221 protein-coding genes, 4 tRNA genes, 1 pseudogene and 1 riboswitch (2 of these 227 only partly in view) are annotated in these 226,583 nt (G+C 72.7%); of the genes and pseudogenes, 167 read left to right on the forward strand and 59 right to left on the reverse strand.

All coding sequences use genetic code 11. From position 1 onward, the window contains the following. The 3 genes from V6U82_RS10570 to V6U82_RS10580 all read left to right on the forward strand — a co-directional run. Positions 1–149, forward strand: partial view of an ROK family protein gene (locus tag V6U82_RS10570; RefSeq protein ID WP_334460771.1) — the final stretch only. Its footprint begins 622 nt before the window's first position; the window shows 149 of its 771 coding nt (coding positions 623–771); its start codon lies beyond the left edge, outside the window; it ends in the stop codon at positions 147–149. An 87-nt stretch (positions 150–236) separates the two neighbouring features. Next, positions 237–599 (forward strand): tetratricopeptide repeat protein, encoded by a 363-nt coding sequence (locus V6U82_RS10575; protein ID WP_018787684.1) that lies wholly within the window; start codon positions 237–239, stop codon positions 597–599. 59 nt (positions 600–658) lie between these two features. Continuing rightward, the gene (locus tag V6U82_RS10580; protein WP_013288724.1) at positions 659–913 is read left to right on the forward strand and encodes a Smr/MutS family protein; all 255 of its coding nucleotides are present in this window, start codon (positions 659–661) and stop codon (positions 911–913) included. A 24-nt stretch (positions 914–937) separates the two neighbouring features. Here V6U82_RS10580 and V6U82_RS10585 read toward each other — a convergent pair whose 3' ends face one another. From V6U82_RS10585 to V6U82_RS10600, 4 genes are all read right to left on the reverse strand, one after another. Then, a complete protein-coding gene (locus tag V6U82_RS10585; RefSeq protein ID WP_334460775.1) occupies positions 938–1,567 on the reverse strand; it encodes a hypothetical protein in 630 nt (209 codons plus the stop codon). 226 nt (positions 1,568–1,793) lie between these two features. Beyond that, positions 1,794–2,342, reverse strand: a complete 549-nt coding sequence (locus V6U82_RS10590; RefSeq protein ID WP_334460776.1) for a YciI family protein — start codon at positions 2,340–2,342, stop codon at positions 1,794–1,796. Between the two features lie 4 nt (positions 2,343–2,346). Then, entirely contained in the window at positions 2,347–2,742 is a 396-nt protein-coding gene (locus V6U82_RS10595) for a hypothetical protein (RefSeq protein ID WP_334460777.1), read from the reverse strand. Positions 2,743–2,879: 137 nt separating this feature from the next. Then, on the reverse strand, positions 2,880–5,258 hold the full coding sequence (locus tag V6U82_RS10600; RefSeq protein WP_334460779.1) for a M28 family peptidase: 2,379 nt from the start codon (positions 5,256–5,258) through the stop codon (positions 2,880–2,882). A gap of 311 nt (positions 5,259–5,569) precedes the next feature. On the opposite strand from V6U82_RS10600, the gene V6U82_RS10605 reads away from it, so the two are divergent. From V6U82_RS10605 to V6U82_RS10635, 7 genes are all read left to right on the forward strand, one after another. Then, positions 5,570–6,763 carry a PP2C family protein-serine/threonine phosphatase gene (locus V6U82_RS10605; protein ID WP_181726721.1) on the forward strand — a complete coding sequence of 398 codons (1,194 nt, stop codon included), beginning with the start codon at positions 5,570–5,572 and terminating at the stop codon, positions 6,761–6,763. A gap of 62 nt (positions 6,764–6,825) precedes the next feature. Further along, the gene (locus tag V6U82_RS10610) at positions 6,826–8,577 is read left to right on the forward strand and encodes a sensor histidine kinase (RefSeq protein WP_334460912.1); all 1,752 of its coding nucleotides are present in this window, start codon (positions 6,826–6,828) and stop codon (positions 8,575–8,577) included. Next, a complete protein-coding gene (locus tag V6U82_RS10615) occupies positions 8,574–9,026 on the forward strand; it encodes a response regulator (protein WP_091426599.1) in 453 nt (150 codons plus the stop codon). The genes V6U82_RS10610 and V6U82_RS10615 overlap by 4 nt, the downstream gene beginning before the upstream one ends. After that, entirely contained in the window at positions 9,019–9,828 is an 810-nt protein-coding gene (locus V6U82_RS10620; protein ID WP_334460784.1) for an inositol monophosphatase family protein, read from the forward strand. Before V6U82_RS10615 ends, V6U82_RS10620 begins: the two co-directional genes overlap by 8 nt. Positions 9,829–10,012: 184 nt before the next feature. Next, complete coding sequence (locus V6U82_RS10625; protein WP_334460786.1) at positions 10,013–11,050, forward strand: hypothetical protein; 1,038 nt, start codon at positions 10,013–10,015, stop codon at positions 11,048–11,050. A 60-nt stretch (positions 11,051–11,110) separates the two neighbouring features. Beyond that, positions 11,111–12,643 carry a fused MFS/spermidine synthase gene (locus V6U82_RS10630; RefSeq protein ID WP_334460913.1) on the forward strand — a complete coding sequence of 511 codons (1,533 nt, stop codon included), beginning with the start codon at positions 11,111–11,113 and terminating at the stop codon, positions 12,641–12,643. A 71-nt stretch (positions 12,644–12,714) separates the two neighbouring features. After that, positions 12,715–14,337 (forward strand): serine/threonine-protein kinase, encoded by a 1,623-nt coding sequence (locus V6U82_RS10635; protein ID WP_128136761.1) that lies wholly within the window; start codon positions 12,715–12,717, stop codon positions 14,335–14,337. 98 nt (positions 14,338–14,435) lie between these two features. Here V6U82_RS10635 and V6U82_RS10640 read toward each other — a convergent pair whose 3' ends face one another. Next, positions 14,436–15,104: a potassium channel family protein gene (locus tag V6U82_RS10640; RefSeq protein WP_334460788.1), complete on the reverse strand. Its 669-nt coding sequence runs from the start codon at positions 15,102–15,104 to the stop codon at positions 14,436–14,438. After that, positions 15,094–16,428, reverse strand: a complete 1,335-nt coding sequence (locus tag V6U82_RS10645) for a TrkH family potassium uptake protein (protein WP_334460789.1) — start codon at positions 16,426–16,428, stop codon at positions 15,094–15,096. Before V6U82_RS10645 ends, V6U82_RS10640 begins: the two co-directional genes overlap by 11 nt. Before the next feature lie 106 nt (positions 16,429–16,534). Between V6U82_RS10645 and V6U82_RS10650 the strand changes: the two genes are divergently transcribed. After that, positions 16,535–17,674 (forward strand): glycerophosphodiester phosphodiesterase, encoded by a 1,140-nt coding sequence (locus V6U82_RS10650; RefSeq protein WP_334460790.1) that lies wholly within the window; start codon positions 16,535–16,537, stop codon positions 17,672–17,674. 459 nt (positions 17,675–18,133) lie between these two features. Here the strand turns inward: V6U82_RS10650 and V6U82_RS10655 are convergent, their stop codons facing one another. Beyond that, entirely contained in the window at positions 18,134–18,361 is a 228-nt protein-coding gene (locus tag V6U82_RS10655; RefSeq protein ID WP_334460791.1) for a GntR family transcriptional regulator, read from the reverse strand. 278 nt (positions 18,362–18,639) lie between these two features. Here V6U82_RS10655 and V6U82_RS10660 point away from each other — a divergent pair, with 278 nt between their 5' ends. From V6U82_RS10660 to V6U82_RS10695, 8 genes are all read left to right on the forward strand, one after another. Beyond that, positions 18,640–18,942: a DivIVA domain-containing protein gene (locus V6U82_RS10660; protein ID WP_334460793.1), complete on the forward strand. Its 303-nt coding sequence runs from the start codon at positions 18,640–18,642 to the stop codon at positions 18,940–18,942. Beyond that, positions 18,939–19,184, forward strand: coding sequence for a hypothetical protein (locus V6U82_RS10665; RefSeq protein WP_128136765.1), 246 nt, complete (start codon positions 18,939–18,941; stop codon positions 19,182–19,184). Before V6U82_RS10660 ends, V6U82_RS10665 begins: the two co-directional genes overlap by 4 nt. Positions 19,185–19,401: 217 nt before the next feature. Beyond that, positions 19,402–20,604, forward strand: a complete 1,203-nt coding sequence (locus V6U82_RS10670; protein WP_121683413.1) for a substrate-binding domain-containing protein — start codon at positions 19,402–19,404, stop codon at positions 20,602–20,604. A 3-nt stretch (positions 20,605–20,607) separates the two neighbouring features. Beyond that, positions 20,608–21,351: an ABC transporter ATP-binding protein gene (locus V6U82_RS10675; protein WP_013288706.1), complete on the forward strand. Its 744-nt coding sequence runs from the start codon at positions 20,608–20,610 to the stop codon at positions 21,349–21,351. After that, positions 21,348–22,091 carry an ABC transporter ATP-binding protein gene (locus V6U82_RS10680; RefSeq protein ID WP_334460797.1) on the forward strand — a complete coding sequence of 248 codons (744 nt, stop codon included), beginning with the start codon at positions 21,348–21,350 and terminating at the stop codon, positions 22,089–22,091. Before V6U82_RS10675 ends, V6U82_RS10680 begins: the two co-directional genes overlap by 4 nt. Further along, the gene (locus V6U82_RS10685) at positions 22,088–22,978 is read left to right on the forward strand and encodes a branched-chain amino acid ABC transporter permease (RefSeq protein ID WP_120573027.1); all 891 of its coding nucleotides are present in this window, start codon (positions 22,088–22,090) and stop codon (positions 22,976–22,978) included. Before V6U82_RS10680 ends, V6U82_RS10685 begins: the two co-directional genes overlap by 4 nt. Next, entirely contained in the window at positions 22,975–24,093 is a 1,119-nt protein-coding gene (locus V6U82_RS10690) for a branched-chain amino acid ABC transporter permease (protein WP_334460800.1), read from the forward strand. The genes V6U82_RS10685 and V6U82_RS10690 overlap by 4 nt, the downstream gene beginning before the upstream one ends. Positions 24,094–24,234: 141 nt before the next feature. Continuing rightward, entirely contained in the window at positions 24,235–24,984 is a 750-nt protein-coding gene (locus tag V6U82_RS10695) for an SDR family NAD(P)-dependent oxidoreductase (RefSeq protein WP_334460801.1), read from the forward strand. 58 nt (positions 24,985–25,042) lie between these two features. On the opposite strand, the gene V6U82_RS10700 is transcribed toward V6U82_RS10695, so the two are convergent. Then, a complete protein-coding gene (locus V6U82_RS10700; protein ID WP_128138395.1) occupies positions 25,043–25,867 on the reverse strand; it encodes a hypothetical protein in 825 nt (274 codons plus the stop codon). A 141-nt stretch (positions 25,868–26,008) separates the two neighbouring features. On the opposite strand from V6U82_RS10700, the gene V6U82_RS10705 reads away from it, so the two are divergent. From V6U82_RS10705 to V6U82_RS10720, 4 genes are all read left to right on the forward strand, one after another. Continuing rightward, on the forward strand, positions 26,009–27,766 hold the full coding sequence (locus V6U82_RS10705) for a BTAD domain-containing putative transcriptional regulator (protein WP_334460803.1): 1,758 nt from the start codon (positions 26,009–26,011) through the stop codon (positions 27,764–27,766). Then, the gene (locus V6U82_RS10710) at positions 27,763–29,883 is read left to right on the forward strand and encodes a RecQ family ATP-dependent DNA helicase (protein WP_334460804.1); all 2,121 of its coding nucleotides are present in this window, start codon (positions 27,763–27,765) and stop codon (positions 29,881–29,883) included. Before V6U82_RS10705 ends, V6U82_RS10710 begins: the two co-directional genes overlap by 4 nt. A 109-nt stretch (positions 29,884–29,992) precedes the next feature. Continuing rightward, the gene (locus tag V6U82_RS10715; protein ID WP_302905479.1) at positions 29,993–30,223 is read left to right on the forward strand and encodes a heavy-metal-associated domain-containing protein; all 231 of its coding nucleotides are present in this window, start codon (positions 29,993–29,995) and stop codon (positions 30,221–30,223) included. Further along, positions 30,216–31,358, forward strand: a complete 1,143-nt coding sequence (locus tag V6U82_RS10720; RefSeq protein ID WP_334460807.1) for a hypothetical protein — start codon at positions 30,216–30,218, stop codon at positions 31,356–31,358. The genes V6U82_RS10715 and V6U82_RS10720 overlap by 8 nt, the downstream gene beginning before the upstream one ends. Before the next feature lie 26 nt (positions 31,359–31,384). Here the strand turns inward: V6U82_RS10720 and V6U82_RS10725 are convergent, their stop codons facing one another. After that, positions 31,385–31,804: a helix-turn-helix domain-containing protein gene (locus V6U82_RS10725; RefSeq protein WP_026268433.1), complete on the reverse strand. Its 420-nt coding sequence runs from the start codon at positions 31,802–31,804 to the stop codon at positions 31,385–31,387. Positions 31,805–31,996: 192 nt separating this feature from the next. Here V6U82_RS10725 and V6U82_RS10730 point away from each other — a divergent pair, with 192 nt between their 5' ends. Further along, entirely contained in the window at positions 31,997–32,428 is a 432-nt protein-coding gene (locus V6U82_RS10730) for a hypothetical protein (RefSeq protein WP_334460812.1), read from the forward strand. Between the two features lie 11 nt (positions 32,429–32,439). Here the strand turns inward: V6U82_RS10730 and V6U82_RS10735 are convergent, their stop codons facing one another. Continuing rightward, entirely contained in the window at positions 32,440–33,588 is a 1,149-nt protein-coding gene (locus V6U82_RS10735; RefSeq protein WP_334460814.1) for a class I SAM-dependent methyltransferase, read from the reverse strand. A gap of 182 nt (positions 33,589–33,770) precedes the next feature. Continuing rightward, entirely contained in the window at positions 33,771–35,426 is a 1,656-nt protein-coding gene (locus V6U82_RS10740) for a DEAD/DEAH box helicase (protein WP_334460816.1), read from the reverse strand. Between the two features lie 282 nt (positions 35,427–35,708). Here V6U82_RS10740 and V6U82_RS10745 point away from each other — a divergent pair, with 282 nt between their 5' ends. After that, the gene (locus V6U82_RS10745) at positions 35,709–36,395 is read left to right on the forward strand and encodes a ferritin-like fold-containing protein (protein WP_334460818.1); all 687 of its coding nucleotides are present in this window, start codon (positions 35,709–35,711) and stop codon (positions 36,393–36,395) included. Between the two features lie 45 nt (positions 36,396–36,440). Here the strand turns inward: V6U82_RS10745 and V6U82_RS10750 are convergent, their stop codons facing one another. Both V6U82_RS10750 and V6U82_RS10755 read right to left on the reverse strand, forming a co-directional pair. Further along, positions 36,441–36,668, reverse strand: a complete 228-nt coding sequence (locus V6U82_RS10750) for a DUF3107 domain-containing protein (protein WP_013288692.1) — start codon at positions 36,666–36,668, stop codon at positions 36,441–36,443. 65 nt (positions 36,669–36,733) lie between these two features. After that, positions 36,734–37,372 carry a TetR/AcrR family transcriptional regulator gene (locus V6U82_RS10755; protein ID WP_013288691.1) on the reverse strand — a complete coding sequence of 213 codons (639 nt, stop codon included), beginning with the start codon at positions 37,370–37,372 and terminating at the stop codon, positions 36,734–36,736. A 149-nt stretch (positions 37,373–37,521) separates the two neighbouring features. Between V6U82_RS10755 and V6U82_RS10760 the strand changes: the two genes are divergently transcribed. The 6 genes and pseudogenes from V6U82_RS10760 to V6U82_RS10785 all read left to right on the forward strand — a co-directional run. Next, complete coding sequence (locus tag V6U82_RS10760; RefSeq protein ID WP_334460822.1) at positions 37,522–40,434, forward strand: hypothetical protein; 2,913 nt, start codon at positions 37,522–37,524, stop codon at positions 40,432–40,434. Between the two features lie 40 nt (positions 40,435–40,474). After that, on the forward strand, positions 40,475–41,473 hold the full coding sequence (locus V6U82_RS10765) for an alpha/beta fold hydrolase (RefSeq protein WP_128139204.1): 999 nt from the start codon (positions 40,475–40,477) through the stop codon (positions 41,471–41,473). Between the two features lie 5 nt (positions 41,474–41,478). Continuing rightward, positions 41,479–42,339, forward strand: a complete 861-nt coding sequence (locus V6U82_RS10770; protein WP_334460824.1) for a DUF3152 domain-containing protein — start codon at positions 41,479–41,481, stop codon at positions 42,337–42,339. A gap of 78 nt (positions 42,340–42,417) precedes the next feature. Continuing rightward, on the forward strand, positions 42,418–43,245 hold the full coding sequence (locus V6U82_RS10775) for a DUF3152 domain-containing protein (protein ID WP_334460826.1): 828 nt from the start codon (positions 42,418–42,420) through the stop codon (positions 43,243–43,245). A 41-nt stretch (positions 43,246–43,286) separates the two neighbouring features. Continuing rightward, entirely contained in the window at positions 43,287–44,534 is a 1,248-nt protein-coding gene (moeZ, locus tag V6U82_RS10780; protein WP_181726700.1) for an adenylyltransferase/sulfurtransferase MoeZ, read from the forward strand. A gap of 130 nt (positions 44,535–44,664) precedes the next feature. Beyond that, positions 44,665–45,534: pseudogene (locus tag V6U82_RS10785) on the forward strand (hypothetical protein); the annotation flags it as partial. A 637-nt stretch (positions 45,535–46,171) separates the two neighbouring features. Here V6U82_RS10785 and V6U82_RS10790 read toward each other — a convergent pair. Both V6U82_RS10790 and proB read right to left on the reverse strand, forming a co-directional pair. Next, positions 46,172–47,413, reverse strand: a complete 1,242-nt coding sequence (locus V6U82_RS10790) for a glutamate-5-semialdehyde dehydrogenase (RefSeq protein WP_128138433.1) — start codon at positions 47,411–47,413, stop codon at positions 46,172–46,174. Between the two features lie 26 nt (positions 47,414–47,439). Beyond that, complete coding sequence (gene proB / locus V6U82_RS10795; RefSeq protein WP_435120688.1) at positions 47,440–48,597, reverse strand: glutamate 5-kinase; 1,158 nt, start codon at positions 48,595–48,597, stop codon at positions 47,440–47,442. A 150-nt stretch (positions 48,598–48,747) separates the two neighbouring features. Here proB and V6U82_RS10800 point away from each other — a divergent pair, with 150 nt between their 5' ends. The 5 genes from V6U82_RS10800 to V6U82_RS10820 all read left to right on the forward strand — a co-directional run bounded on the left by V6U82_RS10800 (position 48,748) and on the right by V6U82_RS10820 (position 55,156). Continuing rightward, positions 48,748–50,187: a D-glucuronyl C5-epimerase family protein gene (locus V6U82_RS10800; protein ID WP_334460829.1), complete on the forward strand. Its 1,440-nt coding sequence runs from the start codon at positions 48,748–48,750 to the stop codon at positions 50,185–50,187. A 21-nt stretch (positions 50,188–50,208) separates the two neighbouring features. Next, positions 50,209–50,523 (forward strand): MGMT family protein, encoded by a 315-nt coding sequence (locus V6U82_RS10805; RefSeq protein ID WP_334460830.1) that lies wholly within the window; start codon positions 50,209–50,211, stop codon positions 50,521–50,523. 32 nt (positions 50,524–50,555) lie between these two features. After that, positions 50,556–51,953 (forward strand): MFS transporter, encoded by a 1,398-nt coding sequence (locus V6U82_RS10810; protein WP_334460831.1) that lies wholly within the window; start codon positions 50,556–50,558, stop codon positions 51,951–51,953. A gap of 40 nt (positions 51,954–51,993) precedes the next feature. Continuing rightward, positions 51,994–53,472, forward strand: coding sequence for a pyridoxal phosphate-dependent decarboxylase family protein (locus tag V6U82_RS10815; RefSeq protein ID WP_334460832.1), 1,479 nt, complete (start codon positions 51,994–51,996; stop codon positions 53,470–53,472). 106 nt (positions 53,473–53,578) lie between these two features. Next, complete coding sequence (locus V6U82_RS10820; protein ID WP_128139036.1) at positions 53,579–55,156, forward strand: D-glucuronyl C5-epimerase family protein; 1,578 nt, start codon at positions 53,579–53,581, stop codon at positions 55,154–55,156. Between the two features lie 56 nt (positions 55,157–55,212). Here the strand turns inward: V6U82_RS10820 and V6U82_RS10825 are convergent, their stop codons facing one another. Next, the gene (locus V6U82_RS10825) at positions 55,213–56,139 is read right to left on the reverse strand and encodes a hypothetical protein (protein WP_334460833.1); all 927 of its coding nucleotides are present in this window, start codon (positions 56,137–56,139) and stop codon (positions 55,213–55,215) included. Between the two features lie 177 nt (positions 56,140–56,316). On the opposite strand from V6U82_RS10825, the gene V6U82_RS10830 reads away from it, so the two are divergent. Together V6U82_RS10830 and V6U82_RS10835 are read left to right on the forward strand one after the other, a co-directional pair. Next, on the forward strand, positions 56,317–56,877 hold the full coding sequence (locus V6U82_RS10830; RefSeq protein WP_128138852.1) for an NADH-quinone oxidoreductase subunit B: 561 nt from the start codon (positions 56,317–56,319) through the stop codon (positions 56,875–56,877). A 36-nt stretch (positions 56,878–56,913) separates the two neighbouring features. Next, positions 56,914–58,230, forward strand: a complete 1,317-nt coding sequence (locus V6U82_RS10835; protein ID WP_128138851.1) for a DUF2252 domain-containing protein — start codon at positions 56,914–56,916, stop codon at positions 58,228–58,230. A gap of 32 nt (positions 58,231–58,262) precedes the next feature. Here the strand turns inward: V6U82_RS10835 and V6U82_RS10840 are convergent, their stop codons facing one another. After that, the gene (locus tag V6U82_RS10840) at positions 58,263–59,309 is read right to left on the reverse strand and encodes a glucose 1-dehydrogenase (protein ID WP_334460834.1); all 1,047 of its coding nucleotides are present in this window, start codon (positions 59,307–59,309) and stop codon (positions 58,263–58,265) included. A gap of 103 nt (positions 59,310–59,412) precedes the next feature. On the opposite strand from V6U82_RS10840, the gene V6U82_RS10845 reads away from it, so the two are divergent. Both V6U82_RS10845 and nuoH read left to right on the forward strand, forming a co-directional pair. Then, positions 59,413–60,213, forward strand: a complete 801-nt coding sequence (locus V6U82_RS10845) for an NADH-quinone oxidoreductase subunit C (RefSeq protein WP_334460835.1) — start codon at positions 59,413–59,415, stop codon at positions 60,211–60,213. Continuing rightward, positions 60,213–61,175, forward strand: a complete 963-nt coding sequence (gene nuoH / locus V6U82_RS10850; protein WP_013288672.1) for an NADH-quinone oxidoreductase subunit NuoH — start codon at positions 60,213–60,215, stop codon at positions 61,173–61,175. Before V6U82_RS10845 ends, nuoH begins: the two co-directional genes overlap by 1 nt. Before the next feature lie 128 nt (positions 61,176–61,303). Here the strand turns inward: nuoH and V6U82_RS10855 are convergent, their stop codons facing one another. Further along, entirely contained in the window at positions 61,304–62,347 is a 1,044-nt protein-coding gene (locus V6U82_RS10855) for a glutathione S-transferase family protein (protein ID WP_334460836.1), read from the reverse strand. A gap of 118 nt (positions 62,348–62,465) precedes the next feature. Between V6U82_RS10855 and V6U82_RS10860 the strand changes: the two genes are divergently transcribed. Beyond that, positions 62,466–62,888 carry an ester cyclase gene (locus V6U82_RS10860; protein WP_128138770.1) on the forward strand — a complete coding sequence of 141 codons (423 nt, stop codon included), beginning with the start codon at positions 62,466–62,468 and terminating at the stop codon, positions 62,886–62,888. On the opposite strand, the gene V6U82_RS10865 is transcribed toward V6U82_RS10860, so the two are convergent. After that, positions 62,869–63,444 (reverse strand): Uma2 family endonuclease, encoded by a 576-nt coding sequence (locus V6U82_RS10865; protein WP_128138769.1) that lies wholly within the window; start codon positions 63,442–63,444, stop codon positions 62,869–62,871. The genes V6U82_RS10860 and V6U82_RS10865 overlap by 20 nt on opposite strands. 104 nt (positions 63,445–63,548) lie before the next feature. Between V6U82_RS10865 and V6U82_RS10870 the strand changes: the two genes are divergently transcribed. The 8 genes from V6U82_RS10870 (at position 63,549) to V6U82_RS10905 (ending at position 72,348) form a co-directional block, all read left to right on the forward strand. Continuing rightward, a complete protein-coding gene (locus V6U82_RS10870) occupies positions 63,549–64,139 on the forward strand; it encodes a NuoI/complex I 23 kDa subunit family protein (protein WP_128138768.1) in 591 nt (196 codons plus the stop codon). Then, a complete protein-coding gene (locus tag V6U82_RS10875) occupies positions 64,136–64,660 on the forward strand; it encodes an NADH-quinone oxidoreductase subunit J family protein (RefSeq protein ID WP_128138767.1) in 525 nt (174 codons plus the stop codon). The genes V6U82_RS10870 and V6U82_RS10875 overlap by 4 nt, the downstream gene beginning before the upstream one ends. Then, on the forward strand, positions 64,657–65,037 hold the full coding sequence (gene nuoK / locus V6U82_RS10880; protein ID WP_334460837.1) for an NADH-quinone oxidoreductase subunit NuoK: 381 nt from the start codon (positions 64,657–64,659) through the stop codon (positions 65,035–65,037). The genes V6U82_RS10875 and nuoK overlap by 4 nt, the downstream gene beginning before the upstream one ends. Further along, the gene (locus V6U82_RS10885) at positions 65,034–66,959 is read left to right on the forward strand and encodes an NADH-quinone oxidoreductase subunit 5 family protein (RefSeq protein ID WP_334460838.1); all 1,926 of its coding nucleotides are present in this window, start codon (positions 65,034–65,036) and stop codon (positions 66,957–66,959) included. Before nuoK ends, V6U82_RS10885 begins: the two co-directional genes overlap by 4 nt. Continuing rightward, positions 66,956–68,461 carry a complex I subunit 4 family protein gene (locus tag V6U82_RS10890; protein ID WP_334460839.1) on the forward strand — a complete coding sequence of 502 codons (1,506 nt, stop codon included), beginning with the start codon at positions 66,956–66,958 and terminating at the stop codon, positions 68,459–68,461. The genes V6U82_RS10885 and V6U82_RS10890 overlap by 4 nt, the downstream gene beginning before the upstream one ends. Beyond that, the gene (locus V6U82_RS10895; RefSeq protein ID WP_334460840.1) at positions 68,458–69,924 is read left to right on the forward strand and encodes an NADH-quinone oxidoreductase subunit N; all 1,467 of its coding nucleotides are present in this window, start codon (positions 68,458–68,460) and stop codon (positions 69,922–69,924) included. The genes V6U82_RS10890 and V6U82_RS10895 overlap by 4 nt, the downstream gene beginning before the upstream one ends. A gap of 149 nt (positions 69,925–70,073) precedes the next feature. After that, the gene (htpX, locus tag V6U82_RS10900; protein WP_128138668.1) at positions 70,074–70,952 is read left to right on the forward strand and encodes a zinc metalloprotease HtpX; all 879 of its coding nucleotides are present in this window, start codon (positions 70,074–70,076) and stop codon (positions 70,950–70,952) included. A 136-nt stretch (positions 70,953–71,088) separates the two neighbouring features. Beyond that, positions 71,089–72,348: an MFS transporter gene (locus V6U82_RS10905; RefSeq protein WP_334460841.1), complete on the forward strand. Its 1,260-nt coding sequence runs from the start codon at positions 71,089–71,091 to the stop codon at positions 72,346–72,348. A gap of 4 nt (positions 72,349–72,352) precedes the next feature. Here V6U82_RS10905 and V6U82_RS10910 read toward each other — a convergent pair whose 3' ends face one another. The 3 genes from V6U82_RS10910 to V6U82_RS10920 form a co-directional block, all read right to left on the reverse strand. Beyond that, positions 72,353–72,868, reverse strand: a complete 516-nt coding sequence (locus tag V6U82_RS10910) for a hypothetical protein (RefSeq protein ID WP_334460842.1) — start codon at positions 72,866–72,868, stop codon at positions 72,353–72,355. Beyond that, on the reverse strand, positions 72,849–73,355 hold the full coding sequence (locus tag V6U82_RS10915; RefSeq protein ID WP_334460843.1) for a SigE family RNA polymerase sigma factor: 507 nt from the start codon (positions 73,353–73,355) through the stop codon (positions 72,849–72,851). The genes V6U82_RS10910 and V6U82_RS10915 overlap by 20 nt, the downstream gene beginning before the upstream one ends. A 65-nt stretch (positions 73,356–73,420) precedes the next feature. Beyond that, positions 73,421–74,800, reverse strand: coding sequence for an MFS transporter (locus tag V6U82_RS10920; protein WP_334460844.1), 1,380 nt, complete (start codon positions 74,798–74,800; stop codon positions 73,421–73,423). A 181-nt stretch (positions 74,801–74,981) separates the two neighbouring features. On the opposite strand from V6U82_RS10920, the gene V6U82_RS10925 reads away from it, so the two are divergent. After that, complete coding sequence (locus V6U82_RS10925) at positions 74,982–76,175, forward strand: epoxide hydrolase family protein (RefSeq protein ID WP_334460845.1); 1,194 nt, start codon at positions 74,982–74,984, stop codon at positions 76,173–76,175. Positions 76,176–76,215: 40 nt separating this feature from the next. Here the strand turns inward: V6U82_RS10925 and V6U82_RS10930 are convergent, their stop codons facing one another. Next, positions 76,216–76,710, reverse strand: a complete 495-nt coding sequence (locus tag V6U82_RS10930) for a YajQ family cyclic di-GMP-binding protein (RefSeq protein ID WP_128137601.1) — start codon at positions 76,708–76,710, stop codon at positions 76,216–76,218. A 147-nt stretch (positions 76,711–76,857) separates the two neighbouring features. Between V6U82_RS10930 and V6U82_RS10935 the strand changes: the two genes are divergently transcribed. The 58 genes from V6U82_RS10935 (at position 76,858) to truA (ending at position 120,645) form a co-directional block, all read left to right on the forward strand. Then, a tRNA-Tyr gene (locus V6U82_RS10935) sits at positions 76,858–76,941 on the forward strand. 712 nt (positions 76,942–77,653) lie between these two features. After that, positions 77,654–77,791, forward strand: a complete 138-nt coding sequence (locus V6U82_RS10940; protein ID WP_181726588.1) for a hypothetical protein — start codon at positions 77,654–77,656, stop codon at positions 77,789–77,791. 49 nt (positions 77,792–77,840) lie between these two features. Beyond that, positions 77,841–80,363 (forward strand): putative bifunctional diguanylate cyclase/phosphodiesterase, encoded by a 2,523-nt coding sequence (locus V6U82_RS10945; RefSeq protein WP_334460846.1) that lies wholly within the window; start codon positions 77,841–77,843, stop codon positions 80,361–80,363. Between the two features lie 95 nt (positions 80,364–80,458). Next, positions 80,459–80,531: transfer RNA gene (locus V6U82_RS10950), tRNA-Thr, on the forward strand. A 25-nt stretch (positions 80,532–80,556) separates the two neighbouring features. Further along, positions 80,557–80,629, forward strand: a tRNA-Met gene (locus V6U82_RS10955). A gap of 130 nt (positions 80,630–80,759) precedes the next feature. Further along, entirely contained in the window at positions 80,760–80,927 is a 168-nt protein-coding gene (rpmG, locus tag V6U82_RS10960) for a 50S ribosomal protein L33 (RefSeq protein ID WP_013288652.1), read from the forward strand. 121 nt (positions 80,928–81,048) lie between these two features. Then, on the forward strand, positions 81,049–81,495 hold the full coding sequence (locus tag V6U82_RS10965) for a MaoC family dehydratase N-terminal domain-containing protein (RefSeq protein ID WP_128137371.1): 447 nt from the start codon (positions 81,049–81,051) through the stop codon (positions 81,493–81,495). 4 nt (positions 81,496–81,499) lie between these two features. After that, positions 81,500–81,892, forward strand: a complete 393-nt coding sequence (locus V6U82_RS10970) for a MaoC family dehydratase (protein WP_030269317.1) — start codon at positions 81,500–81,502, stop codon at positions 81,890–81,892. A 127-nt stretch (positions 81,893–82,019) separates the two neighbouring features. Beyond that, positions 82,020–82,092 (forward strand) — tRNA-Trp (locus V6U82_RS10975). A 214-nt stretch (positions 82,093–82,306) separates the two neighbouring features. Beyond that, positions 82,307–82,699 carry a preprotein translocase subunit SecE gene (secE, locus tag V6U82_RS10980; protein ID WP_120573078.1) on the forward strand — a complete coding sequence of 131 codons (393 nt, stop codon included), beginning with the start codon at positions 82,307–82,309 and terminating at the stop codon, positions 82,697–82,699. 35 nt (positions 82,700–82,734) lie between these two features. Further along, positions 82,735–83,457 (forward strand): transcription termination/antitermination protein NusG, encoded by a 723-nt coding sequence (nusG, locus tag V6U82_RS10985; RefSeq protein ID WP_073828961.1) that lies wholly within the window; start codon positions 82,735–82,737, stop codon positions 83,455–83,457. Positions 83,458–83,645: 188 nt separating this feature from the next. Continuing rightward, positions 83,646–84,077 carry a 50S ribosomal protein L11 gene (rplK, locus tag V6U82_RS10990; protein ID WP_013288647.1) on the forward strand — a complete coding sequence of 144 codons (432 nt, stop codon included), beginning with the start codon at positions 83,646–83,648 and terminating at the stop codon, positions 84,075–84,077. 83 nt (positions 84,078–84,160) lie between these two features. Continuing rightward, on the forward strand, positions 84,161–84,877 hold the full coding sequence (gene rplA, locus V6U82_RS10995) for a 50S ribosomal protein L1 (protein WP_013288646.1): 717 nt from the start codon (positions 84,161–84,163) through the stop codon (positions 84,875–84,877). Positions 84,878–84,959: 82 nt separating this feature from the next. Beyond that, positions 84,960–85,844 carry an ABC transporter ATP-binding protein gene (locus V6U82_RS11000; protein ID WP_334460847.1) on the forward strand — a complete coding sequence of 295 codons (885 nt, stop codon included), beginning with the start codon at positions 84,960–84,962 and terminating at the stop codon, positions 85,842–85,844. Then, entirely contained in the window at positions 85,841–86,530 is a 690-nt protein-coding gene (locus tag V6U82_RS11005) for a hypothetical protein (RefSeq protein ID WP_334460848.1), read from the forward strand. The genes V6U82_RS11000 and V6U82_RS11005 overlap by 4 nt, the downstream gene beginning before the upstream one ends. A gap of 315 nt (positions 86,531–86,845) precedes the next feature. Continuing rightward, positions 86,846–87,394 (forward strand): 50S ribosomal protein L10, encoded by a 549-nt coding sequence (gene rplJ / locus V6U82_RS11010; RefSeq protein WP_120573081.1) that lies wholly within the window; start codon positions 86,846–86,848, stop codon positions 87,392–87,394. 54 nt (positions 87,395–87,448) lie between these two features. Further along, entirely contained in the window at positions 87,449–87,835 is a 387-nt protein-coding gene (rplL, locus tag V6U82_RS11015) for a 50S ribosomal protein L7/L12 (protein WP_120573082.1), read from the forward strand. Between the two features lie 574 nt (positions 87,836–88,409). Next, positions 88,410–91,841, forward strand: coding sequence for a DNA-directed RNA polymerase subunit beta (gene rpoB / locus V6U82_RS11020; RefSeq protein ID WP_073828954.1), 3,432 nt, complete (start codon positions 88,410–88,412; stop codon positions 91,839–91,841). A gap of 80 nt (positions 91,842–91,921) precedes the next feature. Then, positions 91,922–95,809, forward strand: coding sequence for a DNA-directed RNA polymerase subunit beta' (locus V6U82_RS11025; protein ID WP_120573084.1), 3,888 nt, complete (start codon positions 91,922–91,924; stop codon positions 95,807–95,809). Positions 95,810–95,905: 96 nt separating this feature from the next. Next, positions 95,906–96,274, forward strand: a complete 369-nt coding sequence (locus V6U82_RS11030; protein WP_181726609.1) for a hypothetical protein — start codon at positions 95,906–95,908, stop codon at positions 96,272–96,274. Positions 96,275–96,618: 344 nt separating this feature from the next. Continuing rightward, entirely contained in the window at positions 96,619–96,990 is a 372-nt protein-coding gene (locus V6U82_RS11035; protein ID WP_334460914.1) for a hypothetical protein, read from the forward strand. A gap of 500 nt (positions 96,991–97,490) precedes the next feature. Next, the gene (rpsL, locus tag V6U82_RS11040) at positions 97,491–97,865 is read left to right on the forward strand and encodes a 30S ribosomal protein S12 (RefSeq protein WP_007465318.1); all 375 of its coding nucleotides are present in this window, start codon (positions 97,491–97,493) and stop codon (positions 97,863–97,865) included. Between the two features lies 1 nt (position 97,866). After that, the gene (gene rpsG / locus V6U82_RS11045; protein WP_013288637.1) at positions 97,867–98,337 is read left to right on the forward strand and encodes a 30S ribosomal protein S7; all 471 of its coding nucleotides are present in this window, start codon (positions 97,867–97,869) and stop codon (positions 98,335–98,337) included. A gap of 75 nt (positions 98,338–98,412) precedes the next feature. Then, positions 98,413–100,509 carry an elongation factor G gene (gene fusA / locus V6U82_RS11050; protein WP_334460849.1) on the forward strand — a complete coding sequence of 699 codons (2,097 nt, stop codon included), beginning with the start codon at positions 98,413–98,415 and terminating at the stop codon, positions 100,507–100,509. A gap of 223 nt (positions 100,510–100,732) precedes the next feature. Beyond that, positions 100,733–101,926, forward strand: coding sequence for an elongation factor Tu (tuf, locus tag V6U82_RS11055; RefSeq protein WP_013288635.1), 1,194 nt, complete (start codon positions 100,733–100,735; stop codon positions 101,924–101,926). 355 nt (positions 101,927–102,281) lie between these two features. Next, positions 102,282–102,590, forward strand: a complete 309-nt coding sequence (gene rpsJ / locus V6U82_RS11060) for a 30S ribosomal protein S10 (protein ID WP_007073037.1) — start codon at positions 102,282–102,284, stop codon at positions 102,588–102,590. Between the two features lie 11 nt (positions 102,591–102,601). Beyond that, a complete protein-coding gene (gene rplC, locus V6U82_RS11065; protein WP_334460850.1) occupies positions 102,602–103,267 on the forward strand; it encodes a 50S ribosomal protein L3 in 666 nt (221 codons plus the stop codon). Further along, entirely contained in the window at positions 103,264–103,929 is a 666-nt protein-coding gene (gene rplD / locus V6U82_RS11070; protein ID WP_013288633.1) for a 50S ribosomal protein L4, read from the forward strand. Before rplC ends, rplD begins: the two co-directional genes overlap by 4 nt. Continuing rightward, entirely contained in the window at positions 103,926–104,228 is a 303-nt protein-coding gene (rplW, locus tag V6U82_RS11075; RefSeq protein WP_013288632.1) for a 50S ribosomal protein L23, read from the forward strand. The genes rplD and rplW overlap by 4 nt, the downstream gene beginning before the upstream one ends. Positions 104,229–104,240: 12 nt before the next feature. Continuing rightward, entirely contained in the window at positions 104,241–105,080 is an 840-nt protein-coding gene (gene rplB, locus V6U82_RS11080; protein ID WP_013288631.1) for a 50S ribosomal protein L2, read from the forward strand. 12 nt (positions 105,081–105,092) lie between these two features. Further along, entirely contained in the window at positions 105,093–105,374 is a 282-nt protein-coding gene (gene rpsS / locus V6U82_RS11085) for a 30S ribosomal protein S19 (RefSeq protein WP_007073032.1), read from the forward strand. A 40-nt stretch (positions 105,375–105,414) separates the two neighbouring features. Next, entirely contained in the window at positions 105,415–105,864 is a 450-nt protein-coding gene (gene rplV, locus V6U82_RS11090) for a 50S ribosomal protein L22 (protein WP_128137687.1), read from the forward strand. Next, on the forward strand, positions 105,864–106,736 hold the full coding sequence (gene rpsC, locus V6U82_RS11095) for a 30S ribosomal protein S3 (protein WP_318335719.1): 873 nt from the start codon (positions 105,864–105,866) through the stop codon (positions 106,734–106,736). The genes rplV and rpsC overlap by 1 nt, the downstream gene beginning before the upstream one ends. Before the next feature lie 3 nt (positions 106,737–106,739). Beyond that, positions 106,740–107,165 carry a 50S ribosomal protein L16 gene (gene rplP, locus V6U82_RS11100; RefSeq protein ID WP_007465292.1) on the forward strand — a complete coding sequence of 142 codons (426 nt, stop codon included), beginning with the start codon at positions 106,740–106,742 and terminating at the stop codon, positions 107,163–107,165. After that, on the forward strand, positions 107,165–107,401 hold the full coding sequence (gene rpmC, locus V6U82_RS11105) for a 50S ribosomal protein L29 (RefSeq protein WP_013288628.1): 237 nt from the start codon (positions 107,165–107,167) through the stop codon (positions 107,399–107,401). The genes rplP and rpmC overlap by 1 nt, the downstream gene beginning before the upstream one ends. Continuing rightward, positions 107,398–107,673 (forward strand): 30S ribosomal protein S17, encoded by a 276-nt coding sequence (gene rpsQ, locus V6U82_RS11110; RefSeq protein WP_128137051.1) that lies wholly within the window; start codon positions 107,398–107,400, stop codon positions 107,671–107,673. Before rpmC ends, rpsQ begins: the two co-directional genes overlap by 4 nt. A gap of 98 nt (positions 107,674–107,771) precedes the next feature. Continuing rightward, positions 107,772–108,140 (forward strand): 50S ribosomal protein L14, encoded by a 369-nt coding sequence (rplN, locus tag V6U82_RS11115; RefSeq protein WP_007073026.1) that lies wholly within the window; start codon positions 107,772–107,774, stop codon positions 108,138–108,140. Beyond that, the gene (rplX, locus tag V6U82_RS11120; protein WP_013288626.1) at positions 108,137–108,457 is read left to right on the forward strand and encodes a 50S ribosomal protein L24; all 321 of its coding nucleotides are present in this window, start codon (positions 108,137–108,139) and stop codon (positions 108,455–108,457) included. Before rplN ends, rplX begins: the two co-directional genes overlap by 4 nt. Further along, on the forward strand, positions 108,457–109,026 hold the full coding sequence (gene rplE / locus V6U82_RS11125; protein WP_018784556.1) for a 50S ribosomal protein L5: 570 nt from the start codon (positions 108,457–108,459) through the stop codon (positions 109,024–109,026). The genes rplX and rplE overlap by 1 nt, the downstream gene beginning before the upstream one ends. Before the next feature lies 1 nt (position 109,027). Then, the gene (locus tag V6U82_RS11130) at positions 109,028–109,213 is read left to right on the forward strand and encodes a type Z 30S ribosomal protein S14 (protein WP_007073023.1); all 186 of its coding nucleotides are present in this window, start codon (positions 109,028–109,030) and stop codon (positions 109,211–109,213) included. Between the two features lie 98 nt (positions 109,214–109,311). Beyond that, complete coding sequence (gene rpsH / locus V6U82_RS11135; RefSeq protein WP_013288624.1) at positions 109,312–109,719, forward strand: 30S ribosomal protein S8; 408 nt, start codon at positions 109,312–109,314, stop codon at positions 109,717–109,719. 16 nt (positions 109,720–109,735) lie between these two features. Continuing rightward, positions 109,736–110,278: a 50S ribosomal protein L6 gene (gene rplF / locus V6U82_RS11140; RefSeq protein WP_073828942.1), complete on the forward strand. Its 543-nt coding sequence runs from the start codon at positions 109,736–109,738 to the stop codon at positions 110,276–110,278. Next, on the forward strand, positions 110,275–110,664 hold the full coding sequence (gene rplR / locus V6U82_RS11145) for a 50S ribosomal protein L18 (RefSeq protein WP_013288622.1): 390 nt from the start codon (positions 110,275–110,277) through the stop codon (positions 110,662–110,664). Before rplF ends, rplR begins: the two co-directional genes overlap by 4 nt. 33 nt (positions 110,665–110,697) lie before the next feature. Next, positions 110,698–111,312 (forward strand): 30S ribosomal protein S5, encoded by a 615-nt coding sequence (gene rpsE / locus V6U82_RS11150; RefSeq protein WP_088987583.1) that lies wholly within the window; start codon positions 110,698–110,700, stop codon positions 111,310–111,312. Next, complete coding sequence (rpmD, locus tag V6U82_RS11155) at positions 111,312–111,494, forward strand: 50S ribosomal protein L30 (RefSeq protein ID WP_013473693.1); 183 nt, start codon at positions 111,312–111,314, stop codon at positions 111,492–111,494. The genes rpsE and rpmD overlap by 1 nt, the downstream gene beginning before the upstream one ends. Continuing rightward, positions 111,494–111,937: a 50S ribosomal protein L15 gene (gene rplO / locus V6U82_RS11160; RefSeq protein ID WP_018784561.1), complete on the forward strand. Its 444-nt coding sequence runs from the start codon at positions 111,494–111,496 to the stop codon at positions 111,935–111,937. Before rpmD ends, rplO begins: the two co-directional genes overlap by 1 nt. Before the next feature lie 236 nt (positions 111,938–112,173). Continuing rightward, the gene (gene secY, locus V6U82_RS11165; RefSeq protein WP_120573088.1) at positions 112,174–113,502 is read left to right on the forward strand and encodes a preprotein translocase subunit SecY; all 1,329 of its coding nucleotides are present in this window, start codon (positions 112,174–112,176) and stop codon (positions 113,500–113,502) included. Beyond that, the gene (locus tag V6U82_RS11170; RefSeq protein ID WP_128137052.1) at positions 113,503–114,156 is read left to right on the forward strand and encodes an adenylate kinase; all 654 of its coding nucleotides are present in this window, start codon (positions 113,503–113,505) and stop codon (positions 114,154–114,156) included. Positions 114,157–114,252: 96 nt separating this feature from the next. Then, a complete protein-coding gene (gene map, locus V6U82_RS11175; RefSeq protein ID WP_334460851.1) occupies positions 114,253–115,107 on the forward strand; it encodes a type I methionyl aminopeptidase in 855 nt (284 codons plus the stop codon). 82 nt (positions 115,108–115,189) lie between these two features. Beyond that, positions 115,190–115,714 carry a DUF1707 SHOCT-like domain-containing protein gene (locus V6U82_RS11180; RefSeq protein WP_128137055.1) on the forward strand — a complete coding sequence of 175 codons (525 nt, stop codon included), beginning with the start codon at positions 115,190–115,192 and terminating at the stop codon, positions 115,712–115,714. Positions 115,715–115,946: 232 nt separating this feature from the next. Next, on the forward strand, positions 115,947–116,168 hold the full coding sequence (gene infA, locus V6U82_RS11185; RefSeq protein ID WP_007073013.1) for a translation initiation factor IF-1: 222 nt from the start codon (positions 115,947–115,949) through the stop codon (positions 116,166–116,168). Between the two features lie 90 nt (positions 116,169–116,258). After that, positions 116,259–116,372, forward strand: coding sequence for a 50S ribosomal protein L36 (gene rpmJ / locus V6U82_RS11190; RefSeq protein WP_012184307.1), 114 nt, complete (start codon positions 116,259–116,261; stop codon positions 116,370–116,372). Positions 116,373–116,580: 208 nt separating this feature from the next. Beyond that, on the forward strand, positions 116,581–116,961 hold the full coding sequence (rpsM, locus tag V6U82_RS11195; RefSeq protein WP_013288614.1) for a 30S ribosomal protein S13: 381 nt from the start codon (positions 116,581–116,583) through the stop codon (positions 116,959–116,961). Positions 116,962–116,979: 18 nt separating this feature from the next. Beyond that, a complete protein-coding gene (gene rpsK / locus V6U82_RS11200; RefSeq protein WP_013288613.1) occupies positions 116,980–117,387 on the forward strand; it encodes a 30S ribosomal protein S11 in 408 nt (135 codons plus the stop codon). Positions 117,388–117,401: 14 nt separating this feature from the next. After that, entirely contained in the window at positions 117,402–118,028 is a 627-nt protein-coding gene (gene rpsD / locus V6U82_RS11205; protein WP_120573092.1) for a 30S ribosomal protein S4, read from the forward strand. Between the two features lie 95 nt (positions 118,029–118,123). Next, positions 118,124–119,146: a DNA-directed RNA polymerase subunit alpha gene (locus V6U82_RS11210; RefSeq protein ID WP_007073009.1), complete on the forward strand. Its 1,023-nt coding sequence runs from the start codon at positions 118,124–118,126 to the stop codon at positions 119,144–119,146. A gap of 34 nt (positions 119,147–119,180) precedes the next feature. Beyond that, positions 119,181–119,741: a 50S ribosomal protein L17 gene (gene rplQ, locus V6U82_RS11215; protein WP_013288611.1), complete on the forward strand. Its 561-nt coding sequence runs from the start codon at positions 119,181–119,183 to the stop codon at positions 119,739–119,741. Positions 119,742–119,811: 70 nt separating this feature from the next. Beyond that, entirely contained in the window at positions 119,812–120,645 is an 834-nt protein-coding gene (gene truA / locus V6U82_RS11220) for a tRNA pseudouridine(38-40) synthase TruA (RefSeq protein WP_334460852.1), read from the forward strand. Positions 120,646–120,652: 7 nt separating this feature from the next. Here truA and V6U82_RS11225 read toward each other — a convergent pair whose 3' ends face one another. Next, a complete protein-coding gene (locus tag V6U82_RS11225; RefSeq protein WP_334460853.1) occupies positions 120,653–121,876 on the reverse strand; it encodes a hypothetical protein in 1,224 nt (407 codons plus the stop codon). A 125-nt stretch (positions 121,877–122,001) separates the two neighbouring features. Between V6U82_RS11225 and V6U82_RS11230 the strand changes: the two genes are divergently transcribed. The 4 genes from V6U82_RS11230 to V6U82_RS11245 are packed head-to-tail and all read left to right on the forward strand — an operon-like array spanning position 122,002 to position 126,114. Further along, positions 122,002–122,607, forward strand: coding sequence for a class I SAM-dependent methyltransferase (locus V6U82_RS11230; RefSeq protein WP_334460854.1), 606 nt, complete (start codon positions 122,002–122,004; stop codon positions 122,605–122,607). Between the two features lie 41 nt (positions 122,608–122,648). After that, positions 122,649–124,328, forward strand: coding sequence for an ABC-F family ATP-binding cassette domain-containing protein (locus V6U82_RS11235; RefSeq protein WP_334460855.1), 1,680 nt, complete (start codon positions 122,649–122,651; stop codon positions 124,326–124,328). Beyond that, positions 124,325–125,131, forward strand: a complete 807-nt coding sequence (locus V6U82_RS11240; RefSeq protein WP_334460856.1) for a nucleotidyltransferase family protein — start codon at positions 124,325–124,327, stop codon at positions 125,129–125,131. The genes V6U82_RS11235 and V6U82_RS11240 overlap by 4 nt, the downstream gene beginning before the upstream one ends. A gap of 38 nt (positions 125,132–125,169) precedes the next feature. Continuing rightward, on the forward strand, positions 125,170–126,114 hold the full coding sequence (locus V6U82_RS11245) for an aldo/keto reductase (protein WP_334460915.1): 945 nt from the start codon (positions 125,170–125,172) through the stop codon (positions 126,112–126,114). A 626-nt stretch (positions 126,115–126,740) separates the two neighbouring features. Here the strand turns inward: V6U82_RS11245 and V6U82_RS11250 are convergent. Then, on the reverse strand, positions 126,741–127,652 hold the full coding sequence (locus V6U82_RS11250) for a DUF559 domain-containing protein (protein ID WP_334460857.1): 912 nt from the start codon (positions 127,650–127,652) through the stop codon (positions 126,741–126,743). Between the two features lie 118 nt (positions 127,653–127,770). After that, positions 127,771–127,882: riboswitch (TPP riboswitch) on the forward strand. Between V6U82_RS11250 and thiE the strand changes: the two genes are divergently transcribed. The 7 genes from thiE (at position 127,877) to thiC (ending at position 133,793) form a co-directional block, all read left to right on the forward strand. Continuing rightward, a complete protein-coding gene (thiE, locus tag V6U82_RS11255; protein WP_334460858.1) occupies positions 127,877–128,503 on the forward strand; it encodes a thiamine phosphate synthase in 627 nt (208 codons plus the stop codon). (Overlaps the previous riboswitch by 6 nt.) Further along, positions 128,500–129,585, forward strand: a complete 1,086-nt coding sequence (gene thiO / locus V6U82_RS11260; protein ID WP_334460859.1) for a glycine oxidase ThiO — start codon at positions 128,500–128,502, stop codon at positions 129,583–129,585. The genes thiE and thiO overlap by 4 nt, the downstream gene beginning before the upstream one ends. Further along, positions 129,576–129,776, forward strand: a complete 201-nt coding sequence (gene thiS, locus V6U82_RS11265) for a sulfur carrier protein ThiS (protein ID WP_013288601.1) — start codon at positions 129,576–129,578, stop codon at positions 129,774–129,776. The genes thiO and thiS overlap by 10 nt, the downstream gene beginning before the upstream one ends. Before the next feature lie 4 nt (positions 129,777–129,780). Then, positions 129,781–130,554 carry a thiazole synthase gene (locus tag V6U82_RS11270; protein WP_302905421.1) on the forward strand — a complete coding sequence of 258 codons (774 nt, stop codon included), beginning with the start codon at positions 129,781–129,783 and terminating at the stop codon, positions 130,552–130,554. A gap of 71 nt (positions 130,555–130,625) precedes the next feature. Next, complete coding sequence (locus tag V6U82_RS11275) at positions 130,626–131,291, forward strand: thiamine phosphate synthase (RefSeq protein ID WP_334460916.1); 666 nt, start codon at positions 130,626–130,628, stop codon at positions 131,289–131,291. Positions 131,292–131,394: 103 nt separating this feature from the next. Next, positions 131,395–132,183 (forward strand): bifunctional hydroxymethylpyrimidine kinase/phosphomethylpyrimidine kinase, encoded by a 789-nt coding sequence (thiD, locus tag V6U82_RS11280; RefSeq protein ID WP_334460860.1) that lies wholly within the window; start codon positions 131,395–131,397, stop codon positions 132,181–132,183. 17 nt (positions 132,184–132,200) lie between these two features. Further along, positions 132,201–133,793 (forward strand): phosphomethylpyrimidine synthase ThiC, encoded by a 1,593-nt coding sequence (gene thiC / locus V6U82_RS11285; protein ID WP_334460917.1) that lies wholly within the window; start codon positions 132,201–132,203, stop codon positions 133,791–133,793. Positions 133,794–133,839: 46 nt separating this feature from the next. Here the strand turns inward: thiC and V6U82_RS11290 are convergent, their stop codons facing one another. From V6U82_RS11290 to V6U82_RS11305, 4 genes are all read right to left on the reverse strand, one after another. Next, positions 133,840–136,497, reverse strand: coding sequence for a hypothetical protein (locus tag V6U82_RS11290; RefSeq protein WP_334460861.1), 2,658 nt, complete (start codon positions 136,495–136,497; stop codon positions 133,840–133,842). Positions 136,498–136,571: 74 nt separating this feature from the next. Continuing rightward, complete coding sequence (locus V6U82_RS11295; RefSeq protein ID WP_334460862.1) at positions 136,572–136,880, reverse strand: cupin; 309 nt, start codon at positions 136,878–136,880, stop codon at positions 136,572–136,574. Then, positions 136,877–137,827, reverse strand: a complete 951-nt coding sequence (locus tag V6U82_RS11300) for an LLM class F420-dependent oxidoreductase (RefSeq protein ID WP_334460918.1) — start codon at positions 137,825–137,827, stop codon at positions 136,877–136,879. The genes V6U82_RS11295 and V6U82_RS11300 overlap by 4 nt, the downstream gene beginning before the upstream one ends. A 2-nt stretch (positions 137,828–137,829) precedes the next feature. Then, positions 137,830–138,612 carry an ABC transporter ATP-binding protein gene (locus V6U82_RS11305; RefSeq protein ID WP_334460863.1) on the reverse strand — a complete coding sequence of 261 codons (783 nt, stop codon included), beginning with the start codon at positions 138,610–138,612 and terminating at the stop codon, positions 137,830–137,832. Between the two features lie 285 nt (positions 138,613–138,897). Here V6U82_RS11305 and V6U82_RS11310 point away from each other — a divergent pair, with 285 nt between their 5' ends. Together V6U82_RS11310 and V6U82_RS11315 are read left to right on the forward strand one after the other, a co-directional pair. Then, positions 138,898–139,926: an ABC transporter substrate-binding protein gene (locus V6U82_RS11310; RefSeq protein ID WP_128137576.1), complete on the forward strand. Its 1,029-nt coding sequence runs from the start codon at positions 138,898–138,900 to the stop codon at positions 139,924–139,926. 104 nt (positions 139,927–140,030) lie between these two features. Continuing rightward, entirely contained in the window at positions 140,031–140,861 is an 831-nt protein-coding gene (locus V6U82_RS11315; RefSeq protein WP_442933433.1) for an ABC transporter permease, read from the forward strand. A gap of 163 nt (positions 140,862–141,024) precedes the next feature. On the opposite strand, the gene V6U82_RS11320 is transcribed toward V6U82_RS11315, so the two are convergent. Further along, positions 141,025–142,206, reverse strand: coding sequence for an ABC transporter substrate-binding protein (locus tag V6U82_RS11320; RefSeq protein ID WP_128137574.1), 1,182 nt, complete (start codon positions 142,204–142,206; stop codon positions 141,025–141,027). Positions 142,207–142,653: 447 nt separating this feature from the next. Between V6U82_RS11320 and V6U82_RS11325 the strand changes: the two genes are divergently transcribed. The 4 genes from V6U82_RS11325 to V6U82_RS11340 all read left to right on the forward strand — a co-directional run bounded on the left by V6U82_RS11325 (position 142,654) and on the right by V6U82_RS11340 (position 147,137). Continuing rightward, positions 142,654–145,710, forward strand: a complete 3,057-nt coding sequence (locus tag V6U82_RS11325; protein WP_334460864.1) for a sensor histidine kinase — start codon at positions 142,654–142,656, stop codon at positions 145,708–145,710. Continuing rightward, a complete protein-coding gene (locus V6U82_RS11330; protein ID WP_013288588.1) occupies positions 145,707–146,114 on the forward strand; it encodes a roadblock/LC7 domain-containing protein in 408 nt (135 codons plus the stop codon). Before V6U82_RS11325 ends, V6U82_RS11330 begins: the two co-directional genes overlap by 4 nt. A gap of 62 nt (positions 146,115–146,176) precedes the next feature. Continuing rightward, complete coding sequence (locus V6U82_RS11335) at positions 146,177–146,539, forward strand: DUF742 domain-containing protein (protein ID WP_013288587.1); 363 nt, start codon at positions 146,177–146,179, stop codon at positions 146,537–146,539. Beyond that, positions 146,520–147,137 (forward strand): GTP-binding protein, encoded by a 618-nt coding sequence (locus tag V6U82_RS11340; protein ID WP_013288586.1) that lies wholly within the window; start codon positions 146,520–146,522, stop codon positions 147,135–147,137. The genes V6U82_RS11335 and V6U82_RS11340 overlap by 20 nt, the downstream gene beginning before the upstream one ends. 11 nt (positions 147,138–147,148) lie before the next feature. On the opposite strand, the gene V6U82_RS11345 is transcribed toward V6U82_RS11340, so the two are convergent. Genes V6U82_RS11345 through V6U82_RS11365 form a run of 5 tightly spaced genes read right to left on the reverse strand, consistent with a single transcriptional unit; the run spans position 147,149 to position 154,695 of the window. Continuing rightward, a complete protein-coding gene (locus tag V6U82_RS11345) occupies positions 147,149–148,237 on the reverse strand; it encodes a uroporphyrinogen-III synthase (protein WP_128138209.1) in 1,089 nt (362 codons plus the stop codon). Then, positions 148,237–148,584, reverse strand: a complete 348-nt coding sequence (nirD, locus tag V6U82_RS11350; RefSeq protein WP_013288584.1) for a nitrite reductase small subunit NirD — start codon at positions 148,582–148,584, stop codon at positions 148,237–148,239. Before nirD ends, V6U82_RS11345 begins: the two co-directional genes overlap by 1 nt. Continuing rightward, positions 148,581–151,103 (reverse strand): nitrite reductase large subunit NirB, encoded by a 2,523-nt coding sequence (nirB, locus tag V6U82_RS11355; protein WP_334460865.1) that lies wholly within the window; start codon positions 151,101–151,103, stop codon positions 148,581–148,583. The genes nirD and nirB overlap by 4 nt, the downstream gene beginning before the upstream one ends. Continuing rightward, the gene (locus V6U82_RS11360) at positions 151,100–152,584 is read right to left on the reverse strand and encodes an FAD-dependent oxidoreductase (protein WP_334460866.1); all 1,485 of its coding nucleotides are present in this window, start codon (positions 152,582–152,584) and stop codon (positions 151,100–151,102) included. The genes nirB and V6U82_RS11360 overlap by 4 nt, the downstream gene beginning before the upstream one ends. After that, the gene (locus V6U82_RS11365) at positions 152,581–154,695 is read right to left on the reverse strand and encodes a molybdopterin oxidoreductase family protein (protein ID WP_334460867.1); all 2,115 of its coding nucleotides are present in this window, start codon (positions 154,693–154,695) and stop codon (positions 152,581–152,583) included. Before V6U82_RS11365 ends, V6U82_RS11360 begins: the two co-directional genes overlap by 4 nt. Before the next feature lie 147 nt (positions 154,696–154,842). Between V6U82_RS11365 and V6U82_RS11370 the strand changes: the two genes are divergently transcribed. Next, positions 154,843–155,553 carry a class I SAM-dependent methyltransferase gene (locus V6U82_RS11370; RefSeq protein ID WP_334460868.1) on the forward strand — a complete coding sequence of 237 codons (711 nt, stop codon included), beginning with the start codon at positions 154,843–154,845 and terminating at the stop codon, positions 155,551–155,553. Here V6U82_RS11370 and V6U82_RS11375 read toward each other — a convergent pair. Next, the gene (locus V6U82_RS11375) at positions 155,526–156,125 is read right to left on the reverse strand and encodes a PIN domain-containing protein (protein WP_334460869.1); all 600 of its coding nucleotides are present in this window, start codon (positions 156,123–156,125) and stop codon (positions 155,526–155,528) included. The two genes, V6U82_RS11370 and V6U82_RS11375, sit on opposite strands and share 28 nt — an antisense overlap. Positions 156,126–156,165: 40 nt before the next feature. Then, the gene (locus tag V6U82_RS11380) at positions 156,166–156,633 is read right to left on the reverse strand and encodes a helix-turn-helix domain-containing protein (protein ID WP_128137388.1); all 468 of its coding nucleotides are present in this window, start codon (positions 156,631–156,633) and stop codon (positions 156,166–156,168) included. A gap of 175 nt (positions 156,634–156,808) precedes the next feature. Between V6U82_RS11380 and V6U82_RS11385 the strand changes: the two genes are divergently transcribed. The 6 genes from V6U82_RS11385 (at position 156,809) to glmM (ending at position 161,449) form a co-directional block, all read left to right on the forward strand. Further along, positions 156,809–157,066, forward strand: coding sequence for a DUF6364 family protein (locus tag V6U82_RS11385; RefSeq protein WP_181726592.1), 258 nt, complete (start codon positions 156,809–156,811; stop codon positions 157,064–157,066). Continuing rightward, complete coding sequence (locus V6U82_RS11390) at positions 157,056–157,349, forward strand: type II toxin-antitoxin system PemK/MazF family toxin (protein WP_128137390.1); 294 nt, start codon at positions 157,056–157,058, stop codon at positions 157,347–157,349. The genes V6U82_RS11385 and V6U82_RS11390 overlap by 11 nt, the downstream gene beginning before the upstream one ends. 123 nt (positions 157,350–157,472) lie before the next feature. Further along, positions 157,473–158,840: a nitrate/nitrite transporter gene (locus V6U82_RS11395; protein WP_334460870.1), complete on the forward strand. Its 1,368-nt coding sequence runs from the start codon at positions 157,473–157,475 to the stop codon at positions 158,838–158,840. Positions 158,841–159,049: 209 nt separating this feature from the next. After that, positions 159,050–159,493 carry a 50S ribosomal protein L13 gene (rplM, locus tag V6U82_RS11400; protein WP_334460871.1) on the forward strand — a complete coding sequence of 148 codons (444 nt, stop codon included), beginning with the start codon at positions 159,050–159,052 and terminating at the stop codon, positions 159,491–159,493. A 20-nt stretch (positions 159,494–159,513) separates the two neighbouring features. Beyond that, on the forward strand, positions 159,514–159,978 hold the full coding sequence (gene rpsI / locus V6U82_RS11405; protein ID WP_018784602.1) for a 30S ribosomal protein S9: 465 nt from the start codon (positions 159,514–159,516) through the stop codon (positions 159,976–159,978). 115 nt (positions 159,979–160,093) lie between these two features. After that, positions 160,094–161,449, forward strand: a complete 1,356-nt coding sequence (glmM, locus tag V6U82_RS11410) for a phosphoglucosamine mutase (RefSeq protein WP_334460872.1) — start codon at positions 160,094–160,096, stop codon at positions 161,447–161,449. Positions 161,450–161,497: 48 nt separating this feature from the next. Here the strand turns inward: glmM and V6U82_RS11415 are convergent, their stop codons facing one another. Further along, a complete protein-coding gene (locus V6U82_RS11415; RefSeq protein WP_334460873.1) occupies positions 161,498–162,682 on the reverse strand; it encodes a pyridoxal phosphate-dependent aminotransferase in 1,185 nt (394 codons plus the stop codon). 31 nt (positions 162,683–162,713) lie between these two features. Next, complete coding sequence (locus V6U82_RS11420) at positions 162,714–163,697, reverse strand: MmpS family transport accessory protein (RefSeq protein WP_334460874.1); 984 nt, start codon at positions 163,695–163,697, stop codon at positions 162,714–162,716. A 272-nt stretch (positions 163,698–163,969) separates the two neighbouring features. On the opposite strand from V6U82_RS11420, the gene glmS reads away from it, so the two are divergent. Continuing rightward, entirely contained in the window at positions 163,970–165,883 is a 1,914-nt protein-coding gene (glmS, locus tag V6U82_RS11425; protein ID WP_091426298.1) for a glutamine--fructose-6-phosphate transaminase (isomerizing), read from the forward strand. Between the two features lie 130 nt (positions 165,884–166,013). On the opposite strand, the gene V6U82_RS11430 is transcribed toward glmS, so the two are convergent. Next, a complete protein-coding gene (locus tag V6U82_RS11430; protein WP_334460875.1) occupies positions 166,014–167,636 on the reverse strand; it encodes an alpha/beta hydrolase in 1,623 nt (540 codons plus the stop codon). Beyond that, a complete protein-coding gene (locus V6U82_RS11435; RefSeq protein WP_334460876.1) occupies positions 167,633–167,935 on the reverse strand; it encodes a type VII secretion target in 303 nt (100 codons plus the stop codon). Before V6U82_RS11435 ends, V6U82_RS11430 begins: the two co-directional genes overlap by 4 nt. Positions 167,936–168,152: 217 nt before the next feature. On the opposite strand from V6U82_RS11435, the gene V6U82_RS11440 reads away from it, so the two are divergent. The 5 genes from V6U82_RS11440 (at position 168,153) to ung (ending at position 173,141) form a co-directional block, all read left to right on the forward strand. Next, positions 168,153–169,622, forward strand: coding sequence for an NAD(P)H-hydrate dehydratase (locus V6U82_RS11440; RefSeq protein WP_334460877.1), 1,470 nt, complete (start codon positions 168,153–168,155; stop codon positions 169,620–169,622). An 84-nt stretch (positions 169,623–169,706) separates the two neighbouring features. Next, positions 169,707–170,825: an alanine racemase gene (gene alr / locus V6U82_RS11445; RefSeq protein ID WP_128138521.1), complete on the forward strand. Its 1,119-nt coding sequence runs from the start codon at positions 169,707–169,709 to the stop codon at positions 170,823–170,825. Further along, entirely contained in the window at positions 170,822–171,907 is a 1,086-nt protein-coding gene (locus tag V6U82_RS11450) for an alpha/beta fold hydrolase (protein ID WP_334460878.1), read from the forward strand. The genes alr and V6U82_RS11450 overlap by 4 nt, the downstream gene beginning before the upstream one ends. Next, positions 171,904–172,386 carry a tRNA (adenosine(37)-N6)-threonylcarbamoyltransferase complex ATPase subunit type 1 TsaE gene (tsaE, locus tag V6U82_RS11455; protein ID WP_334460879.1) on the forward strand — a complete coding sequence of 161 codons (483 nt, stop codon included), beginning with the start codon at positions 171,904–171,906 and terminating at the stop codon, positions 172,384–172,386. Before V6U82_RS11450 ends, tsaE begins: the two co-directional genes overlap by 4 nt. 53 nt (positions 172,387–172,439) lie before the next feature. Beyond that, positions 172,440–173,141, forward strand: a complete 702-nt coding sequence (ung, locus tag V6U82_RS11460; protein ID WP_334460880.1) for a uracil-DNA glycosylase — start codon at positions 172,440–172,442, stop codon at positions 173,139–173,141. Here ung and V6U82_RS11465 read toward each other — a convergent pair. Next, positions 173,130–173,855: a helix-turn-helix domain-containing protein gene (locus tag V6U82_RS11465; RefSeq protein WP_128138517.1), complete on the reverse strand. Its 726-nt coding sequence runs from the start codon at positions 173,853–173,855 to the stop codon at positions 173,130–173,132. The two genes, ung and V6U82_RS11465, sit on opposite strands and share 12 nt — an antisense overlap. A gap of 169 nt (positions 173,856–174,024) precedes the next feature. Here V6U82_RS11465 and tsaB point away from each other — a divergent pair, with 169 nt between their 5' ends. From tsaB to V6U82_RS11495, 6 genes are all read left to right on the forward strand, one after another. Further along, positions 174,025–174,702 (forward strand): tRNA (adenosine(37)-N6)-threonylcarbamoyltransferase complex dimerization subunit type 1 TsaB, encoded by a 678-nt coding sequence (gene tsaB / locus V6U82_RS11470; protein WP_334460881.1) that lies wholly within the window; start codon positions 174,025–174,027, stop codon positions 174,700–174,702. Further along, positions 174,699–175,142: a ribosomal protein S18-alanine N-acetyltransferase gene (rimI, locus tag V6U82_RS11475; protein WP_128138934.1), complete on the forward strand. Its 444-nt coding sequence runs from the start codon at positions 174,699–174,701 to the stop codon at positions 175,140–175,142. The genes tsaB and rimI overlap by 4 nt, the downstream gene beginning before the upstream one ends. 5 nt (positions 175,143–175,147) lie before the next feature. Next, a complete protein-coding gene (tsaD, locus tag V6U82_RS11480) occupies positions 175,148–176,194 on the forward strand; it encodes a tRNA (adenosine(37)-N6)-threonylcarbamoyltransferase complex transferase subunit TsaD (RefSeq protein WP_128138933.1) in 1,047 nt (348 codons plus the stop codon). 17 nt (positions 176,195–176,211) lie between these two features. Next, the gene (locus V6U82_RS11485) at positions 176,212–176,466 is read left to right on the forward strand and encodes a hypothetical protein (protein WP_128138932.1); all 255 of its coding nucleotides are present in this window, start codon (positions 176,212–176,214) and stop codon (positions 176,464–176,466) included. 70 nt (positions 176,467–176,536) lie between these two features. Beyond that, entirely contained in the window at positions 176,537–178,243 is a 1,707-nt protein-coding gene (locus V6U82_RS11490; RefSeq protein ID WP_334460882.1) for an ABC transporter ATP-binding protein, read from the forward strand. Continuing rightward, positions 178,240–180,009, forward strand: a complete 1,770-nt coding sequence (locus tag V6U82_RS11495; protein WP_334460883.1) for an ABC transporter ATP-binding protein — start codon at positions 178,240–178,242, stop codon at positions 180,007–180,009. Before V6U82_RS11490 ends, V6U82_RS11495 begins: the two co-directional genes overlap by 4 nt. Before the next feature lie 51 nt (positions 180,010–180,060). Here the strand turns inward: V6U82_RS11495 and V6U82_RS11500 are convergent, their stop codons facing one another. From V6U82_RS11500 to V6U82_RS11530, 7 genes are all read right to left on the reverse strand, one after another. After that, a complete protein-coding gene (locus V6U82_RS11500; protein WP_128138034.1) occupies positions 180,061–180,798 on the reverse strand; it encodes a DUF4142 domain-containing protein in 738 nt (245 codons plus the stop codon). A 100-nt stretch (positions 180,799–180,898) separates the two neighbouring features. Beyond that, positions 180,899–182,074, reverse strand: coding sequence for an ROK family protein (locus tag V6U82_RS11505; protein ID WP_121685460.1), 1,176 nt, complete (start codon positions 182,072–182,074; stop codon positions 180,899–180,901). A gap of 31 nt (positions 182,075–182,105) precedes the next feature. Further along, on the reverse strand, positions 182,106–183,365 hold the full coding sequence (locus tag V6U82_RS11510) for a sugar ABC transporter permease (RefSeq protein WP_128138033.1): 1,260 nt from the start codon (positions 183,363–183,365) through the stop codon (positions 182,106–182,108). Then, positions 183,362–184,174, reverse strand: coding sequence for an ATP-binding cassette domain-containing protein (locus V6U82_RS11515; RefSeq protein WP_128138032.1), 813 nt, complete (start codon positions 184,172–184,174; stop codon positions 183,362–183,364). The genes V6U82_RS11510 and V6U82_RS11515 overlap by 4 nt, the downstream gene beginning before the upstream one ends. 63 nt (positions 184,175–184,237) lie before the next feature. Next, a complete protein-coding gene (locus V6U82_RS11520; protein ID WP_128138031.1) occupies positions 184,238–185,341 on the reverse strand; it encodes a sugar ABC transporter substrate-binding protein in 1,104 nt (367 codons plus the stop codon). 204 nt (positions 185,342–185,545) lie between these two features. After that, positions 185,546–186,025, reverse strand: coding sequence for a Cys-tRNA(Pro) deacylase (ybaK, locus tag V6U82_RS11525; RefSeq protein WP_128138030.1), 480 nt, complete (start codon positions 186,023–186,025; stop codon positions 185,546–185,548). A gap of 54 nt (positions 186,026–186,079) precedes the next feature. Then, positions 186,080–187,279, reverse strand: a complete 1,200-nt coding sequence (locus V6U82_RS11530) for a THUMP-like domain-containing protein (protein ID WP_334460884.1) — start codon at positions 187,277–187,279, stop codon at positions 186,080–186,082. Between the two features lie 254 nt (positions 187,280–187,533). On the opposite strand from V6U82_RS11530, the gene groES reads away from it, so the two are divergent. The 3 genes from groES to V6U82_RS11545 all read left to right on the forward strand — a co-directional run bounded on the left by groES (position 187,534) and on the right by V6U82_RS11545 (position 191,410). Then, entirely contained in the window at positions 187,534–187,848 is a 315-nt protein-coding gene (groES, locus tag V6U82_RS11535; protein ID WP_018222648.1) for a co-chaperone GroES, read from the forward strand. Positions 187,849–187,918: 70 nt separating this feature from the next. Then, positions 187,919–189,565 carry a chaperonin GroEL gene (gene groL, locus V6U82_RS11540; RefSeq protein WP_334460885.1) on the forward strand — a complete coding sequence of 549 codons (1,647 nt, stop codon included), beginning with the start codon at positions 187,919–187,921 and terminating at the stop codon, positions 189,563–189,565. Positions 189,566–189,688: 123 nt separating this feature from the next. After that, a complete protein-coding gene (locus tag V6U82_RS11545) occupies positions 189,689–191,410 on the forward strand; it encodes a sulfite oxidase (RefSeq protein ID WP_334460886.1) in 1,722 nt (573 codons plus the stop codon). Positions 191,411–191,756: 346 nt separating this feature from the next. Here V6U82_RS11545 and V6U82_RS11550 read toward each other — a convergent pair whose 3' ends face one another. Beyond that, positions 191,757–192,140 (reverse strand): WhiB family transcriptional regulator, encoded by a 384-nt coding sequence (locus tag V6U82_RS11550; RefSeq protein ID WP_030501539.1) that lies wholly within the window; start codon positions 192,138–192,140, stop codon positions 191,757–191,759. 252 nt (positions 192,141–192,392) lie between these two features. On the opposite strand from V6U82_RS11550, the gene V6U82_RS11555 reads away from it, so the two are divergent. Further along, positions 192,393–193,211, forward strand: coding sequence for a response regulator transcription factor (locus V6U82_RS11555; protein ID WP_334460887.1), 819 nt, complete (start codon positions 192,393–192,395; stop codon positions 193,209–193,211). Between the two features lie 12 nt (positions 193,212–193,223). Here V6U82_RS11555 and V6U82_RS11560 read toward each other — a convergent pair whose 3' ends face one another. After that, entirely contained in the window at positions 193,224–193,628 is a 405-nt protein-coding gene (locus tag V6U82_RS11560; protein WP_091426236.1) for a DUF5319 domain-containing protein, read from the reverse strand. 197 nt (positions 193,629–193,825) lie between these two features. Between V6U82_RS11560 and guaB the strand changes: the two genes are divergently transcribed. The 4 genes from guaB (at position 193,826) to V6U82_RS11580 (ending at position 199,554) form a co-directional block, all read left to right on the forward strand. Continuing rightward, complete coding sequence (guaB, locus tag V6U82_RS11565) at positions 193,826–195,388, forward strand: IMP dehydrogenase (RefSeq protein WP_128138444.1); 1,563 nt, start codon at positions 193,826–193,828, stop codon at positions 195,386–195,388. A gap of 30 nt (positions 195,389–195,418) precedes the next feature. Continuing rightward, positions 195,419–196,537, forward strand: coding sequence for a GuaB3 family IMP dehydrogenase-related protein (locus V6U82_RS11570; protein WP_013288539.1), 1,119 nt, complete (start codon positions 195,419–195,421; stop codon positions 196,535–196,537). A 77-nt stretch (positions 196,538–196,614) separates the two neighbouring features. Further along, the gene (locus V6U82_RS11575) at positions 196,615–198,009 is read left to right on the forward strand and encodes a M1 family metallopeptidase (RefSeq protein ID WP_334460888.1); all 1,395 of its coding nucleotides are present in this window, start codon (positions 196,615–196,617) and stop codon (positions 198,007–198,009) included. Between the two features lie 87 nt (positions 198,010–198,096). After that, positions 198,097–199,554, forward strand: coding sequence for a M1 family metallopeptidase (locus tag V6U82_RS11580; protein WP_334460889.1), 1,458 nt, complete (start codon positions 198,097–198,099; stop codon positions 199,552–199,554). A gap of 4 nt (positions 199,555–199,558) precedes the next feature. Here the strand turns inward: V6U82_RS11580 and V6U82_RS11585 are convergent, their stop codons facing one another. Further along, the gene (locus V6U82_RS11585) at positions 199,559–200,659 is read right to left on the reverse strand and encodes an LCP family protein (RefSeq protein ID WP_334460890.1); all 1,101 of its coding nucleotides are present in this window, start codon (positions 200,657–200,659) and stop codon (positions 199,559–199,561) included. A 139-nt stretch (positions 200,660–200,798) separates the two neighbouring features. Between V6U82_RS11585 and V6U82_RS11590 the strand changes: the two genes are divergently transcribed. Further along, the gene (locus V6U82_RS11590; protein WP_334460891.1) at positions 200,799–202,481 is read left to right on the forward strand and encodes a GMC family oxidoreductase; all 1,683 of its coding nucleotides are present in this window, start codon (positions 200,799–200,801) and stop codon (positions 202,479–202,481) included. Positions 202,482–202,561: 80 nt separating this feature from the next. Then, on the forward strand, positions 202,562–204,118 hold the full coding sequence (gene guaA / locus V6U82_RS11595; RefSeq protein WP_334460892.1) for a glutamine-hydrolyzing GMP synthase: 1,557 nt from the start codon (positions 202,562–202,564) through the stop codon (positions 204,116–204,118). Positions 204,119–204,124: 6 nt separating this feature from the next. Here the strand turns inward: guaA and V6U82_RS11600 are convergent, their stop codons facing one another. After that, entirely contained in the window at positions 204,125–204,499 is a 375-nt protein-coding gene (locus V6U82_RS11600; RefSeq protein WP_334460893.1) for a PspC domain-containing protein, read from the reverse strand. A gap of 144 nt (positions 204,500–204,643) precedes the next feature. On the opposite strand from V6U82_RS11600, the gene V6U82_RS11605 reads away from it, so the two are divergent. The 3 genes from V6U82_RS11605 (at position 204,644) to V6U82_RS11615 (ending at position 207,912) form a co-directional block, all read left to right on the forward strand. Then, on the forward strand, positions 204,644–205,591 hold the full coding sequence (locus V6U82_RS11605) for an NUDIX domain-containing protein (protein ID WP_091426217.1): 948 nt from the start codon (positions 204,644–204,646) through the stop codon (positions 205,589–205,591). A gap of 149 nt (positions 205,592–205,740) precedes the next feature. Then, positions 205,741–206,652: an NUDIX hydrolase gene (locus V6U82_RS11610; RefSeq protein WP_334460894.1), complete on the forward strand. Its 912-nt coding sequence runs from the start codon at positions 205,741–205,743 to the stop codon at positions 206,650–206,652. Positions 206,653–206,997: 345 nt separating this feature from the next. After that, positions 206,998–207,912, forward strand: a complete 915-nt coding sequence (locus tag V6U82_RS11615) for a CDP-alcohol phosphatidyltransferase family protein (protein WP_128138447.1) — start codon at positions 206,998–207,000, stop codon at positions 207,910–207,912. A gap of 57 nt (positions 207,913–207,969) precedes the next feature. On the opposite strand, the gene V6U82_RS11620 is transcribed toward V6U82_RS11615, so the two are convergent. The 3 genes from V6U82_RS11620 to V6U82_RS11630 all read right to left on the reverse strand — a co-directional run bounded on the left by V6U82_RS11620 (position 207,970) and on the right by V6U82_RS11630 (position 211,621). After that, positions 207,970–209,217, reverse strand: coding sequence for a phosphatidylserine decarboxylase (locus tag V6U82_RS11620; RefSeq protein WP_128138448.1), 1,248 nt, complete (start codon positions 209,215–209,217; stop codon positions 207,970–207,972). A 155-nt stretch (positions 209,218–209,372) separates the two neighbouring features. Then, positions 209,373–209,810: a hypothetical protein gene (locus V6U82_RS11625; protein ID WP_334460921.1), complete on the reverse strand. Its 438-nt coding sequence runs from the start codon at positions 209,808–209,810 to the stop codon at positions 209,373–209,375. Further along, positions 209,807–211,621, reverse strand: a complete 1,815-nt coding sequence (locus V6U82_RS11630; RefSeq protein ID WP_334460895.1) for a PspC domain-containing protein — start codon at positions 211,619–211,621, stop codon at positions 209,807–209,809. Before V6U82_RS11630 ends, V6U82_RS11625 begins: the two co-directional genes overlap by 4 nt. A gap of 176 nt (positions 211,622–211,797) precedes the next feature. Here V6U82_RS11630 and V6U82_RS11635 point away from each other — a divergent pair, with 176 nt between their 5' ends. The 7 genes from V6U82_RS11635 to V6U82_RS11665 all read left to right on the forward strand — a co-directional run bounded on the left by V6U82_RS11635 (position 211,798) and on the right by V6U82_RS11665 (position 220,149). Beyond that, positions 211,798–213,048, forward strand: coding sequence for an ATP-binding protein (locus tag V6U82_RS11635; RefSeq protein WP_252449663.1), 1,251 nt, complete (start codon positions 211,798–211,800; stop codon positions 213,046–213,048). Between the two features lies 1 nt (position 213,049). Further along, positions 213,050–213,727 (forward strand): response regulator, encoded by a 678-nt coding sequence (locus tag V6U82_RS11640; RefSeq protein WP_030501521.1) that lies wholly within the window; start codon positions 213,050–213,052, stop codon positions 213,725–213,727. A gap of 585 nt (positions 213,728–214,312) precedes the next feature. Further along, positions 214,313–215,956: a peptide ABC transporter substrate-binding protein gene (locus tag V6U82_RS11645; protein ID WP_334460896.1), complete on the forward strand. Its 1,644-nt coding sequence runs from the start codon at positions 214,313–214,315 to the stop codon at positions 215,954–215,956. 144 nt (positions 215,957–216,100) lie between these two features. After that, positions 216,101–217,027, forward strand: a complete 927-nt coding sequence (locus tag V6U82_RS11650) for an ABC transporter permease (protein WP_187691566.1) — start codon at positions 216,101–216,103, stop codon at positions 217,025–217,027. A gap of 75 nt (positions 217,028–217,102) precedes the next feature. Continuing rightward, positions 217,103–218,086, forward strand: a complete 984-nt coding sequence (locus V6U82_RS11655) for an ABC transporter permease (RefSeq protein WP_187691567.1) — start codon at positions 217,103–217,105, stop codon at positions 218,084–218,086. A 25-nt stretch (positions 218,087–218,111) separates the two neighbouring features. Then, positions 218,112–219,140, forward strand: a complete 1,029-nt coding sequence (locus V6U82_RS11660) for an ABC transporter ATP-binding protein (protein ID WP_187691568.1) — start codon at positions 218,112–218,114, stop codon at positions 219,138–219,140. After that, positions 219,133–220,149 carry an ABC transporter ATP-binding protein gene (locus tag V6U82_RS11665; RefSeq protein ID WP_128136738.1) on the forward strand — a complete coding sequence of 339 codons (1,017 nt, stop codon included), beginning with the start codon at positions 219,133–219,135 and terminating at the stop codon, positions 220,147–220,149. The genes V6U82_RS11660 and V6U82_RS11665 overlap by 8 nt, the downstream gene beginning before the upstream one ends. A gap of 85 nt (positions 220,150–220,234) precedes the next feature. On the opposite strand, the gene V6U82_RS11670 is transcribed toward V6U82_RS11665, so the two are convergent. Further along, positions 220,235–220,588: a chorismate mutase gene (locus V6U82_RS11670; RefSeq protein WP_013288519.1), complete on the reverse strand. Its 354-nt coding sequence runs from the start codon at positions 220,586–220,588 to the stop codon at positions 220,235–220,237. 289 nt (positions 220,589–220,877) lie between these two features. On the opposite strand from V6U82_RS11670, the gene pcrA reads away from it, so the two are divergent. Continuing rightward, positions 220,878–223,271 (forward strand): DNA helicase PcrA, encoded by a 2,394-nt coding sequence (gene pcrA, locus V6U82_RS11675; protein WP_334460897.1) that lies wholly within the window; start codon positions 220,878–220,880, stop codon positions 223,269–223,271. A gap of 60 nt (positions 223,272–223,331) precedes the next feature. Here pcrA and V6U82_RS11680 read toward each other — a convergent pair whose 3' ends face one another. Then, a complete protein-coding gene (locus V6U82_RS11680; RefSeq protein WP_128136736.1) occupies positions 223,332–224,105 on the reverse strand; it encodes a M23 family metallopeptidase in 774 nt (257 codons plus the stop codon). A gap of 251 nt (positions 224,106–224,356) precedes the next feature. Continuing rightward, positions 224,357–225,067: a M23 family metallopeptidase gene (locus V6U82_RS11685; RefSeq protein ID WP_334460898.1), complete on the reverse strand. Its 711-nt coding sequence runs from the start codon at positions 225,065–225,067 to the stop codon at positions 224,357–224,359. A gap of 402 nt (positions 225,068–225,469) precedes the next feature. Here V6U82_RS11685 and V6U82_RS11690 point away from each other — a divergent pair, with 402 nt between their 5' ends. Beyond that, entirely contained in the window at positions 225,470–225,874 is a 405-nt protein-coding gene (locus V6U82_RS11690; RefSeq protein WP_013288515.1) for a cobalamin B12-binding domain-containing protein, read from the forward strand. A 438-nt stretch (positions 225,875–226,312) separates the two neighbouring features. After that, a protein-coding gene (gene sucC / locus V6U82_RS11695; protein ID WP_091426175.1) for an ADP-forming succinate--CoA ligase subunit beta crosses the window boundary here: on the forward strand, positions 226,313–226,583 show its beginning. Its footprint extends 908 nt past the window's final position; the window shows 271 of its 1,179 coding nt (coding positions 1–271); the start codon lies at positions 226,313–226,315; the stop codon falls past the right edge of the window.

The raw sequence follows: 226,583 nt of genomic DNA on the forward strand, positions 1-226,583 counted from the left end.
ACCTCGGCGGCGGCAACTCCCGGCTGATCCGGCCCGAGCAGGTGGCCCGGATGGGCGACGACGTGGTGATCGTCCCGAACACGGCCGGAATCGTCGGTGGTGTCCGGGCCTGGGACCTGATCGGCGGCCGGTACGACCCGACCACCTGATCTTCGTCCGCAGGAACACTCGCGCTCGCGCCGGTGTTGTGCCAGCGTCGGACCTAGGGGCTGGCGCGACACGAGGAGGTGGGTCGAGTGGATCTTCTGGCGGAGTACCGGCGGGCGACCATGTTCTTCGAAGCGGGTGACCCGACCGGAGCGGCCCGGCTGCTCGAACCGATCATCGAGGCGGAGCCGGACAACTCCTCGGTCCGGCAGCTGCTGGCCCGCGCCTACTTCCAGTCGGCCCAGCTCAACCGGGCCGAGGAGCAGTTGCGCGAGCTGGTCGACCGCGACCCGAGCGACCACTACGCGCACCACGTGCTCGGCCGCACGCTGGAGCGGATGAACCGGCCGGTGGACGCGCTGCGGCACCTGCGCATCGCGGCCGCGATGTACTCGACGAACACCGACTACGCCACCGCGCTGCGCCGGGTGGAGGGCAAGGTCGGTCGTTGACGGATCACGCGGAAGGGCAGCCCGGGCGGGCTGCCCTTCCGCGTACCTAGGATGGGACCGTGAAGCTCAAGCTCGACCTCCACGACATCTACAACAAGGGCCACGACATCGACCGCGCGCTGCGCGGGATCATGGACGAGGCGGTGGCGAAGAAGGCCACGCTCGTGGAGATCATCCCGGGCAAGGGCTCCGGCGCGCTGAAGAAGAAGGTGCTGCGCTTCCTCGACCAGAAGGACGTCAAGCAGCTCTACCACCGGGTCGAGAAGGACTCGAAGAACTTCGGCCGCCTGTTCGTCCACTTCCGCTGGAAGTAGCGCGCCCACGTCCGACCGCCTCGGTCAGGCCGCGGTGAGCACCGTTATGGGGAGGCCGAAGGTGGTTGTTCCGGGACCGTGCCCGACGCCGATCAGGACCCGGTTGCCGAGCGGAGCGGCCAGGCGCACCACCACCTCGCGCTCCTCGGCGTAGGCCAGCCGATAGCCGTTCCCGTCGCGGGCGACCTCCACAGGTTCGACGAGCACCGCCGTGTCCGTCTCGAACACCTCGGCGTCGGGGTAGTCGGCGTATTGCGCGGGCGTTCCGATGAACCGGAACGTCAGGGTCCGCCCATCGTGCGCGAGCACGGCCTCCTCGTGATGAGCGGCTCCTACGCCGGGTGGCCGCCACGTCATCCGACGTTCGAAGTCCGGGTCCAAGGCGATGAACGGCCATCGCCGGTCGTCGGGGTACATCATCCACGCCGGTAGTTCGCGAGTGCCCCGGTCGGTGGCGAACGGTCCGTTCTCCCGGATGATGTCCGCCAGCGGTCTCTGCGCGCCGCTCTGCACGTCACGGCAGTAGTCAACGGCGGCCGGCGCGATCTCCGGCGGCAACTCGGACTCCGGGACGCCGGGGGCGTCGAACAACGACCGCCACTGCGTGTCCGCCATGAGCCGGTCGAGAGCCGTGACGCCCATCGCTGTCAGCACGATCGGGCGCGGCTCGCGGCGAACGGGGAAACCGTCCCACATCGCCAACGCCTGCCGCACACACTCCGGATCGCCTGGCACGTCGCCAGCCTAGCCACCTGTGGACACTTGGCGGCGTGCCCCAGTCGGCGAACCGCCCTCGCCGCACCGAGAGAGCCTGTTGCAGTTCGCCGAGCCGTACGTCGCCTACGACATGGGGGAATACCGGGAGATCACGAGTAGCCGGTTACGCCGGGCGGCCGCCGAACACCCAGTTGCGCACCTCGACCTCGGCGTACCGGTCAGCGGCCAGCGCGGCGCGCGCCTCGTCCGGCCCGGTCGCCCGCACCAGCGCCGCCGTCCCCACCCACGTCAGGCCGTCGTCGGACAGCAGCGGCCCGTACGCGATCAACTCGTCGTGCCGCTGCGGAAGCACCGGGCCGTCGCCCTGCTCCGGGCCGAGTCCCAGCACCAGGTAGCGGTTGCCGCCGGTCCGGCCGCCGGGGAAGTCCCACATGGTGCGGTCCAGCATGTTCCGCCACCGGCGCAGCATCACGTCCCGGTACGCGCCGGCCTGGTAGTTGGGCTCGTCGAAGGCGAACGCCCGGGCGGTGGCCGGGTCGGGCAGGCCCAGGATGTGCACGCTTCCCGTCGGAGTGCCGTCGGCGTCGAGGGTCGGGCCGCGCGCGATCATCTGCTCCGCGTACCGGTCCATGTAGGCCCAGTGCTCCTCGACGAGTTCACTCCGCAACGCCTTCGAGCCGTGCCGGTCCTGGTGGTAGCAGAAGAAGTCCATGCCCTCAGCCGGCCAGCTCGGTGGAGCCGTCCCAGCCGTTGTATCCCTGCTGCGTGATCCGGCCGTCGGCGTAGGTGTAGGACCAGCGTTCGCCCGTCTCGCCCTCGAACCGGACGGTTCCCTCGCGTACGAACGGGGCCAGCGCGACGTAGAAGGCGATGGCCTGGCCCGACCACTTGAAGTCGTCCCGGCTCTGGCCGACCTCGATCCAGTCGCCGTCGCGGACGAACGTGGCCGCACCCACCCACGCCACGTCGGTCAACGTCTCGGGCGTGGGTGGCAGGTCCGGGTCGAACCAGCCATCCCGCTGGGAGCAGGCGACCCGGACAGCGGCGAGAGCGGCCGCCTCGTCGCCCTCGGGAAGGTGCAGGCGGCCGGACGGCTCCACGTTGTATCCCACGGCACCGATGCTAGGGAGATCCACCGACGCTGTCAGACCCGCTCGCGTGGACCATGCCGACTCCAGTACGCCAAAGTGACGGTATCGCGGCGTCCGGATACCGCCACTTCGGCGAGGTGCTGTCGATCAAGCGGCGGTCAGAGCGGGTACGTGCGCGCCACCGCCAGCATCTCCGAACTGTGCGACCCGACCACCCCGACGCCCGTCGGCCGCGCCCGGAACCCGGGCACCCCGGACAGCCCGTCACTGGCGTCCATCGCGCGCACCGACACGGCACCGCCGCGCGGCACGAGCGTCAGCGTCACCTCGACACCCTCCGGCGGCGGGGCGTGGAACACGACCCCGAACCCCCACTTGCCCTCGCCCGGCTCGACCGGCACGTTCCGTCCGGCCACCGAGGCGGACCGCACCGTCGCGGTGCCGGTGTCGACGTGCAGCGTGAGCAGGCGTACCTGCCGCTGCGGCACCACCCGTACCCGCAGCACACGCTGGTCACCGTCGCGGGTGTCGGAGAGCAGGTCCACCTTCGGCGCGGGCAGGGGCGCGGCGGTCGCCGGTCCGGCACGCATCTCGCCGTCGCCCAGCCCGGGGAAGTCGTCGGCCAGCGAGATGCTCCGGTCGACGTAGCCGTCGGTCCACGGCTGCGGCTTCTCCTCGCGGGTCAGCCACGCCGCCTTCCCGGAGCCCGCGTCCAGCGCGTACATCAGGTGGGTCGGCACGGGATGCGCGGCGTCGAAGCGGTCCACGGCGAGGCCGACCCCGGCGAGCACCACCGCCGCCAGCGCGGCGGCTGCGGCGGGCAGCGCGCCGAGCCGGCGTGCGCGCAGCGCGAGCAGGCCGCGCTGGCCGCCGGCCCGTGGGTGCAGCAGGTCCACCACCGGGAGTACGGCGAGGCCGAGCAGCACCGCGACGAGCGCGGCTACCGCGCCCATGCCCATGCCCAACGCGGGGAACAGCAGCACCACCGGAGGCAGCAGGATCACCACCGCCACCGCGGCGGCGAGCGTCACCGCGACCACCGGCCAGGGGCCGTCGCGGCGGGTGGCGAGCGCCGCGAACCCGGCGAGCGCGCCGGCCAGCGCCGGCACTGTCGTCAGGTACGCCCCGCCGGGCACCGCCACGGCGAGCAGCACACCGAAGACGGCCAGCCAGGCCAGCCCGCCGAACGCCAGCGCGGCCGGGCCGACCCGGCGGCGCAGCAGCGCGTACCAGCAGAACAGCACCGCGGCGGCGAGTGCCACCACGGCGAGCCGGTACGCCACCGGGCGGTACGGGTCGAGCAGCTCGGCGTACCCGGGGCGGATCGTGGCGATCGCGGTCCAGAGCAGCCACGCGCCGAGCGGGGCCACGACGACGGGCACCAGGGTCAGGCCGAAGCCGGCGGCGAGCGTGCTGGCGGTGGCCCGGCCGCGACGGCGCAGGAGCCAGCCGAGCGCGCCGACGGCGAGCAGCGCGGCGACGGCGAGCGGCAGTGTCAGCCAGCCGGGGTAGCGGATCAGCCCGCCGAGCACCGGGAAGTAGGTGTCGTCGTGGCCGGCGCGCAGGTCGCCCAGGTCGGTACGGCCGAACTCACGGGCCAGGCCGAGCGCGTTGTCGCCGTGCATCTGGAGGCTGCCCCGGTCCATCCGGGCCGGCACGTCCAGCGGGGTGTGGTAGATCGCCCCGCCGTCGATGTAGGCCGAGTTCAGACCCACGAACTTCCGGTCGAGGAAGGCGGTGAAGTCGGTGTCGTTGGGCAGCGCGCGATAGATCTCCACCGCGAACGACGTGCCCACCGGGTGCGGGGCGGCCCTGCCGAAGATCTCGACCAGCTTCGCGTTGTTCCGGGACGTCTCGAACATGATCACCGGACCGGTGGAGCCGCGCGCCTCCAGGTTGAGCACCACCCCGCCGTCGCGGGCGAGCGGATGGTCCGCGGCGAATCCGGCGGCCCCGCACAGGCACGCCTCCTCCGCGTCGGTGAGCACGAAGACGATGTCGTTGCGGGGGCGCGGGCCGGTGCTGAGCGCCCGGGCCACCTCCAGGATCGCGGCGGTGCCGGCGGCGTCGTCGTTGCCGCCCGGCCCGGTCTGCACGGAGTCGTAGTGCGAGACCAGGAACACCTTCCCGGTCGGGTCGGTGCCGGGGAGCCGGGCCACCACGTTGCGGATCCGGGCCAGCGTCGCCCCGCCCGCCGCGCCGGACAGCTGCCCGGCCTCGGGCGCCACCGCGTCCTGCACCTCGGTCTCCAGGCCCAGCCCGCGCAGCGTGCCCACCAGGTGCTCGCGTACCCGGTCGTTGGCGGCGCTGCCTGCCACGTGCGGCTCGGCGGCGATCACCTCGACGTTCCGGAACGCCCGGCCCGCGCTGAACTCGCCCGCGGGCGCGTCCGCCGGACGCGGCGCCGGGGTGGAGAGGCCGACCAGGACGCCCGCCCCGACGGCGAGCAGCGCGACGAGCGCGGCGACGGCGGCGACCAGCCTCCGGCGGGGCCTGGTGAACGCGCGGTCGGCGGGGCGGGTGGGGGGTGCGCCCACTGGGACTCCTCGGGGTGGATCTACGGGGTGGGGATCATCCTGCACCCCCGAGGGCTGCGGCGGCAGTCCTCGGACGGTGCGCTGCGGGCGTGACAGCGCTCCCGGCGTAACATCGTGGGTCGACCGTGCCGCTGTGGAAGTGGACCGGTCACACGCTCCGCCGCGCCGGTGTCGGTCGCGCGGTGTGCAACTGTTGTCTGCGTCAGGATCAGCAGGGCATTCGGAAGGAGCCCGACATCACCAGCGAACTCCCGCGACTCGCGGCGGTTACCCGACCGCAGCGGGGTTCCGGCGCGTCGGGTGCCGTCCACGTGCCGTCTGCCGGGGCCGGACTGCTCGGCGGCGTACCGCCGGGCGAGCGGCTGCGGGTGCTTCTGGTCGAGGACGACGAGGGCGACGCCTTCCTGGTCGGCGAGCTTCTCGCCGAGACCAACTCGATGATCGACCTGCTGGTGGCCACGAGCCTCAGCGAGGCCCGGCAGCGGGTGATGGGCGTGGACTGCGTCCTGCTCGACCTGGGCCTGCCCGACGCGCAGGGCCTGGACGGGCTGCGCCGGGTGCTGGAGATGGCCAGCGGCGCGGCGGTCTGCGTGCTGACCGGGCGCTCGGACGAGCACCTGGGCATCGTCGCGGTCGCCGAGGGCGCACAGGACTACCTGGTCAAGGGCCAGGTCGACGGTGTCCTGCTGACCCGGGCGCTGCGGTACGCGGTGGAGCGCAAGCGGGCCGACGAGAACGCCCGCCGACTGCGTGAGGTGGAGCTGCGCCAGGCCGAGTCCGCGCGCCTGGAGCGCGGCCTGCTGCCGCAGCCGCTGATGACCACCGACGAGGTGTCGGTGCACACGTTCTACCGGCCCGGCCGCCACGCCGCGCTGATCGGCGGCGACTTCTACGACGTGGTGCAGACCCAGCCGGACCGGATCGACCTGATCGTCGGCGACGTCTGCGGGCACGGTGTGGACGAGGCCGCGCTCGGCGTCGAACTGCGCGTGGCCTGGCGGGCACTGGTGCTGGCCGGGGTGCCGGACGACGAGGTGCTGCCCGCGCTGGAGCAGGTGCTGATGAGTGAGCGCCGCCTCCAGGAGATCTTCGCCACGGTGGCCACCACCCGGCTCGACCTGGCGTCGGCGCGGGCCACCGTACGCCTCGCCGGTCACCCGCCGCCGCTGCTGCTCAGCGGCGGGAAGGTGGCGCCGGTGCCGGCCAAGGGCGGGTTGCTGCTGGGCGTACGCCCGCGTCGCCCGGTCGCCTTCGACCTGGAGTTCGACACCGACGACTGGTCCCTGCTGATGTACACCGACGGCCTGATCGAGGGCCGGGTGGACGGCGGGGACGAACGCCTCGACGTGCCGGGCCTGACCGGGCTGCTCGCCGAACCGGCGAACCGTGCGGTGCCGCTGGCCGAGCTGCCCGCCTGGCTGGTCGGGCGGGCCGAGCAGATCAACGGCGGCCCGCTGGCCGACGACGTGGCGATGTTGCTGGTGACGCGGGGCAGCGGCCGGTGAGCGCTGAGGGCCCCGCAGTCGCGAACGACGATGATGCGGTGAAGGGCAACGGGGAGGAACCGGTGAAGGCGTACCAGCAGGGGTGGACCCTGCGTCGGCGGGTGGCCGCGCTGCTCGGCGTGGTGGTGGTGCTGCTGCTCGGCCTGGCCGCCGCGGAGGCTGCGGTCGCCGCGAAGAACCGGCAGAACATCGACGCGGTGCTGCTCAAGACCGGTCCGCTGCGCGTCCAGGCGCAGGAGCTGATGAGCGTCCTGCTCGACCAGGAGACCTCGGTTCGCGGGTACGCGGTGAACGGCGACCGCGGTGACCTGGAGCCCTACCGCGAGGGTGTGAAGCGGGAGCAGGACCTGGTCGCCTCGATCCGGGATCTCTCCGCCGACTACCCGGAAGTGCGCCGGTCGCTGACCGTGGTGGAGCAGGAGACGGCGCAGTGGCGGAGCCAGGTGGCCGAGCCGGTGATCACCACCGTCGAGCGGGACGGCGCGGCGGCCGGCCAGGCGCTGATCACCGACGCGACGCGCCAGCAGTTCGACGGCATCCGCACGTCGGTGAACACGCTCCAGGAGGAGATCCTCACCGTCCGGCAGGAGACCGCCGACCGCGTCAACTCGACGAGCAACACGCTCGTCGTGCTGCTGATCATCGCCGCGCTGGTGGTGACGACGGCCGGCGTGGTCATGCTGCTCTCGCTGGACCGGATCCTGATCCGCCCGCTGGCCGACCTGGTCGGCCAGGTGCGTGAGGTGGCCGACGGCGACTACCGGCACCGCATCGAGGGCTCCGGGCCGCCGGAGTTCCGCCGGCTCGCCGACGACATCGACCAGATGCGGATGAAGATCGCCCGGGAGCTGGACGAGGTACGCGAGGCGCGGGAGCGCATCGAGTGGGTCAACAGCCAGTTGCAGAAGCAGGCCGAGGAGCTGACCCGCTCCAACCGTGACCTGGAGCAGTTCGCGTACGTCGCCTCGCACGACCTCCAGGAGCCGCTGCGCAAGGTGGCGAGCTTCTGCCAGCTCCTCCAGCGGCGCTACGCCGGCCAGCTCGACGAGCGGGCCGACCAGTACATCGCGTTCGCGGTGGACGGCGCGCAGCGCATGCAGCGGCTGATCAACGACCTGCTGGCGTTCTCCCGCATCGGCCGGTTGACCACCGGTTTCACCGAGGTCGACCTGAACAAGGTGATGGGCGACGTGGCGGGGCAGACCGAGGCGGCGTTGCAGTACGCCGACGCGGAGCTGACCTGGGGCGAGATGCCGACCATCCGCGGCGAGGAGCCGTTGCTGACCAACCTGCTGGTCAACCTGGTCAGCAACTCGGTGAAGTTCCGCCGCCCGGACGTGCCGCCCAAGGTGCACGTGTCGTCGCGGCTGGTGGACGGCGAGTGGGAGATCAGCTGCCGGGACAACGGCATCGGGATCGAACCGGAGTTCGCCGACAAGATCTTCGTGATCTTCCAGCGGCTGCACTCGAAGGACGCGTACCCGGGCACCGGCATCGGACTGGCCATCGTCAAGAAGATCGTGGAGTATCACGGCGGCCGGGTCTGGGTGGACACCGACGCCGACGAGGGCACCACGATCCGGTTCACGCTGCCCGCGCTGGAGGCCGACATCGAGGCCGCCAAGGCGGCGGAGGCCGCGGCGGACGAGAACGCGGACGACGCCGCGGAGCCGGCCGAGACGCCGGCCGCCGAGGGCGCCGACGGTGACCCGGCGGACGTCGGGCGGCAGCCGGACGGCGAGGCACGCGAAGAGCCGCCCGCGGAGGCGGACCGACACGGTACAAACGGTGGCATGAAGGAGACGGTGGGATGACCGCGCCCGCGGACGGCAAGAGCCCGATCGAGGTCCTGCTCGTCGAGGACGACCCCGGCGACGTGCTGATGACCCAGGAGGCGTTCGAGGAGCACAAGCTCCGCAACCGCCTCACCGTCGTCTCCGACGGCGCGGAGGCGCTCGCCTACCTGCGCCGCGAGGGCCAGTACGCGGACGCGGTGACGCCCGACCTGGTCCTGCTCGACCTGAACCTGCCCCGCCGGGACGGCCGGGAGGTGCTGGAGGAGATCAAGAAGGACGAGGAACTGCGCCGTATCCCGGTCGTGGTGCTCACCACCTCGCAGGCCGACGAGGACATCCTGCGCAGCTACCAGCTGCACGCCAACGCCTACGTGACCAAGCCGGTGGACTTCGAGCGCTTCATCTCGGTGGTCCGCCAGATCGACGAGTTCTTCGTCAGCGTGGTCAAGCTGCCGCCGCGTGGCTGACCCGCTGCTGGACGACGTCGGCGCGCTGCTGAGGGAGGCGGCGGCCAAGGTCGTGGTGCCGTTGTTCCGCCGGCTCGACGCGTCCGACATCTCCGAGAAGGCACCCGGCGAGGTGGTCACCGTCGCCGACCGCGAGGCCGAGGCGCTGATCTCCGAAGGGCTGCGACGGCTGCGTCCCGGCTCGGTGGTGGTCGGCGAGGAGGCCGTCGCCGAGGACCCGGACCTGCTGCGGCACCTGCGCGGCAGTGGCGACGTGTGGCTCGTCGACCCGGTCGACGGCACCTCCAACTTCGCCGCCGGCCGCCGGCCGTTCGCGCTGATGGCGGCGCTGCTCACCGACGGCGTACCGGTGGCGTCCTGGGTGTACGACCCGCTGGACGGCACGATGGCGGCGGGCCGGCTCGGCGCCGGCACCGAGCTGGACGGGGCGTCGCTGAGCGCGCCGCGGACCGAGCCGCGGGTCGGTGCGCTGCGCGGCACCGCGGCGACGAAGTTCCTGCCGCCGGACTTCCGCCGCCGGGTGGAGGAGGGCGGGCGCCGCATCGGTGAGCTGCTGCCCGGCCAGCACTGCGCCGGCCGGGAGTACCTGGACATGCTCACCGGCGAACAGCAGTTCGTGCTGTTCTGGCGCACCCTGCCGTGGGACCACACGCCCGGCACGTTGCTGGTGCGCGAGGCCGGTGGCGTGGCCCGCCGGTTCGACGGCGCCGACTACCACCCGGCCGACGAGGGCCGGGGACTGCTCGTCGCGGCCAGCCCGGAGATCTGGGACGAGGTGAGCGCCGCCCTGCTGGGCGGCTGAGCGGCGCTGCGCGACGAACACGGCACGCTGCGTCGACGTCGGGCGCCGTACGCCGTCGCCGGCCTGGCGTGTCGCGCGTGGTCCGGTATCGTGACCGGCGGTCTCCGCCAGCAGGCCGCCGTCCGGCGCCGGCGGAGACGCCGCTCGGTGTGCGGGGGCCGGCGGTCGACGGAAGGACCATCACGTGCCCAGGACCAGCCCTACCGGCCGGCGCGTCCGGCGGTCGCTGCTCGCCGCGCTCGCCGCGGTGGCCGTGCTGCTCGGCTCCGGCGTGGCCGCCGGGCCGGCCGCCGCCGTACCCAGCCCGAACGCCCCGAACGAGGGCGGCAGCAAGCAGCTGCGGGCCGCGTTGGAGGCGGCGGCGAAGGGCCACATCGAGGCCCAGAACAAGCTGGAGAACTCCAAGCGCCGGCAGAAGGCACTCGCCGCCCAGCTCAGTGACATCGAGGTACGCCTCGTCGGGCTCAGCGCGCAGGCCGGTGAGGTCGCCGCGCAGTCGTACCGGATGGGCCGGCTGACCGCCACGTCGATGCTGCTCGCCAGCGCCGACCCCAACGACTTCCTCAAGCGCGCGGCCGAGCTGGACGTGATGGCCCAGCGGGACAGCAAGCGGCTGCGGGAGCTGGCCGACGCGAAGGCGCAGGCGGCGGAGGCGAAGCTCGCCATCGACGCCGAGGTGCGCGAGCAGGCCAAGCAGGTCGCGGTGCAGGCCCGCAAGAAGAAGGACGCCGAGGTGGCGCTGGCGAAGGTCAGCTCCGGCGCCGGGTCCGGGTTCAACGGCACCTCCTCGTCGGCGAAGCCCGCGCCGCGCAACTCGGACGGCTCGTGGCCGTCGGAGTCCTGCTCGGTGGACGACCCGACGCCCGCGTCCGGCTGCATCACCCCGCGCACGCTGCACATGCTCCAGCAGGCCAAGGCGGCCGGTTACAAGCGCTACGCCTCGTGTCACCGCAGCGGTGGCGGCGGCGAGCACCCCAAGGGCCGGGCCTGCGACTTCTCCGCCGCCAGCGGCGGGTTCGAGGACAAGACCGCCACCGGCGGCGACAAGGCGTACGGCGACAGCCTCGCCGCCTGGGCGAAGAACAACGCGAACCGGCTCGGCATCATGTACGTCATCTGGTATCGGCAGATCTGGATGCCGAACACCGGCTGGCGCGCGTACAGCGGCGGGGGCAGCCCGGCGGCGGACCACACAAACCATGTTCACATCTCGATGTATTGACCCGGCCCGCCGCGAGCGCTGCGTAGCATCGCCACGGTGAGCAGCACATCGTCCGACGTCATGGCGGAACCGGCGGCCGGCGCCCCGGTTCCGCCCCGGGCCCTGCCCAACGGGCTCGCCGCGTTCCTCGTCTTCCTCTCCAGCGGGGCCGTGCTGGTGCTGGAGACCGTGTCCTTGCGCCTGGTCGGCCCGTACGTCGGGGTGACCCTCCAGGTGACCAGCTCGGTGATCGGCATGGCGCTGGCCGCCATCGCGTACGGGGCGTGGTTCGGCGGGTGGCTCGCCGACCGGCGTGACCCGCGCACCCTGCTCGCCCCGGCGCTGGTGCTGGCCGGCATCGCCACCGCCGTCACGCTGCCGATCGTCAGGTACGCCGGCGAGGTGCTGCGCGGCGGCGCGGCGAGCGCGGTGCTCCTGCTGACCGCGCTCACCGTCCTGCTGCCGGCCGCGCTGCTGGCCGGGATCACGCCGCTCGTGGTCAAGCTCCAGCTCGCCGACCTGCGCCGGACCGGGCAGGTGGTGGGCAAGCTGTCCGGCATCGGCACGCTCGGCGGCATCACCGCCACGCTCGGCACCGGCTTCGTGCTGGTGGCCGCGCTGTCCAGCACCGTCATCGTGCTGGGGCTGGCCGCCGTGCTCGGCGTGACCGGGCTGGCGCTCGGCTTCTGGCTGCGCCGGCAGGCCGGACCCAGCGGGCTGTCCGCGCCGGGCCGGGTCAAGGCCGCGCTGGCGCTGCTCGGTCTCGCCGCCGCCGGGCTCACCGCCGCGGCGCCGAACCCGTGCGACGTGGAGACCGCGTACCACTGCGCCCGGGTCGAGGTGGACCCGTCGTGGCCACAGGGACGCACGCTCTACCTCAACTCGGCCGAGCACTCGTACGTCGACCTGGACGAGCCGAACCACCTCAAGTACGCGTACACGCAGTGGATCGGCCTGGTCGCGGACGTGGCACGGCCCGCGAAGCAGCCGATGGACGCGCTGCACCTGGGCGGCGGCGGCTTCACCGTGCCGCACTACCTGGCCGCGACCCGGCCCGGCACCGACAACCTGGTGTTCGAACTCGACGGCGGCCTGGTCGAGCTGGACCGGCGGGAGCTGGGCCTGCGTACCGGCCCGCAGATGCGTGCCGAGGTGGGCGACGCGCGGGTGCTGCTGCGCGGCGAGCCGACCGACAGCCGCGACTTCGTCGTGGGCGACGCGTTCGGCCACCTGGTGGTGCCGTGGCACCTGGCCACCCGGGAGATGGCCGCCGACATCCGCCGGGTGCTGCGCCCGGACGGGATCTACGTGCAGAACGTCATCGACTACCCGCCGGGCCGGTTCATCCGGGCCGAGCTGGCCACCGTGAAGGCCGAGTTCGCGCACGTCGCGCTCATCGCACCGCCCGGCGCGATCGACGGGCAGCAGGGCGCCAACTTCGTGATCGTCGCCTCGGACGCGCCGCTGCCGCTCGCCGCGATCCCACCCGGGCTGAAGCTGCTGCCCGAGCGGGCCGAGCTGATGGACGAGGCGGCGGTGACCGGGTGGGTGGGCGACGCGATGGTGCTCACCGACGACTACGCGCCGGTGGACCAACTTCTGGCGACCGCCTGAACGGGTGACTTTCCTGACCGATTCCGACCGCTGAGGTGTACCGGGGTCGACTTCGGGCAACAGGACCGACCATGGGTGGACCGGTCAGGAACGGCGTGCAACTGCTCGGCGAGCGATACCGGTTGGTCGAGCAGCTTGGTGCGGGCGGCATGTCGGTCGTCTGGCGCGGCTACGACGAGGTGCTGGGCCGGCAGGTGGCGGTCAAGGTGCTGGCGTCGCGGCTGGCCAGCGACAAGGCGTTCCGGCACCGGATCCGGGTGGAGGCGCAGGCCGCCGCGCGGCTGTGCCACCCCAACATCACCAACGTGTACGACTACGGCGAGTCCGTGCAGGTCGGCCTGACCGTGCCGTACGTGGTGATGGAGCTGGTCGACGGCGGTCCGCTGAGCGGGCGGCTCGGCCGCGACGGGCAGCTTCCCTGGCGGGAGGCCATGACGATCGGCGCGGAGGTCGCCTCGGCGCTGGCCGCCGCGCACGCCCGCGGCGTGGTGCACCGGGACGTGACCCCGGGCAACGTGATGCTGACCCCGACCGGGGTGAAGGTCGTCGACTTCGGCATCTCGGCGCTGGTGGGGGAGAGCGACAAGGGGCCCGACGGCGCGCTGCTCGGCACGCCCGCGTACCTGGCGCCGGAACGGCTGGACAACGGCCACGTCTCGCCGGCCACCGACGTGTACGCGGTGGGGCTGCTGCTCTACCGGATGCTGACCGGCCGTCTGCCGTGGCAGGCCAGCACCACCACCGAGATGCTGCGCGCGCACATGTACCGCGACCCGGACCCGATGCCGCCGGTGCCGGGCCTGCCCGAGCCGGTGGCCGCGCTGGTGCAGCGGTGCCTGGCGAAGCGCCCCGAGGACCGTCCGGCCACCGCCGAGGTGGCCCGTACGCTCGCCGAGGCGGCCGGTATCGCGGCGATCGTGCCGGTGTCACCGGCGTTCGGCCGGATGGACCCGGCGCTCGCCGAGAACGCGGGCACCACGATCCTGCCGTGGTCGGCGGAGACGGACGCGCTGCCGTTCTCGGCGGTGCGTACCCGCACGCGGCGGGCGGTGGCACGGCGGCGCAAGGTGGAGGCCGGCGTGGCCGCCGTCGGACTGGTCGCGGTGACCGCCACCATGTGGGGCCTGACGTCGCGCAGCCCGGCCAGCGGCGGGGTGGAGCCGACCGAGGCGCGGATGAGCCTGCCCGAGCCCATCCCCTGCGCTGTCGACTACTCGCTGCGCCGCGACACCGGCAAGGACTTCTCCGCCGAGCTGACGCTCACCAACACCAGCGACCGTGAGCTGCGCGGCTGGACGATGAACTTTACGTTCCCCGGCAAGCAGACGGTCACCACGGCCCAGCCCACGGCACGTCAGGTGGGGCGTACCGTCTCGATCGCCGCACCGGCGACGGACCCGGCGCTGGCCCCCGGCGCGTCGACGAAGCTGACGCTGGCCGGGCGCTACACCGGGAGCAACACGCTGCCGGTCGAGTTCACGCTCGGCGACAGCACCTGCGGCGTGCAGGTCTCCGGCATCGCCGGCTCGGCGCCGACCACCGCGCCGCCGGTGACGACGCCGGTCAAGCCGGCCACCAAGACCACCGCGAAGGCCACCACCAAGAGCGGGCCGGCGAAGGCCAAGCCGGCGAAGCCCAAGGCCGCGCCGAAGCCGCCCAAGGGCAAGGAGGGCCCGAAGGGAAAAGCAAAGTAGACCGGCCGAAGGGGGGTGAGCACGGCAAGGGCAAGGGGCCTGGTCCGAAGAAGGACTGACAGTCAGGTGAGCGGCTCCGGTCAGGCCAGCGGCTCCGGTCAGGCCAGCGCGGAGAAGCGCTGCACCTGGGAGATGCCGCCCTCCACGATGAGCACGCTGTCCGGCGTCAGCACCGTCTCCGGCCCGGCGTAGCGGAACGGCTGGCCCGGCTGCTTCTCGCCCACCACCATCACGCCGTACCGGTCCTGCGGGGCGATGTCGCGCAGCGACCGCCCGACCAACGGCGCCGGCACCCTGATCTTGGCGATGGCGAAGTCGTCGTCGAACTCGATGAAGTCGAGCATCCGGCTGACGATCAGGTGCGCCACCCGTTCGCCGGTCTCCGCCTCGGGGAAGACCACGTGGTGCGCGCCGACCGAGTGCAGGATCTTGGCGTGCTTCTCCGAGGTGGCCCGCGCCCAGATCTGCTCGATCCCCAGCTCGGCCAGCGCCAGTACGGTGAGCACGCTCGCCTCCAGTGACGCCCCGATCGCGACCACGACCCGGCGGAAGTCCGCCAGCCCGAGCTGGCGCAGCACCACCTCCTCGGTGCTGTCCGCCTGCACCACCCGTTCGAGGTCGGCCGACCAGTGCTGGACCCGGTTCGGGTCGCGGTCGATCGCCAGCACCTCGTGACCGAGACGGGACAGGGAGTCCGCCAGGCGCGCGCCGAACCGGCCCAGGCCGATCACCGCGATGCCGGTCTCCTCCGGATGTCTAGCCGACAATGGGTTGCTCCTCCGGGTAGCGGTACAGCCGTCGACGGGTGTTCAACGCGATGGCCGAGCCCAGCGTGAGCGGCCCGATCCGGCCGATGTACATGAGCGCGGTCAGCACGTACTGGCCCGCCGGGGAGAGCTGGCCGGACACCCCGACGGTCAGGCCGGTGGTGCTGAACGCGGATGTGACCTCGAACAACGCGGCCGAGAACGATATGTGCGAGGTCAGCGCGATCAGGCCGACCGTCCCGCCGGCCACCAGCGCCACGCTCAGCAGCGCCACGGTCAGCGCTTGCCGCTGGCTGGCCGCGGCCACCCGGCGGCGCCCGACAGTGGTGTCCGGCTCGCCCCGCAGCTCGGCCCAGATGGCGAAGCCGAGCAGGAAGAACGTGGAGACCTTGATGCCGCCGGCGGTGCTGGCGCTGCCGCCGCCGATGAACATCAGGCCGATCAGCATGGGGTAGCTCTCGTCGGTGAGCTGCCCGACGTTCACCACGTCGAAGCCGCCGGTACGGCTCAACGCGATCTGGGTGAACGACGCCAGCAGCTTGCCCGGCACGTCGTAGGTGCCGATCGTGAACGGGTTGCCCCACTCGGCGAGCAGCAGGTAGGCGACGCCGAAGACGGTCAGCACCACGCTGCCCCAGACGGTCAGCTTCGTGGCGATCGCCCAGCGCTCCGGCTGCCGCCACTCGCGTACCGCCTCGAACAGCGCCGGGAAACCCAGCCCGCCGATGATCGCGCCGAAACTGAGCGGCAGCGCCACCCAGCCGTCGCGGGAGAACGCGATCAGGCCGTCGGAGTAGAGCGCGAACCCGCCGTTGTTGAACGCCTGGACCGAGTGGAACACCGCGGACCAGAGCGCCCGGCCCGGCCGGTAGTCGTAGGCCAGGAACAGGCGTGTGGCGATCACCGCCGTCATCAGGGCCTCGGTGACGAAGACCGTGGCCGCGATGCGCAACAGCAACCGGCGTACGTCGCCGAGGCCGAACTCGGCGGTCTCCGCCTGCACGAGCAGCCGGTTGCGCAGGCCGAGCTGACGGGACACCGCCAGGATCACCAGCGACGCCCCGGTCAGGATGCCCAGACCGCCGAGCTGCGTCAGGACGGTGATCATCGCGAGCCCGAAGCCGTTCCAGTAGCTCGGGGTGTCGGCCACCGACATCCCGGTCACCGACACCGCCGACGTGGACGTGAACAGCGCGGTGACGAACGGGGTGTACCGCTGCTGGCTCGTCGCCCAGGGCAGCATGAGCAGGCCGGTGCCGACCAGGATCACCGCCAGGAACCCCAACGGCACCAGCCGTACGGGCTTCCGGAGCAGGCGGCGCACCCCGTCATCTTCCGTCCGGAGATTCACCGGCAGGTCAGGAACCGACCAACTGGCGGTCAACCACGCCCGGTCTGCTGTGCGTACCCATCGACGACAGGAGACGGCGTTGCGACGTACCCTTTCCGCCCTCGGCGTGGCCGGCGCGCTGCTCGCGGCGGCTTCAGTGGTGGTGCCGGCCGTGGCCGCCCAGGCTGGCCCCGACCACCGCGCCGCCGGCCCGGACCACCGCGCCGAGCAGGCCCGCGCGGCCCAGCGGCCGATCGTGATCGGCCACCGGGGCGCCAGCGGCTACCGCCCGGAGCACACCCTGGAGGCCTACCGGCTCGCCATCCGCCAGGGCGCCGACTTCATCGAGCCGGATCTGGTCTCGACCATGGACGGCGTCCTGGTCGCGCGCCACGAGAACGAGATCTCCGGTACGACGGACGTGGCCGCCCGCCCCGAGTACGCGGCCCGCAAGGCGACGAAGACCATCGACGGGGTGACCGTCACCGGCTGGTTCACCGAGGACTTCACGCTGGCCGAGCTGAAGACGCTGCGGGCCAAGGAGCGGCTGCCCCAGGTGCGGGTCGCCAACACCGCGTTCGACGGCAGGTTCGAGATCCCGACGTTCCAGGAGGTCATCGACCTGGCGCGGGCCGAGTCGAAGGCCCGCGGCCGGACCATCGGTGTCTACCCGGAGACGAAGCACCCCACCTACTTCGCGTCGATCGGGCGCGCGCTGGAGGAGCCGCTGGTGGCGGTGCTGCGCCGCAACCGGCTCACCCACCGGAACGACCCGGTGTTCGTCCAGAGCTTCGAGACCGCCAACCTGCGCAAACTCGACAAGATGATCGACATACGGCTGGTGCAGCTCATGGACGCGAGCGGCGCGCCCTACGACTTCGTCGCGGGCGGCGACAAGCGGACCTACGCGGACCTGGCCACCCCCGCCGGCCTGGCCTGGGTCTCCCGGTACGCCGACGGTGTCGGCCTGAACAAGAACCTGATCGTGCCCCGGGACGCCACTGGCCGGCTGCTCGCGCCGACTTCGGTGATCCGCGACGCGCACCGGCAGAAGCTGGTGGTGCACGCGTGGACGTTCCGGGCCGAGAACCAGTTCCTGCCGGTGGACTTCCGCATCGGCACCGACCCGAACGCGCGTGGTGACATCACGTCGGAGTACGAACTGTTCCTCGACCTGGGCCTGGACGGCGTGTTCAGCGACCACCCCGACACGGCCGTGGCCGCCCGAGCCGGCCGCTGACCGCTGGTCCTTCTTCCGGGGTGCCCGCCGGGACGGCGGGCACCCCGTCCGCTTGCCCAGGTCCGTCACGGCCCCCTAGCCGATCTGTGAGTTCTCCCGGCTCCCCGGCTCCGAGAGATCTTGGTACCAAACGGCCCTCATAGGGGCCCTTTCCTACCAAGATCTCCACCGATCCCACCTCGCGGAACGCCAGTCTCGCCCGATGGACGGCGCTCGACGCAGCAACAAGCCGAACGGGGAGCTCCCGCCCGCGCCGCCCCGAAACCTCTGCGATCTTGGAGTTGTGGTGCCTGATAAGTCGGGCTAACCGGGCATCCGAGGCGCCATAACTCCAAGGTCGACGGTGGTGGGCGGTGGTGGGCGGTGGTGGGCAGGCTTGTCGGGCGGGGCGGGGGCCACTTCGGGGAGGTGGCTGTTTCCGGGCGGGATGATGCCGCTACCTCGGCGTAGTGGAGTTGATCAGGCTGGGGGTTCGGCTACGTAGGTGCCTCGGCCGGGCTGGCCGGTGATCAACTCGCGATCGTGCAGCAGTGAGAGAGCGCGGGACGCCGTGTTCATGTGGACGCCATAGGCTTCGGCGAGTTCACGGGTCGAGGGCAGCTTGTCGCCGGGCTTCAACTCGCCACTTCTGATCTTTGCGGCGAGTTCGTTGGCGATCTGACGATACGGCGCTTCGGCTGTAGGCATGGTGAGGACTCCGGTCGGTTCGGCACCTCCGATCATGCCGGGCCTACACCAGTAACTGCAACAAGCAGAAAGCCCGATGTGGACGCTCGACCTACACAGGTATTTTGGGTAGGCTGACCCGCGTCCGGCTCCGGTTGGTTCGGCAAACCTCGGGAGTCGGACCCGGATTGGGCTCCGGGGTCGTACCGCCGAAAGGGCTGCGGCCTCGGGGTCGGCGGCCCGCCCGCGTCCCCTGTCTGCGGGCGGGCCGCCTCCACGGCTCGGTGAGGAGGATCGGCGTGCGAAACGTGCTCAACCTGTTCCAGTCGGCGCGGCGTAACCAGACCCGGAGGCCGCCGAACCAGGGCTGGTACCGATCGGACTCGTGCCGCCCGCTGAGCGTCGGGCAGATCCGCGAGCGGAGGTTCCGCACCGTGCGGCACGGGCTCGACCCGGCGGAGGTGCACGCCTTCCTCTACCGGGTGGCGGGTGACCTGGCGCTGGCCCGGCGAGACGCGTCCCGGTACGCCGAGGAGAACACCCGCATCAAGCAGGCGCTCAAGAGCTGGCAGTCCCGGTTCACGCCGGGCGCGCAGCGGTGAGCAGGGAGCGGTTCGTCGTACACCTGCCGGTGCTCGCGGCCGACCTCGACGGCGCGCGGGCGTTCGCGCGGGCCATCTGCCGGGCACTCGGGTTCCTGGCCGACGTGGAGCGCGCCGGGACGACCGTGTCGCGGGAGGACGAGCAGTCCGTACGCCACTGGGTCTGGTGCGACCGGCTGCGCGACGGTGGCCGGCGATGCGCACGGGCGGCCGACCACGACGGGGACTGCGGCGGGCGCTGACCCGGCCCGCGATGGCGTGGGGCGACATTCCCGGCGGGGCGTGCGTGGCGGATGCGGCCATCCCGGGTCGGTGCGGTTACGTGGCGATGTCCGGCGTTGTAACGCGCGGCCACCCCGTCGCGGGCACTTGTGTGCGCCGACCACATAGCCCGTGGGTGACGTCACTTCTAGCGTGAGCCGACAACTGACATTCCCCCTGTCCTCACCTGGAGTCGCAATGACGATCCGGCACACGCGACGGGTGTTCCTTACCGCCGCCACCTCGGTGGCGGTCGCTCTGGCCGCCACGGCCTGTGGCAGCCCGCAGGACACCGCATCCGGCGGCGGCGACGCCGCCCCGGTCAAGGTCGGTCTGGTCTACTCCCAGTCCGGGCCGCTCGCCAGCTACGGCAAGCAGTACATCGAGGGTTTCAAGGCGGGCCTCGACTTCGCCACCAAGGGCACCGGCAAGGTCGGTGACCGCACGATCGAGGTGACCGAGGCCGACGACGCGGGCGACCCGGCCAAGGCCGTGTCCGCCGCGAAGGACCTGATCGGCAAGGGCACGAAGATCATCGCCGGGTCCACCTCCTCCGGGGTGGCGCTCCAGGTGGCGCCGATCGCCGCGCAGAACAAGGTGCTGTTCATCTCCGGCCCGGCCGCCACCGACGCGGTGACCGGCGCGAACAAGTACACGTTCCGTTCCGGCCGGCAGTCGTGGCAGGACGTGGTGACCGCCCGGTCCTTCATCGGCGACGCGGCTGGCAAGAAGGTCGTGGTGTTCGCGCAGGACGGCGCGTTCGGCGACGCCAACGAGGCCGCCGTGAAGGCCGTGATCGGCGGCGCCGGGGCGAACGTGAGCAGCGTCCGGGCCCCGGCCAGCGCCACCGAGTTCACGCCGTTCGCCAGCCAGATCAAGGCCGCCAAGCCGGACCTGCTCTTCGTCGCCTGGGCCGGCACCACCGCCGGCGCCATGTGGCAGACGCTCGACCAGCAGGGCGTCCTCGCCTCCACCACTGTCGTCACCGGCCTGGACATCCGCGCCTCGTGGCCGACGTTCGGCGCGGCCGGCAGCAAGATCTCGTTCCTGTCGCACTACTTCGACGGGGCGAGCGACACCGAGGCCGCCAAGGCCGCGAAGGCGAAGGTGCCGGGCGGCACGCTCGACCTGTTCCACCCGGACGGGTTCGCCGCCGCGCAGATGGTCGTCCGCGCCGTGCAGGAGGGCGGCGACGACGTGGAGAAGATGGTCAAGGCGCTGGAGGGCTGGGAGTTCGAGGGCGTCAAGGGCACCATGAAGATCCGCGCCGAGGACCACGCCCTGCTCCAGCCGATGTACCAGGCCAAGCTCTCCGGCAGCGGCACCGCCTTCACGGCGACCGCGCAGAAGTCGCTCACCGGTGACGAGAGCGCGCCGCCGGTCGCGCAGATGAAGGGCTGACCCGTGCTCGCCACCCGCGGTCTGACCTGGCGGATCGGTGAGGTCGCCATCGTCGACTCCGTCTACCTCGATCTGGCGCCGGGGGAGTTCCTCGGCGTGATCGGGCCCAACGGCGCCGGCAAGACCTCCCTGTTCAACCTGATCACCGGCCTGCGCCGGCCCACCGAGGGCACGGTCCTGCTGGACGGCGCGGACATCACCGCGCTTCCGCCGCACCGGCGTGCCCGGCTCGGACTCGGGCGTACCTTCCAGGCGTCCTCGGTCTTCGGCTCGCTGAGCGTGCGGGAGAACGTCCGGCTCGCCGTACAGGCACACCGGGGTGGCTCGATGAAGTTGTGGCGGCGGGCGGCGGCCGACCGGGAGGTGGCCGCCGCCGCCGACGCGGCGCTCGACCGGGTCGGTCTGCACCACAGGGGTACGGCGCTCGCCGGCACCCTGGCCCACGGCGAGAAGCGCAAGCTGGAGATCGCGCTGCTGCTCGCCGGTGAGCCCCGGGTGATGCTGCTCGACGAGCCGATGGCCGGGGTGAGCGCCGAGGACGTGCCCGAACTGGTCAGCGTGATCAAGTCGTTGACCGGGGACAGTGGCCGGGCGGTGCTCATGGTGGAGCACCACATGGACGTGATCCTGGAGCTGGCCGACCGGATCGCCGTGATGCACCACGGCGCGCTGCTGGCGTGCGACACCCCGGACACGGTGATGGCGAACGCCACCGTGCAGGAGGCGTACCTGGGGGAGGCGCTGTGAGCGCGAGGAGTGAGCCTGTCCTGTCCGTGGCGGACCTGTCCGTGCGGATCGCCGGACTGCACATCCTCCAAGGGGTGTCGTTCGAGGTCGCGCCCACCGGCGTCACTGTGCTGCTCGGGCGCAACGGCGTCGGCAAGACCACCACGCTGCGCGCGATCGTCGGGCTGACGCCGCGCGGCGGCGAGGTGCGCGGCAGCGTACGCATGGGGGCGCGCAGCCTGCTCGCCCGCCCCACGCACCGGCTGGTCCGCGACGGCCTCGGCTACGTGCCGGAGGACCGCTGCGTCTTCGCCGCGCTCACCGTCGCGGAGAACCTGCGGCTGGCCGAACGGCGGGGCGTCACGCCCGCGTACGACAAGGTCTTCTCGCTTTTCCCGGAGCTGGAGCGGCGCGGACGGCAACGGGCCGGCTCGCTGTCCGGCGGGCAGCAGCAGATGCTCGCGATCGGCCGGGTGCTGCTGAACGACAACCGGCTGCTGCTGGTCGACGAGCCGACGAAGGGGTTGGCGCCGAAGGTGGTGACCGAGGTGGCCGAGGTGCTGGAACGGGTGGCGGAATCCGTGCCGGTGCTGCTGGTCGAGCAGAACCTGGCGGTGGTACGGCGGCTGGCGACCGACGCGGTGGTGCTCTCCGCCGGGAAGGTCGCCTGGACCGGCGACGCCCAGGAGCTGCTGCTGGAGACGGCGCTGACCAAGTCGTTGCTCGGTGTGGGTTCGGGTTCCGGGGAGGTGCACGCGTGAACACGGTGGTCCTGCTGACGCTGACCGGGCTCGGCCTGGCGGCGCTGTACTTCCTCGTCGCCTCCGGCCTCTCCCTGGTCTTCGGCCTCGCCGACGTGCTCAACTTCGCGCACGGGCTGTTCCTCGGCGTCGGCGCGTACGCGACGTGGTGGGCGGCGGGCAACCTGCCCGGCGCCGGGCCGGACGGGTTCGGCTTCGTGCTGGCAGTCGTCTTCGGCGTGCTGGCCGGGTCGCTCGTCGCGGTGCTGGTGGAGCTGGTGCTGATCCGGCCGCTGTACTCCCGCACCATCGAACAGGTGCTGGTCACCGTCGGCCTGTCGCTGGCCGGGGTGGCGCTGCTCCAGGCCACCTGGGGCGCGGACCCGCGTCCGTTCCCGCGGCCGGACTGGAGCCGGGGCGTGACAGGGGTGTTCGGCGCCCAGGTGCCGAACGCCGGGCTGCTGCTGATCGTCGCCGCCGCCGTGGTGCTCGGTGCGTTGCTGGCGTTCCTGCGCTGGACCCGGTACGGCCTGATCATCCGGGCCGGCGTGGAGAACCGGGAGATGGTCACGGCGCTCGGCATCGACGTGCGCAAGGCGTTCACGCTGGTCTTCGCCATCGGCGGGGCCGCCGCCGCGCTGGCCGGCGCGCTCGGCGGCGTCTACTTCGGCACCGTCTCACCGGGACAGGGCGGCTCGCTGCTGATCTTCGCGTTCATCGTGGTGGTGATCGGCGGGATGGGCTCGGTGGTCGGGTCCGCGTACGCGGCGGTCGCGGTGGGGCTGCTGCAACAGTTCGTCAACTACTACGGCACGTCCGGGCTGGGCGACCTGTGCGTGGTCGGTCTGCTCGCCGTGGTGCTGCTGCTGCGTCCGCAGGGCCTGGCCGGAAAGGTGGCTCACGCATGACCGAGGTCAAGAGCGCCGAGGCGCCCGCACCCCCGGCGGCGGTGCCGGACGAGCTGACCCCCGGCCGGGCCCGCTGGCACGGACTGCGCCCGTACCTGCCGCTGGTCGCGCTCGTGGTGGCGGCGATCCTGCCGTACTCCACACTGCACCTGCCGGGGATCTTCGAGGGGCCGCTGAACTCGCCGGGCACGCTGCAACTGCTCGCCATCTGCCTGGTCTTCGGCGGGCTCGCGGCCGGCTACGACCTGCTGTTCGGGCGTACCGGGATGCTCTCCTTCGGCCACGCCCTCTACTTCGCCGCCGGGGTGTACGGCACCGACATCCTGGTCACCAAGGCCGGGCTGCCCCTGTGGCAGGCCGCCGTGCTCACGGTGATCGGTGGTACCACGCTCGCCGCGCTGCTCGGCGCGGTGGCCCTGCGCACCGTGGGTATCGCGTTCGCCATGGTGACGCTGGCGTTCGCGCAGGTCGGGGCGATCCTGGTGGCCCGCGACTTCGGTGGCCTCACCGGCGGCGAGGAGGGTTTGCCGCTGGACGTCTCCGGGCTGCCGGCGGCGCTGGTGGGTGTCACCAACACGGTGAACCTCTACTGGCTGGCGCTGGCGTACCTGGCGATCGTCGTCCTGGTCGTGCACCGGGTCAGCGCCTCGCCGACCGGGCGGGTGCTGGCCGGGCTGCGCGACGACGAGCGGCGGATCGGGGTGCTCGGACTCGACCCGTACCGGTTCAAGCTCGTCGCGTTCACGCTGGCCGGCGGCCTCGCGTCGGCCGGTGGGGTGGTGTACGTGCTGATCGTCGGCGGCGCGAGCCCGCACATCACCTCGTCGGAGCTGACGCTGTCGCTGCTGGTCATGGTGGTGCTCGGCGGTCCCGGTACGCGGTGGGGGCCGGTGCTGGGCGGCGTCCTCTACATGTACCTGGACCACCGGCTCACCGCGTTCGGCAGCAGCGAGGCGGTGAACAGCCTGCCCGCGTTCCTCAGCCACCCGCTGAGCCAGCCCCTGTTCGTCCTGGGCACGGTCTTCATCCTGGCCGTCTACTTCTTCCCCGGCGGCCTGGCCAGCCTGAGATCCCGCCTGACTCCCCTCCTGACCGCCCTCCGCCGCCCCCGCTGACCCGCCCCCGCCCTCTCCCCTTTCCCTCTCCTCACCCCGTTGATCAAGGAGTTTGTGTCCTGATTCCGCGGCTAGGATGACGCAAACTCCTTGATCAACGGGGAGAGCGGGGCGGGCGGGGAGAGCGGGAAGGGAGACCTCATGGGGGATCGGCGGCTTGCGGTTGTCAGTGGGGGTGGGACCGGGATCGGGGCCGCGGTGGCGCGCGGGCTCGTGACCGACGGGTTCGACGTTCTCGTCGTGGGGCGGCGGGTCGACGTGCTCGAATCGGCGGCGCGGCGGATCCGTGACGAGAGCGGGCGGGACGGGGCGGTCACCGCGGTCGCGGCCGACCTGACCGACCCGGGGCAGGTCGGCGCGGTGGTGGACGCCGTCGGGGAGCGGGCCGTGGACGCCGTGGTCAACAACGCCGGCGGCTACCTCGGCGGGTCGACCGACTCGCTCGGCGGGGTGGCGGACTGGTGGCGGGCCAACCTGGACGCCAACGTGCTGACCGCCGTCCTGCTCACCGAGGCGCTCCTGCCCGCCCTGCGCCGCCCCGGCGGCCGGGTGGTCCTGCTCAGCTCGATCGCCGCGCAGCGCGGTGGCGGCGGGCCGTACTCGGCCGCGAAGGCCGCGCTGCACGGCTGGGCGTACGACCTGGCCGCCCAGCTCGGTCCGGAACAGATCACTGTCAACGTGGTCAGCCCCGGCTACGTCGCCGAGACCGAGTTCTTCGGCGACCGGATGACGCCGGAGGGGCACGCCAAGCGGGTCGCCGCCACGCTCGTCGGCCGGGCCGGTGTGCCGGACGACATCGCGGCGGCCGTGCGCTACCTGGTCGGCCCGTCCGCCGGGTACGTCACCGGGCAGGTGCTCGGCGTCAACGGCGGTTCCGTGCTCGGCCGCTGACACGCGGAAGGGGCGGCGGCCCCCCGTGTGGCCACCGCCCCTCGCGCGTCCGTCGTGGTCAGCCGTTGAGCATCTCGTACGCCGACGCCGGCGCCTTCTGCACCTCCGCGCCCGCAGGCGCGCTGATCTTCGGCGCCTTGCCGAAGTCGTAGTACTTGGCGACCAGCTTCATCGCCTTCTTCTTGCCCGCGGCCGGCACGTCCAGGGTCAGCGACGTGAGGTTCCCGTCCGGCCCGACCACAGCCGTGAACGGCACCTTCTTCGCCGCGTCACCGAGGGCGTCCACGTCCACGGTGCTGAAGCTGGCGCGGATGTCGGCGTTCGCGGTCAGGTCGGCGAACCCGCCGTACGTGCCGTTACCGCGGTCCTCGACCGTCTCCGCGGTCCGGATGACAGCGGCCGTGTTGGCCGGGTCGGCGTTCTGGTAGACCGGCACCTCCGAGGCGTCGTCGAGCTTCGTGCGGTCCAGGAGCATCCAGCGCTTCGGCAGCTTCATCATGTCCTGCAGACCGGGCATACCGGTGATCTTGACCCGTACCCAGATGTCCTCGTCGATGACGCGGAAAGTCATCCCCATGGTGAACTCCGGGTCCTGGCTCTTCTCCGACATGGACATCTCGAGGCCGCGCGTCGCCGGGTCGACCACCCCGTCGAACTTCTCCGCACCCTCGACGGTGGAGAACCGGAAGGCCGGGTCCTTGTCGTCCGGCACGGCGGCCAGCAGCGCCGCCTTCGGGTCGGCCGACGGGCTCGGCGCCGGTCCGGCGCCCTCGGTGGCGTCCCCGGTCCCGCACCCCGCGGACAGAACGGTGGTGGCCAGCACGGCCGTCGCGAGAGCCGCGACCCGCCGGAGGCCGGCGGCGGAACCGATTCGCTGCGTCATGGTGTTCGACTCGCTTTCCCAGGTGATTGTTGCCGGGGAAGTATCGCCAGCCGTCACGGCGGTCCCGCTGCCGTTATGCTGCCGTCCGACTGCCGTCGGCCACGGTGGGCGGGGGCAGTCGGTACGGGGGCGGAAACTCGCATGTCAGAGGCGCTGCGCTTCGAACTCCTCGGCCCGCAGCGGGCCTGGTACGCCGGCCGAACACTCGACCTCGGCCCGGCCAAGCAGCGGGCCGTGCTGGCCGTGCTGCTGCTCGCCGTGGGCCGTCCCGTGCCGACCGCGCAGATCGTCGAGGCGGTCTGGCCGGACGAGGCGCCGGTGAACGGCCTCAACGTGGTGCAGAAGCACGTGGCCGGTCTGCGCCGGATGCTGGAACCCGACCGGTCGCCGCGTACGCCGGCCCGGGTGCTCACCCTCACCGACGCCGGATACCTGCTGCGCGTGCCGCCCGAGGCGGTGGACGTGGCGCGCTTCGAGCGCGGCGTGCGGCGGGCGCGCTCGGCACAGGCGGCCGGGCGTACGGCGGAGGCGCTGGCCGAGGTGAACGCCGCGCTGGAGCTGTGGCAGGGGGAGCCGTTCACCGGGTTCGCCGGCGCGTACTTCGACACGGCCCGGCACCGGCTGGTCGAGCTGCGCGCGGTCGCGCTGGAGACACGTACCGAGCTGGAGCTGGCCGACGGCCGGCACGGCGAGCTGGTCGGCCGGCTGGTCGAGCTGGTCGCCGAGTTCCCGGTCCGGGAGCGGCTGCGCCACCAGCTCATGCTGGCGTTGCACCGAAGCGGACGGCAGGCCGAGGCGCTGGCCGCCTACCGTGACTACGCCGGGCTGCTCCGCGACGAGTACGGCATCGAGCCGGGCGGGGCGCTCCAGGATCTGCACCGGCGCATCCTGCGCGCCGACCCGGACCTCCTGCCGCAGGCGCGTCCGGAAGGGGCTGGGACGGGCGGGAGGCGGGCGGGCGACCCGGAGCCGATTCCGGCCGCTGTCGAATCCCCTGCCGAAGCATCGGCCCAGCTCACCGTGCCGGTCCAGTTCACCGTCCCGGCGCAGCCGGGCAGTCCGTTCCCGCCGCCGCCGGCCGGCCCGGGTGATCCGCCGACGGGCCTGCCGCCCTGGGTCTCGCCCCCGGTCGCGCCGCTGATCGGCGCCGTGCCGCCGTCCAGGCGTCCTTCCGGTGTGCCCGGCTGGTTGAGCGTCGTCGCGACGGTGGGCGGCGCGCTCGTCGCCCTGTTCTCGTTCGGCATGCTCACCTGGCTGGTGGTGCTCCTCTACGGGGTCTGGCGCCGGGGCTGGGGCAGCGTCCTCGCCGCGGTCTGCTACCTGACCGTGGCCGTGACGTTCGTGGTGGTCATCGGCAGCAGCGAGACCGAGGAGGTCAGCGCGCCCGAGGCCACCCTGATGGTGATCTGGCTGACCACCTGGGCGGCGGGCGTACCGCACGTGGTGCTGCTCAACGGCCGGCTGCTCGCCTGGCTGCGCGGACTCTGGCGTGGGCGGCCGTACGCCGACCGCAACCGGCTGCGCCGGGAGTACGCCCGTTACCTGCTCTACCAGTACCCGTCGGCGCGGGACGACCTGCGCATCGGGCGACCCGATCTGCCCCGGGCGTACGACGACGGCGGACTGGTGGACGTCAACTCGGTGCCGGACCACGTGATCGCCGGGCTGCCGGGACTGACCCGGTCGCAGGCGCAGCACGTGGTGGTCGACCGGCGGATGCGCGGCCCGTACACGTCGATGGAGGAACTGGCCTCGCGGTGCCTGCTGCCGGCGGCGGCGACGGACTCGTTGCGCGAGCTGTTGATCTTCCTGCCGCCCGCACCGGCGCCCGGACCGCCGCCCACCTTGTCGCCCGGCCCGCCGGCAGCGCCGGCCACCCCTGGTAGAAATGCCGGATGAGCCAGGATCGGATGGCCGTCCGGGAGCGTGCCGAGGCGGTGCTGCGGCGGCTGGCGGGTGACCACGCCCGGCTGCGCGAGGACCAGTGGCGGGCCATCGAGGCGCTCGTGGTCGACCGGCGGCGGGTGCTCTGCGTGCAGCGCACCGGCTGGGGCAAGTCGGCCGTCTACTTCGTGGCCACCGCGCTGCTGCGCGAGGGGAACCAGCACGGGCCGACCGTGATCGTCTCGCCGTTGCTGGCGCTGATGCGCAACCAGGTCGAGTCCGCCGCCCGGGCCGGCATCCGGGCGCGCACGATCAACTCGGCGAACCTGGACGAGTGGGACGAGATCACCGCGGAGATCCACGCCGGTGCCGTCGACGTGCTGCTGATCAGCCCGGAGCGCCTGAACAACCCGGACTTCCGCGACGGCGTCCTGCCGAAGCTCGCCGCCACCACCGGGCTGCTCGTGGTGGACGAGGCGCACTGCGTCTCCGACTGGGGGCACGACTTCCGCCCCGACTACCGGCGGCTGCGCACGTTCCTGGCCAACCTGCCCGAGCGCACGCCGGTGCTGGCGACCACCGCCACCGCCAACGCCCGGGTCACGCAGGACGTGGCCGAGCAGTTGGGTGACGCGCTGGTGCTGCGCGGCACGCTGGACCGCGAGTCGCTGCGCCTCGGCGTACTCGATCTGCCGAGCCCCGCCCACCGCCTGGCCTGGCTGGCCGACCACCTGGACCGGCTCCCCGGCTCGGGGATCGTCTACACGCTCACCGTGGCGGCGGCCACCGAGACGGCCGAGTTCCTGCGCGGGCAGGGCTGGTCGGTCGCCTCCTACACCGGCCAGGCCGAGGACGCCGACCGGCGGGCCGCCGAGCAGGACCTGCTGGACAACAAGATCAAGGCACTGGTCGCCACGAGCGCGCTCGGCATGGGCTTCGACAAGCCCGACCTCGGCTTCGTGGTGCACCTGGGCGCGCCGCCCTCGCCGATCGCCTACTACCAGCAGGTCGGCCGCGCGGGCCGGGCCGTCGAGCACGCCGAGGTGCTGCTGCTGCCCGGCGCGGAGGACGCGGCCATCTGGCGGTACTTCGCCTCGCTCGCCTTCCCGCCCGAGGAACAGGTCCGCGCCGTGCTCGCCGCGCTGGACACCGAACGGCCGATCTCCACCCAGGCCCTGGAGCCGGTGGTCGACCTGCGCCGGGCCCGGCTGGAGCTGATGCTCAAGGTGCTCGACGTGGACGGCGCGGTCCGCCGGGTGCGCGGCGGCTGGCTCGCCACCGGCGAGCCCTGGGTCTACGACGAGGCCCGGTTGCGGCGCGTCGCCGACGCGCGCGCCGCCGAGCAGCGGGCCATGCGGGAGTACGCCTCGACGTCCGCCTGCCGGATGCGCTACCTGCGGGAGGGCCTGGACGACAGCGGGGCGGCCGACTGCGGGCGGTGCGACAACTGTGCCGGCCCGCTGTTCGACGCAGAGGTCTCCGGGCAGGCGCTGACCGCCGCGCAGACGTTCCTCGGGCGCCCCGGTGTGCCGATTCCGCCGAAGAAGCTGTGGCCGACCGGGTTGGAGGCGGTCGGCGTACCCCTGAAGGGCCGCATCCCCCCGGCGGAGCAGGCGCTGCCCGGCCGGGCCGTGGGGCGCCTGTCCGACCTGGGGTGGGGCGGGCGGCTGCGCGGGCTGGTCGGGCCGGAGGCGCCGGACGGCCCGGTGCCCGACGACGTGGTGGCCGCCGTGGTCGAGGTGCTGAAGGCGTGGGCGCACGGCGACGACCCGTGGCCCCGGCGGCCGGCAGGCGTGGTCGCGGTCGGCTCCCGGACGCGGCCGCTGCTGGTCGGCTCGCTGGCCGAGCGGATCGCCGCCGTGGGCCGGCTGCCGCTGCTGGGCCACGTCGACCCCACCGGCCCGGCCGGGGCCGGCGGGCCGCGGGGCAACAGCGCCCAGCGGGTACGCGCGCTGCACGACGCCTTCCGCCTGCCCGACGAGCTGGCCGGCGCGCTGCCCGGGCTGGACGGGCCGGTGCTGCTCGTGGACGACCTGGTCGACTCCGGCTGGACGATGGGCATGGTGGCGCGGCTGCTGCGCCGGGCCGGCGCGCCGGACGTGCTGCCGCTGGCGCTCGCGGTGGCCGGCTGACCCGTCTCCCGGCCTGCGCGGAAAGTTCCCGGGCCGGGCGGAATGCGAGCGTCACCACCGTCGGCGGACCGTCGTCGGGCCGGCACCCGGGCGGCGGTACCGTGGGGTCATGACCGAGCAGCGACCCGTCGTCCAGACGTACACCGTGACCGGGATGACCTGCGAACACTGCGTCAAGGCGGTGACCGAGGAGCTGTCCGCGCTGCCCGGTGTCGACGAGGTCCGCATCGATCTGACCAGCGGCACCGCCACTGTGACCAGCGCGGCGCCGCTGTCCGTCGAGTCCGTGCGTGCCGCCGTGGACGAGGCGGGCTACGAGCTGGTCGGCGGCGGTGCCTGAGTCGTCGTCCGTCACGTCCGGCACCGGCGTCGTCCCCGACGACTCCGAGGCCGGCTCCGGCGCTCCCGCGGCACAGCCCGGCCACGCCGCGCGGTCCGGTGACGCCGCTCCGTCCGGTGACGCCGCTCCGTCCGACGACGCCGCGCGGTGGGGTGGCGCGGCGCGGTCCGGTGACGGCGCGGGCGGCTCGGCCGGTCCCGCCGTGGTGGACCGGGAGACGTTGCGGCTGGCCCTGGTGGTGGGCGGCCTGGTGCTCGCCGTCCTGCTCGGCTTCGGTCTCGGGCGGATGAACGCGCCGGCCGATCCGGCCCGGCCCGCCGGTGCCACGGCCGGGGTCGCCACGGGCGGCGCCGACGGCGGCGCGCACGCCCACTCACCGGGGACCGGCGCGCACACGCACGACGGCGCCACAGTCGCCCAGGGCGGCGGCGACGGCGCGACCGGGCTGTCGATCACCTCGGCCGGCTACACGCTTGTGCCGTCGACCGAGCTGGTCGCGGGCCGTGCCGGTGAGCTGCGCTTCCAGATCCGCGACGACCAGCGCCGGGCGGCCACCCGCTTCGCCGTCGTGCACGACAAGCCGATGCACGTGATCATGGTCCGGCGTGACCTCAGCGGCTACCGGCATCTGCACCCGACGATGGCAGCCGACGGCACATGGTCGGTGCCGATCACGGCGCCGGAGGCCGGCCCCTGGCGGATGTACGCGGACTTCACCGCCGTGGCCGACGACGGTCGCCAGGTCGCCGTGGTGCTGGGCGCCGACCTGACCGCGTCCGGCGCGTACCGGCCCCGCCCGCTGCCCGCCGCCGCCACGTCGGCCGCCGTCGACGGGTTCACCGTCGAGTACGCCGGCACGCCGGAGGTGGGGAAGTCGGTGCCGCTGCGGTTCCGGGTCACCGGCGCGGACGGCGCGGCGGCGGCGCTGGAGCCGTACCTCGGGGCGTACGGGCACCTGGTGGCGTTGCGTGAGGGCGATCTCGGCTACCTGCACGTGCACCCGGAGCCGGTGCGCGACGGCGACGACGTGACGTTCTGGCTGACCGCGCCGGGGCCCGGCAGCTACCGGATGTTCCTGGACTTCCAGGTCGGCGGCGTGGTGCGGACCGCCGAGTTCACGCTGACCGTGGCCTGAGTCGCGGGCCGTCGCCGACTGAGCGGTCAGCCGGCCCGGCGGACCGGGCGGCGGGCCAGGTAGCGGAGCAGATCGCGGATGTGGTGCTTCTCCTCGGCGGGCACGTTCGGGTCGGCGAGCCGATCGAGGATGACCCGCACGTCGGCCTCGACCGGGCCGTCCTCGGCGCCCCGGCGGCGGGGCACCGGCCCGGCGTCGGGCAGGCCCAGCGCGCGGAACGCGGCCGCCACGGGCAGGTCGAGGGCGGCGCAGAAGCCGCGGACCTTCGCGAGTTCGGGGTAGTCCTGCCAGTCTCCGGCCAACCAGCGGAACACCGTGGAACGGCCGACACCGGTGTGGGTGGCGAGGTCGGTCACCGTCCAGCCGCGCTCCTCGCGCGCGGCGTCGATGGCCCGGCGTACGAAGCGCGCGAAGGCCATCTGTGGCGAAACGTCTGCGGAACCCATCCCTGGTGGATCTGTCCCCTTCCTCCGGTGGCCCGGCTCGCGCACCGAGCCTAGTACGCCGGGCCGGAGAAGTAACTGACTGATCGGTCCGGAGGTCCCGTCGGCGAGACCCGATGACTGCGGAAGTCTGCTTCGGGCAATGCACTTCGGGTAATAGTCTGGGCGAACCCTGGGAGCCGATGGAGGAACAGCATGGCCGAGCCGGACCGTCCCGTACCGCATCGCCCCGGCGCGGTGAGCCTCTTCTTCGTAGCCAAGGCCGCGTTGTTCGCGCTCGGCTTCTGGATCTGGCTGCTGGTGCTGGCGGTACGCGGCGACGACGCGACCGGCGTACACCTGATCGCCGCGACCGGTGCGATCTGCACGACGCTGGCCTCGGTGGTGCTGGGAGCGCGAATGGCGTTGCAGCGCAACGCCGCGGTCCGGCACGCCGAGCTGAAGCGGATGCTCGTGGACATCTCGTGGAACGCCTTCGCCGCCGCCGGGAACGCCGACCAGCCGGGGAAGGTGGTGCCGTTCCCGAGCACGTCGCACGACGGCGAGCGGGCACCGCGCCGGGGCGCCGGTGAGCGGGTGTCGGTGCTGGACCGGGGCGACCGCAACCGGAGCGACCCGGGGCGGTAGACCGCCGTGGCTCAGCGCGCCTCGGCCAGCAACGTCTCCAGCCGGGGCGTGACACCCCACTGGCCGACCAGCTCGCGATACTCCGCGCGCTGCGCGTCGGTCGGCGCACCCGCCGTCCGCCGCGCCCGGATGAGCAGGTTGCGCGGCGTGTGCTGGGAGTCGACGAACTCCACCACCTCGGTGCGGTAGCCGTGCAGGCGCAGCAGCCCGGCCCGCAGCGAGTCGGTGAGCACGTCGGCGAACCGCTCCCGCAGGATGCCCTGCCGGGTCAGCAGCTCGTACGGCGCGGGTGCCTGACCGGCCCGGAGCTGGGCGGCGAGGTCGTGGTGGCAGCAGGGTGCGGCGAGCACCCAGCGGGCGCCCCAGCGCACCGCCCGGGCCAGCGCCTCGTCGGTCGCGGTGTCGCAGGCGTGCAGCGCCAGCACCAGGTCGGGCGCCGGTTCGACGGGCGCCTCGGCGATGGTGCCGGCCACGAACCCGACCCGGTCCGCCCAGCCCAGCCGCTCGGCCAGCTCGGTGTTGCGGCGGCGCTGGTCCTCGCGGACGTCCACCCCGACGAGCGTCACGTCCAGGCCGCGCTGCACCAGGTAGCGGTAGGCGGCGAAGGTCAGGTACGCGTTGCCGCAACCCAGGTCCACCACCCGCAGCGGGCCGGTGAGGTCGTCGGGCAGCGTGGCCGCGAGCGCGCGCAGGAAAGCGTCGACCTGGCGGCGTTTGGCCGCCGAGCCGCCGATCTCCTGGAACAGGGGGTCACCGGGGTCGAGCAGCCACTCCTTGGCCCGGTCGTGCCCGCCCGGCTCGGCGGCCGGACGGCTTGCCGTCGCGCGGTGCACCTGCGCCTCGCCGGACTTGGTGACGCGGAGCTGGAGCGTGGCGTCGGCGGTCTCGACGTGCCAGTTGCCGAACGGTTCGGCGAGCAGTTCGTCGACTGCGGCGCCGGCCTCCGTACCCGGTGCCACGTTCCGGGTGTGCGGCCGTGATCCGTCGGAGACGGCGATCTGCAACCGGGGACCGGCCTTCAGTGTGACCGGGCGCAGCTCCGCGCGTACCACCGAGGGGCGCTGCCCACGACGGCGCCCGGCGGCGACCGCGCGGGTCAGCCCCGGCGCGAGCAGCAACGCCCGCACCTCGGCCAGCGCCGAGTCCAACGCTTCAGGCATCGGTACCTACCTCTCCTGTTCTCCCCGCACTCCCGCCCGCCCGGTCCCGGTCCGTTGATCATGAAGTTGGCGGCCGTGGACACGGCGTGTCGCGCCGTCAACTTCATGATCGTCGCGGTGAGGGGTGGGGATGGGGACGGCCTCCGGGACCGGGGTCCGGGAGGCCGTATCGGTGGTGCGGGTCAGTCGGTGGTGCTGGCCTCGGCGGGTGCGCCGGAGCTGCGGCGGCGGCGACGGCGACGCGGCTTGGTGCTCGCGGCCTCGCCCTCCGCGGGCTGCGGCGCCGCGGCGGTCTCGGCCGCGCCCTCGCTGCCGATCACCGCGGTCGGCTCGCCGGCCACCGTCTCGCCGGCCCGGCGACGACGCCGGCGACGTGGCGTACGCGGGGTCTCGTCGTCCCCGGCGTCGGCCTGTGCGGCGGGCGAACCGGCGGACGAACCGCCCTCGCCGCCCCGGCCACGACCACGGTCGCGGTCGCCACGCTCGCGGCCCCGGCTGTCGCCGCGCCGCGCGCCCCGGCGCGATCGGCCGACGCCGCCCAGGTCCTCCTCGACCTCGGCGGACAGGCCGGCGCGGGTGCGCTCGGCGGTCGGCAGCGTGCCGCTGATGTCGGTCGGGATGTCCAGGTCCGTGTAGAGGTGCGCGGAGGTGTGGTACGTCTCCGGCGGCTCGGGCATGTCCAGCCCGAGCGTCTTGTCGATGATCCGCCAGCGGGGCATGTCGTCCCAGTCGACGAACGTCACCGCGACACCCGTGGCCCCGGCCCGGCCGGTACGGCCGATGCGGTGGGTGTAGGTGTCCTGGTCCTCGGGGCAGTCGTAGTTGATCACGTGCGTGACGCCCGTGACGTCGATGCCCCGCGCTGCCACGTCGGTGGCGACCAGCGTGTCGATCTTGCCGGCCCGGAACGCCCGCAGCGCCCGCTCGCGCGCGCCCTGGCCGAGGTCGCCGTGCACGGCGGCGACGGCGAAGCCGCGGAAGTCGAGATCCTCGGCGACCCGGTCGGCGGCCCGCTTGGTACGGGTGAAGATCATGGTCAGTCCTCGGCCCTCGGCCTGGAGGATGCGCGCCACGATCTCGACCTTGTTCAGCGAGTGCGTGCGGTACGCGAGCTGCTGGGTCTGCGGCGACGGGCCGGTCTCGGCGGTGTGCCCGGCGTGGATCGTCACCGGGCGGCGCAGGAAGCGCCGGGACAGCGCGACGATCGGGTCCGGCATGGTGGCCGAGAACAGCATGGTCTGCCGGTCCTCCGGCAGCATCGCCAGGATCTTCTCGACGTCGTCCAGGAAGCCCAGGTCGAGCATGCGGTCCGCCTCGTCGAGGACGAGCGCGCGGACGCGGTCGAGCCGCAGGTGCTTCTGCTTCTGGAGGTCCAGCAGGCGGCCCGGGGTGCCGACCAGGATCTCGACGCCCTTGCGCAGCGCCTCGATCTGCGGCTCGTACGCCACGCCACCGTAGATCGGCAGCACCCGGACACCCCGGGTACGGCCGGCGGCGTCGAGGTCCTTGGCGACCTGGATGCCCAGCTCGCGGGTGGGTACGACGGCGAGCGCCTGCGGGACGCCGTCGCTGCCCTCGGACGGCGCGAACACCCGCTCCAGCAGCGGGATGCCGAAGCCGAGTGTCTTGCCGGTGCCGGTCGGCGCCTGCCCGATCAGGTCGACGCCGCGCAGCGCGATCGGCAGCGCGTACTCCTGGATGGCGAAGGCGCGGGTGATGCCGGCGGCGGCCAGCGCCTCGACGGTCTCCTGCCGCGCGCCGAGCGCGGCGAACGTAGGTGCCTCCGGGGGGACCGGAGCGGTGGGGGCCAGTGGCTGGCCGGAAATCTGCTCGCTCATATGGATTTGGGGGTGCCCTCTCGTGGTGCGCCCCTCATGTCCTCAGGGCGCGATCGGTGTGGCGCGGGCCACGCGGTCAGGGGCGATTTCGCCGAGCCGGACCGGGCCGCACGCGCGTCGGGGGCCGGCATTGATCAGCAAGTGACCGAATCGGTGCCCACGGCAACTGTCTCATCGTACCTGAACGGCCCATGAGTCGTCCCGATTCCCAGGTGGTGGCCGTGCACGCGGGGTGGCCTGCTGTGACTTGAGTCACAGGGGCGGCGCCGGTAGCCTGCGCTCGTGTCCGCCCCCGACGCCGCCGTCCCCGATCCCACCGTCCCCGGGCCCGCCACCCCCGACCCCGCCGCGACCGACCTGTTCGGGCTCGTCGCCTACGGCGAACTGCTCGCGTTCGACCGCCTCGCCGCCGACGCGCGTCTCGCGCCCGACCTGCGCCGCCGCGCCGCGCTCAGCGAGATGGCCGCCGCCGAGATCGCGCACTACCGGTGGCTCACCGACCGGCTAGCCGCCCGGGGCGTCACTCCGGAGGACGCGATGGCCCCCTACGTCGAGCCGCTGCGGGCGTACCACGACTCGACCGAGCCGCGGGACTGGGCGGAGGCGGTGACGAAGGCGTACGTGGGGGACGCGATCACCGACGACTTCCTGCGCGGGATCGCCGACGGCCTGGCCGGGCCGGACCGGGCGCTGCTGCTCGACGTGCTGCACGACTCCCGGTACGCCGAGTTCGCCGACGCCGAGATCCGGGCCGCGATCGAGGCCGATCCCCGGGCGGCCGGGCGACTGTCGATGTGGGCGCGCCGGCTGCTCGGCGAGGCGCTGTCCCAGGCGGGCCGGGTGGCCGCCGCCGACCGGGGCGCGCTCGTCGCGTTGATCGGGCGGACCGGTGGGGACGTGCCAGGGCTGCTGCGCCGGCTGACCGAGGCGCACGCCGCGCGGATGACAGCGGTCGGCTTGAACAACTGAGCCGCCGTGGCGGGAGGCCCGCCACGGCGGCCGGTGCCGCGGGAATCAGCGAACGGTGAACCCGACCGCGCGAGGCGACGCCTCGGCGATCTCGACGTAGGCGACCTTGCCGACCGGCACGATCACGCGCCGGCCCTTCTCGTCGGTCAGGGAGAGGGTGCCCTCACTCTTGGCGAAGGCGTCGGTCACGATCTGCTCGATCTCGGCCGGCGACTGCGCGCTCTCCAGGACCAGCTCCCGCGGCGCGTACTGCACGCCGATCTTGACCTCCACTGTGCCTCCTCAACTGGGGCGAAAAAGCCACCGTGGGAAGGCTATCCGATCCGGCGGCCCGATGTTCAGGCTGACTCACCTTGCAGCGGGAAGCTGGCGATGCCGCGCCAGGACAGGGCCGCGACCAGCGCCTCGGCCTCCGCCTTGGGCACCTGGCGGCCGCCGGCGAGCCAGAACTGGGCGGCGGTCTCGGCGGCGCCGACCAGGCCCGAGGCGAGCAGTTCGGCGTGCGAGCGGCTGACCCCGGTGTCCGAGATGATCGTGTCGGTGATGGCCGCGATGCAGCCCTGCTCGACCCGCTCCACCCGCTGCCGCACCGCCGGGTCGTTGCGCAGGTCCGACTCGAAGACCAGCCGGAACGCCTCGCTCTCGTGGTCGACGAAGTCGAAGTACGCGCGCACCGCGGCGCCGACGCGCTCCTTGTTGTCGTTGGTGCCGCTCATCGCGTCCTGCACGTTGGCCACTATCGCGTCACAGTGCGTGTCCAGCAGCGCCAGGTAGAGCTCCATCTTCCCGGGGAAGTGCTGGTAGAGCACCGGCTTGGAGACACCGGCCCGCTCGGCGATGTCGTCCATCGCGGCGGCGTGGTAGCCCTGCGCGACGAACACCTCCTGAGCGGCGGCGAGCAGCTGCTTACGGCGCGCCGAGCGGGGCAGGCGGGTGGGCCGACCGGCGGTCTGTGCACCGTTCCCCACTGCGGTCATCGGATCCTCCGAGTATCTGCGTACGAGCCGGCACGTATCACCCGAACCGGTCCGGGTTCGTGAACCCGTCGCGGAATTGGCCCGCCGCTGTAACTTATCGCCACTGTCACCACACGGTAGCCTCAGCGGGGGCGACCAAGGAGCGCGCGGTGAGTGAAACAGGGCAACCCGGAGCCGCCACCCCGGGAGAGCACGGCGACGGGACGGGCCAGCAGGACGAACCGGCCCGTACCGGCGGCGGTTGGGCGCCCCCGCCGAACGGCTGGTCCCGCGGCGCTCCGGCGCCCGGCGGCTGGCCCTACGGCGACCTCGGCGGCTGGGCCGCCTCCTCGCCCCGGCACGGCGACCTGCCGGCCCCACTGCCCGGGCACGCGCCGGAACCGGGCCGCGCCAATGGCCGCCACGTCAACGGCGTGCACCACGCCGGGGAGGAGTCCTCAGTGACCCGCCAGGCGCCGGTCAGTGCCCCGCCCGCGGACGAGCCGCCCCGGACCGCCGACGGCGAACGACTGGCCGTACCGGCCCCGCGCCCGGCGCCGACGATCGAGCAGCCGACCGACCCGGGGGAGGCCGCCGGTTCCCGGCACGCCGCCGACGACCCGGCCGCCCGGGCCCCGCGCTGGGCCGAGAGCGGGCCGACCTCCGCGCCCCCGGCGCTCCAGGTCCCGCCGGTCGGCGCCGCCGCCTCCGGTTTCGAGGTGCCGCCGGGCTTCCACGCGCCGAACACCGAATCCACCCCGTCGCTGTCCCGGGGCTGGGCCGACCGGCCCGTCACCCAGCCACCGGCCGCCGGCCGACCGGAGCACGCAGCGGGCGAGGTCCACCCGCCCGAGGGCCGGGCGGCCACCGCCGAGCCGCGGGCCGCGGCCGGGACTCCTGCGGCCGACGACCCGAGGGCCGCCGAACCGGACTGGTCGGGGCCGTCCTGGAACCGCCCGAGCTGGGGTGACGGCTGGGCCCCGCCGTGGGCCCGCACCGACGAGCCACCGGCCCGCCGGGCCGATGAGCCGCCGGTCCGAGGCACGGAGGAGCCGCCGGCCCGCCGCGCCGAGGAGCCCGCCGCCGAGCGGCGGGAGTGGGAGGACGACAGCGCCGCCCACCGCACCGCCCGCGAGGACCGCGCGGCCGAGTGGGCGCCCGAGCCGGTGCGGCCGTACGAGCCGGCCCGCGTCGAGCCGCCCGCCGCCTACGAGCCACCCCGGCCCGAGCCGGTACGGCCGTACGAGCCCCTGCGCGCCGAACCGGCGCCGGGACCGGAGGCGACGCGGCAGTACCCGCCGTCCGCCGAGTCCGAGGCGTCCCGGCAGTACGAGCCGGGTGCCGGGCCCGAGCCGGCGCGCCGGTACGAGCCGCCGGCCGCGCCGGAGCCGGCGCCCGAGCCGACCCGGCCGTTCCGCCTGGCCCGGGGCGACGCCGAACCGCCGCACGGCTACGACCGGCCCTCCTGGGCCGGGCCGCCGGTGCCGGTCGCCCCGCTGGGCGCGCCCGCCGGTCCCGCGCCGACGAGCGCCCCGCCCGCGCCCGGTGCGCCGCCGGTGTCCAGCGCCCCGCCCGCGCCGGCCGGTGGATACGCCCCGCCCGCGCCGGCCGGTGGATACGCCCCGGCGCCGCCCGCCGAAGCGGCCGCCACCACCCCGCCGACCTCGGGCGTGCCCGCCACGAGCGGCACGCCGCGTTTCGACCGCCCACCCGCGCCCCACCCGACGAGCGCCCCTCCCTACGCGGCCCGCCGGTCCGCACCGGAACCGGTGCCGGCCGCCGACGCGGTCGCCGAGCCCCGACCGGAGGAACCGTCCCCCGTGCTGCCGCAGCGCGTCCCCTCGGAACCGGACGTGCCAGTCGTGCCGGAGCCACCGGCAGTGGAACCGTCCGCCGAGACCCCCGAACTCGCCCGCATCGCCACCCACCTGCGCCGCGACGACGAACCCGCGCCGCTGCGGGAGCGGCCGGAGGGCTTCGACGTCAACGCGATCCTGGACGCGGTCCGGGAGGTGGCGGGCGTACGCGACGCCGCGCTGCGCCGTACCCCGGCCGGCGCGCACAGCCTCCGGCTCGACCTGGCCGACGGCGCGGACCCGGCCGAGGTGAGCCGCCTGGTGGCCCGGCTGCTCCAGGAGCGGATGGGCCTGGCCGCCGCCCCGCAGAACCTGCCCGGCGCGCCCGCCGTGCCGCCGCCGGCCCCGCTGCGCCGCCGGTCGACCCGGCTGGACCGCTCCGGTGAGACGCGTACGGGTGAGACCCGGGCGCCCGGGGCGCAGTCCGCGCCGGGCCAGGCCCGCACGGGCGAGACCGGTGCCGCCGCGCAGTCCGAGCCGGGTGAGACCCGCACCGGTGACGAGGCGGGCGGGGACGAGATCCCGGCCCGTACCGGTGTGACGCGTCCGGCCGCCAACCGTTCCGGCGACGCGCGGTTCGGCGCGGACCGCGCCACGCGCGCGGCCGAGGCGCCCGGCGACGGCGACGGCGACGAGCCGCCGCGCCGCCGCCGGCAGGCCACCCACCGGGGGCGGGCCGCCGTGGACGAGACGTCGCTGGCCGCCGCGCCGACCGGCATGTCCACCGGCAGCCCGGTCACGCTCGGTACGTCGTACTCCGGTGGGCAGATGACCACGACGGAGACCGCGCCGTCGCGACCGCTGGACACCGGCGGCGTGCCGGGGCCCCGGGTGGTCATCGAGCACGTCCTGGTGAGCACGTTCGGCCTGGACGCCACCACCGAGGTCCGCCTGGTCGCGGGCGACCGGACGGCCGAGGGGCACGCGACCGGCCCGGCGGTCGACGGGTACGTGCTGCGGCTCTGCGCGGTGGCCGCGGCCGCCGCGGTGGACGAGCTGCTCGGCCGGGGCGTCCCGGCCGGCGAACGGGGCCGGTGCTTCGTGGAGCACGCCGCAGTGGTGCCGTTCGGCAACTGCGAGGTCGCGACAGTGGTGGTGCTGCTGGTCTGTGACGGCTGGGTGGAGCAACTGGCCGGTTCGGCACTCGTGGCCGGGGATCCCCGGCAGGCGGTCGTGCGGGCCACGCTGGCGGCGGTGAACCGGCGGCTGGAGGCGCTGCTCTCCTGAGCCGGTGTGCGGTAGGGACCGTGCGGGGGAGACTGGAGACATGAAACGCGCCGCACTGTGGCCGGAGCACAGCCTTCCCGCACACCACGTCCCGCCGCCCTGGCCGGGCCGGCACGTACGCGTCGACGGCACGCTCGTGCACGTCCGCGACACACCGGCCACCGGTTCCGGCGCGGAGCCCGCGCTGTACGTGCACGGCCTCGGCGGGTCGGCGCAGAACTGGACCGACCTGGCCGGCCTGCTCGCCGACCGGCTGGACGGCCAGGCGATCGACCTGCCCGGGTTCGGGCGCAGCGAGCCGGGGCCGCGCTACACCATCCCGGCCTTCGCCGAGCGGGTGATCCGCTGGATCGAGTACAGCGACCGGGGCCCGGTGCACCTGTTCGGCAATTCGCTCGGCGGCGCGATCTCGGTCCGGGTGGCGGCGCTGCGCCCCGACCTGGTCCGCACGCTCACCCTGGTCTCGCCCGCCCTGCCGTTCCTCGACTTCCGGCGCTCGTTGCAGGGGCGGATGCTCCCGCTGCTGGCGATCCCCCGGGGCGAACGGCTGGCCGCCTGGCGGCTGGCCCAGTTCAGCCCGGAGGTGACGGCGCAGCAGGTGATGGAGGCGTGCGTGGCGGACCTGACCCGGATCAGTGAGCAGCGCCGGCAGGAGGCGATCGACGAGATCCGGGTCCGGTACGAGGCGGCCCACTACGCCGCCGCGTACGTGCGGACGTTCCGGGGCCTGGTCGGCAGCTTCCTGCGCTCGTACCTGCCGGGGGAGGGCGCGCTCTGGCGGCAGGCGGCGGCGGTCCGGGCGCCCACGCTCGTGGTGGGCGGGCGGCAGGACCGGCTGGTCGACGTCCGGGTGGCGCCGCAGGCGGCCCGGGTCATCCCGGACAGCCGGCTGCTGATGCTCGACGGCGTCGGGCACGTGGCCCAGCTGGAGGTGCCCCGGACCGTGGCGCGGGCCGTGCTGGGGCTGCTCGCCGAGGCGAAACCGCCGCTCACCACCGGCATGGGGGAGAGCGGAACGGAGCGTGACATGGCAGGCTGAGCCGGATGCCCAGCTCCCGCCGCCCTCGTGCCACACGCTCCCGTTCCTCGTTCCGTCACTGGCGTACCGCGATCGTGGTCTGCGCCTTCGTCGCCGCCGCCGCGGTGGGTGTCGGCGTGGCGGTGCAACTGCCGTCGGCGGGCGCGGGCACCCGGGTCACCGACGGGTTCGTCGCCCAGCCTCCGGCCCCCACGCGGGCGCCGTCCACGCCGAGCGTCGCGCCGCCGCCGGTGACGCCCGGCTCGCCGGCCGCGCCGGTGCTGAGGCTGTCCGGCCCGGGGCCGGCGAAGGGCCGGGGCACCTTCGCGTACGACGCGCGGACCAGCGGCGTGCTCGGCGGATCGGGGACGCTGCGCCGCTACCGGGTGGCGGTGGAGAACGGCTCCGGCGAGGAGGTCCGTGCCTTCGGTGAGGCGGTGCAGCGGGCACTGGCCGGCCCGGGCAGCTGGGTCGACGGCGGCACGCTGCGGTTGCAGCGGGTCGGTCCGGGCGACCGGTACGACTTCACGATCTACCTGGCCACCCGCGACACGGCCGGCCGGCTGTGCGGGGCGGGCGGGATCGACATCCGCGTGGGCGGGGTGCCGTACACGTCGTGCCGGGTGCCGGGCAAGGTGGTGATCAACCTGGACCGGTGGCGGACCTCGGCGCCGCACCTGGTCGCGGCCGGGATGCCGCTGGACACCTACCGGCTCTACGTGGTGAACCACGAGGTGGGCCACCAGCTCGGGCACCGGCACGAGGGGTGCCCGGGCGCGGGCCGGGCGGCGCCGGTGATGCAGCAGCAGACGCTCTTCCTCAAGGGCTGCCGACCGAACCCGTGGCCCTACGTGGGCGGTAAGCGGTACACCGGGCCGGCCCTCTGAGCGCCGCTTCGTGAAGAACATTCGCGGCATAGGCGGCAAAAGCAGCTAAATGCCCGAATTGCATGGCACCCTGAGGTCATGACGTCGTCGTCCCCTTACGACAACCGCGCCGCGCCGCCACCCGAGCGTCCCACGCTGCGCCGGATGCGCCGGCGCCGCCGCCGCTCGGTGCTGCTGCTGGCGATGCTGCTCGCGGCCGTCAGCGGCGCGGTCGGCGTCACCCGGCTGAACGCGCCGCCGTCCGGGCACGGCGGGACGTCGCTCGCCGCCGAACCGTCGCTGGCGCGCGGCGCCGCCGAGGCCGACGTCCCGGCGGCGGCGCCGACCGGCTACCCCACCGCCGGCCCCGGCACGTTCGCGGTGGCGCAGGGCCGGTCTCCGGTACGCGGACAGGAGGGCCCGCTGCGCCGCTACCGGGTCGAGGTCGAGCAGGACACGGGGCAGGACGCCGACGAGTTCGCCGCCACCGTGGACGCGGTGCTGGGCGACCCGCGCAGCTGGATCGCCTCGGGGGACCTGCGGGTGCAGCGGGTGCCCGAGGCGGCGGCGGCCGACTTCACCGTCTACCTCGCCACCCCGGTCACCTCCGAGCGGATGTGCGCCGAGGGCGGCCTGCGCACCGACCGGTACACCTCCTGCCGACTGCCCGGCCGGGTCGTGCTCAACCTGGCCCGGTGGATGACGGCGGTGCCCGACTACGGCGCCCCGCTGGAGGTCTACCGCACGTACGTGATCAACCACGAGGTCGGGCACGAGTTCGGCGAGCTGCACGAGGCGTGCCCCGAGCCCGGCGCGCCCGCCCCGGTGATGCAGCAGCAGACGTACGGGCTGGACGGCTGCCTGCCCAACGCCTGGCCGTACGTCGGCGGGATGCGGTACTCCGGCGAGCCCACCGACGGCGTCTGAGTTATTCCCGGTCCCGCAGTTCGGGCCGAGTGTCCCTCATCATGGCCGAACCCCGTCCGACCGAGCGACAATGGCGCGGTCACACCGCCGATCCCGGGGAGTCCACCGTGTCGTTGCCCCCGCTCGTCGAACCCGCCGCCGAGCTGACCGTAGACGAGATCCGCCGCTACTCGCGCCACCTGATCATCCCGGACGTCGGGGTGGAGGGGCAGAAGCGGCTGAAGAACGCCCGGGTGCTCTGTGTCGGCGCCGGTGGCCTCGGCTCGCCGGCCCTGCTCTACCTCGCCGCGGCCGGTGTCGGCACGCTCGGCATCATCGACTTCGACACCGTCGACGAGTCGAACCTCCAGCGTCAGGTCATCCACGGCGTCTCCGACGTGGGCCGGTCCAAGGCCGAGTCCGCCGCGGCGTCGATCCGCGAGATCAACCCGCTGGTCAACGTGGAGATCCACAACACCGCGCTGGACCGGGAGAACGTCCGGGACATCTTCTCCCGGTACGACCTGATCGTCGACGGCACCGACAACTTCGCCACCCGGTACATGGTCAACGACGCGGCCGTGCTGCTCGGCAAGCCGTACGTCTGGGGTTCGATCTACCGGTTCGACGGCCAGGCGTCGGTGTTCTGGGCCGAGCACGGCCCCTGCTACCGCTGCCTCTACCCGGAGCCCCCGCCGCCCGGCATGGTCCCGTCCTGCGCCGAGGGTGGCGTGCTCGGCGTGCTCTGCGCGTCGATCGGGTCGATCCAGGTCAACGAGGCGATCAAGCTGCTCGCCGGCATCGGTGAGCCGCTCGTCGGCCGGCTGATGGTCTACGACGCCCTGGAGATGAGCTACCGCAAGATCAAGGTCCGCAAGGACCCGAACTGCGTGCTCTGCGGCGAGAACCCGACCCTCACCGACCTGATGGAGGACTACGAGGACTTCTGCGGCGCGGTCTCCGACGAGGCGCAGGAGGCGGTGGTCGACTCGACCATCACCGCGCTGGAGCTGAAGGACTGGCAGGACTCCGGCAAGGACGTCTTCCTGGTCGACGTGCGCGAGCCCGCCGAGTACGAGATCGTCCGGATCCCCGGCTCGACGCTCATCCCCAAGGGCGAGATCCTGTCCGGCGAGGCGCTGGCGAAGTTCCCGCAGGACCGGCAGATCGTGCTGCACTGCAAGTCCGGCGTCCGCTCCGCCGAGGCGCTCGCCGCGCTGAAGGCGGCCGGGTTCTCCGACGCGGTGCACGTCCAGGGCGGCGTGCTCTCCTGGGTCAAGCAGATCGACCCGTCGCTGCCCTCGTACTGAGTCGTGTCGATGGGCCCGCCCGGCTTTCCGGGCGGGCCCGTCACGCTTTCCGTGCCCCCTGGCATGGGCAAACACCCGGTCCCGCACCCCAACGGCGGATGATCTCAAGGGCCGGTGGGCGGTACCGGCCCTGACCGAGCTACCGAGGCGTAACCTCGGCCGCGCCAGTACCGTCAGTGCCGTGGTGGACTTGGACGCGGCGATCGGATTCGTCGTCGCTCACGGTGACGCGGTGGACCGCGCCCGCCTCTCCCGGCTGCGCTCCGGCGCTCCGGTGCCGTCCGACGTGCTCGACGCCGCCGAGGCCGGGCAGGCGCCGGGCGGTGGCTGGCCCGCCGTCCTCGACGGCGAGGTCGCCTCGGTCGACGCGACCTGCTTCCGCCTGGCCGAGCTGGACGACCTCGGCGCGCTGGGCCGCCCGGCCGCCCGGCACGCGCTGGACTGGCTGGCCGCTCGGCAACTGTCCGACGGCGGCTGGGACGAGGATCCGTCACTGGCCGGGCTCGCCCCCGAGTGGGCCACCCCGGGCGACCCCGAGGCGCGGCTCTACCAGACCGCCAACGCCGGGTTCTGGCTCACCGTGGCCGGACTCGACGCCCGCGCCGCCGGGCCGCTCGACCACCGGGTCGGCGGCGCGTACGCCGGTGTGGTGCAGGCGGCGGCGCAGGTGCTCGCCGCGCAGCTCGCGCCGGACGGAAGCTGGCCGTCCTTCCTGCCCGCCGGCTGGCTCGCCGCCGCGGTGCTGCACCGCCAGCAGATGTACTACGAGTCGGCGCGCATCCAGGCGGTGCTGGCCGACCGGATCCCCCGGATGTCCCCGGCCGACGTGGCCTGGCTCGCCGCCACGCTGCGCCGCGTCGACGTGGGCGAGGAGCAGTGGCTGCTGGTCGCTGCGCGTGGGCGGCTCGCCGGAACCCAGCGCAGCGACGGCGGCTGGGACAGCGACGACGGCCACCAGTTCGACGTGCACACCACGCTGCGGGCGATTCGTGCGTGCCGTCCGAACACGCCCGAGGCCCCGGTGTCCGGAGCGCCGTTCGTGGTGCCGCAGACCGCCGAGCTGCCCGCGCCACCAGCCGTACCGGCCCCGCGCCCGCGCCGGCTCCCCGCATCGGCGTCTCCGCCGCCCGTCCCCGAGTCCGCGTCTCCGCCGTCCGCGTCTACGCCTCCGCCGTCCGCGTCCGCGCCATCGGCCGGATCGGGGATCGCGCCCGGGCCGTCAGTCGGTCCGGACGGCGCGCCGGACCTGTTTCCGGCCCGGGCTCTCGGGCCCCAGACCTGGTTCCGTCCGGACGTCGAGCCGGATGCCACGCCCGGATCGGGGGCGGCGCCCGATCCGTCGGCTGGTGTTGAGGTGCCGGCCGGGCCGGACAGCGGGCAGGGGCCGTGGTCCGCCTGGATCGTCACGCCCGATCTGCTCCCCGGCGAGAGCACCGGGCCTGCTGTGCAGCCGGTGCCGGACCCGCTGCCCGGCCCGGTGCCGCCGATCGACCCCGCCACGCCGGCCGACGGAGATGCGCTCCCGATCGCGTAGCCGGCCACTGATGATCAACACCAGTTCGGCGAGGTGGTGGCATCAAAGGTGCCGGGATACCACCACTTCCCCGATCTGGCGCGCCACAGGAGGCAAAGTTCGATCAGCGCAGGTGGCCGTCCCCGGTCACCACGTACTTGGTGCTGGTCAGCTCCGGCAGGCCCATCGGGCCGCGCGCGTGCAGCTTCTGCGTCGAGATGCCGATCTCGGCGCCGAAGCCGAACTCGCCGCCGTCGGTGAACCGGGTGGAGGCGTTGACCATGACCGCGGCGGCGTCCACCCGGGCCACGAACTCCCGGGCCGTGCGCTGCGAATCGGTGACGATCGCCTCGGTGTGGCCGGTGCCGTACCGGCGGATGTGCGCGACCGCCGCGTCGAGCGAGTCGACCACGGCGACCGAGATGTCGGCGGAGAGGTACTCGGTGCCGAAGTCCTCGTCGGTGGCCGGCACCACGGCGTCGGAGTGGGCGGCGACAGCGGGCGTGCCGTGCACGGTCACCCCGGCGTCGGCGAACGCGGCCAGCACGGCCGGCAGGAACGCATCCGCGACGTCGCGGTGCACCAGCAGCGACTCGGCCGTGTTGCAAGTGGACAGGCGCTGGGTCTTGGCGTTCAGCGTGATCGCCAGGGCCTTGCCGAGGTCGGCGGCGGCGTCCACGTACACGTGGCAGTTGCCCACGCCGGTCTCGATGACCGGCACCGTCGACTCCTCGACGACGGCCCGGATCAGCGACGCACCGCCGCGCGGGATCAGCACGTCGACCAGGCCGCGGGCGCGCATCAGCTCCTTGACCGAGTCGCGCGTGCTGGAGTCGAGCAGTTGCACCGCGTCCGCCGGCAGCCCGGCGCCGGAGACCGCGTCGCGCAGCACCGCGACCAGCGCGGCGTTGGAGTGCGCAGCCGACGAGGAGCCGCGCAGCAGCGCCGCGTTCCCGGACTTCAGGCAGATCCCGGCGGCGTCGACTGTCACGTTGGGCCGGCCCTCGTAGACGATGCCGACCACACCGAACGGCACCCGCACCTGGCGCAGCTCCAGCCCGTTGGGCAGGGTCGAGCCGCGTACCACCTCGCCCACCGGGTCGGGCAGCGCGGCCATCTGGCGCAGCGCGTCCGCGATGGCCGCCACCCGGCCCTCGTCGAGCGCGAGCCGGTCCAGCACGGCCGCGGACAGCCCGGCCTCGCGCCCGGCCGCCAGGTCCGCCGCGTTCGCCGTCAGGACCTCGGGGGTACGCGCGACGAGCGCGTCGGCCATCGCGTGCAGTGCGGCGTCCTTGACGGTACGGGTGGCCGTGGCCAGGGCTTCCGCCGCGTCCCGGGCTCGCCGGGCCTGCTCGACGACGCTCATCGTGCGTACTCCTTCACCGGTGGGGCTCACAGCAGGACGAGGTCGTCGCGGTGGACAACCTCACGTTCGTACGCCGGGCCGAGCGCCGCGGCGAGTTCGGAGGTGGACCGGCCGAGCAGGCCGGGCAGCTCCACCGCGTCGTAGTTGACCAGCCCTCGGGCCACCGGCGCGCCGGCGGTGTCGACCAGGTCGACCGGGTCTCCGGCGGTGAACGCGCCGTCGACGGCGGTGATGCCGGCGGGCAGCAGCGACTTGCGACGGCCGACCACCGCCTGCACCGCGCCCGGGTCGAGGTGCAGCCGACCGCGGGGGGCGGTGGCGTGCGCGAGCCAGAAGAGGCGGGCGGCGGGCCGGCGGCTGCTCGGGTGGAAGTACGTGCCGACCGGCTCACCGGCCAGCGCCGGCGCGGCCAGCGGGGCGGCGGTCAGCACCACCGGGATGCCGAAGCCGGTGGCGATCCGGGCGGCCTCGACCTTCGTCACCATGCCGCCGGTGCCCACCCCGGCCCGGCCGGCGCCGCCGACGTCCACGCCCGCCAGGTCGCCCTCGCCGTGCACCTCGGTGATCCGGGTGCTGCCCGGGCGGGCCGGGTCGCCGGTCCAGAGCGCGTCGACGTCGGAGAGCAGCACCAGCAGGTCGGCGTCGACGAGCGCGGCGACGAGCGCGGCCAGGCGGTCGTTGTCGCCGAACCGGATCTCCTCGGTGGCCACCGTGTCGTTCTCGTTGACGATCGGCACGGCGTGCAGGTCGAGCAGCTTGCGCAGCGTCCGGTACGCGTTGCGGTAGTGCGCCCGCCGGGTCACGTCGTCCACGGTGAGCAGCACCTGCCCGACGGTGCGGCCGTGCCGGGCGAACGCGGCGGCGTACCGGCCGATCAGCAGGCCCTGGCCGACGCTGGCGGCGGCCTGCTGGGTGGCCAGGTCGCGCGGGCGCCGGGGCAGCCGCAGCGGGGCGAGCCCGGCGGCGATCGCGCCGGAGGAGACCAGCACCACCTCGCGTCCGGAGGCGGCGAGCCCGCCGAGCGTGTCGACGAGCGCGTCGACCCGGGCGTCGTCGAGGCCGCCCGACGCGGTGGTCAGCGAGGACGAACCGATCTTGACGACGATCCGTCGGGCCGAGGTGACTGCTTCGCGCACCCGACCATTCTGCGCGCCGCGGTCTGCGGGGCCGCGGCGCGTTCCCATATCGTGGCAGCTCGCGGCCGGTGGCCCGACGGAGCGACAGACGAAATCGGTTGCTAGTCGAACGAACAGTTTTGATTGTCCGGTTAGCGGCACACACCCGCGAATTTCGCTGCATAGCGTCTCGTTCATCACGAACGGGGGTTCGCAGTGATGATTCCGAGGGTTCATCGTGCCTGGTGGCTGGCGCTGCTCGTCACCGTCGGCCTCGTCGCCGGGCTGACACCGGTGCTGGCCGGTCTCCGCGACGAGACGGCGCCGGCCGTCCGGCGGGACGGCTACCGGCCGCATCCGGTGCCGCCCGAGGCGATTCCCTCGCACGAGGGAATCGCGCCGCTGGTGGACGCCGGGCTGCACGACGCCGAGAACGTCCGGATGTTCCGCATGCACGATCAGACCTGGGACCATCCGGTGGCGCAGGCCCAGTGGGGTCTGCAGAACCTGGCCGGCTGGCGGGCCACCCACAAGCGGATCTACCTGGACCGGGCGATCGCGAACGCGCAGCGCAACGTCGACCGCCGCGTCGAGTCGCGCGGCGCCTGGTGGTATCCGTACGACTTCGAGCTCACCCGGTGCAAGAAGCGTCCACTGCTGAAGCCCCGGTGGTACAGCGGCATGTCGCAGGGCCAACTGCTGAGCCTCTTCGTCGGGCTGTACGAGGAGACGCGCGACGAGACGTGGAAGACCGCCGCGGACCGGACGTTCCAGAGCCTCACCCTGCCCGTCCAGGACGGCGAGCCGTGGGCCACCTGGACCGATCGCGGGGGCTACCTGTGGCTGGAGGAGTATCCGGAGAACGACGACCCGCGCGGCGAGCAGGTGCTCAACGGGCACATCTTCTCGCTGTACGGCGTCTACGACTACTGGCGGCTCACCGGCGACGAGCGGGCGGCGGAGATCTTCGACGCGGCGGCCACCACCGTGCGCCGCTACGTGCCGACGAGGTTCCGCGTGGAGAACTGGGCCAGCCGGTACTCCATGAACTGCCGGCACTTCCACCCGAAGTACCACCAGATCCACACCCGGCAGACCCTCAAGCTGTACGAGGTCACCCACGCGACCGTCTTCGCCGAGTACGCCGACACGCTGCGGGCGGACTACCCGGCGCCGGACCTGACCGGCACTGTGCGGTTCGAGCCCGGGACACACGTGGGATACACGTACGACGCCAAGGGCACCGTCACCGGGCAGCGCGCCGTCACCCTGGACCGGCCGAGCCGGTTCGCGACGGACGAGCGCATCCGGGTGCGCGGCCGCGGCATCCACTACCGGATCACCGAGGGCCCGCTGGCGGGCTACCTGGTGCCCGAGGAGCCCGGCCGGCGGGTCCTGCTCGGGGTGGCGGTCGAGCACCGCTACCAGCCCGCACGCGTGCTGACCGCCCAGCCCGGCACGTACACCGGCTACACGTACGACCGCGACGGCGCGGTGCTCGACGCCCGGAAGGTCACCTTCGCCGCCGTGACGGAGCTGACGCTCGGCGGCACCGCCTGGGTCAACGGTGAACTCAGTTACCACGCGACCGGTGGTGAGCTGGACGGCTACTGGCTGGCCGCCCGGGGAGACCTGGCCGTCGCCTCGCTCGCCGGCTGAGGTCCCCTATGGTGGCTTTCCGTGACACCTGACGAGTACGTCGAGGCGGTGTTGGCGCTGGTCGAGCGGATCCCGCCGGGGCGGGTGATGTCGTACGGGGCGGTGGCCGACGCGCTGGCCGAGCGCTCGGGGCGGGCGTCGCCGCGGCTGGTCGGCTCGATCATGGCCCGGCACGGCGGCGGGGTGCCGTGGCACCGGGTGGTGAACGCGGCCGGCCGGCTGCCGCCGGGTCACGAGCGCAGGGCCCGGGAACGGCTGCTCGCGGAGGGGTGCCCGCTGCGCGGCGACCGGGTGGACCTGGCGGCGGCCTCCTGGTCGCCGGAGGAGGGGATGTGACCCGGGCCATAACGTGAGTAGCATTCGGCTCCATGACAGCTTCGGGCCTGCCCCGCCGGGTGCACCTCGGGTACGCGCTGGGCTCCCTGGTCACCGGCGCGTTCGGCACCGTGCCCGGGCTGCTCCTGCTGCCGTACCTCACCGACACGCTCGGCGTCGCCGCCGGGTTGGCCGCGCTGCTGGTGCTGCTGCCGAAGGCGTGGGACGTGCTGGTCAACCCGGTCGCCGGGCGGATCTCCGACCGGACCCGCTCCCGCTGGGGCGCGCGCCGGCCGTATCTCCTCGGCGGCGGGCTGGCGCTCGCCGTCCTGTTCGCCTCGATCTTCGCCGCGCCGTTCGCGAACGGTCCGGCCGCCGCCGCGTACGTGGCCCTGGCGTTTCTGGCCACCGCCACCGCGTTCGCGTTCTTCCAGGTGCCGTACGTGGCCATGCCGGCCGAGCTGACCGCCGACCCGGCGGAGCGTACCCGGTTGATGACCTGGCGGATCGCGGTGCTGGCGCTGGCCATCCTGGTCTCCGGCGCGGTGGCCCCGGCGGTGGTGACCGCGGGCGGCGACGGCGTTCCCGGTCACCGGTGGATGGGCCTGTTCGTCGCCGCGCTGATCGTCGCCGGCACCGTCGGCGTCTTCCTCGGCACCCGGTCCGCGCCGACCGGGACGGTCGGGGAGAGCGAGCCGAGCCTGCGCGCGCAGCTCGCGGTCGCCACGAGCAACCGGCCGTTCCGGGTGCTGCTGATCTGCTTCGTGATCCAGTCCGCCGGGGTGGCCACCGTGCTGGCCGGGGTGAAGTACTTCGCCGACCAGGTGCTGCGCGAGCCGGACACCGGCCCGACGCTGCTGTTCGCCTGCTTCGTCGCGCCCGCGCTGCTGGTCATGCCGCTCTGGTCCCGGGCCGGCGCCCGGCTGGGCAAGCGGGCGTCGCTGGTCGCCGCGTCGCTGATCTTCGCGGCGGGGGCGCTGACCCTGGTCGCCGCGCCCGCGCTGCCCGCCGCCGCGGCCTACGCGGTGGTCGCCGTGATCGGCGTCGGGTACGCCGGTCAGCAGGTGTTCGCGCTGGCCATGCTGCCGGACTGCATCGCGTACGACACCGCGCGCACCGGGCGGCGGCAGGCCGGGGTGTTCACCGGGCTGTGGACCGCCGGGGAGACGTTCGGGCTGGCGCTGGGGCCGGGCATCTACGGGCTGGTGCTCCAGCTCTCCGGCTACGTCTCCTCGTCCACCGGGACCGCCGCCGCCCAGTCGGACACGGCCCGGCTCGGCGTGCTGCTCGGCTTCACGGTGCTGCCCGCCCTGCTGGTGGCGATCCCGCTGGTGCTGCTGCGCGGCTACACCCTGACCCCGGCACAACTGGCCACCGCGTCCGAGGCCACCGCGCCCGGACCCACCGCGCCCGGGGCCACCGGGGCCGGCACCCCGGCCGCGCGGGCGTGAGCACCGCACCGCCCGGCCCGTCCACGAGAGGAACCACCCGATGACCGACACGGCAGAGCTGGGCGCGCTGCCCGCGCGGGGAATGCCCGCGGCAGAGGTGCTCGACGAGATCCGCGCGCTGCGGGACGCCGACCGGCCGACGCACGGCGGGCGGCTGTTCGCGTACGTCTACGACCCCGGCGTGGCCGGGCTGGACGCGCTGGCGCAGGCCGCGTACGCGGAGAGCGCGCACGTCAACGGCCTCGACCCGACCGCGTTCCCGTCGCTGCTGGCGATGGAGAACACGCTCGTCGGCGCTGCCGCCCGACTGCTCGGCGGCGGCCCCGGCACCGGCGCGCCGGACGTGGTCGGCAGCGTCACCAGCGGCGGCACCGAGTCGCTGCTGCTCGCCGTCAAGGCGGCCCGGGACGCCCGGCCCGACCTGACCGGGCCGCGGATCGTGGCGCCGGCGAGCGCGCACGCCGCGTTCGCCAAGGCGGCGCACTACCTGCGGGTCGCGCTCGACACCGTGCCTGTCGACCCGGTGACGTTGCGCCCGGACGTGGCCGCCGTGGCCGCCGCGATCCGCCCGGAGACCGTGCTGGTGGTGGCGTCCGCCCCGTCGTACGCGCACGGGGTGGTCGACCCGGTGACGGAGATCGCCGCCGTCGCGCAGGCCGCCGGGGTGCGCTGCCACGTGGACGCCTGCTTCGGTGGCTGGGCGCTGCCCTGGCTGCGCCGGCTCGGCGCGCCGGTGCCGCCGTTCGACTTCGCCGTACCGGGGGTCACCTCGATCTCGGTGGACCTGCACAAGTACGCGTACGCGCCGAAGGGCGTCTCGGTGCTGCTGCACCGCGATCCGGCGCTGCGCGCCCCGCAGTTCTTCGCGTACGCCGACTGGCCCGGGTACACGATGGTCAACCCGGTGATCGCCTCGACCCGGTCCGGCGGGCCGATCGCCGCCGCGTACGCCACACTCCGCCACCTCGGCGAGGACGGCTACCTGCGGCTGGCCGCCGCGACCCGGGACGCGGTCGCCGGGCTGGCCGACGCGGTACGGGCCACCGGCGGCCTGCGGCTGATGGCCGAACCGGAGACCACAGTCGTCTGCTTCACCAGTGACGATCCCGGGCTCGACCTGTTCGTGCTGGTCGACGAGCTGACCGCGCGCGGCTGGCACACCCAGCCCCAGCTCACGTACGCCGATCTGCCGGCCAGTGTCCACCTCACGGTGACCGCGGCGGTGGCGCCCCGGGTGGCCGAGTTCGGCCCGGCGCTGGCCGAGGCGGTCGCGGCGGCCCGCGCCGCCGGGCCGGTCGTGCTGCCGCCGGAACTGCTGGCGCTGGCCGGCAGCCTCACGCCGGAGGCGCTGACCCCCGAGCTGGTGGCCGGGCTGGCCGACGGGCTCGGCCTGGCCGGCGGCGCCGGGGTGCCGGACCGGATGGCCGTGGTGAACACGCTGCTCGACGCCGCCCCGGCGCGGTTGCGGGAACGGCTGCTCGCGGAGTTCGTCGGGCTGCTCCAGCGCCCCACCTGGTGACGGGAGGCTCGTCCGTTCGGCGGCGAAGTCGGGCGTTTCGGCGCCCGGAGCCCGTGCCCGTCCCTGCCTAGCATCAGGGCACATCGATGACACGGGGAGTGTTGCCATGATCACCGCGAAGTCACCACCTGTCCGCCGGTTCGTCGCAGTGATCGCGGCCGGCGCGATGGTCGGTCTGGCGCCGGCCGGTACCGCCCCGGCCGCGCCACCCGGCCCGGACCGCAGCGCCGACGTCTCAGTCGTGGACCCCGGATGGGCGCCGGACCCGCTGGCCGACGGTGTGCCGCAGCTGCCTTCGCGGGACGTGGCGAAGACCAAGGAGCAGCAGCGGCGGGAACGGGCGAGCGGGGCCACCGCCGCAGCCGCGTACGCCCGTGACGGGCACCTGCCGAAGCCGCTGCCGCTCGCCGCCCAGCCCACGAACAGCAATCCCGCGCCGCTGGTCGACCGGGGACTGCACGACGCGCAGGGCGTCCGCATGTTCAGCTTCGCCGGGAAGACCTGGAACCACCCGGTCGGCCAGGCGCAGTGGGGCCTGAGCAACCTGGCCGCCTACCGGATCAGCGGCGACAAGCGGTTCCTCGACCGGGCCGTCGCCAACGCCCAGCGCAACATCGACCGCCGGGTCGAGTCCCGGGGCGCCTGGTGGTATCCGTACGACTTCGACCTGAGCCGCTGCGCGGGCCGCCCGCTGCTGCGCGCCCCCTGGTACAGCGGGATGGCGCAGGGCGAGATGCTCAGCCTCTTCGTCGGCCTGGCCGAGATCACCGGCGCGGCGAAGTGGCGGACGGCGGCGGACAACACGTTCCTGAGCCTGACGCTGCCGGTCGCCGCCAACGCGCCCTGGGCGAGCTGGGTCGACCCCAACGGCTACCTCTGGCTGGAGGAGTACCCGGTGACCTTCGGCACCACCGGGGAACGGGTCCTCAACGGGCACACCTTCGCCCTCTACGGCGTGTACGACTACTGGCGGCTCACCGGCGACGAGCGCGCGGTGGCCGTCTTCGACGGCGCGGCCAGCACCGTCCGGCGGTACCTGCCGACCCACTTCCGCGTCACCCGGTGGGCCAGCAAGTACTCGATGGGCTGCGCGCAACCGCACGTGAAGTACCACCAGGTCCACACCGCGCAGAACCTCAAGCTCTACGAGATGACCACGTCGGCCACCTTCGCCACGTACGCGTACCTGCTGCGCTCGGACTACCCGGCGCCCGCCGTCAACGGGGCCGTGTCGTTCGCGGCCGGCACCCACGTCGGCTACACCTTCTCCAGCACCGGGGCCGTCCGGAGCCAGAAGACGCTCAAGCTCGCCCGGGCCTCCGGCGCCCAGGCCAGCCAGCGGGTCCGCGTGTACGGGCGGGGCATCTACTACCAGATCGCCAACGGCGCGCTCGCCGGTTACCTCGTCCCCGAGGCGTACGGGCAGCGCGTCCTGCTCGGCAAGGCGGTCGAGCACCGCTACGAGCCGGCCCGCACACTCTCCTTCCAGCCGGGCACCTACACCGGGTACGCCTACGACGCGGCGGGCAACGTGACCGGCTCCAAGCGGCTCACGTTCCCGGCCGCCTCGGTCGCGCCGCTGGGCGCCACCGCCTGGGTGAACGGCCGGCTCAGCTACCAGGTCACCGCCGGGGCGTACGTCGGTTACTGGCTGCCCCACACCACCGGGCTGGCCTTCACCTGAGCCCGAGCAACGAGCGGCCCGCCCGGAGTCCGGGCGGGCCGCACGTGTCGGGTGGCTCAGTCGGTCGCGCGGACGCTGAACGTCGTGGTGTCGTCCGCCGGGTCGACGTCCGCGACCGGCTCACGCTCGTAGACGGCCTGCACGGTGAACGAGCCGCTGCCCAGTTCGCCGGCCGAGGTGCCGGCCGGCGCCCGGAGGACGACGTCGAACGTGCGCTCCTCGCCCGGCATGAACCGGCCGCCGGGGACGTCGAACCAGTCCGGGAAGCTGGGCAGGTCCTGCGGGTCGGTGGCCCACACCTCGACCCCGGCGGGCAGGCTCGCCCGCACGTCGAGCCGGAACGACGGGGCGTCGTTGCCGTAACGCACGGTCACCGGCATCCGGCCCAGCAGGGCTCCGTCGGCCTGACGGGTCAGCGTCACGTCGCCGCCGCGGATGGTCAGGTCCGTCTCGGTGGCCTGCCGGTAGACGCGCGGGTTGCGGACGCTGCCCGAGGTGGACCGGAACACGGTCCGGAAGGAGTCCCGGTCCGACACCCGGGTGCCGCCGTCCGGCACCACCGCGACCGAGCCGCCCCGCGCGGTCATCGGGTAGGTGCGCGCTGTCGTCCAGACCTGGAAGTCGAGGCGGAGGGTCACGCTGCCGCCGGCCGTGACCCGGCCGCCGTAGCTCTCGACGACCCGGCGGTTCTGCTCCATCCCCACCGTGAACCAGGGCGAGCCGTTGTCGAGGCCGACGAAGGAGCCACCGGCCGGCTCGGTGATGCGCAGGCCGGCGGTGGCGTCGGCCCGGCCCCGGTTGCTGATCGTCGTGGTCAGCGTCCCGACGTACCCCTTGTCGGTCGGCGTCAGCACCAGCGTCTCGGCGTCGACGGTCAGGCGCGCCGTGGTGCCGCCGGCCGCGGCGGCGGGTGCGGCCGGCGCGAACAGCGCCGCCGCCCCGGCGAGCAGCGCGGCGGCCACTCGAGTGGTTCGTGTGGTCATGGCAGGTCCTCCGTGATCCCCGTGGTGGGCGGCGGTGGTTCCGTCCGCCCGACAGTGGTGACACACGCCGGCACCGCGGACCGTTGCCCGGGTGCCCTGTCGGGGGTACGACACCGGAACGCGGCCGCGGGCGCTGTGGTTGACTGGCACCTCGGGGTTCTGCGAGGGAGGCCAGAGATGCAGGTGCCGGCCGTGCTCGGCGAGCCGATCCGGTTCGTGCTGAACTGGGGCCGCCGCTACTCGCTCTGGGTCTTCAACTTCGGCCTGGCCTGCTGCGCCATCGAGTTCATCGCGACCAGCATGGGCCGGCACGACTTCATGCGGCTCGGCGTGATCCCGTTCGCCCACGGGCCCCGGCAGGCCGACCTGATGGTGGTCAGCGGCACCGTCACCGACAAGATGGCCCCGGCGGTCAAGCGGCTCTACGACCAGATGCCCGAGCCGAAGTACGTGATCTCGTTCGGCGCCTGCTCCAACTGTGGCGGCCCGTACTGGGACTCCTACTCGGTGACCAAGGGCGTCGACCAGCTCATCCCGGTCGACGTGTACGTGCCCGGCTGCCCGCCCCGCCCGGAGGCGCTGCTGCACGGCATCCTCCGCCTCCAGGAGAAGATCGCCGCCGAGCAGTCCGGCGTCGGCGGCGTGCCGCGCCCGGATGCGCTCACCTCCCCGGCGGACGCCGTCGCGCGGCCGGTCGAGTCGCTCACCGCGCCCCCGGTGCGTCCGCCGGCCGGCTGACCCGTCGGGTGGCGACGCGGGTCTAGCCTGCGGCTCATGACCGACCTCGCGGAGGAGCGCTCCGCATTCATCATCGACGTGCTGACCGAGGAGTTCGGCGCGTCCATGGCGATCGACCCGGCGGCGTTCCGCCGCAAGTTCCGCAAGATGGCGGCGTCACCGTTCGCCTTCTACCGGGGCAGCGCCGCGCTGTTCTACGCCGACCAGCGCGGCGACTTCGGCAGCGACCGGTTCCTCGACGACCGGACCAGCCGGGTGTGGATCCACGGCGACCTGCACGCCGAGAACTTCGGCACCTACATGAACGCCTCCGGGCAGCTCGTGTTCAACGTCAACGACTTCGACGAGGCGTACGTCGGGCCGTTCACCTGGGACCTGAAGCGCTTCGCCGCGAGCGTGGCGCTGCTCGGCTACGCCAAGGCGCTCTCCGACCGGGTGATCGGCGAGCTGGTGACCGGCTTCGCCCGGTCGTACCTGGCCGAGCTGCGGGCCATCGCCGCGGGCGGGGACGACGCGATCGGCTCGATCACGCTGGACAACGCCGACGGCGTGCTGCGCCGGGTGCTCCAGCAGGCGCGGCTGAACACCCGGGTGGACCTGCTCGCCGCGCAGACCACGATCGACAACTACGAGCGCCGGTTCTCCCTCGGCGACGGCGTGCACGAGATCGACGACGCCACCCGGGAGAAGGTGTGCGCCGCGTTCGCCGGCTACCTGCACTCGCTGCCGGACTCGACCACCCGGATGCGCCCGGTCGCCGCGGGCATCAAGGACGTGGTGCTGCGCAAGGGCGTCGGCATCGGGTCGGCCGGGCTGCCGTCGTACAACCTGCTGCTGGAGGGGCACACCCAGGCGCTGGAGAACGACGTCGTCATCTACATGAAGCAGGCGCAGGTGCCGGCCGTGGCGCGGTACGTCGACGACGAGCGGGTCCGGTCGTACTTCCGGCACCAGGGGCACCGCACCGCCGAGTCGCAGCGCGCGTTGCAGGCGCACGCCGACCCGTGGCTGGGCTTCACCGAGCTGGACGGCGTCGGGCAGCTCGTCGCCGAGGTGTCCCCGTACGCGGCGGACCTGGACTGGGCCGACGTGAACGAGCCGGAGGAACTCGCCGGGGTGCTCGCCGACCTGGGCCGCGCGGTAGCCCGGATGCACTCGGTCGCCGACGACGAGTCCAGCCACGACCTGGTCGACTACTCCACCGAGGAGGCGATCGTCGCGGTCGTCGACGCCGGCCCGGAGGCGTTCGTCGACTACCTGGTCGACTTCGGGCACCGGTACGGGATCCGGGCGCGCGAGGACCACCAGCTCTTCGTGGACCTGTTCCGCAACGGCCGGCTGCCCGGTATCTGAGAGGGCCGGGGCGCCCGATCCGGCGCCCCGCCTCACTGCGTGAAGTCCAGCACCGCCTTGATGTCCTCGCCGGTCGACGCGTACGCCTCGCGGTAGTTCGACAGCGGCACCCGGCGGGTGATCAGCGACGTCAGCCACGACTGTTCGGCCCGGGCGAGCGCCTCGGCGGCCATCTCCCAGTGCCGCCGTCCGGCGTTCACCGAGCCGAACACCACGTTGTTCTCCAGCACCAGTTCCCGGTTGAGCGCCCCGGCGTCGAAGTCGATGGTCCGGCCGCCGCTGGACACACCGGTCAGGCAGACGATGCCGGTCGGCGCGGCCTTGCACATGGCGTCCAGCACCACGGTGGGCGCGCCGGTGCACTCGATCACCACGTCCGGCTTCACGTCCAGCTCGGGCACAGTCGCCGTGTGGTACGTCGCGCCGAGCGCCCGCACCAGCTCCGGCTTCGGCCCGGTGGTGTTGCGGTCCAGCACGTGCACCGACAGCCCGCGCTGGCTGCCCAGCAGCGCGGCCAGCAGCCCGATCGGCCCGGCGCCGGTGACCAGCACGGTCATCGGTTTCCACTCGGAACGGCGGCCGATCCGCTCGATGTGGTCCCACGCCTTCGCCACCACGCTCGTCGGCTCCAGCAGCACGCCCACCGATGCGAGGGCCGGGTCCAGGCCGACGGCGAACTTGGGCTGCAACCGCCAGCGTTCCCGGGCGAAACCGGGCAGTCCCTTAATGCCGTGCTCGGTGTACCGCCCGTTGCGGCACATGTCCCACTCGTCCACCGCGCAGTTCGCGCAGGGCACCGGATCGGGATGGCGGACCACGCCGGCGACCAGGTCGCCGACGTGCAACGTGCCGGTCGGATCATCCAGCACGCGGCCCAGCGACTCGTGCCCGAGCACCAGCCGCTCCTGGTCCGGCGGCGCCTCGCCGTACTCGCCGGCCACGATCTCGTGGTCGGTGCCGCAGACACCGACGGCCAGCGCCTCGACCAGGATCGCGCCCTCCTCGGGCGGTGGCTCGGGCCAGTCCTCGACGAGCCGCAGCGAATCCGGTACACCGGGGGTCACAGTCACAGCGCGCACGGACCTCATCTTTCCGCGCGCTGCCGCCGCCCGTCCGGCAAAGCGGTGATCCCGGCACGGGCGGCCCGACCCGGCCCGCAGCCGTCGGCAATAGGATCAGCGCATGACTCCGGAAGAGGTCGGCCGGCGAGTGGTCGCGCTGCTCGCGCCCGTCGAGGCCACCGCGTCCGTCTCCGGCGGTCAGGGGTACGCCCGCGCGACCGTCGACGTACCCCCGGCGAGCTGGGCGGACGCGGTGCGCGCGGCGCGCGACGACGCCGAGCTGGGCCTGGATTTCCTGGACTGGCTGTCGGCGGTGGACGAGCTGGCCGGCGGCTTCGACGTGGTGCTGCACCTCTGGTCGGTCCGGCACCGGCACGGGCTGCTGCTGCGTACCCGGGTGCCCCGGGACACGCCGGTGGTCGCGTCGGTGGTCGACCTGTTCCCCGGCGCCGCGTGGCACGAGCGCGAGACGCACGAGATGTTCGGCATCGACTTCGCCGGCCACGACGAGCTGCGGCCGCTGCTGCTGCCACCCGAGTTCGAGGGGCACCCGCTGCGCAAGGAGTTCGTCCTCGCCTCCCGGGTCGCCAAGCCGTGGCCCGGCGCGAAGGAACCGGGCGAGTCGGAGGCGGGCGGCGGCCGCCGGCCGGTCCGGCCGCCGGGCGTGCCCGCGCCGGGGGAATGGGGCACGACGCCCACGCCGGCGGGTGCGGCGGGCGCCGGTGAGGGCCCCCGAGGGGGTACGCCGGCGCGTCCGGCCCGGGAACGCCCGGCGCGGCCCGCTCCGGGCGAGCGTCCCGCGCGGTCCGCTGCTGCTCCGGCGGCCGGTGAGGCGGGTCCGCTCGGGCGGCCGCTGCCCGGGGAACGGCCGACCGGGCCGCCCCGCCAGGAGCCGGAGCCCGACGCGGCGGGGGAGAGCTGATGCCGGACTGGTTGGAGCTGGTCCTGCGGGTGGCGGGGGTGCTCGTCGCGTTCCTCACGCTGCCGCTGATCGTGGGTCAGGCCGAGCACAAGGTGATGGCGCACATGCAGGGCCGGCTGGGTCCGATGTACGCGGGCGGCTTCCACGGATGGGCGCAGCTGGTCGCCGACGGGATCAAGTTCGTGCAGAAGGAGGACGTCACCCCGCGCGACGCGGACCGGCCGGTGTTCCGACTGGCGCCCGCGGTGGCGCTGGTGCCGTACCTGCTGGTGCTGCTCGTCATCCCGCTCGGGCCGGGTGACCTGGTCGCCCAGCCGCTGGACATCGGCCTGTTCTTCGTGCTCGCCGTGGTGGGCGTCGGCGTGCTGGCGGTGCTCATGTCCGCGTGGGCGTCGGCGAACAAGTACAGCCTGCTCGGCGGGCTGCGCGGCGCGGCCCAGCTGCTCGGGTACGAGCTGCCGCTGGTGCTGGCCGCCGCCTCGGTGGCGATGGCGGCCGGCACGCTCAGCCTGCCCGGCATCGTGGAGGCGTGGCAGCCGTGGTGGCTGCTGTGGCAGGCGCCGGCCATGGTGATCTTCTTCGTGGCCGGGCTGGCGGAGATCCGCCGCCCGCCGTTCGACATGCCGGTGGCCGACTCCGAGCTGGTCTTCGGCTACATGACCGAGTACACCGGCCTGCGGTTCGCGTTCTTCCTGCTCGCCGAGTACGTGGGCATCGTGGTGATCGCGGCGCTGACCACTGTGCTGTTCCTCGGCGGCTGGCAGGGCCCGTTCGCCGACGCGCAGCTCGGCTGGCTGTGGACGCTGCTCAAGGTCTTCGCCGTCGCCTTCGTGATCATCTGGCTGCGGGTGAGCTACCCGAGGCTGCGCGAGGACCAGCTCCAGCGCCTCTGCTGGCTGGTCCTGGTCCCCCTGGCCCTGGCCCAGCTCGTCCTGACCGCCGCAGTCCGCCTGGCCCTCTAGCCCACCCGCCCTCCCCCCGGCCCTCGCCCGCCCCACCTCCCCGGCGATCTTGCAGTTCCTGCCTCGACAAAAAGGGCAAAGCGCACAGATTCCGGGCCCGAAGTGCAAGATCGCCGGGGCGGGGCGGGTCAGCGCAGGGGGGTGTGGGTCGGGTCCACCCGCTCGGACTCGGGTGGGGGCGGGGGTGGGGTGCCGTCGCCGAAGGGGCGGCCGCCCAGCTCCTCCCGTCCGTGCGGGGTGAGCCAGTTGCTCAGGTCGGGGCCGAGCGGCACGATCCCCGTCGGGTTGATGTCCCGGTGGACCTCGTAGTAGTGCCGCTTGATGTGGTCGAAGTCGATGGTGTCGCCGAAGCCGGGCGTGGTGAACAGGTCCCGCGCGTACGCCCACAGCACCGGCATCTCGCTGAGCTTCTGCCTGTTGCACTTGAAGTGCCCGTGGTAGACCGGGTCGAAGCGGACGAGCGTGGTGAACAGCCGCACGTCCGCCTCGGTGATCGTGTCGCCGACCAGGTACCGCTGCCCGGCCAGCCGCTCGCTCAGCCAGTCCAGCCGGTCGAACAGCCGGTGGTACGCCGTGTCGTACGCCTCCTGGCTGCCGGCGAAGCCGCACCGGTAGACGCCGTTGTTGACGTCTGCGAAGACGACCTCGTTGACCTCGTCGATCTCGCCGCGCAGCGGTTCCGGGTAGAGGTCCGGCGCGCCCGGCCGGTGGTACGCCGTCCACTCGGTGGTGAGATCCAGGCTCATCTGGGCGTAGTCGTTGGTCACCACCTGCCCGGTGGACACGTCGACGAGCGCCGGGACGGTGATGCCGCGCTCGTAGCCGGGGAAGCGGGCGAAGTACGCGTCGGCCAGCCGCTCGATGCCGAGCACCGGGTCCTTGCCGTCCGGGTCCAGGTCGAACGTCCAGCTCCGCTTGTCGTGGGTGGGCCCGGCCACGGCCATCGAGATGGCGTCCTCCAGCCCGAGCAGCCGCCGGACGATGATCAGCCGGTTGGCCCACGGGCAGGCCCGGCTGACCGCCAGCCGGTAGCGGCCCGGCTCCACCGGCCAGCCGTTGCTCCCGTCCGCCGTGATCCGGGTGGCGATGTAGCGCTGGTCGCGGGTGAACTCGCCACCCGGCTCCACGTACTTGCCGCCGGTCCGGTCCAGGACCTCGTCGTCGCTGCCCACACCCACCTCCGAGTTCGCTTTCCGCTCCCATCATGGTCGCTCCGGCGGCTCCCGGCAGGGCGAGTGCCCCGGAGACCGGCAGGGCGAGTGCTGCGGACAGGGGCATAGGCTGCCCGCCGTGACCGATGTGGAGGCGGCAGCCCGGCGTTTCGTCGCCGACGTGTGGAACGCGGGGCGCGAGGAGAGCGCGTACGAGCTGGTGGCACCGGACTGCCCGGGGCTCGGCGGCACCGGCCCGGCGGCGGTGCTGGCGTGGCACCGGGACCGGCGGGCGTCGTTCCCCGATCTGCGCTACAAGACCGTCGAGGTGGTGGCGGCCGGTACGCGGGTCGCGGTGCGCTGGCGGGCCGCCGGCACCCAGGCCGGCCAGTTCGGCCCGGTGCCGCCGACCGGCCGCGTGGTCAGCTACTCCGGGGCCACGTTCCTGCGCTTCGACGACGACGGCCGGATCGTGGACGTGTGGAGCGTCAACGAGCTGTTCCAGGTGCTCCAGCAGCTCGGCGTGGAGATGCTGCCCCCACTCACACCCGGCGAGGCGTGATCCGGCTGATCGGCAGGTTCACCGGGAACGGCTCGCCGGTGTCGACGAACTTCGTCCACCGGCCGGTCTCCGTGTAGACCTCGTGCACCGGATCGATCTTGTAGGTGTAGACGACGATGCCTTCGTCCTCGATCTCGATCCGCCAGTGGAACGGAATCCCGGCCTGGGCGTAGAGCGCCGGCTTGAGGACGCGGTCGATGGACCGGGTGCTGGGCGAGACGATCTCCACGGCGAGCACCACCTCGTGCGGCTCGTACCGGGACGGCTCGCGTGCCGCGGCGGTAGCGGTGGTGACCAGGACGTCCGGGATGAAGGAGCGGGTGCGGTTGATGCGCACCTCCACACCCTGGGTCACGTCGTACCCGTCGGGGCAGTCCTCGTCGAGAGCCACCATGAGCAGGGCGGCGATGCTCTGGTGGATCCGGGTGGGGGAGGGGGACATGAGCAGTACTCCATCGAGCAGTTCGCGGCGGCGACCGTCCTCCGGCAGCGCGTCCAGATCGTCTGTCGTCCACCCGCCCTCGGGGGGGTAGTCGCTCTCCAGCGCGGCGGTCATCGGTGAGCCCTTCCCGGTGCGTCCTTCTCCCCGTGCTCACGATACCGCCGCCAAGAGCCGGGTGGTGGTCGCGCGCGCCGGGGCCACAGGGCAGGATGGGCGGCATGAGCGAGCACGGTGGAGTGCCCGGCGGGGGCCTGGTGAAGGGCCTGGCGGTCACGTTGAAGACGATGACCCGCCGCTCGACCACCCAGCAGTACCCGGACGTCGAGCCGGAGCTGCCACCCCGCTCCCGCGGCGTGATCGCGCTGCTGGAGGAGAACTGCACGGTCTGCATGCTCTGCGCCCGCGAGTGCCCGGACTGGTGCATCTACATCGACTCGCACAAGGAGGAGGTGGCGGTGCCCGGCGCCGCCCGCCCCCGCCAGCGCAACGTGCTCGACAAGTTCGACATCGACTTCTCGCTCTGCATGTACTGCGGCATCTGCGTCGAGGTCTGCCCGTTCGACGCGCTCTACTGGTCGCCGGAGTTCGAGTACGCCGAGTACGACATCAAGGACCTGCTGCACGACAAGGACCACCTCGGGGAGTGGATGGCCACCGTGCCGCCGCCGCCGGCCCACGACCCGCTCGGCGACCCCTCCAAGGAGGAGACCACCGCCGCCCGGAAGGCGGCGGGTCCGTCGGCCCGTCCGGCTCCTTCCCGGGTACGCCCCGACGCCGCCACCGATCCGGGCGGAGGCGCTGCCTCATGACCGGTGCGGACGTCCTGCTGCTCGCGCTCGGGGCGGTGGCGGTGGGCTCCGGTGCGCTGGTGGTCGCCACCCGGCACCTGGTCCGGGCCGGGTTGTGGCTGGTGGTGTGCCTGGGCGCGCTGGCCGGTGACTACCTGGTGCTGACCGCCGAGCTGGTGGCCTGGGTGCAGGTGCTCATCTACGTGGGCGCGGTGGTGGTGCTGCTGTTGTTCGCGGTGATGCTGACCCGCGCGCCGATCGGCCCGTCGGACGACCTGGACCGGCCGGGCTGGGCCGCCGCGCTCGTCGGCGCGGGCAGCGGCCTCGGCCTGGCGGTGCTGCTGATCGACGCGTTCCGCTGGTCCCGGGTGGACCTGCCCGCCGCGGGCACCGCCGAACGCCTCGGCGAGCAGGTGTTCCGCTCCTGGGTGCTGCCGTTCGAGGTGCTGTCGGTGCTGCTGCTGGCCGCGCTGGTCGGCGCGATCGTGCTCTCCCGCCCCGACATCGGCCGCCGGTCCGCCGACGAGGGCGGGCGCCCGTGAGACCGGTCATCCCGTACGTCACCGCCGCGCTGCTGTTCGGCCTCGGCGTGTACGGCGTGCTGCGCCGTCGCAACGCCGTCCTGGTGCTGATGGCGGTGGAGCTGATGCTGAACGCGGTGAACCTGGTGCTGGTCACCGCCGACACCACCGTGCAGGCCGTGCTGCCGCACTCCGGTCAGGTGTTCGCGCTGTTCGTGATCGTGCTGGCCGCCGCCGAGATCGGTGTCGGGCTCGCCATCGTGCTTCAGCTCTACCGGCTGCGCGCCGGCGTCACAGTCGACGACGTGCCTCTCGACGAACCGGCACCGGCGGTCGCGGTGGCTCCGGGCGGGCTGCCGGTGCCGGAAGCGCCGGGCACGGAAGGAGCGGTCCGGTGAGCACGCCGACGCTGTGGCTCGCGGCGGTGCTGCCGGCCGCCCCGCTCGTCGCCGGGCTGCTCGGCCTGCTGCTGCCGCCCGCACCGCGCCAGGACCGGGCGTCGGCCCGGCGGTCGGCGGTCGCGCTGGGCGTGGCTGGTGCGGCCGTGTCGCTGCTGGCCGCGCTGGCGCTGCTGGTCCGGGTCGACGCCCCGGTCGAGGCGTCCACCACCTGGGTCGACCTGGGCGGGCTGCGGGTCACGCTGGGCCTGCGGCTGGACGGCGTGGCGGCGCTGGTCGCCACCGCTGTCGCCGCCGTCGCGCTGGCCGTCCAGGTCTACTCGATCGGCTACCTGCGCCGGGGTCCGCACGACGACGTGGACGTCGACCACCGCTACCCGCCGTACGCGGCCCAGCTCAGCCTCTTCACCGCCGCCATGCTCACGGTGGTGGTGTCCGGCGACCTGATCATGCTGCTGGTCGGCTGGGAGGTGATGGGCGTCTGCTCGTACCTGCTCATCGCCCACGACCGGCGGCTGCCCGAGGCGCCCGGCGCGGCGGTGAAGGCGTTCCTGGTCACCCGCGTGGGTGACGTCGGCTTCCTGCTCGGCATCGCGCTGCTGGGCGTGAACGCGGGCAGCTTCCGGATCGCCGACGTGCTGGCCCACGACTACGGCACGGGTACGCTCACCGCCGCCTGCCTGCTGCTGCTCGCCGGGGTGGCGGGCAAGAGCGCCCAGTTCCCGCTGCACACCTGGCTGCCCGACGCGATGGCCGGTCCCACGCCGGTGTCCGCGCTGATCCACGCCGCGACGATGGTCGCCGCCGGGGTGTACGCGGTGGCCCGGCTGTTCCCGCTGTTCGAGCGCGCACCGGCCGCGCTCGCCGTGCTGGGCGTGATGGCCGCGATCACCATGCTGCTCGGGGCGTTCGCCGCCACCGCCCAGGACGACATCAAGCGGGTGCTCGCCTGGTCGACGGTGTCCCAGATCGGCTACATGACCGGCGCGCTCGCGGTCGGCGCGCCCGCTGCCGCGCTGTTCCACCTGCTCACCCACGCCGCGTTCAAGGCGCTGCTGTTCCTCGCCGCCGGTGCGGTGATCCACGCCGTCGGCACCACGCTGATGTCCCGGATGGGCGGCCTGCGTGCCGCCATGCCGGTGACGTTCTGGTGCATGGTGGTCGGCCTGGGCGCGCTCGCCGGCGTACCCCCGCTCTCGGGTTTCTGGAGCAAGGACGGCGTGCTCGCCGCCGCCGAGGCGGCCGCGCTCGACGGCGCCGGGCCGACAGCGGCCTGGGTGGGCTGGCTGGTCTGGCTGGCCGGGCTGGTCGGGGTGGCGGTGACCGCCTGGTACGCGACCCGCCTGCTGCTGCGCACCTTCCTCGGCAACACCCGCACGCCGCTGCTGCGCCCGCACGACCCGCCCGCGCTGCTGCGCTGGCCGGTGCTGCTGCTCACGGTCCCGGCCGCGCTGCTGGGCCTGGCCGCGTTCGCGCCCTGGTTCGCCGACCGCCTGCGGGTGCCCGGCGACGACAGCGGCGAGGCGGTCGAGCTGGTGCACCTGGCGCCGAACCTGATCCTGCCGTTCCTGCTGCTGCTCGTCGGCGCGGGCGTCGCCTGGGCGGGCTGGCGCCGCGACCCGGCCGCCGACCCGGCCCGCTTCCTGGGTCCGCTGCGGCCGGTGTTCGCCCGGGCGTTCCGGCTCGACGACGTCCAGCACACGCTCGTCGTACGCCCGGCGGGCGCGCTCGCGCGGGTCGTGCGTACCGGTGACGAACTGGGCGTGGACGGCCTGGTCGAGGGCAGCGGCCGGGCGGCGGTCGAGGTGGGCGGCGGCCTGGCCGCGCTGCACCGGGCGGCGCTGCCGCGCGCGGCGGCCGGGGTGCTGGCCGGCGCGCTGCTGATCGGCCTCGCGGTCGCGCTGATCGGAGTGACCTCATGACGTTCGGGCAGGTCCTGCTGGTCGCCGTGGTCGCGGTCCCGGCGCTCGGCGCGCTGGCCACCGCAGCCGTGCCGGGCGACCGGGCCGGGCGGGTGGCCGGCACCGTGGCCGCCGCGCTGACGCTGCTGGTGACGCTGCCGCTGGTCGGCGGCGACCACGGCTGGTTCGGGTACGGGCCACGCCCGGCGGTGCAGCCGTGGCACCAGCTCGACCTGCCGTGGGTGCCCGGGCTCGACCTGCGCTTCCACCTCGGCGTGGACGGCATCTCCTGGCCGCTCGTGGTGCTGACCGCGCTGCTCACGCTGCTGTGCTGCGCGTACACGTTGTGGCGGGTGCCGCCCGGCGGCGGCAGCGGGCGGGCGCTCGTGGCGCTGCTGCTGGTGGTCGAGGTGGGCATCCTCGGCACGTTCCTCGCGCTCGACCTGGTGCTGTTCTTCCTGTTCTTCGAGGTCGTCCTGCTGCCGATGTACGCGGTCATCGCCGGTTGGGGCGGCGCGGACCGGCGGCGGGCGGCCCGCAAGTTCGCGCTCTACACGCTGTTCGGCTCGGTGCTGCTGCTCGTCGGCGTCTACGTGGTGGTGGCCGCCGCGGGCACCGCCGACCTGGTCGCGCTCACCGGCGGCGCCGGGCTGTCGCGGGGCACCCAGCTCGCCGCGTTCACGCTGCTGGCGCTGGCGTTCGCGGTGAAGAGCCCGCTCTGGCCGCTGCACTCGTGGCTGCCCGACGCGCATACCCAGGCGCCGACTGTCGGCAGCGTGATCCTCGCCGGGGTGCTGCTCAAGATGGGCACGTACGGGCTGATCCGGGTCGCCGTCGGGGTGGCCCCGGAGGGCGCCCGCTGGGCCGCGCCGGTGCTGGGCGTGCTCGCCGTCGCGGCGATCCTGGTCGGCGGCCTGGTCTGCCTGGCCCAGGACGACCTGAAGCGGCTCATCGCATACTCCAGCGTCGGGCACATGGGCTTCGTGCTGCTCGGGGTCGCCACGCTCACCGCCACCGGGCTCCAGGCGGCGCTGATCGGCAACATCGCCCACGGTGTCATCACCGCCCTCCTGTTCTTCCTGGCCGGGGCGGTGAAGGACCGTGCGCACACCGGCTCGCTGGCCGAGCTGTCCGGGCTGCGGGAGACCGCGCCCCGGCTGGCCGGGCTGCTCGGCTTCGCGGCTGTCGCCTCGCTGGGGCTGCCCGGCCTGGCCGGGTTCTGGGGGGAGGCGTTCGCCGTGGTGGCCGCCGTGCAGCGGGGCGGACCGCTCTGGCTGACGCTCGCCGTGCTCGCGGCGCTGGGCGGGGCGCTCACCGCCGCGTACTTCCTGCGGCTGCTGCGCCGGGTCACGCACGGGCGGCCCAGCCCGGCGGTGGCGGGGCTCGCACCCGGGCTGGCGGGGGCGGAACTGACCGCCTGGGCGCCGCTGGTGCTGCTCGCGCTCGCGGTCGGACTGGCCCCGGCGCTCGTGCTGTCGTACGCCTCCGGTCCGGTGGAGGCGCTACTGGGGGTCGTCCCATGAGCCTGGTGCAGCCTGTCGACAACGTGGCGATGCTGCCCGCGTACCTGGCCGCCGGCACGGCAGTGCTGGTGCTGCTGGTCGACCTGCTGGTGGCCCGGCCCGCCGTCACGGTGGCGGTGGCGGCGCTCGGCGCGGCCGGCACCGCGGCCGGCGCGGCACTGGTCGGGGCGGCCGGTGAGCGGCGCACGTTCTGCGTGGGCGCGGACTGCTCCTGGGTGTGGGGTGGCCGGGCCGCCCTGGTCGGTGCCGTGATCGCGCTGCTCACGCTCGGCGTGCTGGCACTGTCCGGTCCGCTGCTGCGCGCCGGGCGCACCCCGGTCGGTGAGTACTGCTTCCTGCTCGCCTGCGCGATGACCGGCGGCGTGGTGCTCGGCGCCGCGGGTGACCTGATCACGCTGATCGTGGCGCTGGAGACGCTGACGCTGCCGCTGTACGTGCTGGTCGGCCTGCGCCGGGGCAGCCTCGCCGGTGCCGAGGCGGCGGTGACGTTCTTCGTGGTGAGTGTGGTCGCGACCACTGTGACGCTGCTCGGTGCGGCGCTGCTCTACGCGGTCACCGGCACGCTGCACCTGGACCGGCTCGGCGCCACCCTGGCCGCCCGCGACGACCTGACCGGCCTGCCGCTGACCACTGTCGCGGTGGCGCTCGTGGTGGCCGGGCTGGCGTTCAAGGTCGCCGCCGTGCCGTTCCACGCCTGGGCCCCTGCCACGTACGACGGCGCGCCGCTGCCGGTGGCCGCGTACCTGTCGACCGCCTCGAAGCTCGGTGGCGTGGTGGCGCTGCTGGCGGTGGTGCAGCGGGCGCTGCCCGGCGACCTGACCGGCCCGGTGCTGGCGGCGTTGGCGGTGCTGACCATGACCGTCGGCAACCTGGTGGCGCTGCGTCAGCGGCGTACCGTGCGGTTGCTCGCCTGGTCGTCGGTGGCCCAGGCGGGGTACATCCTGGCGCCGCTGGGTGCGCTGGCGCTGACCGCGGGCCGCACCGGCGACGCGCGGGCGGGCGCGTACGCGGCAGCCGTCGCGTACGCGATCTTCTTCGTGCTGCTGGAGCTGGCGGCGTTCGCCGCGGTGGTGGCGTTGCGCCCGGCGGACGGCGACGGCGGCACGCTCGCCGACCTGCGCGGCGCGGCGCGGCGGCACCCCTGGGTGGGCGGCGCCTTCGCGCTGGCGCTGATCGGGCTGGCCGGACTGCCGCCGGGCCTGGCCGGGCTGTTCGCCAAGGTGACAGTGGTACGCGCGCTGCTGGCCGGGCACGCGGGATGGCTGGCGCTCGTGGTGGCGCTGAACGCGGTGATCGGCCTGGCCTACTACCTGCGGGTCACCGCATCGCTCTACGCGACGCCCACGGGCGCGGCGGCGGTCCGGCCCGCGCGGACGGTGGCGCTGGCGCTGGGCGCGGCCACCGTGGCGGCGGTGGTGATCGGCTTCGCACCGCAGCTCGTGCTGGACGTGGCGGCGCGCTGACCGGTTCCTGCCCGGATGGGCGACCGCTTCAGCATGCGCACAGCAACATCCAGCCAACTTTCAGCCATGAGCCGGATGGTTGACGGGTACCGGTGTGTTGAACCGGTCAGCGGGCCTCCCGCAAGGGCCCGTGCACCGAAGGAGAGATCGTGCATCACAACCGTCTCAAGACCGCAGCGCTGCTCGGCCTGTTGACCTCGCTGATCCTCGCGATCGGCTACTGGTTCGGCGGTAGCGGCGGTCTCGTCATCGCCGTCGTCGTCTCGTTGCTGATGAACGGCGTCACCTACTTCTTCTCCGACAAGCTCGCACTGCGCTCGATGAAGGCGCAACCGGTCAGCGAGGCACAGTTCCCCGAGCTGTACCAGATGGTCCGGGAGCTCTCCACGCTGGCCGGTAAGCCGATGCCCCGGCTGTACGTGAGCCCGACCTCGCAGCCCAACGCGTTCGCCACCGGTCGTAACCCGGAGAACGCGGCGGTCTGCGTCACCCAGGGCATCGTGGAGGTCCTGGACTACCGGGAGCTGCGCGGCGTGATCGGGCACGAGCTGTCCCACGTCTACAACCGGGACATCCTGATCTCCAGCGTGGCGGCCGGCCTGGCCGGCATCATCACCATGCTGGCCAACCTGGCCTGGTTCATCCCGCTGGGCTCGTCCGACGACGAGGACGGCCCGAACCCGGCCGTGCTGCTGCTCACGCTGATCCTCGGCCCGATCGCCGCCACGGTGATCCAGCTCGCGATCAGCCGGAGCCGGGAGTACCAGGCCGACCAGTCCGGCGCCGAGCTGAGCCGCGACCCGCTGGCCCTGGCCAGCGCCCTCCGCAAGATCCACATGGGTACGCAGGCACGCCCGCTGGCGCCGCAGGGCCAGCTCGCCAGCACCGCCCACCTGATGATCGACAACCCGTTCAAGCGGGGCGGCGGCATCGCCGCGATGTTCGCCACCCACCCGCCGATGGAGCAGCGGGTGGCCCGCCTGGAGCAGATGGCCCGCAACTCCGGGCCGGTGCAGTTCGAGCGCTGACCCGCCGCACTTCCCGCCGCGCCCGCGTCCCACGACGCGGGCGCTGTGGTGTGTCCGGGCACAATGCGTTTCCCGCCATCATGTCGCGCCGTTAGGGTCGAAACGTCTCCCACTCATTACCCCCTGGAGGTCGACCGTGGCCGCACTGCGCCAGTACCAGGGCGTCTGGCGGATCCCCGGCGCGCCGATGCTGCTGATCCTCGGCATCATCGGCCGGCTCGGGATCGGCATGACCCCGCTGGCGCTGCTGCTCGTCGTCGAGCAGGTCACCGGCCGGTACTCCCTGGCCGCCGTCGCCGGCGGCATCTACGCGCTCTCCGGCGCCGCGCTCAGCCCGGTCGCCGGCCGGATCGCCGACCGGGTCGGTCCCGCCCCCGTCCTGCTGGTCACCGCGCTCGCCCACCCGCTCGCCCTGATCGGGCTGCTCGTCGCCACCCGCTCCGACAGCGGCAATCTCGGACTGATCTACCTGGCGGCGGGCGTCGCCGGAGCCACGTACCCGCCGCTGACCGCCGCGATCCGGGGCGCCTGGAACGACCTCACCGCCCCCGCCACCGGCCGGGCGCACCTGCGCAACACCGCGCTCGCCGCCGAGACCACGCTGTTCGAGGTCGTGTTCGTGATCGGCCCGCTGCTGGTGGCGGGCTTCGTGCTGCTCGCCGACGCCTCCGCCGCGCTCGTCGGCGCCGCGGTGGTCACGCTGGTCGGCACCGCCACCGTCGCCCTCGGCCGGGTCATGCGCGGCTGGCGCCCGCACGCGCGCGAGCACCACGCGCGGGGCCTCGGCCCGCTGCGGCTCGGCGGCTTCCCCGCGCTGCTGCTCTGCGTGGCGAGCCTCGGCATCGCGTTCGGCGCCTCCGGCGTCATCGTCCCGGCTTTCGCCGGGAACTCCGGCGCCGACGACCCGGAGAGCCTGGCCGGCGTGCTGCTCGCCGTCTGGGGCATCGGCAGCGCCATCGGTGGTTTCTGGTTCGGCGTACGCAAGCCCGCCGCCAACATGACCCGCCAGTTCGCCTGGCTGCTCGGCACCGTCGCGGCCAGCTTCGCCGTCTTCGCGGTGATGCCCGGCCCGGCCGCGCTCGGCGTCGCGCTGGTGCTCGGCGGCGCGGCCATCGCCCCCGCGCTCACGCTGGAGAACACGCTCGTCGGGCGGATCACCCCGGCCGGCATGCTGAACGAGGCGTACACCTGGGTGGTGACCATGTCGGTCGCGGCGAGCGCCGCCGGCGGCTCGATCGCGGGCCTGATCATCGACCATGCCGGCGGTGTCTCGTGGGCGTTCGTCTTCGCCGGGGTGGCGGTCGCCGTCGGGGCCGCGGTCGCCGCGCTGCCCGGCGGCCCGATCGCCCGGGCCGAGGCGACAGCGGTACGCGCCGAGCAGACGCTCGCCGCCTGACCGCTCACCCGCCGGCGGTCACCACCCGCTCCACCCCGGGAAGCTTCTCCACGGCGGCCCGGATCGGCGCCGGGTCCTCACCCTGCGCCAGCAGCACCGACAGGACGACCCGGCCGTCGCTGTCCGGCCGGGCCGCGACCGTCCTGCCACCGCAGCGCAGCCCCGTGTCCCCGCGCGCCTGCCCGATCCGGTGGTCGACCTCCCCGATCTGCGGCGCGCCGGCACCCGGCCGGAAGACGACGTCCAGGCGTACCGGAGGGTCGGCCTGACACGCGGCGGATGCCGCGGCGGACGAGGTGGCCGCGCCGCCGGCGGCCGGCATCGGCGTCGCCGGTCCGGACAGCGTCGCCATGGTCGCGGCGCCACCGGTGACAGTCACCGCGGCCACCCCCGCCAGGACAGCGGCCCGTCGCCGGCTCCTGGCGCGCCCCCGTGCGCGCACCTCGGCCGCCGGGCTGAGCCGCAGCCCGGTCATGTCCTGCTCCAACTCCCGCAGAGCCTCACCAATGCGTGCCGACATCGACTTCCTCCTTGTCGTCGGTCAGTAGAACGGCGAGCGCGGCGCGGCCCCGGGACAGGTACGACTTGACCGTTCCCTCGGGCATGCCGGTGGTCCGGGCGATCTCCGCCACCGGCAGGTCGTGGAGGTGGTGCAGGACGACGACCAGCCGTTGCGCGTCGGGCAGCCGGCGTAACGCCGTCAGCAACGCCACCCGGTCCGGGTTGGGCCCGGGTGCCGGATCCTCCCGGCCGAGCCGGGCCCGCGCGGCGAACCAGCGCCGCAGGCCGCGCCACCGGTTGGCGGTCAGCCGCCAGGCCACCGTCCGGACCCAGCCCTCCGGATCCTCGTACGCCCCGACTGTCGACCAGCGCTGCCAGGCCCGCGCGTACGCCTCCTGCGTCACGTCCTGGGCCTCGGCCAGGTCGCCGCAGAGCGCGTAGACGTGGTGCACGACCCGCCGCGCGGTCGCCGTGTAGAAGGCGTCGAAGTCCTCGGGGCCGTCCATGCCCACCTCCCGTGTCCGCTCTCACCACTCGACACCCCGATGCGGCTCCGGCGGTTGCACACGGATCAGGGCGCTCCGGGGCGTACCCGATCCGGCGCGTCCACCCGGGCGGGCGGGCCGGGCTGGTCGTGCTGGTCGTGCGGGCCTGTCGTCCGCGGTCCGGGCTGGTCGTGCGGGTCCGCCGGCCCGGTCCGGTCTGTGTTCTGCGCTGCGGGGCCGGGGCGTGCGGCGGCCGTCGCGGCGACCAGACCCAGGGCGAGGATCGCCACCGCGCACGCCAGGAGCGTGGGGCGCGCCCCGAGCAGTGCCGTCGCCGGACCGCCGAGCATCGTGCCCAGCGGCACCGCCAGCACGGTGACCGCCCCGTTGGCCGCCAGCACGCGGGGGAGGTCCACGGTGCCGGCACGGCGCTGGAACAGCGCCGTCGCGGTCGGCTGGTAGGGCGCCCAGACCAGGCCGGCGAGCGCGAACGCGGGCAGCGACAGGACGACCGGCGCGCCCAGGCCGAGCGGGAGCAGCGCGGCGCCGAACAACGCGACGACGCCGGCGAGCGTGGTCCGCAGCGGCCGTCCGCGCAGGTGGCCGGTGAGCAGCCCGCCGAGCAGCGAGCCGACGCCGAACGCGGTGTAGTAGGCCGCGAGCGTCCCGGCGGAGGCGCGCAGGTCGTCGGTGACGTGCACCGGCATGGCCACGTAGAACGGTCCGAAGAGGAAGAAGAAGGCGAAGGACAGCGACAGCAGGCCGAGCAGCGACCGGTCCCGCGCGATGATCCGGAATCCCGACCTACGCGACGGCCCCGCCCCGGCCGGGGCGGCTCGGTCACGGACGGCCGCGGCATCTCGGTCGCGGACGACCAGGCGGTAGCTCGCGGCCAGCACGGCGAAGCTGGCGGCGTCGACGGCGATCACCCACACCGCGCCCACCCAGGCGATGAGCAGGCCGGCCAGCGGCGGGCCGACGATCGTCGCGGCCTGGCCGAACACCCCGAGCAGCGCGTTCGCAGCCAGGTGGTGCCGCTGCGGCAGCAGCTCGGCCACGAGCGTGAACCGGCCGGCCGACCCCCAGGGGTGCAGCAGCGAGGACACCGCGAGCAGGGCGACGTAGAGACCGACGTCCAGCACCCCGGCGAGGTGGGCGACCGGAATCGCGCCCAGGGCGGCGGCCCGCACCGTCGCGTCCCAGCCGGCGAGCTGGGCTCCGCTCCGCCCGCCCAGCCACCGCCCGAGCAGCACCGTGCCGGCCGCACCCGGCAGCGTGTACGCGGCCACCGCGAACGCGGTCCAGGTGCCGCGCTGCCCGTCGGGGGCGAGTTGCAGGGCCAGCCAGGTCACCGCGACGAGGGCGAGCCCGTCACCGAGAGCGGAGGTCGCGAGCCCGGGGAGCAGCCGGCGCAGTACCGGTTGACCGAACACCGGCCGATAGGGGAGGAGCATCGCGGGAGGCATGGCTTCCACCCGACCTCATGCCCGGCCCGTACCCCAAGGAAGTTGCCTGACGGCAGAAGGAACCGGAGGCGGCGGGGCCGCGCAACGCCATTCCGGCCCGCCGCCCGCCGGGCCCCTGCCAGACTGATCGTTTACCCGCCGGTGTTCCGCGCCCATCCACTCGACGCGAAAGGTGCAGGCCATGGCCACCGACGACATCCACCCCTTCCGGCTCGACACGCCGGACGACGCCATCGCCGATCTGCACCGCCGGATCGCGGCCACCCGCTGGTCCAGCCGGGAGCTGGTCGACGACCGCTCGCAGGGCGTGCAGCTGGCGACCGTCCAGGCACTGGCCGACTACTGGACGGGCGAGCACGACTGGCGCGCGTGCGAGGCGAAGCTGAACGCCCTGCCGCAGTTCACCACCACCATCGACGGCGTCGAGATCCACTTCATACACGTACGGTCGAAGCACGAGGACGCGCTGCCGCTGATCATGACGCACGGCTGGCCGGGCTCGGTGGTCGAGCTGCTCGGGAGCGTCGGTCCGCTCACCGACCCCACCGCGCACGGCGGCACCGCCGAGGACGCCTTCCACCTGGTACTGCCGTCCCTGCCCGGCTACGGCTTCTCCGGCGCGCCGACCGAACCCGGCTGGGAGAACGGCCGCATCGCCGCCGCCTGGGCCGAGCTGATGCGCCGCCTCGGCTACACCCGCTACGTCGCCCAGGGCGGCGACGTGGGCGCTGCCGTCACCGACGCGATGGCCCGCCAAGGGCCGGACGGGCTGCTCGGCGTCCACGTCAACCTGCTCGCCGGGGCGATCGACCTCAAGGACAAGCTGCCGGCGAAGACCGAGCAGGAACGCGCGGCACACGACGCGCTCCAGCTGTTCATGACGGACGGGTTCGGTTACTTCCTGGAGCAGACCACCCGGCCCCAGACGGTCGGCTACTCGCTGCTGGACTCACCCGTCGGGCTGGCCGCCTGGATGCTCGACCACGACACCGACAGCTACTACAAGATCTCCCGCGCGTTCGTCGACGGCACGCCCGTGGGCGGCCTCACCCGCGACAGCGTCGTCGACAACATCACGCTGTACTGGCTGACCGGCACCGGCGCCTCGTCCGCCCGGTGGTACTGGGAGTTCGGCCGGTTCCTGGCCGCCGCCCGGGAGGCCGGCCAGGCCCCGCCGCCGGTCAAGGTGCCGGTCGCGTTCACCGCGTTCCCCGACGAGATCTGGGCGGCGCCGCGCAGCTGGGTCGAGGCGGTCTACCCCGACGTCGCGTACTTCAACGAGGTCGACAAGGGCGGGCACTTCGCCGCGTGGGAGGAGCCGGAGCTGTTCGCGGCCGAGATGCGGGCCGCGTTCCGGCCGCTGCGGGGCCGCTGACCCGCGTCGTGGCCGGTGACCGGCCACGACACGGTCGTGCTCACCGGTAGTTCGTGAACTGGAGCGCCAGCCCGAAGTCCTCGCCCTTGAGCAGGGTGATGACGGCCTGAAGGTCGTCCTTCTTCTTACCGGTGACGCGGAGCTGGTCGCCCTGGATCTGCGCCTGCACGCCCTTCGGGCCCTCGTCGCGGATCTTCTTGCTGATCGCCTTGGCCTTGTCCGAGTCGATGCCCTGCACCACCTTGGCGTCGATCTTGAAGATCTTGCCCGACTGGCGGGGCTCGCCGGCGTCGAGGGACTTCAGCGAGATGTTCCGCTTGACCAGCTTCTCCTTGAAGACGTCCAGCGCGGCTCGGACCCGCTCCTCGGTCTCCGCCTGGAGGCTGATCGCCTCCTCGCCCGACCAGGAGATCTCCGCGCCGGTGCCGCGGAAGTCGAACCGCGTCGCGAGCTCCTTCTCCGACTGGCGGACGGCGTTGTCGACCTCCTGCCGGTCGACCTTGCTCACGATGTCGAACGACGGGTTCGCTGCCATGCTCATGCTCCTGCTGTCCGGCGGTCTGTCCTGGTCCGTCCCGCGCTGACCAGCGTGGGACCTCCTGACGGTACCCGGTTGCGGCAGTGCCGGGGGCAACCGCTATCCTTGCTTCCGCTGCCGCGTTGCGACGCGGCGGTGTGCCCTGGCGGGTTGCCCGAGCGGCCAATGGGAGCGGACTGTAAATCCGTCGCGAAAGCTACAGAGGTTCGAATCCTCTACCCGCCACCAGGTGCAAGAACGGCCCCGTGAGCTGCGGAAACGCGCTCCGGGGCCGTTCTCGTTCAGGCCGTGCGGTGTGCGCTGGCCCTGCCGAGGCGCACGGGCAAGCCCGAGGCGGGTTCCAGCTCGACGACTGGCAGATCTCCGAGCCGTACGAAGCACAGGTACGAGGGCTCCGCGGGACCGAGCGCTTGCTGGCCGTCGACTTCGTCCCTCGTGGCGAGGCGCGAGCCCGGGGACACTTCAAGCTCAGCGTGGCGGTCGACCCGGGCGCCGGCGAGGCGGACATGCTCAGGTGGCGTCCGCCGAAGGCACTTGAGGCCGCCTGGTCAGCCCCTGAGCGGTTCCGGCATGAATGAGGGAATCATCCTCTGGCGTTCATGACATCGGCAGGTATGGTGGTCAATGCCCGCGGGTCCGGTGGCGACCCGCCGGACGGATCGGCCAGGTCGAGCCGGCCGGGCAGCCCAGGGTTGGTGGTGTGGGGTTTCGCGTGACTTGATCCCCTTCGTGGGTGAAGGTGGGAATCCGCAGTGGACGAAGCGCCTGACGTCCCTTCACCCCCATGACCTGGCTGCGTGTCGTGCTCGCCCGGGCCGAACGGCGGAACCTGACAGCTACTCGGGCTGGGCGGGCCCTCTCCGCTTTTCTGCCCCTCAGGCTTGTGGCACGATCGGGAAACCTTCACCATCCCTGTGGCAATCTCCCGACAGGAGCAATCATGTCTGGTCGAACGCTGGGCCGGCTGCTTGGCTCGCTCCTCGTGCTCGCCGCCGTCGCAGGCGCCTTCGGCATCCTCCCCGGCACCGGTAGCGCGCAACTAGCCGACATCGTCTGGACGATGGGCGCCCCACGCTGAATCATCGAGTCGTCTGCAGCCGGCAGATGACGTCTCGGGTAGGAGGGGCATGGCAGGCCAGGGCCGACCTCGAAGGTCGACGGAACGTGCCTGGCTCGTCACTGCCCCTCTGGCTCTGCTGGCGGTGGTCTTCAGTACATGCATAGCCCTGGTGGCGGACCACCCGTTCGGTAAGTGGCCGCTCGCCTTCGTGTTCTTCGTCGTCATGGCGGGGATCAGCTTCGCGGTGCTGAACGTCTACGTCCGGCGCCAGTCGGTGGGCGTGACGCTCACCGAGGTGCCACTCATCGTGGCGCTCTACTTCCTGCCCCCGTTGAGTGTCGTCCTGATCTACACACTCTCCGTGCTGATCTGGAGTGCCTCGCACCGCTTCGGTGCGGCGAAGCTCTGGTTCAACGTCGCCAAGGCCGCCGCCGCGACCTCGCTGGCCGGCCTCGTGCTCCTGGCGCTGCCGCCGCTGCGCGATGTCGGACCGGGGACGTGGGGCTCCCTGTTCCTCGCCGTCTGCGTGGTCACGCTGGTCAGCCTCGTGAGCGTGGTCGGTGTGCACGTGCTGCTCCAGGGCTGGCAGGCCGGGCGGGACGCGCTGCGCAGCATGCCGACCGCGCTGCTCACCGCCGCCATCAACGTGGCGATCGGCCTGCTCGTCCTGATCGCCCTGAAGACGACGTGGTGGTCGGCGTTGCTGCTCGCCGCCCTCTTCAGCGGGCTGGTCCTGGTCTACCGCTCCTACTCCCAGTTCTTCCGGCAGCACCGGACGTTGGCCGGGATGTACGAGCTCACCCGCCTCCTCGCCTCCGGCACCGAGCGGTCACTCGCCGACATCCTGCTCGACCGGGTACGCGCGCTGATGCAGGCCGAGTACGCGACGCTCTGGCTGCCCGCCCAGGGACGCCATCCCGAGGTGCTGCTCACCGCCCGGGTGGACACGCCCGGCCTGCTGGACCTGGCGCCGACCCCGGCGAGCCTGCGCCAGCAGGTGCGCAAGAAGGGCCGTACCCTCTCGATCGGCCGCTGGCTCGGCGGCGACCCGGCGTTGCGGCAGGCCGCGGGGGAGGAGCGGGTCAAGGACGCCATCGTGGTGCCGCTGCGCTCCGGCCAGGCCGTGATCGGCACCCTGGAGGTGACCAACCGGCTCAGCGACATCGGCCACTTCGCCCCCGGCGACATCCCGGTCTTCGAGACGGTCGCCGCGCACGCCGCTGTGGCGCTGGAGAACTCCCGCCTGGTCGACCGGCTGCGGCACGACGCCGACCACGACGCGCTCACCGGGCTGCCCAACCGCCGGCGCCTCACCTCGTCGGTGTCGGAGGCGGTGAAGATCCGCGCGCCGGGCGAGGTGGTGGCGCTGCTGCTCTTCGACGTCGACCGGCTGCGTCAGGTGAACGAGTCGCTGGGCCACGCCGCTGGTGACAAGGTGCTGGTCGAGGTGGCCGAGCGGCTGCGTTCCTGCGCGCCCTCCTCGGCGCTCGTCGGCCGGGCCGGCGGTGACGAGTTCCTGGTGACGCTCCGGCTGGAGAGCACCGAGGCGGCCCTGGAGCTGGCGGCCCAGCTGCGGGAGCAGATCCGCGACGAGATGGTCTTCGACGCGCTCACCCTGGACGTGGACACGGTCGTCGGGGTGGCCGTCCACCCGGACCACGGCAGCGACGCGGTGGCGTTGCTGCAACGCGTCGACCTGGCGGCCACCGCGGCCAAGTCGGTGCCGGGCAGCGTGCAGCTCTACAGCCCGGCGCTGGAATCCCGGTCGCTGCGGCGGCTCGGACTCGCCGGCGACCTGCAACGGGCTCTGGACGAGGGCGAGCTGGAGGTCTACTTCCAGCCCAAGGTCACGCTGCGGGACCGCCGCCTGGTGGGCGTGGAGTGCCTGGCCCGGTGGGAGCACCCGGCGCACGGCAGCGTGGCCCCGGACGACTTCGTGGCGGTGGCCGAGCACACCGGCCAGCTCGGCCGGCTCACCGAGTTCGTGCTCCGGGAGAGCCTGCGGCGCAGCCGCGACTGGAGCCACGGCGAACAGCCGCTGTCCGTCGCGGTCAACCTCGCCGCGCGAACGCTCACCGACCAGCACTTCCCGGCGCTGGTACGCGATCTGCTGGCCGAGTACGGCGTACCGCCGCAACGGCTGACGCTGGAGGTCACCGAGGCGGGTGTCCTGGACGGCACCGAACGTCCCATACCGACCCTGCGCAGCCTGCGTGACCTCGGTGTCCGCCTCTCGGTGGACGACTTCGGCACCGGTAACTCGTCGCTTGCGCAACTGCGCCGGCTGCCGGTGCACGAGGTGAAGGTGGACCGGTCGTTCGTGCAGGGCATGGCGACCGATCCGGGCGACCTGGCGATCGTCAACGCGGTGGTGACGCTGTCCCAGCAGTTCGGCCTCGCGGTGGTCGCCGAGGGCGTGGAGAGCGAGCTGACGCTGGAGCTTCTCCAGGACATCGGCTGCGAGATCGGCCAGGGCTTCCTGTTCAGCCGCCCTCTGCCGTACGAGCGGCTGGAGGCCTGGTTCGGCGCCCAGGTCGACCCGGAGACGGTGGTCGCGGGGGAGCTGCCGCGCCTGCGAGTGGTGCCCTGACCAGGGCGGACACGCACCTGGGGGATCCGATTTCACCTGCGCGACGCGGTCGTGTACTGTTTCCCCTGCGCGACACCCCTGGGGTGATCGAGCAGGCCCCCTTAGCTCAGTCGGCAGAGCGTCTCCATGGTAAGGAGAAGGTCTACGGTTCGATTCCGTAAGGGGGCTCAGAGGGTCCGGCTGGACCCGCCACGGCGGTGTAGCTCAGATGGCAGAGCAAGCGGCTCATAATCGCTGTGTCGCCGGTTCAAGTCCGGCCACCGCTACTCTCGTCCTCCGGGCCCAGCCCGGTGGCCGGTGGGACGGGCGCCACAGGCGCCCACTTTGCATGTCCGCGTCGTCAGCGCGTAGGCTGACGCGCTGTAGTTGTTCCGTGAGCGAGGAAGGCACTCCGCCGTGGCGAAGGCGACCGATGTTCGGCCGAAGATCACTTTGGCGTGTGTGGAGTGCAAGGAGCGCAACTACATCACGCGCAAAAACCGCCGTAACGACCCGGACCGCATCGAGCTGAAGAAGTTCTGCCCCCGGGACGGCAAGCACACCGTCCACCGCGAGACCCGCTGACCGCGGCCGGCGCAGCCGGCTCGTAGCAGCTTTCTCGAACGCCGATTCGCCCTGACGGGTGGCCTCCGGGTCGCCCGACCGGGCGGATCGGCGTTCGTGTTTTCCGTGTAGGTTCGGCGGCATGTCCCTGGACCCGTCCTTCGTCGGCCGGACGTACCCGCCGACCGCCCCCTATCAGGTGGGCCGAGAAAAGATCCGCGAGTTCGCCGCCGCAGTCGGCGCGACCGACCCGGCCCACCACGATCCGGAGGCGGCCCGGTCGCTCGGCCACTCCGACGTGGTGGCGCCGCCGACGTTCCCGGTGGTCGTCACCATGGCGGCGAGTCGGCAGATCGTCGAGGACCCGGCGCTCGGCGTCGACTACAGCCGTGTGGTGCACGGCGACCAGCGGTTCGCGTACACCCGGCCGGTGGTGGCCGGGGACGAGCTGGTGTGCGTGAGCACCATCGAGGAGGTCACCAGCCGGGGCGGGCACGGCTTCCTGACCACCCGCACGGACGTGAGCACCGTGGACGGTGAGCCGGTGGTCGCCGTCTGGTCCAAGATCGTCGTACGCGGGGAGGCCTGAGGACATGGAGCTGCCCACCCAGACGTACCGGGTGACCCGCGCGGACCTGGTCCGCTACGCGGGCGCCTCGGGCGACTTCAACCCGATCCACTGGAGCGACCGCACCGCCACCGGCGTCGGGCTGCCGGGCGTCATCGCCCACGGCATGTTCACCATGGCCCTGGTCGGCCGGGCGGTGGCCGGCTGGGCCGGCGCGCCGGACGCGGTGGTCGACTTCGGCGTCCGGTTCACCCGCCCCGTGGTCGTCCCGGACACCGACGAGGGCACCGAGATCGAGGTGTCAGCGGTCGTCAAGGAGGTCACCGAGGAGGGCCTGACCAGGCTCGACATCACCGCCACCTGCCAGGGTGAGAAGGTGCTGTCGCAGGCTCGGGCACTGATCCGTACGACGCGCTGAGGGTCCGCCCGACGCGCGAGGGGCGGACCGGTTGGGAAAGTCGCACGACTACCCGTACACTGGTCCGCCGTGGGGCAAGTGACCCCCGCTCGGCACAACGTGTCCGGGCGGAGGTGAGTTGCCGCACAGGGGTGTAGCTCAATTGGCAGAGCAGCGGTCTCCAAAACCGCAGGCTGCAGGTTCAAGTCCTGTCACCCCTGCGCCTCAGGCCTGACCGTTCCGTGGGTCGCGCCGCCCTAACCGGCGGCGTCCGGCCCGTGGTGGTGGCACCGGTGGGGTGGTTCCGAGGCGTTCGGGCCCTCCCGGCCGGTCCGCCGGCCGCGGCCCGTCGCGGGACGGTTGGTCCGGCCGGCGTGACCAACACGCCGCGCACGCCGCCCGGCGTGCGACCCCATATCCCGCACGGAGGGCGAAGTGGCCGAGAGCAAGCGCCGCGGCGAGGACGACGGCGACGAGCGTCTGAACGACGACGCGACCGTCGACGACGTGGCCGACGACGACGCCACCGACGCGGACGAGCCGGTCTCCCGGGGTGGCACCGCGACCCGTAAGCGGGCGCAGGCCGAGCCGGCCGAGGGCCGGAAGACCCGCAAGGACACCGAGCGGATCGGGCTGTTCGCCCGCATCGCGCGGTTCTTCCGCGAGGTCGTGGCCGAGCTGCGTAAGGTCATCTGGCCGACCCGCAAGGAGCTGCTGACCTACACGGCCGTGGTGGTCACCTTCGTCGCGGTGATGCTGGCGATCGTGGCCGGCCTGGACTACGGCTTCGCCAAGGCGGTGCTGTGGGTCTTCGGCGAGTCCAGCTGACCTGCGGACAGCGATACTGACGGAAGTGAGCGAGCGTGCCTGAGTACGACGAGACCGCCGGAACCCCGGACGAGCAGTCCACGGTGGCGACGGCGGCCAACAACGAGTCGGTCGAGGCCGCCAGCGAGCCGGAGTTCCCGACCACCGAGCCGGCCCCGGACGAGGACTTCGACCCGGTCGCCGAGCTGCGCCAGAAGCTGCGCTACGCGCCCGGCGACTGGTACGTGGTGCACTCGTACGCCGGCTACGAGAACAAGGTCAAGACCAACCTCGAGACCCGGATCACCTCCCTCGACATGGAGGACTTCATCTACCAGGTCGAGGTGCCGACCCGGGAAGAGGTCGAGGTCAAGAACGGCAAGCGGTCGCAGGTCCAGGCGAAGGTCTTCCCGGGCTACATCCTGGTCCGGATGGAGCTGACCGCCGAGTCCTACTCCTGCGTCCGGAACACCCCGGGGGTCACCGGCTTCGTCGGCGCGACCGACCGGGCCGACCGGCCGGCGCCGCTGAGCCTCGACGAGGTGCTCAAGTGGCTGGCCCCGGCGGTCGAGACCGAGCAGAAGAAGGCCAAGCCCGAGGTCAAGGTCCTCGACTTCGAGGTCGGCGACTCGGTCACCGTCACCGACGGCGCGTTCGCGTCGCTGCCGGCGACGATCAGCGAGATCAACGCCGACCAGCAGAAGCTCAAGGTGCTGGTGTCGATCTTCGGCCGGGAGACCCCGGTCGAGCTGAACTTCAACCAGGTCGCCAAGATCTGACGTACGTCGGCACCGGCGGCCCGCCCCTTCCCGGGGTGGCCGCCGGTGCGCCGTTTCACGGGCTCGCCCACCTCGGCGAAAACTCGGTAGAGGTTTGCGCTACCCTTTAACGTCGGCCCTCCGCATCGCGCTGACCGTGCGCGCCCGCGGGCGGCGGAGAATCCCAGTTCCAAGCCCCAGGAAGAGACATGCCTCCGAAGAAGAAGCTCGTCAAGACGTTCACGCTTCAGCTGCCGGCGGGCCAGGCCACCCCGGCGCCGCCGGTCGGCCCCGCGCTCGGCCAGCACGGCGTGAACATCATGGAGTTCTGCAAGTCCTACAACGCGCAGACCGAGTCCCAGCGGGGCGACATCGTCCCCGCCGAGATCAGCGTCTACGAGGACCGCACGTTCACCTTCGTGCTGAAGACCCCGCCCGCCGCCCGGCTGCTGATCAAGGCCGCCGGCGTGCAGAAGGGCTCGGGTGTCCCGCACAAGGAGAAGGTCGGCTCGGTCACCCGCGCCCAGCTGCGTGAGATCGCCGAGAAGAAGATGGCGGACCTCAACGCCAACGACATCGACCAGGCCGAGAAGATCATCGCCGGCACCGCCCGGTCGATGGGCCTGACCGTCGCCGACTGACCTCGGTACCCGCTCCACCCGATCTGTTCGTGGGAGGGCCGCGAGCGACGCGCGCCCGCCAGAGACCACAGGAGTCACCAGAAATGCAGCGCAGCAAGAGCTACCGCAAGGCCGCGGACGTCATCGACCGGTCGAAGCTCTACACCCCGGTCGAGGCCGTCAAGCTGGCCAAGGAGACCACCAACGTCAAGTTCGACGCCACGGTCGAGGTCGCGATGCGCCTCGGCGTCGACCCCCGCAAGGCGGACCAGATGGTCCGCGGCACGGTCAACCTGCCGCACGGCACCGGTAAGACCGCCCGCGTGATCGTCTTCGCCGCCGGCGCGAAGGCCGAGGAGGCCGTCGCCGCGGGTGCGGACGAGGTGGGCACCGACGAGCTGGTCGCCCGTATCCAGGGCGGTTGGCTGGACTTCGACGCGGCGATCGCCACGCCCGACCAGATGGCCAAGATCGGCCGGATCGCGCGGATCCTGGGCCCGCGCGGTCTGATGCCGAACCCGAAGACCGGCACCGTGACCATGGACGTCACCAAGGCCGTCTCGGACATCAAGGGCGGTAAGATCACCTTCCGGGTGGACAAGCACTCCAACCTGCACCTGATCATCGGCAAGGCCTCCTTCTCGGAGAACCAGCTGGTGGACAACTACGCCGCGGTGCTGGACGAGGTGCTGCGGGCCAAGCCGTCCGCGGCCAAGGGCACGTACCTCAAGAAGGTCACCCTCACCACCACCATGGGCCCGGGCGTCCCGGTCGACCCGAAGGTCGTGAAGAACTTCCAGGAGGGCTCGGCCGAGGGCTGAGCACGCGTACTCCCGAACGGGGCCCCGCCACCACGTCGTGGCGGGGCCCCGTTCGTTCGTCCGGTGTGGCACGCTCGGGCACATGCGGCTCGACGGCGTCTGGCTCCGCTACCACAGGCAGGGCCCGTGGGTGCTGCGGCAGGTCGACGTCACGATCGGTCCCGGTGAGGTCGCGGTCGTGCTCGGCCGCAACGGCGCCGGCAAGTCCACTCTGCTCCAGCTCGCCGCCGGGGTGCTGCGCCCGAGCCGGGGGCGGGTGGCCGATCGGCCGCCGGTCGTCGGCTGGGTGCCGGAGCGCTTCCCCGCCGACCAGCCGTTCACCGTCGGGGCCTACCTGTCCGCCATGGGCCGCGTCGCCGGTCTGCCCGGCCTCGCCGCGGACCGGGCGGTGCGCCACTGGGTGGAGCGGCTGGGCCTGACCCGCTTCCACGACGTGCGCCTGCCTCGGTTGTCCAAGGGCACCGCGCAGAAGGTCGGCCTGGCGCAGGCGCTGCTGCGCCCGCCCGGCCTGCTGGTGCTCGACGAGCCGTGGGAGGGGCTGGACGCCACCGCCCGCGAGGCGGTCCCCGAGATCATCGGTGAGGTGCTGGCCGGCGGCGGCACGGTGCTGGTCAGCGACCACCGGGGCGAGACGGTCCGGCTGCCGGGCGCCCGGCACCTGGCGGTCACCGACGGCACGGTGACCGAGGAGGCGTCGTCGGGCGGCGCGGCCGTCGCCGTGGTCGAGCTGGCGGTGCCGGCCGCCGGGCTGGCCGCCGCCGTCGCCCGCCTGCGCGCCGACGGCCACCAGATCCTTCGGGTACGCGAACACGCCGTCCCGCCCCCGGCCACGCGCCCGGTGCCGGCCTCCGCCGGCCCGTCGGGCACCGGCGGGTCGGGCGGCGCGTCCGCCGGCTCCCCGGACCGGGCCGGCGCCGGGGCCGGGGACTCCGCCCGGCCCGGGCCGGCGCCGGAGGTGACCCGGTGATCGCGCTGGTCCGCCTGCGGCTGACCGGCTTCCTGCGTACCGGACGGGCGCTGGCGCCGGTGCTGGCCGGCCTGCTCGTCCTCGGCGTCCTCTACGGCGGTGGCCGGGCCCGGCCGGCGGAGGCCTACGGCGTCTCCGCCGTGGTGCTGTTCCCGGTGCTGGCCTGGCAGACCAAGATCCTGCTGGACGTGGAACCCGACGTGCAGCGCCGGATGGCCCGGGTGGTGGTCGGGCCGGCCCGGGAACGGGCGGCCGGGCTGCTCGCGGCGCTGGTGGCCGGGCTCGCCGTGGTGCTCGTCGCGCTGGCGCTGCCGTGGCCGCTCGGCGGGGTCACCGCGACCGTCGGGCCGGGGGAGCGGCCGGTGCCGGTGGGGGTGGCGCTCGGGCTCTGGGTCCACCTGCTCGCCCTGCCCGCGGCGGTGGCGCTGGGCGCGCTGGCGAGCCGGGCCGTGACCCGCAGCGCCGGCTACGGGGTGGCGGTGCTCGTCACCGGCGCGGTCGGGGTCGTGGTGCTGGGGCTCTCCGGCTCGGTCGCGCCGTGGCTGGTCCCGCCGGTCATGGCGACCGCGCGGGCGGTCACCGGGCCGGTCGCGGCCGGGGCCGGTCTGCTGCTCACCGGCTGGGCGGTGGCCTGGACGGCGGTGGCGCTGACCGGCTACGCCTGGGCGCGGCGCACCCGGGCGTGAGCCCTGGTGACCGGCAGCACAAGCGGCGATTTGGTGCTGCGGCGCACGTCGCGTAACCTGGTGCGGTAGTTCCACCCAGAGACCGCTGGTCACCGTGCTCCGGCACGGTCGAAGGTCCCGCGACGACGGGCGACCCGCGCAGGGCGGTAAGCGAAACTCGGTGTCACGCACGGTCCGCCGACTGTGCCCGTGTCCCGGCCCTCGCCCCGTGCGCCCTGCGCCGGGGCTTTTTCGTTGTCGTGATGCCTCCGCCGCCGTCGTCGAGCCTCGGCTCGCCGCCGGCGTACCAGCTCCGAGCAACGAGAGAGGAGGGACATGGCGGACAAGCCGATCCGGGCCGACAAGGCCACGGCCGTCGCCGAGCTGACCGAGAGCTTCCGCAACGCGGGAGCGACCGTGCTGACCGAGTACCGCGGGCTCACGGTTTCGCAGCTCACCCAGCTGCGGCGCTCGCTCGGCAAGGAGACCAGCTACACGGTCGCGAAGAACACGCTGGCAAAGCGTGCCGCGACCGATGCGGGCATCTCCGGCCTCGACGAGCTGTTCTCCGGTCCTACCGCGCTGACTTTCGTTTCGGGCGACGTCGTCGAGGCGGCGAAGGGGCTTCGCGACTTCGCGAAGGCCAACCCGAAGCTCGTCATCAAGGGCGGTGTCTTCGAGGGCAAGGCCATTTCCGCGGCCGAGGTCACGAAGCTCGCCGACCTGGAGTCCCGCGAGGTGCTGCTGGCCAAGCTGGCCGGCGCGATGAAGGGCAACCTGAGCAAGGCCGCGGCCCTGTTCCAGGCGCCGCTCTCCAAGGCCGCCCGCGCGGCGGCCGCCCTGGCGGACAAGAAGCGCGAGCAGGAGGGCGCCGAGGCGGCCTGAGGCCCTCCCGGCGCACCACGTTCTTAGTTTTCATTGCGAGAAAGGACGCCAGACATGGCGAAGCTCAGCACCGACGAGCTGCTCGACGCGTTCAAGGAGATGACGCTGATCGAGCTCTCCGAGTTCGTGAAGCAGTTCGAGGAGACCTTCGAGGTCACCGCCGCCGCTCCGGTCGCCGTCGCCGGCCCGGCCGGCCCGGGTGCCCCGGCCGCCGAGGCCGAGCCGGAGAAGGACGAGTTCGACGTCGTCCTCGACGCCGACGGTGGCAAGAAGATCCAGGTCATCAAGGTCGTGCGTGAGCTGACCGGCCTGGGCCTCAAGGAGGCCAAGGACCTGGTCGAGGCCGCGCCGAAGGCCGTCCTGGAGAAGGTCAACAAGGAGACCGCCGAGAAGGCCAAGGCCAAGCTCGAGGGCGAGGGCGCCAAGGTCACCATGAAGTGACCTTGCTCCACCTGACGCGCGTCCGGCTCACGTGAGCCGGGGCACACCGCGTCGCAGCGGGCGGTGATCCGGGGGACCGGGTCACCGCCCGCCGTGTTGGTGCCACCGCCGACGGACGGCGTGAGCAGGGCGTACAGCGTCCTCTCATCGGCCGGTCAGCAACGTCTGTCGGTAGCCCGTCGGTGGGAAAGACACCCCGAGCGGTAACCGGCCCTTGACGCGGCACGGGCCTGCCAGGCACGCTGAACATCAGCAAGACCTTCCGCGCTTGCAACGGCCGCCTCTCGGGTAAAGGCAACGGCAGCACCGCCGCCGCGGCACCCGAGCGGACCGGCAGGAGCGTCGCGTTCCGAGCGGCCCGGTCGACCCGGTTTTCCGAGGTCCCAGGGCTTGTTCCGCGACGACCTGCGGGGTGGGCTGGACAGCGGTTAGCCTCTCGGCTACACTGCTAGTTTGCGCTGCCTTCCGACTTGACCCCTGCTCGGAAATGTCCGATTGTGGATATTTCTGGTGGGGTCATTGGAGTGCACGCGTACCAGCCGTTCTGCAGCACCGGTCCTCGGAAGGACGCATCTTGGCAGCTTCCCGCCCTGCGAAGACCAGTCGTACGTCGAGCGCATTCGCGCCCCGCCGAGTTTCTTTCGGTCGGATCACCGAACACCTCGAGGTCCCCAACCTCCTCGCCATTCAGAACGAGTCCTTCGACTGGCTCGTCGGCAACGAGGCTTGGCAGGGCCGGTCGGCGGACGACCCGCACGCACGCTCGGGTCTCGCGGAGATCCTCGACGAGATCAGTCCCATTGAGGACTTCTCCGGCACCATGTCGCTCTCCTTCTCGGCTCCGCGCTTCGACGAGGTCAAGGCCTCGATCGAGGAGTGCAAGGAGAAGGACCTGACCTACTGCGCGCCGCTGTTCGTGACCGCGGAGTTCACCAACAACACCACTGGCGAGATCAAGAGCCAGACGGTGTTCATGGGTGACTTCCCGATGATGACGCCGAAGGGCACCTTCATCATCAACGGCACCGAGCGCGTCGTGGTCAGCCAGCTCGTCCGCTCGCCGGGCGTTTACTTCGACAAGCAGCCGGACAAGACCTCCGACCGCGACCTCTCCAGCGTCAAGGTCATCCCGAGCCGGGGTGCCTGGCTGGAGTTCGACATCGACAAGCGCGACACGGTCGGCGTTCGCATCGACCGCAAGCGCCGGCAGGCCGTCACCGTCCTGCTCAAGGCCATCGGGTGGTCCGCGGAGCGCATCCGCGAGAAGTTCGGCTGGTCCGAGCTGATGATGACCACGCTCGAGAAGGACCACATCGCCGGGCAGGACGAGGCCCTGCTCGACATCTACCGGAAGCTCCGCCCTGGCGAGCCGCCGACCCGTGAGAACGCCCAGACCCTGCTCGACAACCTCTTCTTCAACCCGAAGCGGTACGACGTCGCCAAGGTCGGGCGCTACAAGTTCAACAAGAAGCTCGAGCTGGACGTGCCGATCACCACCGGCACGCTCACCGAGGACGACATCGTCGCCACCGTGGAGTACCTCTGCCGGCTGCACGCCGGTGAGGAGGGCTACGAGGCCGACGACATCGACCACTTCGGCAACCGTCGCCTGCGTACCGTGGGCGAGCTGATCCAGAACCAGGTCCGGGTGGGTCTCTCCCGGATGGAGCGGGTCGTCCGCGAGCGGATGACCACCCAGGACGTCGAGGCGATCACGCCGCAGACCCTGATCAACATCCGCCCGGTGGTGGCGGCGATCAAGGAGTTCTTCGGTACGTCGCAGCTGTCCCAGTTCATGGACCAGACCAACCCGCTGGCGGGCCTGACCCACCGGCGCCGGCTGAGCGCGCTCGGCCCCGGTGGTCTGTCCCGCGAGCGGGCCGGCTTCGAGGTCCGGGACGTGCACCCGTCCCACTACGGCCGGATGTGCCCGATCGAGACGCCGGAAGGCCCGAACATCGGCCTGATCGGCGCGCTCTCCACGTTCGCCCGGGTCAACCCGTTCGGCTTCATCGAGACGCCGTACCGGAAGGTCATCGACGGCCGGGTCACCGACCAGATCGACTACCTGACCGCGGACGAGGAGGACCGGTTCGTCAAGGCGCAGGCGAACGCCCCGCTGAAGTCGGACGGCACCTTCGCCGAGGACCGCGTCCTGGTCCGCCGTAAGGGCGGCGAGACCGAGGACGTCCCGCCGGGCGCCGTGGACTACATGGACGTGTCGCCGCGGCAGATGACCTCGGTCGCCACCGCGATGATCCCGTTCCTGGAGCACGACGACGCCAACCGCGCGCTCATGGGCGCGAACATGCAGCGTCAGGCGGTGCCGCTGGTCAAGGCCGAGGCCCCGCTGGTCGGTACGGGCATGGAGTACCGCGCGGCCGTGGACGCCGGCGACGTGGTCGTGGCCGAGGTCGGCGGTGTGGTCGAGGACCTCTGCGCGGACTACATCACGGTCCACCAGGACGACGGTCACCGCCGGACGTACCTGCTGCACAAGTTCCGCCGCTCCAACGCCGGCTCCTGCGTCAACCAGAAGCCGGTCGTCTTCGAGGGCGACCGCGTCGAGGCCGGCCAGGTCATCGCCGACGGTCCGTGCACCGACGAGGGCGAGATGGCGCTCGGACGCAACCTGCTGGTGGCGTTCATGTGCTGGGAGGGCCACAACTACGAGGACGCGATCATCCTGTCGCAGCGCCTCGTGCAGCAGGACGTGCTCACCTCGATCCACATCGAGGAGCACGAGGTCGACGCCCGGGACACCAAGCTGGGCCCGGAGGAGATCACCCGCGACATCCCGAACGTCAGCGAGGAGATGCTCGCCGACCTCGACGAGCGCGGCATCATCCGGATCGGCGCCGAGGTCGTCCCCGGCGACATCCTGGTCGGGAAGGTCACGCCGAAGGGCGAGACCGAGCTGACCCCCGAGGAGCGGCTGCTCCGCGCGATCTTCGGTGAGAAGGCGCGCGAGGTTCGTGACACCTCGCTGAAGGTGCCGCACGGCGAGACCGGCACGGTCATCGGTGTGCGTACCTTCTCCCGCGAGGACGGCGACGAGCTGCCCCCGGGCGTCAACGAGCTGGTGCGGGTCTACGTGGCCCAGAAGCGCAAGATCCAGGACGGTGACAAGCTCGCGGGCCGCCACGGCAACAAGGGCGTCATCTCCAAGATCCTGCCGATCGAGGACATGCCGTTCCTGGAGGACGGCACCCCGGTCGACATCGTGCTGAACCCGCTCGGTGTGCCGTCCCGGATGAACATCGGCCAGGTCCTGGAGACCCACCTCGGGTGGGTGGCCAAGACCGGCTGGAGCGTGGACGGCGACGACGAGGAGTGGAAGCGCCAGCTCCGCTCGATCGAGGCGCACGAGTCCGAGCCGGACACCAACGTGGCCACTCCGGTCTTCGACGGTGCCCGCGAGGAGGAGATCTCCGGTCTGCTGGCGTCGACCCTGCCCAACCGGGACGGCAAGCAGCTGATCGGCCGCACGGGTAAGGCGCAGCTGTTCGACGGTCGCTCCGGCGAGCCGCTGCCGGACCCGATCGCGGTCGGCTACGTCTACATCCTGAAGCTCAACCACCTGGTCGACGACAAGATCCACGCCCGGTCGACCGGTCCGTACTCGATGATCACGCAGCAGCCGCTGGGTGGTAAGGCGCAGTTCGGTGGCCAGCGCTTCGGTGAGATGGAGTGCTGGGCCATGCAGGCGTACGGCGCCGCCTACGCCCTGCAGGAGCTGCTGACCATCAAGTCCGACGACGTCCTGGGCCGGGTCAAGGTCTACGAGGCGATCGTCAAGGGCGAGAACATCCCCGAGCCGGGCATCCCGGAGTCGTTCAAGGTGCTGCTCAAGGAGCTGCAGTCGCTGTGCCTCAACGTCGAGGTGCTCTCCAGCGACGGTGTGGCCCTGGAGATGCGCGAGACCGACGACGAGGTGTTCCGGGCGGCGGAGGAGCTGGGCATCGACCTGTCCCGGCGCGAGCCGAGCTCGGTCGAAGAGGTCTGAGGTGGTGATCCGGGGCAGGGTCACCCTGCCCCGGATCCCACTCGTTAGCTAGCAGTACAGACGACGACATAGGGGACATAGTGCTCGACGTCAACTTCTTCGACGAGCTGCGCATCGGCCTCGCCACCGCTGACGACATCCGTCAGTGGTCCCACGGCGAGGTCAAGAAGCCCGAGACCATCAACTACCGCACCCTCAAGCCGGAGAAGGACGGGCTCTTCTGCGAGAAGATCTTCGGTCCGCAGCGGGACTGGGAGTGCTACTGCGGTAAGTACAAGCGGGTCCGCTTCAAGGGCATCATCTGCGAGCGCTGCGGCGTCGAGGTGACCCGCTCCAAGGTTCGCCGGGAGCGGATGGGTCACATCGAGCTGGCCGCTCCGGTGACCCACATCTGGTACTTCAAGGGCGTGCCGAGCCGGCTGGGCTACCTGCTGGACCTCGCCCCGAAGGACCTCGAAAAGATCATCTACTTCGCCTCGTACGTCGTGACGAGCGTGGACGCCGAAGCGCGTCACCGCGACCTCTCGACCATCGAGAACGAGATCCTGGCCGAGAAGCGGCAGGCCGAGAACAGCCGCGACTCGGAGATCGAGAAGCGGGCCGCCAAGCTGGAGGCCGACCTGGCCGAGCTGGAGGCCGAGGGCGCGAAGGCGGACGTCCGGCGCAAGGTCAAGGAGGGCGGAGAGCGCGAGATGCGCCAGATCCGCGACCGGGCCCAGCGCGAGATCGACCGCCTCGACGAGGTCCTCGACACCTTCCGCAAGCTGGAGCCGAAGCAGCTGGTCACCGACGAGCTGCTCTACCGCGAGCTGCGCGACCGCTTCGGTGAGTACTTCACCGGCAGCATGGGCGCCGAGGCGATCAAGGCCCTGGTCCAGAACATGGACCTGGAGGCCGAGGCGGAGAACCTCCGCGAGACCATCCGCTCCGGCAAGGGTCAGCGGAAGATCCGGGCGCTCAAGCGGCTCAAGGTCGTCGCGGCGTTCCAGAACACCCGCAACTCGCCGCTCGGCATGGTGCTGGACTGCGTCCCGGTCATCCCGCCGGACCTGCGCCCGATGGTGCAGCTCGACGGTGGCCGCTTCGCGACCTCGGACCTGAACGACCTGTACCGGCGTGTGATCAACCGGAACAACCGCCTCAAGCGGCTGATCGACCTCGGCGCGCCCGAGATCATCGTCAACAACGAGAAGCGGATGCTCCAGGAGGCCGTCGACGCGCTGTTCGACAACGGCCGTCGTGGTCGTCCGGTCACCGGCCCGGGTAACCGGCCGCTGAAGTCGCTGTCCGACATGCTCAAGGGCAAGCAGGGCCGGTTCCGTCAGAACCTGCTGGGCAAGCGCGTCGACTACTCCGGCCGTTCGGTCATCGTGGTCGGCCCGAAGCTCAAGCTGCACCAGTGCGGCCTGCCCAAGCAGATGGCGCTGGAGCTGTTCAAGCCGTTCGTGATGAAGCGGCTGGTCGACCTCAACCACGCGCAGAACATCAAGTCCGCCAAGCGGATGGTCGAGCGGCAGCGGCCGGTCGTGTGGGACGTGCTGGAAGAGGTCATCGGCGAGCACCCGGTTCTGCTGAACCGCGCGCCGACCCTGCACCGTCTGGGCATCCAGGCCTTCGAGCCGCAGCTGGTCGAGGGCAAGGCCATCCAGATCCACCCGCTGGTCTGCACCGCGTTCAACGCCGACTTCGACGGTGACCAGATGGCGGTCCACGTGCCGCTGTCCGCCGAGGCCCAGGCCGAGGCGCGGATCCTGATGCTGTCGTCGAACAACATCCTCAAGCCGGCCGACGGCAAGCCGGTCACCATGCCGACCCAGGACATGGTCATCGGTCTGTACCACCTCACCCACCTCACTCCGGGGGGCAAGGGCGAGGGCCGGGCGTTCAGCTCGGACGCCGAGGCGCGGATGGCGTACGACAACGGCGAGCTGCACCTGCAGGCGCCGGTCCGGATCCGGCTGCGCGACGTCGTCGGTGTGGACAACGGCGCCGGCGCCGAGCCCTGGACCCCCGCCGAGGGGTGGACCGAGGGCGAGCCGGTGACGGTGGAGACCACGCTGGGCCGGGTCCTGTTCAACGAGACGCTGCCCCCGGGCTACCGCTTCGTGAACTACGAGATCCGCAAGGGCCAGCTCTCCGCGATCGTCAACGACCTCGCCGAGCGCTTCCCGAAGGTGGCCCTGGCGGCCACCCTGGACGGGCTCAAGGAGGCCGGTTTCCACTGGGCCACCTGGTCCGGCGTCACCATCGGCATGGAGGACGTCATCGCTCCGCCGCGCAAGCGGGAGATCCTGGAGCGGTACGAGAAGGAAGCCGACCGGATCGACAAGCAGTACCAGCGTGGTCTGATGACCGCCGAGGAGCGCCGCGGCGAGCTCATCGAGATCTGGACCAAGGCGACCAACGAGGTCGCCAAGGAGATGGACACCGCGCTGCCGCAGGAGAACCCGCTGTGGAAGATGATCAACTCGGGTGCCCGCGGTAACCTGCTCCAGCTCCGGCAGATCGCGGCGATCCGTGGTCTGGTGGCCAACCCGAAGGGCGAGATCATCCCGCGGCCGATCAAGGCCAGCTACCGGGAGGGTCTGTCCGTGCTGGAGTACTTCATCTCCACGCACGGTGCCCGTAAGGGTCTCGCGGACACCGCCCTGCGTACCGCCGACTCGGGTTACCTGACCCGGCGTCTGGTGGACGTCTCGCAGGACGTCATCATCCGCGAGGAGGACTGCGGCACCGACCGTGCCATCCCGATGCAGATCGGGGAGCGGATCGACGGCAAGCTGGTCGTGCACGAGCACGCCGAGACCAGCGTGCACGCCCGGACGCTCGCCGACGACATCAAGGGTCCGGACGGCACCGTGGTGGCCCACCGCGGCCAGGACATCAACTCGATCCTGGTGGACGCGATCGTCGCCGCCGGGACCGAGACGGTGCGGGTGCGCAGCGTGCTCACCTGCGAGTCGAAGCTGGGCGTCTGCGGTGCGTGCTACGGCCGCTCGCTGCCGACCGGCAAGACCGTGGACGTCGGCGAGGCGGTCGGCATCATCGCCGCCCAGTCGATCGGTGAGCCGGGTACGCAGCTGACGATGCGTACCTTCCACACCGGTGGTGTCGCGGGTGAGGACATCACCCAGGGTCTGCCCCGTGTCCAGGAGATCTTCGAGGCCCGGGTGCCGAAGGGTAAGGCGCCCATCGCCGACACCCCCGGTCGCATCCGGATCGAGGACGGCGAGCGGTCCCGCAAGATCGTGGTCATCCCGGACGACGGCAGCGACGAGATCGTCTACGACAAGATCTCGAAGCGGGTCCGGCTCCGGGCGCACGACGGCGACCACGTCGAGGTCGGCGAGAAGCTCACCGAGGGCACCATCGACCCGCACGAGCTGCTGCGCATCCTCGGCCCGCGCGCGGTCCAGGTCCACCTGACCCAGGAGGTCCAGGAGGTCTACCGCTCGCAGGGTGTGCTCATCCACGACAAGCACATCGAGATCATCATCCGCCAGATGCTCAAGCGGGTGACGGTCATCGACTCCGGCTCGACCGAGTTCCTGCCGGGTGTGCTGGTCGACCGGGCGCTGTTCGAGTCGGAGAACCGCCGGCTCGTCGGCGAGGGTGGCGAGCCCGCCGCCGGTCGCCCGGTGCTGATGGGTATCACCAAGGCCTCGCTGGCCACTGACTCCTGGCTGTCGGCGGCCTCCTTCCAGGAGACCACCCGGGTGCTGACGGACGCGGCGATCCACGCCCGCAGCGACTCGCTGATCGGCCTCAAGGAGAACGTGATCATCGGTAAGCTCATCCCGGCCGGTACGGGCATCAGCAAGTACCGCAACGTCCGGGTCGAGCCGACCGAGGAGGCGAAGGCCAAGGTCTACTCGATGACCGGCTACCCGGAGACCGACTACGGCTTCGGACCGGCCAGCGGCCAGGCGGTTCCGCTGGACGACTTCGACTTCGGGTCGTACCGCTAAGCAGTAGGAAACGACGAGGCCCCCGGCACCGCCGGGGGCCTCGTCGCGTCCGGAGTGCCGGGACCGGTGGGCCGGATCCGGGGCATGATGGAGGGCATGACGACAGTGCCCGGGCAGGCGCCCGTCGTGCCGCAGGCGTACCGCCATCCGCACGATCCGGAGCCGGTCCGCTCCACCAAGGCCCGCGCCGTCTTCGCACTCGGGCTGATCGGCGCGCTCACCGGCCTCTTCCTCGGCGGCGCGGTGCCGGCCACTGTCGCGCTCGTCCTGGCCCGGCAGGCGCGCCGGGAGGCGTACGCCTCGGGTGGTTATCTCACCGGCGCTGACTGGCTGCGGCGCGGTGAGCAGATGGCGCGGACCGGGCTGGTACTGACCGCCGCCGCGGTGGTCGCGGCGGTGGTGATCGGTGTGGTCCGGGCCGCCGACGCCTCGTTCGGCCACGACTTCGCGCCGAACTTCGACTGACCCGGTGGGGGAGCGGGCCGGCGCCCGCCCCTCCGACGGTGATCGGCGACGGTAGCCTGGCCGGTGTCCGCCGCGCGGCGGGCGCGTGTGGACAGGAGGACCCCGTGACGGAACCGGCTCCGCCGGGAGGCGACCCGACCCGCCCCGGGCCGTACCCGCCGGGTCCGGCGTCCGCACCGGCGCACCAGCCGCACGGGGCGTACGCGGGGAATCCGCCGGCGCACGGCGGCGGGTGGCCGGTGCCGGCGAGCGCTCCCGGCCACGGCGGCTGGGGTCCACATGGCGGTCCGGCGTTCCCGCCGCCGCCGGCCGAGGCGCCGCGGCCGCCGAAGCGGGTCGACGCGGTGCCGGGTACGCCGTTCGGTGTGGTCCACCTCGACGTGCCGCCGGTCACCTCGGGTCTGGCCATCGGGTCGCTCGTCGCCGGTATCGCCGCGATACTGGTGTCGCTGCTGGTGCTGTGCGTCGGTCTCGCCGCCCGGAACTACGGCGGCGCCTGGGCGGCGGGCGCGTTCACCGTCCTCGGCGGGCTGATCGGGATCGGTGCGGTGGTGGCCGGGCTGCTCGCCCGGCGGCAGATCCGGCGGCCGGCGCCGCCGCCGTCGGTCCGGTTCACCGGCGCCCGCCTGGCTGTCGCGGGAATCTCCTGCGGCGCGGCGGGGGTGCTGTTCGTCCTGATCGGGCTCGCCCTGGCACTGGTGGTGCAGATCACGTGAGGGCCTCGCCGCGCTGTCTGCGGCCGCTGACCCGGGTTGAGCGGTATGTCCGGGTGCCCGAAGGCCGGGCGGTGTCGGGGCCGCCGGGTCGTGCGGCGGACGAGCCGGTACACTTGTCACTGTAGGTGCCCATCGTTGGCGCATCGGCGACCCGGAGACCGGGGACGGACCGCGGGAGCGGTCCTTCCCGACCCATCCGTTTTGACCGGCGCGGCTGTGGTAGGTACTCTTTCCCCTTGTGCCCGGGCTCGCCCGGGCAATGCGTGCGTGCGCTGGACCCGGTCAGCCGGTGATCGCGCGGTCGCACCACCAAGACCAGAACATCCGGTACGACGCGTCAGCGGCCGGCACCGGAACCGTGACTCGGGCGACACGCCCGACCGCGGGTGCTGGGGAGCCGTCAGGCGGCCCTGGTTGGAATGTAGGAGAGCCGCCCATCCGGACGGCTGGAGCAGACGGCGCGGTCGCCTCGCAGCGGCCGAAGGGAGCGGAGAAACCCGGTGCCCACCATTCAGCAGTTGGTCCGAAAGGGCCGTCAGGCCAAGACGACCAAGACCAAGACCCCGGCGCTGAAGGGGTCTCCCCAGCGGCGCGGCGTGTGCACCCGCGTGTACACCACCACCCCGAAGAAGCCGAACTCGGCGCTGCGCAAGGTTGCTCGTGTCAAGCTCAGCAGCCAGATCGAGGTGACCGCCTACATCCCGGGCGTCGGCCACAACCTCCAGGAGCACTCGATCGTGCTCGTGCGCGGCGGTCGTGTGAAGGACCTCCCCGGCGTGCGGTACAAGATCGTGCGCGGTTCGCTGGACACCCAGGGTGTCCGCAACCGCAAGCAGGCTCGCAGCCGCTACGGCGCGAAGAAGGAGAAGAGCTGACATGCCGCGTAAGGGACCCGCTCCGCGGAAGCCGCTGGTCGCTGACCCGGTGTACAACTCGCCCCTGGTCACCCAGCTGGTGAACAAGATCCTGCTGCGCGGCAAGCGTCAGCTCGCCGAGCGGATCGTGTACGCCGCCCTGGAGGGCTGCCGCGAGAAGTCCGGCACCGACCCCGTCGTCACGCTCAAGCGCGCGATGGACAACGTCAAGCCGACCCTCGAGGTGCGCAGCCGCCGTGTCGGTGGCGCCACCTACCAGGTTCCGGTCGAGGTCCGGCCGTCCCGTGCGACCACGCTCGGTCTGCGCTGGCTGGTGACCTACTCCCGGGCCCGGCGTGAGAAGACGATGGTCGAGCGGCTGATGAACGAGCTGCTGGACGCGAGCAACGGCCTCGGCGCCGCCGTCAAGCGGCGTGAGGACACGCACAAGATGGCCGAGTCCAACAAGGCCTTCGCGCACTACCGCTGGTAACACCTGAGGTTCCGGCGCCCACCGGCGCCGGAACCGCCACCAGTTGTGTCGAGACGACGATAAGTAGGGATTGAAGTGGCCGCCGCAGACGCGCTCGCCAACGTACGCAACATCGGCATCATGGCCCACATCGATGCCGGTAAGACCACTACCACCGAGCGAATCCTGTTCTACACCGGCATCACGTACAAGATCGGTGAGGTCCACGAGGGCGCCGCCGTCATGGACTGGATGGAGCAGGAGCAGGAGCGCGGTATCACCATCACTTCCGCCGCCACCAAGTGCGAGTGGAAGGGCCACACGATCCAGATCATCGACACGCCCGGCCACGTCGACTTCACGGTCGAGGTCGAGCGGTCGCTGCGTGTTCTGGACGGTGCGGTCGCGGTCTACGACGGCGTGGCCGGCGTGGAGCCCCAGACGGAGAACGTCTGGCGGCAGGCGGACAAGTACAACGTCCCCCGGATGTGCTTCGTCAACAAGCTCGACCGGACCGGCGCCGACTTCTTCCGCTGCGTGCAGATGATGATCGACCGGCTCAACGCCACCCCGCTCGTCCTCCAGATCCCGATCGGTGCCGAGTCCGACTTCATCGGCGTGGTCGACCTGGTCGAGATGCGTGCGCTCACCTGGCGCGGCGAGACCCAGAAGGGTGAGGACTACGCGGTCGAGGAGATCCCGGCCGACCTCGCCGACTCGGCCGCCGAGTGGCGCGAGAAGCTGATGGAGACCCTCGCCGACGTCGACGACTCGGTGATGGAGAAGTACCTCGAGGGCGAGGAGATCTCGGTCGACGAGATCAAGGCCGCCATCCGCCGGGCCACCATCGCCGGCAAGGCCAACCCGGTCCTCACCGGTACCGCCTTCAAGAACAAGGGCATCCAGCCGATGCTGGACGCGGTCGTCGCGTACCTGCCCTCGCCGCTGGACATCCCGGCGATCGAGGGTACGGCCACGGACGGCGAGACCCCGCTGCAGCGGAAGCCCTCGATCTCCGAGCCGTTCTCCGGCCTGGCCTTCAAGATCCAGACCGACAAGCACCTCGGCAAGCTGACGTACGTCCGGATCTACTCCGGCACGCTCGAGTCCGGTTCTCAGGTGATCAACTCCACCAAGGACCGCAAGGAGCGGATCGGCAAGATCTACCAGATGCACGCCAACAAGCGGGAGGAGCGCAGCTCCGCCCAGGCCGGCGACATCATCGCGGTGCAGGGTCTGAAGCAGACCACCACCGGTGACACGCTGTGCGACCCGGCGAACCCGGTCATCCTGGAGTCGATGACCTTCCCGGAGCCGGTCATCGAGGTGGCCATCGAGCCGAAGACCAAGGCCGACCAGGAGAAGCTCAGCACCGCCATCCAGCGGCTGGCCGAGGAGGACCCGACCTTCCGCGTCAAGCTGGACGACCAGACCGGTCAGACGGTCATCTCCGGCATGGGCGAGCTTCACCTGGACATCCTGGTCGACCGGATGCGCCGCGAGTTCAACGTCGAGGCGAACATCGGTAAGCCGCAGGTGGCGTACCGCGAGACCATCCGCCGCAAGGTGGAGAAGGTCGAGTACACCCACAAGAAGCAGACCGGTGGTTCCGGCCAGTACGCCCGCGTGATCATCAGCGTGGAGCCGCTGCCGCTGGGCAACGACGCCCCGACGTACGAGTTCGCCAACGCGGTGACCGGTGGCCGCATCCCCCGGGAGTTCATCCCCTCGGTGGACGCGGGCGCGCAGGACGCCATGCAGTACGGCATCCTCGCCGGCTTCCCCCTGGTGGGCGTCAAGCTCACCCTGGTGGACGGCCAGTACCACGAGGTCGACTCGTCGGAGATGGCGTTCAAGATCGCCGGCTCGATGGCGATGAAGGAGGCGGCCCGCAAGGCCGACCCCGCTCTCCTCGAGCCGATGATGGCCGTTGAGGTCACCACTCCTGAGGAGAACATGGGTGACGTCATCGGCGACCTCAACTCCCGGCGTGGCATCATCCAGGCGATGGAGGAGCGCAGCGGCGCTCGCGTCGTCCGGGCTCTGGTGCCGCTGTCGGAGATGTTCGGCTACGTCGGCGACCTGCGGTCGAAGACCCAGGGCCGGGCTAGCTACAGCATGCAGTTCGACTCCTACGCCGAGGTTCCGGCCTCGGTGGCCAAGGAGATCATCGCCAAGTCGACGGGTGAGTGACACTCACCCTCGGCTGATCCGATGACGCGAGGGCGGTCGCGGGAGGGCTCTCCCGCCCGCGGCCACCTCGATCGGGTTGCGTGAGACCGGGCCTGTAGGCTTCATCGCCGCAGAACCCACAAAAGCTCTCCGGCCTTCCGGCCGGAAAGGCTGTCGACAGAGTCCTAAGCGCCGAACGGCGCGCCGGGGCGAACGAACCAAGAAAGTCCACAGGAGGACACCAGTGGCGAAGGCGAAGTTCGAGCGGACTAAGCCGCACGTCAACATCGGCACCATTGGTCACATCGACCACGGTAAGACGACGCTGACGGCGGCCATCACCAAGGTCCTGCACGACCAGTACCCGGACCTGAACCCGTACACGCCGTTCGACGAGATCGACAAGGCGCCGGAGGAGAAGGCCCGCGGCATCACGATCTCCATCGCGCACGTCGAGTACCAGACCGAGGCGCGTCACTACGCGCACGTCGACTGCCCCGGTCACGCCGACTACATCAAGAACATGATCACCGGTGCCGCGCAGATGGACGGCGCGATCCTGGTGGTGGCGGCGACCGACGGCCCGATGCCGCAGACCCGCGAGCACGTGCTGCTGGCCCGTCAGGTCGGTGTGCCGTACATCGTCGTGGCGCTCAACAAGAGCGACATGGTCGACGACGAGGAGCTCCTGGAGCTCGTCGAGCTCGAGGTCCGTGAGCTGCTCTCCTCGCAGGAGTACCCGGGTGACGACCTGCCGGTCGTCCGGGTCTCGGCGCTGAAGGCCCTGGAGGGCGACCCGGAGTGGACCGGGAAGCTCCTGGACCTGATGAACGCCGTGGACACCGCGATCCCGCAGCCGGAGCGCGAGACCGAGAAGCCGTTCCTCATGCCCATCGAGGACGTCTTCACGATCACCGGTCGCGGCACCGTGGTCACCGGTCGCGCCGAGCGCGGCATCCTCAAGCCGAACGAGGAGGTGGAGATCGTCGGCATCCGTGAGAAGTCGATGAAGACCACCTGCACCGGCATCGAGATGTTCCGCAAGCTGCTCGACGAGGCCCGCGCGGGTGAGAACGTCGGTCTGCTGCTGCGCGGCATCAAGCGCGAGGACGTCGAGCGCGGCATGGTCGTCATCAAGCCGGGCACCACGACCCCGCACACGGAGTTCGAGGCGACGGTCTACATCCTCTCCAAGGAGGAGGGCGGCCGGCACACCCCGTTCTTCCAGAACTACCGCCCGCAGTTCTACTTCCGGACCACGGACGTCACCGGCGTCGTCACGCTGCCCGAGGGCACCGAGATGGTCATGCCGGGCGACAACACCTCGATGACGGTGAAGCTGATTCAGCCCATCGCCATGGAGGAGAACCTGAAGTTCGCGATCCGTGAGGGTGGTCGTACGGTCGGCGCGGGTCGCGTCACCAAGATCATCAAGTGAGCTGGGTAACCCCGATTAGCGTTGCCGCCGGACGTGCGGCATACTAGTCAGGTTGCGTAACGACAGTCGGTCACCTGCGTCCGGTTGACGCTGGACCTCCGGGAGTCAGACTGTCTCGCGTAGGGTGGTTGGTCGCCATCGGCGGTCAACCACCCTCGCGCGGCGTCCAGGTCGCGGTCCCCGCGATCGGCGCCATGACCCACCGCGTGGTCAGAGAATCGCTCCGGAGTCCCGGGGCGGAGCCTGGCCCACGGGCGCGACACGCCCGACCGCGGGGGTCGGCGGAAGTGGGCCTGTGCCAGCCGGTACAGGCGCCCGCAACACAGCGGCATCGAGAGAAGGAACAGAAGCCACCATGGCGGGACAGAAGATCCGCATCCGGCTCAAGGCCTATGACCACGAGGTCGTCGACTCCTCGGCTCGGAAGATCGTCGAGACGGTGACGCGTACCGGGGCGCAGGTCGCTGGCCCGGTGCCGCTGCCCACGGAGATCAACCGTTTCTGCGTCATCCGCTCGCCGCACAAGTACAAGGACTCGCGCGAGCACTTCGAGATGCGTACGCACAAGCGTCTGATCGACATCATCGACCCGACCCCGAAGACGGTCGACTCGCTCATGCGCCTCGACCTGCCGGCTGGCGTCGACATCGAGATCAAGCTGTAGGGACCGGACAAATGGACAGGCAAGTCAAGGGGATCCTGGGCGCCAAGCTCGGCATGACCCAGGTCTGGGACAACAACAAGGTTGTGCCCGTGACCGTGGTTCAGGCCGGCCCGTGCGTCGTGAGCCAGGTTCGTAGCGCCGACAAGGACGGCTACTCCGCGGTCCAGCTGGCGTACGGGGTCATCGACCCGCGCAAGGTCAAGAAGCCGCTCGCCGGGCACTACGCCAAGGCGGACATCGCGCCGCGCCGGCACATCGTCGAGCTGCGCACCTCCGACGCCGCGGACTACGCGCCGGGCCAGGAGGTCACGGTCGAGGAGTTCCCGGCCGGCGCCGTGATCGACGTGACCGGCAAGACCAAGGGCAAGGGCTACGCCGGCCCGATGAAGCGGCACGGCTTCCACGGTCTGCGCGCCAGCCACGGTGTCGAGCGCAAGCACCGCTCGCCCGGCTCGATCGGCGCCTGCGCGACCCCGGGTCGCGTCTTCAAGGGCACCCGGATGGCGGGCCGGATGGGTGGCGTGCGCTACACCGTCCAGAACCTGACCGTCCAGGCGGTCGACACCGAGAACAACCTCCTGCTCGTCCGCGGGGCCATTCCGGGCCCGAAGGGCGCGCTGGTCCTGGTCCGCACCGCGGCCAAGGCGAAGGTGAAGAAGGGCGGTGCGGCCAAGTGACCACCGTTGACGTCATCAACGTCGAAGGCGCCAAGAGCGGCTCCGTCGAGCTGCCGGCCGACATCTTCGACGCGCAGGCCAACATCGCCCTGATGCACCAGGTCGTGGTGGCCCAGCTCGCGGCGGCCCGTCAGGGTACGCACAAGACGAAGACCCGCGGCGAGGTCTCCGGTGGAGGCAAGAAGCCGTACAAGCAGAAGGGCACCGGTCGTGCCCGCCAGGGCTCGACCCGCGCGCCGCAGTTCGCCGGCGGTGGCGTGGTCCACGGCCCGGTGCCGCGCGACTACAGCCAGCGCACCCCGAAGAAGATGAAGGCCGCCGCCCTGCGTGGCGCCCTCTCCGACCGGGCCCGCGCCGGGCAGGTGCACGTCGTCGAGGCGTTCGTCTCCGGCGAGAAGCCGTCCACCAAGGCGGCCCTGGCCACGCTGACCAAGCTGACCCAGGCCCGTCGGGTCCTGGTCGTGCTGAGCAGCACCGACGAGCTGAACTGGGTGTCGCTGCGGAACCTGCGCAACGCGCGGGACAGCCGGGTGCACCTGATCGAGGCCGGCCAGCTCAACACCTACGACGTGCTGGTGGCCGACGACGTGGTCTTCACCAAGGAGGCCCTGGACGAGTTCCTGGGCGTTCCCGCCGAGACCACCGAGGAGGATGGCAAGTGAGCACGATCGCCGATCCGCGTGACGTCATCGTCGCGCCGGTCGTCTCGGAGAAGAGCTACAGCGAGCTGAACCGCAACTGGTACACCTTCCTGGTGCACCCGGACGCCAACAAGACCGAGATCAAGATCGCTATCCAGCAGATCTTCAACGTCCGCGTCCTGACGGTCAACACGCTCAACCGCGAGGGCAAGCGCAAGCGGACCCGTACCGGGTTCGGCAAGCGCAAGGACACCAAGCGCGCGATGGTGAAGCTGGCTGACGGTGACCGTATCGAGGCCTTCGGCGGCCCGGTCAGCTGAGGGGTGTAGACAATGGCTATCCGTAAGTACAAGCCGACGACGCCGGGCCGGCGTGGCTCGAGCGTTGCCGACTTCGCCGAGATCACCCGGTCGACGCCCGAGAAGTCGCTGCTGGCTCCGCTGCCGAAGAAGGGCGGACGCAACGCCCACGGCCGGATCACCACGCGGCACCACGGTGGCGGCCACAAGCGCCAGTACCGTCTGATCGACTTCAAGCGGGTCGACAAGGACGGCGTGCCGGCGAAGGTCGCCCACATCGAGTACGACCCGAACCGCACCGCGCGCATCGCGCTGCTGCACTACGCCGACGGCGAGAAGCGCTACATCATCGCGCCGAAGGACCTGAAGCAGGGCGACCGCGTCGAGTCCGGTCCGGGCGCCGACATCAAGCCGGGTAACAACCTGCCGCTGCGCAACATCCCGGTCGGTACCACCATCCACAACGTGGAGCTGCGTCCGGGCGGCGGCGCCAAGCTGGCCCGCTCGGCCGGCGTCGGCATCCAGCTGCTCGGCCGTGAGGGCGCGTACGCGACCCTGCGTATGCCGTCCGGTGAGATCCGGCGTGTGGACGTGCGCTGCCGCGCCAGCATCGGCGAGATCGGCAACGCCGACCAGTCGAACATCAACTGGGGTAAGGCCGGCCGTATGCGGTGGAAGGGCAAGCGCCCGACCGTCCGTGGTGTCGCGATGAACCCGGTCGACCACCCGCACGGTGGTGGTGAGGGTAAGACCTCCGGTGGTCGCCACCCGGTCAACCCGCAGGGTAAGCCCGAGGGCCGCACCCGTCGTAAGGGCCAGCCGAGCGACCGGCTGATCGTCCGCCGCCGCTACGCCACGCGTAAGCGCGGCTGAGGGAGATAAGACATGCCTCGCAGCCTGAAGAAGGGCCCGTTCGTCGACGACCACCTGCTCAAGAAGGTGGAGACGCAGAACGACAAGGGCTCGAAGAACGTCATCAAGACCTGGTCGCGGCGCTCGACGATCATCCCGGAGATGCTGGGTCACACGATCGCCGTGCACGACGGACGCAAGCACGTCCCGGTTTTCGTGACCGAGGCCATGGTCGGGCACAAGCTCGGCGAGTTCGCGCTGACCCGCACGTTCAAGGGTCACGAGAAGGACGACCGGAAGAGCCGCCGGCGCTGACGCCGCGGGCATACGGATAGAGGAACAAGGGGTTACAGCGATGCCAGGAAAGGGCGACGCTCCGGTGCTTCCGGGCGCGCGGGCGGTTGCGCGGCACGTGCGCATCTCGCCGATGAAGGCGCGCCGGGTGGTCAACCTCGTCCGCGGCCTGCCCGCGAAGGAGGCGCTCACGGTGCTGCAGTTCGCGCCGCAGGCTGCGAGCGAGCAGGTGTACAAGGTGCTCGCGAGCGCGATCGCCAACGCGGAGAACAACGAGCGGCTGGACCCCGACGCGCTGCTCGTCAGTGAGGCGTTCGTCGACGAGGGCCCGACCATGAAGCGGTTCCGGCCGCGGGCGCAGGGCCGGGCGTACCGGATTCGCAAGCGCACCTGCCACATCACCGTGGCGGTCGAGGCGGTTGCGCCGGCCGCGCCGAAGAAGTCGGCGAAGAAGGCCGCTCCGGCCAAGCCGGCCACTGAGGAGCAGAGCACGACGGAGGGTGCCGAGTAATGGGTCAGAAGGTTCACCCGACCGGGTTCCGGCTCGGCATCTCGACCGACTGGAAGTCCCGCTGGTTCGCGGACAAGCTCTACAAGGACTACATCGGCGAGGACGTCAAGATCCGCCGGATGATGTCCAAGGGCCTCGAGCGCGCCGGCATCTCCAAGGTCGACATCGAGCGCACCCGGGACCGGGTCCGCGTCGACATCCACACCGCCCGGCCGGGCATCGTCATCGGCCGTAAGGGTGCGGAGGCCGACCGGATCCGCGGCGAGCTGGAGAAGCTCACCGGCAAGCAGGTCCAGCTGAACATCATCGAGGTGAAGAACCCCGAGTCGGACGCACAGCTGGTCGCCCAGGGCGTCGCCGAGCAGCTGTCCAGCCGGGTCAGCTTCCGCCGGGCCATGCGCAAGGCGATGCAGTCCGCCATGAAGAACCCCGCCTGCAAGGGCATCCGGGTTCAGGTCTCGGGCCGTCTGGGCGGCGCCGAGATGAGCCGGACCGAGTTCTACCGCGAGGGCCGGGTTCCGCTGCACACGCTGCGGGCCAACATCGAGTACGGCTTCTTCGAGGCCCGTACCACCTTCGGCCGGATCGGCGTGAAGGTCTGGATCTACAAGGGCGACGCCGTCCCGGGTCGCGAGGCCCCGGCCGAGGCCGCCCCGTCGCGCGGCCCGCGCCGTGACCGTGGCGACCGGCCGGACCGGCCGCGCCGTGGCCGCTCGGGCTCGTCCGGTACGACCGCCGGTGGCACCGAGGCCGGCCGGGCTGCCGCGACCACCATCGCGCAGCAGGCGGAGACGCCGGCCGGTGACCCGGTCGACGCCGGCGCCGTGGCGGCAGCCGCGACCCAGCCGGCAGAACAGCAGCAGGAGGGCTGACAGATGCTGATGCCGCGCAAGCCCCCGAAGGGCTTCCGCAAGCCGCACCACCCGGACCGCAGTGGCGCGTCCAAGGGTGGTAACCGGGTGGTGTTCGGCGAGTTCGGGATCCAGGCTCTCGAGCCGGCGTACGTGACCAACCGCCAGATCGAGTCGGCGCGTATCGCGATGACCCGCCACATCAAGCGTGGCGGCAAGGTCTGGATCACGATCTTCCCGGACCAGGCCCTCACCAAGAAGCCGGCCGAGACCCGGATGGGTTCCGGTAAGGGTTCGCCCGAGTGGTGGGTCGCCAACGTGAAGCCGGGGCGGGTCCTCTTCGAGATGTCCTTCCCCAACGAGCAGATCGCGCGAGAGGCGATGCGTCGCGCGATCCACAAGCTCCCGATGAAGTGCCGCATTGTTACGCGCGAAGTGGGTGAATCCTGATGGCAGCGGGCGTCAAGCCCTCCGAGCTGCGTGAGCTCTCCGAGGAGGAGCTGGTCACGAAGTTGCGCGAGGCGAAGGCGGAGCTGTTCAACCTCCGCGTGCAGGCCGCAACCGGGCAGCTGGACAACAACCGGCGGCTGCAGGTCATCCGTCGGGAGATCGCCCGGATCTACACGATCATGCGTGAGCGTGAGCTGGGTCTCTCGGCCGCGCCGACTGAGGTGACTGCATCATGAGTGAGAACACCACCGCCCCCGCGCGGTCCCGCCGCAAGGTCCGCGAGGGCCTCGTGGTCAGCGACAAGATGGACAAGACCGTCGTGGTCGAGGTCGAGGACCGCGTCAAGCACGCGCTGTACGGCAAGATCATGCGCCGTACGCGCAAGCTGAAGGTGCACGACGAGCAGAACTCGGCCGGCATCGGCGACCGGGTCCTGATCATGGAGACCCGGCCGCTGTCCGCCACCAAGCGCTGGCGGCTCGTGGAGATCCTCGAGAAGGCCAAGTAGCGAAGGCTCGAGCTCGGCCGGGTCTCGGTCGGGCGCAGGTTCCGCCAGGCTCCGGCCGCCCCGAGCGGCCGGAGAACCGGCAGACATAGGAGATAGACGTGATTCAGCAGGAGTCGCGACTGCGCGTCGCCGACAACACGGGTGCCCGGGAGATCCTGTGCATCCGGGTGCTCGGCGGCTCCGGTCGGCGCTACGCGAGCATCGGCGACGTCATCGTGGCGACCGTCAAGGACGCGATCCCCGGTGCCGGTGTGAAGAAGGGCGACGTCGTCAAGGCCGTCGTCGTTCGGACCGCCAAGGAGAAGCGGCGGCCGGACGGGTCGTACATCCGCTTCGACGAGAACGCCGCCGTCATCATCAAGGACGGTGGGGACCCGCGCGGTACCCGCATCTTCGGCCCGGTGGGCCGGGAGCTGCGGGACAAGCGGTTCATGAAGATCATCTCTCTCGCGCCGGAGGTGTTGTGACCGTGAAGGTCAAGAAGGGCGACACGGTCGTCGTCATCGCCGGCAAGGACAAGGGTGCCAAGGGCAAGGTCATCGCGGCCTACCCGCGGCAGGACAAGGTCCTGGTCGAGGGCGTGAACCGGGTCAAGAAGCACACCCGTATCAGCACCACCCAGCGTGGCGCCAAGACCGGTGGCATCGTCACCCAGGAGGCCCCGATCCACGTCTCGAACGTGATGGTCCTGGACTCCGACGGCAAGCCGACCCGCGTCGGCTACCGGATCGACGACAACGGCCAGAAGGTCCGCATCGCGCGTAGCACCGGTAAGGACCTCTGATGACCACGGCTACCGAAACCAAGACCCTGCCGCGCCTCAAGGAGCGGTACCGCAACGAGGTGGTGGCCGAGCTGCAGAAGCAGTTCGAGTTCGCCAACCCGATGCAGGTGCCGCGGCTGGTCAAGATCGTCGTCAACATGGGTGTCGGCGAGGCTGCTCGCGACGCCAAGCTGATCGACGGGGCCGTCCGCGACCTGGCCACCATCACCGGCCAGAAGCCGCAGGTCCGGCGGGCCACCAAGTCCATCGCGCAGTTCAAGCTCCGCGAGGGCATGCCGATCGGCGCGAAGGTCACCCTTCGCGGCGACCGGATGTGGGAGTTCCTGGACCGGCTGCTCTCGATCGCGCTGCCGCGTATCCGTGACTTCCGCGGCCTGGACGGGCGCAAGCTCGACGGGCACGGCAACTACACGTTCGGCCTGACCGAGCAGTCGGTGTTCCACGAGATCGATCAGGACAAGATCGATCGCCAGCGGGGCATGGACATCACGGTGGTCACGACCGCCACGACCGACGACGAGGGCCGGGCGCTGCTCAAGCTCCTGGGCTTCCCGTTCAAGGAGAACTGAGATGGCCAAGAAGGCGCTGATCCTCAAGGCGGCCGCGAAGCCGAAGTTCTCGGTTCGCGCGTACACCCGCTGCCAGCGGTGCGGGCGTCCGAAGGCGGTCTACCGCAAGTTCGGTCTCTGCCGGGTGTGCATCCGGGAGATGGCCCACCGCGGTGAGCTGCCCGGCGTGTCCAAGGCTTCCTGGTAATAGCCCGGCGCGCTCCGGCGCGTCAGCTGAACTGTCTCTTCGCCGTAGGCCCCGGGCCCGGCCCGGGGAACCCCGGCGAGAAAGGTTGACGAGTTTTCATGACGATGACCGACCCGATCGCAGACATGCTCACGCGTCTGCGTAACGCCAACCAGGCGTACCACGACCGGGTGACGATGCCCTACTCGAAGATCAAGGCGAACATCGCCGAGGTCCTCAAGGCCGAGGGTTACATCGCCACCTGGTCGGTCGAGGAGCCCGAGGAGGGCGCCGTCGGCAAGCGACTGGTCGTCGAGCTGAAGTACGGCCAGAACCGCGAGCGGAGCCTGGCCGGCATCAAGCGCGTGTCCAAGCCCGGTCTCCGGGTGTACGCCAAGTCGGACGGGCTCCCGCGGGTGCTCGGCGGGCTGGGCGTGGCGATCATTTCGACGTCCCAGGGGCTGCTCACCGACCGGCAGGCCCGCAAGCGGAGCGTTGGCGGGGAAGTCCTCGCCTTCGTCTGGTAACGGGAGACAGGTAGAAATGTCGCGTATTGGACGTAAGTCGATCCCGGTGCCTGCCGGCGTCGACATCACGATCGACGGCCGGACCGTCAAGGTCAAGGGCCCCAAGGGCGAACTGAGCCACGTGCTCGCCGAGCCGATCACGGCGGAGCGGGGCGAGGACGGCGAGCTGCACGTCAACCGGCCCAACGACGAGCGCAAGGCCAAGGAGCTGCACGGCCTGAGCCGTACGCTGGTGGCCAACATGATCGTCGGTGTCACCGAGGGCTACCGCAAGAGCCTGGAGATCGCCGGCACCGGTTACCGCGTGACCGCCAAGGGCAAGGACCTGGAGTTCGCGCTCGGGTTCTCGCACCCGGTCCTGGTGCAGGCGCCGGACGGCATCACCTTCACGGTCGAGAAGCCGACGCTGTTCCACGTGGCCGGCATCGACAAGCAGCAGGTCGGCGAGGTCGCCGCCAACATCCGGAAGATCCGTCCGCCGGAGCCCTACAAGGGCAAGGGCGTGAAGTACCAGGGCGAGGTCATCCGCCGCAAGGCTGGAAAGGCAGGTAAGAAGTGAGCGCCACGCTGCTCAAGCGCCGCCGCGGCGTCGCCGCCAAGCGTGCCGTCGGGCGTGCGCGTCGGCACTTCCGGGTCCGCAAGAACGTCAGCGGCACCGCCGAGCGTCCCCGCCTGGTCGTCACCCGCTCCCTGCGCCACGTGGTGGCCCAGGTCGTGGACGACACCAAGGGTCACACCCTGGCGTCGGCCTCGACCATGGACGCCTCGCTGCGCGGCGCCGAGGGCGACAAGAGCGCCCTGGCCGGCAAGGTCGGCGCCCTGCTCGCCGAGCGTGCCAAGGCCGCCGGCGTCTCGAAGGTCGTCTTCGACCGCGGTGGCAACCGGTACGCGGGGCGTGTCGCCGCGCTTGCCGACGCCGCCCGCGAAGCCGGGCTCGAGTTCTAGAAACCCCGTCACGAGAGAGAAGGAAGGCTGCTGATGCCAGGTCAACAGCGCCGTGGCGGCGGGTCCGGTGGCAACGAGGGTGGTCGCCGCGACAACCGCCGTGAGGGCGGCCGCGGAAACGCGCCCGTCGAGAAGACCCCGCACCTCGAGCGGGTCGTCGCGATCAACCGCGTCGCCAAGGTCGTGAAGGGTGGTCGTCGCTTCAGCTTCACCGCCCTGGTGATCGTGGGCGACGGCGACGGCACCGTCGGTGTGGGCTACGGAAAGGCCAAGGAGGTGCCCGCGGCGATCGCCAAGGGTGTCGAGGAGGCCAAGAAGCACTTCTTCAAGGTGCCGCGCATCGGCGCCTCGATCCCGCACCCGGTGCAGGGCGAGGACGCGGCCGGTGTGGTGCTGCTCAAGCCGGCCTCCGCCGGTACGGGTGTCATCGCCGGTGGTCCGGTGCGTGCCGTGCTGGAGTGCGCGGGCATCCACGACGTGCTCTCCAAGAGCCTCGGCTCGTCCAACCCGATCAACATCGTGCACGCCACGGTGGCGGCCCTGAAGGGGCTCGAGTCCCCGGAGCAGGTCGCGGCCCGTCGTGGTCTGCCGGTCGAGGACGTCGCGCCGGCCGCCATGCTGGCGTCGCGGGCGGGGGTGGCGTCCTGATGGCACGCCTGAAGGTCACCCAGGTCCGGTCCGAGATCGGGACCAAGAAGAACCAGCGTGACTCGCTGCGTTCGCTCGGTCTCAAGCGGATCAACGACGTGGTGGTCAAGGAGGACCGGCCGGAGATCCGCGGCATGATCTTCACGGTCAACCACCTCGTGAAGGTCGAGGAGGTCGAGTAATGACGATCAAGGTGCACCACCTGCGTCCGGCTCCGGGTGCCAAGACCGACAAGACCCGCGTGGGTCGCGGTGAGGGCTCGAAGGGCAAGACCGCCGGTCGCGGTACCAAGGGTTCGAAGGCCCGGAAGAACATCTCGCCGGCGTTCGAGGGTGGGCAGATGCCCATCCACATGCGCCTGCCGAAGATGAAGGGCTTCAAGAACAAGTTCAAGGTCGTGTTCCAGGTGGTCAACCTGGACCGGCTGGCCGAGCTGTTCCCGAACGGCGGCCAGGTCGGCCCGGTCGAGCTGGTCGAGGCCGGCGCGGTCCGCAAGGGTCACCCGGTCAAGGTGCTCGGCACCGGCGACCTCGGTGGCGTGTCTCTCCAGGTCTCGGCGCACGCGTTCAGCGCGTCGGCCAAGGAGAAGATCACCGCCGCCGGTGGCTCGGTCACCGAGCTGTAAGGCGATGTCCACGGCGCCCGCTCAGTTGTTCGCAACTGGGCGGGCGCCATGGTCTACCGGCCACGTGTGCGCCGGGTAACATCGGATTCGTTTTATGTAGCCGGGCACATCTGCCCGGACCGGGATCGGACTGTTAGAGTCCGTTCCCAGCCATGGATACCGGGCATGCCGCCCGGCACCACCCCGCCCCGCCAGGGATTCGTCACCGGCGGCCCGCGTCGCGCAGGAGGAAGAAGTTGCTGTCCGCCTTTCTCAGTGCGTTCCGTACGCCTGACCTGCGCAAGAAGCTGCTGTTCACAGTAGGCATCATCGCGGTCTACCGGCTGGGCGCCACGCTGCCCAGCCCGGGCGTCTCGTACGGCAACGTGCAGAAGTGCCTCGACACGATCCAGGGCGGCAGCACGGGTGTGCTCAACCTGCTGGATCTGTTCTCCGGTGGCGCGCTGCTCCAGCTCTCGGTCTTCGCGCTGGGCATCATGCCCTACATCACCGCGTCGATCATCCTCCAGCTGCTGACGGTGGTGATCCCGCGCCTGGAGCAGCTCCGCAAGGAGGGCCAGGCCGGGCAGGCCAAGATCACGCAGTACACCCGCTACCTGACGCTGGGCCTGGGTGTCCTCCAGGCCTCGGCGTTCGTGGCGCTGGCCCGCTCCGGGCAGCTGTTCAACAACCAGTGCGACCAGTTCCCGATCGTGCCCGAGGGCACCGGCATCCCGAACTGGCTGACCCTGGGCATCCTGGTCATGACCATGACCGCCGGCACCGGCGTGGTGATGTGGCTCGGTGAGCTGATCACCGACCGGGGCGTCGGCAACGGCATGTCCGTGCTGATCTTCACCTCGATCGCGGCCCGCCTCCCCAGTGAGGGCTGGAAGATCAAGACCACCAAGGGCTGGGGGATGTTCCTCCTCGTCATCGCCCTGGTGCTGGTGGTCATCACCGCTGTCACGTTCATCGAGCAGGCGCAGCGCCGCATCCCGGTGCAGTACGCCAAGCGCATGATCGGCCGGCGGATGTACGGCGGCACGTCGACCTACATCCCGCTGAAGGTGAACCAGGCGGGTGTCATCCCGGTCATCTTCGCCTCGTCGCTGCTCTACCTGCCGCAGCTCGCGCTCCAGTTCTTCGATCAGAACGACCCGGGCAAGGTCCAGGCGTGGATCCAGAACCACATCGTGAAGGCGAGCGCGCCGGAGCACATCGCGATCTACTTCCTGCTGATCATCTTCTTCACGTACTTCTACGTGTCGATCACGTTCAACCCGACCGAGGTCGCGGACAACATGAAGAAGTACGGCGGCTTCGTGCCGGGCATCCGCCCCGGCAAGCCGACCGCCGAGTACCTCGACTTCATCCTCAGCCGGATCACCCTGCCGGGCGCGCTCTACCTGGGCATCGTCGCGATCCTGCCGAACTTCTTCTTCATCTGGCTCGACAACCAGCAGTTCCAGAACTTTCCGTTCGGCGGCACCGCTGTGCTCATCATGGTCGGCGTCGGTCTGGAGACCGTGAAGCAGATCGAGAGCCAACTCATGCAGCGGAACTACGAAGGGTTCCTGCGGTAGATGCGACTCGTTCTGGTTGGCCCGCCGGGCGCGGGCAAGGGCACACAGGCGGAGTTCGTCGCCGCGCACCTCTCGGTGCCGAAGATCTCGACCGGTGACATCTTCCGGGCGAACGTCTCCCAGGGCACGCCCCTGGGCGTCGAGGCCAAGCGGTACATGGACGCCGGCAAGCTGGTCCCGGACGAGGTCACCATCAACATGGTGCGGGACCGGCTCGCCGAGCCGGACGCGAGCGAGGGCTTCCTGCTCGACGGCTTCCCGCGGACCACGCCGCAGGCCGCCGCGCTGGACAAGCTCCTCGCCGACCTCGGCACCGCGCTGGACCTGGTGCTGGAGCTGGTCGTCGACGACGACGAGGTGATCCGGCGCCTGTCCGGCCGGCGCACCTGCCGCGGCTGCGGCAAGATCTGGCACGTCGAGTTCGACGCGCCGAGCCGGGAGGGCGTCTGCGACCGCTGCGGCGCCGAGCTGTTCCAGCGCGACGACGACAAGCCGGAGACCATCGCCGCCCGCCTGCGGGAGTACGCCGAGAAGACCGCGCCGCTCGTGGACTACTACGGCGCCCAGGGCAAGCTGGTGGGCATCGACGCGACCGGCCCGGTGGAGGACGTCACGGTCCGCGCCATCGACGCGCTGCGCTCGTACGGCGGCTGAGGTCCCACCGCCGCCCGGCGGATAGAGTGCGAACAGCGGGGTACGTGCGACGTGCCCCGCTGCTCCGCGTACGCGCGACGAAAGGTAAACACCACCATGCGCCGTCCCCAGCTGGACATCCAGCTGAAGACCCCCGAGCAGATCGAGCTGATGCGGGCCGCCGGTCTGGTCGTCGCCCGTGCCCTGCGCCGGATGCGGGAGGCGGTGGCGCCGGGCGTCTCGACGGCCGACCTGGACGCGATCGCCGAGTCGACCATCCGCGAGGCGGGCGCCGTGCCGTCGTTCAAGGGCTACCACGGCTTCCCGGCGTCGATCTGTTCCTCGGTCAACCGGCAGGTGGTGCACGCCATCCCGTCGCCGGAGCAGGTGCTGCGCGAGGGTGACCTGATCTCGATCGACTGCGGCGCGGTGCTGGACGGCTGGCACGGCGACGCGGCGGTCACGGTGCCGGTCGGCGAGGTCGACCCGGCCCTGCTGAAGATGACGGCGGTGGCCGAGGACGCCATGTGGGCCGGGATCGCCGCCGCGGCGCGCGGGGCGGCCTCCGGCAAGGGCCGGCTCACCGACATCTCCCACGCGGTCGAGAACGCGGTCCGCAAGGGCGGGCGGTACGGCATCGTCGACGGCTACGGCGGCCACGGCATCGGCACCGAGATGCACCAGGACCCGCACGTGCTCAACCACGGGCGTCCCGGCAAGGGGCCGCGCCTGGTGCCGGGTCTGGCGCTGGCGATCGAGCCGATGATCACGATGGGCTCGCCGCGTACCGTCGAGCTGGCCGACGGCTGGACGGTGGTGACCCGGGACGGGTCGACGGCGGTGCACGTCGAGCACTCGATGGCGCTGCTGGACGACGGCGTGTGGGTGCTGACCGCCGAGGACGGCGGACGGGCCCGCCTGGGCGACCTGGTGACCGCGCGGCAGACGTCCGTCGACTCTCCGGCCGTCTGAGCGGGCTGCCGCCGTACCCGGTCGAGTGCTGCCGCCTTGGCGATCGGGTGCCATGCTTGTTCCCATGGATGAGCGCAACCGGATGCGGGCGGCCGACGCGGACCGGGAGGCCACCGCGGAACGACTCCGGGTGGCGCTGGCCGAAGGCCGGCTCGACCTGGGCGAGTACGACGACCGGCTGCGCCAGGCGTACGGGGCCAAGACCTACGGCGAGCTGGACGAGCTGCTGACCGACCTGCCCGGTCCCCGGCCGGCGGAGAACTCCCTGCCGGCTCCGCGCGCGACCGGGAAGAGCGGGGTGGCCGAGCCGGGCCGGGCGGCCGTCAGCGCGCGCAACGCCTGGCTGCTGGGTGTCTGGGGGCCGTGGCTGAAGGTGGCCCTGATCCTCAGCGCGATCTGGTTCGTCTCCCAGCTCGGCGAGGGTGAGTTCGAGTTCGACGACTACTGGCCGATCTGGGTGCTGGGCCCGTGGGGCGCCGTGGTGCTCTACCAGACGATCCAGGGGCTGGCCCACGGGGCGCCGGAGCGCGACGCCGAGCGCCGGCGGCGTAAGCAGGTCGAGCGGGAGGCCCGCCGGCGGGCGAAGCGGGAGCTGCCGGAGACGTGACCTGCGTCATATCGGAGCCGTACGGGTGACCGTCGCGCCGGTCGGTTTGGCGAGCGCGTGCGGGTCGGCGTACACTTTTGGATCGGCGCACAGCGTCCACTCCGCCATGCCCACCCTGCGCTTCGGTGGGAGTCGGAGCCGCGGCTGGCGCGGGTTTCCTGATCTTGGTCAGTTCACCCGTGTAAGACGTTGTGGGCCGTCCGGAGCAACCGACGTCAGGACAGCGGAGGACATGCCGAAAAAAGACGGAGCAATCGAGATCGAGGGTCGGGTCATCGAGCCCCTGCCGAACGCCATGTTCCGGGTGGAGCTCGCGAACGGCCACAAGGTGCTCGCTCACATCAGCGGCAAGATGCGGCAGCACTACATCCGCATCCTGCCGGAGGACCGGGTCGTCGTCGAACTCTCGCCGTACGACCTGACCCGCGGGCGCATCGTCTACCGCTACAAGTAAGCCTGACGGCGGCCGGGAGACCCGTGTCCGTCTTCGACGTCCGGATCGCGCACCGCCGCGGCTCCGGGCCAGATGGGAAGTAAGGCAACCGTGAAGGTCAAGCCGAGCGTCAAGAGGATCTGCAACAAGTGCCGGGTGATCCGCCGGCACGGCCGGGTCATGGTCATCTGCACCGACCCGCGCCACAAGCAGCGCCAGGGCTGACGCCCCACATCACCAACTCGTCCCAGCCACGGTCGGGTGCGCAGCGCGTACCCCTCGTGGTTGACCCCCGGTCGGAGGCCGGGGCCCGCTCGGGCAGCGACCGATCCCGGTCGCCGGCGTTCTTGACGCCGGAAGGACAGGGACGGCCGGTGGCGGGGTGGGACGGGTCCACACCTCCGCCACAACATCACGAGGAGTACGCCCGCACATGGCACGTCTAGTCGGCGTGGATCTCCCCCGCGAGAAGCGGATGGAGATCGCGCTCACCTACATCTTCGGGGTCGGTCGCACCCGCGCCCTGGAGACGCTCGCCGCGACCGGCATCTCGCCGGACAAGCGCGTTCGGGACCTCACGGACGAGGAGCTCGTCGAGCTCCGGAACCACATCGAGGGCAACTACAAGGTTGAAGGCGACCTGCGCCGCGAGGTCGCCGCTGACATCCGCCGCAAGGTCGAGATCGGCTGCTACGCCGGTATCCGGCACCGTCGCGGTCTGCCCGTGCGTGGCCAGCGCACCAAGACCAACGCGCGGACCCGGAAGGGCCCGAAGCGGACCGTGGCCGGCAAGAAGAAGCCCGGCAAGAAGTAACTAGGAGCGCACAGACTTATGCCACCGAAGGCTCGTGCCGGAGCCGCCGTCAAGAAGGTCCGGCGCAAGGAACGCAAGAACGTCGCCCACGGGCAGGCGCACATCAAGAGCACCTTCAACAACACCATCGTGTCCATCACGGACCCGACCGGTGCGGTCATCTCCTGGGCCTCCTCCGGCCAGGTCGGCTTCAAGGGCTCCCGCAAGTCGACTCCGTTCGCCGCGCAGCTCGCCGCCGAGGCCGCCGCGCGCCGCGCGATGGAGCACGGCATGCGCAAGGTCGACGTGTTCGTCAAGGGCCCCGGCTCCGGCCGGGAGACCGCCATCCGTTCGCTGCAGGCAGTGGGCCTCGAGGTCGGGCAGATCTCCGACGTCACGCCGCAGCCGCACAACGGCTGCCGTCCGCCGAAGCGTCGCCGGGTCTGAGAGGTTAGAGAGAGATGGCTCGTTACACCGGTGCTGACTGCCGCCGTTGCCGGCGGGAGAAGATGAAGCTGTTCCTCAAGGGCAGCAAGTGCGATGGTCCGAAGTGCCCGTTCGAGTCCCGGCCGTTCCCGCCCGGGCAGCACGGCCGCGGCCGCACGAAGGAGACGGAGTACCTGCTCCAGCTCCGTGAGAAGCAGAAGGCCCGTCGTGTCTACGGCGTGCTGGAGAAGCAGTTCCGCGGCTACTACGAAGAGGCCGTGAGCAAGGAGGCCAAGACCGGCGAGGTCCTGCTGCAGATCCTCGAGTCGCGGCTGGACAACGTGGTCTACCGGGCCGGCTACGCCAGCTCCCGGGACATGGCCCGCCAGCTGGTCAAGCACGGCCACTTCACGGTGAACGGCAAGAAGGTCGACATCCCGTCGTACCGCGTCAAGGAGCACGACATCATCGAGGTCCGGGGCAAGAGCAAGGAGCTCACCCCGTTCCTGGTGGCGCAGGCTCAGGCCGGTTCGCGGTCGGTTCCGGCGTGGCTGGAGGCCATCCCGAGCCAGATGAAGATCCTCGTGCACTCGCTCCCGGCCCGCCAGGTGATCGACACCCAGGTCCAGGAGCAGCTGATCGTCGAGCTCTACTCCAAGTAAGGGCTCGTTGCGGTGGCCCGTCCTTCCGGGCGGGCCACCGGAACAGTTGTGTCGTGGGCGTCAAATAGCGGGCGCCCCGGAAGAGAAGAGAAAAGATGCTCATCAGCCAGCGACCGTCTCTCTCCGAAGAGTCGATCAACGAGACCCGCTCCCGGTTCACCATCGAGCCGCTGGAGCCCGGCTTCGGTTACACGCTGGGCAACTCGCTCCGGCGTACGCTGCTGTCCTCCATCCCGGGTGCGGCGGTCACCTCGATCAAGATCGACGGTGTGCTGCACGAGTTCACCACGATCCCCGGGGTCAAGGAGGACGTGGTCGAGCTCGTCATGAACATCAAGGAGCTGTGCGTCAGCTCCGAGCACGACGAGCCGGTCAGCATGTACCTGCGCAAGCAGGGCCCGGGCGACGTGACCGCCGGTGACATCCAGCCCCCGGCCGGTGTCTCGGTGCACAACCCGGACCTGAAGCTCGCCACCCTCAACGGCAAGGGCCGGCTCGACATGGAGCTGACCGTCGAGCGGGGTCGTGGCTACGTCACGGCGGCGCAGAACAAGCAGGCGGGCGCCGAGATCGGCCGGATCCCGGTCGACTCGATCTACTCGCCGGTGCTCAAGGTGACGTACCGGGTCGAGGCGACCCGTGTCGAGCAGCGGACCGACTTCGACCGGCTGATCATCGACGTCGAGACCAAGCCGTCGATGGGCCCGCGTACCGCGCTGGCCTCGGCCGGTTCGACGCTGGTGGAGCTGTTCGGGCTGGCCCGGGAGCTGGACGAGACCGCCGAGGGCATCGACATCGGGCCGTCCCCGCAGGACGCCCAGCTGGCGGCGGACCTGGCCCTGCCGATCGAGGAGCTGGACCTCACCGTCCGCTCCTACAACTGCCTCAAGCGCGAGGGCATCAACTCCGTTGGTGAGCTCATCGGGCGTACCGAGGCCGACCTCCTCGACATCCGCAACTTCGGTCAGAAGTCGATCGACGAGGTCAAGATGAAGCTCGCCGGGATGGGCCTGGGGCTGAAGGACTCGGCTCCGAACTTCGACCCGGCGCACGTCGTGGACGCCTTCGGCGAGGCGGACTACGACACCGACGACTACCGCGAGACCGAGCAGCTCTAGTCCGCGCTGCCGCCACACCTGAGGAGCACCAAGCATGCCCACGCCCACCAAGGGCCCCCGCCTCGGCGGCAGCCCCGCGCACGAGCGGCTGATGCTGGCCAACCTGGCCACTGCGCTGTTCCAGCACGGCAAGATCCAGACCACCGAGACGAAGGCCCGGCGGCTGCGTCCGCTGGCCGAGCAGCTCATCACCAAGGCCAAGCGCGGCGATCTCGCCTCGCGCCGCCGCGTGCTGGGCGTCGTCAAGGACAAGGACGTGGTCTACGCCCTGTTCGACCAGATCGCGCCCCGGTACGCCAACCGCAACGGTGGCTACACCCGGATCGTGAAGACCGGTCCGCGCAAGGGTGACGCCGCTCCGATGGCGATCATCGAGCTGGTGGAGGAGCTTCAGGTCGCCGAGCCGAAGGCGAACAAGAAGACCGCCGCCCGCAAGGCCGCCCAGCAGGACAAGGTCGAGGCCCTGGCCCCGGCCGAGGAGACCCCGCGCTCCAGCGCCGGTGACCAGGACGCCGAGGCGCCGGTCTCCGCGTCGGGTGACACCGCCGCCGCCCGTGAGGACAGCGACGAGGCCACCGAGAACGACAAGGCCTGAGATCAGGCTCGACCGGGCCCGGCATCCCCTCGGGGGTGCCGGGCCCGTCGCCGTCGACAGGAGGTACGAGGTGGACGAGCGGACCCGGCTGCGGCTGGACGTCTCGTACGACGGCACCGACTTCTCCGGCTGGGCGCCCCAGCCGACCCGGCGCACCGTGGCCGGTGTGCTCGTGCAGACGCTGGACCTGGTGCTCGGCGCCGGCACGGCGACCGGCCTGACAGTGGCCGGGCGTACCGACGCCGGGGTGCACGCCACCGGGCAGGTCTGCCACCTCGACCTGCCGGCTCCCGTGTGGCGGGAGCACGAGGGGCGGTTGCTGCGCCGGCTGGCCCGGCTGCTGCCGCCGGACGTGCGGGTACGCGCGATGACCGAGGTGCCCGCCGACTTCGACGCGCGTTTCTCGGCCACGTTCCGGCGTTACGAGTACCGGGTCACCGACGCGCCGTGGGGCGCCGAGCCGCTGCGTCGCGGGGACACGCTGGCCTGGCCGAAGCCGCTGGACCTGGCGGCGCTCAACGCCTCCGCCGCCGGGCTGGTGGGCGAGCACGACTTCGCCGCGTACTGCCGGCGCAAGGAGAACGCGACCACGCTGCGCGAGGTGACCCGGCTGGACTGGCGGCGCGACCCGGACGGGATCCTGGTCGCCACCGTGCAGGCCGACGCGTTCTGCCAGAACATGGTGCGCAGCCTGGTCGGGGCGATGCTGGTGGCGGGCGACGGGCGGCGGCCGGTCCAGTGGCCGGCCGGCCTGCTGACCCGGCGTGAGCGCTCCAGCGAGGTGACTGTGGCGCCCGCGCACGGCCTCGCCCTGGTCGAGGTGGGCTACCCGGCCGACCCGGCCGAGTACGCCCGCCGCGCCGAGGAGACCCGCCGGTTGCGGGTGCCGGTGGCCGAGGGCTGAGCCCGGCTCAGTCCGTGCCCCGCTGACCGGCGCTGTCCTCGGCCGAGTCCGCGTCGGGCTGCCCGGCCGTTCCGGCGGCCGCACGACGGTCCAGCACACCCCGGTTGAGGTGCAGCTCGATGAGGTCGTACATGATCTCGCGGGCGGTCGCGTCGTCGCTCCCGATGCGTTCCCCGTCGGCTCGGGTGACCAGGCAGAAGGCGACGTAGTGTCCGCGTACCTGCCAGGCGACCCGGGCGGCGGCCTTCTCCACCGCCTCGGTGCCGTCGCCCGCCGCCATGCCACGGAACCGTCCCTGGCGCGCGTCGAGCAGCGGCCGGATGCGGTCGCGTACCCGCTGGGCGGTGGCCACGTCGGTGAGGTTGAACAGACCGGCGGTGATCAGGTGGTCGCCGTCGGACGAGCGGAGCGTGCCCCGCACGACCTGGTTGCAGCCGAGCCGGGTCAGCAGGTCGGCGATCTCGCCGGTGGCGGCGACCTGGCACTTCGTGCTGGCCTGGGTCTTGAGCACCCGGTAGGCCGGCTTCCCGTCGGTGAGCACGAGGTCCTTGGCCGGGAAGACCTCCTTGGTGGTGAGCGCCGCCTGGTCGGTGTCCCGGGAGTCCAGGTCGGTGCCGCCGGACGGGGTGCTCGACGACTCGGTCGGCTGCGGGGTCGGCTGGCCGGCCGGCGGTGTGGCGGTGCGTTCGTCCAGCAGGGCCGCGACGGCGAGTCCGGTGAGCGAGAGCAGCAGAAGTACGGCGGCCCCGCCGACGAGCGCCTGCCAGAACCGGCCGCCGCCTCGGCGTTCGGCGCGCCGGGTCCGGGGCAGCTCGGAGACGTCGGCGGCGCGGGTGGTCGGGCTGGCCGGGATCGGCACCGTCGGCCGGTTCGCCGCCGGTACGGGGGCCGGCACGGGTGGTGCGGGCTGCGGCACGGGGGACGGCTCCCGGGGTGGCGCGGGCTGTCCCGGTGTCGGCGCCGGGGGCGCCGGAGCCGGGGCGCGGGCGTCGTCGGCCATCGCCTGCTCGTCGGGTACCGCAGGTGGCAGCGCCTGCTGCTCGGCCGACCCGGGCGGCGGCTGCGCCGGCTGGGCGGCGGGCCGGGGCGGCGGGGGCAGCGACGGCGTGGGGAAGCGGGAGCGTGACGGACCCGCGGGCGGGGGCGTCGCGGCCGCGGGCCCGTTCGGGGCCGACCCGGGCTTCGGGTACTCCAGGAAGGCGTCCTCATCGGACTCGTACCGGTACACCATGTGGCATAGAGTAGGACTGATTGTCCCTTTCAGGGGTAATATCGGGAAATTCTGGCGGAGTGGCGTGTGACCCCGCCCCTGACACCGTCGCCGGAACAGCTCCGGCCCGGTGCGAGAATGCGGGCGTGACCGGCGACCACTACTTCACCGCTGAGCCCTCGACCCCGGCCCGCCCGCGCGAGGTCGAGTTCACAGTCGCCGGGCGCGACTACACGCTCGCCTCGGCCGGCGGTGTCTTCTCCGCCGACCGGCTCGACCCGGGCACCGCCGTGCTGCTGCGCAAGGCCGACCTGCCGGCCGCCGACGTCACCGGCGCGCTGCTCGACATCGGCTGCGGCTTCGGCCCGATCACGTGTGTCCTGGCCACCGTCACGCCGAAGGCCACCGTCTGGGCGGTGGACGTCAACGAGCGTGCCCGCGCCCTCACCACCGCCAACGCGGCCCGGGTCGGCGCCGCCGACCGGGTACGCGCCGTCGCGCCCGACGAACTGCCGGACGACGTCACCTTCACCCAGATCTGGTCCAACCCGCCGATCCACATCGGCAAGGCGGAACTGCACGGCCTGCTGCTGCGCTGGCTGCCCCGGCTCGCCCCGGACGGCGTGGCCTGGCTGGTCGTCGCCCGGCACCTCGGCGGCGACTCGCTGCACCGCTGGCTGGTCGAGCAGGGCTGGTCGGTCGAGCGGCACGCCAGCCAGAAGGGCTACCGGGTGCTGCGGGTCACCCGGTAATCCGGTGTCGTCCACGCACCCGGCTCAGGCAGGATGCCCGCGTGGGATACGTGGACGTGGCAGGAGTCGGGCACATTCTCCCGGACGGGCGTGAGCTGTTCGGCGACGTGTCGTTCCGGGTCGGTGAGGGCGCCAAGGTGGCGCTCGTCGGCCCGAACGGCGCCGGCAAGACCACGCTGCTGCGGATGGTCGCCGGCGACCTGCCGGTGAAGACCGGCGCGATCGCCCGCTCCGGTGGGCTCGGCGTGATGCGGCAGTTCATCGGCATGATCGGCGACGAGTCCACGCTCGCCGACCTGGCCCTGTCGCTCGCGCCGCCGGCGCTGCGCGACGCCGGGCGGCGGCTCGCCGAGACCGAGGCGGCCATGCGGGCGGCCGAGGTCCGCGGCAAGTACAGCTCCGCCGCCGCCAAGACCCAGCTCGCGTACGCCGAAGCGCTCGCCGCCTGGGGCGAGACCGGCGGGTACGACGCGGAGGTCCTCTTCGACACCGTCGCCACCATCGTGCTGGACCTGCCCTGGGACAGCGCCCGGGAACGGCCGGTGCGCACGCTCTCCGGCGGCCAGCAGAAGCGCTTCGCGCTGGAACTGCTGCTGCGCGGCCCGGACGAGGTGCTGCTGCTCGACGAGCCGGACAACTTCCTCGACGTACCCGGCAAACGCTGGCTGGAGGCGCGGCTGCGCGAGTCGGGCAAGTCGGTGCTCTACGTCTCGCACGACCGGGAACTGCTGGCGCAGACCGCCGACCGCGTCGTCGCGGTGGAGGGCGGCAGCGCCTGGGTGCACCCGGGCGGATTCGCGAGCTGGCACGACGCCCGGGTGGCCCGGCACGCCCGCCTCGACGAGCTGCGCAAACGCTGGGACGAGGAACACCAGAAACTGCGCGAGCTGATGCTGATGTACAAGCAGAAGGCCGCGTACAACGACGGGATGGCCTCCCGCTACCAGGCCGCGCAGACCCGGTTGCGCAAGTTCGAGGAGGCCGGGCCGCCACCCGTACCCCCGAAGGACCAGGACATCCGGATGCGCCTGACCGGCGGGCGGACCGGCAAGCGCGCGGTGATCGCCGAGCAGTTGGAGCTGGACGGCCTGACGTACCCGTTCGACCTGGAACTCTGGTACGGCGACCGGGTCGCGGTGCTCGGCGCGAACGGCACCGGAAAGTCGCACTTCCTGCGGCTGCTGGCCCGGGGCGGCACCGACCCGGAACCGGGCAACACCCCGGTCGACGGCGCCGCCGCGCTCGCGCCCGTCGCCCACGGCGGCGTGGTCCGGCTCGGCGCGCGGGTCCGGCCCGGGCACTTCTCGCAGACCCACGACCGGCCGGAGCTGATGGGCAGGACGCTCGTCGAGGTGCTGTGGCGCGGCGACGACCACCGGGCCGGCATGGACCGGCACGCCGCCATGGCGGCGCTGTCCCGGTACGAGCTGGCCGGCCAGGGCGACCAGCGGTTCGGCACGCTCTCCGGCGGGCAGCAGGCCCGGTTCCTGGTGTTGCTGCTGGAGCTGTCCGGGGCGACGCTGCTGCTGCTCGACGAGCCCACCGACAACCTCGACCTGGCCTCGGCCGAGGCGTTGGAGGCCGGGCTGACCGCGTTCGAGGGGACGGTGGTCGCTGTCACCCACGACCGCTGGTTCACCCGTACCTTCGACCGGTTCGTGCTGTTCCGCGGCGACGGCGACGTGGTGGAGACGCCGGAGCCGGTCTGGGACGTGGGGTGATCGGCCAGGACCTGGCCGACCGGCTGTGCGCGGTGGACGGCGTGGTCGCGGTGGCGCTCGGCGGCAGCAGGGCCCGCGGCGACCACCGGCCCGACTCCGACTGGGACCTGGGCCTCTACTACCGGGGTACGCCCGACCTGGCCGGACTGCGCGCGGTGGCCGCCTCGATCGCCGACGGGCCGGTGGACCTCACCGCCCCGGGCGGCTGGGGACCGTGGGTCGACGGTGGCGGCTGGCTGCGTGTCGACGGGGTCGCGGTGGACTGGATCTACCGCGACCTGGACCGGGTACACCGGGTCTGGGCGGACTGCCGGGCCGGCCGTTACACGGTCGAGGTGCAGGCCGGGCACCCGCTCGGTTTCTACTCCCACGCCTACGCGGGGGAGGTGGCGCTCGGACGGGTGCTCGGCGACCCGACCGGCGAACTGACCGCGCTGCGGGCCGAGACCGTCGACTACCCGCCCGCGCTCGGCGCCGCCCTGGTGGCCGGCGGCTGGGAGACCGGGCTGCTGCTCGACGGCGCGGCCAAGGGCGCGGCCGGGGGCGACGCCGGCTACGTGGCGGGCTGCCTGTTCCGGGTGGTCGGGGTGCTGGTCCACGCGCTGCACGGCCGGGCCGGACGGTGGCTGGTGAACGAGAAGGGCATGATCGCGTCCGCCGGGCGCCTGCCGGGTGCGCCGCCGGACTTCGCCGAGCGGGCGCAGGCGCTGCTGGGCGCGGTGGGGCGTACCCCCGACGAGCTGGCGGCGACGATCGGTGACGCCCGGATGCTGGCCGCCGAGGTGCTCCCGCTGCCCGGGTGACGCCCGGGGAGCGGGCATAGGGTGGATTCGTGAGTGAGATGACCTATCGCCGGCTGGGCGACTCCGGGCTCGTGGTGTCAGTGGTCGGTATCGGCTGCAACAACTTCGGCCGCAAACTCGACCTCGACGGCACCCGGGCGGTCGTGGACGCCGCGCTCGACGCCGGGATCAACTTCTTCGACACCGCCGACATCTACGGCGAGCCGCAGGGCGCCTCCGAGGAACTGCTCGGCCAGGCGCTCAAGGGCCGACGCGAGGACGTGGTGTTGGCCACCAAGTTCGGCATGGACATGAACGGCGCGAACGGGCCCGACCACGGCGCGCGGGGCGCCCGCCGCTACATCGCCCGCGCCGTCGAGGCGTCGCTGCGCCGGCTCGGCACCGACCACATCGACCTGTACCAGATGCACGAGCCCGACCCGGGCACCCCGATCGACGAGACGCTCGCCGCGCTGGACGACCTGGTGACCGCCGGCAAGGTGCGCTACCTGGGCAACTCCAACTTCGCCGGGTGGCAGATCGCCGACGCCGACTGGACCGCGTCCTCGCAGGGGCGTACCCGGTTCATCTCCGCGCAGAACCACTACTCGCTGGTGGAGCGCGGGGTGGAGGACGAGGTGATCCCGGCCTGCGAGCGGTTCGGCCTGGGCATGCTGCCGTTCTTCCCGCTCGCCAACGGGCTGCTCACCGGCAAGTACAAGCGGGGCGAGGCACCCCCGGCCGGAAGCCGCCTGGCCGGTGGCGGCCGGTACGCCGAGCGCCTGGCCGCCGCGCGCTGGGACGTCATCGAGGCGATCGAGGCGTACGCGGACGAGCGCGGAATCAGCATGCTCCAGGTTGCCATCGGCGGCCTGGCGGCGCGTCCCGCGGTGACGTCGGTGATCGCCGGCGCGACCACTCCCGAGCAGGTGAAGGCCAACGCCGAAGCCGGCACCTGGCAGCCCACCGACGAGGACCTGGACGCCCTGGACGCCATCCTCTGACGGTCCCTGCCGGTACCGACCCGTTCGCGCGCGTCCGCCCCTCCCGCGCGTCGGGCCTGCGCCCGCACGTTGGGCCTGCGTCCACGCGTCGGGCGTGCGCCCGCGCTTCGGCTTGGGCTGGTGCGCCGGGCGTGTGCCCGCGCGTCGGGCATATGTCCGGCGTCCGCCCTCCCGCGCGTCGGGCGTGTGCTCGCGCGTGGGGCGTGCGTCCACGCGTCGGGCGTGGCGTCCGCGCGTCCGGCTTGCGCCGGCTCGTTCGTCGCTCCCGCGGGTCCGCCCCTCCCGCGCGTTGGGCCTGCGCCCGCCGGGGCTTGCCCGCGCGCGGAGGCACCCATGGCGTTCCACTCAGAGGCAGCGCTCGCGATGGGTGGAACGGCATGGGTGTCAAGAGGGCCTCGAGACACCCATGGCGTTCCACCCGCGGCTGAATCTGGCGACGAGTGGAACGCCATAGGTGTCTGCGGGCGGCCCTCTGACGCCCGCGGCGACTCGGGCGGCCCGGCCGGCGGGGTCAGACTCGTGGCTGAGGGCTGAGGGCTGAGGGCTGAGGGCTGAGGGCTGAGGGCTGAGGGCTGAGGGCTGAGGGCTGAGGGCTGAGGGCTGAGGGCTGAGGGCGCGGAGGCGGATCAGTGGTTTGCGGTGGTGGCGCGACGTTCGGCCAGGGCCTGGCGCACCAGGGCGACTGTGGCGTCGGGACGGCGTAGCACGTCGTCGGCGGTGAACCGGAGCACGACCCACCCGGCCGCGCGCAGCGCGTTCAGGCGCGCCACGTCCCGCCGGAAGTGCGCCCGTTCCCGGTGGTGGTCGCCGTCGTACTCGACCGCTAGGCGGAGTGCCGGCCAGGCCAGGTCCACCCGGGCCACGAAGCGTCCGCCGGCGCGTACCTCGTGCTGGGCGGTGAGCGGGCCGAGGCCGGCGTCGAGGAGGAGCAGCCGCAGCCGTGTCTCCATCGGGGACTCGCTCAGCGGCTCGGCCAGCGCCAGCACCTCGCGCAGCAGCGGAGCGCCCGGCCAGCCCGGACGGTCCGCGGCGTAGGCCCGCAGGGCGGGCAGCTTCACGACCCGGCGACGCAGCAGCGCGTCGACGGTGACCAGCGCCTCGGCGAGTGGGCCCTGCCGGCCCAGGTCGAACGCGGTACGCAGCGGGGTGGTGACGGGCAGCCCGCCGACGAGGGTGCGGTCCTGCTCCGGCAGCGGCGACCGGACCACCCGCAGTCGTGGGTGCGGTCGCAGTCGAGCAGCAGTCGGCAGCAGCACGGTGACCGGCGCGTCGCGGGTGAGCACGTCCGCGCCGGACAACCAGGCGGCGCTGCGTCCCGCCAGCACGGCACCCGGCGGCAGGCGCAACGCCACCGCCTCGCACCACATCCGGTGGTCGTCGGCGCGGTGTCCGCCCCGGTGCACGTACACGTCCGGCAGCAGGCGGACCCACGTCGGCCCGCGCAGCATCGTCCAGGTGAGCAGCCCTTCGGAGACGGCACGACCGCCCCGGAACGGCAGGATCGCCAGGCGGCGCGGGACACGGGCGGGAACGGACATCCCGGCAGCGTGTCGTGACGGGACGGTCACCCGCTGCCCCGATCCGGCGGACGGCTGGTTCCTGGGAAAAACCTCACCCGCTCTTCCGTACCGGCGGGAGGCGTCGTACGGTAGGCCGCAAGTGACCCACGGGAGCCCGGTGTGGACCGGGCTGAGAGGGGGGCTGGGAGCCCCCGACCGTCGAACCTGATCCGGGTAATGCCGGCGCAGGGAGGAGCGTTGCCGTGCCGTCCCTGGGACGACTGCATCTCATCACCGACACCCGGCCGGGGCGTGACCCGCTCGCCGTGCTGCGTGCCGCCCTGCCGGTGGCGGGCGCCGACCTCGTCGTGCAGGTGCGGGTGGAGGACGACGCCACCGACCGGGAGGCGTACGAGCTGGCGTGCCGCGTGACCGAGGCGTGCCGGCCGTACGGAGCGCGGTGCCTGGTCAACGACCGGCTGCACGTGGCGCTCGCGGTGGACGCCGCCGGTGGCCACGTCGGCGCGGACGACCTGCCGGTGGCCGCCGCGCGCCGGGTGCTCGGCCCGGACGCCGTGCTCGGCGCGACCGCCCGGGAACCGGTGGGCGCCCGCGCGGCGGTGGACGCGGGCGCGAGCTACCTGGGCGTGGGCCCGTGCCACTCCACCACCACCAAGTCCGGCCTGCCGGACCCGATCGGCCCCGACGGGATACGCGCGGTCGCCGAGGCGGTGGGCGTGCCGGTGATCGCGATCGGCGGGGTGACCGCCGCGACCGTGCCGGCGCTGCGGGCCGCCGGGGCGTACGGGGTGGCGGTGGTCGGCGCGCTCAGCCTGGCCGCCGATCCCGCGCACACCACCGCCGAGCTGCTGCGGGCGCTGACGCGATGAGCCCGGCCGACGTGGCGGTGGTGGGCGCCGGGCCGGTGGGACTCGCCATCGCGTGGCGGTGCGCGCAGCGCGGACTGCGCGTGGTGGTGCACGACGACCGGCCCGGGTCGGGCGCGTCCTCGGTGGCCGCCGGGATGCTGTCACCGGTCGCCGAGGCGTACTTCGGGGAACACGAGCTGACCGCGCTGCTCGTCGAGTCCGCCGCCCGCTGGTCCGGCTTCGCCGCCGAACTGGCCGGGGCGAGCGGCGTCGACGTCGGCCACCGCACCGAGGGCACGCTCGTCGTCGGCCTCACCGCCGACGACCTGGCCGAGGCGGGGCGGCTGTGGTCGTACCAACGGGGGTTGGGACTGCCGATCACGCCGCTGCGCCCCTCGGAGCTGCGCGACCGCGAGCCGGCGCTGGCGCCGCGCGTGCGCGGCGGCGCGGTGGCCCCCGGCGACCACCAGGTCGACCCGCGGCGGCTGGTCGCCGCGTTGCGCACGGCCGCCGAACGCGCCGGCGTGGAGCTGCGCCCGGCGCGCGTCGGCGCGCTGTCCGACGTGGACGCGCGGGTCACCGTGGTCGCGGCCGGCTGCGGCGCGGCGGCGCTGACCGGCCTGCCGGTCCGGCCGGTGAAGGGCCAGGTGCTGCGGCTGCGCGCGCCCGGTGGCGGTCCGCCGGGCTTCCGGCACGTGATCCGGGGGTACGCGGACAGCGAGTCGGTCTACCTGGTGCCCCGGGACAGCGGCGAGGTGGTGGTCGGGGCGACGGTCGAGGAGCGCGCGGACACCGCTGTCACCGCCGGTGGCGTGCTGACACTGCTGCGCGCCGCCGCGGAGCTGGTGCCGGAACTGGTCGAGTACGAGCTGGTGGAGGCCGTCGCGGGGTTGCGCCCCGGTACGCCGGACAACGCGCCGATCATCGGGCCGCTGCCCGGGCGGGCTGGCGTGCTCGCCGCGACCGGGCACCACCGGCACGGCATCGTGCTCACGCCGGTCACCGCCGACCTGGTCACCGAGCTGATCGTCACCGGCGAGCCGGATCCCGCGCTCGCCCCCTTCACCCCGGACCGCTTCGGGAAGGAGCGCACGTGGAACTGATCGTCAACGGCACCGGCCGGACGCTGCCCGAGGGCGTCACCGTCGCCGAGGTGGTCCGCACCGTCACCGACCGGGAGCGCGGGCTCGCGGTCGCGGTGAACGGCGAGGTGGTGCCGCGCGGCGGCTGGTCGGCGAGCGTGCTGCGCGACGGCGACCGCGTCGAGGTGCTCAGCGCCACCCAGGGCGGGTGAACGGATGTCCACGTTGGAGATCGGCGGGGTCACGTTCGGCTCCCGGCTCGTCCTCGGCACCGGCGGCGCGGCCAACCTGCACGTGCTGGAGCAGGCGATCCGCGCCTCCGGCACCGAGCTGGTGACGCTGGCGCTGCGCCGGGTGGACACCACGCCCGGCGGGTCGGGCGGCCTGCTCGACCTGGTGGAGCGGTGCGGCGTACGGCTGCTGCCGAACACGGCCGGCTGCCGGACCGCCGTGGAGGCGGTGAAGACGGCGCACCTGGCCCGGGAGGCGTTCGACACCGACTGGGTGAAGCTGGAGGTGATCGGCGACGAGCGCACGCTCCTGCCCGACGGGGTGGAGCTGCTGCGCGCCGCCGAGGAGCTGGTGGCGGACGGGTTCACGGTGCTGCCGTACACCTCGGACGATCCGGTGCTGGCCCGGCGGCTGGCCGACGTCGGCTGCGCGGCGGTGATGCCGGCCGGGTCACCGATCGGCTCCGGACTGGGCATCGGCAACCCGCACCACATCCGGCTGATCCGGGCGGCGGTCGACGTGCCGGTGGTGCTCGACGCGGGCATCGGCACCGCCTCCGACGCCGCGCTCGCGATGGAGCTGGGCTGCGACGCGGTGCTGCTGGCCAGCGCCGTGACCCGGGCCGCCGACCCGGTGGCGATGGCCACCGCGATGCGGTACGCGGTCGAGGCCGGGCGCCTGGCGTACGGCGCGGGCCGCATCGCCCGCCGCTTCCACGCGCTGGCCTCCACCCCGGACGAGGGACGGCCCGACCTGTGACCGCTCTACGCGTTGCCGTTCCCGGCGATCTTGGTACGCGCGCGCCCCTGGACGGGCGGCCGGGTACCAAGATCGACGCCGGGCCGACCGGTGTCGTGCTGCTGACCGATCGGCGGGTGGCTCGGAGGTCGCTCGTCGACGTGGTGGCGGGCGCCGTCGGCGGGGGAGTGCGCTGGGTGGTGCTGCGGGAGAAGGACCTGCCGCGCGCCGAACGCCTGGCGCTCGCGGTCGACCTGCGCGCGATCCTCGCCGAGGCAGGCGGCACGCTGATCGTCGCCGGACCGGACCCGCTCGACGGGGACGCGGTGCACCTGAGCGCCGCCGGGCCGTACCCGCCGCCCGCCGTCGGGCTGGTCGGCCGTTCCTGCCACGACGCCGCCGAGCTGGCCCGGCTCACCACCGAGCACTACGCAACGCTGTCCCCGGTCTACGAGACAAGGACAAAGCCCGGCTACGGCCCGGCGTTGCAGCCGACCGGGCTCGCCGCGCTGGTGAAGGCCAGCCCGGTCCCGGTACTCGCCCTCGGCGGCATCGAAACGCCGGCCCAGGTCCACGCATGCGTAGCAGCAGGCGCAACCGGAGTAGCCGTGCTGGGCGCGATCATGCGCGCCCAGAACCCCACCGAAACCGCCACCACGCTGGGCAGAGCCTTCCAGGAGGCGGCCACCCGCTTGGCGCGCACCCACCCTGCGCGATCCGACGAAGGCCCACACGAGAAGGGCTGCGGCCGACCGTGACCACGGAGGGATCAAGCCTGACCGCCCGGAGTGGGCACGGTCGGCCGCAGCCCCAAACCGCAACCACTGCCGGCCGCAGCCGTCAAACCACCGGAGAAGACCAGTGACGCCGAGAACAGTCCTCACGATCGCCGGCTCCGACTCCGGAGCGGGAGCGGGCATCCAGGCCGACCTCAAGACGTTCGCCGCGCTCGGGGTGTACGGCACCACAGTGCTCACCGCCGTCACCGCGCAGAGCACCCGGGGCGTGGACGCCGTCCTGCCGCTGCCCCCGCAGACCGTGCGCGACCAGATGGACAGCGTGCTCGGCGACTTCGACGTCCGGGCCGTCAAGAGCGGCATGCTCGGCACCCCGGCGGTCGCCGACGCGGTGGCCGAGGCGGCCCGGGCCGGGCGGCTGCCGCACCTGGTCGTCGACCCGGTGCTGGTCGCCACGAGCGGGCACCGGCTCGGCGTGGTGGAGGCGGTCGAGCGGCTCCTGCCGTACGCGGAGGTGGCGACGCCCAACTGCGCGGAGGCCGCGGCCCTCACCGGAGGCCCGGTGGGCACCGTGGAGGAGATGGTCGCGGCGGCCGAGGCGCTGGCGGCGCGCGGCCCGGCGTTCGTGGTGGTGACCGGCGGCGACGTGGACGCCGACGGCGAGTCGGTGGACGTGCTCGCGGGCGGCGGGACCACGCGCCTGCTGCGCGCGCCCCGGGTGGACACCCGGCACAACCACGGCACCGGCTGTTCGTTCTCGGCCGCCGTCGCGGTCCGGCTCGCCGCGGGCGACGCGGTGCCGGTCGCGGTGGCCGCCGCCAAGGAGTACGTCACCCGCGCGCTGACCGGCGCGCGGACCTGGGAGCTGGGCGCGGGACGCGGCCCGCTGGACCACTTCGGCTGGTCCGCATGAGTGACAGGGAGGCTGTCGTGCAGGCACGTCGCAAGGTGTACGTGGAAGGGTCACGCCCGGACGTCCGGGTGCCGTTCGCCGAGGTGACGCTGACCGGGGACAACCCTCCGGTACGGCTCTACGACACCTCCGGTCCCGGCTCCGACCCGGAGGTGGGGCTGCCCGCGCTGCGCGGGCCGTGGATCGCCGAGCGCGGCGACGTCGCCCCGGTACGCGGCGCCGGCACGCCGCTGGCGGGCGTGGACGGGAAGCGGCCGACGCAGCTCGCGTACGCCCGGGCCGGGATCGTCACGCCGGAGATGGAGTTCGTGGCGATCCGGGAGTCGGTGTCGCCGGAGTTCGTCCGGGACGAGATCGCGGCCGGGCGGGCGGTGCTGCCGCTGAACGTCAACCACCCGGAGTGCGAGCCGGCCGTCATCGGCAAGGCGTTCCTGGTGAAGGTCAACGCCAACATCGGCACCTCGGCGGTCACCTCGTCGGTGGCCGAGGAGGTGGAGAAGCTGACCTGGGCGACCCGGTGGGGCGCGGACACCGTGATGGACCTGTCCACCGGCAAGCGCATCCACGAGACCCGCGAGGCGATCGTGCGCAACGCGCCGGTGCCGATCGGCACGGTGCCGATCTACCAGGCACTGGAGAAGGTCGGCGGCGACCCGGTGAAGTTGAGCTGGGAGGTGTTCCGCGAGACGGTCGTCGAGCAGGCGGAGCAGGGCGTCGACTACATGACCGTGCACGCCGGGGTGCTGCTGCCCTACGTGCCGCTCGCCGTCGACCGGGTGACGGGCATCGTGTCCCGGGGCGGCTCGATCATGGCGGCCTGGTGCCTGGCGCACCACGAGGAGAACTTCCTCTACACGAACTTTCGGGAGCTGTGTTCGCTGCTCGCGAAGTACGACGTCACGTTCTCCCTCGGCGACGGCCTGCGCCCCGGCTCCATCGCGGACGCCAACGACGAGGCGCAGTTCGCCGAGCTGCGCACGCTCGGTGAGCTGACGAAGGTCGCCTGGGAGTACGACGTGCAGGTGATGATCGAGGGCCCCGGGCACGTGCCGATGCACAAGATCAAGGAGAACGTGGACCTCCAGCAGGAGTGGTGCCACGAGGCGCCGTTCTACACGCTCGGTCCGCTGACCACCGACGTCGCGCCCGCGTACGACCACATCACCTCCGCGATCGGCGCGGCGATGATCGGCATGTTCGGCACCGCGATGCTCTGCTACGTCACGCCGAAGGAGCACCTCGGGCTGCCCGACCGCGACGACGTGAAGGCGGGCGTGATCGCGTACAAGATCGCCGCGCACGCGGCCGACCTGGCCAAGGGGCACCCCGGCGCGCAGGCGTGGGACGACGCGCTGTCCAAGGCCCGGTTCGAGTTCCGCTGGGAGGACCAGTTCAACCTGGCGCTCGACCCGGAGACCGCGCGGGCGTACCACGACGCGACGCTGCCCGCCGAGCCGGCGAAGACCGCGCACTTCTGCTCGATGTGCGGGCCGAAGTTCTGCTCCATGAAGATCACGCAGGAACTGAAGGACTACGCGGCGCGGGGCATGCGCGGCAAGTCGGAGGAGTTCGTCGCCTCCGGGTCACGGGTCTACCTGCCGCTGGCGTGAGCGAGGCCGGGGCGGGCCGTGCGATCCGGTCCGCCCCGGTGCTCGTTCAGTCGCGGTGGTGCCGTCCGGTGTGCAGCGAGCGGGCGTCGTCGGCGTTGTCGTCCGAGGCGAGACCGGCGACCCAGTCGACGTACTCGTCGTCGGCAGCGGCACCGGGCTCGGCCGTACTGTCGGCCGGCTCCGGCTCGCCCTTGGCCCCCCGGTTGCGGCGGAACAGACCACGCAGCGGCTTCGACTTCCCGGCGGGCGCGTCGGTGTCGTCCGGTTCGGCGTGCCGCCCGCGCCCGGAGTCCGTCTCCGTCTCCGTCGGGCCGGCCTTCGGCGATGCCGGACCGGCCTCGGTGGGTACGGCCGTCTCCGGCTCCGGCCGGGCGACCGGCCCGCCGGTCCCTGCCTCCGGCCGGGGCCCGGCGGGACGGGCGTTGGTGGCGAGCGCGTCCCAGCCGGTGCTCGCGCCCGGCTCGGGCAGGCCCCGGTGCCGGGGGCGCGGTGCCGGCTCGGCCGGGACGGTCGCCTGCGCGCCGTCGCGGGGCGGAGCGTCAGGTTCGGTGGTGGCGCGTTGCGGGCGGCCCGCCGGGGTGATCGGCCACGCGGGGCGTACCTCGCCGGGCGCGCCGGTGACGTCCTCGAACATCGGGAACCGGGGCCGGGTCGACGGGACCGGCGCCGGGTCGTCGAAGAAGAAGCTGCGTCCGGTACGCCCGGGCGGTGCGCCGTCCCCGGTGGGGGAGTCGGCACGGGGAGCCGGGCTGCCGAGGGAAGCGGCAGGCGTGCCGGAGTCCGCGCGGGCCGGGTTCGTGGCCTGTGGGATCGGGGCGGTGTTCGTGGCGTCCGGGGCCGGTCGGGTCCGCCCGCTCGGCGTCGTCGGCGCAGTGCCGGTTTGGCCGTTCGGCGTCGTCGCCGCGGTATCGGCCGGGCCGGTGGCGCGTGGTCCGGCCTTCGGGGTGCGGGGGCGCCGGGAGCGGGTGGAGCGGCCCGTCGCGCCGGTGTCTCCGGCGGCTTCGGCCGGTGGCGCGGTGGGGGTCTCGTTGTCCGAGTCGGCCGGGACCGGTCCGGCGAGGGCGCCGCTGTCCGTACGCGGGCCGGGAACGGTGCCGCCGGTGGCCGGTGACGCGTCCTTCGAGGTGGCGTCCGGGGCGCGGGGTGCCGTGCCGTCGGCGGTCGACGTCGACCCGTCGGTCGTCCCGCTGGCCCGGACGGCGCGGGTACGGCGCGGCCGGGTCACCCGTGGCGTGGTCGCCGCCGCTTCCGGTGCGGCGTCGTCCGTCCCCGCTGCCGAGCCGGCATCCGAGGCGGTGGCGGAGACGGCCTCGCTGTCCGCCGGGATGCCGGTCGCCTGCCCGGACGCGGGGGTGATGGAGGCGTCGGAGGAGCGGTCGCCGGTGTCCGCGCGATCAGTGGTGGCTGTGCGGTCCGTGGCGACCGGCTCGCCGATGCTGTCCGTACGTGCCGTGCCGGGGACCGTGCCCCAACCCGGGTCGGGGCGGCTCGCGGCGAGGACGTCGATGGCCGAGGTCCGGCGCCCCGGGGGCAGCAGGCCCGGCATGGGCTGGCCGTGGCCCGTGTCGACGACGGCCGGACGGTCGCCCGCCGGCTGTCCCGTGCCGACGGCCGGCTGATCGGCGGTGGACGGTCCCGCGACGGCAGGCTGCACGGCGGCGGGAAGATGGGTACCGCCCGGTGCCGTCGTCGTTGCCGAACCGCCGGACTCCGGCCAGTTCCAGTGCGCCGGTGCGGCGGCGCCGCTGGTCACCGGAGGCGCGGGCGGTGCGGCCGGCACGCCCGGAGCGGACGAGTGGGGCAGCGGCGCGAGGATGTCGGTGGCCTCGACCGCGTCGGGGTCACCGGTGGCGGTGACCGGGCGGGGAAGCACAGTGGTGGCGGTCGAGCCGAGCGCACCGGCGAGCACGGCGATCAGCGCGCCGTAGTAGGGCGCGACCTGGTAGCGGTCGGTAGCCGAGCCGGGGCCGGCGGTCAGGTAGGCGAACGCGACGAGCACCGGGCCGGCCGCCCCGGCCGCGCCACCGACGAGCGGCGGCCATTCGGCCCGGCGGGCGAGTACGCCGACCGCCCCGCCGGCCAGCAGCGCGAGCACCGGCAGCAGCAGCATGGACAGGCGTTGCGCCGCCTCCGGATCGAGCCAGGAGGGTTCGAGGACGCCGAGCCGTACCGTGGCCAGCGGGCGGCTGGAGACGATCGTGGGCGCGACGGAGAGCAGCGCCAGCAGCCAGACGATCCCGGCGGTGATCGCCATGCCCCAGCCGAACGGCGGCTTGAGCAGGACGGCGATCGCGGCGCCCGCGCCGACCACCGCGCCGAGGGCGGCGCAGATGCCGGCGGCCCAGACCGGGTCGACGGATCCGCCCAGCTCGGCCGCACGGGCCGGTTGCATGCACAGCGGGGCGACCACCATCGCGCCGAGCGCGCTCACGCCGGCGATGGAGAGCAGTTCGGTGGTGCCGCCCTGATCGTCGTCGCGGCGGGCGAAGCGTTCGGTGAGGACGGCTCCGGCGACCGTGGCGACCGCGGCGAACCAGCCCACCCAGACGAGCTGGGCGGGCCACCGGTTGACCGAGACGTCCACGAACGCGCCGTCGAGGCGTACGACTCCGAAGCCGTACGCGATGCCCAACTGGCCGGCCCCGGCCAGTACGCTCACGCCGAGCGCCGTGAGCAGCAGCCTGCCCCACGTCCGAAAGGCCATGTCGGGCACGTTACGGCCCGGTGCCCCCGATCGCCACCTTGCCGCCGCGCGGCGCGGCGAACCTGCCGGTGCGGCTACTTCAGCTCGACCAGGCGCGCCAGGTAGGTGGTGTCGCCGACGTTGGTGAGCATGTGCACCGCGCCCGGGTCGCGGTAGACCACGCCGCCGGTCGGCTCGTCGGCGTCGATGGTGGTGCCGTCGATCGTCTGCACCACGTTCTTCGCGCCCTGGATCGCCACCACCAGGTACGGGTGGTGGTGGCGGTGCAGCGGCTGCCGCTCACCCGGCTCCAGCCGGATGTGCCAGACGCGTACGCGGTCGTTCTCGTACACGATCTCCTGGCCCACCGGGCCGAGTTCGAGGCCGGCGGAGAGTTCGGTCATCGCGGTCCGTCCAGTCGGGGGAGCACCTCGGCGGCGATGAGCTCCACGTGGTCGAGGTCGTCGAAGTCGATCAGGCGCAGGTGCACCCGGGTGGCCCCGATCGCGGCGAACTCACCGATCCGCTCGACGAGCTGGGCGGGGGAGCCGACCACCGGGTCCTCCGGCGGCAGCGCGCTCGTGACGTGCAGCGGCGCGGCCCGGCGCTGCGCCTCGGCGTCGGTGCGTCCGATCGCCACCACGATGCCGGCGGAGAGCGTCAGCGGCGCGCGGCCGGAGGCGTCCCGCCCGGCGCGGTCGCACGCCTCCCGCACCCGCTCGTACGCGGCGGCGGTCTCGGCCACGCTCTTGAACGGCATGTTGAACTCGTCGGCGTAGCGGGCGGCCAGGTCGGGGGTGCGCTTCGGTCCCCGGCCGCCGACGATCACCGGCGGGCCGGGCTGCTGCACCGGCTTGGGCAGCGCGGGCGCGTCGACCAGCCGGTAGTGCTCACCGGTGAAGCTGTACGTCTCGTCCGACGGGGTGCGCCACAGCCCGGTGACGATCTCCAGTTGCTCGGCGAGCCGGTCGAAGCGCTCGCTCACCCGCGGGAACGGGATGCCGTACGCGGTGTGCTCGCGCTCGTACCATCCGGCGCCGATGCCCAGCTCGACCCGGCCGCCGCTCATCCGGTCGACCTGGGCGACCATGACCGCCAGCGGTCCGGGGAGCCGGAACGTGGCGGACGTGACAAGCGTGCCGAGCCGGATCCGGGAGGTCTCCCGGGCCAGCGCGGCGAGCGTCAGCCAGGCGTCGGTGGGGCCGGGCAGCGCCGGCTCGTCCCCCATGGCCCGGTAGTGGTCGGCCCGGAAGAAGCCCTCGAAGCCGGTCTCCTCGACCAGCCGGGCGAACCGGAGCTGGTCGTCGTAGTCCGCACCGCGGTGCGGTTCGGTGAACACCGACACCCGCACGGTCACCGTCCTCCCACGGGTACGCCCGGTGCGTCCCGCTCCATCAGCAGTTCGTGCAGCTCGGCGCTGATCCGTGCGACGTCGGCCAGGTGTTCGTGGCGGCCCAGCGTGCGGGGCCGGGGGACGTTCACCTCGACCACCTCGCGGATGCGGCCGGGGCGCGGGCTGAGCACGACGACCCGGTCGGCGAGCAGCACCGCCTCGTCGATCGAGTGGGTGACGAAGACGATCGTCGCCTTCGTCTCCATGTGCACCCGCTGGAGTTCGCCGGAGAGTTCCTCACGGGTGAGCGCGTCGAGCGCGGAGAACGGCTCGTCCATGAGCATCACCCGGGGCGAGCCGATCAGCGACCGGCACAGCGACACGCGCTGCTGCATGCCGCCGGACAGCTCGTGCGGGAGGCGCTTCTCGAAGCCGCCCAGCCCGGCCATCTCCAGCAGCTTGCGGGCCCGGTCGCGGTGCTCGGCACGGCGCCAGCCGAAGATCTCCACCGGCAGCAGCACGTTGTCCAGCACCGAGCGCCAGGGCAGCAGCGCCGGCCGCTGGAACAGCATCGCCACGTCGCGGCGGGGCTTCGTGATCGGCGTACCGCCCACGGTGATCTCACCGCCGGTGACCGGCAGCAGGCCGGCGATCATGCGCAGCAGCGTGGACTTGCCGCAGCCGGACCGGCCGAGGACGGCGACGAACTCGCCTTCGGCGACGTCGAGGTCGATGCCGCGCAACGCCTCCACCCGTCCCGAACGGCCGTCGAAGGTGCGGGACACCCCGGACAGTCGGATCATCTCCCGCCGGCTCCCTTCCACGTCGTCCCCAATGTGAGCCGGGCTAGCGTAGCGGACGGTGCTTATAGCACTGTCCGGGGTGGACGTCAGTCCGCTTTCCGTCACGCAACTTCGTTTCCGTTCCGCAACCGGGACGGCGGCGGCAGGTCATCTGCCTTCTCGTACGCTGTTGCGCGCGAAGAGTCCCCTCACGACGGTCCAGTCGGCCGAACCCACCTGCCGACCCCGTCGGACCCACGACCCGACCGGCGAAGAAGTCCTGGTCGGAAAGGACATGGTGCACTGATGAGAAGGCTGACCCGTACGGTCGCCGCCGCGGCTCTGGCCACCGCCCTCGCCCTGGTGGGCGGCTGCAGCAGCGACTCGGAGAAGTCCGAGAGCGGCGGCGGCAACGGCGCGGCGCTGGAGAAGGTGACGTACCTCACCTCGTTCGGCAACTTCGGGCGTGACTCCTACGCCTGGGTGGCGAAGGACAAGGGCTTCTTCAAGGAGGCCGGTTTCGACGTCGACATCAAGCCCGGTCAGGGCACCGGCTCCGTGATCCAGACCATCACCGGCGGCCAGGCCGACTTCGGCCCGATCGACCTGACCGGTGGCATCCTCCAGCTCGGCAACGGCCAGGCGAAGGACTTCGTGGCGGTGGCCGCGATCCAGCAGCGCACCATGGCCGCGATCGTCACGGTCGAGGGCAAGAACATCGCCACCCCGAAGGACCTCGAGGGCAAGAAGCTCGCGGACACCCCGACGTCCGTCGTGCGCAACCTCTTCCCGACGTACGCGCGGCTCGCCGGCATCGACGGCAGCAAGGTGACCTGGGTCAACGGTGAGGCGCAGGGCCTCATCGGCATGCTCGGCTCGGGCTCGGTGGACGGCATCGGCCAGTTCGTCGTCGGCCAGCCGACGGTCAAGACGGTGACCAAGAAGGAGCCGGTCGTCCTGCCGTACAGCAACGTGATGCAGGACCTCTACGGCAACGCGCTGATCACGTCCTCGAAGATCGCCAAGGAGAAGCCGGAGATGGTGAAGAAGTTCACCGCCGCGCTGCTCAAGGGCCTGGAGTACTCGCTGGCCAACCCGGACGAGGCCGCCGAGATCCTGAAGAAGAACGTGCCGGCCGCCGTCCCGGCCGCGGCCTCCGCCGAGCTTCAGCTGATGGCCGCGTACGTCCGGTCGAGCAACTCCGGCACCGCGATCGGCACGCTGGACAGCGGCCGGGTGGCCAAGAGCATCGCGCTGCTCCAGGGCGCCGGTGCGCTCAAGCAGAACCTGACCCCGGACCAGATCATCGACTTCGACCTCGCGCCGAAGGCCTGACCGGCCCGCTCGGGCCAACGGGGGTGCGACCCGCCGGACACCCCGGTGGGTCGCACCCCCTTCGCGTGCGCCGGTCACCTCGGCCGGCGCAGAGAGGAGACACGTTGACACAGTCGACCGAGGCCCGGCCGGAGGCGCCGTCGCGCCCGGCGGTCCGGCGCGGGATCGCCGTACGCCCGGCGGCGGTCGGGTTGCCGGCGCTGGGACTGGTGATCGCGGTGGCGGCCTGGTGGCTGGTCACATCGGGCCTGAACCTGGTGCACCCGGCCGCGCTGCCCCCGCCGCAGGCGGTGGGGAAGTCCCTCACGAGCACCACCGAGGTGCTGTTGCCCGCGCTGGGCATCACCACCTGGATGACGCTGTTCGGTTTCCTGCTCTCGTCGGTGGCCGGGGTGCTGATCGGGATGGCGCTGGCCGCCTCCCGCCGGGTGGAGCGGATGTTCGCGCCGCTGCTGGTGGCGGTGAACGCGGTTCCCAAGATCGCGTTCGGACCGCTGCTCGTGGTGGCCGTGGGCTGGGGGCAGAAACCCATCCTGACCATGGTGTTCCTGCTCTGCTTCTTCCCGATCGTGCTCTCCACCGCGACCGGGCTGACCACCACCCCCGCGGATCTGGCGGAGCTGGGCCGGTCGCTCAACGCCTCGTGGTGGCAGTCGTTCCGCAAGGTGCGCTTCCCGGCGGCGCTGCCGCAGATCTTCGTCGGGCTCAAGGTGGCCATGCCGCTGGCCGCGATCGGCGCGGTGATCGGGGAGTTCTACTCCGACCGCCCGGGGCTGGGTTACCAGATCCTCCAGTACAACGGTGTCGGCGACACCGCGACGGCCTGGGCGGCGATCGTGCTGGTGGCGCTGATGAGCATCGTGCTCTACGCCGCGCTGAGCCTGGTGGAGCGCCTGGCGCTGCCCTGGGTCCGCGCCACCACCTCAGCCCGCTGAGAGCACCGACAAGAGAACCCGACGTCGACCGAGGACCCAGAAGGTAGACCTCAACCCACGGCTGGCGGCCGACCACGACAGGCGTGGCCCCACCGCAGCCGGCGCAGGGATCAAGCTTGACCGCCCGGAGCCGGTTGCGGTGGGGCCACGCCCCCCACGGCGACTACCCAGCGAGCCGCCAACGACCACCACGAGCCACCAGCGTCGTCAACGCCTGCGGCATCAACCCGGAGTGGTTGTCCGGCGTCATCCGGATCGGCCCGGACAGCCCGTCGAGCTGCGAGGTCTCCAGCACGTCGCGCAGCGCGTCCCGGTCGACCTTGCCCGGCTCGCCGCCCGCCCGCTGCTCGGCGTCGGCGATCAACTGGACCGCGTCCGCCGCGAACGAGGAGAAGCCGTTGTAGCCGCCGAACCGGGCGGTGTAGTCCTGGAACCACTGCCGCCGCGCGGCCTTGGCCGGGGTGGTGGCGATCACGTCGTCGATCACCATGGTCTGGGTGAAGATCAGCGTCGCCTCGTCCGTGGAGCGGGCCGACGGGCCCAGGAAGAGGTCACCGGCGGCCGTGGCGTCGAAGAACAGCGACCCGCGGAACTTGCTCTGCCGGGCTGTGGTGGCGGCGAGCATCGCCTGCTCCGGCGTGGTCCACAGGACCAGTGCCTGCGGCTTGCCGGCGATCAGCTCGTTGATCTGCGTGCCGACCTCGGTGTCGGTGACCCGCACCGACTCGTTGCCGATCAGCTTGACCGGGGTCTTGCTCAGTTCGCGGCGCAGGGCGGCGAGCCCTTCCTGGCCGTAACCCTCGGCGCTGTGCAGCAACGCCACCTTGCGGATGTTGCGCCGGTCCAGCTCGCCGGCGAGGGCGGCGGCGCTGTCGGTGGCGTTCGGGGCGAGCTTGAAGACATATCGGCGCTCGGCCACCGGCTCGGTGATGGCGCTCGACGACCCCAGTGCGATCGTCGGAATGCGCTTCTCGCCGATCGTGCGGGCCGCGCCGACGGCGCATTCGTTGCAACCGCCCATGATGACGGCGCTCACGCGCGAGTCACCGCTGAAATCATTGATGTTCCGCAAGGATTCCGCTGCGTCCGAGCGGTTGTCCTTGACCCGCAGATCGATCTTCCGGCCGCCCAGTGCGCCGGAGGCGTTCAACTGCTCGACCTTCAGTTGCAGAGCCCGTTGGTAGACCTTGCCGACCGGCGCCGAGGCGCCGGAGAGTTCCAGGTCGGCGGCGATCACGATCGGGCTGGTGTCCTGCGGTTCCCCGCCGATCCCGCAGCCGGTGAGCGTGGTGGCCAGCACGGCCGATGCGAGCGCCGCGATGCGCGCGGAGCGGATGGGGCTCAACTCAGTCCTCCAGGTGCGGCGCGGGCCGACGCCCGATCACCGCCGCTCGTCCGTCCTCAGTGGAGGAACGGGATTGGTTTGCCGTACGGTGTGCGCGAAGCCTGCAAAACCTTGCCAATGCCGGGGCCTGTGGTCAAGCCGGGCTGACGAGTGCTGTTTCGGGACAGCCATCCCACATGCTGGGGACACGGAACATTAACTGACAATTACTGCACAGATGCGCGTGACCACTCTGGAGTGACATCCCCTGATCAGGGGGTTGGAGAAAAGAAGGTATTAGGTGATCGGATCCCGGGATGCGTCGGCCGCGACCGTTTCCTGCCTCACTGCGGCTTCCCAAACAGGATCTCGTCTGATGAAATCGCGGCCGTGCCGCGCGTGGCGCTGGCCGCTGCACCAGGCACGGGTCAGCGGGTCGCGCGTGGAAGAAACGACGGAGGCGATGTCGTGAGCACCGGACCTACGACCCTGCCCGGGAGCCCCAACGCCGATCAGCGGAACCGGCGCCGGCGCCTGCCCAGGCTGCGTGACGCGCGGATCCGCTCCAAGCTCGCCCTCATCCTGGTCGTTCCCGTGGCAGCTGTCATCGCGCTGGCAACTATCCGACTCATCTCGGTCGGTCAGGGCGCCTACGAGGCGGACCGGGTCCGGTCGCTGAGCGCGGTGTCGGTCGACGTCTCGGCGCTCACCCAGGACCTGCACAAGGAGCGGATGGCGGCGGCGGTCTTCCTGGCCGACCCGAACCAGAAGCCGGACGCGTACAACCTGCGGGTGCGCCAGACCGACGAGCGCATCGCGGCGTACCAGGAGGAGCGGGGCAGGCTCGGCGAGGTGCCGGGCGCGATCAGCAACCAGCTCAAGGTGATCGACGCCCACCTGTCCACGTTGAACGGCACCCGCCAGGAGGTGCTGGACCGGTTGCAGATGCCGGTGGCCGAGGCGACCCTGCGCTACGGCATCGTGCTGGACGACCTGGTCGCGTACGGCGACACGCTGGCCCAGCAGCCGGGCGCGGAGAGCCTGGCCGACGCCCGCCGCGCTGTTGCCGCGTTCGCCCACGCGAAGGCCGAGGTGGCCGAGGAACAGGCGGTGGCCTTCACCGCCCTCGACGGCGGTCAGATCGACGAGGAGCAGTTCTCGTCCTTCGTGGCCACGCTCACCGGTCAGCAGGAGGCGCTGCTCACCTTCTCCCGGACCGCGACGCCGAGCCAGCGGGCACTGGTGGACCGCACCGTCTCCGGTGACGCCGTCCAGCTCGCCGACCGGGTCGCGGGCGACATCTCCCGCTCGATCGAGCGCCCCTCGCTGGTCACCCGCGACGAGGCGTCCGCCGCCATCGGCGCGGTCGACGACCTGATGCGGTGGGCCGAGATCCAGCTCCTGGACGAGATGCTGGCCGACGCCGACGAGGTACGCGCCGACGTGATCCGGCAGGCGATCGTGGAGAGCCTGCTCGTGCTGCTCACGCTCGCGATCGCGGTGACGCTCGCCGTGGTGCTCGCCCGCTCGCTCAACGACTCGCTGCGCCGGCTGCGCGAGGGCGCACTCGCGGTGGCCAACCACGACCTGCCGGACGCGGTGAGCCGGCTCCAGAACGTCAACGCCATCGGTGACGGCGGCGTGGACGAGATCGTCCAGCAGGTACGAGACCCGATCAAGCTGAGCAACCGCGACGAGGTCGGTCAGGTGGCGGTGGCCTTCAACGTGGTCCACCGGGAGGCGGTCCGGGTCGCGGCCGAGCAGGCCGCGCTGCGTACGAGCGTGTCGGCGATGTTCCTCAACCTGGCCCGCCGCTCGCAGAGCCTGGTCGACCGCATGATCGGCGAGCTGGACGCGATCGAGCGCTCCGAGGAGGACCCGAAGCGGCTGGCGCAGCTGTTCGAGCTGGACCACCTGGCCACCCGGATGCGCCGCAACGACGAGAACCTGCTGGTGCTCGCCGGCGCCGACTCGGCGGTGCCGCGTCGCGACGACGCGCTCCTGGTCGACGTGCTGCGCGCCGCGCAGTCCGAGGTCGAGCTCTACAACCGGATCGAGTTCGGCACCGTCGACACCGACATCTCGGTCGCCGCGCACGCCGTCAACGACGTCGTCCGGCTGGTCGCCGAGCTGCTCGACAACGCCACCCGGTTCTCGCCGCCGAACACCACCGTGGTGGCCGACGGCCGCCGGATCCGCGACTACGTGCTGATCCAGGTCGAGGACCGGGGTCTGGGCCTCAGCGACGACCAGCTCGACTCGCTCAACCGGCGCCTGGCCGCGCCGCCGACCGTCGACGTAGCCGCGTTCCGGCTGATGGGTCTGGCCGTGGTGAGCCGGCTCGCCTCCCGCTACGGGATCCGCGTCGAGCTGCGCCGCAACGTCGAGGGCGGCACCGTCGCCCAGGTCACGCTGCCGAACTCGACTGTGGTGCTGCCGGCCAACCGGGGCCAGGCCCCGCTGACCCGGCCGCGTCAGCCGCTCGCCGTCGAACAGTCGCCGCTCAGCCAGGCCGGCGCCCCCGACGCGCTGGCCGGTGCCGGGCGGGGCGCGGCCACCGCGACGCTCGCCGACGGGTGGCGTGGGGCGACCACCGCCCCGCCGGCCAGGTGGCAGACGCCCGGCGAGACGCGCGACACCACTCCCGCCGTACAGCTGGGTGGGGCGACCGGCGCGCTGCCGACGGTGGCGGCGCCCGCCCCGGTGGCCGCGGCGCCCGCGACCGCGCCGGCTCCGGTCTCCGGCGCGGGCTGGTCGGCCGGGGGACCGACGGTGGCGTACCCGGCGCTCGACCCGCTGCCCAAGCGGACGCCGGGTGTCGAGACCGCGCAACCCGCGACCCAGGCCGCACCTCCGGCCTACCAGCCGCTCGCCGCGGCGCCGGCGGTGGAGAGCACCCCGGCGACGCCCGTGGTGGCCCGGCCCGAGCAGCGGGCCGAGGCGCCGATATTCCGGGAGATGGAGGCGGTCTGGTTCCGTTCGCACGGAGAGGACGAGACCACCATCTTCACCCGTCCCACGTTCGACGAGCCGCCCGCGCCGGCGCAGCCGGCCGTGGCGCCCCCCGCGGCGTCGGCTCGTCCGAAGCTGCCCACCCGCACCCCCGGGGCCCAGGCGTCGGGGCTGACCACGTCGACCACGCCGCCCGCGTACAGCCCGCCGGAGGTTCCGTCCACGCCGCCGGCGGCCGCGACGCCGCCCCCGGCGCCACCCGCCGCCGAGCCCGCGCCCGCGCCGCCGATCGACCCGGAGGCCTGGCGTACGGCGGCCGACGAGGGCTGGTCGCGGGCCAGCCGTGCCGCGGAGCCCACCACCGGCGGCACCACCCGCTCCGGCCTGCCCAAGCGGGTGCCGCAGGCCCAGCTCGTGCCCGGCGGGATCGAGCCGAAGAGCGGCCGGGACCGCAGCCGGCGCACGCCGGACGAGGTACGCGGCCTGCTCTCCGCCTACCACCGTGGCGTCCAGCGGGGCCGTACGGCCGGCGCCGACCTGAACAGCACCTCGACCAAGGAGACGAACCGATGAACAGGCCGGCGGCCATGCAGGACATGGGGTGGCTTCTCACCAACTTCGCCGACAGCGTCGCGGGCATCGCGCACGTGGTGGCGGTGTCCGCGGACGGGCTGCTGCTCGCCTCCTCCCGGGACCTGCCCGGCGACCGGGCCGACCAGCTCGCCGCGATCACCTCCGGAGTGGTGAGCCTGACCGAGGGCGCGGCGCGGATGTTCAGCGCCGGCGGGGTGTTGCAGACCGTCATCGAGATGGACAGCGGCTACCTGTTCCTGATGTCCATCAGCGACGGTTCGTCGATGGCCGTGCTCGCGGCGCGCAGCTGTGACGTCGGCCAGGTGGGTTACGAGATGGCGCTGCTGGTGGAGCGGGTCGGCCAGGCACTGGTCCCGCTGCCGAGAGACGCGGTCCGGTCCTGATCGGGCCGGCGAGCTGATGACCGGAGCCGGCGCGGCTCCGAACGAGGGGAGGTGATCGCGAGATGGACCCGCGACGTGATCCACGTGGCGCGCTGGTGCGGCCGTACGCGGTCACCCGGGGCCGCACCGAGCCGTTGCAGAACATCGCGCTCGAAGCGGTGCTGTCGAGCACGCCTACGCAGTCGGCCGAGGCGCGCTTCGCCGGGCATGACAAGTACCGCATCTCCTCGGTCTGTGAGGGCCGGGCGCAGTCGCTTGCGGAAATCGCCGCTTACACCCGGATGCCGCTGGGCGTCACCCGGGTGCTGGTCGCCGACATGGTGGCCGAGGGCCTGCTGACGCTACACACTGCCGCTCCCGCGACGGGTTTCGCGGCGCGGATGAACCTGCTTGGAAGGGTGCTAAGTGGACTTCGCGAACTATGACCCCGACGGGGTGAACCGCGGCCGGGAGATCATCTCCGCGAAGATCGTGATCGCGGGTGGCTTCGGCGTGGGCAAGACCACGCTCGTCGGGGCGATCTCCGAGATCCAGCCGCTGACCACCGAGGCGCTGATGACCGCGGCCGGAGTGGGCATCGACGACGCGTCGAAGGTGCCCGGCAAGGAGACCACCACGGTCGCCATGGACTTCGGCCGTATCACCATGGCCGAGGACCTGATCCTCTACCTGTTCGGTACGCCGGGCCAGACCCGCTTCTGGTTCATGTGGGACGAGATCATCCGGGGCGCGGTGGGCGCGGCGGTGCTGGTGGACACCCGCCGTATCACCGACGCGTTCGCGCCGCTGGACTACTTCGAGAACCGCAAGCTGCCGTACGTCGTGGCGTTGAACCGCTTCGGCGACGCGCCGCACTACGAGCTGGAGGAGGTCCGGGAGGCGCTCGCCATCTCCCCGGACGTGCCGATGGTCCTGTGCGACGCCCGCCAGCGGGACTCGGTCAAGCAGGTGCTGGTCACGGTGGTCGAGCACGCGATGCTCCGCCTCCAGGCCGAGCACGGCTACCCGGCCTCGGTCGGTTGACCGCCTGCGGGTCAGTCGACCCGCAGGCGGTACCCCCGCTTGACCACCGTCTGCACCACGCGGGGCGCCTTCAGCCCGGCCCGCAGGCGGGCGACGGCCATCTCCACCGCGTGCTCGTCGGCGCCGCGCGGCAACGTACGCAGCAGCGCGGTGCGGGAGAGCACCTTCCCCGGTGACGCCGCGAGCGCCCGCAGCACCGCCATCGGCGCCGGCGCCAGCTGACGCAGCTCCCCGTCCACCACCGCGGCGTGCCCGCGCAGCGTCAGCACGTGCCCGGCCGCCTTCACCGAGACCGTGCGCCGGGGCAGCTCCTCGACGATGGTGCGGACCAGGGCGCCCAGCCGGGCCCGGCTCGGCGCGCTCACCGGCACCCCGCGCCGTACCAGCGGTTCGGCGGTGACGGTGCCGACACATCCGGCCAGCACGTCGCCGCGCAGCGCCTCCAGCACCGTCTCGGTACGGTCCCCGGCCGCCCGCAGCAGGGCCTCGGCCGCCGGTGCCGAGGTGAACGTGACCGCGTCGACGAGCCGCCCGGCCACCAGGTCGATGAGCCGGTGCAGCGGCGCCGGGTCGGCCGGCGGCGCCCACCGGTACACCGGCACCTCGATCACCGTGGCTCCGGCCGCCACCAGCGCGTCGGCGCACTCGGGCTGCCGCTCGCCGTGCAGTTGCATCGCCACCACCTGGCCGGCCACCCCGCGCCGGACCAGGTGCTCGACCACCTCGTCGCAGCTCTCCGAATCCGGGGACCAGTGCTCGCGCAGCCCGGCGGCGCGGATCGCACCGGTCGCCTTCGGACCGCGGGACACCACGTACGCTCCGGCGAGCGTGGTGCGCAGCGGCTCGGCCAGCCCCCAGCCCTCGGCCGCCTCCAGCCAGCCGCGCATGCCGATGCCGGTGTTGGCCATCAGCACGTCCGGCGGGTGTTCCAGGCAGGCCCGGGTGGCCTCACGCAGGTCGGTGTCGTCGGCCAGCGGGACGATCCGCAGCGCCGGGGCGAGCACCACCCGCGCGCCGCGCCGCTGGAGCAGCGCGGCGAGTTCGTCGCGCCGCCGGTCGGCGGTGACGCCGATGGTGAAGCCGGCCAGCTCGTCCCGCATCATTCCTCCTGCCGTAGCCGCACCTCGACCAGGCCGTCCCGGCAGCGCACCGGGTGCCGGCGCAGCGTCACGCCCGGTAGGTCCAGGCACCGCCCGGTGGTGAGGTCGTAGACCTGCTTGTGCAGCGGCGAGGCGAGCGTGGGGACCCCGCCCCGGCTGCCGACCAGGCCCCGGGACATGACGTACGCGCCGCCGACCGGGTCGAGGTTGTCCACCGCGTACAGGCCGTTCGCGGTGCGGAAGACCGCGACCTGTACGCCGTCGACGAGGGCGGCCACGCCCCGGTCGGGGTCGAGCCGGTCCAGCGGGCAGACCGGGGTCCAGTCCAGCGTGACGACGGGGCTCATCGGCGTACCTCCGGCAGGCCCAGCACGACGGGCTGGCGACGGTGTCCGCCGTCCGGGGGCGCGCCCCGGGCCGGCACCGGCTGGCCCCGCTCCTGGGTGAACGTGATGGACGGGTCGGGCACGTCGGGCGCGTTGACGAAGGAGGTGAACCGGCGCAGCCGGTCCGGGTCCTCCAGGACGTCGCGCCACTCGTCGGAGTAGCTCGCGACGTGCCGGGCCATCGCCGCGTCGAGGTCGGCGCAGAGCCCGAGCGAGTCGTCCACGAGCACCGACCGGAGGTGGTCCAGGCCGCCGTCCATGGCTTCGATCCAGGCGGCGGTGCGCTGCAACCGGTCGGCGGTGCGGATGTAGTACATGAGGAACCGGTCGATCAGCGTGACCAGCTCCGCCGTGCTCAGGTCGGTGGCGAACAGGTCGGCATGCCGGGGCCGGAAACCGCCGTTGCCGCCGACGTACAGGTTCCAGCCGCTCTCGGTGGCGATGATCCCGAAGTCCTTGCTCCGGGCCTCGGCGCACTCGCGGGCGCAGCCGGAGACCGCCGACTTGAGCTTGTGCGGCGCGCGCAGGCCCCGGTAGCGCAGCTCCAACGCGACGGCGAGCCCGACCGAGTCCTGCACGCCGTAGCGGCACCAGGTGTCGCCCACGCAGGACTTCACGGTGCGCAGCGCCTTGCCGTAGGCGTGACCCGACTCGAAGCCCGCGTCGACGAGCCGCCGCCAGATCTGCGGCAGCTGGTCGACCCGCGCGCCGAACAGGTCGATCCGCTGCCCGCCGGTGATCTTCGTGTACAGCCGGAAGTCGCGTGCCACCTCGCCGATCGCGATCAGCTTCTCCGGCGTGATCTCGCCGCCGGGTATCCGGGGCACCACCGAGTAGCTGCCGTCGCGTTGCAGGTTGGCCAGGAAGTGGTCGTTCGTGTCCTGGAGCGACGCCTGCTCGCCGTCGAGCACGTGCCCGGTGCCGAGCGAGGCCAGGATCGAGGCCACCACCGGCTTGCAGATGTCGCATCCGCTCCCGCGTCCGTGCTCGGCGACGAGCCGGGAGAACGTGCGGATGCCCCGCACCCGGATCAGGTCGAACAGCTCCTGCCGGCTGTGGTCGAAGTGCTCGCACAACGCCGTCGACTGGCGTACCCCGGCGGCGTCCAGCAACTGCTTGAGCATCGGCACGCAGGAGCCGCAACTCGTACCGGCCCGGGTGCACGCCTTCAACGCCGGCACGTCGGTCGCCCCGCCGGCGATGGCCGCGTCCAGGTCGGCCCGGGTCACCGCGTTGCAGGAGCAGACCTGCGCGGCCGGGGGCAACGCGCCCGCACCGGCGCCCGCGCCGCCGGCCGGCGCCAGCAACGCCAGCGGGGGAGCGGGCAGCGGTCCGCCGACACTGGCCCGCAACGCCGGGTACGCGCTCGCGTCCCCGACCAGCACGCCGCCGAGCAGCGTCCGCGCGTCGTCGGAGAGGACCAGCTTCGCGTACGAGCGGGTGGCCGGATCGGTGTACGTCACGTCGAGGCAGCCCGGGGTGACGCCGTGCGCGTCACCGAACGAGGCCACGTCCACGCCCAGCAGCTTGAGCTTCGTGGCGGTGTCCGCGCCGGGGAACGTGGCCGCGCCGCCGAGCAGCCGGTCCGCCACCACCTCGGCGGTGGCGTACCCGGGCGCGACCAGGCCGTGGCAGACGCCGTCCACCGCCGCACACTCGCCCACCGCCCAGATCCGCTCGTCGGCGGTCCGGCAGGCCGGGTCCACCAGCACGCCGCCGCGCGGGCCCAGCGGCAGCCCGGCCGCGCGGGCCAGCTCGTCACGCGGCCGGATCCCGGCGGCCACCACCACCAGCTCCGCGTCGAGCGTGCGCCCGTCGGCCAGGTCGAGCGCGGCCACCGTGCCGTCCGGTCCGGGACGCAGCGCCGTGGTGGCCACCCCGAGGTACGGCGTGACGCCCAGCTCCTCGACGTACCGCCGGAGCATCGCGCCGCCCGCCTCGTCCACCTGCACCGGCATCAGCCGGGGCGCGAACTCGACCACGCTGGTGGCGAGCCCGAGCAGCCGCAGCGCGTTCGCCGCCTCCAGCCCGAGCAGCCCGCCACCGATCACCGCCCCGGTACGGCGGCCCCGGGCGTGCTCCCGGATCGCGGCCAGGTCGTCCAGCGTCCGGTAGACGAAGACGCCGGGCAGGTCCGTGCCGTCGACCGGCGGCACGAAGGCGTACGAGCCGGTGGCCAGCACCAGCGCGTCGTACGGGTACTCGCCGGCCGCCGTGGTCACCACCCGCCGTGCCCGGTCGACGCCGGTGGCCGGTTCGCCCAGGCGCAGGTCCACTCCGGCGTCGGGGGTGTGCACCGTCAGCTCGTCGGCGTCCACCCCGTCGAAGACGGCCGAGAGCCGCACCCGGTCGTACGCCGGACGCCGTTCCTCGGCGAGCACCGTGACCCGCCACCGCCCGTGGGTGTCCCGGGTCCGCAGCGCCTCGACGAAGCGCTGCCCCACCATGCCGTTCCCGACCACCACCAGGCGCTCGCTCATGACGCCACCTCCACCGTCTCGCGATCCGCGTCGCGTACCTCGTCGGTTGCCTGCGGGTCCGCCTCGGCGAGCCAGCCGGCGATGCCGGCCACCGCGTCCCGGCAGCTGCCGCAGCCGGTGGCGGCCCGGGTCGCCGTGGAAAGTTCCGCCGCCGTCCGGGCGCCCGCCCGCCAGCACGCCACCAGCGCGCCCTTGCTCACGTCGTTGCACCGGCACACGGTCGCGGCGTCCGGCATCAGCGCCGGGGAGGCGGCCGGTCCGGCCGGCGTCTCGCCGAACGCCCGGCCGAGCAGCAGCGAACGCCGGTCCGCCGGCACCGGCGCGCCCCTGTCGAACAGCTGCACCACGGTGCCGACCGCCGGGTTGTCGCCGAGCAGGATCGCGCCGGTCAGCCGCTCGTCCCGGATGCGCAGCCGGGCGTAGGTGCCCCGGGCCGGGTCGGCGAAGGTCAGCTCCTCGACCGGGCCGCCCGGGTCGCCGGTGCCGGCCACGTCGCCCATCGCGGCCAGGTCGATGCCGGCCGCCTTGAGCCGGGTCACCGCCGGCCGGGGCCGGTAGCGGGCCAGCGGGTCCGCACCGGTCAGCACGTCGGCCACCACCCGGGCCTGCGCCCAGGCCGGCGCGACCAGCCCGGTCAGCGTGCCGTCGTGCTGCGCGCAGTCGCCGATCGCGGAGATCCGCCGATCGCTCGTCCGCATCCGGTCGTCGACCACCACGCCCCGCTCGACGGCGAGCCCGGCCGCCGCGGCGAGCGCGGTGTCGGGGCGTACCCCGCAGCAGAGCACCAGCAGGTCGGCGGCGAGCGTCTCGTCGTCGCCCAGGTGCAGGCGGACGCCGTCGGCGTCGGCGGTCACGGCGGTCGCCGGCACGCCGAGCCGGGACCGGACGCCCAGGCCGGCGAGCGTGCCCGCGAGGACCGCGCCGGCCGGTGGGTCGAGCTGGCGTTCCATCAGGTGCCCGACCGGGTGGACCACTGTCACGTCCAGGCCCCGCGCGGCCAGCCCGCGGGCCGCCTCCAGGCCCAGCAGCCCGCCGCCGAGCACGATCACGCGGCGCGCGCCCTCGGCGGCGGCGAGGATCCGCCGGCAGTCGCCGAGCGTGCGGAACGGGACGACCCGCTCGGGCAGCGGCGCGAGTCCCGGCAGCGGCGGCACCACGGCCCGGCTGCCGGTGGCGAGCACCAGGTGGTCGTACCCGTGCCGCTCGCCGTCGTCGGTGACCACCTCGCGGGCGGCCCGGTCCACGACGGTGACCGCCGCGCCGGTGCGGACCTCGACTCCCGGCCCGACTGCTTCGACCAGTTCCACGTCCGGCTCGCCGATGCGTCCGGCGAGCAGCGTGGAGAGCATGATCCGGTTGTACGCGCGGTGCGGCTCCGCCCCGAGCACCGTGATCCGCCGGTCCCCGCCGCGTGCGTGCAGCTCGGCGGCGAGCCGGGCGCCGGCCATGCCGTAGCCGACGACGACTGTGCGTTCGCTCATGCCGGCTCCACCCGGACCGCGCAGATCTTGAACTCGGGCATCCCGGAGACCGGGTCGAGGGCGTCGTTGGTGACCGAGTTGGCGCGTTGCGCGCCGGGCCAGTGGAACGGCGCGAAGACGGTGTCCGGCCGGATCGCCGTACTGAGCCGTGCCGGTGCGCGCAGCTCACCCCGGCGGGAGACCACCCGTACCGGCGCCCCCTCGGTCACACCGATCCGCGCCGCCAGGTCGGGATGCAGTTCCACGAAGCCGCCCGGTGCGGCGCGGCGCAACGCGGCCACCCGCCGGGTCTGCGCGCCGGACTGGTACTGCGCGAGCACCCGGCCGGTGGTGAAGTGCAGCGGATAGTCGGCGCACACCGGCTCGGCGGCCGGACGGTGGGTCACGGCGTGGAACCGGGCCCGGCCGTCCGGGGTGGGGAAGCGGTCGGTGAACAGCCGGGGAGTGTCCGGGCCGTCCCGGTCCGGGCAGGGCCAGAACACGCCGGTGTCGGCGTCGATCCGGTCCCAGGTGATCCCGGCGTAGTCGGCCGGGCCGCCGGACGAGGCCCGGCCCAGCTCCGCGAACACCTCGCGCGGATCGGCCGGCAACGGTGTCCCGCCGCCGCTGCTCAGCCGTTCCGCGAGCGCGGCGAGGATCTCCAGCTCGGTACGGACTCCGGCGGGTGGTTCGCGCAGCGCCCGGCGCCGCAACACCCGGCCCTCCAGATTGGTCATCGTCCCGTCCTCCTCGGCCCACTGGGCGACCGGCAGCACCACGTCGGCCAGCTCGGCCGTCTCGGAGCGGACGAAGTCCGCCACCACGAGCAGGTCCAGGGCACGCAGCCGGGACTCGACCCGCGCCGCGCGGGGCGCGGACACGACCGGGTTGGAACCGAACACCAGCAGCGCCCGCGCGCCCGACGGCGTGCCGAGCGCGTCGAGGAGCTGGTACGCCGGCACCCCCGGCCCGGGCAGCGTGTCCGGGTCGACGCCCCACACCCCTGCCACGTGCTCCCGGGCCGCCGGGTCGTCGATACGCCGGTAGCCGGGCAGCTGGTCGGCCTTCTGCCCGTGCTCCCGGCCGCCCTGCCCGTTGCCCTGCCCGGTCAGGCAGCCGTAGCCGGAACCGGGACGACCGGGGAGGCCCAGGGCGAGCGCCAGGTTGATGAAGGCGGTCACCGTGTCGACGCCCTTGGCGTGCTGCTCGGCGCCCCGCGCGGTGAGGACGACCGCGCGGTCCACGGTGGCCAGCGCGCGGGCGGTCGCGTACAGGTCGGCCACCGGCACGCCGGAGAGCCGTTCCACCTCCGCCGGCCAGTAGCCGGCCACCGTCCGCCGGACCTCGTCGAAGCCGGTGGTCCGCTCCGCGACGTACGCCCGGTCCAGCCAGCCCTCGGTGAGCGCGATGTGCAGCAGCGCGTTCGCCACCGCGAGGTCGGTGCCGGGCAGGGGTTGCAGGTGCAGGTCGGCCTGGCGGGCGGTGGCGGTGGCGCGCGGGTCGACGACGATCAGCCGCCCGCCGCGTTCCCGCAGGTCGGTGACGTGCCGCATCAGCGGTGGCATGGTCTCGGCCGGGTTCGCGCCGACCAGCAGCAGCGTGTCCGCGCGGCCGAGGTCGGCGAGCGGGAAAGGCAGTCCGCGGTCGATCCCGAACGCCCGGTTCCCGGCCGCGGCGGCCGACGACATGCACCAGCGCCCGTTGTAGTCGATGTGCCGGGTCCGCAGCGTCACCCGGGCGAAGCGGCCGAGCGCGTACGCCTTCTCGTTGGTGAGTCCGCCGCCGCCGAAGACGGCCACCGCGTCCGGCCCGTGGCGGTGCTGCACGTCCTGAACCCGGGCGGCGACGCGGCCGAGCGCCTCGTCCCAGGTGGCCGGCCGCAGTTCGCCGCCGGGCCGGTCGCGCAGCAGCGGGGTGGTGAGCCGGTCCGGGTGGTCGAGCAGGTCGGCGGCGGTCCAGCCCTTCTGGCACAGCCCGCCCCGGTTGGTGGGGAAGTCGCGTGCGGCGACCTCGACACCGCCACCGGTGGCGCGCAGCACCATGCCGCACTGCAAGGCGCAGTACGGGCAGTGCGTGGCGGCCTCGACGGGGCGTGACCCCGTTCGCGTCGCCGTGCGTGCACCGTCTGTCATGTCGGAAAAGCGTGCCGTCGGGCGGTTTCCGGTCCGGGTCTGCTCTGTTTCGGTCCTGTCACGACCGCTTCACACCGCACGTACGTGACGTCGTCCTCCGCGGGGTTTACAATGTGGGAAAGTTGTCTCAAATAACGGGAGGCTCCGATGGGCATGGCGGACGCGTTCGACGCGGTGGCCGGCAGCTACGACCAGGCCCGGCGCCGCCTGGTGCCCTGCTTCGACGCCTTCTACGGCACCGCTGTCGAGGTGGCCGCGCCGCCCCTGCGCGCCGCGCTCGCCGCCGGGCGTACCCCCGAGGTGCTGGACCTGGGCGCGGGCACCGGCCTGCTGTCCCTGCTGCTGGCCGCGGCCGTCCCCGGCATCCGCCTGACGCTCGTCGACGGCGCCCCCGGCATGCTCGCGGTGGCCGCCGGGCACCTGGAGGAACGTGGCGTGCCGCACCGCACGGTCCACGCCGACCTGGCCGCCCCGCTGCCCGCCGGCCGGTACGACGCCGTGGTGTCCGCGCTGGCCATCCACCACCTCGACGACTCCGGCAAGCGGGCGCTGTACCGGCGGGCCGCTGACGCGCTGGTCCCCGGCGGGGTGTTCGTCAACGCCGAGCAGGTGGCCGGACCGACCCCGGCGCTGGACCGCCGCTACGACGAGGTGTGGACGGCGCGGATCACCGAGTTGGGTTCCGACGCCGAGGAGATCGCCGCCGCGCGGGAGCGGATGCGGCACGACCGGCCGGCCCCGGTGGCCGAGCAGTGCCGGTGGCTGGCCGAGGCGGGACTGGTGGACGTGGACTGCTTCTTCAAGGAATGGCGCTTCGCCGTCTTCGGCGGTCAGCGGCCGGACGGATCGGCGAGGTGATTCTCGAGCCGCTCGGCGAAACGGGGTGCGCCGGCCTTCCGTAGGTGGGCGATCAGCTCGACCGCGTCCTTGTCCTCCGCGACGAGGCTGCGCCGGTAGTAGTCGATCTGCCGCGCCAGTGCCCGCAGAACCAGGGGCATCGAACGGTCGGCCACCCAGGTGAGGAACTCGTCGCCGGTGAGGACCGACAGGGATTCCCGTACGCATTCCGCAGGAAAGGCGCGCCGGTCGTCGGTCACCAGGATGTCGGCGCGGCCATGGACGGCGGCGGCCAGGACATGCCGGTCGTCCGGGTCCGGTGGGCACGGCACGTCGTTCGGCGAATAGCCGGTGACGAGGCCGTACGGAAATGCCTGGACGAAACGACGCCGCTGCCCACCGATCGCCTGCTCGGAATGCTCGGGCCGCTTGCGGCGCAGGCGGTACATCCATTCGGCCAGGACGTCCTCGCTGTACCGCAGATCGAAGACGGTGCAGTCGCCTTCGAGCGCGAGAAGGCTGATCCAGTCGCGAAGGGTCCTGGAATAGAGAACGTTCGCGTCCAGGAACACCAGTGGGGCGCTGGTGATCACAGTGGACACCCTACTCAGCGCCCCTTGGCCGGTCCGGGAACTACACGTCGTCGGTGAAGCCCAGCGCGTCGGACTCCCACATCAGGGCCTCGTACGACTTGCGTCGCTCCTCCATCTGTCGTTGCCGGAAAGCGAGGACGTCGCGGAGAAAGAGGCGCCGATGACTCCCGACCCGGTGGGACGCGATAGACCCGTTCTCCAGAAGACGGACGAGTGTGGGGCGGGACATGCCGAGCAGTTTCGCCGCCTCGGTCGTCGTCAGTTCGCGGGAGATGGCGCTGATCGCGACGCCGTCGCCGCGGGCGAGCATCGCCGAAATCTGATGGAGGACGTCGAACATCTGGGCGGGAACCTCGACCTCTTCGCCGTCCGCCGAGACGAGGCGGGCCACGCCCCCGCCTGCGGCAGGGGGGTGCCGCACGAGGAACTCCTCCATGGCGGCTGCCTTCTGGCGCTCCGCTCCCTCGGTGGGCATGACCGAGGCGGCCATGCCGGTGCTGAGGCTCATGACGGCTCCCTGTGGCAGACGTGGCTCGCGTCCCAACCGCTCGGACTGACACCATCGTCGCTTCCAAGTGCAATATCCGCAACCAGCTTCGTTTGTTTCACCTGCCGATGTCCTAATCCTCGACCGGTGGGGACGGGGATGACTACTGGTCATACCGATGGGTAGTCTTCCCGACATGACCGCCAAGGTGACGCTGTCGTTCTCCGACGAGACGATCGAGGAGGCGCGCCGCTTCGCCAAGCGGGAAGGGCTCTCCCTCTCCGCCTGGATGGACCAGGCCGCCCGGGAGAAGGCGCTGCGCGAGGTTTTCACCGCGCACGCCGACGCGGTCGGCCGGGCCGGCCTGGACCTGGAATCCGCCGCCCTGGCCGACGCCCAGGAGGCCGCGCTCGTCGACGACGCCCTGTTCGGCGGGCGTCCGCGTGCTGCGTAGGGGCGAGGTCTGGCGCATCTCCGGCGCCCGGGAACGGTTCGGCCTGGTGATCAGCTCCGACGTCTACAACGCCACGGCGGTGCCCATCGTGATCGTGGCCGAGGTGGTCGAGGAGTCGCTGCTGCGCGACTCGCCGCTCGCCGTGCCGATGGGCCCGTACGTGGTGATGCCCGACCGGATCTCCTCGCCGATGAAGAAGTGGTTCACCGAGTGCGTGGACGTGGCCGACACCGAGACCATGCAGCGGGTCGGCCGGGCGCTGCGGATCCTCCAGGAGCTGTGACCGTCTCACCGGCGCCGTCCGGCGGACGTGCGGTCTCCGTTGCCGGGCCGACGCGCGCGGGGCACGCCGGGGAAACCACCGGCTGAGAGCGTCCCCTCGTCATCGACGAGGAGGAGTCCGTCAGTGAGCACGCTCGTTTCCGCACCCACGCCGCCGCCGGCCACCACCGCCGGCCGGCTCACCGAATGGCGGCCGGAGGATCCGGCGTTCTGGGCGGCCGGCGGCGCCCGGGTCGCCCGGCGCAACCTGTACGTCTCGATCTTCGCCGAGCACGTCGGCTTCTCCGTGTGGAGCCTCTGGTCGGTGACGGTGCTGTTCCTGGGCCCCGAGTACGGCATCGACCCGGCGGGGAAGTTCCTGCTCACCGCCGTGCCGGCCGCGCTGGGCGCGGTGCTGCGGCTGCCGTACACGCTGGCCGTGGCCCGGTTCGGCGGCCGGAACTGGACCATCGTGAGCGCCCTGCTGCTGCTCGTACCGGCGGTGCCGATGGCCGTGCTGCTCGAGCCCGGGGTGTCGTACGCCACGCTGATGGTCCTCGCCTGCCTGTCCGGCGTCGGCGGCGGCAACTTCGCCTCGTCGATGGCGAACATCAACCTGTTCTTCCCGGAGCGGCTCAAGGGCCGGGCGCTGGGGCTCAACGCCGGCGGCGGCAACCTGGGCGTACCGGCCGTGCAACTCGTGGGGCTGGCGGTGCTGGCGACCGCCGGCGCCGCGTACCCCCGGCTCGTGCCGGCGGTCTACCTGCCGCTGATCGTGCTGGCCGCGCTGGCCGCGGCCCGCTGGCTGGACAACGTGCCGGGCGCGCGCAACGAGCCGGGCGCGCTGCGCGCGGCGGCCCGCGACCCGCACACCTGGGTGATGTCGGTGCTCTACGTGGGCACGTTCGGCTCGTTCATCGGCTTCGGGTTCGCCTTCGGCCAGGTGCTCCAGCTCCAGTTCCACGACCGGTTCCCGACGCCCGTCGACGCGGCCTGGCTGACCTTCCTCGGCCCGCTGATCGGGTCGCTGATCCGGCCGGTGGGCGGTCAGCTCGCCGACCGGCTGGGCGGGGCCCGGGTGACGTTCTGGAACTTCGTGGCGATGGCCGCCGGCGCCGGGCTGGTGCTGTACGCGGCCCGGGAGCGGTCGTTCCCGCTCTACCTGGCCGGGTTCCTGGCGCTGTTCGTCTTCTCCGGCATCGGCAACGGCTCGACGTACAAGATGATCCCGGCGATCTTCCGGGCCCGGGCCGTCACGGAGAGCGAGCTGACCGGCGACCCGGAGGCGGCGCAGCGGCGCGCCCGGCGCCTGTCCGGGGCGGTGATCGGCATCGCCGGCGCGGTCGGCGCCTCCGGCGGGGTGCTGGTGAACGTGGCGTTCCGGCAGTCGTTCCTGACCTCCGGCACCGCCGACGCCGCCTACCTGGCCTTCATCGGCTGGTACGCGCTCTGTTTCCTGGTGACCTGGGTGGTCTACCTGCGCCCCGGACCGCGTACGCTGGCCGGTGTGTGACCTGTGCCATGACGAACCCGCGGGCCACGCGCGGCGCGACCCCGTTTTGACCTGCCGCCGGGCGGCCGGGTATCGTTGCCTGCTGTTGTACGACATTCTTAGGCGTGCCGCATCAGGTACGCTTGGTCGTTCGTGCGCGCTGGTCCGGCTGGGAACTCCTGGTCACCTCGGCGCGCGACCCCAGACCGACGACGAGACAAGGTAGACCTGTGCGTACGTACAGCCCGAAGCCGGGTGAGATCGAGCGTCAGTGGCACGTCATCGACGCCTCTGATGTCGTGCTGGGCCGCCTGGCGACCCACGCCGCCACGCTCCTGCGTGGCAAGCACAAGCCGACTTTCGCGCCGCACGTCGACACGGGCGACTTCGTCGTCATCGTGAACGCGGGCAAGGTCGCGCTGACCGGCAACAAGCGCCAGACCAAGGTCGCTTACCGCCACTCCGGTTACCCGGGTGGTCTGAAGCGGGTCGGCTACGACGAGCTGCTGACCAAGCGGCCCGAGCGGACCATCGAGCTGGCCGTGAAGGGCATGCTCCCGCACAACAAGCTGGGCCGTCAGCTTCTCAAGAAGCTGAAGGTCTACGCCGGTGCCGAGCACCCGCACACCGCGCAGCAGCCGGTGCCGTTCGAGATCAAGCAGATCGCGCAGTGAGCGCGGGCGAAGGAAGCAGCATGACCGACATCACCGCCACCGAGGTCGCCCCCGAGGCCACCGAGGCGCCGGCGCCCGTCGCGCGCGCGCCCCGTGGTGACCGCCCGATCCAGACCGTGGGTCGGCGCAAGGAAGCCATCGTCCGGGTCCGGATCGTGCCGGGCACCGGCAAGATCACCTGCAACGGCCGTGACCTCGAGGCCTACTTCCCGAGCAAGGTGCACCAGCAGCTCATCAAGGACCCGCTGGTCACCGCCGAGAAGCCCGAGGCGTTCGACGTGATCGCCAACCTGCGTGGCGGCGGCACCACCGGCCAGGCCGGCGCGCTGCGGCTCGCCATCGCCCGGGCGCTGATCGTCAGCGAGCCCGACGACCGCCCGGCCCTGAAGAAGGCCGGCTTCCTGACCCGTGACGCCCGGGTCAAGGAGAGCAAGAAGTACGGCCTCAAGAAGGCCCGCAAGGCTCCCCAGTACTCGAAGCGCTGATCATCACAAGCGTCTTGTACTTCTGACGGACGGCCGGTTCGCCTCCCCTTCCGGGAGGCGGGCCGGCCGTTCCGCGTTTCTCCTCTCATCGGCAGTTCCACGGAGGTTGGCGGGTATGGGCCGGTTGTTCGGCACGGACGGCGTACGCGGGCGGGCGAACGCGGATCTCACCCCGGAGTTGGCGCTGGCGGTCGCGGTGGCCGCGGCCCACACGCTGGCCGAGACCGACAAGAGCCATCCGCCGCTCGCGGTGGTCGGCCGGGACACCCGGGCCAGCGGCGAGATGCTGGAGGCGGCGGTCGTCGCCGGGCTCACCAGCGCCGGCGCCAACGTGGTCCGGGTGGGCGTGCTGCCCACCCCGGCGGTGGCGTTCCTCACCGCCGAGATCAAGGCCGACCTGGGCGTGATGCTCTCCGCCTCGCACAACCCGATGCCGGACAACGGCATCAAGCTGTTCGCCGCCGGTGGGCACAAGCTGCCCGACGAGATCGAGATGCGGATCGAGGAGGCGGTGAAGGCCAACGCCACCACCGCCTGGGAGCGCCCGATCGGCGCCGGCGTGGGCCGGGTCAACGACCTGCTCGACGGCGCCGACCACTACGTACAGCACCTCATCGGCACCGTGCCGCACCGTCTCGACGGGATCAAGGTCGTGGTCGACTGCGCCAACGGCGCGGCGGCCGACGTCGCCCCGGTCGCCTACCGGGAGGCGGGCGCCGAGGTGATCGCCATCCACGCCGAGCCGGACGGGCTCAACATCAACGACGAGTGCGGCTCCAACCACATCGACGCGCTGCGCGCCGCCGTGGTCGAGCACGGCGCCCACCTCGGCATCGCCCACGACGGCGACGCCGACCGCTGCGTCGCGGTCACCGCCGACGGGGACGAGGTCGACGGCGACCAGGTCATGGCGATCCTCGCGCTCGCCATGCGGGACGCCGGCGAGCTGACCCAGGACACCCTGGTCGCCACCGTGATGAGCAACCTCGGTCTCCGGCTGGCCATGTCCGAGCACGGCATCCGGCTGGTCGAGACCAAGGTCGGCGACCGGTACGTGCTGGAGGAGCTGCGCGCCTCCGGCCTGGCGCTCGGCGGCGAGCAGAGCGGGCACATCGTGTTGCCCGCGTACGCCACCACCGGCGACGGCGTGCTGACCGGCCTGCACCTGATGGCGCGGATGGCCGCCACCGGCACCTCGCTGGCCGAGCTGGCCGCCGTGGTCACCAAGCTGCCCCAGGTGCTGATCAACGTGCCGGTCGGGGACCGTACCGTCGGCGCCGCCGCACCCGCCGTCCGGGCCGAGGTCGAGCGCGCGGAGGCGGAGCTGGGCGAGACCGGCCGGGTGCTGCTGCGCCCCTCCGGCACCGAGCCGCTGGTCCGGGTCATGGTCGAGGCGGCCACCGAGGACACCGCGCGCGAGGTCGCCGAGCGCATCGCCGAGCAGGTCCGTACCGCCAGCCCGGTCGCCTGAGCCGTACCGCCCGCCCGCCCGCTGGGGGATCTCCCTCCAGCGGGCGGTTCAGTTTCCGCGCAGACCGCGCAGCCGGGTCACCGCCTCGGCCAGCACCTCCGGCCGCTTGCAGAACGCGAACCGGACCAGCCGGCGGCCGGCCTCCACGTCGTCGTAGAACACCTGAGTGGGCACCGCCACCACACCGCAGCGCTCGGGCAGCGCCCGGCAGAACTCCACCCCGTCCCGGCCACCGAGCGGCGTGACGTCGGCGGTGACGAAGTAGGTGCCCTCCGGCGCGAGCACGCCGAACCCGGCGTCGGCCAGCCCGGCGGCGAGCTGGTCCCGCCGCCGTTGCATGTCGTCTCGGAACCCGGTGAAGTACGCGTCCGGCAGCCCGAGCGCCACCGCCACCGCCGGTTGCAGCGGCCCGGCGTTGACGAACGTCAGGAACTGCTTCACCCGCAGCACGGCCGCCACCAGCGGTGCCGGCCCGCTCGCCCAGCCGACCTTCCAGCCGGTGCAGGAGAACGTCTTCCCGGCCGACGAGATGCGCAGCGTCCGCTCCCGCATCCCGGGCAGCGTGGCCAGCGGTACGTGCGGCGCGGCGGCGTCGGTGAACACCAGGTGCTCGTACACCTCGTCGGTGACCGCGTACACGTCGTGTTCCCGGCACAGCCCGGCCACCACCGCCAGCTCGTCGGCGGTGAAGACCTTGCCGGTCGGGTTGTGCGGCGAGTTCAGCAGCACCATCCGGGTACGCGGCCCGAACGCGGCGCGCAGCTCGGCCGGGTCGAACGCGTACCGGCCGTCGGGGCCGGGACGCAGCGTCACCGGGCGGCGGACCGCACCGGCCAGCGCGATCGAGGCGGCGTACGAGTCGTAGTACGGCTCGAAACAGATCACCTCGTCACCCGGCTCGCAGAGCGCGAGGATGCTCGCCGCGACCGCCTCGGTGGCGCCGGCGGTCACCACGATCTCGCCGTCCGGGTCGTACTCCAGGCCCCAGAACCGGCGCTGGTGCTCGGCGACGGCGGCGCGCAGCGCGGGGATCCCCGGCCCCGGCGGGTACTGGTTGTGGCCGGTGCGCAGCGCCTCGGTCGCGGCGGCGAGCATCTCCGGCGGGCCGTCGGTGTCCGGGAAGCCCTGCCCGAGGTTGACCGCGCCGGTACGCACGGCCAGCGCGGACATCTCGGCGAAGACGGTGGTGCCGAACGGCCGCATCCGGGCCACCAGGGGATCGGTCGTCGTCACGGCGGCCAGCCTACGGCCCGCCGGCGCGGGCTCACCAGCCGAAGCAGGTCGCGCCCCATTCGCCCGAGTCCTTGGACACGACCTTGCCGTTGACGGTGATCCGGCAGGTCACCTCGCCGGACTCGACCGGGCTGGCGATGATCTGCACCCGCTCGCGGTCGTTCGCGGTGAAGCGCAGCCGCCAGGGCGTGTCCACGGCGCCGGGCTGGTGGAAGTTCGCGTCCGCGTCGTAGAACTGCACCTCCGCCTCGCCGTCGGAGGCGGTCACCTCGTACAGCACGGTGAACTTGCCGGGCCCGCCGGACGGGGTGGTGGCCGGCCTCGCCGGGGGCGCGGTCGGCTCGTCGGCCCACCCGTCGGGTTCGCCGTAGACCGGCCCGTCGTACCGCTCGCCGGAGGCCGCCCCGTCGTCCAGAGTGCTGCCGAGGAAGGACAGCCCGACGCAGCCGCAGACGATGAGCGCCAGGACGGTGACGATGCCGATCACCAGGCCGATCGCCCAGCCGCCGCCGCTGCGGCGCGGCGGCATGCCCGGATACGCGTACGGCGGCGGGTAGGGCCCGGGCGGGTAGGCGCCGGGTTGGTAGGGCCCGGGCGGGTAGGCGCCCGGTGTCCAGGCCGGCTGTGCCGGGAAATCCGGTGCGCCCGGGGTGCCGGGCTGGGACGGCCAACCGGGCGCGCCCGGCACCCCCGAGGGCTGCGGATCGCCGGGGGCCGGCGGTACGGCCGGGCGCGGCGTGGCCGGGTCGGCCGGAGCCGCCCACCCCGGTTCGCCCACCGGCAGGCCCGCGCCGCTCGGGGACGTGGCCGGGTCGGTTCCGGGCGCGCCCTCCGTGCCGGGGGCGGCCCAGGGGCTCGGCGCCGGGGACGGCGACCAGGGCGCGGGTGGCGTCCACGGCTGCGGGGCGGCCAACGGGTCCGGCGGCGTCCAGGTCGAGGGCTGCGGCGTGGCCGGCGCTGCGGTCGGGTCGCTCGGCCCGGAGGCCGGTTCGGGGGCGGGGGTCGTCTCGGACATCGGCTCAGCTCACAGGGGTACGGCGCGGACGACCGCGGAACGGTGGGCCCGGGGGACGGCGCCCGGCCTCAATGTAGGCGGTGGCGGCCAGCCGTGCGGTCCCGGCCGGCGGTCCGCGCGCCGCGTCCCGTACCGGTCCGGACGGGTGGAACGACCTGGCTGGTGCTTTGTCCGGTAATGGCAACCCCGGCGGTCGGTTCGCTCAAATTCAGTGATCGTTAACCGGCCTTCCGAGCACGCACGATGAGCGAAACTCGGTTAGGCTGCGGACCATGTGTGGAATCGTGGGTTACGCCGGTGCGCGCCCGGCGCTCGGCATCGTGCTTGACGGACTGCGGCGTCTCGAATACCGCGGCTACGACTCGGCCGGTGTCGCCGTGGTCTGCGAGGACGAGCTGCTGACCGAGAAGAAGGCCGGCAAGCTCGCGAACCTGGAGAAGGTGCTCTCCGAGCGGGCGGCGGACAACCCCGAGGACTGCGCCGCCAGCCCGATCGGCATCGGCGACGGCACCACCGGCATCGGCCACACCCGGTGGGCCACGCACGGCGGCCCGACCGACCGCAACGCCCACCCCCACCTCTCCCCGGACGGCCGCGTCGCGGTGATCCACAACGGCATCATCGAGAACTTCGCGAAGCTCCGCACCGAGCTGGAGGACGAGGGTGTCGAGTTCGCCAGCGACACCGACACCGAGTGCGCCGCGCACCTGATCGCCCGCGCGCTGGCCGACCTGCGCTCGGCCGGTGAGACCGACAGCCCGCAGCTCCTGGCCGCCGCCATGCGCGTGGTCTGCGCGCGCCTGGAGGGCGCGTTCACACTGCTCGCCGTCGACGCCGGCATCCCCGGCGCGGTGGTCGGCGCCCGGCGCAACTCGCCGCTGGTGGTCGGCCGGGGCGACGGCGAGAACTACCTGGCCAGCGACGTCGCCGCGTTCATCGAGCACACCCGGGACGCGGTCGAGCTGGGGCAGGACCAGATCGTGCTGATCACCCCGGACACCATCGACATCACCGACTTCGACGGTCAGCCGGCCAGCGGCAAGGACTTCCACATCGACTGGGACTCGTCGGCCGCCGAGAAGGGTGGCTACGACTGGTTCATGCTCAAGGAGATCGAGGAGCAGCCGCAGGCCATCGCCGACACGCTGCTCGGCCGGCTCACCGAGAGCGGCGAGATCGCCCTCGACGAGGTCCGTCTCAGCGAGCAGGACCTGCGCGACGTCGACAAGATCTTCATCGTCGCCTGCGGCACCTCCTACCACGCCGGCCTGGTCGCCAAGTACGCCATCGAGCACTGGACCCGCATCCCCTGCGAGGTGGAGCTGGCGAGCGAGTTCCGCTACCGCGACCCGGTGCTGGACCGGTCCACGCTGATCGTGGTGATCTCGCAGTCCGGCGAGACGATGGACACGCTGATGGCGCTGCGCCACGCCAAGGAGCAGAAGGCCCGCGTGCTGGCCATCTGCAACACCAACGGCTCCACCATTCCGCGCGAGTCGGACGCGGTGCTCTACACCCACGGCGGCCCGGAGATCGCCGTCGCCTCCACCAAGGCGTTCCTCACCCAGGTCGTGGCCTGCTACCTGATCGGCCTGCACCTGGCCCAGGTGCGCGGCATCAAGTTCGCCGACGAGGTGGGCGCCGTGGTGGCCCAGCTCCAAGAGATGCCCGCCAAGCTGCGCGAGCTGCTGGACCGGATCGAGCCGGTGCGCGAGCTGGGGCGTGAGCTGAAGTCCGAGCCGACAGTGCTGTTCATCGGCCGGCACGTGGGCTACCCGGTGGCGCTCGAAGGCGCGCTGAAGCTCAAGGAGCTGGCGTACATGCACGCCGAGGGCTTCGCCGCCGGCGAGTTGAAGCACGGCCCGATCTCGCTGATCGACAAGGGCACGCCGGTCATCTGCATCGTGCCCTCCCCGGTCGGCCGGGGCATGCTGCACGACAAGGTCGTCTCCAACATCCAGGAGGTACGCGCCCGGGGCGCCCGCACCATCGTGATCGCCGAGGAGGGCGACCAGGCGGTGGTCCGCTACGCCGACCACCTGATCTACGTGCCGCGTACGCCGACGCTGCTGGCGCCGCTGGTGACCACGGTGCCGTTGCAGGTGCTGGCCGCCGAGATCGCCGCCGCCCGCGGGCACGACGTCGACCAGCCCCGGAACCTGGCCAAGTCGGTCACCGTCGAGTAGCCGACCTCGTCCACGGTCCCCCCGCCCGTCCACCGGGCGGGGGGACCGCGCCGTCTCCGGTCCGCCTCTCCCGGGCGGCCGCCGGACCGCGCCGGATCGCTCGGGCGGTCGCCGGAGGGGTGCCGGCGGGTCACCGGCCCAGCACGATCCGGGCCATGCCGTCCAGGGCCGGGTTGCCCGGATCCCAGTAGCCGGTGTGGCCGTGCGGAGCGCTCGGGAAGCGCCGGCCGCCGAACCCCGGCGCGCTCGGGTCGGTGCCGAACCAGAGCCGCTCGCCGTGCGCGTCGAGCACGGCGAGCGCCGGGCCGAGCGGCGTACCCGCGAGCAGGGCGCGGCGGGCCAGCTCGTCCGGCGGGCGGGCCAGCCGGATCACGTCGTCCGGCGCGGTCGACGACCAGACCTGACCGGCGGGCATCCGCAGGTCGGCGGCGTGGTCGACGCCGACTCCGGGCGAGCCGACGAAGACCAGCGCGTCCGCGCCCAGCCCGTGGTCGCGGGCGGCGGCGCCGACCACGAGCGAGCCGTAGCTGTGCCCGAGCACCGTCTGCCGGGCCGGTGGACCCTCGTGCGCGGCCCGCAACCCCTCCTGGAACCGGTGCAGCGCCGGGCCGGCGTCCTCGGCCTGCCGGGTGCCCGCCGCCTCGGTGAGGAAGCCGGGCGCGTCGTAGTCCAGCCAGAGCACCGCCGCCGCCTCCTCACCCGGCCCGAGCGCCGCGCACCGCTGCAACACCCGGGCCGCCCGGCCCAGTTCGGCCGGCGCGTCGGCGAGATCCGAGGTCATGCCCGGGACGTAGGTGAGCACCGAGGCGGCGCGGTCCGGGTTGCCGATCGCCACCACCGCGCGACCGTCACCGGCCGGATCCAACCCCAGCAGGTACGCCCGCGGCGCCCCGCCCGCGGCCAGCCGCTCGGTGAGCCCGTCCAGCCCGCGCAGCGCCGCCTCGACAGCGGCGAGCCGGACCCGCCGGGACGCCTCCAGCGGCCCGGCCGCAAGCGGGTGCCGCAGGGCGAGCCGCCGCACGAGCAGCTGCTCCCGCCGGTCGCCGAGCAGCAGCCGGTTCGCCTGGTCCCGGGCGGCGGCCGGAAGCCCGTCGAGACGCCCGATCCGGCCCGGTTCCCGCCCCACCAGCCAGCGCCGCTCGGCCGAGCTCAGACCGGCCCACCAGCGGCTCACCTCGGCCGGCCCGGCACCGGGCCCGGGCCGCCACGCGGGCGGGACGCTGACCCAGCCGCGTACCGCGGCGGTGGTCAGTTCCGCCAGCCGGCTGGCCGCCTCCCGGTCGGCGGCTCCGGCGAGCGTCAGCGCGCCCCGGAGGCCGGCGCACGCACGGACCACTGCCGGTCCGGCCTGCGGCACCGGTCGCGCCGGATCGGGCCGGACCGCGCCGGTGCGGTCGACGAGCAGGCCACCGGACTCGGCGCGGGCCACCTCGGCGCCGAGCCTGGCCTTCGCCGCGCCCAGCCGGGCGCCGAGCTCGGCGAGCACCTGGTCGACCTCGACCAGGGCGGGAAGCACGTCGGTGAGGCCGGTTCGCAGATCCCCGATCCGCCGCTGCGCCGCCGCCGAGGCCGCGCCCGACCACCCGGGGCGGAGCGCGCCGATCCGGGTGGCGAGCGCGTCGGCGCGCTGCCGCACCGGCGTGGTGAGGCCCCGCCACGCCGCCCCGGCAGCGGACCAGGCGCCCGGGTCGGCCCGCCAGAGCTGCGCGTAGCCGACCGGCAGGTCCGCCGCGTCCGCGGGACCGCCGCTCACCGGAGCACCCCGGTGAGGCGGCGGGCGGCGCGTTCGTCGGCCGCCTCGTAGCCGTCCGCCCCGCTGCGCAGCGCCTGAGCGGTGTCGGCCACCCGGGCGCCGAGCGCGCCGGACCAGCGCCGCACCGCCGCCTCCAGGTCGGCCAGCGCGACAGCGGACTGCCAGCCGTCCGGCGCCGTCACCAGCAACGACTCCGGCGCCGCGCCCGGCCCGCGGGCCAGCCGGTACGCGTCGTCGGCCAGCTCGCGCGCCACCGTGCGCAGCACCTCAGGGTCGACGTCGAACGGTCTCTCCACCACGTGACCTCCCTCGCCCGGCGCCACCGGCCGGCTCCGGACACCGGGACGCTAGGCGGCACCCGACAGCGGTCGCCGGCCCCTGTGGACAACGTCCCGGGTTGTCCACAGGGCCGGTCCGCCAGCCGGTCCCCGGCGCGTACCGCCGGTAGGGTGAGGCCGTGATCGGGGGGCCGCGGGCGGAAGCTGAGCCGGCGCGACGAGCGGGGGGCGGGGTGGCATGAGACAGGTGTGGCGGGTCGCGGACGTTCGCGCGGCGGAAGCGGGCCTGATGGCCACCCTCCCGGCCGGCACGCTCATGCAGCGGGCCGCGGCCGGGCTGGCCCGCCGCTGCGCGTTGCTGCTGGCCGGCCGGGGCGGCGTCTACGGTGCCCGGGTGCTGGTGCTCGTCGGGTCCGGCGACAACGGCGGCGACGCCCTGCTCGCGGGCGCGCACCTGGCCCGCCGGGGCGCGGCGGTGACCGCGCTGCTCCTCACGCCGGGCCGGGCGCACGCCGAGGGCCTGGCCGCCCTGCGCGCCGCCGGCGGGCGCGTCGCCGACCGGCCGCCCGCGGTGGTCGACCTGGTGCTCGACGGCATCGTGGGCATCGGGGGCACCGGTGGGCTCCGCGAGACGGCCGAGCAGCTCGCCGCGAGCCTGACCGGGCAGCGCGGGCGCGACGGCACGCCCGCCACGGTGGTCGCTGTCGACGTGCCGAGCGGCGTCGCTGTCGACACCGGCCACGTCCCGCTCACCGACGCCGGGCGGCCCCGGGCGGTCCGCGCCGACGTGACGGTCGCCTTCGGCGCGCTCAAGCCCGCACTGGTCGTCGGCCCGGCCGCCGAGCTGGCCGGAGAGGTCGAGCTGGTCGACATCGGGCTGACGCCGTGGTTGCGCGGCACACCGGCGCTCCAGGTGATCGAGCAGACGGACGTGGCCGACTGGTGGCCGGCGCTGGGCGCGTCGTCGGAGAAGTACACCAGGGGCGTGGTGGGTGTGGCCACCGGCTCGGCCACCTACCCGGGCGCCGCCGTGCTCTCGGTCGCCGGCGCGCTCGCCGGTCCCACCGGCCTGGTCCGCTACGCCGGGAGCGCCAAGGGCGAGGTGCTGCACCAGCACCCGTCGGTGATCGCCACCGGCCGGGTCGCCGATGCCGGCCGGGTGCAGGCGTGGGTCTGCGGCTCCGGGCTCGGCACCGGCGAGGACTCCGCCGCCGAGCTGCGTGCGGTGCTCGCCGCGCCGGTGCCGGTGGTGCTCGACGCGGACGCGCTGACGCTGCTCGTCGACGGCAAGCTGGCCGACCGGCTGCGCGGCCGGGACGCGCCGATCGTGGTGACGCCGCACGACCGGGAGTACGCCCGGCTCTGCGGCGAGATGCCGGGAGAGGACCGGGTCGCCGCCGCGCTGCGGCTGGCCGCCTGGATGAACGCGGTGGTGCTGCTCAAGGGCGACCGCACGGTCGTCGGCACGCCCGACGGCCGCGCGTACGTGAACCCGACCGGCACCCCGGTGCTCGCCACCGGCGGCACCGGCGACGTGCTGGCCGGGTTGCTCGGTTCGCTGCTCGCCGCCGGGCTGGCCCCGGAGCGGGCGGCCGGTGCTGCGGCGTACCTGCACGGGCTGGCCGGCCGGGAGGCGGCGCGCGGCGGTCCGGTGACCGCGCCCGACGTGGCCGCCGCGTTGCGTCCGGTACTGGCCCGGTTGGGCTGATCCGGGCGGCGACGACCGGTGGCGACGGGCACCGCCCGCACGGCACACGGCGCTGATGATCATTGACGGAAGTAGGCTGAGGACATGTGGCAGTCGGAGGTGCGCGTCGACCTGGACGCGATCCGGGAGAACGTGACCCGGCTCAGGGCCGGCACCAGCGCCGAGCTGATGGCGGTGGTCAAGGGCGACGGGTACGGCCACGGCATGGTGCCGGCGGCCCGCGCGGCGCTCGACGCCGGGGCGGACCAGCTCGGCGTCTGCACGCTGGACGAGGCGCTGCGGCTGCGCGAGGAGGGCATCACCGCGCCGGTGCTGGCCTGGCTGCTCAGCCCCGGCCTGCCGCTGCACGACGGGATCACCGTCGGCGTCGACCTCGGCTGCGCCGGGCTCACCCAGCTCGACGAGATGATCCAGGCGAGCCGCCGGGCGGGCCGCCCGGCCCGGCTGCACCTCAAGATCGACACCGGCCTGGCCCGTGGTGGCGCCACCGTCGCCGACTGGCCGGCGCTGCTGGACGCCGCCGCGAAGGCCCAGGCCGACGGCCTGGTCGAGGTGGTCGGCGTGTGGAGCCACTTCGTGTACGCGGACTCGCCCGGCCACCCCACCACGGATCGTCAGCTCGCCGTCTTCCACGAGGGGCTGGAGATGGTGACGCGCGCCGGCCTGCGTCCGCGCTACCGGCACCTGGCCAACTCGGCCGCCACGCTGACCCGGCCGGACACCCACTTCGACCTGGTCCGACCCGGCATCGCCGTCTACGGTCTGTCGCCGGTCGCGGGCGAGCAGTTCGGCCTGCGTCCCGCCATGACCGCCCGCGCCCGGGTGATGCTCACCAAACGGGTGGCGGCCGGCACCGGCGTCTCCTACGGCCACACCTACCTCACGGAGCAGGAGGCCAACCTCGCGGTGGTGCCGCTCGGCTACGCCGACGGGGTGCCCCGGCACGCCTCCAACACCGGGCCGGTGCAGCTCGCCGGCAAGCGCCGGACCATCTCCGGGCGGGTCTGCATGGACCAGTTCGTGGTCGACTGCGGCGACGACGAGGTGACCGACGGCGACGTGGCGACGCTGTTCGGCAGCGGGGCGGACGGCGAGCCCACCGCCGACGACTGGGCCGAGGCCGTCGGCACCATCAACTACGAGATCGTGACCCGCTTCGGCGGCGTGCGCGTGCCCCGCGTCTACGACGGCGAGCGCGCATGAGTGTCCGGTTGCCGCGACCGCGTACCGCCGCCGGCAAGGTGGCCGGGCTGGTCGGCGCCGCCGTCGGCGTGGCCGCCGCCGGGCTCGCGGCGGGCGTGGTCAGCGAGCGGGTGCTGGTCCGCCGGCTCAAGAACGACCCGGCCGACCGGTACGCCGACGAGGTCTTCGGCGAGCAGCGTTACGACGAGGCGTACCGGCTGGAGATGCCGGACGGGACCGACATCCACGTGGAGGTGGTCGAGCCGGCCCGGCCGGTCGCCGGGCACCCGACGGTGGTGCTGGTGCACGGGTTCTGCCTGGACATGGGCACGTTCCACTTCCAGCGCAAGCGGCTCGCCGAGCGCGGCGACTACCGGTTGGTCGCGTACGACCAGCCGGGGCACGGCCGCTCCGGCCGGCTGGAGAGCGGCGAGTACGACCTGACCGCGCTGGGCCACACGCTGCGCCGGGTGCTCGACGAGGTGGCCCCGGACGGCCCGCTGGTGCTGGTCGGGCACTCCATGGGCGGCATGACGATCATGGCGCTGGCCGAGCTGTACCCGGAGATGTTCGGTGACCGCGTGGTCGGCACGGTGCTGATGGCCACCTCGGGCGGCCTCGCGGCGGAGACCAAGCTGGTGGCGCCCGCGCTGCTCGGCCGCGTCGGCTCGCCGGTGCTCTACATGATGAGCAACGCCACCCGGTACGGCGGCACGGTGATCGACCGGGCGCGCCGGTCGACCTCGAACGTGGCGTGGCTGCTCACCCGCAAGTACGGCTTCGGCACCTCGAAGCCCAGCCCGGCCCTGGTGTCGTACGTCGAGACGATGAACTCGCGCACCTCGGCCGACACGGTCACCCGCTACCTGCGCACGATCGCCACCCACTCCCGATTCCCGGCGCTGGCCGCGCTGGCCGGCACACCGGTGCTGGTGATCGTGGGGGACAAGGACATGATCACGCCGGTGACGCACTCCGAGGAGATCGTCCGGCGGCTGCCGCACGCCGAGTTCGTGAAGATCAACGACAGTGGGCACGTGGTGATGCTGGAGCACGCCGACGAGGTGAACGCGGCGCTGGAGAGGTTCCTGGATTCGCTATGACGGTGGTCGTGGAGCTGAAGACCGTCGACGACACCCACGAGTTCGGTCGGCGGCTGGCCGGTGTGCTGCGCGCCGGTGACCTGCTGCTGCTCAGCGGCCCGCTCGGGGCCGGCAAGACGGCGCTGACCCAGGGCATCGGCGCCGGCCTCGGCGTTCGCGGGGACATCACCTCGCCCACCTTCGTCATCGCGCGGGTGCACCGGCCGGACCCGGAGCGGGGCGGCCGGGTGACGCTCGTGCACGCCGACGCGTACCGCCTCGGTGAGGCCGCCGACCCGCGCGCGGAGATCGACGACCTCGACCTGGACGCCTCGGTGGACGAGGCGGTGACAGTGGTGGAGTGGGGCGAGGGGATGGTCGAGCAGCTGGTCGACGCGCACCTGCGGGTACGCATCGAACGCCGCGACGACGACACCCGGGCGGTCACGCTGGAACCGGTCGGCGGCGACTGGGCCGCCCGGCTGGCCACCCTCGGCTGAGCGCTGTCGTACCCGCTGCCTAGAGTCCCGGGGACGACTGCGAAAGGTTGCCGATGCCCGACGACGCCCCCGCCCTCGACCTGATGGCACTCCTGCCCGAGCCGTGGCGGGAGGCGCTCACCCCGCACCTGGACCCGGCCCGCACCGCGGCGCTGGCCGAGTTCGTCGCCCGGGAGTACGCGACCGCCACCGTCTTCCCGCCGCTGGAGGACCTCTTCTCGGCCTACCGGCTGTGCGGGCCGGCCGACACCCGGGTGCTCATCCTCGGGCAGGACCCGTACCACAAGGCGGGCCAGGCGCACGGGCTGAGCTTCAGCGTGCGCGAGGGGGTGGCGGTGCCGCCGTCGCTGCGCAACGTCTTCAAGGAACTGGGCGAGGACCTGGGCGTGCCGAAGCCGCGCAGCGGCAACCTCGACGGCTGGGCCGCGCAGGGCGTCCTGCTGCTCAACTCGGTGCTGACGGTCCGGCAGGCCACCCCCGGCTCGCACGCGAACAAGGGCTGGGAGGAGTTCACCGACGCCACCATCCGGGCGCTCGACGCGCTCGACCAGCGCGTGGTCTTCCTGCTCTGGGGCGGCTACGCACGCAAGAAGGCGGCGCTGGTGACCAACCCGCAGCACGTGGTGCTGGAGGCCGGGCACCCGAGCCCGATGAACCCGCGCGGCTTCCTCGGCAGCCGCCCGTTCAGCGCGGCCAACAAGGCGCTGGCCGACGCGGGGCTGCCCACCGTCGACTGGGAGCGCTCAGCCGGCTGACCCGTCCGGCGCCTCGCCCGCCCCGGCGAGGCGCCGGCGGTACCTGGCCAGCAGCTCGGCCGTGCGCCGGTCGGTCACCTCCACCTCCACCAGCGGCTCGACCGGGTAGGTGCGTTCACCGAGGCGGACCTCGATGGGCTCGGGCAGTTCGTCGCACATCCGGGCCCGCAGCTCGCCGTAGCGGGTCAGCCAACGGTGCTCGCCCGGCTCCTCGGGCTCCGTGTGGATGCCGCCCCACACCTGCCATCGGGCGTCCCAGCGCTGCGCGTAGATCCGATCGAGGAGCGCGCTGAACTGCGGCGAGTCCCGCCAGCGCACCGCGATCTCGACCGCGTCCACCGGCAGCGGCGCGCCCTGCAACAGGGCCGCCATGCCGCCCGACAGCACGTACGGCAGGCCGCCCAGGGCGTCCATGATCCGGTCCAGCCGGAGAACTTCGATCCGCTCGGAAAGCACCATCCCGGCCATCTCGTCCAGCGCGGCGTCCAGATGGCTGTCCAGCGGCTCGACCTCGATCCGGAGCTGCCTGCCGAGCGCGGCGAGCAGGCGTTCCGCGGTGGTCAGGCTCGGCAGCCGGTCGCCGCGTTCGATCCGGGCGATGGCGGCCTGACTGAGCCCGGACCGGGCGGCCAGCGCCTGCTGGGTGAGCCCGGCCTGTTCGCGTTCGTGGCGCAGGGTGCGGGCGATCTCCTGGACGAGGCGACTCTCCGTCATCTCGGAAGTTTGGCAACCCGTCTCCGCGCCTTATGCCTCTCAGTCATATTTATGACTGAGAGGCATATCGATTTCAGGTCATCTCTTCGACCGGGGCGCTACGCACCGTGACCGGGCGTGGCGAGGGCGTGCCCGGGGCATGCGGGGTGGACGGCTAGGCTGGCTTACCGTGCTCGTACTCGTGGTGGACTCCTCGACGCCCGCGGTGACCGCCGCCCTGGCCGAGGTCTCGGCGGACGGCGTCGCGCTCCGCGCGTCCCGGTGCACCGTCGACGCCCGCGCGCACGGCGAGCTGCTCGCGCCGCAGGTCGACGCCGTGCTGGCCGACGTCGGCGCGCGGCCCGCCGACCTGGCCGCGATCGTCGCCGGCCTCGGCCCGGGCCCGTTCACCGGGCTGCGGGTCGGGCTGGTCACCGCCGCCACCATGGGGCAGGTGCTCGGCGTGCCCACGTACGGCGTCTGCTCGCTGGACGGGCTCGGCCACCCGGCGGCCGCCGGCGAGCCGGTTCTGGCCGCGAGCGACGCGCGGCGTCGGGAGATCTACTGGGCCGTCTACGACGGCGCTGGCGAGCGCCTGGCCGGCCCGGAGGTGGCGGCCCCGGCGGTGGTCGCCGAGCGGGCGCGCGACCTGGCGGTCACCGTCGCGGTCGGCGACGGCGCGCACCGGTACGCGGACGTGCTCGGGCTGCCGGTGCGCGACGAGCCGCGCTACCCGGACCCGCTGGCGCTGGCCCGGCTCGCCGCGCCACGGATCCGCGCGGGCGCGCCCGGCGAGACGCTCACCCCGCTCTACCTGCGCCGCCCGGACGCGGTCGCGGCCACCGGCCACAAGCCGGTCCTGCCATGAGGCTGGGCCGGTTCCGCTGGTGGCACATCGACGAGGTGCTGCCCATCGAGGCGGACCTGTTCGGCGCCGAGCAGTGGTCGGCGGCGATGTTCTGGAACGAACTCGCCAACGGGCACTTCTACCTGGTCGCCACCGACGACGACGGTGCCGTGCTCGGCTACGCCGGGCTGGCCGTGTCCCCGCCCGACGAGGCGTGGGTGCAGAACGTCGCGGTCCGCCGGGACGCCCAGCGCCGCGGGATCGGCCGGCTGCTGCTGGAGGCGCTGCTCGCCGAGGCGGCCCGGCGCGGTGCCCGCAGCACGCTGCTGGAGGTCGCCGCGGACAACGCGCCGGCGCAACGGCTCTACGCCACGTACGGCTTCGAGCCGATCGGCGTACGGCGCGGCTACTACCAACCGAGCAACACCGACGCGCTGGTCATGCAGCGCAACGAGGACTGACGCGTATGGCTGACGAACCCCTGATCCTCGGCATCGAGACCTCCTGCGACGAGACCGGCGTGGGCATCGTGCGCGGGCACACGCTGCTCGCCGACGCGCTCGCCTCCAGCGTCGAGGAGCACGCCCGGTTCGGCGGCGTGGTGCCCGAGGTGGCCAGCCGCGCCCACCTGGAGGCCATCGTGCCGACCATGGACCGGGCGCTGCGCGAAGCGGGCGTCACCATCGCCGACATCGACGCCATCGCCGTGACCTCCGGACCGGGCCTGGCCGGCGCGCTGCTCGTCGGGGTCGCCGCCGCCAAGGGGTACGCGGTGGCGGCGGAGAAGCCGGTGTACGGCGTGAACCACCTCGCCGCGCACGTCGCGGTGGACACGCTCGAACACGGCCCGCTGCCCGAGCCCGCCATCGCGCTGCTGGTCTCCGGCGGGCACTCCTCGCTGCTGCGCGTCGACGACCTGGCCCGCGACGTGGTGCCGCTCGGCGCCACCATCGACGACGCGGCCGGGGAGGCGTTCGACAAGGTGGCCCGGCTGCTCGGGCTGCCGTTCCCCGGCGGACCGTACATCGACCGGGAGGCGCGGGCCGGTGACCCGGCGGCGATCGCCTTCCCGCGCGGGCTGACCGCCGCGAAGGACCTGGCCGGGCACCGGTACGACTTCTCCTTCTCCGGCCTGAAGACGGCGGTGGCCCGCTGGGTGGAGGCACGGCAGCGGGCCGGTGAGCCGGTACCGGTCGCCGACGTGGCCGCGTCCTTCCAGGAGGCGGTCTGCGACGTGCTCGTCGGCAAGGCGATCGACGCCTGCCGCACCAGCGGCATCGACACGCTGGTGATCGGCGGCGGCGTGGCGGCCAACTCCCGGCTGCGGGCGATGGCCGAACAGCGGGCCGGCAGGCACGGCATCCGGGTGCGTACGCCCCGGCCGAAGCTCTGCACGGACAACGGCGCGATGGTGGCCGCGCTCGGCTCCCACCTGGTCGCCGCGGGTGTCGCGCCGAGCCGGCTGGACCTGCCGGCCGACTCGGCGATGCCGCTGACAGTGGTCAGCGTGTGAGCGGGGAGGGGACCGAAGTGATCGTCCGCATGTGGGAGGCCAAGGCCGAGCCGTACGGCTTCGCCGACCTGATCACCTGGGTCTGCGAGACCGCGCTGCCCGAGTTCGAGCACGACCCGATGCACGTCTCCAGCGAGGTCTTCTCCTCCACCGACCACCGGCTCGTGGTCATCTCCAAGTGGCGGAACAACCCCCGGGAGCTGCCCGAGCCGCCGGTGCGCCTGATCGCCCGCCCGCCACACAGCTGGGACTTCACCCAGGTCGACCGCTGACGCGAGGGTCGTCACGACGGCCGGAATTGGTTGGCGCCCGGGTCGCCCCGGCACCTAGCGTCGGTGGGTCATGCGCTTCTCACCGGCCGGCGATCCCGGCACCCCGGACGCGCGGTCGGCCACCCGGTATCTGGTGTGGCTTGCCGGGCGGCACCCCGTCATCTTCGGCGCCGGTCTCGCGCTCGGCGTGATCTGGATGCTGGCCCAGGCGCTGGTGCCGGCCGTGCTCGGCCGCGCCGTGGAGGCCGGCCTGGCGCAACGCGACCCGGACGCGCTGGTGCGCTGGGGACTGGTCCTGCTCGGGCTGGGCCTGGTGCAGGCCGTCGCCGGGATCCTGCGTCACCGCTGCGCGGTGCACAACTGGCTCGGTGCCGCCTACCGCACCGTGCAGGTGACGGTGGACGCCACCAACCGGCTCGGCGCCGCGCTGCCCCGGCGGGTCGCGGCGGGCGAGGTGGTGAGCATCGGCACCGCCGACATCGAGCACATCGGCGGCGCCATCGACATCACCGCCCGCGGCGCCGGCTCGGTGGTCGCCATCGTCACCGTCGCGGTGATCCTGCTCAGCGCCTCCCAGCCGCTCGGCCTCGTGGTGGTGTTCGGGGTGCCGCTGCTGATGGCGCTCGTGGCGTTGCTGATCCGACCGCTGCACCGCCAGCAGGCCGCGTACCGGGACTCGACCGGCCGGCTCACCGCCCGGGCCGCGGACATCGTCTCCGGCCTGCGCGTGCTGCGCGGAGTGGGTGGCGAACCGGTGCTGTCCGAGCGCTACCGGCAACGGTCGCAGGCGCTGCGCGCGGACGGTTTGCGGGTGGCCCGGGTCGAGTCGCTGTTGCAGGCCGCGCAGATCCTGCTGCCCGGCGTCTTCGTGGTGCTGGTGACCTGGCTGGGCGCCCGGTTCGCGCTGCGCGGCGAGATCAGCGCCGGGGAACTGGTCTCGTTCTACGGCTACACCGCGTTCCTGGTCAGCCCGCTGCGCAACCTCACCGAGGCGGCCGACAAGCTGACCCGGGGACACGTCGCGGCCCGCCGGGTGGTCCGGCTGCTGCGGCTCGCGCCGGAGTTCACCGACCCGGCCACCCCGGTGGCGGTGCCGGCCGGGCCGGGCGAGCTGGCGGACGTACGCTCCGGGCTGGTGCTGCGGCCGGGCCGGCTGACCGCGCTGGCCGCCGCCACCCCGCAGGACGCCACCGAGATCGCCGACCGGCTCGGCCGGTACGCCGACGGGGACGTCACGCTGCACGGCGTACCGCTGCGGGACGTGGCGCTGGCGACGGTGCGGGAGCGGATCCTGGTGGCCGACAACGACGCGCAGCTGTTCAGCGGCGTGCTGCGCACGGAGCTGGACCCGCACGACCGGGCCGAGCCCGGCGCCGTCGAGGCGGCGCTGGCCGCGGCGAGCGCCACCGACATCGTCGAGGCGCTGCCCGGCGGCCTGGACGGCGAGGTCGCCGAACGCGGCCGGGAGTTCTCCGGCGGGCAGCGGCAACGGCTGCGGCTGGCCCGCGCGCTCGTCGCCGACCCGGAGACGTTGATCCTGGTCGAGCCGACCAGCGCGGTGGACGCGCACACCGAGGCGCGCATCGCCGAACGGCTCGGCCCGGCCCGCCGCGGCCGGACCACGCTCGTCTGCACCACGAGCCCGCTGGTGCTCGGCCACGCCGACCACGTGGTCTTCGTGGAGGACGGCAAGGTCGTCGCCGAGGGCCGGCACGAGGAACTGCTCGCCGCCGAGCCGCGCTACGCCGCCACGGTGAGCCGGGAGGAGGACCGATGAGCAACGCGCTGCCCGTCGCCGACATCGCCCAGGTCCGCCGGTACGTGCGCGAGCTGATCCGCCGTCACCCGCGCGGCCTGGCCGCCGCGCTCGGTCTGCACGCGCTCGCCGCGGGCGCCGGGCTCGTCGCCCCGCGTCTGCTCGGTGACCTGGTGGAGGGGATCTCCCAGGGCATCACCGAGACGACTGTGGACCGGGTCGTGGCGGCCATCGCCGCGTTCGTGGTGGTGCAGGCGGTGCTGGTCCGCTTCGCGCACCTGGCCTCGGCCCGGCTCGGTGAGCGGGTGCTCGCCGAGCTGCGGGAGGAGTTCGTCGACCGGGTGCTCGCGCTGCCGCTGGCCACAGTCGAGCGGGCCGGTACCGGGGACCTGCTCACCCGCACCTCGCGGGACGTCGCCGCGCTGTCCCGTACGGTCCGGTTCGCCGGGCCGGAGACGCTCATCGCGGCGCTGACGGTGCTGCTGATCCTCGGCGCTCTGGTGCTGACCGGCCCGCTGCTGGCGCTGCCCAGTCTGCTGGCGGTGCCGGTGCTGTGGGCCGGCACGCGCTGGTACCTGCGTCGCGCGCCGCAGGGCTACCTGCGGGAGAACGCCGCCTACTCGGACATCACCGACGGGATCAGCGAGACGGTCGAGGGGGCGCGGACCACCGAGGCGCTGCGCCAGGCGGCCCGCCGCCGGGCCCGCGGCGACGCGGACATCCGCCGGTCGTACGCGGCCGAGCGCTACACGCTCCACCTGCGGACCGTGTTCTGGCCGGTGGCCGAGTTCGGCTACCTGGTGCCGATGGTGGCGACCCTGCTCATCGGCGGCTGGTTCCACCTGAAGGGCTGGGCCAGCCTCGGTCAGGTCACCGCCGCCACGCTCTACGCCCAGCAGCTCACCGACCCGATCGAGCGGCTGCTCGGCTGGCTGGACGAGTTCCAGGTCGGCGGCGCCTCGCTGGCCCGGCTGCTCGGGGTGGCCGCCGAGCCGGACGAGCGCGCCAAGGCGTTCGCCACGCCGGACGAGCGCGCCGCCGCTCCGGGCAGTGCGGGCGGCGCGGGCCGGCTCGCCGCGCACGACGTCCGGTACGCGTACCGCCCGGGACACGACGTGCTGCACGGCGTGACGCTGGAACCCCGGCCGGGGGAGCGACTGGCGATGGTCGGCCCGTCCGGGGCGGGCAAGTCGACGCTGGGCCGGCTGCTGGCCGGCGTGCACGCGCCGAACGCCGGGACGGTGACAGTGGACGGACGGCCGCTGGCCGGGATGCCCCTGGCCGAGCTGCGTACCCATGTCGCGCTCGTCAGCCAGGAGCACCACGTGTTCATCGGCACGCTCGCCGACAACGTGGCGATGGTCCGGCCGGACGCCGACCCGGCGCGGGTACACGCGGCGCTGGCCGCTGTCGACGCGCTGGACTGGGCGCTGGCCCTGCCGGACGGGCTCGACACGCCGGTCGGCGCGGGCGGCCACCCGCTCACCCCGGCGCAGGCGCAGCAGCTCGCGCTGGCCCGGCTGGTGCTCGCCGACCCGCACACGCTGGTGCTGGACGAGGCCACCTCGCTGATCGACCCGCGGGCGGCCCGGGCCCTGGAACGGTCGCTGGCGGCGGTGCTTCAGGGCCGTACCGTCATCGCCATCGCGCACCGGCTGTTCTCCGCGCACGACGCGGATCGCGTGGCGGTGGTCGCCGACGGCCGGATCACCGAGCTGGGATCACACGACGAGCTGGTCGCGGCCGGTGGCTCGTACGCCGCGCTGTGGCGTTCCTGGCACGGCTGAGAACGCGCGACGGGCCCCGGCAGGAGTGCCGGGGCCCGCTCGACGGACGCGTCACGAACGGCGGGTGAGCCGCCAGGTCGCGTACCCGCCGGTGCCGAGCGCGATCAGGAACACGGCCCACACCACCCCGGTGCCGACCTGGAGCCCGCCACCGCTGCCCACGTTGGCCTGGGCTGCGGCGACGAGCGAGTCGCTCTGCGCGGGCGGCAGCGCGGCCGGCGGCAACTGCTGCCAGCGCACCAGCCCGGTGCTCTCCAGCATGGTCATGTGGTCGTTGACGAACGTGTTGGCGTCCTCGGCGAGCTTGCGCACGATCGGGTCGCGGGTGCTGGCCCGGACCGCGCCGATCACCGGGAAGATCTTGCCGTGGGCGACCCGCAGCCGGGTGACGAAGATCTGGTCGAACCGGGCGCCGGTGGCGTTCTGCATCTCGGTCAGCCACCCCTTCTGCTCGGCCGTCGGATCCGTCGGCAGGGTGGCGCCGAGCTTGTTGGCCGCCTCCACCACCAGCTGGTCCAGCTCCGCGTGCTGCTTGGCGATCTCCGCGCCGACCTCGCGTACCCGGGCGGACTGGCCCTTCTCGGCCGCCATCTGCCCGGCCGGCATCTCCCACAGCCCGGCCAGCCGTACGCCGTTGAGCAGCGTCATGTCGGCGGCGTTCATCTGCACGCCGGGGTTGGGTGCGGCCTGCGCCGTCCCGGGAATGACGCCGATCCCCGCGCCCAGCGCGGCGAGCAGCAGTACCACCCGGTGCGCCAGCTTGCGGCGTGCGGATTCCAGCGATGCCATGGTTGCGGTGCCTCCTCGGTCCGGACCGGTACGCGGGGTGTGGTGGACGGCCGCGCAAGCCGGCCGCCCGTCCGCACACTGGTACGGATCGGCGGGCCGATCAGTTCAGCGGGTCGGCGAGGAGTCGTTCGAAGGCCAGCTCGGCGGCACCGATCAGTGCCGCGTCGTCACCGAGCTTCGGGGTACGCAGCCGCACGTGCTCCAGGCATGCGGGCAGCCCGTTGGAGTTGAGCCGGCTGCGCACCTGTGCGGCGGAGGCCAGGTAGAGGTCACGCATGGTGCCGCCGAAGATGACCATCTCCGGGTTGAAGATGTTGACCAGGTTCGCGACGCCGAAGCCGAGCCAGTCGCCGGCCTGCCGTACCGCGGTCTGGGCGCGGGCGTCGCCGCGGTCGGCGGCGTCGAAGACGGCGAGCAGCGCGTCCCGGCCGCGCGCCTCGGACCGGCCCGCGGCGCGCAGCAGCCCGTGCTCGCCGATCTCGGTCTCCCAGCAGCCGCGCCGGCCGCAGTCGCAGCGCACCCCGTCGCGGACCACCACCATGTGGCCGACCTCGCCGCCGTAGCCGCCGTGCCCGGTCAGCCGCCGCCCTCCGGCGATGATGCCCGCGCCCACACCGACGTCGCCGTAGAGGTAGATGACGTTGTCGCAGCCGACCGCCGCGCCCCGGGCGTGCTCGGCGTACGCGGCCACGTCGGCCACGTTGCCCACCGTGATCGGTACGTCTATTCCCAGCTCGACGGCGAGCGCCGCCCCGATCGGCTCGTCCACCCAGCCGGTGGTCGGGCTGAGCCGGACCAGACCGTCCTCCCGGCGGACCATGCCGCACACCGCCAGCCCGGCGCCCACACAGACCGCGTCGGCCGGCACCGACTGGTGCATCTCCTTGACCGCGCCGGCGAGCAGCGGAGCGGCCTCCCCGGCGACCAGGTTGCGCGGCCGGTCCATCTCCCGGCGGTCGAGCACCTCACCGCCGAGCCCGACCCGCGCGGCCCGCAGCCGGTCCACCTCGACGCTGTACGCGTACGCGTAGACCCGCTCCGACTCGGGCCGGACGACGAGTGACGGTCGTCCGGCCCGGCCGGTCTCCTTCGGCGTCCCCTCGCTGACCAGACCGGCGCCGGCCAGGTCCGCGGTCAGCGCGCCGATGGTGCTGCGGTTGAGGCCGAGCGCGGTGGTCAGCTCGGCCCGGGTGGTGGCCCCGTGGACGTGTACATAGCGGAGCAATGCGCCCAGGTTCTGCCGACGGATCTCGTCCTGACTGGGGCCCGCGCGCATTGCCACTGCCATGGTGTTCCCGTACCCCGGGTCAGCGCGTGCCGGTGGCGGCGGCCCGCCGACGCGACAGCGCGTCGATGGTCGCCGCGGCGAGCAGCACCACGCCGGTGACCACGAACTTGACGCCCGAGCTGTATCCCATCAGTCCCATACCGTTGTCGATGACCGCCACCACTGCGCCACCGAGCACGGCGTCGAGGACCCGGCCCTTGCCGCCGAAGAGGCTGGTGCCGCCGATCACCGCCGCGCCGACGGCGTAGAGCAGTACGTTACTGCCACCGGTGTTGGGGTCGACCGAGTTGGCCCGGCTGGCGGCCACGATGCCGCCGATCGCGGCCATCGAGGAGCAGATGATGAACACGGAGACACGGATCCGGTCGACGTTGATGCCGGCCCGGCGGGCCGCCTCGGCGTTGCCGCCCACCGCGTAGATGTGCCGGCCGTAGCTGGTCCGCTGGAGCACGAACGTCCAGACGACGAGCAGGATCGCGATGATCGGCACCACGATCGGCACGCCCTTGAGCGAGACGACGAGCACGTTGCGGCTGCGTTCCAGGTTGAGCACGTAGACCGCCACGCCGAGGATCACGGCCAGGCCGGCGATCCGGCCGGCGACCACCGCGATCGGGTCGGTGAGCAGGCCGCGGGCGGCCCGGTTGCGGTGCCGCAGCAACTGCACGGCCGCGTACCCGGCGACGGCGACGACGGCGAGCGACCAGCCCAGCGCGGGGGAGAGGTTGCGGTTGGCGATCGCGACGAGCACGTCGTCCCGGACCGCGATGTTGGCGCCCTCGTCCATGAGCGTCAGCACCACGCCCTGGAAGGCCAGGAACCCGGCGAGCGTGACCACGAAGGAGGGGATGCCGACCTTGGCGACCAGCAGGCCCAGCACGGTGCCGATCACCACGCCGGTGACGACGGCGGAGAGCACCGCCACGTACCAGGGGTAGCCGAGCACGGTGACGACGTTGGCCAGGATCGCGGCGCAGACGCCGCTGGCGAAGCCGGCGGAGAGGTCGATCTCGCCGAGCAGCAGGACGAAGACCAGGCCCATGGCGATGAGCGTGACCGCCGCGCCCTGGGTGAACAGGTTCGCCAGGTTGCCGGCGGTGAAGAACGACGGGCGGGCGATCGAGAAGCCCACGGCCAGCGCCACGAGCATGACCACAGCGGGGAGCGCGCCGATGTCGCCGCCGCGTACCCGGCGCCAGTAGTTGTTCACGTGGCTGCCCAGGGTCGGTGTCGACGTGACGCCGGCCGGGCCTTCCTTCTTCACGACGGTGGCGGTCATCGGACGGCTCCTGGAGTGGTGTCGGCGGGCGCGGCGCCGTTGCCGCCCGGCTCGCCGGTGAGGCCGAGGCTGCCGGAGCGGCCGGCGGTGATCAGCTCGACCACCTGCGAGTGGGTGATGTCGGTGGTCTTCACCTGGGCGACCATCTGGCCGAGGTAGAGCGCGGCGATCCGGTCGGAGACGGCGAAGACGTCGTTCATGTTGTGCGAGATGAGCACCACGGCCAGGCCGTTGTCGGCCAGCCGGCGCACCAGCTCCAGCACCTGGGCGGTCTGCGCGACGCCGAGCGCGGCGGTCGGCTCGTCCAGGATGACCAGCTTGCTGTTCCAGAGCACGGCCTTGGCGATGGCGACGGTCTGCCGCTGGCCGCCGGAGAGGCTGGCCACGTGCTGGCGCAGCGACTTCACGGTGCGCACGCTCAGGCCGGCGAGCGTCTCGGCGGCCATCTGCTCCATGGTGGGCTCGTCGAGCACGATGCCGCTGCGCTTCTCCCGGCCGAGGAACATGTTCTGCACGATGTCGAGGTTGTCGCAGAGCGCGAGGTCCTGGTAGACGACCTCGATCCCGAGCGCGGCGGCGTCCCGGGGGCTGTTGATGGTCACCGGGCGGCCGTCGAAGACGAACTCGCCGGCGTCGGTGGGGTGGATGCCGCTGATGCACTTGACCAGGGTCGACTTGCCGGCGCCGTTGTCGCCGACGAGCGCGGTCACCTCGCCTGCGTGCGCGGCGAAGGCGACGTCACGCAGCACCTGGACGGGACCGAAGCTCTTGTCGATCCCGCGTAGCTCCAGCAGGGGGGTTGCGGACACGGGGTTCTCCTTTGGGCGGAGGGAGGTCTCGGATCCCGTCCGGCGCCGCCTGAGGCGGGTGGGTCAGCTCACGCCGGCGTCGGTGCAGAGCTTCGCGAAGGCACCGGTGCAGAGCTCTTCCTTGGTGACGTAGCCGTCGGCCACCACGTCCTTGACGTTGTCCTTGTAGATGGCCTTGGGCTCCAGCAGCACGGACGGGACGTCCCGGCCGCCCTCCGGGTCCTTGACCGTCTGGCCGGTCTCCTTCGTCTCGCCCTTGGCGAGCGCGATGGCCAGCTCGGCGGCGGCGTCCGCCTCCTTCTTGACCGCCTTGTAGACCGTCATGCACTGGTCACCGGCGAGGATGTTCTGCAGGCCCTCCTTGGTGGCGTCCTGACCGGTCACCGGAACCTTGCCGTTGAGCTTGTTCTTCTTCAGCACCGAGATGGCCGCGTTGCCGAGACCGTCGTTGGCGGCGAGCACGCCGTCGATCTTGCCGCCGGCCTTGGTCAGCTGCTGCTCGAAGATCGTGGCGGCCTGCGCGTTGTCCCAGGCCGGCACCGCGTCGTCGGCGACCTTGGTGTACTCCTTCGAGTCGAACTTCGGCTTGAGCACCGAGTCGTACCCGTTCTTGAACAGCGTGGCGTTGTTGTCGGTCGGCGAGCCGTTGAGGTACGCGATCGACGGGTTCTTGACGGCCTTGTCGGTCAGGCACTTGCTCAGGCCCTCGCCCTGGAGCTTGCCGACGGCCTCGTTGTCGAAGCTGACGTAGTACTGGGCGGAGCCGCCCAGGGTCAGCCGGTCGTAGTCGATGGTCGCGACGCCCTGCGACTTGGCCTTGTCGAGCACGGCCTTGCCGGTGCCGGAGTCCAGGTTGACGATCATCAGGACGTTGACGCCGTTGGTGATCATCTGGTCGGCGATGGTCTGGAACGCGGTCTTGTCGTTCTGCGCGTTCTGGATGTCGGACTCGACGCCGGCCGCGTCGAACGCCGCCTTGAGGTACTTGCGGTCCGCGCCCTCCCAGCGGGCGGAGGACTTGCTGTCCGGCAGGATCACGCCGATCTTCGGCTTCTTGGCGTTGGAGCCGCCGGCCTCGTCGGACGAACCGCCGTTGTCACCGCAGGCGGCCATGCTGCCGGTCGCGAGAAGACCGACGGCCGCGAAGGTGAGGAAGCCCTTGCGCATGTGCAGGGTCCTTTCGGAGGTGGGGGAGTGGTGATGTTTTGTTGTGCCCGGCAACGTATTCCCCGCTTCCCGTGCACCGCAAGACTGCCGAGGTCAGAAGTTTGTTGGCGGCGGTAACAATTCAGCAACGCGGTTGTCACCCGCGGGACACCACCCGGAGAGCGCGCTCCGGGAACGCTCCCACACGTACCGTCACGAGCCCGCTCAGGCGGCGGCGATCGATGCCGTCGTCGCCCCGGTGAGCGCCACCAGATCCGTCGGCGCGAGCTGCACCTGCAACCCCCGGCGGCCCGCCGAGACGTACACCGTCGGGTGCGCCAGCGCGGAGGAGTCGACGACAGTCGGTAGCCGCCTGCGCTGCCCGAGCGGGCTGATGCCGCCGCGCACGTATCCGGTCGCCCGCTCGGCCGTCGTCCGGTCGGCCATCGTCGCCCGCTTGCCGCCGGCCGCGGCAGCGAGCGCCTTCAGGTCCAGCTCCCCGGTCACCGGCACCACCGCCACCGTCAGCCCGCCGTCGACCTCGGTGACGAGCGACTTGAACACCCGCTCCGGCGCCACCCCGAGCGCGGTCGCGACGAGCGCGCCGTAGTTCGGCGCGTCCGGCGACACGTCGTAGGTGTGGGTGCTGTGGGCGATCTTCCGCTTGCTCAGCAACGCGATCGCCGGAGTGCCAGGGCCCGCCACGGGCTCAAGCTAACCCGCGCGCCGCGACACCGCGAGCCGGAGACGTGAGCCGGGTCAGCCGCCGGCCGGAACCGGCCGGCAGACGAGCACCGTGGGGTCGCCGGCCACCCGGGTCAGCGCCAGACCGGCCGCCTCGTCGCCGGACAGCCGCAGGTCGCGGCGCAACTTCTCCGGCTCCAGCGCCGACCCGCGCTTGCGGATCTCGACCCGGCCGACGCGCCGCTCCCGCAGCAGCGCCCGCAGCCGCTTCAGCGAGAACGGCAGCACATCGGTGATCTCCATGCAGCGGGCGAACGGGGTGGGCCGGGCCTCGTCGGCGTACAGGTAGGCGATCGACGGGTCGGCGAGCGTGGCGTCGAGGTCGGCGGCCAGCTCGGCGACCAGGTGCGCGCGTACCACCGCCGGGTCCGGGTCGTAGAGGAACCGCCGCACCGGTCCCACCGGCGCCTCCTGTGCGCCCGTGCCGGTGAGGAGCGACACCGCGTCGTCGCGCTCCCGCAGCACCGTGGCGCGGCGCGGGACCTCGGCCAGCTCGCCGCACCAGAGCGCGGCCTCGACCAGGTCGCCGTCCACGCTCACCCACTCCGCCTCGGCACCGGCCGGGATCAGCGCGTGGTCCAGCCCGGGCGCCACCTTCACCACCGTGCGCGGCTCCCGCGCGGCCAGGCCGGTGACGAAGTCCCACGGCGGCGAGTAGGCGTTCGGGTCGAAGACGCGCCGCCCGGTGCCGGCCCGCCGACGCGCCGGATCGCAGAACACCGCGTCCACCCCTGTCACGTCGAACGCCGTGGCGTCACCGCACTCGACCGTCACCAGGTCGGCGAGCCCGGCCGCCTCGGCGTTCGCGGCGGCCATCGTGGCGGTCACCGGGTCGGCCTCCACCGCGTACACCCGGATGCCGGCGCGGGCCGCGGCGAGCGCGTCGGCCCCCAGGCCGCACCCCAGGTCGGCCAGCGTGGTCACGCCCGCGGTGCGCAGCCGTGCCGCCCGCCGGTCGGCGACCGCGCGGCGGGTGGCCTGCTCCAGCCCCGCCCGGGTGAGGAACATCCCGGTCGCCGCCGTGCCGAACTTGCCGGCCGCCCGGCGGCGCAGCTCCGCCTGGGTGAGTGCCGCCGCCGCGAGCCCGCCGGGAATGCCGGCCGAGCGCAGCGCGGCCGCCGCCGCCAGCGGGTCGCCGCCGGCCACCCGCACGGCCGCGGCGAGCGCGGCCGACCCCTCGGGGGTACGCAGCGCGGCGAGCTGGTCGAGATCCACGCGCTCATTCTCCCGGCCCGGTTCCGGCGCGACACGGAGGGCGACGCGTTGGCACTCTCCTTGACGGAGTGCTAGCCGAGGAATAACCTGCGATTAGCACTCTCACCCTGAGGGTGCCAACACCCGAGCCTCGTGCCCGGGGGTTGAGCGCCAGGCGGACCGGCACCCGCGACGACGGCCCCGCCCGGTGGCATGTGGCAGATTGACGCTGGTCGGCGTGCCGGCCGGCAACGACACCAAGTACCCGGGAGGGTATGCCCGTGACTACCGCGACCAAGGTTGCGATCAAGCCGCTCGAGGACCGCATCGTGGTCCAGGCGAACGAGGCCGAGACCACCACCGCCTCGGGCATCGTGATCCCCGACACCGCCAAGGAGAAGCCGCAGGAGGGCACCGTCCTCGCTGTCGGCCCGGGCCGGATCGACGACAAGGGCAACCGCGTGCCGATCGACGTGAAGGTCGGCGACACCGTCCTCTACTCGAAGTACGGCGGCACCGAGGTCAAGTACGCCGGCGAGGAGTACCTGGTGCTCTCCGCCCGCGACGTCCTCGCGGTCATCGAGAAGTAAGCAACCGATCAGTGTCGTTGCCCCGGTCCGGCTCGCCGGGCCGGGGCAACGTCGCTTCGAAGGGATACTGATGGCGAAGATCCTCAGCTTCTCGGACGACGCCCGGCACCTGCTGGAGCACGGTGTCAACGCCCTCGCGGACGCGGTGAAGGTCACCCTCGGCCCGCGCGGGCGCAACGTCGTCCTGGACAAGAAGTTCGGTGCGCCCACGATCACCAACGACGGCGTGACCATCGCCAAGGAGATCGAGCTCACCAACCCGTACGAGAACCTCGGCGCGCAGCTGGTCAAGGAGGTGGCGACCAAGACCAACGACGTCGCCGGCGACGGGACCACCACCGCCACCGTGCTGGCCCAGGCGATGGTCCGCGAGGGCCTGCGCAACGTGGCCGCCGGTGCCAACCCGACCGGCCTGAAGCGGGGCATCGACGCGGCGGCCGCCAAGGTCTCCGAGGCGCTGCTCGGCAAGGCCGTCGAGGTCTCCGGCAAGGAGTCGATCGCGCACGTCGCGACCGTCTCCGCGCAGGACGCCGCCATCGGCGAGCTGATCGCCGAGGCCATGGAGAAGGTCGGCCGCGACGGCGTCATCACGGTCGAGGAGGGCTCCGCGCTCACCACCGAGCTGGAGGTGACCGAGGGTCTCCAGTTCGACAAGGGCTTCATCTCGCCGAACTTCGTCACCGACCTGGAGGCGCAGGAGGCGGTCCTGGAGGACCCGTACATCCTGATCACCACCCAGAAGATCTCGGCGATCGAGGAGCTGCTGCCGCTGCTGGAGAAGGTTCTCCAGAACAACAAGCCGCTGCTCATCGTCGCCGAGGACGTCGAGGGTCAGGCCCTGTCCACGCTCGTGGTCAACGCGCTGCGCAAGACCGTCAAGGTCTGCGCGGTCAAGGCCCCCGGCTTCGGCGACCGCCGCAAGGCGATGCTCCAGGACATGGCGATCCTGACCGGCGCCGAGCTGGTCGCCCCGGAGCTGGGCTACAAGCTCGACCAGGTTGGCCTGGAGGTGCTCGGCACCGCCCGCCGCGTCGTGGTCGACAAGGAGAACACCACTGTCGTCGACGGTGGCGGGCAGTCCTCCGAGGTCGCCGACCGGGTCGCGCAGATCCGCAAGGAGATCGAGGCCTCCGACTCCGAGTGGGACCGGGAGAAGCTGGCCGAGCGGCTGGCGAAGCTCTCCGGCGGCATCGCCGTGATCAAGGTCGGCGCGGCCACCGAGGTCGAGATGAAGGAGCGCAAGCACCGCATCGAGGACGCCATCGCCGCGACCAAGGCCGCGGTCGAGGAGGGTACGGTCCCGGGTGGCGGCGCCGCCCTGGCCCAGATCCTGCCGGCGCTCGACGACGACCTGGGCTTCACCGGTGACGAGAAGGTCGGCGTCTCGATCGTGCGCAAGTCGCTCGTCGAGCCGCTGCGCTGGATCGCGCAGAACGCCGGCCACGACGGCTACGTCGTGGTGCAGAAGGTCGTCGAGCAGAAGTGGGGCAACGGCCTCGACGCCGCCGTCGGCGAGTACGTCGACCTGGCCAAGGCCGGCATCATCGACCCGGTGAAGGTGACTCGCAACGCGGTCACCAACGCCGCCTCGATCGCCGGCCTGCTGCTCACCACCGAGAGCCTGGTCGTCGAGAAGCCGGCCGAGCCGGAGCCGGCCGCCGCCGGTGGGCACGGCCACTCGCACGGTCACGGCCACCAGCACGGCCCGGGCTTCTGACCCGAGGAGTACGCCCGACGTCAGGGCACACCGCCGACCCGGTGGTGTGCCCTGACGCGCAACTGCTTACGGAACGCTGACGACATTGGCAGCCGGCCCGGCGGGTCGACCAGACTGGACGCCGTGCGCACCCTCTCCCGCCGCCGCGCGGCGACGGCCGGTCTCGTCGCGACCGTGGTGGCCCTCGGCACCGCCGAACCCGTGGCGGTCCTGACCGGTCCCCGGTCCGCTCCGCTCGTCGCCGTCGGCGGACTCGTCGTCGACCTGGTCCCCGAGCCGCTCAAGCAGTTCGCCATCGACGTCTTCGGCACGTACGACAAGATCGCCCTGCTGGTCGGGACCGCGCTGCTGCTGGCCGCGTTCGGGGCGCTGCTCGGCCTGGCGGCGGCCCGGCGGCTGGTGATCGGCCTGGCCGGCGTCGCCGCGTTCACGGTGCTCGGCGTCGCCGCCGCGCTGACCCGGTCCGGCGCGAACGCGTTCGACGCGCTGCCCTCCCTGGTCGGCGGCGGACTCGGCGCGCTGACGCTCTGGACCTTCGTCGCCGGACCGCTGAACACCGACCCGGGACGCCGGGGGCGGGCCGGGCGCGACCGGTTCGACGCCGCGCGACGCGACCGGGCCGGGACCGGACCGGCGGAACGCGACGGGGCCGACGCGGCAGACGGCGACCGGGCACCTCGCGCCGCGCCGCCGTCCGCCCCGCCCCCGGCGGTCGCCGCGCTCGCCCGGGAGGGGGAGACCCCCGGCGGCTGGGAGCCGGTCCGGCACGACGACGACGCGGAGTCGCGGCGGCGGTTCCTGCGTGGCGCCGGGCTGCTCACCGGCGCTGCGGCGGTGGCCGGGCTGGGCGGGCACTGGCTGGCCGGCCGGCGCGGCGTGTCAGCGGCCCGGGAGGCGGTGACGCTGCCCGCTCCGGCCGCGCCCGCCCCGCAGGTGCCGGCCGGAGCGGACCTGTCGCTGCCCCGGCTCGCGCCGTACGTCACGCCGAACCGGGAGTTCTACCGGATCGACACCGCGCTGGTGGTGCCGCAGGTGGACCCGGCGACCTGGCGGCTGCGCATCCACGGGCGGGTGCGCAACCCGATCGAGCTGAGCTTCGACGACCTGCTGGCCCGCCCGATGGTCGAGCGGTACGTGACGCTCGCCTGCGTGTCCAACGAGGTGGGCGGCGACCTGATCGGCAACGCCCGGTGGCTCGGCGTACCGATCAGGGAACTGCTCGACGAGGCCGGCCCCGAGGATGGCGCGGACCAGGTGGTCGGCCGCGCGGTCGACGGCTGGACCTGCGGTACGCCCACCTCGGTGCTGCGCGACGGACGGGACGCGCTGCTCGCGGTCGGCATGAACGGCGAGCCGCTGCCGATCGAACACGGCTTCCCGGTGCGGATGGTGGTGCCCGGCCTCTACGGGTACGTGTCGGCCTGCAAGTGGCTCACCGAGCTGGAGCTGACCACCTTCGCCGACTTCGACGCGTACTGGGTGCCGCGCGGCTGGTCCGCGCAGGGCCCGATCAAGACGCAGTCCCGGATCGACACGCCCCGGCCCCGCAGCCGTCCGGCCGCCGGTCCGGTGACGGTGGCCGGTGTGGCGTGGGCGCAGCATCGTGGCATCCGCCGCGTCGAGGTACGCGTCGACGGCGGCCCCTGGCAGGAGGCGACGCTCGCCCCGGCGGTGTCGGCCGACACGTGGGTGCAGTGGTCCTGGCGGTGGGACGCGACGCCGGGCGAGCACACGCTCCAGGTCCGGGCGACCGACACGACGGGCGAGACCCAGACGGAACAGCGCGCCCCGGTCGCCCCCGACGGCGCGACGGGATGGCACACGGTAATGGTCACAGTCACCTGACCCGCACCGTCGCGAGGACCCCTCTCCGTGGGAGATGGCCTGCCCGTGCCACTGCCGGATGCCTGCCGATCGGGTGCGCGCCGCTTGGCTCCGGCCTGAGTCCAGACTCCCGAGCGCTCACGAAAGAGATCTTGGTATAAAACGGCCCCTATAAGGGCCCTTTCATACCAAGATCTATGTGGTTTCCTAGCCTCCGAAACGCCGATCCTGGTATTCGAAACGGTAGGCGAGTCGCCCAGCGGCGGCCTTCGCCGCGCCGGGGTGCGGGGGCCAGCGGATGCCCCGGGCCACGACACGACGCCGCGCCCCGGAGTCCGGGGCGCGGCGTCGAGGATCGTGAACCGGGTCAGGCGACCTTGCGCTGGTCCGGCACGGCGGTGTTGTGCGGCCGGCCGAGGCGCGCCTCCAGCCGGGCGATGTCCACCCGGGTCTGCCGGCGGTCGGCCAGGTCCTCCCAGCCGAGCGCGAGCAGGCGCAGCCGCTCGGACTCGCTGAACCCGCCCCAGACGCCGTACGGCTCGCGCACGGAGAGCGCGTGCGCGGCGCACTCGGCGCGCACCGGGCAGGCGCGGCAGACCGACTTGGCGCCCATCTCGCGGCGCAGCCGGGAGGAGCCGCGCTCGCCGTCCGGGTGGAAGAACTGCGCGCTGTCGCGGCCACGGCAGGCTCCGAGCCGCTGCCAGTCCCAGAGCTCGTCGATCGGTCCAGGCAGCCTACGTACGTTCGACATCAGCACCCCTCCTCCCGCGCGGCACCGCGGAGAATGTTCGTTGCCAGCTACCGGGCGGCGGTCCGCGCGGGATGCCGGTTCCGGATGAACCCCTCGGTACCCGAGCGGTCCGCGCCTCACACATCTGTGATCGAAAACCTCGGACACTCAGCGGCATATGCCCCATCTGTCGGAAAAGTTCGGATGATTGCCCGGAACCCCCTCCCGACCCCACCTCCGCGTGGTCTGCTCTGAGTCGGAGAGGAGACCACTGTGCGTAGTGTTCTTGTGTGCGTTCGGACACCATTGGCGGCCCAGCATCTGACCTCCGCGGCGGCGCGGCTCGGGCTGTCCGGCGTCGTCCGGACGGCCGTCTCCGATCCGGAGGTGATGTTGCGGCTCGCCGAGCGTCCGGTGGACGTGGTGCTCGCCGACACCGCCCTGACCCGCCCGGACAGCGCCGGCTTCGTGCGGCGGGTGCTCGCTCGCGCCCCGCAGGCGGCGGTGCTGCTGCTCGGCGCCGAGGAGTCGGAGTCGGCGGCGGCCACCATCAGCGCCGGGGCGCGCGGACTGATCCAGAACGCCGACCACGACCTGACCAGCGCGGTCGCCAAGGCGCTGCTGCTGCTGTCCGCCCCCGGCCGGAGCAACAGGCACCGGGTGGCGGACACCGCCCGGGACGCGGCGGCGGTGGGCGGGCCGACCCGGCCGGCGGCGCCGGGGCGTACCCCGGGTGGGCCCGGCTGGCCGGCGACGGCGCCGGTGGACGCCGCGGGCCTGCCCACGGTGGTGCCCGTGCAACGGGGCGAGGACCCGGACGACCCGGCGGCGGCCGACGGCGCGGAGGCGCCCCGGCCGGGCGCGGCCCAGCGGCCGGCACGGACGCCGCGCAGCGCGATCGGGCTGACCGAGCGGGAGCTTCAGGTGCTGCTCGGCATGGCCGAGGGCAAGAGCAACGCGGAGATCGGGCGGGAGCTGTTCGTCTCCGAGGACACGGTCAAGACGCACGCCCGGCGGCTGTTCCGCAAGCTCGGCGCGCGCGACCGGGCGCACGCCGTGGCGGCCGGATTCCGGGCCGGCCTGGTCGCCTGACCCGGGCGGCTGTCACTCCGGCGCGGAGTCGTCGGTGCCCTCGGTGAGCGTGTCGTGCACGCCGTCGGCGTAGCCGCGGGCGTAGTCCCAGCTCACGTAGTGGTCCGGGTCCGGGTCGTAGGCCGGCTCGTGCACCCGGGGACGCCCCGAGTTGAGCAGGTGGCGCAGGTTGCCGCGCAGCAGGTCCCAGTCGAAGTAGTGCGGCTCGCGGCAGTCCTCGCACTCGATCACCAGGCCGCGCACGCCGATCGGCTGGAGCAACGCCTGGTAGATCTCCAGGTCGGCGAGATCCTCCAGGACGTCCTGGCGCTCGACCTCGGTCAGCGGGTCGAGCGCGTCGTCGTCGCCGGGGTCGTGCAGGCCGGCAGCCGGATCGGCCGGGTCGCCGTTGAACGGGTCGATGGGCTCGTCGTGCACCCCCTCACCGTAGACCCCGAGCCGCCGGAAAGCCCGCCCCAGCCCGTGCTGTGGCCCGGCCTACCCTCGGGCCCGCCGCTGCCCGGGCGCGGACGGGTAGGTGGGTACGATGAGGCGACGCGCCGTCATCAGGCGCCTGCCGGTGCCCCCGCGCGCCGCCTCGCTGCAGCCCGTTCGACCAGCTCAGGGGAGCAATCGTGGAGAATTCGCCCAGCACCGAGATCCCGGCCGGCACCGACGGCGGGGAGCTGGGTGGCCATCTGCCCGAGCTGCCGGCCGGTTCGGCCCGGGTGGTACCGCTCGGGCTGACCTTCGACGACGTGCTGCTCCAGCCGGGCGAGTCGGACGTCGTCCCCAGCCGCGTCAACACCCGCACCCGCCTCACCCGCAACATCGAGCTGACCGTGCCGCTGCTGTCCAGCGCGATGGACACGGTCACCGAGGGGCGGATGGCGATCGCCATGGCCCGCCAGGGCGGCATCGGCGTGCTGCACCGCAACCTCTCCGTCGAGGACCAGGCGCTCCAGGTCGACCTGGTGAAGCGCTCCGAGTCCGGCATGATCACCAACCCGGTGACCGCCAGCCCGGACGACACGCTGCGCGAGGTCGACGCGCTCTGCGGGCGCTACCGCATCTCCGGCGTGCCGGTGGTGGACGGGCAGGGCCAGCTGGTCGGCATCGTCACCAACCGCGACATGCGGTTCGTCTCCGACCCGGCCACGCCGGTACGCGAGATCATGACCCGTACCCCGCTGATCACCGCCCCGGTCGGCGTGAGCAAGGACGACGCGCTCGGCCTGCTGCGCCAGCACAAGATCGAGAAGCTGCCGATCGTGGACGCGGGCGGCAAGCTGCGCGGCCTGATCACGGTGAAGGACTTCACCAAGAGCGAGCAGTACCCGAACGCCACCAAGGACGACGCGGGCCGGCTCCGGGTCGCCGCCGCGGTCGGCGTGGGCGAGGACGGCTACAAGCGGGCCCGCGCGCTCGTCGACGCCGGCGTGGACGTCGTCATCGTGGACACCGCGCACGGCCACCAGCGCGCCGTGCTGGAGATGGTGGCCCGGCTCAAGCGGGACGTCAGCATCGACATCGTGGGCGGCAACATCGCCACGTACGCGGGCGCGAAGGCGCTCGTCGAGGCCGGCGCGGACGGCGTGAAGGTGGGCGTCGGCCCGGGCGCCATCTGCACCACCCGGATCGTCGCCGGGGTCGGCGTACCGCAGATCACCGCGATCATGGAGGCGGCCCGCGCCGCCCGCCTGGCCGGCGTGCCGGTGATCGGTGACGGCGGCATCCAGTACTCGGGTGACATCGCCAAGGCCCTGGTGGCCGGTGCCGACACGGTGATGCTCGGCAGCCTGCTGGCCGGCTGCGAGGAGAGCCCCGGCGAGCTGATCTTCATCAACGGCAAGCAGTACAAGGCGTACCGGGGGATGGGCTCGCTCGGCGCGATGCAGTCGCGCGGCCAGGGCAAGTCCTACTCCAAGGACCGCTACTTCCAGCAGGACGTGCTCGCCGAGGACAAGCTGGTCCCGGAGGGCGTCGAGGGCCAGGTGCCCTACCGGGGGCCGCTGTCCGCCGTCGCCCACCAGCTCATCGGCGGGCTGCGCGCCGCGATGGGGTACGTGGGCGCGGAGAGCATCCCGGAGCTGCACCGGCGTGGCCAGCTCATCCGGATCACCGCGGCCGGGCTCAAGGAGAGCCACCCGCACGACATCCAGATGACCGTCGAGGCGCCCAACTACCACTCCCGCTGAACCACCACCCCCAACCACCTGGAGTCCCCCATGCGTGACGTGGTCGAGATCGGGCTGGGCAAGACCGCGCAGCGCGGTTACCACCTGGACGACATCGCCATCGTGCCGAGCCGCCGCACCCGGGACGTCGACGACGTCTCCACCGCGTGGCAGCTCGACGCGTACCAGTTCGGCATCCCGTGCGTCGCGCACCCCTCGGACGCGACCATGAGCCCCGCCTCGGCGGTCCGGCTCGGCCAGCTCGGCGGCCTCGGCGTGCTCAACGTCGAGGGCCTCTGGACCCGGTACGAGAACCCCGCCAAGATCCTGGAGGAGCTGGCCGGTCTCGGCGAGGACGCGCGGGCGACCAAGCGCCTCCAGGAGGTCTACGCCGAGCCGATCCGGCCCGACCTGATCGCCGAGCGGGTACGCGAGCTGCGTGAGGGCGGCGGCACGGTGGCGGTGCGGGTCTCCCCGCAGCACACCCTGGCGCTGGCCCCGGTGATCCTCGACGCCGGCGTGGACATCCTGGTCATCCAGGGCACGCTCGTCTCGGCCGAGCACGTCTCCACCACCGACGAGCCGCTGAACCTCAAGGAGTTCATCGCCGACCTGGACCTGCCGGTCGTCGTGGGCGGCTGCACCGACTACAAGACCGCGCTGCACCTGATGCGTACCGGCGCGGCCGGCGTGATCGTGGGCATCGGCGGCGACGACTGGTCCACCACCGAGTCGGTGCTCGGCATCCGGGTGCCGATGGCCACCGCCATCGCCGACGCCGCCGCGGCCCGCCGCGACTACCTGGACGAGACCGGCGGCCGGTACGTGCACCTGATCGCCGACGGCGACATGCAGACCTCCGGCGACATCGCCAAGGCGCTCGGCTGCGGAGCGGACGCGGTGATGCTCGGCGAGCCGCTGTCGCTGTGCGAGGAGGCACCGGCCGGCGGCGCCTGGTGGCACTCGGCGGCCAGCCACCCGTCGCTGCCCCGGGGCGCGTTCGAGGTGGCCGGCGAGCCGCTCGGCTCGATGGAGAAGCTGCTGTTCGGCCCGGCCGACGAGCCGGACGGTCAGCTCAACCTCTTCGGCGGCCTGCGCCGCGCGATGGCCAAGTGCGGCTACCGCGACCTGAAGGAGTTCCAGAAGGTCGGGCTGGTACTCGACCGCTGAGCACCGCACGACGGCGCGGGCGGCGGTCCGGACGTGTTCCGGCCCCGCCCGCGCCGTCGCGCGTCTAGGCTCGCCGGGTGAGACGGGGGCGGGTCTGGGCGGCAGGGCTGGTGGCGGCGGCGCTCGCGCTGAGCGGATGCACCGGCGGCGACGAGAGCGGGTTCCGGCCCGGCGCGGCGGACGCCGGTGACCCGTACGTGCCGGGGGCCGGCAACGGCGGCTACGACGTGGGCCACTACGCGCTGGACGTGCGCTACGACCCGGCCGGCGACCGGCTCACCGGCACCGCCACGCTGACCGTCACCGCCACCCGGGCGCTGTCCCGGTTCCAGCTCGACCTGGCCGGGCTGGACGTCGAGCGGGTGCGGGTCGACGGCGAGGCGGCGAAGCACCGCCACGACGGCGCCGAGCTGATCGTCACCCCGGCGGGCGGGCTGCCGTCCGGGCGGCGGTTCACCGTCGAGGTCACGTACGGCGGGGTGCCGCAGCCGCTGCCGAACGCCGAACTGGGCGACGGCGGCTTCCACGCCACACCGGACGGTGCGATCGCGCTCGGTCAGCCGGAGTCGGCGAGCACCTGGTACCCGGTCAACGACCACCCGTCGGACAAGGCGACGTACGACCTCGCGGTCACCGTGCCGGACGGGCTCGCCGCGCTGTCCAACGGCGTGCCGGAGGGCCGGACGTCCCGCGGTGGCTGGACCACCTGGCGCTGGTCCGAGCGCGCGCCGATGGCCAGCTACCTGAGCACGCTGGTGATCGGCGACTACCGGGTCAGCAGCGGCACCCACGCCGGCAAGCCCATCGTCACCGCCGTCGCCGCGGCGCTGCCCGCGGACGGGCCGGCCGCCGCGTCGGTGGCCCGCACCGGCGAGGTCGCCGACTTCCTGGCCGGGCACTTCGGGCCGTACCCGTTCGAGGCGTACGGCGGCGTGGTGGTCGCCGACGAGCGCATCCGGTACGCGCTGGAGACGCAGAGCCGTCCGGTCTACGGGCCGGCGTTCTTCCGCGGCGACCGGCCGAACACCGAGGTGGTCGCGCACGAGCTGGCCCACCAGTGGTTCGGCGACAGCGTCTCGGTGGCCCGGTGGAGCGACATCTGGCTCAACGAGGGCTTCGCCACGTACGCCGAATGGCTCTGGGCGGAGCACGACGGCGGGCGCACAGTGGCGCAGACCGTCGCGGAACGGTACGCGGACACCGACTGGTCGAAGCCCACAGTCGACCCGGGCCGGGCCGGGATGTTCGGTGACGCGGTCTACCAGCGGGGCGCGCTCGCGGTGCACGCGCTGCGCCGCGCGGTGGGCGACGAGACGTTCCACCGCGTGCTGCGCGGCTGGCTGGCGCAGCACCGCGACGGCAACGTCACCACTGCCGATTTCGTCGGGTACGCCGAACGCACGTCGGGGCGGCCGCTGCGGGCGCTGCTGGACGCCTGGCTGGTCGGCGGTACGCCGCCGGGACTGCCGTGACGCACGCGTGACCGCCGCTGGGTAGGCTGCCGCGTCGGGGCGGCCCGTGGGCGGGGCCGCCGAACGGCCCCGGGAGGGATCGAGGCGATGACGCGGCGCGGCGCACGACGACGGATCGGGTTGCTGACCTGCGGCACGCTGCTGGTGGCCGGCTGCGGTTCGGCCGAGCCGGACCCGGGTCCGTCGTCACCGGCCGGCCCGGCGCCGGCGACCTCGCGCAGCTTCGCGCCGGGAGCGGCCGGCGCGGGCGATCCGTACTTCCCGCGCTACGGCAACGGCGGGTACGACGTCGCGCACTACACCGTCAAGGTGCGCTACGACCCGGAGACCGACAAGCTCAGCGGCACCACCACGCTACGGGCCACCGCGACCGCCGACCTGTCCGCGTTCAACCTGGACCTGGCCGGGCTGACCGTCCGGTCGGTGACGGTGGACGGCACCGCCGCCCGGCACAGCCGCACCGACGACGAGCTGGTGATCACCCCGGCGATCGGGCTGACCTCCGGCAACGGGTTCACCGCCGAGGTCCGGTACGACGGCCGGCCGGAGCCGCTGCGGAACGAGGCGCTGGGCGAGGGCGGCTGGCTGCACACGACCGACGGGGCGATCGCGCTCGGCCAGCCGGAGTCGGCGAGCACCTGGTTCCCGGTCAACGACCACCCGTCGGACAAGGCCACATACGACATGGAGATCACCGTCCCGAAGGGACTGACGGCGGTCTCCAACGGCGTGCCGAAGGGCAGGTCGACGAGCGGCGCCTGGACCACCTGGAAGTGGTCGGAGACCGCGCCGACGGCCAGTTACCTGACCACAGTGGCGATCGGGAAGTTCCGGGTCACCACCGGGGAGCACAAGGGACGGCCGGTCTACAACGCGGTCACCACGCAGGTGGCGCAGGGCGCGCCGGACCGGTCCATCGCGCGCACGCTCGAGGTCGCCGACTACCTGGAGAGCGTCTTCGGGCCGTACCCGTTCGACGCGTACGGCGGCGTGGTGATCGCCGACGAGCGGATCCGGTACGCGCTGGAGACGCAGAGCCGCCCGGTCTACTCGGCGAGCTTCTTCCGGCAGGGCGACAACACGGGTGTGGTCGCGCACGAGCTGGCCCACCAGTGGTACGGCAACAGCGTGTCGATCCAGCGCTGGCAGGACATCTGGCTCAACGAGGGGCTGGCCACGTACGCCGAGTGGCTGTGGGCCGAGCACGACGGCTCGACCACGGTGCAGCGCACGTTCGAGCAGAAGTACGCGAACGCCGGCGGGCAGGTGTGGCGTACGCCGCCGGGCAAGCCGGGCGTGGCGAACCTGTTCAGCCGCTCGGTCTACGACCGGGGCGGGATGACAGTGCACGCGCTGCGGGTGGCGGTGGGCGACACCGCGTTCTTCACCATCCTGCGCACCTGGGCGGCGGAGCGGAAGAACGGCAACGCCACCACCGCCGACTTCGTGGCGCTGGCCGAGCGGATCGCCGGCAAGAAGCTGGCGAAGGTCTTCGACCCGTGGCTGTACGGCACCGAGCGCCCGCCCGCCCCGAAGCCGCTGTAGCGCGTCAGTTCTTGACCCGCAGCGACGGGTGGGCGGCCAGGAACGCGTCGGCCCGCCCGCCGCGCAGCGCGGTGAGGAAGTCGCGGCCGAGCGGCTTGAGCTGCTCACCCCGGTAGGCGCCGCCGCTGCTCACCCCCGCGCCGGGCAGCACGACGAGCGTGAGCCGGTCGGCCGGCAGGCCACCCAGGGCGTACGCGAAGTCGATCAGCTTCCGGCCGCCACCGGCGTACACCAGGGTCTTGCCGAGTGCGGCCACCACCTGCTCGACCCGCTGCGGGTCGCGGGCGGTGCCCTGGTCGAGGATCTTGCGGGCCAGCGCCCGCAGCAGTTGCTGCTGGTGCCGCTGCCGGGTGTAGTCGCCGCCCGCGGTGTAGCGCTGCCGCGCGTAGTCGAGCGCCTGCCAGCCGGTCAGGTGCCGGGTGCCCTTCTCGTAGACCATCTGCGGCCCGACGTACCCGCCGCCGGTCAGGGTCCGCATGGTGCCGTCCGGGCGGCGGTGCCGGGAGGCGACCCGCTGGTCGACGTAGAGGTCCACCCCGCCGAGCGTGTCGACCAGCTTGTCGAAGCCGCCGAACGTGATCACCGCCCCGGCGTCGATGCGCAGCCCGGTGTAGCGGGAGACGGTGGTGCGCAGCAGTTCGTACCCCTGGGCGGTGCTGGGGTGGGCCTTGTCGCCCGGCACCCGGCTGCCGTAGCTCATCGCGTGGGTGAGCTTGGTCCGCCCGCCCGGGTAGCGGGCCTTCGGGTAGGCGGGGATGTCCACCACCAGGTCGCGGGGGAGCGAGAAGAGGTACGCCCGGTCCAGCCCGGCCGGTACGTGCAGCAGCAGCACGGCGTCGGCGTGCGGCTCCCAGCCGGGGATGCTGACCCGGGTGTCGACGCCGACGAGCAGCAGGTTGAGCGGGCCCTTCAGGTCGGCGCCGGGCGGCGGCGCCGGGCTGGCGGTGGTCGGGACGGGTGTGGGCGAGGCCGGGGGCGCTGTGGTCGGGCCGGCGACCGGGGCGGCCGGGCGGTTCGCCACCAGCCGGGTGGTCACCACCGCTCCGGTGGCCACCAGCAGCGCAGCCACCAGTGCGGCCAGGCCCAGCAGGCGTCGTCTCGTCACGTTCGTTCCTCCCCGTGGATTCGACGCGCCAGGGCGGCCCACGGGTTGCAGCGGCGGGAATCCCGGCGATCGAGCGCTCTGCATGATGTGCGAAAAAGTCTCGTTGGCGCTATAGCTACTCGTCGGTAATGATGCGTCCATGCGCTACGACGTGGTCGTCATCGGGTCCGGGTTCGGCGGCAGCGTCACCGCGCTGCGGCTGGCCGAGAAGGGTTACTCGGTCGGCGTGCTGGAGGCCGGCCGGCGCTTCGCCGACGACGAGTTCCCGCGTACGTCCTGGCGGGCGCGGCGGTTCCTCTGGGCGCCCCGGCTCGGCTGCTTCGGGCTCCAGCGGATCACGCTGCTGCGCTCGGCCGACCGCAAGGCCGGCGGCGGCGTGCTGGTGCTCTCCGGCGCCGGGGTCGGCGGCGGGTCGCTGGTCTACGCGAACACGCTCTACGAGCCGCTCGACGCGTTCTACGCCGACCCGCAGTGGCGGGACATCACCGACTGGCGTGACGAGCTGGCCCGCCACTACGACCAGGCGAAGCGGATGCTCGGCGTCACCACGTACCCGATCGACACCCGCGCGGACCAGGCCGTGCGCGCGGTCGCCGAGCGGATGGGGGTGGCGCACACCTACCACCCGACGCCGGTCGGGGTGCACATCGGGCGCCCCGGCGAGCGGGTGGCCGACCCGTACTTCGGCGGGGCCGGGCCGGACCGCACCGGGTGCAGCCACTGCGGGTCGTGCATGACCGGCTGCCGGCACGGCGCCAAGAACACGCTCGTGAAGAACTACCTCTGGCTGGCCGAGCGCCTCGGCGTGCAGGTGCACCCGCTGACCACAGTCACCGCCGTGCGCCCCGACCCGAACGGCGGCTACGCGGTGCACACCGAGCGCACCGGCGCCTGGCTGCGCAAGCGGCGCGAGGTGATCCACGCCGACCAGGTGGTCTTCGCAGCCGGTGCGCTCGGCACCCAGCGGCTGCTGCACGAGATGAAGGCGACCGGCGCGCTGCCGGCGCTCTCGCCCCGGCTGGGCGAGCTGACCCGCACCAACTCCGAGGCCATCCTCGGCGCCTCGGTGGCGCCCGGTGCGGCCCGCCGGCGCGGCCTCGACTTCACCGAGGGGGTGGCGATCACCAGCTCGTTCCACCCCGACCCGCAGACCCACATCGAGCCGGTCCGCTACGGCAAGGGCTCCAACGCGATGGGCCTGCTCCAGTCGCTGCTCGTCGACGGCGGTCCCCGCCGAGCCCGGCGCTGGCTGGGAAGCATCGTCCGGCAGCCCGCGCTGGCGGCGCGGATGCTGTCGGTACGCCGCTGGTCCGAGCGCACCGTGATCGCGCTCGTCATGCAGTCGGTCGACAACTCGCTGACCACCCGCTACCGCAAGGGCCGGCTGGTCTCCGGCCCCGGCCACGGCGCGCCCAACCCGACCTGGATCCCGGCCGGCAACACGGCGGCCCGCCTGCTCGCCGAGGAGATCGGCGGCACGCCCGGCGGGGCGGTCACCGAACCGTTCAACATCCCGGTGACCGCGCACATCCTCGGTGGCGCGGTCATCGGCGCCACCCCGGACGAGGGCGTCATCGACCCCTGGCACCGGGTGTACGGCCACCCGGGGCTGCACGTGGTGGACGGCGCGGCGGTCTCGGCGAACCTGGGCGTCAACCCGTCGCTGACCATCACCGCCCAGGCCGAGCGGGCCATGTCGTACTGGCCGAACAAGGGCGAGGCGGACCCACGTCCGGCGCTCGGGTCGGCGTACACCCGGGTCGAGCCGGTCCCGCCGCGGCGGCCGGCCGTCCCCGCGCACGCCCCCGCCGCCCTGCGCTGACCACGCCGCCGCAAGGTTCGTCCCGCCACACCGCCGGGGCGCGTCCGACCGGCCGGTGACTGTCGGTAGGCTTTGCGCACATGAGCACGCCTCGCCCCGTCCTCGTGGTGGACTTCGGAGCCCAGTACGCCCAGCTCATCGCGCGCCGTGTCCGCGAGGCGAAGGTCTACTCGGAGATCGTCCCGCATTCCATGCCGGTGTCCGAGATGCTGGCCAGGAACCCGGCCGCGATCATCCTGTCCGGTGGACCGTCCAGCGTCTACGCGCCCGGCGCGCCGCAGATCGACGCCGGGATGTTCGACGCCGGGGTGCCGGTCTTCGGCATCTGCTACGGCTTCCAGGCCATGGCCCAGGCGCTCGGCGGCACCGTCGCGCGCACCGGCAACCGCGAGTACGGCGGCACCCCGCTGCGCCCGCGCCTGACCGAGCCCGGCGTCCTGCTGCGCGACCTGCCGGCCGACCTGCCGGTCTGGATGAGCCATGGCGACTGCGTCACCGAGGCCCCGGAGGGCTTCACCGTCACCGCCGAGTCGGCGGGCGCTCCGGTCGCCGCGTTCGAGGACGTGGCCGGTCGGCGGGCCGGCGTGCAGTTCCACCCCGAGGTGGGGCACACCGCGCACGGCCAGGAGATGCTCACCCGCTTCCTGTACGACATCGCCGGCATCGAACCGACCTGGACGCCCTCGAACATCATCGACGAGCAGGTCGCCCGGATCCGCGAGCAGGTGGGCGACAAGGAGGTCATCTGCGGCCTCTCCGGCGGCGTCGACTCGGCGGTCGCCGCGGCGCTCGTGCACCGCGCCGTGGGCGACCAGCTCACCTGCGTGTTCGTGGATCACGGCCTGCTGCGGGCCGGTGAGGCCGAGCAGGTCGAGAAGGACTACGTGGCGGCGACCGGCATCAAGCTCAAGGTGGTCGACGCCCGGGAGCGGTTCCTCGGCGCGCTCGCCGGGGTGACCGACCCGGAGCAGAAGCGCAAGATCATCGGCCGGGAGTTCATCCGCGTCTTCGAGGCCGCCGCCCGGGAGATCGCCGCGCACGGCGACGTGGAATACCTGGTGCAGGGCACGCTCTATCCGGACGTGGTGGAGTCCGGCGGCGGCACCGGCACCGCCAACATCAAGAGCCACCACAACGTCGGCGGCCTGCCCGAGGACCTGAAGTTCTCCCTGGTCGAGCCGCTGCGCACGCTGTTCAAGGACGAGGTCCGCACGATCGGCCTGGAGCTGGGACTGCCCGAGGCGATGGTGTGGCGGCACCCGTTCCCCGGCCCGGGCCTGGCCATCCGGATCATCGGCGCGGTCGACGAGGAGCGCCTCGCCGTGCTCCGCAAGGCCGACCTGATCGCCCGGCAGGAGCTGACCGCGGCCGGCCTGGACCGGGGTGTCTGGCAGTTCCCGGTGGTGCTGCTGGCCGACGTGCGCAGCGTCGGGGTGCAGGGCGACGGGCGCACCTACGGTCACCCGGTGGTGCTGCGCCCGGTCTCCAGCGAGGACGCGATGACCGCCGACTGGTCCCGGCTGCCCTACGACGTGGTGGCCCGGATCTCCACCCGGATCACCAACGAGGTCGCCGAGGTCAACCGCGTGGTCCTGGACGTGACGAGCAAGCCGCCGGGCACCATCGAGTGGGAGTGACGCGGCTCAGGCCGCGGGCGGCGCTCCGGCGTCCGGCCGGGTCGCCTGTGCTCCGGCGTCCGGCCCGGCCGGCGTCTGCGTCGTAGCCGGCGGGACCGGTGCGGCCGGCGGGACCGGCGGCCACCCCGGCGCGGTGCCCGGCGGGTGCGGCCAGGCGGGCGCGCCGGCCGGCTCCTCGGGCATCAGGAACCACATGATCGGGTACGCGAGCGCGGCGAGCCCGCCGGTGAGCACCGTGGCGGTCGCGAAGACCACCCGGATCAGCGTGGGGTCGGCGGCGAAGTAGCGGCCGAGGCCGCTCGCCACACCGGCGATCATGCGGTCGCTGACCGGTCGGCGGAGCTGCTTGTACGGGGCCTGGGAGGGGTTCGGGAAGGTCATGGGTCAACGGTCCCGCGGGCTGCGGCGGCCGACCTCGGTGACCGCCCGGACACTTACCCTGACCCATCCCTGAGGCGCCAGCAAAGAGTCAGGAATCTGACTCTTTTCGATCTCGGTAACCCGGTCCGGGGAGAATTTGCTCCCGTGACCACCTCGCTGGAGCCGCTCCGCAGGATCGCGGCATACGCAGTTTGTGCTGATTCAAACGGCCGAGTGTTGCTGGTCCGCGCATCGGAGCGCTCCGGCACCCCCGGCACCTGGTCGCTCCCCGGAGGGGCGGTCGACCACGGTGAGGACCCCAAACACACGGTCGTACGGGAGACCGCGGCCGAGACCGGGCTCTCGGTGGCGGTCGCCGGCCTCCAGGACGTGCTCGCCGACATGCGGGCGCTGCCCGAGCGGCGCATCACGATCCACACCGACCGGCTGCTCTACACCGTGTCGGTCCGCGGCGGGACGCTCACCGAGCGGGTCGACCGCCCGACCGACCTGGCCCGCTGGTTCACCCTCGACGAGGCCCGGGAACTGCCGCTGCGGTCGTTCACCGCGCGTGCCCTGGGCCTGCCCACCTCCACCGACGACATCGTGCCGGAGGAGGTGCCCGAGTTCCCCTCGTTCTACGCCGTCCCCGGCCCGGACGGCCTGCACCGGGCGCAGCGCTTCGCCGCGTACGCGGTGGTGACCGACCCGGAGGAGCGCGTGCTGCTGACCCGGGTCTCCGACGGCTACCCGGGCGCCGGCTGCTGGCACCTGCCCGGCGGCGGCACCGACTACGGCGAGCAGCCGGGCGCGGCGCTGATCCGGGAGCTGGTCGAGGAGACCGGGCAGACCGGCCGCCTCGTCGAGCTGCTCGGGGTGGCCAGCCACCGGGACGCCGCCTCGCTCGGCCCGGAGGGCTACCCGATCGACTGGCACGGCGTACGCGCCTTCTACCGGGTGGTGGTCGACCAGCCGGCGCCGCCCACCGTGGCCGACGTCGGCGGCTCCACCTGCGAGGCCCGCTGGTTCCGCCGCGAGGAACTCGGCGCCCTCCCCACCGACCGCCTCACCGAGGTGACAGCCGAAGCAGTCCAGGCCGCCCACCTCCTCTGACCCACCCCACCCCGGTTCGCCCACCCCGGCACCCCACCCCGGCGATCATGAAGTCGACGGCGCGAAATGTCCGCCTCGGTACCGCTAACCTCATGATCGACGGAGTGGGGCTCGGGGAGTGCGCGGGGGCGCGGGCGGGGGAGGGTGCTGTGGAGCAGCTGCGGCGGGTCGGGGCCTACGGGGTGCTGCGGGACTCCGAGGGGCGGGTGTTGCTGGCGCGTGGCTCGGCGAAGTGCCCGTACCCGGGGGTGTGGCAGTTGCCGGGCGGCGGCGTCGAGCACGCGGAGCACCCGGCCGACACCGTGGTGCGCGAGTTCGCCGAGGAAACCGGCCTGACCGTCGCGCCCGGCGCGATCCGGGCCGCGGTGGCCGACGTGGCCCCGTACGCCGACCTGGGGATCGCGCTGCACACCGACCGGCTGATCTTCGACATGGAGGCGCGCGGCGGGCGGCTGCGGCCCGAACCGGCCGGTGGCACCGACGAGGTGGGCTGGTTCACCCCGGAGGAGACCGCCGCCCTCCCGCTGATGCCCTTCACCGCCGAGCTGCTCGGCCTGCCGGTGACCCCGCTGCCGGCCGATCTGCCCCGGGCGCTGCCCGCCGAGCCGGCCGGACCGGCCGTCGACCGCCGGCAGCGCTTCGCCGCGTACGGGCTGGTCACCGATCCCGCCGGCCGGGTGCTGCTCACGATGATCGCCGACGGTTATCCGGGTGCGGGCCGGTGGCACCTGCCCGGGGGCGGCACCGACCACGGCGAGCAGCCCGCCGCCGGGCTGCTGCGTGAGCTGGTCGAGGAGGCCGGGCAGCTGGGCCGGGTGGTCGACCTGATCGCCGTGGACAACCTGCACAACCCGGCCGCGCTCGGCCCGGAGGGCCGCCCGCTGGACTGGCACGGCGTCCGGGTGGTCTACCGGGTACGCGTGGACGCGCCGACCGACGCGGTGGTGACCGAGCTGGCCGGCGGCTCGACCGCGCGGGCCGCCTGGTTCGCCCCGGACCAGGTCACCGGTCTGTCGATGACCGACGTGGCGGCCCGGGCCACCGGGCAGCGGGTGACCTGAATCGCTCGCCGAGCCGCCCTGGGTGGCCTCCGGTACAGTCGGAAGTACGGCTGACCGACAAAAACGGGCGTTGAGGCCCGAGATGGGAATGAGTGGGCGGTTCGCGCGGTTAAGGGAGATATAAGTACCGCCGGTAGCTATCGCCAAGCCCCTGTCCCCTGTGCAATGGTGTACTCCGCAAAAGGGCTGCCGGACCCGAAAGGTCCGGCACGAGACAGCCGGACACCCGCCCCGCAGTGGGCGGCCAGCCGATCCGGTGATGGAGGAAACGTGCCGAGAGCCCCATGGCGCCGGCGTCGTACGACTGACAGTCCGCGCCCCGCAGGGCGTCGCTGGGCGGGCAGGTTGCGCCGCAGCAGTACGTTCGCCCGCCAGGTGCTGCTGGTCCGGGTGGGCCGCCGCGACGGCGCAGCCGTCTCGGGGACCGACCTGGTCACCCCCGACCACCGTTACGCCGACCGCCAGCGCCTCCGCTACGGCCGGCTCGACACCGACATCGAGGTGGTACGCCCGATCAGCCCGGCGCTCGCGCCGGCCGCCCCGGTCGACGACGAGTCGCCGGCGATGTCGATCCCGCTCCTGCCGGGTGAGCGCACCACCGCCCGCCGGGCCAAGTTCGCGCTCGTCAACGCGTGCACGCTGAGCAGCCTCATGCTCGGCATGCTGGCCATCTTCCTGGCCATGCGCGGCGACGTGCAGATCGCCGCGATCTGCCTGATCGCGTGCGTCGCGTTCGACGGCCTCGACGGCGCGCTGGCCCGCAAGCTCGGTGTGGCCAGCCCGTTCGGCGCGCAGATGGACTCGCTCGCCGACATGTGCTCCTTCGGCCTCGCCGCGCCGGTCGTGGTCTACGCCTCGCTGGCCGGTTCGGCGCCCCCGGCGGCCGCCGCGGTCTCCTGCGCGCTCGTCGCCGCCTGCGCCGCGATCCGGCTCGCCCGGTTCAACGTCTCGCCGAAGGACGGCCGCTTCTTCTGCGGCGTGCCGACCACCATGGCGGCGGCCGTGCTGGCCCTGACCGTGGCCATCGGCGTGCCGGTCCCGGGCCTGGTCATGGTGGCCGGCGTGGCGCTGCTCGCCTTCGCCATGGTGTCCAGCTTCCCGTACGCCAAGCTCGCCCGGCTGCTGAAGCTGCCGCCGTGGCTCTGGCTGGCTCCGGTGGTGGGCGCGCTCGTCGACATCCGGCTCACCTTCGCCCTCGTGGTGGTGGGTTACCTGGTCAGCGGGCCGCTGCTCTGGCTGCACCAGCGCCGTACCGCCTGACCCGAGAACGACGGAAGGGGCGCCGCGAGAGCGGCGCCCCTTCTTCGTGTCCGGCGCTCAGCGCCAGCGGGCGATCACCGTCGCGCCGCCGACCACCTTGTCGCCCGGACCGACGAGCGGGTCCGCGGCGTCGGCCGGCAGGTAGACGTCGGTACGCGAGCCGAACCGGATCAGGCCGAAGCGCTCGCCCCGGGCCAGCAGCGAACCGACGGGCGCCCGCTGCACGATCCGGCGGGCGATCAGCCCGGTGCGCTGCGCCACCACCACGGTGCCGTGGTCGGTGTCCAGCACCGTGTACGCCGCCACGTTGTGCTCGGCGTCCGGCTTCATGGCGTTGACGAACCCGCCGTCGGCGACGAAGTAGTCGACCACCTTGCCGGCCACCGGGGCGCGGTTGACGTGCACGTCCAGCACCGACAGGAAGACCGCGATCCGCAGCCACTCGCCGTCACCGAAGCGCTCGTCCTGAAGGCGCTGTACGGACAGCACCTGACCGTCCGCCGAGGCGACCACAGCCGACGGGTCCTCCGGCACGTCCCGCTCCGGGTCGCGGAAGAACGCGGCCACCGGCGCGGCGGCCAGCGCCGGCAGCAGCCAGAGCTTCGACTTCGGCCGCGCGGCCCGGGCCAGCGCGGCCAGGCCGAGCGTGATGCCCGCCGCGGCCACCCCGTTCGAGTCGATGTGCATGCCCCGGGTCAGCGGCACGCTCGACGGCCGGTACGCCGGGGACAGCGAGGCCGCGAGCGCGACCGGCGCCGGGGTGAACCGCAGGTGGTGCACGCGTACCGGCGGGGTGTTGCGCAGCACCAGGTCGGTACGCACGCCGTGCAGCACGCCCTGCCGGTCCAGCTCGCCGTCGGCGCCCTCGGTGCGGAACAGCGGCGCGGCGACGCTCAGCACCGCGCCCTCGGCGAGGTACTTCGCCAGCCCGTCGACTGCGGCGCGGGCCTCGTCCGCGGTGCCGGTGAACGGCTCGGCGACGACCACCACCGCGGCGGCGTCCGCCTCGGCGAGGGTGTCGACCACGCGTACCCGGTCGGCGACCCAGCGGCCCTGCGCGGTGACGTGTTCGCGCAGCGCGGCCGCCGCGGCGCCCTCCGCCGGCACCACGGTGAGCCGGTCGCCGGGGAGCAGCGCCTCGATCGCGGCGGCCAGCACCGCGGACTCCGGGGTCGCGCCGACCAGCAGGCCGGCCTTCGGGTCGTTGCGCCGGGCGAACTCGCTGACGAGCGTGCGGGCGGCGCGCTCGCCGATGCGGACCGCACCGGAGGGACCGGTGACGCGCACGGCGGGGGACTGGGTCATGTCGGACGGGCTCCTGACGAGATAGCGAACGGACGCCGGCGGCTCCGGCGACCCGACCGGCGGCTCCGGCGTGTCGGGGGCGTGGGCCGGCCGGCGGAGGCGAGATCTCCGCCGACCAGCATAGGCCGCGTCCGAAGGGCGCCGCAGTGGCGCGGTCAGGCCGGATCCCCCGGTGTACGGCGGTGCGGAGCCGCCTCGCCGGACGGTGGATCGAGCGGCGGCAGTTCCCGGGTGGCCGGTTCCGAGGAGTCGGTGGTGGCCTCGGTGGCCCGCTCGTCGGCGCTGTCGGACCTCTCCGCGCCACCGGCCGTCTCCGCGCCACCGGGCGTCTCCGGGCCGGTGGCGGGGGAGCCGTACGGTGCCGAGACCGTGACCTCCGGCTGGGACTGCGGCGCGGGCTGCTCCGGTGCGCGGCCCGAGCGCAGCGCGCCGATCAGTCCGAGAAGTCCGATCAGCACCAGCCCGCCGGCCAGGAACCAGCCGACCGGGGGTACGGAGAGGCCGAGGATCCGGGCCAGCAGCCACCAGACGGACAGGCCAAGGAAGACGAGTCCGAAAGCGAACGACACGATGTCGGTACGGTGTGCCTTCACCGGGTCACCTCCAGCTTGCCGGCGTTCACGTGGACGTAGAGACGTAGCTTGCCGCCACCGGGACCGTCGGCGCCCGCGTCGGTGGTCTCCCACTGACGACCGCCGAGCCCGCCGCTGCGCCGGCCGAAGACGGTGGCGTCGCCGGCGTTCACGTCGGCCACCGTGGTCACGTCGACGTTCGGCGGTACGACCACAGTCGCGTTGCCGAGGTTCACGTCGACAGTCACCTGGACGTCCTGCTTGTCGAAGTCGATCCCGCGCAGGTCGAGCGTCGCGTCACCGAGGTTGTTCTCGTACCGGGCAGCCAGGTCGCGCAAGTCGGTCGGTGCCCAGGTGACGTTGCCGTCGATGCCGCGTACCCGGTCGTAGGACTCGGCGACCGTGGCGATGCCGAGCGCCGCTGCTGTCACCAGGCCCAGGGCGATCAGCCAGCGCGCCCGGCCGAACCAGGTGCCGACGAGCAGACCGAGGCCGATGGTCGCGAGCACCGCGGCGAAGTAGCCGGCGGCGCCGACCGGGAAGACGTCGAGCAGGTCGAGCATGGCCACCACGCCGAGCGCCAGGAAGATCAGCGAGAACGTGATCGCGCCGAGCGGCGAGCGCTCCTTGGGCCGCTTCGGCGGTCGCGGCGGCCGGACCGGTGGCGGGACGGGCGGCGATCCGGCGTAGGGCCCGTGCGGGGCGAACGGCGGCCGGTAACCGCCGGGCGGCAGCGGTGCGCCCACCGGCGCGGGCGGCGGCACGGCGGCCGGCTCGTCCAGCCGGGTACCCGTGTCCCGGGCGCCCGGCCAGGCCGGGTTCGCGCCGTAGGCCGGCCAGGTGGTGGTGTCGGCGACGGGGCCGGTCACCTGCTGCATCGCGACCGTCGTCGGCTCGGACGGGCCCGGCCGGGTGCCGGCCGCGGCGGGCCAGCCCGGCGCGGGCAGCGTCGGGTAGCCGGTGGCGGTCCCGGGGTGGCCCGGCTCGCGCTCCGCGTCGGACGTCGCCGGTCGCCCCGGCTCGGACGGCGGCGCCGGCGGGTAGCCCGGCTCCGACGCGGAGGCCGGCGGGTAGCCGGGCTCGGCGGGCAGGCCGCCGGACGGCGCCGCCCCGGGGTGTACCGGTCCGGCGGGAGCGCCGGTCCACTGTGCCGCGGGGGGAGCCGCGGTCCACGTACCCGGCGCCGGGGCCGGCGGCGCGGGCCAGGCCACCGGTGGCACCGGACCCGGCGGTGAACCGTGCGGCGGCGCCGGCTGAGCCGGCCGCTGCGCCGGGCCGCGCTGCTCGCGGTTGAGCAGGAGCGCGCCGCCGATCAGGATCACCGCGCCGAGCAGGATCGCCCGGAACCCGTCGGTGACGACGTAGGCGAAGCCGAGCGCCACCACGATGCCGAGCACGATCACCGTGATCGGGGACATGCTGGACCGGCCCCGGCCGAGCATGGCCTCCACCGGCGAGGCGGTGTCGCCCTCACCCGGGATGATCAGCCAGCCGGCGACGTACACGATGATCCCGATGCCGCCGAAGAAGCCGAGCACGGCCAGCAGCACGCGCCACAGCACCGGGTCGGTGTTCGTGGCCCGGCCGATGGCGGCGCACACCCCGGCCAGGTAGCGGCCCTCGCGGGGGCGCACCAGGCCGTACCGGGTGGTGAAGCCGGCGGCGCCGGGCGGCGGGGCGTACCCACCGGGTGGCGGACCGCCGAACGGCGTGCCGCCGCCGGGCGGCGGGGTCGCCTGGTCGGTGGTGGGCGCCGTTCCCGGCGGGGGCGGCGGCGGGGCGTCCTGTGCTGCCGCCCAGGGGCGGGGCGGACCGGCAGCGTCCTCGTTCATGCCTTCGATACTGCTGCCCCGGCCGCCCGAGCAGCCTCCGGACCCGACCCTGACCCCACCCTGAGATCCGCCGCCGGTGAAACTCCGGGGCGTCCCCGTGGTCCCGGGCGTCGTGGCCGTGTGACGATCTGAGCGTCGGCGCCGCCGGCGCGTCCGCCTCGACCTGGGAGCCTCCGATCAGCAGCACCCCCGCCCCGCACGCCCCGCGCCTCTACCGGGCCACCGACCACCGGCTGGCCGCCGGGGTGGCCGCGGGCATCGCCGAGCACCTGGGCATCCCGGTGCTGCGGGTACGCGTGGCGTTCATGGTGCTGCTCGGGCTGAGCGGGCTCGGGCTGCTGCTCTACGCCGCCTTCTGGGCGGTGGTCCCGCCCCGGCCCGGCGACACCGCCGTCCCGCCCCGCCGCGACCTCGCCCAGCTGCTGCCGTTCGTGGTGATCGGGCTCGGCGTGCTGCTGCTCCAGGTGGTCGCGTTCAACTCGGTGGGCGCGGCCGGCACGGCCGGCTGGCTGGTGGCGATCATCGCGGTCGGCGCGGGCGTCATCTGGCACCAGTCCGCCCCGGAGCGCCGCCGGCAGTGGGGCGACTCGGCGGTGCCCTGGCTCGGCGCGGTGGTGGAGGAGAGCGACAGGCGCGCGTTCGTGCTGCGCTTCATCGGCGGCGGCGTGCTCGTCGCGGTCGGCATCATCGGCGTGGCGGCCGTCTACTCGCCGGCGCAGAACTTCGACGCGGTGCTCAACGGCGTGATCTTCGCGCTGGTCGGGCTGGCCGGCGTGGGTGTGGTCACCGGCCCGGTGCTCTGGCGCACCTGGAACCAGCTCCGCTCCGAACGGGAGGGCCGCATCCGGGAGCAGGAGCGCGCCGAACTGGCCGCGATGGTGCACGACCAGGTGCTGCACACGCTGGCCCTGATCCAGCGCAACGCCACCGACGTCAAGACGGTGCAGCGGCTGGCCCGCGGCCAGGAGCGCTCGCTGCGCAACTGGCTCTACAAGCCGGCCGCCTCGCCCACCGAGCGCTTCGCGGCCGCCCTGGAGCAGGCCGCCGCCGAGGTGGAGGACACGTTCGCCATCACTGTCGAGGTGGTGGTGGTCGGCGACCGGGAGACCGACGAGCGGGTGGGCGCCATCGTGGCCGCCGCCCGGGAGGCCCTGGTCAACGCGGCCCGGCACGCCGGTGTGCAGACCGTGTCGCTGTACGCCGAGGTGGAGCCGGAGCAGGTGAGCGTGTTCGTCCGGGACCGGGGCAAGGGCTTCGACCCGGATACGGTGGAGAATCACCGGCACGGCGTCCGGGGCTCGATCATCGGACGGATGAAGCGGCACGGCGGCCGGGCGGAGATCCGGTCCGAGCCGGGGGAAGGGACCGAGGTCCGGCTGATCCTGCCGATCAGCGGCTCCGGCTCCACGGCGGAAAGGGACAAGTGACATGTCCGAGCAGGAACCGGTCGAGGGTACGGCGCCGCGCGGGCCGCTGCGGGTGTTCCTCGTCGACGACCACGCGATGTTCCGGGCCGGCGTCCGCGCCGAGCTGGGGGCGCGGGTGGAGGTGGTCGGCGAGGCCAGCTCGGTGGCCGAGGCGGTGACCCGGATCGCGGCCACCGCGCCGGACGTGGTGCTGCTCGACGTGCACATGCCCGACGGCGGCGGCCGCGCGGTGCTGGAGGCGATGCGGCGTACCCACCCGCAGGTGCGGTTCCTGGCGCTGAGCGTGTCCGACGCGGCCGAGGACGTGATCGGCCTGATCCGCGCCGGTGCGCGGGGGTACGTCACGAAGACGATCTCGCCGGAGGAGCTGACCGACGCGATCCGGCGGGTGGCCGACGGCGACGCCGTGTTCAGCCCGCGGCTGGCCGGGTTCGTGCTCGACGCGTTCGCGTCCCGGCCGGACGCGCCGGTGGCCGATCCCGAGCTGGACCAGCTCACCAACCGCGAGCGCGAGGTGCTGCGGCTGCTCGCCCGGGGGTACGCGTACAAGGAGATCGCCAAGGAGCTGTACATCTCGATCAAGACGGTCGAGACGCACGTCTCCAACGTGTTGCGCAAGCTCCAGATGTCGAACCGGTACGAGCTGTCCCGCTGGGCCGCCGACCGCCGGCTGGTCTGAGGAATCCCACGTCCGCCGGGGGCGGGGCCTCGGCGGCCTCGTACCCCCGGGTGCCGCTGTCGCCCGCTCAGTCGGCATGGCATCATCCGGACGGACAGAAAACGCGACAGTCGCCTGCCCATGGGAGGCGCGGAGGCCGGCGCGGTGAACGTCACAACCTCCCCGGCGCAGGGATGCTTGTCGACCCTTCTATGCCCGTCTTGCCTGTTCAGGGCCCTATCGTCCGTACGCTTTGTGATCTTTTCTCAAGTATCGGCAACGTGGCGACCAACTAACGGCTTGATAACGGCACCTTCACGGAAAGGGCCGGTTGGTGTCACAGTGGCAGCACCTCACCCCCCGGTGTGAGGCATCTCGACGGGCCTGCCGACCACGTGACGCCGCCATCAGCGCCGCTACGTGGCCGACGGCCCTGCGCGATGTCTCGTCCAGGGTGTGGCGCCCGGCGGATCGGTACCCCTGGGGTGTCCCGAATTCCTCTGCGGTAAACCGGCGTCCTGCGGTTCGGGTCGCCGGTGGTGTCACCCCCAAAGACGTGCGTGAAACTCACGACGGAACCAGGTTAGAAAGAGGAGGCCCCTCGGAATGAGAGTCTCGAAGCGGGCGAGCGGCGCGCTCGCGGTGGGCGCGGCATTCGCGCTCGTCGCGTCCGGCTGCTCCAGCGGGAACAACGACGGTGGCGACGCCGGCGCCAGCAAGGACGGCGCCATCGTCATCGACGGCACCCAGCCGGAGAACCCCCTGGTTCCGGCGAACACCACCGAGACCGGTGGCGGCAAGATCATCGACTGGGTGTGGAGCGGCCTGGTCGAGTACCCCAACAACGGTGGGGCGCCGCAGAACCTGCTCGCCGAGTCGATCGACACGAGCGACTCGAAGGTCTTCAAGATCAAGATCAAGCAGAACACCAAGTTCCACGACGGCACCACCGTCAAGGCCGAGAGCTTCGTCAAGGCCTGGAACTGGGCTGCCTACGGCCCGAACGGCGCGCAGAACGCCTCCTTCTTCTCCGACATCCAGGGCTTCGACGAGGTCTACACCGAGGACCCGGACGGCCCGGACGGCCCGAAGAAGGCCCCGGAGCCGAAGGCCAAGGAGATGTCCGGCCTGAAGGTCGTCGACGAATGGAACTTCGAGGTCACGCTCTCCGCGCCGACCGCCGTGTTCCCGACCAAGCTGGGCTACAGCGCCTTCATGCCGCTGCCGGACGCGTTCTTCTCGTCCGACCCGGCGACGTTCGGCAAGAAGCCGATCGGTAACGGCCCGGTGAGCCTGGTCTCCTGGCAGGACGACGTCGAGATCAAGCTGACCCGCTTCGACGACTACAGCCTGCGCGACAAGATGAAGATCAAGGACGTCACCGTCAAGATCTACCAGGACGACACGGCGGCGTACAACGACCTGCTCGCCGGCAACCTGGACTTCCAGCAGCAGGTTCCGGTCTCCGCGCTGGCCGGCGAGAAGTGGAAGACCGACCTGGCCGACCGGGCCATGGCCTCGACCACCCCGTCGACCGGCATCATCGCCTTCCCGATCTACGACAAGCGCTTCCAGAACCCGAAGCTGCGCAAGGCGATCTCGCTGTCCATCGACCGGCAGTCGATCACCGACAAGATCTTCTTCGGTAACCGCAAGCCGGCCGACAGCTGGGCCAACCCGCTGACCCCGGGCGCCGAGCCGGGCAACTGCACCGCCTGCAAGTTCGACGTGGCCCAGGCCAAGGCGCTGCTCGCCGAGGCCGGTGGCTTCCAGGGCAAGCTGACCCTGTCGTACAACGCGGACGCCAGCCACAAGGAGTGGATGGAGGCCGTCGCCCAGCAGATCAAGACCAACCTGGGCATCGACGCGGTTGCCGTCGGCGTGCCGACCTTCGCGGTCTTCCGCGCCAACATCAACGCCTACAAGATGACCGGCGCGTACCGGGCCGGCTGGCAGCAGGACTACCCGGACGTGGAGAACTGGATCAACCCGCTCTACGTCACCGGCGGTTCCTCGAACGACGGCAAGTACAGCAACCCACAGGTGGACGCCCTCGCCAAGGAGGCCACCGCGGCCCCCAGCATCGAGGAGGCCCACAAGAAGTTCGCTGAGGCCGTCAAGCTCATCGACCAGGACGTCCCGTCGATGCCGATCTACTTCGGTGGCCAGCAGTCCGGCCACTCGGAGAAGATCAAGAAGCTGGAGCTGACCAACGTCGGCGAGCTCGACATCACCTCGGTCGAGCTCTGATCCGAACGGTCTGACCCCGGGTCGGGCTCGCCTACCGGTGAGCCCGACCCGGGGCCGTTCCGCGAGGGGGTGTACAACGAACCCCTCGCACGTTGTCGCCGCCGCGCCGGCTCACCCGGCGCTCCCTGTCTGGAGGACCACCCCATGGGCCGTTATCTCTTGAGACGGCTGCTGCAACTCGTGCCGGTGTTCATCGGCACGACGTTCCTGATCTACTGGCTCGTCTGGTCCGTGCCCGGTGACCCCTTCGCCGGCAAGTGCGGCGACCGCGGTTGCCCCCCGAACTACCGGGCCATGATGACCGAGAAGTACAACCTCGACGAGTCGATCTGGGTGCAGTACGCCAGCTACATGAAGAACCTTCTGCAGGGTGACTTCGGTATCACGTTCGGCGGTCGCGAGATCAGCGACATCATCGCCACGTCGTACCCGAACACCCTGAAGCTGGCGGTGGTCGCCCTCGCCATCGAGGCCGTGATCGGTCTCGGCGCGGGCATCCTGACCGGTCTGCGGCGCAACGGCTTCCTGGACAACCTGGTCCTGGTCTCCACCCTCTTCCTGATCGCCCTGCCGGTCTTCGTCATCGGCTTCGTGCTGCAGTGGCTGCTCGGCGTGAAGTGGGGCATCATCAACCCGACCGTGTCCAACGAGATGCGGTTCAGTGAACTGATCGTGCCGGGCTTCGTGCTCGGCAGCGCGTCGATGGCATACGTGGCCCGGGTGGCGCGGACGAGCATCGCCGAGAACCGGCGTGCCGACTACGTCCGTACCGCCATCGCCAAGGGCCTGCCCATGCGCCGCGTGGTCGGCGTGCACCTGCTGCGCAACTCGCTCATTCCGGTGGTCACGCTGCTCGGCACCGACCTCGGTGCCCTGATGGGTGGCGCGATCGTGACCGAGGGCATCTTCGGCATCAACGGCATCGGCCGCCAGGTGCTCCGCTCGATCGTCACGAAGGAGAGCGCTACCGTTGTGGGCATCGTGGTGGTGCTGGTGCTCGTCTATCTCATCATGAACCTGGTGGTCGACCTGCTCTACGCCGCCCTCGACCCGAGGATCCGCTATGAGTGACCGCCGCAGCGAACGAATCGTCCCAGCAGTCTGCGCGGGTAACCACGCCCGCGCCGAGCGCAACGAGGTGCGGGCATGAGTGACCCGAGTACCGCGTCGATCGTGACGACGCCGCCCGCGACCATGCCCACCGAGGCCGGTTCGGGCGCGCCCACCAACGCCGGCCTGCCGGAGAGCGCGAAGCAGCAGAAGCCCCGTGGCCTGCTCGGCGACGCCTGGATCGACCTGCGCCGCAAGCCGCTGTTCTGGATCTCGGCGACGTTCATCCTGCTGTTCATCCTGATGGCCGCCTTCCCGTCGCTGTTCACCTCCGGCGACGCCGTGAACGGCACGCTGGAGCGCAGCCGGGTCGAGCCGTCGTCGGCCGCCTGGTTCGGCTACGACGTGCAGGGCCGCGACGTCTACGCCCGGGTCATCTACGGCGCCCGCGCCTCGATCGTGGTCGCTGTGGTCTCCACCCTCCTGACGCTGTTCGTCGGTGGCGCGATGGGCATCATCGCCGGCTACCGCGGCGGCTGGGTGGACGCACTGCTCTCCCGCATCGCGGACATCTTCTTCGGCCTGCCGTTCGTGCTCGGCTCGATCGTCATCCTGACCACGTTCAACGGGTCCGGCACCGACAACGGCGAGTGGACGATCATGGGCCTGGTGATCATGTCCCTGAGCGTGCTGAGCTGGCCGGTCGTGATGCGGCTGATGCGCTCCTCGGTGCTCGCCACCAAGGAGGCCGACTACATCGTCGCGGCCCGCGCCCTGGGCGCGAGCACCGGCCGGATCATCCTCAAGCACCTGCTGCCGAACTGCCTGGCGCCGCTGCTGGTCTACGGCACGATCCTGGTGGGCTCGTTCATCGGCGCGGAGGCCACGCTCTCGTTCCTGGGCATCGGCCTGAAGAACCCGGTGGTCTCCTGGGGCATCATGATCAGCGAGGCGCAGAACTACATCCGGGTCTCGCCGTTCCTGCTGTTCTTCCCCGCCGCGTTCCTCGTCACCGCAGTGCTGAGCTTCGTGATGCTCGGCGAGGCGGTCCGCGAGGCCCTCGACCCGAAGCTCCGTTAGGGGAACTGAGTTGTCCGACATTCTCGTGTCCGAGCAGTCCGCGCCGGGCGCCGACGGATCCGGCCGCCCCTCGGGCCGCCTGCTCGAGGTCGACGACCTTCGGGTGGAGTTCCGCACCCGGGACGGCGTCGCCAAGGTCATCAACGGAGTCACGTACCACGTCGACGCGGGGGAGACCCTCGCCGTGCTCGGCGAGTCCGGCTCCGGCAAGAGCGTCACCGCGCAGACCATCATGGGCATCCTGGACACTCCGCCCGGCTTCGTCACCGGCGGCAAGGTCCGCTTCCACGGCAAGGACATGCTCACCATGTCCCCCGAGCAGCGGCGGCGGATCCGGGGCGAGGGCATCGCCATGATCTTCCAGGACTCGCTCTCGGCCCTCAACCCGGTTTTCACAGTCGGCTTCCAGATCGCCGAGCAGTTCCGCGTCCGGCGCGGCATGAGCCGCTCGGACGCCAAGAAGCGCGCGATCGAGATGCTCGACCAGGTGAAGATTCCCAACGCCAAGGGCCGGTTCAGCAACTACCCGCACCAGTTCTCCGGCGGTATGCGGCAGCGCGCCATGATCGCCATGTCGCTGGCGCTGGACCCCGAGGTGCTGATCGCCGACGAGCCGACCACCGCGCTGGACGTGACCGTGCAGGCCCAGATCATGGACCTGCTCGGCGAGCTGCAGCGGGAACGGCAGATGGGCATGATCCTGATCACCCACGACCTCGGCGTGGTCGCCGACGTCGCGGACCGGATCGCGGTCATGTACGCGGGCCGGATCGTCGAGGAAGCCGACGTCTACGACCTGTACCGCAAGCCGGCACACCCGTACACGCTCGGCCTGCTCAACTCGATCCCGCGGATGGACGAGAAGGGCCAGGAGCTCCGTACCATCAAGGGCCTCCCGCCGAACCTGATGAACATCCCGACGGGCTGCGCGTTCAACCCGCGCTGCCCGATGGCGCAGCCGGTGTGCCGGGAGAAGGTCCCGCCGCTGCTGCAACTGGGCAACGGCCGGGCCAGCGCCTGCCACTTCGCCGAGGAGCTGGTGAACCGTGACTGAGAACATCCTCGAGGTCCGTGACCTGGTCAAGCACTACCCCGTGACCCGGGGTGTGGTGTTCAAGAAGACCATCGGCCAGGTCAAGGCGGTCGACGGCGTCTCCTTCGAACTCAAGGCCGGCGAGACGCTCGGCGTGGTCGGCGAGTCCGGCTGCGGCAAGTCGACGCTCGCCCGGGTGCTGATGAACCTGGAGAAGCCGACCGGCGGTCAGGTGCTCTACAAGGGCCAGGACATCTCCAAGCTCTCCGGTGGCGCGCTGCGGCGGCTGCGCCGGCAGATCCAGCTGGTGATGCAGGACCCGTACACCTCGCTGAACCCCCGGATGACGGTGGGTGACCTGATCGGCGAGCCGTTCGAGATCCACCCCGAGGTGGCTCCGCGCGGCAGCCGGCGCGGCAAGGTCAAGGAGCTGCTCGACCTGGTCGGCCTCAACCCGGAGCACATCAACCGGTACCCGCACCAGTTCTCCGGCGGCCAGCGGCAGCGCATCGGCATCGCCCGGGCGCTGGCGCTGCGGCCCGAGGTGATCGTCTGCGACGAGCCGGTGTCGGCCCTGGACGTCTCGATCCAGGCTCAGGTGATGAACCTGCTGGAGAAGCTCCAGGCCGAGTTCGGGCTGTCGTACGTCTTCATCGCGCACGACCTGTCCGTGGTGCGGCACCTCTCCGACCGGGTCGCGGTGATGTACCTGGGCAAGATGGTGGAGATCGGCACCGAGGACGAGATCTACGAGCGGCCGACCCACCCGTACACCCAGGCGCTGCTGTCGGCGGTGCCGGTGCCGGACCCGACCGTGCGCGAGAGCAAGGCGATCATCCGGCTCCAGGGCGACGTGCCGTCGCCGGTCAGCCCGCCCTCGGGCTGCCGGTTCCGCACCCGGTGCTGGAAGGCGCAGGACGTCTGCGCCCAGGAGGTGCCGCTGCTCCAGATCCGGCCGGGCTCGGACCACCCGAGCGCCTGCCACTTCGCGGAGAAGCGGGAGATCGTCGTCACCCACGAGGTGGCCTGATCCGTTCCGGACCGCCTGCCGGCGTCAGCTCGACGCCGGCAGGCGGTTCGTCGTCTCCGGGGGCGTCACCGCGTCTGCGCGGGCGTCACAGCGGGCCGCGGCCGGCGCGCAGCAGCAGGAGCGCGAGCTGGGTGCCGTCGGCACCGAGTTCGGACCGGAACCGCTCCAGGATCTCCCGCTCGCGGGAGAGCACCAGCCGGGTGCCGCCGGAGGCCATCCGGGTCGCGCCGACCTCCTGGGACAGCGCGGCCCGCTCCTGCCAGAGCGCGATGAGGGTGCGGTCGATCTCGTCGATCCGCCGCCGGATCTCGCCGATCCGCTCCGCCGCCGCCGCGTCGTCGGTGCCGGTGCGGGCCGCCGCGGCCCCGGTCGGGTCGCCGCCGGCCGGCCGGTCGTGCCGCGCCAGGCTGCCGCTGGACTCCACCACGTCAGTCATCATCGTCGTCCCTCTCGGGGCTCGGGCCCGGTACCCGGATCCCGGAACGAAAACGCCCCGGGCTCTGGGGAGCCCGGGGCGTTTCGTAGGTCTGTGATCAGGCGCGACCCACGGCTGCCGGACTCCCGGTGCCGTAGTAAAAGTAGAAGCGCTGATCGAACACGTCGTCGAGTATGCCGACCACCTGGGCGGGCGCGCAAGAAGACGCCCCAACAGGTGAGACGTGACGGCGTGCGCGCAGCGGCGGCGCGGGCGGGGAAGTGTCCGCCCGGCGGCATAGACTCGGGCTGCGATGCATCCTCTCTTCGACATTCCCGCGTCCCCGCCCGCGCCGGAGTCCCGGCCCACCCCGGCCCGCCGCCCTGCGGGCACCGGGTCGGACCCGCAGGCCCTCCTCGACGGTCTGAACGGCCCCCAACGGGACGCGGTGACCCACGCCGGCTCCCCGCTGCTGATCGTGGCCGGCGCCGGGTCCGGCAAGACCCGGGTGCTGACCAACCGGATCGCCTACCTGCTCGCCGCCCGCGACGTGCACCCCGGCGAGATCATCGCGATCACGTTCACCAACAAGGCCGCCGGTGAGATGAAGGAGCGGGTGGCCGCGCTGGTCGGCCCGCGCGCCCGGCTCATGTGGGTCTCGACGTTCCACTCCGCCTGCGTACGCATCCTGCGGGCCGAGCACGAGCACGCCGGCCTGAAGTCGACGTTCTCGATCTACGACGCGGACGACTCGCGCCGGTTGATGCAGATGGTCGCCCGCGAGCTGGACCTGGACCCGAAGCGCTACCCGGCCCGGGGCCTGGCCGCCCAGGTGTCGAACCTGAAGAACGAGCTGGTCGACCCGGAGGAGTTCGCCGGGCGGGCGAAGGGGCCGAACGAGCGGGCGCTGGCCGAGGCGTACACGCTCTATCAGCGGCGGCTGCGCGAGGCGCACGCGCTGGACTTCGACGACCTGATCATGACGACGGTGCACCTGCTCCAGTCGCACCCGCACGTGGCGGAGAGCTATCGGCGCCGGTTCCGGCACGTGCTGGTGGACGAATACCAGGACACCAACCACGCCCAGTACGTGCTGATCAAGGAGCTGGTCTCCGGGACCGAGGGGATCCCGCCGGCCGAGCTGTGCGTGGTCGGTGACGCCGACCAGTCGATCTACGCGTTCCGCGGCGCGACGATCCGCAACATCCTGGAGTTCGAGCGGGACTTCACCGACGCCCGCACGATCCTGCTGGAGCAGAACTACCGCTCGACCCAGACCATCCTCAACGCGGCGAACGCGGTGATCGACCGCAACACCTCCCGCAAACCGAAGCGGCTGTGGAGCGACGCCGGGTCCGGCGAGCAGATCGTCGGGTACGTCGCCGACACCGAGCACGCCGAGGCCGACTGGGTGGCCCGGGAGATCGACCGGCTGGTCGACGACGGCGAGACCCGGCCGGGCGACGTGGCGGTGTTCTACCGCACCAACGCCATGTCCCGGGTGTTCGAGGAGGTGTTCATCCGGGTCGGCCTGCCCTACAAGGTGGTCGGCGGGGTGCGCTTCTACGAGCGCAAGGAGGTCCGCGACGCGCTCGCGTACCTGCGCGCTGTGGTGAACGACGACGACACGGTCAGCCTGCGGCGGATCCTCAACACCCCGCGCCGGGGCATCGGCGAGCGCGCCGAGGCCTGCGTGGAGGCGCTGGCCGCGCGGGACCGCATCTCCTTCGGCGCCGCGCTGCGCCGGGCCAAGGACGCACCGGGCATCTCCACCCGGGCGGCGAACGGCATCGCCGAGTTCGTCGCGCTGCTCGACGCGGCGCGGGAGCTGGCCGACACCGGCACGCCGGAGGAGGTGCTGGAGGCGGTGCTGACCAGCTCGGGCTACCTGGCCGAGCTGGAGGAGAGCCTCGACCCGCAGGACGCCGGCCGCGTGGACAACCTCCAGGAACTGGTGAGCGTCGCCCGGGAGTACACCGAGCGGATCGAGGCGCTCGGCGCCGACGACGAGCGGGCCACCCTCGCCGGTTTCCTGGAGCAGGTGGCGCTCGTCGCCGACGCCGACCAGATTCCCTCCGACGACCCGGAACACCAGGGTGTCGTCACGCTGATGACGCTGCACACCGCCAAGGGCCTGGAGTTCCCGGTGGTCTTCCTGACCGGCCTGGAGGACGGCGTCTTCCCGCACCTGCGCTCGCTCGGCGATACCCGCGAGCTGGAAGAGGAGCGGCGGCTGGCGTACGTGGGCATCACCCGGGCCCGCCAGCGCCTCTACCTGTCCCGCGCGGTGACCCGGTCCGCCTGGGGCGCGCCCGCCTACAACCCGCCGTCGCGGTTCCTTGAGGAGCTGCCGCCGGAGCTGGTCCGCTGGGAGCGCACCGAGGGGTCGTACACCTCGTGGGGTGGCGGGGGCGGCGGCGTCGGCGGCCGGGCGGACCGCGTGGGCCGCGGTGGCTTCGCCGGCGGCACGCCGAAGGCGACCGAGCTGGCGAAGCGGCTGGGCGTGGACGCCAGCCGCCTGGCCACCGCGAGCGAGCTGAAGCAGGCCCCGAAGGTCTCGGTGGGCGACCGGGTCAACCACCAGCGGTACGGCCTGGGCCGGGTGCTGGCGGTGGAGGGTGCCGGGCCGGGTGCCCGGGCGCAGATCGACTTCGGCGACCAGACCATGTGGCTGGTGCTGCGGCACGCCCCGATCGACAAACTCTGAGCGTGGGCGGGCCCGGTCCGGCTCGTGGCCGGGCCGGGCCCGCCTCCTGTCGTGGCGCCCTCAGCAGGCCACGTCGACGCCCCGGGCACGCAGGAACGGCGCCGGGTCGATCTGGCTCCACATCGCGCCCTGGTGCACCTCGAAGTGCAGGTGCGGGCCGGTGGAGTCGCCGGTGGAGCCCTCGTACCCGATGACCTGACCGGCCTTGACCTTGTCGCCGACGCCGACGGCGAGCCGGCTCTGGTGGGCGTAGTGGGTCAGGTAGCCGTTGTGGTGGTCGATGAAGACCGAGATGCCGTAGCCGTCGCCCACGTCGCCGGCCTTGACCACGGTGCCCGCGGCGGCGGCGTGGATCGGCGTGCCGGCCGGCATGGCGAAGTCGATACCGGCGTGCTGGGTGCCCCAGCGGGGCCCGTAGCAGGACGTGATGTCGGCGCCCTTCATCGGGATGACCCAGGTCGGCTTCTTCGCCGCTGTCTTCTTCTTCGGCTTCGGCTTGGGTTTCGCGGTCGCCGTCTTCTTCGGTGCCGGGCTGGTCGCGCTGGCGCTCGGGCTCGGTGAGGGGCTGGCCGGTACGGCGGACGGGGTGACCGGCTCGCGGGCCGAACGGTCGGCGCGGGCGGCGTCGTCGGCACGGGCCGCTGCGCCGAGGTCGACGGCGGCGGGCGTCGGGTCGGACGGGGCGGTGGTGACGACCACGCCGCCGATGCCGAGGCCGAGCACTGCTACCGCGCCGGTGACCACGTAAACGGTGCGCCGGGCGCGGCGCGGGCGCCGGTGCCGGGCGGGAGCGTTGTCCGGGGTGGGGCTGCTGTGCTGCACGGGATCCTTCATCGGTTTCGAGGGGCACGTGACCTCGAAATACTGGTGTCGGCGCAGGTGGCAGGGGGTATCGGGGGTGTGGAGCGGACGGCCTGCGCCGCCACCGCGCGTCCGGTTTCACACCGGTCGGCCCGTTCCGATGAAGAGACGATCATCGGTGGGTGTGCTCCCGCTCACATCCACCGGTGTGACCTGGCAGACATCGGCGCAGACGAAACCGCCCGGACCATGCGATCCGGGCGGTGAAGGGGCGGTACGGAGCGTCAGGACGCGGCTACGTCGCTGTAGAACTCTTCGGTTTCGAGCTGAATGTTCACTCCGCGATCGTTGAGGAACGCCACCGGGTCCTGCGGCTGGCCCTTGACATGGATCTCCAGGTGCAGGTGGGAGCCGTAGGAGTGGCCGGTGTTGCCGACCAGGCCGAGCTGGTCGCCGGCCTTCACCTGCTGGCCCTCCTTGACCGTCACGGTGGAGGAGTGGCCGTAGATGGCCTCGCTGCCGTCGGCGTGCTTGACGATGACGGCGTAGCCGTAGCCGCCGAACCAGCCGGCCTTGGTGACGGTGCCGGCGTGGACCGCCTTGTAGGGCGTGCCCTCCGGGGCGACCAGGTCGATGCCGGTGTGCAGCTTGCCCCAGCGCATGCCGTAGGGGGACTTGAAGTCGTAGCCGTGCAGCGGCAGGAGCCACGGGTCCTGCTCGGTGGCCTTGCTGTCGGTGCGGTCGGCGCGGGACGGGCGCTCCGCGCTGTCGGCGCGGGCGGCGGCGTCCTGGCTGGCGACCGAGGCCTGCCGGAGCTCGTCGAGGACCGACGGGCTGACGCTCTTGGCGTCGGGGAGGGCGTTCGCGCCGATGGCGACGATGCCGGCGCCGACGAACGCGGTGGTGACCACCGCGGCGTAGCGGCTCCGCGGGGGGGTGGGTACGCGGCGGCGGCCGCGATAGCGATCGGGCTCAGACGACAGGCGCTGGCGCACGCACACCCTCCGTTGTCGGGGATCCGATGCGACTCCGGACCGTTCGGTGAAGCTCGGTCGAACCTCCGGTGTCGCGTCGTCACCCGTCCGTGGACCTGATGACAACCGTGGACACGTTAGCCAACCGCCACTCCTGTCACAAGCCGAAGCGCCGAAATGCTGATTCGTTATGTCCAATTCCATCCGGCCTTGTCATATCTCGTGCCGCCGGTCGGATGGCCTGTCGACTGCCCGTTCGTCGCGGACAGTGACCGAACGGCGGAGGTGTCCGGCTTTCCGCGTACCCGGGTGGGCGGTAGGGGAGCGGCTCGTATGTGGGAAGGTCCGGCCCGGCTTCCCGCCTCCCGCCCGGCCGGGTTACCGTTCGTTCAGGTCAGGAGTGCCGGTGAAAGGTGTGCGCAGATGAGCTCTCGTATCCGGGTCGTCGTCGCGAAGCCCGGCCTGGACGGCCACGACCGGGGCGCGAAGGTCGTCGCACGCGCCCTGCGGGACGCGGGCATGGAGGTCATCTACACCGGCCTGCACCAGACGCCCGAGCAGATCGTCGAGACCGCGATCCAGGAGGACGCGGACGCGGTCGGTCTCTCGGTGCTCTCCGGCGCGCACATGACGCTGTTCAAGCGCGTCGTCGAACTGCTCACCGAGCGCGACGCCACCGACATCGTGGTGTTCGGCGGCGGCATCATCCCCGAGGCCGACATCCCGGAGCTGGAGCGGCTCGGCGTCGCGAAGATCTTCACCCCGGGCGCCACCACCGGGTCGATCGTCGAGTGGGTGCGGGAGAACGTGGCCCAGCCGGTCGGCTGACCGCCCTGCGTACCCGGCCCTGCGTTTCCGGTTCCGGGCACGGGGGAGGGGCCGGACGCACCCCTCACACGCCCGGCCCCTCTATGCACGATGCCCCGCCGCCACCCCTCGACCGACAGGGCATCGGCCGCTCCCGTCGTCGCGCTTGACCAGCGCGCCGACATCACACTCAACGACGCCCCCGACGGGCGGTTACGCCCCGGCCCGGACATCCCCCGGACGGCTGACGCCCGCGTGCGCCGGCGCGGCGGCGATCGGCCCGGCCGGCCCCGGCCTGTGCATTACCGCACACCCCGCACCCGCTCGGTTGCCGCCCGTTCCCATCTCGTTAGGCTGCGGCAAATGGCCTGTCTCATCTGATGACAGGCGTCAAACTGATTTTCCGAAGCTGGTGGCGGCGCGACGGCGCGCCGCGGAGACGGGACGGGACGCGCAATCGTGGACCTGTACGAGTACCAGGGGCGGGACCTGTTCGAGCGGCACGGCTTGCCCGTGCTCGCCGGCGGCGTCGCCACTACCCCGGAGGAGGCCCGCGCGATCGCCGAACGCCTCGGCGGCCGGGTGGTCGTCAAGGCGCAGGTGAAGGTCGGTGGCCGCGGCAAGGCCGGCGGCGTGAAGCTGGCCGAGGGCGCGGAGGAGACGGTGGCCCGCGCCACCGACATCCTCGGCATGGACATCAAGGGTCACACCGTCCACAAGGTCATGATCA

The organism is Micromonospora sp. CPCC 205554, from assembly GCF_036902745.1.
In the GTDB taxonomy this organism is placed as follows: Bacteria; Actinomycetota; Actinomycetes; order Mycobacteriales; family Micromonosporaceae; genus Micromonospora; species Micromonospora tulbaghiae.

Bases quoted from the DNA above. Each gene is read 5' to 3' on its own strand.
- V6U82_RS10590 (WP_334460776.1), bottom strand. From the start codon at position 2,342: ATGGACTTCTTCTGCTACCACCAGGACCGGCACGGCTCGAAGGCGTTG.
- V6U82_RS10615 (WP_091426599.1), top strand. From the start codon at position 8,574: ATGACCGCGCCCGCGGACGGCAAGAGCCCGATCGAGGTCCTGCTCGTC.
- V6U82_RS10630 (WP_334460913.1), top strand. From the start codon at position 11,111: ATGGCGGAACCGGCGGCCGGCGCCCCGGTTCCGCCCCGGGCCCTGCCC.
- V6U82_RS10635 (WP_128136761.1), top strand. From the start codon at position 12,715: ATGGGTGGACCGGTCAGGAACGGCGTGCAACTGCTCGGCGAGCGATAC.
- V6U82_RS10655 (WP_334460791.1), bottom strand. From the start codon at position 18,361: ATGCCTACAGCCGAAGCGCCGTATCGTCAGATCGCCAACGAACTCGCC.
- V6U82_RS10670 (WP_121683413.1), top strand. From the start codon at position 19,402: ATGACGATCCGGCACACGCGACGGGTGTTCCTTACCGCCGCCACCTCG.
- V6U82_RS10690 (WP_334460800.1), top strand. From the start codon at position 22,975: ATGACCGAGGTCAAGAGCGCCGAGGCGCCCGCACCCCCGGCGGCGGTG.
- V6U82_RS10695 (WP_334460801.1), top strand. From the start codon at position 24,235: ATGGGGGATCGGCGGCTTGCGGTTGTCAGTGGGGGTGGGACCGGGATC.
- V6U82_RS10700 (WP_128138395.1), bottom strand. From the start codon at position 25,867: ATGACGCAGCGAATCGGTTCCGCCGCCGGCCTCCGGCGGGTCGCGGCT.
- V6U82_RS10705 (WP_334460803.1), top strand. From the start codon at position 26,009: ATGTCAGAGGCGCTGCGCTTCGAACTCCTCGGCCCGCAGCGGGCCTGG.
- V6U82_RS10710 (WP_334460804.1), top strand. From the start codon at position 27,763: ATGAGCCAGGATCGGATGGCCGTCCGGGAGCGTGCCGAGGCGGTGCTG.
- V6U82_RS10715 (WP_302905479.1), top strand. From the start codon at position 29,993: ATGACCGAGCAGCGACCCGTCGTCCAGACGTACACCGTGACCGGGATG.
- V6U82_RS10725 (WP_026268433.1), bottom strand. From the start codon at position 31,804: ATGGGTTCCGCAGACGTTTCGCCACAGATGGCCTTCGCGCGCTTCGTA.
- V6U82_RS10730 (WP_334460812.1), top strand. From the start codon at position 31,997: ATGGCCGAGCCGGACCGTCCCGTACCGCATCGCCCCGGCGCGGTGAGC.
- V6U82_RS10735 (WP_334460814.1), bottom strand. From the start codon at position 33,588: ATGCCTGAAGCGTTGGACTCGGCGCTGGCCGAGGTGCGGGCGTTGCTG.
- V6U82_RS10740 (WP_334460816.1), bottom strand. From the start codon at position 35,426: ATGAGCGAGCAGATTTCCGGCCAGCCACTGGCCCCCACCGCTCCGGTC.
- V6U82_RS10755 (WP_013288691.1), bottom strand. From the start codon at position 37,372: ATGACCGCAGTGGGGAACGGTGCACAGACCGCCGGTCGGCCCACCCGC.
- V6U82_RS10765 (WP_128139204.1), top strand. From the start codon at position 40,475: ATGAAACGCGCCGCACTGTGGCCGGAGCACAGCCTTCCCGCACACCAC.
- V6U82_RS10770 (WP_334460824.1), top strand. From the start codon at position 41,479: ATGCCCAGCTCCCGCCGCCCTCGTGCCACACGCTCCCGTTCCTCGTTC.
- V6U82_RS10775 (WP_334460826.1), top strand. From the start codon at position 42,418: ATGACGTCGTCGTCCCCTTACGACAACCGCGCCGCGCCGCCACCCGAG.
- moeZ (WP_181726700.1), top strand. From the start codon at position 43,287: ATGGCCGAACCCCGTCCGACCGAGCGACAATGGCGCGGTCACACCGCC.
- V6U82_RS10790 (WP_128138433.1), bottom strand. From the start codon at position 47,413: ATGAGCGTCGTCGAGCAGGCCCGGCGAGCCCGGGACGCGGCGGAAGCC.
- proB (WP_435120688.1), bottom strand. From the start codon at position 48,597: ATGGGAACGCGCCGCGGCCCCGCAGACCGCGGCGCGCAGAATGGTCGG.
- V6U82_RS10800 (WP_334460829.1), top strand. From the start codon at position 48,748: ATGATTCCGAGGGTTCATCGTGCCTGGTGGCTGGCGCTGCTCGTCACC.
- V6U82_RS10810 (WP_334460831.1), top strand. From the start codon at position 50,556: ATGACAGCTTCGGGCCTGCCCCGCCGGGTGCACCTCGGGTACGCGCTG.
- V6U82_RS10815 (WP_334460832.1), top strand. From the start codon at position 51,994: ATGACCGACACGGCAGAGCTGGGCGCGCTGCCCGCGCGGGGAATGCCC.
- V6U82_RS10820 (WP_128139036.1), top strand. From the start codon at position 53,579: ATGATCACCGCGAAGTCACCACCTGTCCGCCGGTTCGTCGCAGTGATC.
- V6U82_RS10825 (WP_334460833.1), bottom strand. From the start codon at position 56,139: ATGACCACACGAACCACTCGAGTGGCCGCCGCGCTGCTCGCCGGGGCG.
- V6U82_RS10830 (WP_128138852.1), top strand. From the start codon at position 56,317: ATGCAGGTGCCGGCCGTGCTCGGCGAGCCGATCCGGTTCGTGCTGAAC.
- V6U82_RS10835 (WP_128138851.1), top strand. From the start codon at position 56,914: ATGACCGACCTCGCGGAGGAGCGCTCCGCATTCATCATCGACGTGCTG.
- V6U82_RS10845 (WP_334460835.1), top strand. From the start codon at position 59,413: ATGACTCCGGAAGAGGTCGGCCGGCGAGTGGTCGCGCTGCTCGCGCCC.
- nuoH (WP_013288672.1), top strand. From the start codon at position 60,213: ATGCCGGACTGGTTGGAGCTGGTCCTGCGGGTGGCGGGGGTGCTCGTC.
- V6U82_RS10865 (WP_128138769.1), bottom strand. From the start codon at position 63,444: ATGACCGCCGCGCTGGAGAGCGACTACCCCCCCGAGGGCGGGTGGACG.
- V6U82_RS10870 (WP_128138768.1), top strand. From the start codon at position 63,549: ATGAGCGAGCACGGTGGAGTGCCCGGCGGGGGCCTGGTGAAGGGCCTG.
- V6U82_RS10875 (WP_128138767.1), top strand. From the start codon at position 64,136: ATGACCGGTGCGGACGTCCTGCTGCTCGCGCTCGGGGCGGTGGCGGTG.
- V6U82_RS10890 (WP_334460839.1), top strand. From the start codon at position 66,956: ATGACGTTCGGGCAGGTCCTGCTGGTCGCCGTGGTCGCGGTCCCGGCG.
- V6U82_RS10895 (WP_334460840.1), top strand. From the start codon at position 68,458: ATGAGCCTGGTGCAGCCTGTCGACAACGTGGCGATGCTGCCCGCGTAC.
- V6U82_RS10910 (WP_334460842.1), bottom strand. From the start codon at position 72,868: ATGTCGGCACGCATTGGTGAGGCTCTGCGGGAGTTGGAGCAGGACATG.
- V6U82_RS10915 (WP_334460843.1), bottom strand. From the start codon at position 73,355: ATGGACGGCCCCGAGGACTTCGACGCCTTCTACACGGCGACCGCGCGG.
- V6U82_RS10920 (WP_334460844.1), bottom strand. From the start codon at position 74,800: ATGCCTCCCGCGATGCTCCTCCCCTATCGGCCGGTGTTCGGTCAACCG.
- V6U82_RS10925 (WP_334460845.1), top strand. From the start codon at position 74,982: ATGGCCACCGACGACATCCACCCCTTCCGGCTCGACACGCCGGACGAC.
- V6U82_RS10930 (WP_128137601.1), bottom strand. From the start codon at position 76,710: ATGGCAGCGAACCCGTCGTTCGACATCGTGAGCAAGGTCGACCGGCAG.
- V6U82_RS10940 (WP_181726588.1), top strand. From the start codon at position 77,654: ATGTCTGGTCGAACGCTGGGCCGGCTGCTTGGCTCGCTCCTCGTGCTC.
- V6U82_RS10945 (WP_334460846.1), top strand. From the start codon at position 77,841: ATGGCAGGCCAGGGCCGACCTCGAAGGTCGACGGAACGTGCCTGGCTC.
- V6U82_RS10965 (WP_128137371.1), top strand. From the start codon at position 81,049: ATGTCCCTGGACCCGTCCTTCGTCGGCCGGACGTACCCGCCGACCGCC.
- V6U82_RS10970 (WP_030269317.1), top strand. From the start codon at position 81,500: ATGGAGCTGCCCACCCAGACGTACCGGGTGACCCGCGCGGACCTGGTC.
- rplK (WP_013288647.1), top strand. From the start codon at position 83,646: ATGCCTCCGAAGAAGAAGCTCGTCAAGACGTTCACGCTTCAGCTGCCG.
- rplA (WP_013288646.1), top strand. From the start codon at position 84,161: ATGCAGCGCAGCAAGAGCTACCGCAAGGCCGCGGACGTCATCGACCGG.
- V6U82_RS11000 (WP_334460847.1), top strand. From the start codon at position 84,960: ATGCGGCTCGACGGCGTCTGGCTCCGCTACCACAGGCAGGGCCCGTGG.
- rplJ (WP_120573081.1), top strand. From the start codon at position 86,846: ATGGCGGACAAGCCGATCCGGGCCGACAAGGCCACGGCCGTCGCCGAG.
- rplL (WP_120573082.1), top strand. From the start codon at position 87,449: ATGGCGAAGCTCAGCACCGACGAGCTGCTCGACGCGTTCAAGGAGATG.
- V6U82_RS11030 (WP_181726609.1), top strand. From the start codon at position 95,906: ATGACGACAGTGCCCGGGCAGGCGCCCGTCGTGCCGCAGGCGTACCGC.
- rpsG (WP_013288637.1), top strand. From the start codon at position 97,867: ATGCCGCGTAAGGGACCCGCTCCGCGGAAGCCGCTGGTCGCTGACCCG.
- rpsJ (WP_007073037.1), top strand. From the start codon at position 102,282: ATGGCGGGACAGAAGATCCGCATCCGGCTCAAGGCCTATGACCACGAG.
- rplC (WP_334460850.1), top strand. From the start codon at position 102,602: ATGGACAGGCAAGTCAAGGGGATCCTGGGCGCCAAGCTCGGCATGACC.
- rplB (WP_013288631.1), top strand. From the start codon at position 104,241: ATGGCTATCCGTAAGTACAAGCCGACGACGCCGGGCCGGCGTGGCTCG.
- rpsS (WP_007073032.1), top strand. From the start codon at position 105,093: ATGCCTCGCAGCCTGAAGAAGGGCCCGTTCGTCGACGACCACCTGCTC.
- rplV (WP_128137687.1), top strand. From the start codon at position 105,415: ATGCCAGGAAAGGGCGACGCTCCGGTGCTTCCGGGCGCGCGGGCGGTT.
- rpsC (WP_318335719.1), top strand. From the start codon at position 105,864: ATGGGTCAGAAGGTTCACCCGACCGGGTTCCGGCTCGGCATCTCGACC.
- rplP (WP_007465292.1), top strand. From the start codon at position 106,740: ATGCTGATGCCGCGCAAGCCCCCGAAGGGCTTCCGCAAGCCGCACCAC.
- rpmC (WP_013288628.1), top strand. From the start codon at position 107,165: ATGGCAGCGGGCGTCAAGCCCTCCGAGCTGCGTGAGCTCTCCGAGGAG.
- rpsQ (WP_128137051.1), top strand. From the start codon at position 107,398: ATGAGTGAGAACACCACCGCCCCCGCGCGGTCCCGCCGCAAGGTCCGC.
- rplE (WP_018784556.1), top strand. From the start codon at position 108,457: ATGACCACGGCTACCGAAACCAAGACCCTGCCGCGCCTCAAGGAGCGG.
- V6U82_RS11130 (WP_007073023.1), top strand. From the start codon at position 109,028: ATGGCCAAGAAGGCGCTGATCCTCAAGGCGGCCGCGAAGCCGAAGTTC.
- rpsH (WP_013288624.1), top strand. From the start codon at position 109,312: ATGACGATGACCGACCCGATCGCAGACATGCTCACGCGTCTGCGTAAC.
- rplF (WP_073828942.1), top strand. From the start codon at position 109,736: ATGTCGCGTATTGGACGTAAGTCGATCCCGGTGCCTGCCGGCGTCGAC.
- rpsE (WP_088987583.1), top strand. From the start codon at position 110,698: ATGCCAGGTCAACAGCGCCGTGGCGGCGGGTCCGGTGGCAACGAGGGT.
- rpmD (WP_013473693.1), top strand. From the start codon at position 111,312: ATGGCACGCCTGAAGGTCACCCAGGTCCGGTCCGAGATCGGGACCAAG.
- rplO (WP_018784561.1), top strand. From the start codon at position 111,494: ATGACGATCAAGGTGCACCACCTGCGTCCGGCTCCGGGTGCCAAGACC.
- V6U82_RS11170 (WP_128137052.1), top strand. From the start codon at position 113,503: ATGCGACTCGTTCTGGTTGGCCCGCCGGGCGCGGGCAAGGGCACACAG.
- map (WP_334460851.1), top strand. From the start codon at position 114,253: ATGCGCCGTCCCCAGCTGGACATCCAGCTGAAGACCCCCGAGCAGATC.
- V6U82_RS11180 (WP_128137055.1), top strand. From the start codon at position 115,190: ATGCGGGCGGCCGACGCGGACCGGGAGGCCACCGCGGAACGACTCCGG.
- infA (WP_007073013.1), top strand. From the start codon at position 115,947: ATGCCGAAAAAAGACGGAGCAATCGAGATCGAGGGTCGGGTCATCGAG.
- rpsM (WP_013288614.1), top strand. From the start codon at position 116,581: ATGGCACGTCTAGTCGGCGTGGATCTCCCCCGCGAGAAGCGGATGGAG.
- rpsK (WP_013288613.1), top strand. From the start codon at position 116,980: ATGCCACCGAAGGCTCGTGCCGGAGCCGCCGTCAAGAAGGTCCGGCGC.
- rpsD (WP_120573092.1), top strand. From the start codon at position 117,402: ATGGCTCGTTACACCGGTGCTGACTGCCGCCGTTGCCGGCGGGAGAAG.
- V6U82_RS11210 (WP_007073009.1), top strand. From the start codon at position 118,124: ATGCTCATCAGCCAGCGACCGTCTCTCTCCGAAGAGTCGATCAACGAG.
- rplQ (WP_013288611.1), top strand. From the start codon at position 119,181: ATGCCCACGCCCACCAAGGGCCCCCGCCTCGGCGGCAGCCCCGCGCAC.
- V6U82_RS11225 (WP_334460853.1), bottom strand. From the start codon at position 121,876: ATGGTGTACCGGTACGAGTCCGATGAGGACGCCTTCCTGGAGTACCCG.
- V6U82_RS11245 (WP_334460915.1), top strand. From the start codon at position 125,170: ATGACCTATCGCCGGCTGGGCGACTCCGGGCTCGTGGTGTCAGTGGTC.
- V6U82_RS11250 (WP_334460857.1), bottom strand. From the start codon at position 127,652: ATGTCCGTTCCCGCCCGTGTCCCGCGCCGCCTGGCGATCCTGCCGTTC.
- thiO (WP_334460859.1), top strand. From the start codon at position 128,500: ATGAGCCCGGCCGACGTGGCGGTGGTGGGCGCCGGGCCGGTGGGACTC.
- V6U82_RS11270 (WP_302905421.1), top strand. From the start codon at position 129,781: ATGTCCACGTTGGAGATCGGCGGGGTCACGTTCGGCTCCCGGCTCGTC.
- V6U82_RS11290 (WP_334460861.1), bottom strand. From the start codon at position 136,497: ATGGCCTTTCGGACGTGGGGCAGGCTGCTGCTCACGGCGCTCGGCGTG.
- V6U82_RS11295 (WP_334460862.1), bottom strand. From the start codon at position 136,880: ATGACCGAACTCTCCGCCGGCCTCGAACTCGGCCCGGTGGGCCAGGAG.
- V6U82_RS11305 (WP_334460863.1), bottom strand. From the start codon at position 138,612: ATGATCCGACTGTCCGGGGTGTCCCGCACCTTCGACGGCCGTTCGGGA.
- V6U82_RS11310 (WP_128137576.1), top strand. From the start codon at position 138,898: ATGAGAAGGCTGACCCGTACGGTCGCCGCCGCGGCTCTGGCCACCGCC.
- V6U82_RS11330 (WP_013288588.1), top strand. From the start codon at position 145,707: ATGAACAGGCCGGCGGCCATGCAGGACATGGGGTGGCTTCTCACCAAC.
- V6U82_RS11335 (WP_013288587.1), top strand. From the start codon at position 146,177: ATGGACCCGCGACGTGATCCACGTGGCGCGCTGGTGCGGCCGTACGCG.
- V6U82_RS11345 (WP_128138209.1), bottom strand. From the start codon at position 148,237: ATGCGGGACGAGCTGGCCGGCTTCACCATCGGCGTCACCGCCGACCGG.
- nirD (WP_013288584.1), bottom strand. From the start codon at position 148,584: ATGAGCCCCGTCGTCACGCTGGACTGGACCCCGGTCTGCCCGCTGGAC.
- nirB (WP_334460865.1), bottom strand. From the start codon at position 151,103: ATGAGCGAGCGCCTGGTGGTGGTCGGGAACGGCATGGTGGGGCAGCGC.
- V6U82_RS11360 (WP_334460866.1), bottom strand. From the start codon at position 152,584: ATGAGCGAACGCACAGTCGTCGTCGGCTACGGCATGGCCGGCGCCCGG.
- V6U82_RS11365 (WP_334460867.1), bottom strand. From the start codon at position 154,695: ATGACAGACGGTGCACGCACGGCGACGCGAACGGGGTCACGCCCCGTC.
- V6U82_RS11370 (WP_334460868.1), top strand. From the start codon at position 154,843: ATGGGCATGGCGGACGCGTTCGACGCGGTGGCCGGCAGCTACGACCAG.
- V6U82_RS11380 (WP_128137388.1), bottom strand. From the start codon at position 156,633: ATGAGCCTCAGCACCGGCATGGCCGCCTCGGTCATGCCCACCGAGGGA.
- V6U82_RS11385 (WP_181726592.1), top strand. From the start codon at position 156,809: ATGACCGCCAAGGTGACGCTGTCGTTCTCCGACGAGACGATCGAGGAG.
- rpsI (WP_018784602.1), top strand. From the start codon at position 159,514: ATGACCGACATCACCGCCACCGAGGTCGCCCCCGAGGCCACCGAGGCG.
- glmM (WP_334460872.1), top strand. From the start codon at position 160,094: ATGGGCCGGTTGTTCGGCACGGACGGCGTACGCGGGCGGGCGAACGCG.
- V6U82_RS11420 (WP_334460874.1), bottom strand. From the start codon at position 163,697: ATGTCCGAGACGACCCCCGCCCCCGAACCGGCCTCCGGGCCGAGCGAC.
- glmS (WP_091426298.1), top strand. From the start codon at position 163,970: ATGTGTGGAATCGTGGGTTACGCCGGTGCGCGCCCGGCGCTCGGCATC.
- V6U82_RS11440 (WP_334460877.1), top strand. From the start codon at position 168,153: ATGAGACAGGTGTGGCGGGTCGCGGACGTTCGCGCGGCGGAAGCGGGC.
- alr (WP_128138521.1), top strand. From the start codon at position 169,707: ATGTGGCAGTCGGAGGTGCGCGTCGACCTGGACGCGATCCGGGAGAAC.
- V6U82_RS11450 (WP_334460878.1), top strand. From the start codon at position 170,822: ATGAGTGTCCGGTTGCCGCGACCGCGTACCGCCGCCGGCAAGGTGGCC.
- tsaE (WP_334460879.1), top strand. From the start codon at position 171,904: ATGACGGTGGTCGTGGAGCTGAAGACCGTCGACGACACCCACGAGTTC.
- ung (WP_334460880.1), top strand. From the start codon at position 172,440: ATGCCCGACGACGCCCCCGCCCTCGACCTGATGGCACTCCTGCCCGAG.
- V6U82_RS11465 (WP_128138517.1), bottom strand. From the start codon at position 173,855: ATGACGGAGAGTCGCCTCGTCCAGGAGATCGCCCGCACCCTGCGCCAC.
- rimI (WP_128138934.1), top strand. From the start codon at position 174,699: ATGAGGCTGGGCCGGTTCCGCTGGTGGCACATCGACGAGGTGCTGCCC.
- tsaD (WP_128138933.1), top strand. From the start codon at position 175,148: ATGGCTGACGAACCCCTGATCCTCGGCATCGAGACCTCCTGCGACGAG.
- V6U82_RS11490 (WP_334460882.1), top strand. From the start codon at position 176,537: ATGCGCTTCTCACCGGCCGGCGATCCCGGCACCCCGGACGCGCGGTCG.
- V6U82_RS11495 (WP_334460883.1), top strand. From the start codon at position 178,240: ATGAGCAACGCGCTGCCCGTCGCCGACATCGCCCAGGTCCGCCGGTAC.
- V6U82_RS11500 (WP_128138034.1), bottom strand. From the start codon at position 180,798: ATGGCATCGCTGGAATCCGCACGCCGCAAGCTGGCGCACCGGGTGGTA.
- V6U82_RS11505 (WP_121685460.1), bottom strand. From the start codon at position 182,074: ATGCGCGCGGGCCCCAGTCAGGACGAGATCCGTCGGCAGAACCTGGGC.
- V6U82_RS11510 (WP_128138033.1), bottom strand. From the start codon at position 183,365: ATGACCGCCACCGTCGTGAAGAAGGAAGGCCCGGCCGGCGTCACGTCG.
- V6U82_RS11520 (WP_128138031.1), bottom strand. From the start codon at position 185,341: ATGCGCAAGGGCTTCCTCACCTTCGCGGCCGTCGGTCTTCTCGCGACC.
- groES (WP_018222648.1), top strand. From the start codon at position 187,534: ATGCCCGTGACTACCGCGACCAAGGTTGCGATCAAGCCGCTCGAGGAC.
- groL (WP_334460885.1), top strand. From the start codon at position 187,919: ATGGCGAAGATCCTCAGCTTCTCGGACGACGCCCGGCACCTGCTGGAG.
- V6U82_RS11550 (WP_030501539.1), bottom strand. From the start codon at position 192,140: ATGTCGAACGTACGTAGGCTGCCTGGACCGATCGACGAGCTCTGGGAC.
- V6U82_RS11570 (WP_013288539.1), top strand. From the start codon at position 195,419: ATGCGTGACGTGGTCGAGATCGGGCTGGGCAAGACCGCGCAGCGCGGT.
- V6U82_RS11580 (WP_334460889.1), top strand. From the start codon at position 198,097: ATGACGCGGCGCGGCGCACGACGACGGATCGGGTTGCTGACCTGCGGC.
- V6U82_RS11590 (WP_334460891.1), top strand. From the start codon at position 200,799: ATGCGCTACGACGTGGTCGTCATCGGGTCCGGGTTCGGCGGCAGCGTC.
- guaA (WP_334460892.1), top strand. From the start codon at position 202,562: ATGAGCACGCCTCGCCCCGTCCTCGTGGTGGACTTCGGAGCCCAGTAC.
- V6U82_RS11600 (WP_334460893.1), bottom strand. From the start codon at position 204,499: ATGACCTTCCCGAACCCCTCCCAGGCCCCGTACAAGCAGCTCCGCCGA.
- V6U82_RS11620 (WP_128138448.1), bottom strand. From the start codon at position 209,217: ATGACCCAGTCCCCCGCCGTGCGCGTCACCGGTCCCTCCGGTGCGGTC.
- V6U82_RS11630 (WP_334460895.1), bottom strand. From the start codon at position 211,621: ATGAACGAGGACGCTGCCGGTCCGCCCCGCCCCTGGGCGGCAGCACAG.
- V6U82_RS11640 (WP_030501521.1), top strand. From the start codon at position 213,050: ATGTCCGAGCAGGAACCGGTCGAGGGTACGGCGCCGCGCGGGCCGCTG.
- V6U82_RS11645 (WP_334460896.1), top strand. From the start codon at position 214,313: ATGAGAGTCTCGAAGCGGGCGAGCGGCGCGCTCGCGGTGGGCGCGGCA.
- V6U82_RS11650 (WP_187691566.1), top strand. From the start codon at position 216,101: ATGGGCCGTTATCTCTTGAGACGGCTGCTGCAACTCGTGCCGGTGTTC.
- V6U82_RS11655 (WP_187691567.1), top strand. From the start codon at position 217,103: ATGAGTGACCCGAGTACCGCGTCGATCGTGACGACGCCGCCCGCGACC.
- V6U82_RS11670 (WP_013288519.1), bottom strand. From the start codon at position 220,588: ATGATGACTGACGTGGTGGAGTCCAGCGGCAGCCTGGCGCGGCACGAC.
- pcrA (WP_334460897.1), top strand. From the start codon at position 220,878: ATGCATCCTCTCTTCGACATTCCCGCGTCCCCGCCCGCGCCGGAGTCC.
- V6U82_RS11680 (WP_128136736.1), bottom strand. From the start codon at position 224,105: ATGAAGGATCCCGTGCAGCACAGCAGCCCCACCCCGGACAACGCTCCC.
- V6U82_RS11690 (WP_013288515.1), top strand. From the start codon at position 225,470: ATGAGCTCTCGTATCCGGGTCGTCGTCGCGAAGCCCGGCCTGGACGGC.